Origin of the sequence: Nitrospira sp. MA-1 (assembly GCA_032139905.1) — a bacterium.
In the GTDB taxonomy this organism is placed as follows: domain Bacteria; phylum Nitrospirota; class Nitrospiria; order Nitrospirales; family UBA8639; genus Nitrospira_E.
Genome location: JAQJDB010000006.1, coordinates 749729 through 980414, shown reverse-complemented (window position 1 = coordinate 980414; position 230686 = coordinate 749729). Strand labels below are relative to the sequence as shown.

At 48.4% G+C, this 230686-nt stretch carries 188 protein-coding genes, 1 tRNA gene, 5 pseudogenes and 2 riboswitches (2 of these 196 cut by a window edge); of the genes and pseudogenes, 90 read left to right on the top strand and 104 right to left on the bottom strand.

Translation table 11 applies throughout. The features are described 5' to 3' along the window. The 21 genes from PJI16_11680 to PJI16_11580 form a co-directional block, all read right to left on the bottom strand. Window positions 1-424, bottom strand: the 5' portion of a protein-coding gene (locus tag PJI16_11680) for a flippase (protein ID MDT3778216.1). 1055 nt of this gene lie to the left of the window's left edge; only the first 424 of its 1479 coding nucleotides appear in the window; the start codon lies at window positions 422-424; its stop codon lies beyond the left edge, outside the window. A gap of 102 nt (window positions 425-526) precedes the next feature. Then, window positions 527-1651, bottom strand: coding sequence for a polysaccharide deacetylase family protein (locus PJI16_11675; protein MDT3778215.1), 1125 nt, complete (start codon window positions 1649-1651; stop codon window positions 527-529). A 9-nt stretch (window positions 1652-1660) separates the two neighbouring features. After that, on the bottom strand, window positions 1661-2770 hold the full coding sequence (locus PJI16_11670; protein MDT3778214.1) for a glycosyltransferase family 1 protein: 1110 nt from the start codon (window positions 2768-2770) through the stop codon (window positions 1661-1663). After that, the gene (locus PJI16_11665; GenBank protein MDT3778213.1) at window positions 2767-3027 is read right to left on the bottom strand and encodes an acyl carrier protein; all 261 of its coding nucleotides are present in this window, start codon (window positions 3025-3027) and stop codon (window positions 2767-2769) included. The genes PJI16_11670 and PJI16_11665 overlap by 4 nt, the downstream gene beginning before the upstream one ends. Window positions 3028-3038: 11 nt before the next feature. After that, window positions 3039-4607, bottom strand: a complete 1569-nt coding sequence (locus tag PJI16_11660) for a class I adenylate-forming enzyme family protein (GenBank protein MDT3778212.1) — start codon at window positions 4605-4607, stop codon at window positions 3039-3041. Beyond that, on the bottom strand, window positions 4604-5344 hold the full coding sequence (locus PJI16_11655) for an acyltransferase (GenBank protein MDT3778211.1): 741 nt from the start codon (window positions 5342-5344) through the stop codon (window positions 4604-4606). The genes PJI16_11660 and PJI16_11655 overlap by 4 nt, the downstream gene beginning before the upstream one ends. Before the next feature lie 83 nt (window positions 5345-5427). Beyond that, complete coding sequence (locus tag PJI16_11650; protein ID MDT3778210.1) at window positions 5428-6417, bottom strand: NAD-dependent epimerase/dehydratase family protein; 990 nt, start codon at window positions 6415-6417, stop codon at window positions 5428-5430. Then, window positions 6417-7223 (bottom strand): class I SAM-dependent methyltransferase, encoded by an 807-nt coding sequence (locus PJI16_11645; protein ID MDT3778209.1) that lies wholly within the window; start codon window positions 7221-7223, stop codon window positions 6417-6419. Before PJI16_11645 ends, PJI16_11650 begins: the two co-directional genes overlap by 1 nt. Beyond that, the gene (locus PJI16_11640; protein MDT3778208.1) at window positions 7220-8893 is read right to left on the bottom strand and encodes a glycerol-3-phosphate dehydrogenase/oxidase; all 1674 of its coding nucleotides are present in this window, start codon (window positions 8891-8893) and stop codon (window positions 7220-7222) included. The genes PJI16_11645 and PJI16_11640 overlap by 4 nt, the downstream gene beginning before the upstream one ends. A 28-nt stretch (window positions 8894-8921) precedes the next feature. Next, entirely contained in the window at window positions 8922-10100 is a 1179-nt protein-coding gene (locus PJI16_11635) for a glycosyltransferase family 4 protein (GenBank protein ID MDT3778207.1), read from the bottom strand. Window positions 10101-10549: 449 nt separating this feature from the next. Further along, window positions 10550-11914, bottom strand: coding sequence for a hypothetical protein (locus PJI16_11630; protein MDT3778206.1), 1365 nt, complete (start codon window positions 11912-11914; stop codon window positions 10550-10552). A 456-nt stretch (window positions 11915-12370) separates the two neighbouring features. Further along, entirely contained in the window at window positions 12371-13195 is an 825-nt protein-coding gene (locus tag PJI16_11625; GenBank protein MDT3778205.1) for a DUF3473 domain-containing protein, read from the bottom strand. Between the two features lie 442 nt (window positions 13196-13637). Then, window positions 13638-14699, bottom strand: coding sequence for a TIGR03013 family PEP-CTERM/XrtA system glycosyltransferase (locus PJI16_11620; GenBank protein ID MDT3778204.1), 1062 nt, complete (start codon window positions 14697-14699; stop codon window positions 13638-13640). Window positions 14700-14957: 258 nt separating this feature from the next. Then, window positions 14958-17315: a hypothetical protein gene (locus PJI16_11615; GenBank protein MDT3778203.1), complete on the bottom strand. Its 2358-nt coding sequence runs from the start codon at window positions 17313-17315 to the stop codon at window positions 14958-14960. A gap of 67 nt (window positions 17316-17382) precedes the next feature. Further along, window positions 17383-17994, bottom strand: a complete 612-nt coding sequence (locus PJI16_11610; protein MDT3778202.1) for a polysaccharide biosynthesis/export family protein — start codon at window positions 17992-17994, stop codon at window positions 17383-17385. A 30-nt stretch (window positions 17995-18024) separates the two neighbouring features. Then, on the bottom strand, window positions 18025-18699 hold the full coding sequence (locus PJI16_11605) for a polysaccharide biosynthesis/export family protein (GenBank protein ID MDT3778201.1): 675 nt from the start codon (window positions 18697-18699) through the stop codon (window positions 18025-18027). Window positions 18700-19595: 896 nt separating this feature from the next. Further along, window positions 19596-20006 (bottom strand): hypothetical protein, encoded by a 411-nt coding sequence (locus PJI16_11600; GenBank protein MDT3778200.1) that lies wholly within the window; start codon window positions 20004-20006, stop codon window positions 19596-19598. 26 nt (window positions 20007-20032) lie between these two features. After that, entirely contained in the window at window positions 20033-20413 is a 381-nt protein-coding gene (locus PJI16_11595) for a hypothetical protein (protein ID MDT3778199.1), read from the bottom strand. A gap of 16 nt (window positions 20414-20429) precedes the next feature. After that, window positions 20430-21794, bottom strand: a complete 1365-nt coding sequence (locus PJI16_11590) for a hypothetical protein (protein MDT3778198.1) — start codon at window positions 21792-21794, stop codon at window positions 20430-20432. Window positions 21795-22085: 291 nt separating this feature from the next. Next, the gene (locus tag PJI16_11585) at window positions 22086-23246 is read right to left on the bottom strand and encodes an IS30 family transposase (GenBank protein MDT3778197.1); all 1161 of its coding nucleotides are present in this window, start codon (window positions 23244-23246) and stop codon (window positions 22086-22088) included. 243 nt (window positions 23247-23489) lie between these two features. Further along, complete coding sequence (locus PJI16_11580) at window positions 23490-25442, bottom strand: SIR2 family protein (protein MDT3778196.1); 1953 nt, start codon at window positions 25440-25442, stop codon at window positions 23490-23492. Window positions 25443-25564: 122 nt separating this feature from the next. Between PJI16_11580 and PJI16_11575 the strand changes: the two genes are divergently transcribed. Beyond that, window positions 25565-26697, top strand: a protein-coding gene (locus tag PJI16_11575) for an IS3 family transposase (protein MDT3778195.1) whose coding sequence is annotated in 2 segments (ribosomal slippage) — window positions 25565-25829 and window positions 25829-26697 — 1134 coding nt in all. Because the reading frame shifts where the segments join, the coding sequence is not laid out codon by codon here. A 774-nt stretch (window positions 26698-27471) separates the two neighbouring features. Here the strand turns inward: PJI16_11575 and PJI16_11570 are convergent. Then, window positions 27472-28026 (bottom strand): hypothetical protein, encoded by a 555-nt coding sequence (locus tag PJI16_11570; protein MDT3778194.1) that lies wholly within the window; start codon window positions 28024-28026, stop codon window positions 27472-27474. Window positions 28027-28603: 577 nt separating this feature from the next. Between PJI16_11570 and PJI16_11565 the strand changes: the two genes are divergently transcribed. From PJI16_11565 to PJI16_11550, 4 genes are read left to right on the top strand one after another with little or no spacing between them, the layout of a single operon-like run. Next, window positions 28604-29416 carry a hypothetical protein gene (locus PJI16_11565; protein MDT3778193.1) on the top strand — a complete coding sequence of 271 codons (813 nt, stop codon included), beginning with the start codon at window positions 28604-28606 and terminating at the stop codon, window positions 29414-29416. Then, on the top strand, window positions 29416-30009 hold the full coding sequence (locus PJI16_11560) for a recombinase family protein (GenBank protein ID MDT3778192.1): 594 nt from the start codon (window positions 29416-29418) through the stop codon (window positions 30007-30009). The genes PJI16_11565 and PJI16_11560 overlap by 1 nt, the downstream gene beginning before the upstream one ends. Then, the gene (locus PJI16_11555) at window positions 29990-30196 is read left to right on the top strand and encodes a helix-turn-helix domain-containing protein (GenBank protein MDT3778191.1); all 207 of its coding nucleotides are present in this window, start codon (window positions 29990-29992) and stop codon (window positions 30194-30196) included. Before PJI16_11560 ends, PJI16_11555 begins: the two co-directional genes overlap by 20 nt. A gap of 48 nt (window positions 30197-30244) precedes the next feature. Next, complete coding sequence (locus PJI16_11550; protein MDT3778190.1) at window positions 30245-31324, top strand: site-specific integrase; 1080 nt, start codon at window positions 30245-30247, stop codon at window positions 31322-31324. A 5-nt stretch (window positions 31325-31329) separates the two neighbouring features. On the opposite strand, the gene PJI16_11545 is transcribed toward PJI16_11550, so the two are convergent. From PJI16_11545 to PJI16_11515, 7 genes are all read right to left on the bottom strand, one after another. Then, window positions 31330-31406: transfer RNA gene (locus tag PJI16_11545), tRNA-Arg, on the bottom strand. Between the two features lie 11 nt (window positions 31407-31417). After that, complete coding sequence (locus PJI16_11540; GenBank protein MDT3778189.1) at window positions 31418-32518, bottom strand: tyrosine-type recombinase/integrase; 1101 nt, start codon at window positions 32516-32518, stop codon at window positions 31418-31420. Beyond that, window positions 32463-32726 (bottom strand): helix-turn-helix transcriptional regulator, encoded by a 264-nt coding sequence (locus PJI16_11535; GenBank protein MDT3778188.1) that lies wholly within the window; start codon window positions 32724-32726, stop codon window positions 32463-32465. The genes PJI16_11540 and PJI16_11535 overlap by 56 nt, the downstream gene beginning before the upstream one ends. Window positions 32727-32760: 34 nt before the next feature. Continuing rightward, complete coding sequence (locus PJI16_11530; GenBank protein MDT3778187.1) at window positions 32761-32985, bottom strand: helix-turn-helix domain-containing protein; 225 nt, start codon at window positions 32983-32985, stop codon at window positions 32761-32763. Between the two features lie 176 nt (window positions 32986-33161). After that, complete coding sequence (locus tag PJI16_11525; protein MDT3778186.1) at window positions 33162-33983, bottom strand: DUF3631 domain-containing protein; 822 nt, start codon at window positions 33981-33983, stop codon at window positions 33162-33164. A 33-nt stretch (window positions 33984-34016) separates the two neighbouring features. Beyond that, window positions 34017-34532, bottom strand: a complete 516-nt coding sequence (locus PJI16_11520) for a hypothetical protein (protein MDT3778185.1) — start codon at window positions 34530-34532, stop codon at window positions 34017-34019. Window positions 34533-34824: 292 nt separating this feature from the next. Beyond that, window positions 34825-35544, bottom strand: a complete 720-nt coding sequence (locus PJI16_11515) for a hypothetical protein (GenBank protein MDT3778184.1) — start codon at window positions 35542-35544, stop codon at window positions 34825-34827. Window positions 35545-36036: 492 nt separating this feature from the next. On the opposite strand from PJI16_11515, the gene PJI16_11510 reads away from it, so the two are divergent. Further along, window positions 36037-36738, top strand: coding sequence for a hypothetical protein (locus PJI16_11510; protein MDT3778183.1), 702 nt, complete (start codon window positions 36037-36039; stop codon window positions 36736-36738). A gap of 237 nt (window positions 36739-36975) precedes the next feature. Here PJI16_11510 and PJI16_11505 read toward each other — a convergent pair whose 3' ends face one another. Then, window positions 36976-37737: a glycosyltransferase family 2 protein gene (locus PJI16_11505; GenBank protein MDT3778182.1), complete on the bottom strand. Its 762-nt coding sequence runs from the start codon at window positions 37735-37737 to the stop codon at window positions 36976-36978. Between the two features lie 254 nt (window positions 37738-37991). Here PJI16_11505 and PJI16_11500 point away from each other — a divergent pair, with 254 nt between their 5' ends. The 3 genes from PJI16_11500 (at window position 37992) to PJI16_11490 (ending at window position 40349) form a co-directional block, all read left to right on the top strand. Beyond that, complete coding sequence (locus PJI16_11500; GenBank protein ID MDT3778181.1) at window positions 37992-38288, top strand: transposase; 297 nt, start codon at window positions 37992-37994, stop codon at window positions 38286-38288. Beyond that, window positions 38285-39139, top strand: a complete 855-nt coding sequence (locus PJI16_11495; GenBank protein ID MDT3778180.1) for an IS3 family transposase — start codon at window positions 38285-38287, stop codon at window positions 39137-39139. Before PJI16_11500 ends, PJI16_11495 begins: the two co-directional genes overlap by 4 nt. Before the next feature lie 181 nt (window positions 39140-39320). Further along, entirely contained in the window at window positions 39321-40349 is a 1029-nt protein-coding gene (locus PJI16_11490; GenBank protein MDT3778179.1) for a glycosyltransferase, read from the top strand. Window position 40350: 1 nt separating this feature from the next. Here the strand turns inward: PJI16_11490 and PJI16_11485 are convergent, their stop codons facing one another. Next, complete coding sequence (locus PJI16_11485; GenBank protein ID MDT3778178.1) at window positions 40351-41763, bottom strand: radical SAM protein; 1413 nt, start codon at window positions 41761-41763, stop codon at window positions 40351-40353. Between the two features lie 798 nt (window positions 41764-42561). Here PJI16_11485 and PJI16_11480 point away from each other — a divergent pair. The 5 genes from PJI16_11480 (at window position 42562) to PJI16_11460 (ending at window position 48692) form a co-directional block, all read left to right on the top strand. After that, on the top strand, window positions 42562-43590 hold the full coding sequence (locus PJI16_11480) for a PA0069 family radical SAM protein (protein ID MDT3778177.1): 1029 nt from the start codon (window positions 42562-42564) through the stop codon (window positions 43588-43590). A 106-nt stretch (window positions 43591-43696) separates the two neighbouring features. Beyond that, window positions 43697-44929, top strand: a complete 1233-nt coding sequence (locus PJI16_11475) for a tetratricopeptide repeat protein (GenBank protein MDT3778176.1) — start codon at window positions 43697-43699, stop codon at window positions 44927-44929. 938 nt (window positions 44930-45867) lie between these two features. Continuing rightward, the gene (locus PJI16_11470) at window positions 45868-47046 is read left to right on the top strand and encodes an SGNH/GDSL hydrolase family protein (GenBank protein MDT3778175.1); all 1179 of its coding nucleotides are present in this window, start codon (window positions 45868-45870) and stop codon (window positions 47044-47046) included. 347 nt (window positions 47047-47393) lie between these two features. After that, complete coding sequence (locus PJI16_11465; protein MDT3778174.1) at window positions 47394-48290, top strand: hypothetical protein; 897 nt, start codon at window positions 47394-47396, stop codon at window positions 48288-48290. A gap of 12 nt (window positions 48291-48302) precedes the next feature. Further along, window positions 48303-48692, top strand: coding sequence for a hypothetical protein (locus PJI16_11460; protein MDT3778173.1), 390 nt, complete (start codon window positions 48303-48305; stop codon window positions 48690-48692). A 35-nt stretch (window positions 48693-48727) separates the two neighbouring features. On the opposite strand, the gene PJI16_11455 is transcribed toward PJI16_11460, so the two are convergent. The 3 genes from PJI16_11455 to PJI16_11445 are packed head-to-tail and all read right to left on the bottom strand — an operon-like array spanning window position 48728 to window position 52001. Then, complete coding sequence (locus tag PJI16_11455) at window positions 48728-49324, bottom strand: hypothetical protein (protein ID MDT3778172.1); 597 nt, start codon at window positions 49322-49324, stop codon at window positions 48728-48730. Window positions 49325-49339: 15 nt separating this feature from the next. After that, on the bottom strand, window positions 49340-50860 hold the full coding sequence (locus tag PJI16_11450; GenBank protein ID MDT3778171.1) for an aldehyde dehydrogenase family protein: 1521 nt from the start codon (window positions 50858-50860) through the stop codon (window positions 49340-49342). A 34-nt stretch (window positions 50861-50894) separates the two neighbouring features. Further along, window positions 50895-52001: a saccharopine dehydrogenase C-terminal domain-containing protein gene (locus PJI16_11445; protein MDT3778170.1), complete on the bottom strand. Its 1107-nt coding sequence runs from the start codon at window positions 51999-52001 to the stop codon at window positions 50895-50897. A 202-nt stretch (window positions 52002-52203) separates the two neighbouring features. Between PJI16_11445 and PJI16_11440 the strand changes: the two genes are divergently transcribed. From PJI16_11440 to PJI16_11415, 6 genes are all read left to right on the top strand, one after another. Then, window positions 52204-52599 (top strand): DsbA family protein, encoded by a 396-nt coding sequence (locus PJI16_11440; protein MDT3778169.1) that lies wholly within the window; start codon window positions 52204-52206, stop codon window positions 52597-52599. A 217-nt stretch (window positions 52600-52816) separates the two neighbouring features. Further along, window positions 52817-53518 carry a DUF2490 domain-containing protein gene (locus tag PJI16_11435; protein MDT3778168.1) on the top strand — a complete coding sequence of 234 codons (702 nt, stop codon included), beginning with the start codon at window positions 52817-52819 and terminating at the stop codon, window positions 53516-53518. A gap of 396 nt (window positions 53519-53914) precedes the next feature. Further along, entirely contained in the window at window positions 53915-55156 is a 1242-nt protein-coding gene (locus PJI16_11430) for an FG-GAP-like repeat-containing protein (GenBank protein MDT3778167.1), read from the top strand. A 767-nt stretch (window positions 55157-55923) separates the two neighbouring features. Continuing rightward, window positions 55924-56005: riboswitch (cyclic di-GMP riboswitch) on the top strand. 67 nt (window positions 56006-56072) lie between these two features. After that, a complete protein-coding gene (locus PJI16_11425) occupies window positions 56073-58043 on the top strand; it encodes an FG-GAP-like repeat-containing protein (protein MDT3778166.1) in 1971 nt (656 codons plus the stop codon). Window positions 58044-58826: 783 nt separating this feature from the next. After that, a riboswitch (cyclic di-GMP riboswitch) is annotated at window positions 58827-58908 on the top strand. Between the two features lie 68 nt (window positions 58909-58976). Continuing rightward, window positions 58977-59882, top strand: coding sequence for a hypothetical protein (locus PJI16_11420; GenBank protein ID MDT3778165.1), 906 nt, complete (start codon window positions 58977-58979; stop codon window positions 59880-59882). Between the two features lie 613 nt (window positions 59883-60495). Beyond that, a complete protein-coding gene (locus PJI16_11415) occupies window positions 60496-60861 on the top strand; it encodes a cupin (GenBank protein ID MDT3778164.1) in 366 nt (121 codons plus the stop codon). A 109-nt stretch (window positions 60862-60970) separates the two neighbouring features. Here the strand turns inward: PJI16_11415 and PJI16_11410 are convergent, their stop codons facing one another. Then, window positions 60971-61513 (bottom strand): hypothetical protein, encoded by a 543-nt coding sequence (locus PJI16_11410; protein ID MDT3778163.1) that lies wholly within the window; start codon window positions 61511-61513, stop codon window positions 60971-60973. Between the two features lie 229 nt (window positions 61514-61742). Here PJI16_11410 and PJI16_11405 point away from each other — a divergent pair. From PJI16_11405 to PJI16_11385, 5 genes and pseudogenes are all read left to right on the top strand, one after another. Next, window positions 61743-62321 (top strand): annotated as a pseudogene (locus PJI16_11405) (DNA-3-methyladenine glycosylase I). Between the two features lie 69 nt (window positions 62322-62390). Beyond that, complete coding sequence (locus PJI16_11400) at window positions 62391-62738, top strand: DUF488 family protein (GenBank protein ID MDT3778162.1); 348 nt, start codon at window positions 62391-62393, stop codon at window positions 62736-62738. 1070 nt (window positions 62739-63808) lie between these two features. Further along, window positions 63809-65410, top strand: a complete 1602-nt coding sequence (locus PJI16_11395; GenBank protein MDT3778161.1) for an ATP-binding protein — start codon at window positions 63809-63811, stop codon at window positions 65408-65410. Next, the gene (locus PJI16_11390) at window positions 65361-65822 is read left to right on the top strand and encodes a response regulator (protein MDT3778160.1); all 462 of its coding nucleotides are present in this window, start codon (window positions 65361-65363) and stop codon (window positions 65820-65822) included. Before PJI16_11395 ends, PJI16_11390 begins: the two co-directional genes overlap by 50 nt. A gap of 16 nt (window positions 65823-65838) precedes the next feature. Beyond that, window positions 65839-68901, top strand: a complete 3063-nt coding sequence (locus tag PJI16_11385; protein ID MDT3778159.1) for a PAS domain S-box protein — start codon at window positions 65839-65841, stop codon at window positions 68899-68901. Between the two features lie 22 nt (window positions 68902-68923). On the opposite strand, the gene PJI16_11380 is transcribed toward PJI16_11385, so the two are convergent. Then, window positions 68924-69367, bottom strand: coding sequence for a CBS domain-containing protein (locus tag PJI16_11380; protein MDT3778158.1), 444 nt, complete (start codon window positions 69365-69367; stop codon window positions 68924-68926). Between the two features lie 658 nt (window positions 69368-70025). Between PJI16_11380 and PJI16_11375 the strand changes: the two genes are divergently transcribed. The 3 genes from PJI16_11375 (at window position 70026) to PJI16_11365 (ending at window position 72621) form a co-directional block, all read left to right on the top strand. After that, window positions 70026-70442, top strand: a complete 417-nt coding sequence (locus PJI16_11375) for a DUF5069 domain-containing protein (protein ID MDT3778157.1) — start codon at window positions 70026-70028, stop codon at window positions 70440-70442. Between the two features lie 76 nt (window positions 70443-70518). Beyond that, window positions 70519-71433 (top strand): glutaminase, encoded by a 915-nt coding sequence (locus PJI16_11370; GenBank protein ID MDT3778156.1) that lies wholly within the window; start codon window positions 70519-70521, stop codon window positions 71431-71433. 93 nt (window positions 71434-71526) lie between these two features. Further along, on the top strand, window positions 71527-72621 hold the full coding sequence (locus PJI16_11365; protein ID MDT3778155.1) for a putative zinc-binding metallopeptidase: 1095 nt from the start codon (window positions 71527-71529) through the stop codon (window positions 72619-72621). A 200-nt stretch (window positions 72622-72821) separates the two neighbouring features. On the opposite strand, the gene PJI16_11360 is transcribed toward PJI16_11365, so the two are convergent. The 4 genes from PJI16_11360 to kaiC all read right to left on the bottom strand — a co-directional run bounded on the left by PJI16_11360 (window position 72822) and on the right by kaiC (window position 77274). Next, window positions 72822-74936 (bottom strand): response regulator, encoded by a 2115-nt coding sequence (locus tag PJI16_11360; protein MDT3778154.1) that lies wholly within the window; start codon window positions 74934-74936, stop codon window positions 72822-72824. Window positions 74937-74952: 16 nt separating this feature from the next. Then, window positions 74953-75303, bottom strand: coding sequence for a circadian clock KaiB family protein (locus PJI16_11355; protein ID MDT3778153.1), 351 nt, complete (start codon window positions 75301-75303; stop codon window positions 74953-74955). Then, window positions 75300-75668 (bottom strand): circadian clock KaiB family protein, encoded by a 369-nt coding sequence (locus PJI16_11350; protein MDT3778152.1) that lies wholly within the window; start codon window positions 75666-75668, stop codon window positions 75300-75302. The genes PJI16_11355 and PJI16_11350 overlap by 4 nt, the downstream gene beginning before the upstream one ends. 157 nt (window positions 75669-75825) lie before the next feature. Next, window positions 75826-77274: a circadian clock protein KaiC gene (gene kaiC / locus PJI16_11345; protein ID MDT3778151.1), complete on the bottom strand. Its 1449-nt coding sequence runs from the start codon at window positions 77272-77274 to the stop codon at window positions 75826-75828. A 238-nt stretch (window positions 77275-77512) separates the two neighbouring features. Here kaiC and PJI16_11340 point away from each other — a divergent pair, with 238 nt between their 5' ends. Then, the gene (locus tag PJI16_11340) at window positions 77513-78397 is read left to right on the top strand and encodes a tetratricopeptide repeat protein (GenBank protein ID MDT3778150.1); all 885 of its coding nucleotides are present in this window, start codon (window positions 77513-77515) and stop codon (window positions 78395-78397) included. A 72-nt stretch (window positions 78398-78469) separates the two neighbouring features. Here the strand turns inward: PJI16_11340 and PJI16_11335 are convergent, their stop codons facing one another. Next, on the bottom strand, window positions 78470-79339 hold the full coding sequence (locus tag PJI16_11335) for a transporter (GenBank protein MDT3778149.1): 870 nt from the start codon (window positions 79337-79339) through the stop codon (window positions 78470-78472). A 231-nt stretch (window positions 79340-79570) separates the two neighbouring features. Continuing rightward, a complete protein-coding gene (locus PJI16_11330) occupies window positions 79571-83083 on the bottom strand; it encodes a PAS domain S-box protein (protein MDT3778148.1) in 3513 nt (1170 codons plus the stop codon). Window positions 83084-84054: 971 nt separating this feature from the next. On the opposite strand from PJI16_11330, the gene PJI16_11325 reads away from it, so the two are divergent. The 5 genes from PJI16_11325 to PJI16_11305 all read left to right on the top strand — a co-directional run bounded on the left by PJI16_11325 (window position 84055) and on the right by PJI16_11305 (window position 93266). Then, the gene (locus tag PJI16_11325) at window positions 84055-86325 is read left to right on the top strand and encodes an AAA family ATPase (GenBank protein ID MDT3778147.1); all 2271 of its coding nucleotides are present in this window, start codon (window positions 84055-84057) and stop codon (window positions 86323-86325) included. A 229-nt stretch (window positions 86326-86554) separates the two neighbouring features. After that, on the top strand, window positions 86555-88012 hold the full coding sequence (locus PJI16_11320) for a GumC family protein (GenBank protein ID MDT3778146.1): 1458 nt from the start codon (window positions 86555-86557) through the stop codon (window positions 88010-88012). A gap of 182 nt (window positions 88013-88194) precedes the next feature. After that, on the top strand, window positions 88195-88968 hold the full coding sequence (locus PJI16_11315; protein MDT3778145.1) for a hypothetical protein: 774 nt from the start codon (window positions 88195-88197) through the stop codon (window positions 88966-88968). Window positions 88969-89307: 339 nt separating this feature from the next. Further along, window positions 89308-90954 carry a right-handed parallel beta-helix repeat-containing protein gene (locus PJI16_11310; GenBank protein MDT3778144.1) on the top strand — a complete coding sequence of 549 codons (1647 nt, stop codon included), beginning with the start codon at window positions 89308-89310 and terminating at the stop codon, window positions 90952-90954. A 635-nt stretch (window positions 90955-91589) separates the two neighbouring features. Then, window positions 91590-93266: a right-handed parallel beta-helix repeat-containing protein gene (locus tag PJI16_11305; GenBank protein ID MDT3778143.1), complete on the top strand. Its 1677-nt coding sequence runs from the start codon at window positions 91590-91592 to the stop codon at window positions 93264-93266. 290 nt (window positions 93267-93556) lie between these two features. Here the strand turns inward: PJI16_11305 and PJI16_11300 are convergent, their stop codons facing one another. The 37 genes from PJI16_11300 to PJI16_11120 all read right to left on the bottom strand — a co-directional run bounded on the left by PJI16_11300 (window position 93557) and on the right by PJI16_11120 (window position 136553). Further along, window positions 93557-94864 carry a hypothetical protein gene (locus PJI16_11300; GenBank protein ID MDT3778142.1) on the bottom strand — a complete coding sequence of 436 codons (1308 nt, stop codon included), beginning with the start codon at window positions 94862-94864 and terminating at the stop codon, window positions 93557-93559. 41 nt (window positions 94865-94905) lie between these two features. Further along, the gene (locus PJI16_11295; protein ID MDT3778141.1) at window positions 94906-96105 is read right to left on the bottom strand and encodes a glycosyltransferase family 4 protein; all 1200 of its coding nucleotides are present in this window, start codon (window positions 96103-96105) and stop codon (window positions 94906-94908) included. A 145-nt stretch (window positions 96106-96250) separates the two neighbouring features. After that, window positions 96251-97504: a glycosyltransferase gene (locus tag PJI16_11290; protein MDT3778140.1), complete on the bottom strand. Its 1254-nt coding sequence runs from the start codon at window positions 97502-97504 to the stop codon at window positions 96251-96253. Then, complete coding sequence (locus PJI16_11285; GenBank protein ID MDT3778139.1) at window positions 97486-98523, bottom strand: phosphotransferase; 1038 nt, start codon at window positions 98521-98523, stop codon at window positions 97486-97488. The genes PJI16_11290 and PJI16_11285 overlap by 19 nt, the downstream gene beginning before the upstream one ends. Then, window positions 98510-99871, bottom strand: coding sequence for a thymidylate kinase-like protein (locus PJI16_11280; GenBank protein MDT3778138.1), 1362 nt, complete (start codon window positions 99869-99871; stop codon window positions 98510-98512). The genes PJI16_11285 and PJI16_11280 overlap by 14 nt, the downstream gene beginning before the upstream one ends. 37 nt (window positions 99872-99908) lie before the next feature. Beyond that, complete coding sequence (locus tag PJI16_11275; GenBank protein ID MDT3778137.1) at window positions 99909-101093, bottom strand: glycosyltransferase; 1185 nt, start codon at window positions 101091-101093, stop codon at window positions 99909-99911. A gap of 16 nt (window positions 101094-101109) precedes the next feature. Further along, a complete protein-coding gene (locus PJI16_11270) occupies window positions 101110-102357 on the bottom strand; it encodes a hypothetical protein (protein MDT3778136.1) in 1248 nt (415 codons plus the stop codon). 52 nt (window positions 102358-102409) lie between these two features. After that, window positions 102410-103561, bottom strand: coding sequence for a glycosyltransferase (locus tag PJI16_11265; GenBank protein ID MDT3778135.1), 1152 nt, complete (start codon window positions 103559-103561; stop codon window positions 102410-102412). A 140-nt stretch (window positions 103562-103701) separates the two neighbouring features. Further along, the gene (locus tag PJI16_11260; protein MDT3778134.1) at window positions 103702-104805 is read right to left on the bottom strand and encodes a bifunctional UDP-4-keto-pentose/UDP-xylose synthase; all 1104 of its coding nucleotides are present in this window, start codon (window positions 104803-104805) and stop codon (window positions 103702-103704) included. 186 nt (window positions 104806-104991) lie between these two features. Then, window positions 104992-105828, bottom strand: a complete 837-nt coding sequence (locus tag PJI16_11255; GenBank protein ID MDT3778133.1) for a WecB/TagA/CpsF family glycosyltransferase — start codon at window positions 105826-105828, stop codon at window positions 104992-104994. Continuing rightward, window positions 105825-106808 carry a GDP-L-fucose synthase gene (locus PJI16_11250; GenBank protein MDT3778132.1) on the bottom strand — a complete coding sequence of 328 codons (984 nt, stop codon included), beginning with the start codon at window positions 106806-106808 and terminating at the stop codon, window positions 105825-105827. The genes PJI16_11255 and PJI16_11250 overlap by 4 nt, the downstream gene beginning before the upstream one ends. Window positions 106809-106917: 109 nt before the next feature. Next, a complete protein-coding gene (gene gmd, locus PJI16_11245; GenBank protein MDT3778131.1) occupies window positions 106918-107964 on the bottom strand; it encodes a GDP-mannose 4,6-dehydratase in 1047 nt (348 codons plus the stop codon). A 34-nt stretch (window positions 107965-107998) separates the two neighbouring features. Then, window positions 107999-109438, bottom strand: coding sequence for a sugar transferase (locus PJI16_11240; GenBank protein MDT3778130.1), 1440 nt, complete (start codon window positions 109436-109438; stop codon window positions 107999-108001). A 1060-nt stretch (window positions 109439-110498) separates the two neighbouring features. Further along, window positions 110499-111941: an efflux transporter outer membrane subunit gene (locus tag PJI16_11235; GenBank protein ID MDT3778129.1), complete on the bottom strand. Its 1443-nt coding sequence runs from the start codon at window positions 111939-111941 to the stop codon at window positions 110499-110501. Window position 111942: 1 nt separating this feature from the next. After that, complete coding sequence (locus tag PJI16_11230) at window positions 111943-115113, bottom strand: multidrug efflux RND transporter permease subunit (GenBank protein MDT3778128.1); 3171 nt, start codon at window positions 115111-115113, stop codon at window positions 111943-111945. Then, window positions 115110-116366, bottom strand: a complete 1257-nt coding sequence (locus PJI16_11225; protein ID MDT3778127.1) for an efflux RND transporter periplasmic adaptor subunit — start codon at window positions 116364-116366, stop codon at window positions 115110-115112. Before PJI16_11225 ends, PJI16_11230 begins: the two co-directional genes overlap by 4 nt. A gap of 228 nt (window positions 116367-116594) precedes the next feature. Then, window positions 116595-117458 (bottom strand): pirin family protein, encoded by an 864-nt coding sequence (locus PJI16_11220; protein ID MDT3778126.1) that lies wholly within the window; start codon window positions 117456-117458, stop codon window positions 116595-116597. Between the two features lie 44 nt (window positions 117459-117502). Then, the gene (locus tag PJI16_11215) at window positions 117503-117781 is read right to left on the bottom strand and encodes a hypothetical protein (protein ID MDT3778125.1); all 279 of its coding nucleotides are present in this window, start codon (window positions 117779-117781) and stop codon (window positions 117503-117505) included. A gap of 115 nt (window positions 117782-117896) precedes the next feature. Continuing rightward, the gene (locus PJI16_11210; protein ID MDT3778124.1) at window positions 117897-118244 is read right to left on the bottom strand and encodes a nuclear transport factor 2 family protein; all 348 of its coding nucleotides are present in this window, start codon (window positions 118242-118244) and stop codon (window positions 117897-117899) included. An 80-nt stretch (window positions 118245-118324) separates the two neighbouring features. Beyond that, window positions 118325-119008, bottom strand: coding sequence for an SDR family NAD(P)-dependent oxidoreductase (locus PJI16_11205; protein ID MDT3778123.1), 684 nt, complete (start codon window positions 119006-119008; stop codon window positions 118325-118327). A gap of 124 nt (window positions 119009-119132) precedes the next feature. Continuing rightward, complete coding sequence (locus PJI16_11200; GenBank protein ID MDT3778122.1) at window positions 119133-119678, bottom strand: hypothetical protein; 546 nt, start codon at window positions 119676-119678, stop codon at window positions 119133-119135. A gap of 124 nt (window positions 119679-119802) precedes the next feature. Beyond that, window positions 119803-120297 carry a DoxX family protein gene (locus tag PJI16_11195; GenBank protein ID MDT3778121.1) on the bottom strand — a complete coding sequence of 165 codons (495 nt, stop codon included), beginning with the start codon at window positions 120295-120297 and terminating at the stop codon, window positions 119803-119805. Window positions 120298-120846: 549 nt separating this feature from the next. Beyond that, on the bottom strand, window positions 120847-121287 hold the full coding sequence (locus PJI16_11190; protein ID MDT3778120.1) for a VOC family protein: 441 nt from the start codon (window positions 121285-121287) through the stop codon (window positions 120847-120849). Between the two features lie 138 nt (window positions 121288-121425). Beyond that, complete coding sequence (locus PJI16_11185; GenBank protein MDT3778119.1) at window positions 121426-122523, bottom strand: cytochrome c peroxidase; 1098 nt, start codon at window positions 122521-122523, stop codon at window positions 121426-121428. A 116-nt stretch (window positions 122524-122639) separates the two neighbouring features. Continuing rightward, window positions 122640-124691, bottom strand: coding sequence for a sigma 54-interacting transcriptional regulator (locus PJI16_11180; GenBank protein MDT3778118.1), 2052 nt, complete (start codon window positions 124689-124691; stop codon window positions 122640-122642). A gap of 66 nt (window positions 124692-124757) precedes the next feature. Beyond that, window positions 124758-125183, bottom strand: a complete 426-nt coding sequence (locus PJI16_11175) for a VOC family protein (GenBank protein ID MDT3778117.1) — start codon at window positions 125181-125183, stop codon at window positions 124758-124760. Between the two features lie 18 nt (window positions 125184-125201). Then, entirely contained in the window at window positions 125202-126224 is a 1023-nt protein-coding gene (locus PJI16_11170) for a class I SAM-dependent methyltransferase (GenBank protein MDT3778116.1), read from the bottom strand. Window positions 126225-126636: 412 nt separating this feature from the next. Then, on the bottom strand, window positions 126637-127083 hold the full coding sequence (locus tag PJI16_11165; protein MDT3778115.1) for a VOC family protein: 447 nt from the start codon (window positions 127081-127083) through the stop codon (window positions 126637-126639). Between the two features lie 391 nt (window positions 127084-127474). Beyond that, the gene (locus tag PJI16_11160) at window positions 127475-127969 is read right to left on the bottom strand and encodes a heme-binding protein (protein MDT3778114.1); all 495 of its coding nucleotides are present in this window, start codon (window positions 127967-127969) and stop codon (window positions 127475-127477) included. A gap of 149 nt (window positions 127970-128118) precedes the next feature. After that, the gene (locus PJI16_11155) at window positions 128119-128799 is read right to left on the bottom strand and encodes an ankyrin repeat domain-containing protein (GenBank protein MDT3778113.1); all 681 of its coding nucleotides are present in this window, start codon (window positions 128797-128799) and stop codon (window positions 128119-128121) included. Between the two features lie 196 nt (window positions 128800-128995). Then, window positions 128996-130300 carry a dihydrolipoamide acetyltransferase family protein gene (locus tag PJI16_11150; GenBank protein MDT3778112.1) on the bottom strand — a complete coding sequence of 435 codons (1305 nt, stop codon included), beginning with the start codon at window positions 130298-130300 and terminating at the stop codon, window positions 128996-128998. A 91-nt stretch (window positions 130301-130391) separates the two neighbouring features. Continuing rightward, the gene (locus tag PJI16_11145; protein ID MDT3778111.1) at window positions 130392-131360 is read right to left on the bottom strand and encodes a pyruvate dehydrogenase complex E1 component subunit beta; all 969 of its coding nucleotides are present in this window, start codon (window positions 131358-131360) and stop codon (window positions 130392-130394) included. A 90-nt stretch (window positions 131361-131450) separates the two neighbouring features. Further along, on the bottom strand, window positions 131451-132479 hold the full coding sequence (pdhA, locus tag PJI16_11140) for a pyruvate dehydrogenase (acetyl-transferring) E1 component subunit alpha (protein ID MDT3778110.1): 1029 nt from the start codon (window positions 132477-132479) through the stop codon (window positions 131451-131453). 166 nt (window positions 132480-132645) lie between these two features. After that, entirely contained in the window at window positions 132646-133806 is a 1161-nt protein-coding gene (locus PJI16_11135) for a DUF1207 domain-containing protein (protein MDT3778109.1), read from the bottom strand. 539 nt (window positions 133807-134345) lie between these two features. Continuing rightward, on the bottom strand, window positions 134346-134996 hold the full coding sequence (locus tag PJI16_11130; GenBank protein MDT3778108.1) for a chlorite dismutase family protein: 651 nt from the start codon (window positions 134994-134996) through the stop codon (window positions 134346-134348). 559 nt (window positions 134997-135555) lie between these two features. Then, a complete protein-coding gene (locus PJI16_11125; GenBank protein MDT3778107.1) occupies window positions 135556-135855 on the bottom strand; it encodes a hypothetical protein in 300 nt (99 codons plus the stop codon). Window positions 135856-135950: 95 nt separating this feature from the next. Further along, the gene (locus tag PJI16_11120) at window positions 135951-136553 is read right to left on the bottom strand and encodes a Slp family lipoprotein (protein ID MDT3778106.1); all 603 of its coding nucleotides are present in this window, start codon (window positions 136551-136553) and stop codon (window positions 135951-135953) included. Window positions 136554-136828: 275 nt separating this feature from the next. Here PJI16_11120 and PJI16_11115 point away from each other — a divergent pair, with 275 nt between their 5' ends. Then, window positions 136829-137287 carry a hypothetical protein gene (locus PJI16_11115; protein MDT3778105.1) on the top strand — a complete coding sequence of 153 codons (459 nt, stop codon included), beginning with the start codon at window positions 136829-136831 and terminating at the stop codon, window positions 137285-137287. Between the two features lie 367 nt (window positions 137288-137654). Here the strand turns inward: PJI16_11115 and PJI16_11110 are convergent, their stop codons facing one another. Then, window positions 137655-138557 (bottom strand): NAD(P)-dependent oxidoreductase, encoded by a 903-nt coding sequence (locus PJI16_11110; GenBank protein ID MDT3778104.1) that lies wholly within the window; start codon window positions 138555-138557, stop codon window positions 137655-137657. 68 nt (window positions 138558-138625) lie between these two features. Beyond that, window positions 138626-139942 (bottom strand): hypothetical protein, encoded by a 1317-nt coding sequence (locus PJI16_11105; protein MDT3778103.1) that lies wholly within the window; start codon window positions 139940-139942, stop codon window positions 138626-138628. A gap of 485 nt (window positions 139943-140427) precedes the next feature. Between PJI16_11105 and PJI16_11100 the strand changes: the two genes are divergently transcribed. The 11 genes and pseudogenes from PJI16_11100 (at window position 140428) to PJI16_11050 (ending at window position 157830) form a co-directional block, all read left to right on the top strand. Beyond that, the gene (locus PJI16_11100; GenBank protein ID MDT3778102.1) at window positions 140428-141414 is read left to right on the top strand and encodes a zinc-dependent alcohol dehydrogenase family protein; all 987 of its coding nucleotides are present in this window, start codon (window positions 140428-140430) and stop codon (window positions 141412-141414) included. 52 nt (window positions 141415-141466) lie between these two features. Then, the gene (locus PJI16_11095; GenBank protein MDT3778101.1) at window positions 141467-142441 is read left to right on the top strand and encodes an LLM class oxidoreductase; all 975 of its coding nucleotides are present in this window, start codon (window positions 141467-141469) and stop codon (window positions 142439-142441) included. A 13-nt stretch (window positions 142442-142454) separates the two neighbouring features. Continuing rightward, a complete protein-coding gene (locus PJI16_11090) occupies window positions 142455-143267 on the top strand; it encodes an SDR family NAD(P)-dependent oxidoreductase (protein MDT3778100.1) in 813 nt (270 codons plus the stop codon). A 499-nt stretch (window positions 143268-143766) separates the two neighbouring features. After that, the gene (locus PJI16_11085) at window positions 143767-145104 is read left to right on the top strand and encodes a M20/M25/M40 family metallo-hydrolase (GenBank protein MDT3778099.1); all 1338 of its coding nucleotides are present in this window, start codon (window positions 143767-143769) and stop codon (window positions 145102-145104) included. 526 nt (window positions 145105-145630) lie between these two features. After that, window positions 145631-146968 (top strand): sugar ABC transporter substrate-binding protein, encoded by a 1338-nt coding sequence (locus PJI16_11080; protein ID MDT3778098.1) that lies wholly within the window; start codon window positions 145631-145633, stop codon window positions 146966-146968. 13 nt (window positions 146969-146981) lie between these two features. Next, window positions 146982-147728, top strand: a pseudogene (locus PJI16_11075) (hypothetical protein). Between the two features lie 55 nt (window positions 147729-147783). Beyond that, window positions 147784-149007, top strand: coding sequence for a carbohydrate porin (locus PJI16_11070; GenBank protein ID MDT3778097.1), 1224 nt, complete (start codon window positions 147784-147786; stop codon window positions 149005-149007). Window positions 149008-149104: 97 nt separating this feature from the next. Next, window positions 149105-149269 carry a hypothetical protein gene (locus PJI16_11065; GenBank protein ID MDT3778096.1) on the top strand — a complete coding sequence of 55 codons (165 nt, stop codon included), beginning with the start codon at window positions 149105-149107 and terminating at the stop codon, window positions 149267-149269. Between the two features lie 697 nt (window positions 149270-149966). Beyond that, window positions 149967-152636 carry a glucosidase gene (locus PJI16_11060; GenBank protein ID MDT3778095.1) on the top strand — a complete coding sequence of 890 codons (2670 nt, stop codon included), beginning with the start codon at window positions 149967-149969 and terminating at the stop codon, window positions 152634-152636. A gap of 111 nt (window positions 152637-152747) precedes the next feature. After that, window positions 152748-154724, top strand: a complete 1977-nt coding sequence (locus PJI16_11055; protein MDT3778094.1) for an amylo-alpha-1,6-glucosidase — start codon at window positions 152748-152750, stop codon at window positions 154722-154724. Between the two features lie 589 nt (window positions 154725-155313). Further along, window positions 155314-157830: an ATP-binding protein gene (locus PJI16_11050; protein MDT3778093.1), complete on the top strand. Its 2517-nt coding sequence runs from the start codon at window positions 155314-155316 to the stop codon at window positions 157828-157830. On the opposite strand, the gene PJI16_11045 is transcribed toward PJI16_11050, so the two are convergent. Further along, window positions 157827-158024 (bottom strand): hypothetical protein, encoded by a 198-nt coding sequence (locus PJI16_11045; GenBank protein ID MDT3778092.1) that lies wholly within the window; start codon window positions 158022-158024, stop codon window positions 157827-157829. The two genes, PJI16_11050 and PJI16_11045, sit on opposite strands and share 4 nt — an antisense overlap. Window positions 158025-158467: 443 nt before the next feature. Here PJI16_11045 and tmpT point away from each other — a divergent pair, with 443 nt between their 5' ends. The 9 genes from tmpT to PJI16_11000 all read left to right on the top strand — a co-directional run bounded on the left by tmpT (window position 158468) and on the right by PJI16_11000 (window position 168704). Next, the gene (gene tmpT, locus PJI16_11040) at window positions 158468-159118 is read left to right on the top strand and encodes a thiopurine S-methyltransferase (protein MDT3778091.1); all 651 of its coding nucleotides are present in this window, start codon (window positions 158468-158470) and stop codon (window positions 159116-159118) included. Between the two features lie 630 nt (window positions 159119-159748). Further along, the gene (locus tag PJI16_11035) at window positions 159749-160456 is read left to right on the top strand and encodes a DUF3800 domain-containing protein (GenBank protein ID MDT3778090.1); all 708 of its coding nucleotides are present in this window, start codon (window positions 159749-159751) and stop codon (window positions 160454-160456) included. After that, on the top strand, window positions 160453-160941 hold the full coding sequence (locus PJI16_11030) for a hypothetical protein (GenBank protein ID MDT3778089.1): 489 nt from the start codon (window positions 160453-160455) through the stop codon (window positions 160939-160941). The genes PJI16_11035 and PJI16_11030 overlap by 4 nt, the downstream gene beginning before the upstream one ends. 673 nt (window positions 160942-161614) lie before the next feature. Beyond that, window positions 161615-161797: a hypothetical protein gene (locus PJI16_11025; protein MDT3778088.1), complete on the top strand. Its 183-nt coding sequence runs from the start codon at window positions 161615-161617 to the stop codon at window positions 161795-161797. A gap of 742 nt (window positions 161798-162539) precedes the next feature. Further along, the gene (locus PJI16_11020; GenBank protein MDT3778087.1) at window positions 162540-165746 is read left to right on the top strand and encodes a PAS domain S-box protein; all 3207 of its coding nucleotides are present in this window, start codon (window positions 162540-162542) and stop codon (window positions 165744-165746) included. A 126-nt stretch (window positions 165747-165872) separates the two neighbouring features. Then, window positions 165873-166283, top strand: a complete 411-nt coding sequence (locus PJI16_11015) for a hypothetical protein (GenBank protein MDT3778086.1) — start codon at window positions 165873-165875, stop codon at window positions 166281-166283. 156 nt (window positions 166284-166439) lie between these two features. Continuing rightward, on the top strand, window positions 166440-166649 hold the full coding sequence (locus tag PJI16_11010) for a hypothetical protein (protein ID MDT3778085.1): 210 nt from the start codon (window positions 166440-166442) through the stop codon (window positions 166647-166649). A gap of 460 nt (window positions 166650-167109) precedes the next feature. Continuing rightward, window positions 167110-167598 (top strand): pyridoxamine 5'-phosphate oxidase family protein, encoded by a 489-nt coding sequence (locus tag PJI16_11005; protein ID MDT3778084.1) that lies wholly within the window; start codon window positions 167110-167112, stop codon window positions 167596-167598. A gap of 554 nt (window positions 167599-168152) precedes the next feature. Beyond that, window positions 168153-168704, top strand: a complete 552-nt coding sequence (locus PJI16_11000; GenBank protein ID MDT3778083.1) for an inorganic diphosphatase — start codon at window positions 168153-168155, stop codon at window positions 168702-168704. A gap of 162 nt (window positions 168705-168866) precedes the next feature. Here the strand turns inward: PJI16_11000 and PJI16_10995 are convergent. Further along, window positions 168867-170006 (bottom strand): annotated as a pseudogene (locus tag PJI16_10995) (glutathione-independent formaldehyde dehydrogenase). Between the two features lie 410 nt (window positions 170007-170416). Between PJI16_10995 and PJI16_10990 the strand changes: the two are divergent. Both PJI16_10990 and PJI16_10985 read left to right on the top strand, forming a co-directional pair. Further along, the gene (locus PJI16_10990; protein MDT3778082.1) at window positions 170417-170956 is read left to right on the top strand and encodes a ferritin-like domain-containing protein; all 540 of its coding nucleotides are present in this window, start codon (window positions 170417-170419) and stop codon (window positions 170954-170956) included. 51 nt (window positions 170957-171007) lie between these two features. After that, complete coding sequence (locus PJI16_10985) at window positions 171008-171487, top strand: gluconokinase (GenBank protein MDT3778081.1); 480 nt, start codon at window positions 171008-171010, stop codon at window positions 171485-171487. 106 nt (window positions 171488-171593) lie between these two features. Here PJI16_10985 and PJI16_10980 read toward each other — a convergent pair whose 3' ends face one another. Then, a complete protein-coding gene (locus PJI16_10980; protein MDT3778080.1) occupies window positions 171594-172412 on the bottom strand; it encodes a hypothetical protein in 819 nt (272 codons plus the stop codon). Between the two features lie 357 nt (window positions 172413-172769). Between PJI16_10980 and PJI16_10975 the strand changes: the two genes are divergently transcribed. The 4 genes from PJI16_10975 (at window position 172770) to PJI16_10960 (ending at window position 178490) form a co-directional block, all read left to right on the top strand. After that, window positions 172770-174602 (top strand): glycoside hydrolase family 15 protein, encoded by a 1833-nt coding sequence (locus tag PJI16_10975; protein ID MDT3778079.1) that lies wholly within the window; start codon window positions 172770-172772, stop codon window positions 174600-174602. Between the two features lie 103 nt (window positions 174603-174705). Next, window positions 174706-175164 (top strand): hydrogenase maturation protease, encoded by a 459-nt coding sequence (locus PJI16_10970; GenBank protein ID MDT3778078.1) that lies wholly within the window; start codon window positions 174706-174708, stop codon window positions 175162-175164. 634 nt (window positions 175165-175798) lie between these two features. Beyond that, window positions 175799-176215 (top strand): nickel-responsive transcriptional regulator NikR, encoded by a 417-nt coding sequence (gene nikR / locus PJI16_10965; protein MDT3778077.1) that lies wholly within the window; start codon window positions 175799-175801, stop codon window positions 176213-176215. A gap of 196 nt (window positions 176216-176411) precedes the next feature. Beyond that, window positions 176412-178490, top strand: coding sequence for a TonB-dependent receptor plug domain-containing protein (locus PJI16_10960; protein MDT3778076.1), 2079 nt, complete (start codon window positions 176412-176414; stop codon window positions 178488-178490). Between the two features lie 158 nt (window positions 178491-178648). Here PJI16_10960 and bfr read toward each other — a convergent pair whose 3' ends face one another. Together bfr and PJI16_10950 are read right to left on the bottom strand one after the other, a co-directional pair. Continuing rightward, window positions 178649-179122, bottom strand: coding sequence for a bacterioferritin (gene bfr, locus PJI16_10955; protein ID MDT3778075.1), 474 nt, complete (start codon window positions 179120-179122; stop codon window positions 178649-178651). A gap of 223 nt (window positions 179123-179345) precedes the next feature. After that, window positions 179346-179666 (bottom strand): heavy metal-binding domain-containing protein, encoded by a 321-nt coding sequence (locus tag PJI16_10950; protein MDT3778074.1) that lies wholly within the window; start codon window positions 179664-179666, stop codon window positions 179346-179348. Window positions 179667-180279: 613 nt separating this feature from the next. On the opposite strand from PJI16_10950, the gene PJI16_10945 reads away from it, so the two are divergent. After that, complete coding sequence (locus PJI16_10945) at window positions 180280-183744, top strand: DNA polymerase III subunit alpha (protein ID MDT3778073.1); 3465 nt, start codon at window positions 180280-180282, stop codon at window positions 183742-183744. Window positions 183745-183769: 25 nt separating this feature from the next. Beyond that, window positions 183770-184759 carry an acetyl-CoA carboxylase carboxyltransferase subunit alpha gene (locus tag PJI16_10940; protein ID MDT3778072.1) on the top strand — a complete coding sequence of 330 codons (990 nt, stop codon included), beginning with the start codon at window positions 183770-183772 and terminating at the stop codon, window positions 184757-184759. A gap of 276 nt (window positions 184760-185035) precedes the next feature. Here PJI16_10940 and PJI16_10935 read toward each other — a convergent pair whose 3' ends face one another. Further along, window positions 185036-185440 carry a hypothetical protein gene (locus tag PJI16_10935; protein ID MDT3778071.1) on the bottom strand — a complete coding sequence of 135 codons (405 nt, stop codon included), beginning with the start codon at window positions 185438-185440 and terminating at the stop codon, window positions 185036-185038. Window positions 185441-185466: 26 nt separating this feature from the next. On the opposite strand from PJI16_10935, the gene PJI16_10930 reads away from it, so the two are divergent. Both PJI16_10930 and sthA read left to right on the top strand, forming a co-directional pair. After that, window positions 185467-186447 (top strand): metallophosphoesterase, encoded by a 981-nt coding sequence (locus PJI16_10930; GenBank protein ID MDT3778070.1) that lies wholly within the window; start codon window positions 185467-185469, stop codon window positions 186445-186447. A 293-nt stretch (window positions 186448-186740) separates the two neighbouring features. After that, window positions 186741-188159 (top strand): Si-specific NAD(P)(+) transhydrogenase, encoded by a 1419-nt coding sequence (gene sthA / locus PJI16_10925; GenBank protein ID MDT3778069.1) that lies wholly within the window; start codon window positions 186741-186743, stop codon window positions 188157-188159. A 20-nt stretch (window positions 188160-188179) separates the two neighbouring features. Here sthA and PJI16_10920 read toward each other — a convergent pair whose 3' ends face one another. From PJI16_10920 to PJI16_10890, 7 genes are all read right to left on the bottom strand, one after another. Beyond that, a complete protein-coding gene (locus PJI16_10920; protein ID MDT3778068.1) occupies window positions 188180-189970 on the bottom strand; it encodes a TIGR03545 family protein in 1791 nt (596 codons plus the stop codon). Beyond that, window positions 189970-190488 (bottom strand): TIGR03546 family protein, encoded by a 519-nt coding sequence (locus PJI16_10915; GenBank protein ID MDT3778067.1) that lies wholly within the window; start codon window positions 190486-190488, stop codon window positions 189970-189972. Before PJI16_10915 ends, PJI16_10920 begins: the two co-directional genes overlap by 1 nt. A gap of 99 nt (window positions 190489-190587) precedes the next feature. After that, a complete protein-coding gene (locus PJI16_10910; protein MDT3778066.1) occupies window positions 190588-192204 on the bottom strand; it encodes a ferredoxin--nitrite reductase in 1617 nt (538 codons plus the stop codon). Between the two features lie 53 nt (window positions 192205-192257). Further along, window positions 192258-193148, bottom strand: coding sequence for a formate/nitrite transporter family protein (locus tag PJI16_10905; protein ID MDT3778065.1), 891 nt, complete (start codon window positions 193146-193148; stop codon window positions 192258-192260). A gap of 445 nt (window positions 193149-193593) precedes the next feature. Next, window positions 193594-194409: a CPBP family intramembrane metalloprotease gene (locus PJI16_10900; protein MDT3778064.1), complete on the bottom strand. Its 816-nt coding sequence runs from the start codon at window positions 194407-194409 to the stop codon at window positions 193594-193596. A 432-nt stretch (window positions 194410-194841) separates the two neighbouring features. Continuing rightward, window positions 194842-195297, bottom strand: a complete 456-nt coding sequence (locus tag PJI16_10895; GenBank protein ID MDT3778063.1) for a BLUF domain-containing protein — start codon at window positions 195295-195297, stop codon at window positions 194842-194844. A 194-nt stretch (window positions 195298-195491) separates the two neighbouring features. Next, a complete protein-coding gene (locus PJI16_10890; GenBank protein MDT3778062.1) occupies window positions 195492-196391 on the bottom strand; it encodes a MerR family transcriptional regulator in 900 nt (299 codons plus the stop codon). A 470-nt stretch (window positions 196392-196861) separates the two neighbouring features. On the opposite strand from PJI16_10890, the gene PJI16_10885 reads away from it, so the two are divergent. The 7 genes from PJI16_10885 to PJI16_10855 all read left to right on the top strand — a co-directional run bounded on the left by PJI16_10885 (window position 196862) and on the right by PJI16_10855 (window position 202809). Then, window positions 196862-197812: a formylglycine-generating enzyme family protein gene (locus PJI16_10885; protein ID MDT3778061.1), complete on the top strand. Its 951-nt coding sequence runs from the start codon at window positions 196862-196864 to the stop codon at window positions 197810-197812. A gap of 72 nt (window positions 197813-197884) precedes the next feature. Further along, window positions 197885-199000, top strand: coding sequence for an SUMF1/EgtB/PvdO family nonheme iron enzyme (locus PJI16_10880; protein MDT3778060.1), 1116 nt, complete (start codon window positions 197885-197887; stop codon window positions 198998-199000). Window positions 199001-199043: 43 nt separating this feature from the next. Further along, the gene (locus tag PJI16_10875; protein ID MDT3778059.1) at window positions 199044-199427 is read left to right on the top strand and encodes a hypothetical protein; all 384 of its coding nucleotides are present in this window, start codon (window positions 199044-199046) and stop codon (window positions 199425-199427) included. Continuing rightward, on the top strand, window positions 199424-200251 hold the full coding sequence (locus tag PJI16_10870; protein ID MDT3778058.1) for an SUMF1/EgtB/PvdO family nonheme iron enzyme: 828 nt from the start codon (window positions 199424-199426) through the stop codon (window positions 200249-200251). Before PJI16_10875 ends, PJI16_10870 begins: the two co-directional genes overlap by 4 nt. A gap of 20 nt (window positions 200252-200271) precedes the next feature. Continuing rightward, a complete protein-coding gene (locus PJI16_10865; GenBank protein MDT3778057.1) occupies window positions 200272-200859 on the top strand; it encodes a DUF3365 domain-containing protein in 588 nt (195 codons plus the stop codon). Window positions 200860-200912: 53 nt separating this feature from the next. Then, window positions 200913-201881, top strand: coding sequence for a hypothetical protein (locus PJI16_10860; protein ID MDT3778056.1), 969 nt, complete (start codon window positions 200913-200915; stop codon window positions 201879-201881). A 10-nt stretch (window positions 201882-201891) separates the two neighbouring features. Next, on the top strand, window positions 201892-202809 hold the full coding sequence (locus PJI16_10855; GenBank protein MDT3778055.1) for a TIGR01777 family oxidoreductase: 918 nt from the start codon (window positions 201892-201894) through the stop codon (window positions 202807-202809). 263 nt (window positions 202810-203072) lie between these two features. On the opposite strand, the gene PJI16_10850 is transcribed toward PJI16_10855, so the two are convergent. Next, window positions 203073-203279 carry a hypothetical protein gene (locus PJI16_10850; protein MDT3778054.1) on the bottom strand — a complete coding sequence of 69 codons (207 nt, stop codon included), beginning with the start codon at window positions 203277-203279 and terminating at the stop codon, window positions 203073-203075. 174 nt (window positions 203280-203453) lie between these two features. On the opposite strand from PJI16_10850, the gene PJI16_10845 reads away from it, so the two are divergent. From PJI16_10845 to PJI16_10775, 15 genes and pseudogenes are all read left to right on the top strand, one after another. After that, window positions 203454-203930, top strand: a complete 477-nt coding sequence (locus PJI16_10845) for a DUF4149 domain-containing protein (GenBank protein ID MDT3778053.1) — start codon at window positions 203454-203456, stop codon at window positions 203928-203930. Between the two features lie 22 nt (window positions 203931-203952). Beyond that, window positions 203953-204444 (top strand): PDZ domain-containing protein, encoded by a 492-nt coding sequence (locus PJI16_10840; protein MDT3778052.1) that lies wholly within the window; start codon window positions 203953-203955, stop codon window positions 204442-204444. A gap of 271 nt (window positions 204445-204715) precedes the next feature. Then, window positions 204716-205684, top strand: a complete 969-nt coding sequence (locus tag PJI16_10835; GenBank protein ID MDT3778051.1) for a DUF523 and DUF1722 domain-containing protein — start codon at window positions 204716-204718, stop codon at window positions 205682-205684. Beyond that, the gene (locus tag PJI16_10830; protein ID MDT3778050.1) at window positions 205677-206636 is read left to right on the top strand and encodes a MerR family transcriptional regulator; all 960 of its coding nucleotides are present in this window, start codon (window positions 205677-205679) and stop codon (window positions 206634-206636) included. The genes PJI16_10835 and PJI16_10830 overlap by 8 nt, the downstream gene beginning before the upstream one ends. 21 nt (window positions 206637-206657) lie before the next feature. Then, the gene (locus PJI16_10825) at window positions 206658-207164 is read left to right on the top strand and encodes a CbiX/SirB N-terminal domain-containing protein (GenBank protein MDT3778049.1); all 507 of its coding nucleotides are present in this window, start codon (window positions 206658-206660) and stop codon (window positions 207162-207164) included. 60 nt (window positions 207165-207224) lie between these two features. Then, the gene (locus tag PJI16_10820) at window positions 207225-207581 is read left to right on the top strand and encodes a VOC family protein (protein MDT3778048.1); all 357 of its coding nucleotides are present in this window, start codon (window positions 207225-207227) and stop codon (window positions 207579-207581) included. Window positions 207582-207686: 105 nt separating this feature from the next. Then, a pseudogene (locus PJI16_10815) lies at window positions 207687-207791 on the top strand (FAD-dependent oxidoreductase). After that, window positions 207772-208890: pseudogene (locus PJI16_10810) on the top strand (FAD-dependent oxidoreductase). Before PJI16_10815 ends, PJI16_10810 begins: the two co-directional pseudogenes overlap by 20 nt. A gap of 228 nt (window positions 208891-209118) precedes the next feature. Continuing rightward, window positions 209119-209757 carry a globin gene (locus tag PJI16_10805; GenBank protein ID MDT3778047.1) on the top strand — a complete coding sequence of 213 codons (639 nt, stop codon included), beginning with the start codon at window positions 209119-209121 and terminating at the stop codon, window positions 209755-209757. Window positions 209758-209847: 90 nt separating this feature from the next. Beyond that, a complete protein-coding gene (locus tag PJI16_10800; protein ID MDT3778046.1) occupies window positions 209848-210804 on the top strand; it encodes an ethylbenzene dehydrogenase-related protein in 957 nt (318 codons plus the stop codon). Between the two features lie 444 nt (window positions 210805-211248). Then, the gene (locus PJI16_10795; protein ID MDT3778045.1) at window positions 211249-212133 is read left to right on the top strand and encodes a BLUF domain-containing protein; all 885 of its coding nucleotides are present in this window, start codon (window positions 211249-211251) and stop codon (window positions 212131-212133) included. Window positions 212134-212288: 155 nt separating this feature from the next. Beyond that, window positions 212289-213719: a deoxyribodipyrimidine photo-lyase gene (locus PJI16_10790; protein ID MDT3778044.1), complete on the top strand. Its 1431-nt coding sequence runs from the start codon at window positions 212289-212291 to the stop codon at window positions 213717-213719. A gap of 897 nt (window positions 213720-214616) precedes the next feature. Beyond that, window positions 214617-214946 carry a thioredoxin domain-containing protein gene (locus PJI16_10785; GenBank protein ID MDT3778043.1) on the top strand — a complete coding sequence of 110 codons (330 nt, stop codon included), beginning with the start codon at window positions 214617-214619 and terminating at the stop codon, window positions 214944-214946. Window positions 214947-215725: 779 nt separating this feature from the next. Then, a complete protein-coding gene (locus PJI16_10780; GenBank protein ID MDT3778042.1) occupies window positions 215726-216400 on the top strand; it encodes a glutathione peroxidase in 675 nt (224 codons plus the stop codon). A 257-nt stretch (window positions 216401-216657) separates the two neighbouring features. Beyond that, window positions 216658-217023 (top strand): hypothetical protein, encoded by a 366-nt coding sequence (locus tag PJI16_10775; GenBank protein MDT3778041.1) that lies wholly within the window; start codon window positions 216658-216660, stop codon window positions 217021-217023. A gap of 705 nt (window positions 217024-217728) precedes the next feature. On the opposite strand, the gene PJI16_10770 is transcribed toward PJI16_10775, so the two are convergent. The 7 genes from PJI16_10770 to PJI16_10740 form a co-directional block, all read right to left on the bottom strand. Next, window positions 217729-218328 carry a CpsD/CapB family tyrosine-protein kinase gene (locus PJI16_10770; protein ID MDT3778040.1) on the bottom strand — a complete coding sequence of 200 codons (600 nt, stop codon included), beginning with the start codon at window positions 218326-218328 and terminating at the stop codon, window positions 217729-217731. A gap of 186 nt (window positions 218329-218514) precedes the next feature. Continuing rightward, window positions 218515-219909 (bottom strand): AAA family ATPase, encoded by a 1395-nt coding sequence (locus PJI16_10765; GenBank protein MDT3778039.1) that lies wholly within the window; start codon window positions 219907-219909, stop codon window positions 218515-218517. Beyond that, a complete protein-coding gene (locus tag PJI16_10760; protein MDT3778038.1) occupies window positions 219893-221371 on the bottom strand; it encodes a GumC family protein in 1479 nt (492 codons plus the stop codon). The genes PJI16_10765 and PJI16_10760 overlap by 17 nt, the downstream gene beginning before the upstream one ends. Window positions 221372-221374: 3 nt before the next feature. Continuing rightward, on the bottom strand, window positions 221375-222535 hold the full coding sequence (locus PJI16_10755; protein ID MDT3778037.1) for a polysaccharide biosynthesis/export family protein: 1161 nt from the start codon (window positions 222533-222535) through the stop codon (window positions 221375-221377). A gap of 127 nt (window positions 222536-222662) precedes the next feature. After that, window positions 222663-223292 (bottom strand): polysaccharide export protein, encoded by a 630-nt coding sequence (locus PJI16_10750; GenBank protein ID MDT3778036.1) that lies wholly within the window; start codon window positions 223290-223292, stop codon window positions 222663-222665. A gap of 479 nt (window positions 223293-223771) precedes the next feature. Beyond that, window positions 223772-226312, bottom strand: coding sequence for a polysaccharide biosynthesis protein (locus tag PJI16_10745; protein ID MDT3778035.1), 2541 nt, complete (start codon window positions 226310-226312; stop codon window positions 223772-223774). A 169-nt stretch (window positions 226313-226481) separates the two neighbouring features. Further along, complete coding sequence (locus tag PJI16_10740) at window positions 226482-226700, bottom strand: DegT/DnrJ/EryC1/StrS family aminotransferase (protein ID MDT3778034.1); 219 nt, start codon at window positions 226698-226700, stop codon at window positions 226482-226484. Window positions 226701-226909: 209 nt separating this feature from the next. On the opposite strand from PJI16_10740, the gene PJI16_10735 reads away from it, so the two are divergent. Next, on the top strand, window positions 226910-227059 hold the full coding sequence (locus PJI16_10735) for a hypothetical protein (GenBank protein ID MDT3778033.1): 150 nt from the start codon (window positions 226910-226912) through the stop codon (window positions 227057-227059). 131 nt (window positions 227060-227190) lie between these two features. Continuing rightward, window positions 227191-227436, top strand: a complete 246-nt coding sequence (locus tag PJI16_10730; GenBank protein MDT3778032.1) for a hypothetical protein — start codon at window positions 227191-227193, stop codon at window positions 227434-227436. Window positions 227437-228005: 569 nt separating this feature from the next. Here the strand turns inward: PJI16_10730 and PJI16_10725 are convergent. Together PJI16_10725 and PJI16_10720 are read right to left on the bottom strand one after the other, a co-directional pair. Further along, complete coding sequence (locus tag PJI16_10725; GenBank protein ID MDT3778031.1) at window positions 228006-229013, bottom strand: glycosyltransferase family 4 protein; 1008 nt, start codon at window positions 229011-229013, stop codon at window positions 228006-228008. Next, on the bottom strand, window positions 228994-230112 hold the full coding sequence (locus tag PJI16_10720) for an NAD-dependent epimerase/dehydratase family protein (GenBank protein MDT3778030.1): 1119 nt from the start codon (window positions 230110-230112) through the stop codon (window positions 228994-228996). Before PJI16_10720 ends, PJI16_10725 begins: the two co-directional genes overlap by 20 nt. Before the next feature lie 426 nt (window positions 230113-230538). Here PJI16_10720 and PJI16_10715 point away from each other — a divergent pair, with 426 nt between their 5' ends. Beyond that, on the top strand, window positions 230539-230686 hold the 5' portion of the coding sequence (locus tag PJI16_10715; protein MDT3778029.1) for a glycosyltransferase family 4 protein. Its footprint extends 1046 nt past the window's final position; only the first 148 of its 1194 coding nucleotides appear in the window; its start codon is at window positions 230539-230541; its stop codon lies beyond the right edge, outside the window.

The window sequence follows — 230686 nt, the reverse complement described above, 5'->3', positions numbered from 1 at the left end:
CTCCAAATCCCTCAACCAGGGTGAGAAAAATTTGATAGGCTCCGATCACAACGATGAGAAGCTTCATCTCATCCGGGAAGGGGAACAGGGCCGTCATCACCAGCAGCAGAGATATAACCATTCCCGATAGCAAAAGACGAACCGCCAGTAGGCGGCCATAGTAGGTCGTTACCTGATCCCTGTAACGGCTCAGATTCTTTATGGACAGGGTTTGGATCCCGAAATCGGCAAAAACGGAAAGTACACCCGTCAAGGCCATGGCAAACGAATACTGCCCGATGCCTTCTTGGCCATAGGTTCGAGCGAGAACAAGGAAGAACAGAAATGTGCATCCATCAGCAAGGAGCTTCCCGATGGTTAAATACCCGAAATTCCTGAATATCCTTGCTCCTGCCCCAACATCATTATTGGCATCTTCATTCATAAGACAGCTAATCTCTCATGGGAACAAATGGTTCGTTCCTAAAATTCGGCAACGTAACATCTCTACCCTTCCTCGTTACCCCATCCATGTGACAACCACCCACTACATTGCTCGACCGAATAGCCTCCATAATGGCCTACGCCCAACGCCCGGAAGCCTAAAGATATACTTCGGTTGAAGCCGTGAGATTGGGAGCGGTTGGACCCCATCCTTATTCACGAATTGCGGCAGGAGACTCCCCCAAGCGTTGGTGACGTACCCGGCCTCAAGGGAAAGCTCCGCTGCAAGTGCAGACCCCCTGTACCAGGGAAAACAAAAATGCCGCACCCGGCTACCTGGTAGGTTGGCTTCAATGGCTGCCTTCGACTGACACAGATCCGTGAGGATAGCGTTTCGTTGTTCATCGGCAGTTTCGAATTCAATTGGAGCGCATTTTCCCTGTGCATTCTTTATGATTTGTTTGAGTTGACGCCGCCAGTCCCGATCGTAAAAGAATTCTTGACCGCCGTGATCTGCCACGTATCTGACACACAGGTCTTCGATTTGAACGTTTTCGATAAACGCTGGATTGGCACACATACGTGCATTCCATTGATATATCGGCGATCCCCAAAGGTTATGAAGTTCGGTGCGAGAACTATCCAAAGTTTGCTGACGAATCGGCGCAAGATCTGACTCCAGAAACGAAGTGGAAAGGCCTGGCCTTTTGAAATCCACTACCGTCGGAGAGATGGCGATACTGTGGTGATACAGAGAATGTGACTGGAAATCTATGACACCACTTGAATGCATTTCGCGTATCTGTGGCCAACTGCAAAGAGCACCCTCTAAATCGGTTCCAGACAAATTCGTTCCGCCATTTGGCACTCGCCCAGGGACGATATAGGCCACGGCCCTTTGCTTGAACTTACCGAGTAAGGGAAAGGCGACGGTATAGAGGCTGGCTTGACCATCATCGAACGTCAGCAACACTTCACGATCCCCACGTGGCGAAGCCCCGACTGTCCGTTCGTAATACTCATCTCCCGTCAGGGTGACATAGGCATTTCGGGCAATAAATTCCAAGATCGGTTGGAGGGTGGCCGTTGAAACGTCGTGAAACTGAAAGACAGGGATCTGTTCGGGTTGCACATCCGAACGCACAAATAGAGGATACCGTCCGAGCCCCAATCCAAGCAGCTCGTTACGGTTCTTCTCAAAGCTTCTCTTGAAATGTCGTATAGTCAATGTTGCACCTTAGGCAGGAGCAACGACCCACTCAAAGGCATCCAGCGTGGCTTTTGCCGTTTTCTCCCAAGAAAACCGTGCCGCGTTTTCATATCCCTTGGCAATAAGTGTTTGCCGCAGGGCGTCATCGGTCAAGACCCGACCAATGGCATTTGCAATTTCCGCAACGTCCAGTGGATCGACATAGATAGCGGCATTTCCTGCCGCTTCAGGACTTCCTCCTGTACGACTGGTGACTAACGGGCATCCGCACGCATTCGCCTCTATGTTTGGCAGGCCAAAGCTTTCGTAGTGTGAAGGAAACACTGTTGCAGCAGCGAGGTTGTAAAACGCGACAAGTTCATGTTGCGGAACATACCCGGCGAAATGAACGCAGTCTTGTAATCCCAAGCTTTCTAGAGTTTTCATGTCTTCTTGATACTTCCAACGCATACCGCCGGCCACGACAAGATGAACATCGACATGTTTTCTTACCTTCGAAAAAGCCTCCAAAAGGCGTGTGAAATTCTTCCCAGGATAGATATGGCCGGCAAACAGAATAAATCGCGATGGTAGTTTGTATTTAACTCTGACCGGGTCCAGCTGTCTTGGATCAGTAATCGATCGAAAGATAGGATCAGTGGCAAGGTAGGCCAGCTTCACTTTATCCGGATCAATACCCAAGTAGGAAATAATATCCTCCTTCGCTCGATTGGATACCGCAATGATAAGGGAGGCCTGCTTTAAATACTGGGGATAGACGGTTTTAAAAAACCAGAGATCCGCAGTCTGATGAAACTCAGGGTGGACAAACCGTTCAGTCCCATGGAGTACCATGGCTGTTTTACATCGCGCCAGGAACGGGATGGCAAACTTGGTGTGAAAGATCAGGTCGAGACCCTCACGATGCGCATACCTCGGCACTGCCCATTGATCCCACATCCACTTGCCTTTGGCAGACAGGTACACCTCCCGGACGCGATCCGTGCCAGGAAGCGATCCAAGGTGTGCCTTGTTGGAGTAAAGAATGTGATACTCGTTTCGAGTATCCAAATGTAAAATGGCCTCAATAACGCTTCGCGTATAGACACCAATGCCGCCATTTTCTCCCCATGTTCTGGCACAAATGCCTATTTTCATGAGGATTCCTCTCCAGGTAACGTCAAACCATGTTTAAGGAACAGGGCCTCAATTTGTCGCGATGAGGATAGGTCTGCGGCTTGTTCGTCCTCAAGACTCACACCTAACATTTCTTCAAGCTCCATGATCAGACGCAGATGATTGATGGAATCCCAGTCGGAGAATTCCCTGCGGTGCAGATCGTCGATATCCGGAGGAATATCCACCTGAAGCAATCCTGAAAGAAACTCGATCACCTTCGCATGTGTGTTTGACATAATGTTCGTCCTTATCCATTCCGTGACACTTTGTGCAACGCTGGTGGTGACTCTGCCTTCAGCTCCCGATGCAGCATCTTGCCAAGACTGTTTCTCGGCAAGGCATCAACCGCCTCCATAAAAAACGGGACCTTGTGACTCGGAAGAGACCTGGCACAATGGCGGGTCACCGCTTTAAGATCTCCAGTCGCGCGGTCCCGAAAAACCACATAGGCCTTGGCAACCTGGCCAAGGACACGATGGGGCACACCAAGCACCGCCACCTCGGCAACATCCTTGAGCTCCAATATGCATTGTTCCACTTCTACGGGGGCATACTTCCTACCCCCACAGTTAATGACATCAACTTTACGTCCATGAAAGTAAAAAAGCCCTAGGGAATCCTTGTGGCCCATGTCACCGGTTTTCAACCAACCTCCGGGTGCAAACAACGCTTCCGTTTCCGCCGGAAGTCGATGGTAACCAAGGCACGCATGCGGACCTCGAACCCAAATCTCGCCCGTCAGTCCCTCCTCCACAGGGCAACCCTCGTCGTCCATAACTGCCATCTCCACACCGGGTATCGGAACACCGATGGAATCCGGATGTTCCAGTCCGACGGTATCTGAGAGTATCGTGCAGGTAGAGGCTTCGGTCAGCCCGTACGAATTGACCAACTCTACGTTGGGGAACCGCTCCTTGATGGCCAAATGGGTTTGAGACTCGATCGCCGCGCTGGAATTCATCAACAAACGCAAAGAGGGAAGATAATCGGCATGAAACTCCGGATAGACCATTAACATTTTGAAGGTGGCCGGCACCGCACGGAAGCAGGTGACGTTCCACTTACGAATTCGTGCCAGAAGATCAACCGCATCAAAACGTTCTACCAACACGGCTGTTCCTCCCACTTCAATCATGGGCAACATCTGACTAACCAGGGCACTGGAATGGCTGAGTGGCATGACGATGGCAATGACATCCTCATGCCGGTAGCCAAATGCCCGACGTGCGTTACCGGATGCAGCTCTGGCATTGCCATGGGACCGCATGGCGCCCTTCGGCTTGCCTATCGTACCCGAGGTATACATGAACTCGGCGATGGCGTCAGGCGCTGGTGAAATCCCCGATTCATGGAGATCCCCGGGATCGGCCGGCAGGTTCAACCACCTATCGAAACATTCAACATTTGAATGTGTTTCAACCTTGCCAATAGACAATACATGTTCGAGGGCGGGAAGTGTCTTCCACACCGTCGAAAATTTGGACCAGAGCGCCTGATGAACAATCGCGCACCGGGCACCGGAGTCTTCAAGAAGAAAGCCGATCTCCTCAGGCTTCAGACGCTCATCGACAGGATGAACAATCCCGGCAATCACGGTCACCGCAAAGTAACTCACGACGAACTCAACGCTGTTCGGGGCCAGCAAAGCCACCACGTGGCCCGGCCGAACGTCCCATTGACGAATGAGTGCGTTGGATACACGACGTATACGCCGAGCCAATTCACGATAGGTCAGTTCTTCTTCCGCAGTGATCAGAGCAATCTTATCCGGCCACAGACCTTCCGCTTCTTGCCAGACTATGGGAAGACTCTTCATGCTCCGTTGACCTGCTTTCGTTTCTCGACGACTCGGGCGGGGTTACCCAACACCACGGTCCATGGGGGGACATCCTTGGAGACGACGGCGCCCGCACCGACAATGCTATTTTTCCCAATCGTCACGCCATCAAGAATCTTTGCGCCAATGCCAATCCAAGCACCGTCTTCAACGGTAATCCCCTTCGATGTCCGGGCTTGCTGAATGACCGGCACATCGGGGTCATCATGCGCATGGCCGCCACCAAGCATGTGCGTTCCTGCTCCGATCGCGACATTTGACCCTATCGTCAAATGACTGCGTGAAACCAGAAAACAAAATGGGCCAATCGACACGAAGTTGCCGATGGACATCGAGGAGTCATTACAACTGAGAATACTATTCCGGCCCAGGAGGATCTGATCGCCAAGCACGATGGAAGAGCCGTGTCCTTTGGCATCAAGAACTACGCAATCATCAATCATCACTCCCCCCCCCAGGTGAATTCTTCCCGGACAACGGAGCACGCCCCCTGCACCAAAGACCGTCCCTCGACCCACGGACCCCAGCAGCCTTGGATAACACTTGCCCCGTACGAAATACCCGATGGCACCGGGTAATCGACCCAGCACCGAGATAAACAGTTCATATTTGGCCAGCGCACCAAGAGATTCCTCGCCAACGAACATGCTGAGGTATTGACGATACGGAGAAAGTTTTTCGTCCCCAAGCGACTCGACTAGCGGTCTCTCATTCATCCCGGTGCTCCCTTGCCGATTGCAAACAGATACATAGTGTTTAGAGATCCCCGTAGATTCTTGATATGGACCATGGGCAACGTTTAGAGGAGTCCATGATCCTCATACCAACGGATGGTTCGTTTCAGCCCTTCCTCTAAGGATACGCGTGGAGCATAGCCAAGCACGCGTTTGACTTTTTCGATGGAAAAAGCCCGATTGTTTTTAAAAAAACTCACCCGTCGTTTGTGCAGAGGAGGTTCTATTCCCAGTGGGGTGCAGACCGACTCACAGAGACCGGCAAGCCATTCCACGGGCCTAAGGGGAATATGCATACTCGGGGCAGGAACCTGAAGTTGCGCGGAAATGCGATCCACGAGGTCATGTAAGGGAAGGTATCCATCTCCTCCGATGATGAACGCTTCACCTACGGCCTTCTCATGTGATGCACAAAGCAGAAACCCTTCAATCACATCATCAATATAGGCGGGATGAAAAAATACATTGCCTTGCCCGATATAGATAAACTGTCGCTTTTTTATGGTGCGAAACAGTTTCAGCATTCGAAGATCTTCCGGCCCATACAGAGAAATCGGTCGAACGACGCTAATGGGCAACCCTGTTTCCTGATGAAATTTCCACACGTACTGTTCCGCCAGGAGCTTCGTTTCCTGATATAAATCCGTGGGGTTGAACGGGGTTTCTTCATGAGCCGGAATCGACTGCACATCCCCATGGACGCCGATTGTACTGCAATGCACCACCCGACCAACCCCATATTTCTTGGCGGCACCGAGCACATTCTTTGTCCCTTCGACATTCACGGCATAGGCATCGGTCTTATCCGATCCCCCTTTTCGAAAGTTGGAGACCAAGTGAAATATTTTCTCCACTCCTTTCACGGCCTGCTCCACATCCTGGAGATTACGGATGTCCCCCCATATGACTTCACACCCCGTAGTGGCTGGCGAGGCCTCACCCTGCTTGCTCCCCCGATGCGCAAAGACCCGAACCTCCTGACCGTCTGCGAGTAACCGCCTGACAAGATGGGTCCCCAAAAACCCTTTTCCGCCCGTGACCATGACTCGTCCCATTACGCGTTTGCATCCTTTTTGTTTTGAGCAACCACTAAAAGCATGTATCCACTCGTAAAAAATAAGGCGGTATCAAGTTTCGAGATCGTCCAAATAATCGGGTAGAGCAATGAATACATGGTGAACATTTTTTGATATTGCTTCAGATCTTTCCCGGTCACCACCAGCCCTTTCGCAGAAGTCCGCTTCCCTCTCTTCAGGAGATCAAACGCAAACGTGATCAACGTATCGATACATTCTGAAAAGAATTTGGAATAGGTCTTCTCCGATACCACCTGGAAATGATCGCCCAGTATCCGATTGATGTCACCGAGGGTATATCCCGGGCGGAGATGCCCATGTTTTTCATCAGTCTGGCCAATGGCCAATCGAATTTTTCTGAGGAGAGTCGGTTTTATGTGCGGCACATTCAGAACGACTCGTCCATGAGGCTTCACAATCCGATGCAGCTCACGGATAAAGGCCTCATCATTGTGAATATGTTCAAGGAAATCGATCACGGCCACACGGTCGAATTCATTGTCGGCAAATGGTGTTGGACGATCATCAATCTGAAACACCGGCTCCTGAATCAAATCTTGAATCGTTTCCACAGTGGTTTGATCCAAGTCCGCGCTTTTCCACTGTCCTCCCCGTTGACGAAGCAGATAGCTGATCACACCATTATCCGCGCCAATATCCAGACAGTGTAATGTCGTCGTTTCGCCAAGTGCTTCGGTGAGTTCTTTGTATTTCCGTTGTTTCAAGACGGATTTTTTAAAGAGTCGCAAGGGCCATATGGGCTCTGCGTGTTTCGTCCTGTTCATCCCGGATACCGACCTCGCACCATGGCCAACTCCTCTAGGGTCCGGCATTCACTCCATCCCAACTCTTGGGAAAGAATATCCGCACACAAATCCAGGGCCATATCGCCTGGATAACCAGCCGTCCCTAACTCTGTTCGGCGAAAAACCACATCACTTAATCGTTGGGCCATTTCCTCCCGCAAGGCATACCGGACTTCTGCTTGGAGAATCTCCATAGATTCTGACCCGTCGGAGGTGTTTCTCTCGCCCGAATCAGGCAAATACTGAAGTACCATGCGATAAGAAGACCCATAATTGTGAATCAAGCGATGTACAGTTTTTTGACTCAATTTCCCTGGTGCACTTTTCATTTCCTGATTTAAAAATTCCTGAAACCTGCCAATATTTCCTCCATAAAGAGGAGTTATAGCCGTTTGTGAAGGTGATGGATTTCTGCCCAACACCCGAAACACCCGATCAACCACATGCTCGGCCACTCTTCGTGCCGTTGTGAATTTCACCCCCACCAGCGAGATAACATTTCGCGCGCCCACATCTTCCCTTGTACGGATGTAAACTCCACTTTCCAGTTGAATATCTCTTCGACGAGACTCCGCCTTCGCTCCAGGGAGCAATCCGCCATTGACCATGGCCACATCTTCCATCGTGAGAGCCGCGTGGGGATAGGACTGATTAATCTCCTCCAAAAATTCATGAATATCTTCCTCGGAAATCCTGAACTCATCCGGCTTGCCTTCATAGGAGCGATAGGATGTTCCGATGAGGGAACAATCACGCCAGGGCACCATAAAGAGCAATCGTTTCCCCTTTTTCAGCAGAGCTCGGTCATCGGAATAGACTTCTCTGGCCGCCAGCCCGACCGCATAGGAAGAGAACAATGGACGGGTAATAATATTAAAAGCCTTGACCCACGGGATCTTGTGGTATCCGGGTCGATCAGACAACATGTCTTCCGTTTGATCCAACCAGGGTCCGCACGCATTCACCACCACGTTGGCTTCGACTTGAAAGCGCTCCCCTGAGAGCTGATCCTCAGCTTCTACCCCACGAATCTGATCCTTCGTTTTGAGATATCCCACCACCTTGACATAATTCGCCACTTCCGCCCCCATTGATTCGGCCGAATGGAGAAATGACAGAAGCAATCGCTCTGAGTTGTACACCATACCGTCATGAAACACTCCACCACCCGTCAGATCATGTTCAGGAATATTCGGCAACAGCTCCAGTACCTGACGTCGGGAGAGAATTCGTCCTCGTGGAATATGTTTTTGCGGGTCGTCCAATCGGTTTCGATCAAACCCGATAAGATCGTTGATTGCTAAGGCACATGCAAAAACCTCTTTTCCTCGCAGGCCATGCCCATAGGTGGGAATAAGGACAGGCAAGGGATGAACCAAATGGGGGGCAACCCGCATAAGAGCCATTTGCTCCTGCATGGATTCCCGCATTCGCGTAACATCCCCATGCTGTAAATATCTAAATCCTCCATGAATGATCTTTAAGCTATTGGCCGATGTCCCTGAACCGATATCCCCTTGCTCAAACAGCACCACCGATAATCCACGAAGACTCGCATCCCAGGCCACACAGGCACCATAAATTCCTCCGCCTACCACCGCGACATCGTACCGGGCGTTCGCTAAACGAGGTAAATTTCTGGTCAACATCGCAGCTAAAATAAATAGAAAGTCCGACCTAAGTTATAGATTCGGAGGGCTGTTGTATGGTCGTCATGAGATGATCATAGGCCGCATTCAATTTCATGCGATATGCGGGATAACTGTATTTCTCCTCAACCAGTTTCTGCGCGGCCTGCCCAAGAGACACTCGCAAGGGTCGGTTCCGAATAAGCTGAAGCAACCCATCAGCAAATAATTCCGGAGTCGGGTCGGCCAACATGGCCACATCCCGATTGATAACCTGGGTATGGGTCATCAAATTTGTGGCGAGGACGGCCTTTCCACTGGCGAGATAGGAATACAATTTCATCGGAGTATTATTGCCTTTGATTCTTGGCGACACCAAAATATCCGCTTGCGAAAGATAAACAGATAATTGGTCAAGAGGCCGTGGCCCCAGGAAATACACGTGGCCGTCGACACCTAATTTTCCGGCTTTCCGGTAATATGAATCTCTATCGTCCTTTTCCCCGCCAACAATAAACAACGTGATCGGTGAGACCTCCCTCAAGGCCAGAGCAAAGCTTTCCAACAACAAATCGATGCCTTGATAGGCCTCGAGATTTCCGACATATAAGATCCGTATGCCTGGGACATCCAGATCCTGGTTCACCGCTGTGAAGGAATTTGTCGATTCTCCAAGAAGGGGGACATCTTCAAGGAGTATGACTTTTAACGGGCGATACGGTTCAATTCTCTTGACCAGTGCTTCACAGACAGGCAGCACGACAGAGGCAGACTTGACGATCCGACGTTCGCAATATGTGAATGCCTGGGACAGAATAGCCAGACGAGGATATTTCTCAATCATTTGTTGTGCCAACGAAGAGTCCATGTCATAGAGATAGGGAATCCGTAATATCCACTTCACCACCAGCGCCATAAAGGCCGATTCTTCCACAGCATGAACCAGGTGATATCGCTTTTGACAAAGCAGCAAGATCAACTTGACGCCCAGCAATCCATCGCACAGCAACTTTTTCAACGAAAATCCTGGTCGAATGTTGCGGAGGAACGGCCATGCGGGTATTCGGTAAATACTGACGTTTGGATAGTCCACAGCCCTTCCTTCGTGGAACGTAAGCACATCAACGTGATCCCCCCGTTCGGATAAGACCTTGAGGACAAGATTGACTGCAATGGGAGTCCCTCGATCCTGATAAAAAGGATGGGGTGCTAGCAGCAAAATATCCATATCAGACTTTCATGAAATTCTTAATAAGGAAATCCGTAGCGAATGTTTACGATTATTCACACCTGGGTTTCCTTACCGAGGGATTAAGCCTCACGAAAATCGGGATCAGGATTTTTCTCAGCCATGACTTGACCACTAGGATTCCTACCTGTTGCCAATACCAAACCTTCCACAGGTTCTAGGTTTAAAAGAGAAAATCCTAAAGTTACCCAGACAACACTTTTAGAAATCTATCGGTTAATTCGCGAGACGAATTGAAGATTTGTCACGAGGAAGATGACCAAATCCACAGGCGGGCGCGGTTAGAGGCGTGGTCACTGAATTTGTATTCAGACAACCGATTGAGCATATTGATGGGATAAGGAATGGTGCGGGCAGGATGAAGCTTGATGCGATTGGCAACGAAAGGATTTTTTGGTCCCAATTCTGAACATTTTCTGGACCCATCCTCATCGCATCAGCACCCAAGGATCAGCAAAGGCCGTCAACCCAAAAAAGACCTGATTGACTTTAATATCACCGACCGCCAGGCCCTTGGACTTCTGATTAATATGGGAGTAGCTCACATTGCCGGAAAGCCAGTTCAGAAAGGCATAAGAGATTCCCCCCTGAACCCGATAGGTATTGGTATCAAAGGCATTGCCGTCTTGAGTCGATTTGTTCCTCGCGTAACCGAAAGACGCAAAGCCATTTAACTTTGTGCTCAGGCTGTGTTGAATCCTTCCCGTAAGGGTTTGTGTGCGAGTCTCTTGAGAGGCCAACCCTCCACCACCCCCGATAGTTTGATCCACATTCAGGGAAATGTTTCCGTTTCGGTAGCTTTTCGTAATTGTCGCCCCCCCAATAAATGTGCTCTGCCACTTATCAGAAAGCTCTTGGGTGGTTGCCCCATTATCCTGAGTCTCTTTAGCACCTATTTGCTTGCTAAACGCGGCCCCGCCCTGTAGAGCTCCTGTCAACAACGGAGTGAAGTTATGGGAAATGGTTAATCGAGGCTGGTGAGAAATCAGTTTATCCGAAACGGTGACCTGGGTCGGTGTGCCGAGATAGTCTGTTTGCAAATAGGTATAGGAAGGGATGATCGTGGTTTGCTCAGACTTCCCATAGCTCAATGCAAATCTTCCGATATGTGTCAACTGATCCTGGAAACCACTGGAAAAAAAGTGAAGGTACTGGTTTTTGTAGCTAAAAGTCGGAGTCACCGAAGGCGTCATGGCATAGCCTACGGTAATTCCGGACATATTCGAAAACGCACTGGCTCGGGAAGTAAACACTCCCTGGGTGCCACCGGTTCCTTGTGAAATTCCAGATCCCCCCAAAGCTCCTCCTGCGGCGCCCACAGTTCCTCCCGTGCCTCCAGAATCTGTTCCCCCTCTCCCAGAATACGTAGTAGAAGCATCCTGTGCTCCAGACAAAGAGAAGGCATCTAATTGAGGAGTAAAATTCATAGTTTCATCAATAGTCACAATCAATTTCTTATATCGTTTAGTAAGGAAAGGGAGGTCCAACAGAATATTCGCGTTTTGAATATAGCGATTTTGATCAGGATTGTTGACGAATGCCGCAAACCTGCCGAAATACGTCGCACCTAACACAATATCTGGATTGTCATATCTCAGCTCAAGATTAGGGCCTGCTAAGGTTCCAAAATCATCCTCTTTATCTTTATCATTATAAAATAGATTGTCTGTATAGGTTTCAGTAAGGTTGAAGGAGGATTCCAGAGTAAGAGCAGCTAAAACGAGACTCGAAGGGTAAGCGATAGCCAAGCAAAGGAAAACCATACCTGGACGAAAGACGTTTTGATTTCGCATGTTCTAAATCACATCCTCCTCATCTGGTCAAACAGACACTACCCCAAGCCCTGCAAAAATCTGGCACTGTCGCCTCCCAACCTCAATACAAGGGAAACAACCGATAAAACCGTGCATAATGTTATGTATCGGTCAAAAAGATGAAAAAATAAGCCACAAGTCCAAAAATAATTCAGTCTCAATATTGGGCCATGAAAAATTCTTTCTGACTTGACTGCAGTTCACGACGAGAAACAACTATTTCCCCCGAGAACTGATGAGGTGGCTTAATTTGTGGCTCACTTCAGAAGGTTTAAGGAGATTTGCAATAAAGATGTGGGCCTACTATTGGAAGGACATGGGTGCGTTAGACAATTGGAGGAATAAATGTAAAGGTCCCCTACTAATGCCCCTTAGCACGAAAAAAATTATTAAATAGAGGATGCGCGTGATTTCCTGACAGGCACCGTCTACGAATTAGGAGGTAATGAGATTGCGATACGGCCCGAAGGAAAAATCCTGAATGAGTTGAATGAGACGACCATGAACCTTTTCGAGATTCAAGTAATGACGAAACTCTGAAAGCATGGAGCCCCTCATACGGGGTTGAGTAGGGTCCAGCTCCCACGGATGGAGGTACATAATAAGCGGATGCCCCTGTGATTCGATTCGCTGCAGGAGTGGCTTGAGCAACCGATAAGGAAACAGACGAAAATATCCGCCTCCTGCAACCGGAAAGGTCATCCCTGCCCATTTACAGGTTGACGGTGGCACCTCCCAAATTGGCCCTGAATCGGTGGAGATGGTGTGAATGGTTGGGATGGCCCCAGGAATTCCATAGTAATCGTGCACGACGGCCATGATACTGGAATCATAGTGGTACCCTTCCTCTACAAGAATCGGCAAGGCCCATTCCGATTCCTTCGTAATCGAGAAGGTCGGGGCACGGTAACCGATGATGGGCACCCCTCCAATATCTTCCAAAATATGTTTGGCTTGGCGAATATCTTCCCGAAACGCCTGAGGCGTTTGCCCTGTAATGAGTTCGTGCCCATACCCATGAGAGGCCAATTCATGCCCCGACTCCACAATACGCCTGATTAACCCCTTGTGTCGTTCGGCCACCCAACCCAGCACAAACATCGTGGCATGAATCCCCTGCTTCTCCAGGAGATCCAGGATAAGATGAGTGTTACGCTCTACCCGGCTTTCATGTCTCTCCCAATGGCGACGGCGGGCCACACAATCAAAGGCAGCAACCTGAAAATGTTCTTCAATATCGAAGCTCAACCCGTGGATCATAATGAATGTCCATCCTTTAACATATTTTCAGACCCTTTCGGTTTATCGGAGGGTACACTGAAGTCCGTTGAAGATGAACGAGTGGCGCTGCGAGGGATCCTTCACGATTCAACTGTGGGAACTTGAAAGCATGAGGCAGAAAAGCGGGAGGTGATAGGAATAGAGGAAGAGAAGTAGGAGGGGATTTTTGAGTGACGCTGGAGAGAGAAAATCTACGATGTAGAACTCCAACACATTTGTCTCACCCTTTACCCCTCACTTCTCACGTGTTTCATAAAACTAAAAGATGGATGCCCGGAACAGCCTGTGCTGCATGACAGGAAGAGATTCGACTACCATTACACTCTTCACGCCTCACCCGTTATGCCTTACGAAATACTGCCCGAGGCTGATCACGTGGAGTCATTCTAAAAAAGTCCAGCGAACTCCTTGTCAATTTCGCTTATCGCGCACCCTCTCCCGTAAACATGACACCAATGGTTCTCATCAGGATTCGTAGGTCCAAACATAACGAGAGATTTTTGACATAATAGAGATCATATTGCAATTTAACATGCGAATCCTCCAGCGACCCCGCATACTGGAAACAGATCTGCGCCCAGCCTGAGATTCCTGGGCGAACGGTGTGTCGAAGGTCATAATAGGGAATGGATTTGCGCAGTTCCTGCACAAAATGTGGACGCTCAGGTCGAGGGCCGACCAAGCTCATATCCCCTTTTAAAACATTAATCAATTGGGGTAATTCATCCAACCGAAGCTTTCGAAGCCAGGCCCCCGTTTTCGTCACGCGCACATCTCCCAGGCTCGCCCACTGAATCCCTTGGGCCTCCGCATCATTTCGCATCGAACGAAATTTCAACAGGACATAGGGATACCCATGATGTCCCACTCGAGTCTGGCGATAAAAGATCGGTCCAGGAGAGTCTGATTTTACCAATAAGGCTATTAAACCAAATAAGGGGGCTAACGCAATCAGGCCCAGAAACGCGCCGAGGACATCCCCCACACGCTTAAGAAACATAACGATTGGTTTTCTTCTGAACCCTGACGAAAAAATGAGAAAGCTGGGCTTGAGCTCATCAATCGACAGGCGACCACACTCAGTTTCATACAGGCGGTGTCCATCAATCACCTCCAGGCCCATGGATTTTACATCCAGAAGAGAATCCAGGGGCAAGCCTCCCCGACGATCCTCTACACAGACCGCAACCGTCTCTATTTCACATTTTTCAACGACTTCAAACAACTGCTCGGTCGTCCCAAGAACCATGGGATTGACCAATGAAGTTCCGACCAAGGCAGGATTATTCGACAAAAACCCTTTGACGTCATACCGGTAGGATCGATCGAACACTAAGACACGCGCAAGGGCTTGGGCCAAAACCCCATCCCCTACAATGAGAACACGTTTTTTGGGCCACCGCTTTGGGGCCAATGTAAAAAAATACGTCCTCCATTGACTTCGCATAAAAAGCCTTAGCAATCCGAGGCGAGTCCACCTCATCAGCATCACATTCAATATACTCGGTCAAGCCCTGGTTGGATATTGGATTGAGCCTCCCTGCTTTGTCTCACACCCGGTGGTAGGTATTTAAGCAGCCTCATGCCCTAGCACATGCCTCAACGTCTCCAACAACAGACTGGAAGACGACTAAGCAGGCAATCCGAATGAAGTCAAAATAAAAATCACCCGTCGCACACCGGATCTCTCACATTCAGCCTACGACCCATCGTGGAAATTTTACTTCCCCACAATCTATCTCTACCCCTTGCTACCCAAGGAATAAGGAATAATGTAACTTTGCCGCACATAGTAAGGCACACCTTGCGTCCAAGCATCGGTCAACACGAGTCTTGTGGGGCCTGCATGATGAATCATTTCAGCAGCTTTTTGCACCGCATCCTTTGGGGTGACCCCGGACCGAACAACCATCAACACGACTTGAGCCAATCCGCTTAAGACATTCACATCCGCCAATGGCAACACGGGTGGGGCGTCGAGAATAATAAACCGGTAACGTGATGTCATCATCTCTAACATAGAAGAGAGATTTTGCAACTTGGCAAGCGGAACAGGATACCGACCAACATCCCCCACCGTCATGCACCACAACGGCAGATCAGGAATTTTTTGCAGACAGGGTTCCAACAACCGATTAGTCCCGGAAAAATATTCTGCAACACCTGGCGCCTGATTTAAACCTAGAACCCTGTGCAAATTCGGACATTTAAAGTCACAATCAATGATGAGGGTCGGCTCATTCAAATCCCTTGCCAGAGTATAGGCGATATTCGCAGATGTGCTGGTTTTTCCCTCTCCCTTCATGGCACTCGTAATTAACACCACCTGGTTGGAAGCACCGGGATCCAGAAGATCCAGCCGAGTCGCGGCCACCCGGTACTGCTCAGCCACAATGGATTGAGGACGCCATTTGGTCACTAAATTCAACTGAGGGAGAAACGCCTCCTGAAAGGTTTTGTGGCGGTGTCCAGAGGCCCCACTTTCGGTTTCCTCCTTTTCCGTGTCAGAACCATTCCCTTTCAACAGGGAATCGACGCACTGAGACAATGCAAGGTGCTTCCCATTGGAGCCATTCTGAGCTTCCAATTCACTTGCCACCATCTTCATCGATTTCCCGTAAGCCATTTTAAAACTGGGTATGGTGGCCAGGGTGGCAAGCCCTAAAGATATTTCAGCTTCCTCCGAACGTCGGAACGTCGGCCATAACAAATCCAAAAGAAAGGCGAGTCCAAAGCCTAATCCGGTCCCTACAATAAACCCACCCACCGCAATTAATTCCCGAGGCTTTCCCTCCGGCTTGGTCGGCAAATTGGCCGGATCTAAAATACGAAATCGCTCTCCCTTTTGTCGTTTATCTAGATTTTCAGAAATCCTGGCATTAATCCGATTTTCATGCAGGCGTTGATAGTGCCTCTGGATATTGTCGTAGTCCCGTTCAAGGGCAAGCAATGCCTGTTCATGATGAGGCGTGTCCTCAAGGCGCTTCTCAAGGTTTTTCATGTTTTTGGAAACATCGGCCAACTGTGATTTCAACGGAGGGAGTTGAGAATTTAATTCTTTCTTGGTGTTCAACAGCTCGGCCAGATAGGGATCAGAAGGAGTCTGTTGTCCTCCACGCACCATGGGGCGGTTCGCCAGTTGCTGCTCCGCATCTTTGATTTGTTTCTTCAAGGAAATGATATCCGGATAGGATTCTTTGTATTCACTCGACAACTTCGCCAGTTCACGGGTCAGCTCATGTAAACGCTGGGTCAGGGGATCCGTTTTCCCCGGAAGGAGGGATCCCGGGATTTTAGCGACCGCTCCGGGATTTGCCTCATAATCCAAAATGGTTTTTTCCAACAGATCCAACCGGGTATTGATGGAATTCATGGAATCTTGAATCCGGGTTTTTTCGAGTTGTAATCGATCGAGCGTCCTAAAATTCGCCTCCAATTGGGCAGGCAACTCCCCGACATACTTCATCCTATATTCCGACAAGGCCTTTTCTTTTTGATCTAAGGCTTCTTTCGCCGAAATAAGCTCTTGGTCCAAAAACTCCATCGCCCCTTCAATAAATTGTTCGCGAATCTTGATATTTTCATCGATATATTGAGAAGCCAACCTTTCCGTCACTTTCATGGCCACCTTCGGATCACGGTGCGCAAACGATATGTTAAAAGCCTCGATTTGCCCACCACTCCCCTTCGTTTCAATCAGAATGTTTGTTCGTAATGCCTCAATCACCCCCTCATACCCCCGGGCTTTTATATCGTCAGAGTATAAGTGAAATTCTTCTATGATTTTCAGCAAACTGGTTCGGCTTAACACCTGCTGGGTCATAGTAGACACTCGGTCGGCGGTACTGCCTCCGACCACGGACGAGACATATTTTTCAGGAATTTTTTGTTGTTCGATGAGAATGACTGTCTCCGAGCGATACATATCCACTTTCAGCCAAGCCAAAGTTCCACCAATGGCTATTCCCAGTATGACAAAACTCAGAATCAACCACTTCCGTCGAACCGCCAAATCCCAAAAATCTTTGAGATATTTTTGGACAATAAGTGCAGGATCGGTGTTGTTATGCGCTGCAGTAGGACCAGACATGGAGCCCATGATATTCTTTCTATTGCGAGATCCCAGGATCTACCTGGCCAATCCGGTTTTTAAGCGGCTTCCTGATTTACGGGACGATGACTGTATCCCCCGACCGGAGAGTGATGTTATACACTCCCCCATCCTCCGAAATAAGATCGGAATATCGAAGCGGGATACGTGTTTCTATGAGATGCCCCTTTTCATCTTTTTCCGTGCGAACGACAATGATGTCATTTCGGGAAGCGAATTGGGTAAATCCACCGGCTAACGACATGGCCTGGAGGATCGTCGTATAGGATTTCAATGGCAATTTCCCTGGCTTCACCACTTCTCCAACAATAAAGACATAGTAACTATTGACTTCGATCACATTCACAGACACCGAAGGATTTTCTTTTACTGCCTTAAATTTTTCTGCAATTTTTTTGGCGACCTGATCAGCCGTCAACCCGCTGGCTACCACATCACCGATTAAGGCTAAAGAAATTTTTCCGTCCGGCCGGATCACCACCTGCCTCGACAAATCGGGGTTTTTCCAGACGATCACTTCAATGACATCTTCCGGACCCAATACAAAGCCCTCTTCAGGGTGGCCTGGTGAAACAACCACGTCAGGCTTTAAACACCCCATACAGGTCAGAAAACCCATCAGGAGAATACACACCTTGCTGCCTATGGATGGAAAGGTATTCCTCATATGCCCTCAATCAAACTAAAAAATGAGTATTTACGGAATCAGAACCATGGTCTCAGAAGGCACGACAATCGTATCTCCGGGCTTTAACTCCACATTGTCAGCCCCCCGCAAAATAATATCATCGTAGCTGACCACTAATTTCTGAGGTGCCTCGTTATCCATTCCCAATCGAAAAATGGTAATCCGACTCCGCACTGCATCAGGCGCCATTCCACCCGCCAATGTAATGGCCTGGATAAGAGTCGTTCGGCTTAACAAAGGCAATTTTCCAATTTTTCCGACGGCCCCTTGCACATAAAAGTAATAGCTATTCACCGCCTTGACCACAATGGCCACTGTCGGATTTTCCTTATAGGACTTGAGTTTTTGCGTAATGTCATCGCGAAGTTCAGAGGTGGAGCGCCCCACCGCTTTCACATCCCCAATCAGTGGCAACGAAATTTTCCCATCGGGTCGAACCATCACTTCTCTCGACAAATCGGGATTGCGCCAAACACTGATTTCCAAAATGTCTTCCGGACCAATGATGTAATCATCAATCACAATTAATGCCCGTTTTTCGGCACGACTTTCGGCTCGTTTCGCCTCTTCGGATATTGAACCCATGTTTGAATCAGCACAAGCCAACCCGGTAAGGTTTAGAGTCAACAAACCAGTTACCAGAAAGAAGACCTGGACACTCCTACGATACACACTCTGCATCATAACTCACCTCATTCCCCGTGAAAGTTCTCCACACACCCCTGTAAGTTAAGCTCTAACCGCTTCATCGACACAAAGACCATGACGGTATCATTCGGGCAAATTCATAGACGAAACAGGCCACAGTACGTCTTAAATCCACTTCCTTTGTTGACTTTCAACTTGATCAGCACACTGGTTTGCATTCAGAACCCGCTCAATAAACTATCAATCGGTGAATAGCGGATGAAAATTAAATAATAGTCGAGAATCTTGCAATTGCGTGATTCACACACATGGCTGCAACGAGGCTGAGAGAAAAAAATTAAAAAGAAGTGAGCGGGGCTATGAACACCCCGAAGCAGAAATCTGGGGCAGAACCACTTCCAATGTACAAGTGGTTACATAATATGTCCGAATAAATAAGTTAGAACATTCCGTGTAGGTCTTGATTTGAACCTAAAAGACCCAACACTGTGAGAGGAAATGTAGGCGGGACAAGGCAGAAAAATGCGTAAAAAATGTGCTGCGGAAAGACCTGCAGAGTATGAAAAAATTTGGTGCCCCCGACACGAATTGAACGTGCGGCCCGCGGTTTAGGAAGGCAAAACATTCACTTCTCTCTACCCCACTCAAACTCATTCCGGCCAATTCCAACGAGCGTTTAGCTTTATTGAAACTTTTGCTGGAGTAGGCCTAAATATGCTGAAAAGTGGTGGGGTTGAGCACAAAATGAGCACAATTTTCAAATTTTTATCACATGCAGGGAAACAAAGAACTACCTCGCCAAACCAAAATTCCTATGAATTGGAGAAAACTCAAACTGCGGTTTAATAAAGTTTTTTTTAATTTAGGGACTCCAAAAACAACTGATTTTGAATCTACCTCCCAGACCCTATAGGCCGATTCAACCCTATGAATTACTCTTCTCCTTCATCTCCTTCATCTTCGCCACCATAATAGTCTGGCGGGTATTCTTGCGTCATCCACCTATGTTCCAACCGATAATCATCTCTAAAATGATGTGTTTCTTTAAATTCATCTAATGCTGTCTCATACTGACTAATAATCAAGACAACATCACTATATGTAGGCATTTCATCTTCATTCAGTGTATCTAAAAACATGTAGGATGGTTCATTTTCGCAGATTTTTTTCAGTGGTTCTAATACTCTATTTACCATTTTTAATTTCATTTTATTCAGCTGGTCATCTGGTTTTTTCTTTGACAAAAGGTCAAATTCCCTTTTTTGAGAATCAAGCATATCCTTCAGTAATTCATAATCTTCAATGTTTTTTTCCGTTGGGAGCCAATCTTTTTCATCACTCATTAGATTTTCTTACCTCATCAAACTTTTCATTTTATTGTGGGAGGATCAGTTCTTAGGGAAGACAGAGTGTCATCAATAAACCAATACCAATGAGAATCAGTAGGCGATCTCATTATATTATCGCATCGTAGCTTCTCTAAAGATGTTAAATAATGAGAAAGAATGAAAATGACATCGCTATTGTTTGGCATATCATTTTCATCAAATAAAGAAAACTCTTCGGGAAATGGCTTGTAACTATCTCTTAATATGTCGTTTGCTCTCGAAAGAATGCTATTTACAAACTTTAGCTTAAATTTGTTTAGAGAATCGGTTGGCTTCTTTTTTGATAAAAGAGCTACTTCATCGTAAGCACTCTTGACCTGGGGTTGAAGCTTTAAAAACGTTTCTACTTCCTCTTCATTCATAATAGTTTCCCAAATATTAAGAGGGACAAGCCCGCATAAACTCTACATATTTTTTATTAATCACATCAATTGGGTTTCTTTGTTTATTTTCATAAACTTGACACATAAGTTTCAGATCTTCATCGTCCAGTATTAATATACATCTTCTTTGCCCGGCCCATAGAGCAATAGTGTTTTTAAAAACGTTTTTTGGTGGTTTATTTCTAGTAAATACAATTCCAAAACTGCCAAATTCATCGTTAAGATAACGATTCAATTGATTTATATGGGTTGAAGTGACCTCGTTTGTGTTTTTTATTTCGATCACTATTTGCTTGCTTTCATATTTTTCATATATTTCTTTAAGCAATTGGTGGGAGACATTGTTGTAGAAAATCAGATCTCTAATCAGAACACCCTCTACTGTTCTTGATTGAGGTTGGGCAAAATCCAATTCCGGATAAAGCATAGAAGCTAGCAAAGGACATAAAATTCTTTCATATTCCTGATCTGCTTTGTCTACCTTACCAGTTGGTAGTTTTAATATTTCTGTGAGTTTCCTTTTTGAGGACAGCACTGGTATTTGTGAGAATAAAGGGTCATTTTTGCAGTCTTTTTGCTGTAAACGTTTTCGTTCCACATAAGCTTGTATCTGGTCATAGTTCTTTCTGTTGTATTCCAGTATTTGTATTCTCGGTATTTCTTTTCCATCTAATATTTTATCAGATATTGAAATATACTCTTGAAAATAGTCCTCATAATTCAGCCATGGAACAAATCGTAGCCATCTTTTAGGCACTAATAATATAGATTCTTTGGAATTTGGATTTACCGGCAAATTAAGACTTTCATTGACAAATTTAAGACTCTTGCAGTCAAAATATTGTATGTTTACCAACTTTGTAGGAATGTTGTATTTTTCACATTGCTGAATAGTGTAATCAATTAAAAAGGACTTTAAAAAATTACAAGAAATATCGCTCACTCGATCTTTAGAAAAATTCTCTATTAAAAGTTGCAGTTCCTCAAGGTGAGTAAAACCCTGCCTGTTTATTTGCGGGACATCCTTAAAGGTTGACAATATTTGCCTAGCCATTTTGTCACCGATCTTTTTCCCGTGTTTAGTTTTTGAATCTCCCAAACCAACTTCATCACACTCTGATATTTTTATCAGAATTGAAATTGCAGCATTTTCGTCTTTAAAGAATAATGTTCCTAGATAGTTAAACGAATTTATTATTGAAGAATGCAATGAGTTATCTTGTTGAGATGGGCTTTTCCATAGCAGAAATGGGTCTAGATAAAGAGGAATATCTTCGTCTAAGAAAGGAACAGCAAAATCAGCTTCCGCCTGCGCAAAAGGTAAGTTATGAAAATCATTTAATCTTGGCCTTACAATCACATCTTTACCTTATAAATCTCTCCTAGCGTCCGCCTTGGGTCGTTTCCAGCCATTCTCCGCCTCTGAGGTTTCATAGATATTTGTTTTTGCCACCGTAAATAAAGGCCCTCAAGATCAAATGAAATCAAGGGTCTAGACTCCGCCAATGAGAGGGGTATTTGACAAGCACATTCCGATTAGAAGCAATCTCCTTCCCAGGCTCTAGAGGCCAATCCAACCTTGCGGCTATCGGGCCATGCGTGCAGAACAAATTCAAGGTCAGTTCACGAGTGGCTGGAAACGGCTGCGGTTTCAACCGGTCGCTGCAACACATGGGTTAAATCGTTCAGCAGGTGTTTCAAAGTTTAACGTTTTTCTTGGTCGTTCGTTGAGACGCCGTGCAACGGCGTTTAGCTTGGCTTGTGGAACTCTCGACAGATCCATTCCTTTCGGGAAGTATTGCCTTAACAGACCATTGGTATTTTCGTTGGACCCTCGCTGCCAGGGATTGTGTGGATCACAAAAGTATACCTTTATGTCGGTCGCCAGCGTGAAGCGTTTATGGTCGGCCATCTCTTTGCCTCGGTCCCAGGTGAGTGACTTGTAAAGCTCCCGAGGTAACTTATGCGCTTGCTTGATCAAGGCATTGATCACCGTCTCGGTGTCTTTGCTGTCGACTTTGACCAGCATCAGGTAGCGTGTATGACGTTCGACCAGCGTCGCCATCTGGCTGTTATGACTACCGAATAGCAGATCACCCTCCCAGTGTCCCGGTAAGGCTCGGTCTGCCGCAGAGGCAGGCCGCTCACGGATCGATACGGTGTCGGTAATCCGGCCGTGCTCCTCCGTTTTTTGTGTGTGGTGGCGTGAACGACGCATCATTCGTGTGCGCCTCAAATGCTGCATCAACTCTTTCTTCAAGGCACCACGTGCCTGGATGAATAGGCTCCTATAGATCGTCTCGTGGGACACCTGGTAACGTTCATCGTCCGGATAGGTGTGCTTAAGCCAACCGGCAATCTGCTCGGGTGACCACTCCAATTGTAGCTTCCTGGCTACGATTCGAGCCAGTGCACGGTTCTCTACTAGTTTACAGGTTTTGGGGCGATGGGCCCGAGCCCAGGCCGCCTGATCAGCCTGACTTGCCCGGTAACCGCCTTGCCCATGGTTGCGTTTGATTTCCCGACTGATGGTCGAAGGCGCACGATTCAGGGAGGCTGCGATGGAACGAATGGAGCAACCTGTAGCTATGCCGCGTGATATTTCCTCCCGCTCCGCCAGGGTTAGTGCGCATGATGATCGTCGACGCTCTGGCGGGCGTATCCCCCCATGCTCTCGAAGGATACGTTCAATCGACGGATGATGCCGATCAAATAACCGCGCAATCGACTCCAGAGATTCACCTTTCTTCCAGCGATCCCACATTAAGGCCTTTTGTTCTTCTGTGTAATAAATCCTTGGGCGCCGCTTCATTTTCAACATCCTCCTCTCTATTATTAGAGATTAGATGTTGCAGCGACCGGTTGAAACCGCAGTCAATAGCGGAAATCACGTTCGAGTTAAGTTGCCGTAGCAAAGCGGGGGTACCGCCTAAACGATTTGTTATGCATTTCATGTTTAACTGTTAGCACTTAAGGGGGCAGTATCATTTAATTCGCATTTAATTAGTTTACTAGAAACCATTGATCTCAGATCCCAATTGATTTTCATTGTTCCTTAATTTAAGTTAAATGAATTAGAACAACAAAATTTTAACTTTTCGCCTGAACCGCAAGGACAAGCATCATATGCACCTATTTTATTTACATTGCAAAATTTCTTAAACTCTGCATCACTTCTTATACGCCAAAGCTTTAATGCTTTGTCATCATGAGCAGGGTTACCCCATATAGCTGGAATTACTTTTGAACCTTTTTCTGCCAAAAGAAAACTCGACAATTCATCACGCGCATTTTCTAAAATAGCATTAGGGAGACAATGCCTCAAACCAGCCTCAATTGAAGTCACTACCTCACCCCCTTCATTCACAGATAACTCATTTAATATTTCTTTTCTAAGCGACATACCATTTTGTGTGTTTCTAAATTTCAATATTCCTTGCATTAAACCAGGATCATTCAATACAGCACCACCAAGGTCAGATGAAAACCTTCCAGTCACAACGTAACTCGCCGCTTCCGCTGCCCAATTCCTTGCTGCGACAGCAGAAAATATAACTCCTGCCAAAATATTTCCGCCAAAGTGTATTTTCAACGCTGGGATATTAAGTTTTTCACAAGTCACACCAGCCATAATAATATGTGCAACTCTCAAAACAGAAAATACATGCCACTTTGGAACGCTGGTTGGAATAACTGCATCACTAATGCCAAGTAATTCTTTTACACTAGGATATAAAAGGCTACTTCTTATTACATCGGCAATGTTCACACCTGGGCTGTTTTCGAAACTTTCTATTTTGGACGCTAATAATGCAAATCTTGCCTCAGTAATGTCCTCGTACCCTGGTACAGCAGCTAAACTTTTTCGAATTTCTTCTGTACCCGAAATAGGTTTAGATGCAGTTTGATTCAATATTGAGACTATCCCAATGTCACCCCCAGTTATATCTTCTTTATTAGGATATATAACCGCTGCATCAATCTGGTGAGCCACGAATCTAAGAGAGTCTTCTTCTATTAAATTCCAAAATAATACTGAACCAAACAGATTATAAATTTTGGTGATTGATGCCAACGGAAGATATATATGATCAAAGCAAATAAGCCCAACTACTAAATCGTGCATTGCAGTGGACACAGATGAACTGAGCTCACTATTATTAAACCCAGTACCGACAATCATATTTCTCTCAATTTCATCAGCACCTTTTACTACAAAAGTATAAGAGCTTGTCCAAAGTCCAGGTGGAATAACGTCAGAGATATAATATGAGCTTTTGTACTGAGATTTTTTATTAACATAAGCATAATCATCAGTAACTACTATATTACGTTTTGATTTGATTATGTCGGCCACAAGAATAGAGGACCTATGGTCTGCATGGATATCATTGAAGTATTTAATAGTTTTAACGCTTATTGGTAAATTATTGTTATCGCTAGATGAAACAAGAAAATGCGGGCCATCACCAAATAACTCTTTAATATCGTTATTCTCCGATATAATTTTCATTAAATATTCATCAGCCATACTATACCCAATAAAGACAACGCATGACTCCATCAAAATATTTTTTAAAATATTTTGATAAGCATTATTAGATAACAATTCTTTATAATCTTCCTCTGTAAAGACAATCGACTCAATAGAGCTTATCGAACCGTGCAACTTACAAATAAATGATTTATTAATTTTGATTTGAGGTATTATTCTTTCGATATCGGTTTTTTCAATTAACTCACAACCTTCTAGGCTTGTTTCTAAACATCCATCAACATTCGTGGTTAATATATAGGATGGATTTATGCCCTGAATAATTTGACAAAATCTTTCGTATACAGGAGTGGTTTTTTTAAGGGATAATTCTTCAGATAAAATAGTATGATATCTTTGTTTCGATATTGATTTGCAATATGAAAAAAACTTAGGGTATTCAAAAAATTCTAATAATTTAATTGCTATTTCTTTATCATAGCTTTCTTCATATCGTAGATAACCACTGTGCATAAAAGAAGCAAGCTCACCCCAAAGTTTGTAACCAGAAGTGGTCCCCAGTCCTTGGACAGAATAATGAGGATGCTAAGTGAAATCTTCTGCGCTATATTTGTTTGCAACGAAAGGAGCAGAAGATGGCACGACGATCCCGACGGAATCATTCCCCAGCGTTTAAGGCCAAGGTGGCCTTGGCCGCCGTCAAGGGCGAACGCACGTTGGCGGAATTGGCCGAGCAGTTTGACGTACATCCGAATCAGATCCAAGATTGGAAGAAGCAGCTGCTGAGCAAGGCAGAACATGTTTTTGGCGCCAGTCTCGTTGCTGCTGCCGACCATGAACAGGTCCAGCAGAAGCTGCATGCCAAGATTGGCCAGCTGACCATGGAGAAGGATTTTTTAGCCACCGCGCTCGGACCCGGCCGATGACTGAGCGCAAAGCGATGCTCAAGGCCCAGCAAGGACTTTCGGTGACTCGTCAATGTCAGCTGTTAGCCGTGCCGCGTTCGAGTGCCTATGCACGGCCCCAGGATGTCTCAGCGGCAGACCTTGTTTTGATGCGCCAACTCGACGAGCTCTATCTGAAATGGCCGTTCTATGGCAGCCGTCGCCTGTGTGTTGAGCTTCAACAACAGGGCCATAGAGTGAATCGTAAACGCGTTCAACGGTTGATGCGCAAGATGGGGATCCGAGCGATTTACCCGAAGCCGCGAACGAGTCAACCAGGACTGGGGCACAAAATTTATCCCTACTTATTAAGAGGCCTGAGAATTGAACGTCCAAACCAGGTGTGGGCGAGTGATATCTGTTATATCCCGATGGCCAAGGGGTTCATGTATCTCACCGCCATCATAGACTGGTACTCACGTCGGGTGTTGGCGTGGCGCGTTTCGAATACGCTGGAAACGGATGCCTGTGTGGAGGCGCTGGAAGAAGCCCTCTTGCGCTATGGGGCGCCAGAGATCTTCAATACGGATCAGGGTGCCCAATATACCAGTGAGGCATTCACCGCGACACTCAAAGATCGTGGGGTGCAAATCAGTATGGATGGTAAGGGGCGTTGGGTCGACAACGTATTCGTCGAACGACTATGGCGCAGTGTGAAGTATGAGGACGTGTACCTGCGAGCCTATGAGACGCCCGCAGCGCTACGGGCTGGGCTGACTGGCTATTTCACGTTCTATAACACGGAACGCCGTCACCAGTCCTTGAATCGACAGACACCGGATACCGTATATTGGGCAGGTCCAATGGCAACGAAGGCGGCATAATGCCCAGCAGAAGTTTCACTTAGCGCCCTGTCCAGAAATCGGGGTCCACTTCTACCGCGCCACTTACTTGCGCCTGCGCCAATCCAAAAAACAATATTACGCTCCTTTTTTGAAGCTATATCGCTTAGACAATTGATATTATATATTGTTGATTTATCGTTAGAATTAAGCATTATTTGAATGCAATTTAATTGTTAATAGAAGTGATTTAGTTTTTATTAATTTTTCAATGGAATAAAAATAAGTAAAATCACAATGGGGCATTGGTAGTTATTCTAAAAGAATAATTAAGGGCTGAATAAATAGTAGCAATAAAAGAGGTGTAGCGATTATTTCTTAACCAGCTTTAGATCATTTTTAAATCCCTATACGCCTTTTATTTTCTCCTTTGTTTTTAGGCATAACAATTAATACTTAGCATTTTTGCAGGGATATGACTTATGCATGTAGAATCTGCAATGCCCGCTTTGGGTCGTTTCCATCCATTCTCCGCCTCTGAGGTTTCATAGATATTTCTTTTTGACCCTAAAAAAATGAGATATTAATTTCCGATAAATCAACCTTAAAGGGATGGTTTTCCCAAAAGGTATTTAAAAAATACACCAAATTCTTGATAAATACTAATCCCGTTTATCTTTTCCCGCAAAAAACTATTCTAAGCCATTTCCTGATGGCCTTTTAACACCTGAGGTATAATCCCTCCTACCTTCCCAAACAAATTAAAAAGCACTCACCCCATTTTAATTTAATTAAACCCTCCCTAAAGTTAAAACCTTATCGGAGAAAACGCTGAATTTTTTCCTGATAATCTTTCTCTGAATATTTTAAAAGGGGAGGATTAGTGATAAATTCCTCCCCCTTTTGCCAGTACCTTTTCGCCTCTCTGGCATCAAAAGAACTTGCTCTTCCCTTTTTCAGTTGTAGAGAAATTTTTTCATACGTCATTTTCTGCTTACGTAAATCAAAGGCCTTGAGATATTGGAAGGCTTCCGATAAACGAATTCTCTCTTTCCCCTTTTCTTGTTTGAGTCCGGCTTCCGTTCGTTCAGTTAACCAGGAACTAATTTTTTCAGAAATACTCGTTTTAATTTCGTCCTTCGGTCGTCGCATATCAACAACTCCAACCGTATCATTCCAATTAAATTCCTTTTCCTCCGGAAAATACAACAAAAAAAGGTGCCCCTTTAAATTTCCCATTTGGGTTTCTGTAAAATCCTCGCGTTTAAAGCAATTATTAATTGTTCCATAAGCCATTAATTCATTCTCAGGGATCCCCAAAATTTTCCACACAGACTTTGGGAATTCCCCGTTTCTTAACACCTCATCCAAATCTGAAATATCTTCGGGATTGGGAAGGTCTGATTCATAAACTTTCCATTTTCCCTGAAGAGCTTCAAAGGGGGAAACCTTCGGTTTTCCAGATTCGACCCACCGTTTATATTCACGCCCGTATTGTGGATTCCTCCGTACGCATTCTCGATGAAAAAAATATAACTTCCTCGCCCATGTCTGCTCATCCTTCTTACTTGCTCTAGCCATTCCGCAAAATAAGGGGAATCCCCTTATCTCCCATAGGAAAACTTTTTCGCAGGGATTACTTTGTGGTCATTCGTTAGTAGAAGGTAAAACCTTAAAAAAAGCAAGGGAGGTTGAGATGAAAAAACAAATGCCATGAATGCCATCAAGTTGTTGACGGAAAAGCCCATTGAACCCCTTGAGGAAAACAAACAGGGAATCATCGACAACATAATTTCTGTCTTTTCAGTTTTCTCATGTGGAAGGGTAAAGAAACATCCAAGGGAACCCTCCCAGAGGGTGTACAAAAACCTCTAGGAAGGATAGTGACACACGAAATCAGCGTAACCCGGACATAGACCATACAGACTAGGAAAGGAATAAAAAGCGTATGAATACTTTGGAACCGAATCAACCAATTATGAACACTTCTCCGAAAGAAAACCTTCGGCAAGCCCTACGGTTTGTGGAAGCCGGACATTCTCTGATGGAAGCCGAAACCCTATTTGGATTCTCCAGAAAAGACCTTGAGCACCATCTCATCCAAGCCAAAACCCGGCAGACACTGATCCGACAGCATCTCCAATCCCGCCCTCGGTTAACGTCCGTACTGCGCTACCCCGAGCGGGGGCCGTGGGGAATTTCCAATTATTTTGGAAACTGCCCCGGTTATCTGGTGGTGGATTTATTGGATTACTTAAAACCAAAATCTCTATTTGACCCGATGGAAGGATCGGGAACCGCAGGAGATGTCTGCTTTGATTTTGAGGTGGACTATTGCGGGGGAGATTTACAACTAGGATTTGATCTCCTCAGTTCTCCTCTCCCCAATCGAGATTTTGAATCGATTTTTTGGCATCCCCCTTATTGGCCCGGCCACCAATATTCGACTCATCCAAACGATCTTTCTTCAGCCAAGAATATCAAACAATTTTTGCTGGCCCTTCATGCCGCGTTTACCCGTCTGATTGATTGTCTCGCCCCAAGAGGACATCTTGCCCTTCTTATCGGGGATGGCCGGAAACAAGGGAAATTTTATCCCATACACAACGAAATCATCCAATGGAATCTCTTGCGCCTCGAAGTAGTCCTTATTAAGGAAGGGGACCATCAGCGCCGGGCGCAATTCTTTCGTTACGGCCCGACCCCATTTATTCCTACCTTGCATGAATATTTGTTGATCTTCCAAAAGGAGAACACCTGATGCAAGTGGCCTTATATGCACGTGTGAGTACCGGGAGCCAAGATCCTGAGGTTCAATTAGGAGCCCTTCGGCAGCATTGCGAGCAGCGAGGATTCACGATTGTGGAGGAATTTATTGACAAGGGGGTGTCGGGGGCAAAAGAAAAACGTCCCAGCTTAGATCGACTGAATAAGACCGCCTGGCATGGACAGTTTCAAGCGGTTCTGGTCTGGCGGTTTGATCAGTTTGCCCGTTCGGTCAAACATCTGCTCTCGACATTAGAAAATTTCCGATCTTTAAATATCCATTTTATTTCGCTCCAGGAACAATTCGATACCTCCACGCCCATTGGCCACGCCATGTTTACCATTATCGGCGCGATGGCCCATCTTGAACGGGATATTATTCGCGATCGCGTCAAGGCTGGATTAGACCGAGCCAAAGCCCGTGGGATTCGGTTAGGCCGACCGCCCGTCGCAAAAAATATTTCTTATATTGTCTTTTTGCATCGGGAAGGCCTGTCTATTCCGGCCATCGCTCGGAAGTTGAAGTGTAGTCGGTCCACCATTCGCCGTCGTCTTCGAGAGGCCCATCATGAAACAACCCAGCCATAGTCCTGTGGAGTCTCGATTGGTATCCGAACAGGAAGCCGCTCAGTATCTTGGCATCTCCTATTGGACGGTTCGAAACTTGCGGTTTCGGGGAGAACTCCCTTCCATCAAAATTCATCGCCGGATTCTCATTGATCGGCAAGACCTGGATGCCTACATTTCCAGTCTCAAAAAGGTGGAGGGGCCTTGACTTTTGGACTCAATGGAGCGATCCATCAAGGAGTCAGGGAGATGAACCATGGGAAGGGTCTACCAAAGAGGGCACACGTGGTGGATACAATATTACCACCAGGGACAATTGTTTAGGGAAAGTAGCCGTTCCGCTCAAAAATCAGTTGCGACGGCGTTCTTAAAAAAACGGGAAGGTGAAGTCGTCGATGGCCGGTTGCCAAATTTACAGGCTGATCGAACCACGTTCGAGGATCTGACCAACCTACTGATACAAGATTACCGCAATAATGGCCGGAAGACCCTCACCCGAGTCGAACAACTCGTTTCTCATCTCAAGGAATCCTTTGCCAAGTTTCGAGCCCACGATATAACGAGCCCTCACCTTTCGAGATATATCGAAAGACGACAACAGGAAAAAGCCGCTCCTGCCACTATAAATCGTGAATTGGCCGCCCTCAAACGCATGTTTAATTTAGCAATCAAACAAACCCCACCTCTCGTAAAGCCCTATACCATCCCCCACATCCCGAAACTCAAGGAAAACAATATTCGGACCGGGTTTTTTACGCATGAAGAGTATCAGTTACTCCGGGGCCGTTTATCCGATTACCTCAAAATTCCCTTCATCATTGCCTATTGGACGGGGATGCGATCAGGAGAGATTCTTGGTCTTCAATGGGATCACGTTGATCTCGAAAAGGGGTGGATCCGATTAGACCCCGGTACCACCAAAAATGGGGAGGGACGAATCATTCCCTTGGCTAATGAGGTCACCCATGGTCTCAGGCAATGGTGGCGAGAATCCCGCCTGAAATACCCTTATTGCCCGTGGGTGTGCCATTACAAAGGAACCTGGTTACGGAGAATACCCAAGAGAACATGGAAAGAGGCCTGTGACAAGGCCCATATGCCAGAGAAACTGTTTCATGACTTACGAAGGACAGGCGTTCGAAACCTCATCCGGTCCGGCATTTCTGAACGAGTGGCTATGGATATTTCTGGCCATCGGACCCGATCCGTCTTTGACCGCTACAATATTGTGAGTGAGGCAGACCTGGTTCAGGCTAAGGACAAATTGAACACCTTGAGCACAATTTCGAGCACAATGGGGAAGGAGAAGGAGGGAGAGACCGCCGTAAGTTGTTGAAAAGATGGTGCCCCCGACACGAATTGAACGTGCGGCCCGCGGTTTAGGAAACCGCTGCTCTATCCGACTGAGCTACGGGGGCAGCCTTTATAATCAACATGTTACAGATTCCTTCAGAGAAGGTAAATGGGCAGGTGTTATTAGGGTGTTAAGTTTAGCAGATGCCTTCAGCAAATCTTCTTCGTTTACGTTGTTGTACCGCTTATACATCTTCTCCGATTTGTGACCCACAATCTTCATAGCTGTCACCGTATCTACCCCCGCTCTCCTGAGATTCGTAGCAGCACAATGTCTCAGGTCATGGAATCGAAAGTTCTGAATCCCGGCATCCTCTAAAGCAGTTTTAAATGCTTTTTTAATCGAACCGAGGCTCCGCCCATTATACAAAAATACCTTATTGGTTAATAGACTCCTCACCTTAAATAAATCTGTCAGAGCATGTCGGACATTGGCCGTCAACGGCACCAGGCGAGACTCCCCGTTTTTGGTGTCTCTCTCCGATAAGATGATAAATCCTCTTTGCAGGTCAACCTGCTCCCAAGTCAGATTGAGAATCTCTCCCAACCGCATTCCCAGATGATAGGCAATAAGGAGAATGGGTTTCAGTCGAGGACCGGCTTGCTCATAGAGCTTGACCCACTCCTCTTGACTTAAAACCCTGTCCCTCTCATTCTTAGGATCAGGCATTCTGACTTTCTTAGCAACATTCACTTCGATCAATCCCCTCCGTTCAGCAAGGCTTAACACATGCTTTAATACCGTATGATCGTTGTTAATGGTTTGGAGACTTGGCAACTCTCCATTTCGGAGTTTCCGTTGTTGGCGATAGGCTTCAACATGCTCAGGTTTAATTTCATTTAATGCCTTGGACCCAAAAAAGGGAATCAATTGCAACCGCACAATTTCCACACGATCTTGATATGATCGGAGGCTCCTCACTTCTTCTAGTTTTAAATATTGTTCTCCCCATTCCTTAAAACCGAAAACCTTTCCATGGGAGGAGGGGATTTTACCCATTAACAGATCAGTTTTGATTTTAGCTTCCCATTGTTTAGCCACCTTTTTATTTAAAGTACCTGTCTTCCATCGTTTCATCCTTCCAATTGCCCCACCAGGAGACAGTGACAATACTTTGTCATCATCGACTACGCGAAACTCCACGTAATACCCGTCCTTCCTTTTTGTGAGTCCCATCTGATTTCCCTCCTTTGGTTAATGGTTGTTCCCCGATTAACTCCGATACGGTCACACTAAGAGCACGTGACACACGTTGAAGGGTCGAAAGGCGAGGATCCAACTTGCCTGTCTCCATTTTGACAATTGAGACATAGTGAACCCCCGCCAGTTCTCCCAGCTTCCGCACAGATAACCCTCTTTGCTCCCGTAATGCCTTAAGATTCATACTTCCTGTATGGCAGTCAATTAGCTACCACTTGTCAAACTATCTTTGTTGGCATCGGCAATACTGTTTGCTCCTGTAGCCATTGATTCAGTAGTCCCACATCAAACCGAAGTAACCGTCCTACTTTGACATGAGGAATCCGTCTTTGACTGACCATGGCATACAAAGTTTTGACTGCTAACCCTGTATACTGGGAAGCTTCCTGAATGGTGATGATTTGGTAATATGTCTGCTCTTTTGTTGCTACTGATTTTCCCACTTGTTCTCCTCGTTTTTCGATACCTCCCCCCATGAACCGTCAAAACGTCAAACCTCCACTAGAGACAGGTGAAAACCCATATTCTCAGGTGTCAAAATTGACACCTTAAACACGCAATCTTCCCTTGCTACATGAGCGCCATTGACACTTTGACGGCAAAAGAGAGGGGATAAGGGTTAACAGTTCATGAATTGAGGAAGCTCCTCTTTCTCGTCATGCTGCTTACTTTCGGTCACATCAATCACTTGCTTGGGGTATCGGTTGCGCCATTCCCCGTACCATTGGCGGGTCAATCGGTACCCTCTTTCGTGGCCATTGTTGATCGGTGTCAGATCAAAACGCCGCAATAACCCAGCTAAAGCCGCACCGCTCTCAATCCATGACAAATCAGGGTGTTCTTGGCATTTCTGCAATAAATGTTGTGTTGAAATAAATCGCATTCCTGTGTCCTCTTCTTTGTAAGGCCGACGAGAAATAATCGGTTCCACCAAATCCAAAAAGAATTGGAATGCCCCCTCCCGTCCGGTTGGTTCCCGGCGAACGATAGAAGCAATAAGACTGGTTGCCAGCTTACTCAGGATGGAAGGTCCCTCAGGTCTTTCTTGATCGGCAAGCATGGCCAACGTACATAAAGGTTCGGCAATGTCTTGGAATCGGTCATCAAACCCTTTTAACACTTCCAAGGTGGTAGGCAAGTTGGCATAAGTCGAAATGACAGCCGCCTCATGTTCATCTACCCACAGGGAAAGAAGCTCACGGATTTCAATTATCTCTTCCATGAGCCGATCAGCGCGGAAACGAGGCATCCTATCCGATACCCGTTTCAACACGATGGCAAAGGTTCGGTCTGCTAAGGTATCTGCTAGACGTTCAATTCCAGCAAAGGCTTTAGGCCCGAAAACTTCGAAGGCTTTTACCTCGAATTTATCGCCTTTGCCCTTTTCCAATCTTTCGATGACAGCTCCACGTTCAAACCCCGCATTGAGCACGGAGAGCACAGCTCCAAATGTTTCCTTATCCTGATCCCGCAGTTAATCTACTTCGTCCATAATCAGTATTTTTCGCGGGTTCCGATATAGGACTGCTGCGGTAGGAAAAGAGGTCACTGGCGGATTCTCCGCACTAAGTAAAGAAATCAACTTTAACAATTTACTCTTCCCGCATCGTGGTGTTGCCGAACGGATTGAGAGATACCCGTAATACTGAAAACTCTTGTAGCAATAGGTTCCTGCAATCCAAATTGCTACCAGCATGGCTAGTTCCTCTGAGGGTAGTTTGATATACGTCGTAATCAACCCCTGAATCCGTTCAAGGATATCTCCCAGTCGGTTTTGAGCTTCGGATCCCTCCGGTTGTTTGTCTTCTCCTTCCTTCTTTTCCTCCGTCTTGTATTCGGGGGAATCTTTTGCTAGGTTCTCTTTTGCTAGGTTCTCTTTTACAAGTTGTTTTCTCTCTTCGCCGTCTTGGATTGGGTCAGAATCTGAGGCGGCGTTTTCTTTTTCTGATTTACCTTGCTTCTGGCTAATTGGCTCAACTATCTCAACCATTTTCTCTAAACTCCGGTGTTTTAGTTTAATTAAAAGTAAACTCTTTCGGTTCAATTGGGCGGTCCTCGAATTTTCCTCATAATCTTATTTTCCTTTTCATTAAAAGTTTTCCTTCAGGCTGATTATTACACAGTGGTAGCGGCATAAATTAAACTGAAGAATTTATTCCACCTCTCAAACAGGGGGAATTTTTCTCTATTGTAGTTTTATTAAACCAACAGACAGTTGGCACAAATGGGGAAGGGTATTTTATTCCCGAATTAACAAACAGAAAGGTTGATTAACAGCGGGATTAATCAAAAGGAAAAAAAGTTCGAAGGGCAGGAAAATTCTTTGAATCCGAAGGGGCATTATCAGGCAAAAGGCGTTTTTGTTCCTTCTGAAGGTTTTCTAAAAAGGGAAGAATTTTATTAACATCTTGCGGAAAAATCACAACACGCTTATGAGGCATTCCGTGTTCTTCGATAACCTCAGGAGCAATATCTCGAAATTGTGTTTCGGAAAGCTCCCTTCCATATTTCGTAAAAATGGCTTCAAATAAATCCTCCTGGCCTTTCTGTAAATTAGAAAGTAATTTTTCAATAAAAACGTGTTCCTTTTCATTTAAGGCCTCAAAACCCATTTGATAGTTCAATTTCCAGAATCGGACATATTTTCTAATTGCCCGCTTTTTCTGCTCGGATAGTTCTTTTAGTGATTCAAGATCATGTACGGTTATAGAATCGTCAAACCCTAATTCTGGCTTGGTCCTCAATTCGGTTTCCTCAGCTTCTAGCACTAACCGGCAAATATCAGTCTGTTTGGTTTGATCATTAATTTTCCCCTGCTTCTTCAGATCCCAGATGATCCCCAGATACCGTTTCATTTGAGAGGGGCGGCCCTTTTGTTTTTGGCTTTCAGGGTGGTGCTTTTGCCAGACACTCCTAGCCTCTTTCATAAAGTCTTCAATGGTAGGAAAATCAGGAACCTCTAAATTCTTTACCTTGGGTGTTTTGGAAGGCTTAGGAGACATGGCCCTAATCCTACCCAACCCCTTCAAAAAGAACTAGCCAAAGAAGGGAAAAAGGCTAATGAGGAAGACATAGGGGCTGAGGAGAAATCAATTTAAACCGTCGCAGAATGTTGTACACTTTTTGTAGAGATTTTTGTATGCAAAATAACCTAAGATATTGTTTTCATTAGATATTCTTTGTAAGCATTGTTGACCCCCATAGTAGCCCAAAAAAGAGAGCATCATTGAGGTATCCGAGCTATTTAATACCACTTGCCCCCCCCTTTTTTGTCTTACAAAACTTCCCATATGTACCCCCTGTATGAGTCAGAAATTCAGGCTCAGTCTGTGAAAAAGAGGGAAAAAAGCTCTCTGTTATTGGGGATTCGTGATAACTTCTTACGACTTTTTTAATCTTTGAGGGGCTGTATATCCATTTTTATGATTTCTTGGATATTTAGTCGCAGCCATGGTTGATCAATCCTGCAGGAAGAGAAATTTGGAGATCGTGAAATGCCAAATGCCTCGATATCTACAAAAATAAAGTTCAGCGGTATTTTGTTGATCACTTTTTTAGAAATCGGAGCTATTGGGGGGTGTTATCACATACAAATTCCCCAGGCCATTAGTCGTTATCAAGCCGCGGAATCGAAGGTTAAGCTGGGGGATAACAGGGAAGATGTTTTAGCAATCCTGATGCCGACACAAGCTAATCTAAGTGCAGATTTGAAACGAGCACCAGAAGTTTGGATTGATTCTAGAAGTGGTAAAAGCACGCGTTTGTGGAGTTTGTATTACTTTCGTTCTGGTTGGAGCCAAGATGGAAGACTGACTGACGACGAATTGACCCCGTATCTTTTTGTGAATGATTCGCTAGTGGCTATTGGTTGGAACGCCTTAAGGAGCTTAGCCTTTCAATCTCAAGCTATGCCACAAAGTCTCGCTAGTGGTTCACAGGCAAATACTCCAGAAAGTCAGGGTGGAATGGAATCCGGTTTGTTTCGCAGCCCTGAGGGACAGATTTACCTTGGCCCCATTGCTCCCAATGCTTATGGTCCAGGAATTAACAGCGATGCAACAGGAAGACCATTCACCTATCAACCGGATTTTGGTGGCAGTGGCTATCCAGATCCCACGTTAAAAGTGAAACCCAACGCATATGGACCAGGGGTAGGAATGGATCAGTATGGGAGACCTGTGAGACCGAGGGATTGACCGTGAAATATTACCATGATTAAGGTAAATGATATAACTTCTCAATATATGACGACATTGTTTCCAATTTTATTTTTTCCTTTCTCTTTCTGATCGAAAATTTCCTATAAATAAATGGAGGGTTTCCTACGAGGTTAAAAATTTGTTTCTCGCATTAACCAAGCTCCACCTTTTTCCAAAATTTGAACAATTGAAAAAGACTCTCCACTTCATAAAGCCATAGAAGTTGGGGTTTTTCTATGACAAATAATATTTCCTTATCCCTAACATTAAATGCTTCACAAAATAGTGAATGGCTTTCAACCTTGAAATTCCCTCAATTTCTGTCAGCACTTTAAACGTGTACATAGCAGAACTCAACTTATTCTTTGATAATGAATTCCCGCCGGTTCTATACAATGCCAACATTTCATTTAAGCCATAAGCATGATGCCCCCTTCTCAGAATATTGAGCCACAAAGCATAATCTTGACGTTTTGAAATATCAGGCATATAAATTTTGCTTCCAATCTTATCTGTATCATACATCGCTGTGAGACACCCGATGTAATTACAAGTTAGCATTTCCTGATAGGTTACATCTTTATGGGCCCGAATAACTTTTCCAAGTCGTTTTCCTGATGCATCCATATATTCGTAATTAGTATGAGTAATAACCGCTGAATTTGCCAATGAAAATTCAACTTGCTTTTGCAACTTTTCAGGCAGCCAAAGGTCATCGTCGTCAAGGAATGCAATGAAACGCCCGGTAGCTTGCTTAATGGCAAAATTTCTCGCTTTCGCGGCACCTGAATTACTGGGAAGGCGCCAACCTTTTATTCTCGCGTCCTTCTCCACGAATGACTGTATAACGTCCCAGGAATTGTCTGTTGAAACATCATCAACTAGAAGCATCTCCCACTCCCCATATGTTTGAGATATAACCGAATCAATGGTGGCCTCCAAAAATTCACTACCATTAAAAACCGGAGTGATGATAGAGACCTTTAGTTTAAACATGTTTGACATCAAGAAGATCCATTAAAAAATTCCGTTCTCAGGAATTTCATTATGCTTGCTCATTGAAAGAGCCAACTCTAAAGATATGGAAATATGATAGAGGCAGCACAACAGAAAGGAGCAGAACAAAAGGATAGCTGATGGATCGAGGATCATCTGGAATTCTTTTTGGGTAGAGTGATGAGGGGTGATCTTCCCCTGGAATATCGGACACCGAGTTAAGAATTATATAATAATTCGAAACGAGGTGTTGAATGAAGCGAACACGCAGGCATCACAGTCGGGAATTTAAGCAGGAAGCAATCGCGTTAGTGGTGGAACATGGCTACAGTTGTGCGGCCGCTGGGCGAAGTTTAGGCGTGAGTGGCGCGTTGATTGGGCGGTGGAAGGACGAACTGGAAACCCATAAGGCAGAAGCTTTTCCCGGACAAAGGAAACGCCCCACCGAGCAACAACGGATCCATGAGCTCGAATCGGAGAATCGTCGGCTGCGGATGGAGCGCGACATCTTAAAAAAAGCTACGGCCTTCTTTGCCAAGGAAAGCGCATGAGATATCAATTTATTGCTGAGCAGAAGAAGGCCTGGCCCGTCACCCTCCTGTGTGGCATTCTGGACGTCTCTCGAAGTGGGTATTATGACTGGACCGTGCGTGACCAGAGTCAGCACGTGTGCTCGAACCATCAACTAGATAGACGGATACGCGAGATCTTTGCTGAGCACCGCCAACGGTATGGTGCGCCACGGATTACGAAGACCTTACGCCATGAGGGCCTCAGGTGTAGCGAAAACCGCATTGGCCGCAGGATGCAGCTACTGGGGCTGAAAGCCATTCAGGCGAAGAAATTCAAAGTCACCACTGACTCGACTCATTCAAAACCAGTGGCACCAGACCTGCTCGAACAAGACTTTCGCGCGGAGGCTCCGAATCAGAAATGGACCAGTGATATCACCTATGTCTGGACAACCGAGGGGTGGCTGTATCTCGCGGTGGTGATGGATTTGTATTCACGAGCGATTGTGGGATGGTCGATGAACCGACGCATGACGCAACAACTGGTGTGTGATGCCCTGAGCATGGCTTTGTTCCGTCGTAGCTTCCCAAAGGGCACCATCCTCCACTCTGATCGGGGCAGCCAGTATTGCTCAAAATGCTACCAGCGATTGCTGGCGAACAATCGGTTGCGTTGTAGCATGGGGCGAAGGGCGACCTGTTACGATAATGCCGTCACAGAAAGTTTCTTTCACACGCTGAAGGTCGAACTTGTTCATCGAATGCGGTACACGACACGGCGCATGGCGAAAGTCAGTATTTTTGAGTACATTGAAACGTATTACAATCGGCAGAGAAGGCATTCGGCTATCGGACATCAGATCCCGATAGTATTTGAACAGGCAGCTTAACTCTGTGTCCGGTGTCGTGGGGGAAGATCAGGGTGTGTATAACATTACTACGCAGAGAAAATTCTTTTTATATCCTTTCTGCAATTTTTATTTTCTAGATTTTTAAGGGCCATTTTGAACAAGATTAGATGCTATTTCCTAGAATAGGCGTCAAAACCAATTATTATAGTTTTTTTACAAGATGGCACATCAAAAGCTCAAAGAGAAATTGCTCTTAATAGGACCCATCGATCGCTATAACCGACATATTGGCGGTCTCTCCATAGGTTTCAATGCTTTTAGAAGTTTTCTGAAAAAAAATTCCATTTCTTACAAATTAATTGATACACGTCCCTATGATGGGGCCTTCGGTACGATAGCCAATCTGATTAATCTTGTAATCCGCGTTTTACTATATGTTCCCCGCTGCAACGTAGTGCTTGTTTATGCCAGCTACCACGGAATCCTTTATCTTTATCCGCCACTCTACTTGCTCTGCAGATTGCTTAGGACGCGATTCTGTTTCTATCCTGTTGGGGGAGATTTTCTTGATATCTACCATTCGAGGCCATTCTGGCATCGTACTTTGATTCGCAACACGTTATTTAAATCAGATGTATTATTTTTGCAAACACAACATTTACTGGACCATTTTAAGAGTTTCGGAGTCGACGCAATCTGGTTCCCATCGGGACGTATAAAACCTAAAGGGATTCCTGCATCACGCCATTACTCGCGCCGGTTTATTTTTCTGTCAAGAGTTTGTCCCGAAAAAGGAATTGACATTATTAAAGAGGCTCTTGAGGAGCTTGAGAATTTCACAATACATGTCTATGGCCCGTTAAACAGTTTCGATGAAGAACTTATCAGAGGGTGGGTAAATTACAAAGGTACTGTTTTACCCCCTGATGTCTTGGACACACTTGGGTATTATGATGTCTTAATCTTGCCAACTGTTTATCCCCGCGAAGGATATCCTGGTGTGATTATCGAGGCCTACTCAATCGGCATGCCTGTCATTGCGACCGATTGGATGGCAATACCCGAAATCGTGCAACACGAGGTTTCCGGCATTCTAATTAAACCATGGTCAGCAAAAGCTCTTGCCAATGCCATACGCTCCATAGACGATGACAAATACACAAGGCTATGTGCTGGGGCCCGTGAAATGTTTAAAAAATTTGATAGCGATATAACCTTTGTAAAGGTGCTTGATAAATTGTTGAATTAATTTATCCCGGATGGCCAACAACCATGGTGTAAGCTTTTCGCGCAATACCTCTATAATTTCGCCATTCAAAATTGCCTGATAGTAATGCCATTATACCCTGCTGGCGACGGGCAGAGGCATAAATGGCATCAAACTCTCGCTTTGATATTTCCTTTAAATATTTGTATGAACTCCAAGTGTCACTGGGAAAATAATTTTTATCGATCATGCCGTGCCGCAGAGCGATATCATAAAATTCAGCTCCATGAACAGGGTTGGCGAATTGCCAGCTAGTGTAATGGATTAAACGTTTACGCCAAAGCGAGTAGATATCGCTAATAGTTTTACGTACCTCAGCTGCAGTTTCGTGTTGTACCTCTCCGTTTTCTTCCCAAAAATTGAATAGCATCATGAAACCAAAAACCTTAATCCTCTGAGCAGTAAGCATTTCTAGGGCATTCCGTGTTTTATCAAAAGACATTTTCTTTTTTATACCTGTGAGGACCCTATCGCTAGTGCTTTCAATACCAACGCGAACGAGCCAGAAGTTTGCCTGTTTCATCCAAAAGGCAAGCTCCTCAGACATGGGAACAACCCGCAGGTTGCACTGGAAATACAAATCTCTGAAGCCCAAGGCTGCGATAGCTTTGCACACATCAATCGACCATTCCAAGTTGACATTTAACTCGTCCGAGTGAAGATAAATTTCTCGATATCCAAGTTCGTAGAGTTGCTCCACTTCAAGTACGATATTTTGAGGAGAGCGTGCCCGGTACAATGGACCATTTTTTAAACGAAAAACGGGATTTGCACAAAACACACACCGCAAGGGACAACCACGGGTAATAACCATTTCTGTATTTGGTCTTGCTTTACTGTAAGTTAATCCACAAAAATCACTGTCATTAACAAGACTGCGAATGGGAAAGGGAATAGAATCGATATCTGAAATCAACGCACGAGGTGGCGTTTTCCGGTACATACCATCCTTCAAATAGGCAATTCCCGAAATTTCGCTCAAATGCTCTTTGTGAGTAGGGAATCGTTTCACAATCTCGTGAAAAGTTACTTCACCTTCGCCGATGACAACTATATCTGTTCCAGAGCGGCGTAAAATTTCTTCGGAATGAGTAACAGCATGTGGCCCCCCACACACCACTAATACATCAGGATAGGTAGATTTGATGCGCTTGATAAGTTCGTATGTCTCGCGGGCAGAGAACGAAGTGAAGGAGCAAGCATAGATATCAGCGCCGAAACTGTGAATTCGTTCCAGATGGAATGTATCGCTTTTGACCTGAGGAATATACTCCAATTCAACCTCAACATCTCCCTGATGTTGAAGGTAAGCCCCAAGATACAATAAAGCCAAGTTCGCACTCGTTTGATCCTTTCCGAGGACACGTCCATGATTATCTGCCAAAATAACCTTCATTTCTGACCCTCCCTTTGTTGTTGTGATGACTAGGGGGGGATCCCATTGGCTCCCTACTTTAATTATTAAATAATATAAATCCATAATCAAAAAAATTGGGAAGCACTGCTGGAATCCCAAATGCCCAGCCTAATCTTTCCATAACTATTAACTAAATTTTTGAGAGCGTCTGCTGAATTAAACTCAAGGAATAAATCAAATTGCTGTTAAATGTTAGCCATTTCATGTACCTCCTAATCAGATAGTGGAATTATTTCCAAAGCAACTCCGGAATGGAAGTAAGGCTAGATTACTCTACTCCTCTCAGCTTAAAAAGCAATTATACCCCCTCAAAAGAATGGGCTTTTTTTGAACGACTGGTACCCTACTGCATCAGGGTTTACAGGTGGCTTGAGCTCGCCCATATAGGGAAGTGGCCCAATGGCATGCCCTACCCCTTAGCAAAGAGAACAGGTGTTATTACAGTGTTAAGAAGAGGGAGATAAGGCAAGAATCAGGAGGAAAGGGAGAGAAAGTCAGAGAAGATGAATCGCTAGTGTCTATAGGGGAATGAGGAGGGGACTGCCGATTTCTCAAGTAATTCGACAATCCCCTTTTGTTGATTAGGAAACCGCTGCTCTATCCGACTGAGCTACGGGGGCAACAAGTTTTATGTTAAAAAGCTGTGGTTTTCATCTACAATGCCTGGTGTGTCATATATATTTATACCAGAATGTCCAGGTGGCACACAGCAGACGTGAAAGGTTACCCTTTTTACCTAGTGGGAACAAGAGGAGCCAGCGAATTCTTTGACCTGATATGAAACCGATCTCAAACCCCCAAAATCCTTTTGTTCCTGAAGTCCGGGAGCGCCTGGAGCCGGCCGCACCCGTGACTCCGGACATTTACGAAGAAAGGGTCAAGACCATCCTCAGCCACAATACCAGCCCGGACCTCCCCTTTCGATGGAGCGTGAATCCCTATCGAGGCTGCTTTCATGCTTGCACCTATTGTTATGCACGCCCTACCCACGAATACTGGGGGTTCGGATCCGGAACGGACTTCGAATCCAAGCTGGTCGTCAAGGTGAATGCCCCGGCTAAACTTCAAGAATCATTGCTCAAACCTTCCTGGCAAGGCGAATTAATAGTTTTTTCGGGCAATACCGATCCCTACCAACCCCTGGAGGCCACTTACCAACTCACTCGATCATGCCTCCAAGTCTGTGCAGAATTCCAGAATCCCGTGGGACTCATTACGAAATCAGCCCTCATCGTGCGAGATATTGAAGTGTTACAGGAACTGCGTGACAAGGCCTGGGTGCGTGTTTTTATGAGTATTCCATTTGCCTCAGATGACATTGCGAGGAAAGTTGAACCACAAGCCCCCTCAATTACGAAACGGTTTGAGACGTTAGAACTTTTGTCCAAAGCCGGGATTTCCACAGCGGTCTCCATTGCCCCGGTGATTCCAGGACTCAATGAACACGACATTCCCCAGATTCTATCTCAAGCCCGCGAGGCCGGGGCCCAACATGCCACCTATATCCTGCTTCGCCTAAACGATAACGTAGAAGAGGTGTTTGTTGAACGGATGACACACCATTTTCCCGACCGCATCCAGAAAATCCTCGCCCGCCTCAAAGAGGTTCGGGAAGGGCAGGTCGGAGAACGAATTTTTTTTAAACGCCATGTCGGCGAGGGGAGAACGTGGGATGTCATTGCCCAACTGTTTGAGACCGCCTACCGAAAACATGGGTTTCAGGACAGTCCCGATACACCAATTCCTGCCACGTTTCGACGGCCAAGCCCCGCACAACTCTCATTGTTTGGTGATCCTCAATCATAACTTCAACCGGAAACACTCGGTTTGGCAAGACCCAGAGCCCTTCAGTACAATCACCTTCTGAAAATTTTTGCTTGCTCACTCAAAACCAAAGGACACACCCCATCTCATGATGCTTCTCTCTTGGCCCTCACATATTCTCCGCTCCCTGACCCTCACCCTGTTCGCCATCACCCTCGTCGGGTGCAGCGAAGACAAAACGCCCTGGCAGCTCCACACGGAACAAGGCACGACCCTCATGGAACAGGGAAAGTTCCCGGAAGCTGAGCAGGAGCTTAAGACCGCTCTTGAACTGGCAGAACAGTTCGAAGGCCAAGACCCTCGCCTCATCCAATCCATCACCAACCTTGCGATTCTGCACAATGCGAAAGGCGAGCCCAAACAGGCTGAAACCCTGCTTTTAAAAGCTGTGGACATTCATAAAGAAGGACCAAACCCTCAGACAGCCGAGTTAGCAGCAAGCCTCAGTAATCTTGGTGCGTTGTATGTCACCCAACAAAAGTTCGACCAGGCTCAATCCTCATTTGAACGAGCTTTGGCCGTTCGGGAACAGGCACTGGGTCCTGATAACCCGGAGGTGATCCGTGACCTAGAGAACCTGGCCGCACTGTTTGTCCGGCAATCCCACTATGCCGAGGCCGAATCATATTTAAAGCGCATTCTGGACAGCAAGGAAAGAACTAAAGGACCGGATGCGCCCGAACTCGTTGAACCGCTCAATAATCTTGCACTCCTACATCGCGCCCAGGAACAGTATGCCCAGGCAGAGGCGTTATTACTCCGGGCTTTAGCCATCAAAGAGAAGCAAATTGGCCCCACCAACCCCCATCTCCTCGGCAGCTTGAACAATCTGGCGCTTCTCTATAGTACGGCTAAGCAATTTTCACAAGCGACACCTGTGTTAGAAAGAATGCTGACTATTAGCGAAGAGGGGTTTGGCAAGGACCATCCCCGGGTGGCCATCATTCTCAATCAATTGGGAGAAATCCACAGACTACAAGACCAACCTGAGCAAGCCATCCTCTTAATCCAACGCGCCATTGCCATTATTGAACAGGCAGAAGGGCCCGAACATTCAAGCTTGAGCGGCCCTCTCAATAATTTAGCGTTACTGTATGTCACAACAGGACAATATGATAAAGCCGAACCCTTGTTTCAACAGACCATCACTCTCACGGAACAGACCATGGGGAAAGATCATTTTCGGGTGGAACGAGCGCTTAGAAATTACGCCACCCTATTGCGAAAAATAGGTCGAACCGAGGACGCAGTCACGCATGAAACGAGGGCCAATGCCATTCACGAAAAAAATAATCCTACACTGACATCTTCTCCGGGATAGGAGCTATCCTCAAGGCATGTTCTCACATCACTGAATCCGGTCCTGGAATAGGCTACCTTCATAAGGTTGTGGCCCAGGTGGCATCGAGACCTCGGGCCACACGTTCTCACGCTCCTGACTCAAAGCCCAACTCTGCTAAAATAGGATCATTCCTTCTACCCAATTATCTCGTTCACAACCCTCTGTCTGGCCTAGGCCAAATACTCGCTTGATCCTATTAGCATCTCATCCGTTAAAACCCGTTTACCCCCACATGGCTGCCGCCAAGCCATCCCGACATTAAGGTCCCTTGAATAGCCAGTTAAACCGCACCGCGTTTAAATTCATGGCTAACTTTCCTTCGGTCCCCTCTCCTTCATGAGACGCCATTTACCCCTTTGAAACCAATTCAATTTCGTGCGGTTAATCAGGAGAAGCTCACTGCCCACACTCGCTATGAAGGGGTAGGCCCGTCTTCCTTTTTCAACGTCCCCATCCCAAGTCCTAAAATACTCTATTTGCTGCGGAATGGGATCACCCGCATACGAAAATATCTTGGAACGCAATCCCATTTCACAGGAACCTCTTCTTTCGCTCAGCGACAAGATTGCTCAGAAATTCACTTCCCATTGATCGCTCAACATTATTTCATTTAAGCCGAACGTGTAAAAAACCGATCTGAACCTAGAGAGCACAAACATGCCGTAGTCGAGGACGTCCATGGCACATAAGAGAAGCGTCGCTTTGGTCAAAATCTAACCTCCGACATTTCATGAAAAATGTGTCTTCTCCCGTTCGTCAGAAACGAAAACCGTTGTAACCTTTTTCGGGGAGTCAGGATCACTTTGAAATATGCCCGTGGTCAATACCCGGAGGACTTATCATTAAATACGGCGCATGTTCCGCGTTTGGGAAAAAATGAGCAAGGCCGCTGACCTGATAGAGGAGAATGGCTAACAGTGAGGAATAAAAATTTCAATTACTTCGCGAAAATTGGCCTGGTAATGCTGATTGGTGTCTTTGGAGGTTTCCTGATTGCAGAAGCTGGGCTTCGACTATTGGACATATCCTATCCGGTATTTCACGGGTTTGACCCTGAAAGAGGACGAGTTCTTGAACCGGGAATGGAAGGGTGGTTTCATGGTGAGGGAAACGCCTACATCAAAATTAACTCAGCCGGATTTCGGGATGTCGAACATCCACTTCAAAAGCCAAAAAACACTTACCGGATTTTGCTCTTGGGAGACTCCTATACGGAGGCAAGGCAAGTCATGCTGGAAGACACCTTCGGGAGAAAAGTCGAACAACAGCTCCGATCATGTGAGCGATTACTCCCGCACAATGTAGAAATTATTAATTTTGGCGTCCCAGGGTATGGAAATGCAGAAGAATTAATCACGCTGCGCTCCCGTGGTTGGGACTATGACCCCGACCTAGTGCTCACCATGTTTTTCAGCGGGAATGATCTCATAGACAATTTTCCCCGCGCTGAGCTGCGCGAACCAGAGTACATCCCTCGTCCGTACTTTCATCTTGATCAGGGAGAATTGAAGCTAGTGTACAATTTTCAAGAGTGGTCTCCACCGCTCCTCAAATATCGACTCCTGCTTTGGGGAGTACATAATTTTCGTACGTTGGAACTGCTCAACCAAGCCAACCGGGTATTGGCGGCACGACAAATTGGGGAAAGTCACAAAAACGTCTCTAGCAACACTGGTCTAGCAGACTTTGTCTATGCTCAACCCCAGACACCGATTCATCGTGAAGCATGGGACATTACCGAAGCCATTCTAAAATTAATGCATAAGGAAGTCCTGGAGCATGGCGCAAAATTTTTTCTGGTCACCACCACAAGCCCTGATCAAATCGACCAGGAAAGTAAGTTATTGTTGCAGGAGCGCCTTCATGCCCAAAAACTGGATTACCCGGAGAAACGGCTCAGAAAACTTGGCGAAGACGAGGGATTTCCCGTGCTCAATCTGTTATATGAATTTCAACAATATGCGGAGCAACATCACGTGCATTTTCACGGGTTCCCGAATACGAAACTTGGCGCAGGGCATTGGAATGAAAAGGGTCACGATTTAGCAGCGAAATTGATATCCAAACGGATATGTGAGGATCCTTCCATTCTATAAAGACCTCATCAACATCCCACAATACCTCTAGAGATGTGTATAGAGATGAAGCCCAATCTGTGGGGGACGAGGCATTTTCCTCTACAATCTCTTCGGTCAAGCGACCACGGATCACCTGCTCGCCGCATAATATCGACAGGTCCAATGCCACTGTTCAAATGACTTGTACGGCTCCATCGCTCTATGGCATCAGAGTCGAGATTTGGTCTGCTCGTCATTTCCGATTTCATCCCGCCGTAATGTTCTTAATCTGATGTTCACTCTGAGATAAGAAACGTGAATTTCTCTTGACACTTTTTTGATAATCCCCTATGGTTGCAACTCAACCCTGACATGGCCGACAAATCATGGAGCTTTTTCTCCAGATCGGATTGACCACAGGCCGGATGATGACCCGTCACATTTCTCTCTCCCTCTTCCGCTCCACCACAATTATCCTCACTGCGATGGTCCTGCTCGCATTCACGCAAGGTTGTACGACGAACCTTAAAGCTATTCAAGATTTCGGTAATCTGTCCGCAGAATCCGCCCAGTACACCACCCTGGTTGATGAGTACCTGGAATTTCCCAACCGGCAAAAACGCTATCAACCCCAAAGTCGTCATGCCAATTTGGATGTAATGGCGCAGGACCGTGCCACACAAAAAACAGCTTTACTCCTCCGCCAATCTATTATTGAGACATATATGAAATCCCTAGGACATCTGGCGGCTGATGAAGTTGTCGATAATACCGAAGAACTGACGCAACTCTCCGCAGCCCTACAGTCTCAGCCTGCCACCAATCCACAAGAGGCAGAGGCCTACAAAAAAATAGCCGGCATCGTGACCACTGTGGCGGTGAAACGATGGCGACAAGATCAACTTCAGAATCTTATCGAACAAGCCAATCCACCGATTCAACAAATTCTCGAATCCTTACACCGCATTGTGTCAGACGGATTTGGTGGAGATCTCCAAACTGAAGAAGCCGCCATCCAAAATTATTACATGACTCTGACCATGGAATCCCAAGATCCCGCAGGAAAAGCCGCATTAGCTGAGTGGAAAGAATTTAGAATGTCCCAGGTGGATGAACGGTCTGAAGCTGTCAAAATTTACGGGAAGGTCCTGGACAAAATTTCTGACGGACACCAACGGCTTTTCGAAGAACGTCAAAATTTGACCAAGAAAGAGGTGTTACAACAGGTTGGAAACTCGGTTAAAGACCTTCGAACATTGCTGAAAACCATTAAAAACCTGTAAGTGAGGACCGTAATGCCCCTGAGTGCTGAAGACGCCTTTGAGTTATCCAAACAATTCCGTGATCTCGGGATCAACCTAGGCAATTACCGGTTTGCCAATTGGAATGATCTGACCCCGACACAACGGCGTGATTTAGAGGACGAGGAATGGTCGCTGTTGAACTCCTCCTCGGACATGACCACGAAAGCCGTGGGGTTGGCTTTGGAAGAATCAGAGATCAATGTCCAAAGCATTAAGAGTTCGGTGGGCAAAGCCAAGCGGGCAATCAAAAAACTGGAAAAGGTCGGTGAAGTCATCAAAGTCGCCACCGCCACGGTTGGGCTTGCTGCAGCGATCGTGGCTAAAGACCCAGGCGCTATAGCCAAAAATGCGAAACTTGTTCTCAAGGCGGCCGACGCATAGCCAGCCCGATCATTCCGATTTTCTCCAAATATATCTTACCGGGTCACCGTCGATTGCATCAGACTATTTGCGTGTGGTGGGGAAAATCCCTGGAAACCCCTATGCCGCTCGGCAAGTTCGAGGACGGAGAACGCATCCCCATTGACCTGCTCGGGAACCGTAAAAATCTGCCGTAAATCTCCTCCCCGTTCGCCCACAATCTGTCCGGCAAACATAACCCCTTTGGCAGTCAGCCGTTGAATGCTAGCTTCAATATCCGCCACCCGCACCGCAATATGGTGTAATGTTCGATCCCCAAATTGCTTCACCCAAGCAGGAATAATACTTGTTTTCCCTCGTTCACCATCATACGCCTGATCCACAAATAACGCGGGACACCCAGGAGCCCGATAGACTTTGGCCCACCAATCGTCATACTCCAGCGTTTCAGCATAGGCATATCCCAACAACAGAAATTCCTCAGCGCGTGGATCAATTGACCCTGTACGTATCGTAATATGATCGACCACCGGAAACAAACCAATGCCAATCTCCTCCAAAGCCTGATTCACCATGGCAGCTGCATGATTTCTGGCAACATAGTCGTGTATATAGCGAGTGATGACCTGTTCAAGTTCGACCCCCTGCTTCATAACCGTTCCTCCCGATTAGTCCCTGGAAAATGCGATGCCTTGCGCCAGTGGCAATTCAGTTCCCCAATTAATCGTATTGGTTTGCCGACGCACATACGCCTTCCACGCATCGGAGCCGGCCTCTCGCCCCCCGCCCGTGTCCTTCTCCCCTCCAAACGCACCACCAATCTCGGCGCCGGACGTACCGACATTCACATTCGCAATTCCACAGTCGCTCCCTTGTCCGGATAAAAATTGTTCGGCATGCCGAACGTGTAAGGTAAAGAGAGCAGAGGATAATCCCTGCGGTACCTGATTCTGAAGCAGAATAGCTTCATCCAGCGTGGAGAATGGTATCACATAGACGATCGGCGCAAAGGTTTCCCGCTGCACGACTTTCCATCGATTCTCCGCACGCACAATGGTCGGCTCCACAAAAAACCCAGGGCCTTCAAGGACTCTTCCGCCATAAAGGATCTCTCCGCCATCCTGAACTACTTCCTCAAGGGTCATGCGATACTCTTCCAAAGCCCGTTCGTCGATCAGCGGCCCCATCAACACCCCTTGATCTAAAGGATTTCCAATCTTCACCTGCCGATAGGCATGGAGCAGACGTTGCACGACTTCTTCGTAGCGAGTCTCCTGCACCAACACCCGTCTGGTCGTCGTGCAGCGCTGGCCGGCAGTGCCCACAGCCCCGAACACAATTGCCGGAATAGCCAGTCCCAAATCTGCCGTCTCGTCCACAATCACCGCATTGTTTCCGCTGAGTTCCAACAAGCTCCGCCCTAATCGCTGCCCAACAACTTTGGCAACTTTCCGCCCCACTGGGACAGAACCGGTGAACGAAATGAGCGGCAACCGCTCATCGGCGACCATGGTCTTGGCCAGTTCTACCTGATCGGTAATGAACACGGAAAAAATTCCAGGAACGCTCTGTTCTTTCATCACCTGATTACAGATTTGTTGAACGGCCAGGGCACAGAGAGGCGCCTTCGGAGAAGGCTTCCAGATCACCGAATCACCGGCAATGGCAGCAAGGAACGCATTCCACGCCCACACCGCGACGGGAAAATTAAAGGCGGTAATCACTCCGACCACTCCCAGCGGATGCCACTGTTCAAACATACGATGCTTGTCGCGCTCAGAGGGCATCGTCATGCCATACAACATACGGGATTGCCCCACGGCAAAGTCCGCCATATCAATCATCTCCTGCACTTCACCGTCCCCCTCAGCCTTGATCTTTCCCACCTCCATTGATACCAAGGAGCCCAATGCATGTTTTTTCGCGCGAAGCCCCTCTCCGATCAACCGAACCACTTCACCACGCTTGGGAGCAGGAACCTGTCGCCACTCTAGAAATGCCCGCTGGGATGCTTGAACGAGGGCGTCATAATCGCTGGCTGAGCTACGATTCACCTGTGCAAGGACCTGTCCCGTCGCAGGATTCACCGAATCCAACAGGCCCTCGCTAGTGGAAGCCACCCATCCTCCAGGGCCGGAACAGGCACCGGCATTTACCGCTCTCAGCCCTAATTCATGTAAGACATCCATTACACACCTCACTTCCTCTCACATCCCAAGATAATCACGAATACGAATCTTCCGGATCAAACAACTTCCCGAACCGGTTGGCCAGGATTGAGGGGAGACCAAACGTCTCTTGTGTCACAAATCCCCGAAACAGTTCGGGACGCTGAAAGACAAGATCCACCACGCTGCACATCCCGGCGGCCGTCGTCACCTGAATGCCAGACCACAGCTTTCCGGCAATCATGCGCGGATAAATTTTCTGCACAAAATTTTCTTCAAAAAGTTCATCCTTTCGCAAACCGGTGACAGAGGTATAGATCAGGACCACATCCTGCAAAGTTTTCGGCACGGCCTTTTCCAAAATACGCTTCAGGGTCTCTCGGTCATCATTCAGTTTCAGATCATTCATCAACAGTTGAATTTTTTCACAATGGCCTGGATAACGAAGTGTTTTATAATTCATCGTTCGCACCTTGCCGGAATAGGTATCCGCCAAAGTTCCCAACCCACCAGACGTGTTAAACGCTTCGTATAAGAGTCCATCAATTGAAATAGTTTCGTACCCTTCAAGCGGAAGCAAGTCAACTTCCTGACCGTTTTCAATTCCATAGCACATATTGCCGTACTCATTAATCAAACCATCCGTCGACCACGTCAACGAATATTTCAACACGTTGCTCGGATTCACCGGCAACGCCCCTACCCGCATCTTCACCATATCTACTGTATCAAAGCGGGTCATCAGTTCATGCGCAACAATGCTGATAAATCCTGGCGCCAGGCCACATTGCGGAACAAATGCCTTCTGCGACCCTTTACTGACATCCTTGATGCCCTTGGTGACTTCGACATCTTCAGTTAAATCAAAATAATGGGCGCCGCATGAGCGCGCCACCTCTCCAACTGCTAAGTTACAATAATAGGGAAGGCTGGAAATGATTCCGTCCGGCTCAACCGATTCAATAAATTTACTCAGAGCTCGCGAGTCCTGCACATCGACGGAAGACACGTGAAAATGCTCAGGTCCAATGTCCTTTTTCAGGCGCACAACCACCTCTTGATCCACATCTCCAAGGCATATTTCAAAGTCGCCACACTCAGCCAATAACGTAGCGATGAGCGACCCTATTTTTCCACCTCCAAGGATACAGATTTTCCCCATAGGCACCCCTTTTCCAAAAATTCCCTTCTTTTCTATTTTACTCCTTTTTAGCCCTCATGGTAGTGGGTGGGAGGATAAAAAAAAATTCTACCCACGGCTCCATGTAGAGCCTGGAACATGAAGATGAAAGGTATATGGCATTGACAGTTGAATTAACCCGAGATAGCGTCACTCAAGTGACGCCTCCAACAAATACAGCCTGATGACATCCTCTGTCACTTTGTATTCCGACTATGTTGGTCCGTATTGCTTTTACGCGGTACATCTCATTTCCCAAATAGCCGCCACCGAAACGTTGACTATCAAATGGATGCCATATGGACTGTGTCCGGATCCTCAACCCACATTACGACCGAACGGGGAATACGTTAAAATGGTGTGGTGGGATTGGGTTTGTCCCATGACCGAACGGTTGGGTATTCCCATCAAACTTTCGAACATTTTCCCTCAACCCCATACTGGCCTGGCATTTGAGGGGTATCAATACGCACTTAGTCAGGGACGGAGGCCGGCGTATACCCGCCGAATGTTTACCGCATTCTTCCAGGGAGAACGCAACATCGAAGAACTCTCGGTAGCCACAGAGCAGAGGAACTGAAATTTAAAACATTGGGTTTGAAACACGCGCTAAATTCAAGGAAATATCAGGAACGCCACCGACAGGCTCCCCGGGACGCACAAGAAGAGAGACATATCACAACCATTCCGACCTTACTAAAGGGCAGGCACAGACTTGAGAGGCTACCCTCTCTTTACAACTTCGATTATTTCTGAAAAAGATTAAAGACTGAGCATTTCAAAAAGAAGAGAAAGTGATGGATGTGAAAAAGACGAAAAGAATAGTGGCAGGATTGGTTGCTGCGTTCTTACTGTGGGGACCCGTCTTCTGCTTTGCAGGCTCCGAAACGATTCAAGATTTTCGACTGTGGACTCCAGTGTATCTAAACTTTCCTATCTCCGGTCCGGTGAAAGGATACTTGGAGGCCAATCCACGACTTTCCGACGATGCCTCACAAATCAACCAGCTCCTTCTTCGACCGGCTGTCGGCTATCAACTCACATCCACCATCTCGCTCTGGCAAGGGTACGCCTGGGTTGCTAATTACCAACCGAGCTACAGCCAGGAACATCGGATATTTCAGCAACTCATTTACAACAAAAAATTTTCAACATTCACATTATTCAGCCGGTCCCGTCTCGAAGAACGGTGGATCCAACATGCCATCGGAACAGCCGTTCGAGCCCGAACCATGCTTCGGGGAACGTTCCCGCTGCCGGCCTCCCCTGCCCTCGCAATCGCCGTCTATGATGAAATTTTTGTAAACCTCAATACTATTCGCCAGGGGCCTGAAGCCGGATTCGAACAAAACCGGTTTTTTCTGGGTCTAAACTACACGTTCTCCCCCAATCTCAATGTGGATGCCGGGTATCAACTACAGATCATTAACACGCCCCTTTCAGGTACAGTCAACCAGGCTAACCATATTCTTCTTCTGCAGTTCTTCATCAATCTGTAAAATTTCCCACGGCTATCAAATTGAGGTCGGTTAGCCATGATAGTGGCTAATAGATCCTCTGACGAATGCCAGATGGTTATTCTGGAAAACCCGTTTCTCAGTCTTTTCTCTCTCCCAACTTTTGTGAAGATCAGCACAGAAAAATTGCGGTTCAGTACGGAGCAACTACATGTTTTACCCTATATCCTCCTTAATGTATCTTCCTCTAAGATGCACCACCTTTGAAAACGCAATTGTTTTATATAATTTTTCCTCGAAACGACTCCACTTACTGTGGAGTAGACTCGAAAACTTAGAAGTCAGGTGGGCACACCTGATCTCATCCAGCCACCCAAGGAGGGGTAATCCCTATGAAGAGGATTTGGATTTTAGTCCGAATACCACAAGGCATAGTGTATGACCCGACAAATACCTTCCTTGAGTGTTGCAGCCAGAGTTACGGCCATCCCTGTCTTTTTTCTCCTCGGATTGTTCGCTAGCCCTGTTTTCTCGGCTTCTTCCATTAAACTAGCTTGGATCGCGAGTCCGGAACCGGACCTCATGGGATACTATGTGCATATGGGCACATCCCAAAGGTCTTACCACACCACAAAAAATGTCGGCCTCAACCCATCATATGTTTTCCAAAACCTACCAGAGGGACTCACTTACTATTTTACGGTGTCGGCGTATGATCAATCAGGAAACATCAGTGCACCCGCAGAGGAAGTGGCAATGACACTTCCAACACAGAACATGAACCCGAATCCTCATAAAAATCAGGACCTGAATGGGGACGGCAAGGCCGATCTGGTCTTTAGAAACACGAAAACCGGAGAGGTAGTCGTGTGGCTGCTCAGTGGCACGAGCGGCACGGCATCAGGCATTCTGGGCCAATTACCACACGAATGGGCACTGAAGGGATCGGGCGATGTGAATGGAGACGGGAAGGCCGACCTCATTTGGCGCAATGCCATCAGCGGCGCGGTGGCCATCTGGCTGATGAATGGCTTGACCATCATTTCCACCAGCTTTCCCGGCAGCGCACCGGCGGCTTGGGCTATTCAAGCCGTCGGGGATCTCAACGGCGATGGCAAAGCCGATCTCGTCTGGCGCAACACCCTTGATGGCAACACCGCCATATGGTTCATGAATGAGACCGCGATTGTTTCTGCTGGTTTCCCGGGGGGTGTCTCATTAGGGTGGCAGATCGCCGCAGTGGGCGATGTAAATGCGGATACCAAGGCAGATATCATTTGGCGTCATGGCACCAGCGGTGCGGTGGCCTTGTGGCTGATGAATGGCTCGACCGTCACCTCCACGAGTTTTCCCGGCAGCGCGCCAACGGCTTGGGATATTCAAGCCGTCGGGGATCTCAACGGCGATGGCAAAGTCGATCTCGTTTGGCGCAACACCCTTGACGGCAACACCGCCATATGGCTCATGAATGCAACGTCAATCGCCTCATCAGGCTTCCCGGCGACTGTGCTGGCAACATGGCAGATTGCTGGAGCAGAAGATGTGAATGGGGATGGCAAGTCAGACGTCATCTGGCGCAACAACAGCAATGGAGCTGTGGCGGTATGGCTAATGAACGGGGTCGCCATAACCTTTACAACCTTTCCCGGTGCCGCTTCCACAGACTGGGAAATTCAATAAGCGGGAATTCAAAAACACCAGGCTGCTTCTCTGAATGGACTCATGGGCCAACCCGACGAATGGAATTTATAAAAAATCTTCTCCCCCCCGCTTCCCTAGAATAACCAACCCCCCTCCCCAATCTGGAAGAATTCGCTCAACTCAATCATCTCTTCCGCCCAAACAACCTCTTTTCCCTGTTGCCAGCACGTCATCTGCCGAACATGGCCTTTCCCAAAAGGTGGCGCGCAGTTATTTCATCACACCATAAGAGAATGTTCGACGGAATCATCAGGCCGGTGTGGTCATGTCCGGATGAGCAGCCAGAATAGTTGCCAACAAACCCATCCCTGTGGTGAACAACCTGGGGTCATGACGGTTCGGATCGTTTTGTATTTTTTTTTGGTCGCACCTGCCACCATGATTCCTCATCCTGACAATGCAAAACTTTCACCATTGCAGTGGTGATCGAATCAAAATTTTCATAGAAATCGTAAAATTACAACGATAGACATTAGGCATGGCCACCAGGAATTTCACCTATGAGCCTGCCCTTCCGTCTCCTCCTTTGCTAACTAAGTTTAATTTCGTTTCCTTTTTCCCATGATCATTCCGCTCGTTTTTTTATATTCTCCGGTTTTCCTCTGCCTAGATTCTTCATAACCCAATGTTGTCTTTCTAAAGTTTTTCCTTACTTCTCCGAAATGTTCGGCAGACAGTTTGGGGGTGTAGGCCACACAATAGGGAGACAGAGGATAGGAAAAAGTTGACCAATTCATGAAATCCTCTTCCCGAAACGGCACACCTACTGTGAAGTAGGGTCGCAAAGCCAGGAGTCAGGTGCCCGCGCCTGATCGTCCGGCTACCGAAGGAAGGCGTCATTCGCAGGGGGAGAAGAGGATGAAGGCGTCGATCCGATTGGGACAAGGAGGAGAGTATGGTCAAACATTTGCCCCACCTGGGTTTCGCAAGCACACACTTGGCAGGACTGACGCTGTTTTTCTTCGGATTGTTCGCTAGCCCCGCTTTCTCCGCTTCTTCCATCCAACTGACTTGGGACCCGAATTCCGAACCGGACCTGATGGGCTATTATGTGTATATGGGCACATCCCAAGGGTCCTATCACACCACGAAAAATGCCGGCCTCACCCCATCGCACATATTTCAGAACCTGCCGGAAGGGATCACCTATTATTTTACGGTTACGGCTTATGATCAATCAGGAAATATCAGCGAACCCTCGAAGGAAGTGGCCATAGCTCTTCCGACTCATGGTGGAAATGTCCCACCTACCGATACCACGCCCCCCACGATTGTCCTCATGAGCCCGCAAAATTCCAAACCCCTAAGCGGCACCATTACTGTATCCGCCACCGCCTCAGATAACATTGGTGTGGTGGGTGTCCAATTCAAACTCAATGGAAACAATTTGGGGTCAGAAGATACCACCAACCCATTTTCGTCATCCTGGAACACGACAGCCGTTTCGGATGGCTCCTACACCCTCAGCGCCACAGCCCGCGATGCCGCAGGCAATACGACAACCTCTGCGCCGGTGACCATTACGGTATCCAATGCAACCTCCCCTGGATTAACTATTTCCAATCTGACCGTCGCCAGTAAGCAATCATATGTCGTACCCGCAGCAGGCCTCCAAGCTGGGGGCCTGGTGTATATTGACCGCTCCTTTACGTTTACTACAGTACCCGCAATCGTCGAGGGAGCCGCCTTTATCCAGACTGCCAATAATGACAAAGCAGCTACGAACACCGGATTCCTCAGCTTCCATGTGAATCAACCAGTGACGGTCTATGTCGCCCATGACGTTCGTGTTACCTCCAAACCTTCTTGGTTGAGTACCTTTACTGATACTGGCAATGACCTTGGTACATCGGACACCACCCTCCACCTTTTTGCTCGGGCATTCCCCGTCGGGACCATCACTCTTGGTGGCAATGCCGGTAGTGATTTGAGCATGTATTCCGTCATCGTCCAACGACAGAACTCGAATCAAAGGACCCCCAAAAATCACGATCTGGATGGGGACGGGAAAGCCGACCTCATCTGGCGAAATATAAAGACCGGCGAGGTTGCCGGATGGCTGCTCAATGGGACGAGTGTCGCAACATTGGGAATCCTGGGCCATTTACCCATGGTATGGGCCATGAGTGGAGTGGGCGATCTTAATGGGGATGGCAAGGCAGACCTTGTCTGGCGCAATAACACCAGCGGGGCAGTTGCCGTATGGCTGATGGACGGATTGACCATCACCTCGGCAGACTTTCTCGGCTCGGTCTCCACGAGTTGGGCCATTCAAGCCATTGACGATATGAATGGTGACGGCAAGGCCGACCTCCTCTGGCGCAACACCACTGATGGCAACACCGCTATATGGCTTATGAATGGGAAGGCGATTGTTTCCACTGGTTTTCCAGCTGGTGTCTCATTAGGGTGGCAAATCGCCGGAGTGGGCGATGTGAATGGTGATGGTAAAGCCGATGTCATTTGGCGTCATGACACCAGCAGCACGGTGGCCATTTGGCTGATGAACGGCTTAACCATCAATTCCACCGGCTTTCCAGGCAGCGTCCCGACGGCTTGGGGAATCCATGCCGTCGGGGATGCCAATGGCGATGGCAAAGCCGATCTCGTCTGGCGCAACAACACAGACGGCAATACCGCGATATGGCTCATGAATGGAACAGCGATTGCCTCTTCCGGCTTCCCGGGGGCAGTATCGGTGGCATGGCAGATAGCAGGAGCGAACGATGTGAATGGTGATGGTAACGCCGATCTAATCTGGCGGAACCGCAGCAATGGAGGTGTGGCGGTATGGCTGATGAACGGCTTGACCATCGCTTCGACGGGTTTTCCCGGGACCACTTCCACGGAATGGGAAATTCGATAGTACGAAGGTTACAGTACAAGAATGACTACGCTACATGGCCTCGTGCACAACTCGGGATATGAAATTTTGGAAATTTCCAATCAGGGAGGACGAGGCTAGGCCTTTACTTCATATGATGCGGCAATAATAATGATAGGGTACTGCCGATCCGACAAAACAGCACGTTGGGCACTCTCACAAACTACAACCACGTTTACCCGGCCCTCATCCCAATCACCCCTCTCCCATTCTTTAATGCCCGGCCCCGGCTTCTACATAATTTTTAGACTTCCAATTCCATCTTAGCCGTGAAACGCGGCCATCTCGAGCACATCGGGAAATCTGTCCTACTACATCATGCACGACATGGAAAACCGGAATTCAATCTTTTCTCAAGCTTGTCATTTGTTCTAGCCCTTGGTAGAAATCGCCCTGCAAGACATCCCCTTGCCCCCGCTGGCAAGCCCGGATGCAATTATTTATGCGAATATATTTCCTCGTTTTTCCAAAAAAGATCCCTGCGTGCAATCAACAAGTATGAAGGAAAGGTCCTCTCCGTGACCGATCCCACATTACACTACCATTCCAAATGAAGAATGGGACCCATTTCTTTGCCTCAATTCCATTTTCGTTTCGTTGGTTTTGAGATTTTTTCTCATAAATTTTTTGTACTCCCTTAAACTCTGCTCTCTCTAAAGTTTTTCCTTACAGGTCCGATATAGCTCGGCAGACCATTTGGAGGTCTAGGTTACAAACTAGAGAAACAAACAGTAGAAAGAAAGTCCACCATTTCATGAAATCCTCTTCCCGAAACGGCACACCTACTGTGAAGTAGGGTCGCAAAGCCAGGAGTCAGGTTCCAACGCCTGATCGTCCGACTACCGAAGGAAGGCGTCATTCGCAGGGTGGAGGAGAGGATGAGGACTTCGGACCGAATACCACAAGGAGTCGAACATGCTCCGCCACATGATCCCCCTGAATTTCACCAGAAAAACCATTGCCGGTCTTGCATCCTTTTTCATCGGATTATGCATTAGCCCCGCTTCCTGGGCATCTTCCATCCAACTAGTCTGGGACGCAAATCCAGAACCCGATTTGATGGGATATAATGTGTATATGGGCACATCCCAAGGGTCCTATCACACCACAAAAATTACCGGACCCAATCCTTCCTACTTGTTCCAGAACCTGCCGCAGGGAATCACCTATTACTTCGCGGTCACTGCATTTGATCAGACAAAAAACGAAAGTCTTCCTTCGGAAGAGGTGAGTATAAAAATTCCCGATACCATTTCGCCGACAATGCCTGGAAATCTTACGTTGAATTCAGCATCAAATACCCAGGTAGCGTTTTCATGGACAGCCTCTACCGATAATGTCGGCGTGACCGGATACGATGTGGCCAGGAATAATGTGGTTGTCGGGCAACCCGGCACCAATGCTTTTGTGGATAAAACGACCAGTCCGGGCATGACCTATCACTATACTGTTAAAGCCCGGGATGCCGACGGGAATGTGTCCGCATCGTCTGCTCCCCTACAGGTCACTACTGCCCAGGGAATGGCTCAACTGGAGGTGTTCATTAGCGGCAGTGGATCTGTTGTTTCTACTCCTAACGGAATTAATTGCCCAAGACGAAGTTGCTCAGCCAGCTACCCACAGCAAGCCGTGGTGACATTGACCCCTCAACCAGGAAAGGGCTGGACATTTTCGGGATGGTCCGGCAGTTGTACCGGAACGGCAGCATGTTCCTTAGCCTTCACAGACCATAGGACCGTTAACGCTAATTTCACAAAGGTTATCCAGGCCAGATCAGTCAAAGACTCTAGAAATATGGGAAGACAAAGGCGAACGAGATAACGCACAAGCTTCTCCATGCCCTTGGTGCCCATGCATGGTTATAGACTTAGAGTTATTGGCGGTGGCATTAAACTAGCCCTTTGACGGTGTCAAATAGCCAACCGATGGATTCAAAATTAATGGGTCCGTTCCCGAATGCCAGAAGAGATCTCAGCCGATTTAACAAACCAGACGCCCCAGCGCTGATGGCAAATGATAGATGAGTAATCCAATCCAACCAGCCACTACCTTTTGAATGTTTTCCGAAAACCGACTTCCCCTTCAGAAAAGTCCCGCAATAGCCCATTGGTGTTTTCTTTCATGCCGCTCGCTCAGGCCCATATCCATTCCCAACCGATTTCTAAAGCCTAAAGGCAGGAACCAATCGCTTGAACTGAACAACTTTGAATTCGGTCTCGTCCTTGTTCTTGCTGCTCGAAGGTATCTGAGGCTATTCTAAATTTGACACTGATCGGACAAGCCGTTATGCCATATAAGGACTTCAAAAGTTTTTCCTGAGAGAATACAATGGAGATCTGTAGGCCAGCAGGCCTGGTATAAAAATTTAACGAAGGCAAGCATTCACCCAGTCAATGCACGCTTAAATTCACGAAGAGGAGGTCAACGAGACGGTATGGCTAAACTGATCGAGCAACCCACGAGGATTAAACCTGCAGGGAACAAACCCAAACTCATCGACGAATACATCGGACGGGTGAATTGCGAAACAGACCAAATCAGCATCGCGCGCATGCAAAGTCCTTCCGGCTGGGAAGAGCCTGGGCAGACGCCTGAATTTGATGAATATACCCTGGTCCTTTCCGGGCAACTACGGGTGGAAACCAAAGAAGGGATAATTGAGGTGAATACCGGACAGGCGGTCATCGCCTATCGCAATGAATGGGTGCGGTACAGCACCCCCGGTCCTGAGGGGGCGGAGTATATCGCGGTATGTCTCCAGGCATTTTCCCCGGAGACGGTACATCGCGATACGGATTGAAACGGGTTTCCATGAAAGCACTTAGCAGAGAGCCGGGACTAACCGCCGCTAAAATCCTTCGCGCACGTGGCAACCGCAGATGCCAAACTCAGGCTAAAGATGTTGATGCTTACGGATGATGATGATGGTGGCCCCCGCCAAACCGGAAATTATAGCCGAATGCCTGAGGCCCATAACCCCAATATCCAGGGCCATCGCCATAATAGCGTGGATAACCCCAGGGAGGTTGGAGATAGGTGCCGATAGGCGGAAACTGGGCATAGTCATAGGAAAAACCATAGGAGTACGCGTAGGGAGAAACATACGGCGGCCGATAACGGGAATTCTGCTTAGAGTTCTGAGCTTTGTTCAGGGCTAACGCTTCCTGACGATCCAATTTCTCTTTGAGCTGATTGATTATCCCCTCCTGTGCCTTCAATTTTTCTGCCAACTGGTCGATTTTTTCTTGTTGAAGCTCCCTCAACGTGGTCACGCATCGGTCTTGAGCATCTCCAGAATATCCGGAACATTCCCAAGGAATAGTGGTAGCTTCTGCGAAGGCCTGGGGATCATTCAAAGACAACCCTACCCCGACTCCACAAACTAGCACGCATCCGATCCAACGGCTTAACCGGGAGGTCTTTGACGGGAACTGCTTCATGATTGTGTTCATGTCCTCCTCCTAATTGAAGGCATATAAGATTTTATCATGGCTTTGCGTGGTCCTACAAACGAGAGCCCTTCAGACTAATAAAGAACTGAAGAGTCATGAAGTCCCGAATGATCCATTGACACCTTTTTCCGGAATTCGTAGCATTCACCCCACTCCCCTTGCACAGAGGTTTTCATTCTTTAAAGCCAGGGCACGAAGACGTTACTCCCCAAAAAGACATTGATTTCGCATGGGACGCACCACACGGTTACAGACTCAAAAACCCATCCGTTGTGGATGGGTGGGCACGAAATCGCACTTCATTCCCTATCATGATGAAGAATGGGGAATCCCCGTCCACGAAGACCACCGCCACTTTGAAATGCTGACATTGGAAGGGGCGCAGGCTGGCCTATCCTGGTCAACCATTCTGCTTCGTCGTGAAGGGTATCGTCGGGCGTTTGCCGCATTCGACCCCGAAAAAGTCGCACGCTTCGATTCCAGAAAAATCGCGGTGCTCCTTCAAGATACCGGGATCATTCGGAATCGCCTCAAAATTGAATCGACCGTCACAAACGCCAAAGCCTTTCTCACCATTCAGGAAACGTTTGGGTCGTTTGATCAGTACATCTGGGATTTTGTGGGAGGTGCGCCAATAATCAATGACTGGAAAGCAATGGCACAGGTTCCAGCCACGACTCCACAGAGTGACGCCCTCTCAAAAGATCTCAAGCAACGAGGATTTCGTTTTGTGGGAAGTACCGTCATCTACGCCCATATGCAAGCGGCCGGATTGGTGAATGACCACACCACTGATTGTTTCAGACACCCTTCCAACCTCCTACCACAAACTTCCTCCCAAGTTGCTAAAGTCCCGAATAAAAGCAATTATCGGGCAATCAAAGTCAAACGAATATATGACACCCCGGCCCCAGATGATGGGTGTCGGATTCTCATTGACCGGCTATGGCCTCGAGGGCTTTCAAAAGAAGCGGCCAAAGCGGATCTGTGGCAAAAGGATCTTGCCCCATCTCCAGCCCTGCGAAATTGGTTTCACCATGAACCGAAGCGATGGGAAGAATTTCAAAGACGTTACGCAAAAGAGCTTGGGCAAAAACCCAAAGCAGTCGAAGAGCTATGGCAACGCATACAACAGGGTCCAGTCACCCTTCTCTTCGGGGCAAAAAATCAAGAATGTAACCATGCACTCGCCCTCAAAGCCTATCTCTCCCAGAATTATGAATAAAAGCGCCATTCCTATAACCGGCCAGAGCTTTTGAATCAGAACGTATGAAGACTTGTTGGACAAGATGATGTCACGGGATGTGGGCCAGCTTGTGTGGCCACATTGGCCAAGGTCTCCTAACAGGAAATCAAAACAATCGCACTGGCAATGGAAATCACCGTGACGGATTCGCATCTGGTCTGATTCGGGCTTCTTTCGAACACCGTGCCACCAGAATAGGATTTAAGCCCTGTCGAGAGAACAACAGATTGTTTCCTGGAAGGCCCTGCCTTCCCATGTACTCATTGCCACAAAATGGCACCGCAAAAAAAGCAAGCGTTCTGACATTGGGTGATCTATTGGAAAAATTCCAACCAACCCGTGCTTATGGATCATACATTTACTCTCCGCAAACACGTCCGTACCGATTTCGAAAAATTCGACACAAATGGCTTATCGCCGTCCATCATTGGATTTAAGGAATTTCTATAAAAATATTAATCAAATTTTTCGCTTTTGATTGAACGCATTTTCCTTGCGTACATTTAAAAAAACCGTTATTATCGCGCATGATTTTATCATTAGCCTCATTTCCAATTCATCCTGCCTTATTTTTATCATGTCGAGAGATGTCACAAGCCCGATCCAATCGCTCAGGGGAGGTGCATCATGATCGAGGATTCGCCAATGTACCGGCAGATTCAACATTCTTCTTAAAAATCGGCTTGATACAACAATCAATTTATTCGGGTGCGAATTCGTCGGCTCCTTGAGTCAACATAAACAAAAGGTCGAAGGATATTTGTGATCATCTTTTGACCAAAGCAAGTCCTGTGTCGGGACCCCACATTATAGCCATGCGGTGCGCCTGAGCATGAATCATTTCGCCCAATTTCTAAGCCATAGACTACCCTCAGTTGGTATGTTTAAAGGAGTCAGTCTGCCATCACATCAAGCTCCGGCAGTCCTAAAAACACGACCCACCGACATAACTTTCCCCCCTGCACCGAATCCTCCCAGGTTCCCTATTATGACTCATTCATTGAATGGACCGATGGGAAAAGCGCCTAGATAACAGGTCGTTCAATTCTATGACCATGAGGGTTCCCCCCATAACAGTCCAAAAGCCACAGCCGAATCTTCAGAAGGCTCTCATTGGGGGGCTGGCATTGGGAATTTTCGTGGCGGACTGCCTGACTCCACTTGGAATTGGCATGGGCAGTCTGTACATTCTGGTCGTCGTGGCCACTTTCCCCCTCAACAATCCAGGGGCGACAAAAATCGCGCTAATCGGCGCGATTCTCTTAATTTTCCTGGGCTATTGGGGCTCTATTTCAAGGTTAGAATATGAAAGAGCCACGCTTAATCGCTCCCTCTCCACTCTCTGCGTCTTGGTAACAGGATATATGACGTTGAAAAACATTTCTTCCAGACAGGCACTCCAAACGGTCAAGGAAGATCTCGAAGTCCAATATGGCTTACAAACCAAGGAACTGAAAGAGCAAAATCACACAATGACGGTTCTGCTAGAAGATATGAAATTGATCAAAAATGACCTTGAGGACAAGGAGCGTCGGCTACGCGTGTTCGTTGATGCCTTCCCGAGTGGCATGTTGATTGTTGACCATCTCGGCAAGGTGGTCTTTGCCAACAAATTAATTGAAACTCTCTTTGGGTATTCACAAGATGAATTAATGGGGCAATCCATCGACACGCTCGTTCCCAAAAGATTTCAGCAGGAACATGCCCGACATCGAGTTGCATTTCTCGAAAACCCAAGTACCCGAGCCATGGGGGCAGGACGGGATCTGTTTGCCCGACGGAAAAATGGAAGCGAGTTTCCCGTAGAAATCGGCCTGAATCCCATCAACACGCCAGATGGCTTTATGGTGCTCAGTTCAGTCGTAGACATTTCAGCCAGGAAACAACACGAAGCTGAACTCAAACGCTTAAATCAACAACTGGCCAACCAGAATCAGGAACTGGAAGCCTATAACTATGCCGTTTCACATGATTTGCGAACGCCCTTGAGAGCGATTCAGAATTATGCAGATTTCCTGTTAGAAGACTTGTCCACCAAAGTTTCATCAGATCAAACACTGTATTTGACCGGCATTACCACCGCCGTATGCGAAGCGGAAGACCTGGTCTCTGATCTCCTTGAACTCTCGCTGTTAAATAACAAAGATTCTTCTCCTCAGGTCTGCCACATCGGTACCATCATTCCCAAAATCCTGCTCCTTCTGAATTTAGATAAAGACGTAGAAGTTCACACGCCTGCTGAATGGCCAACAGTCCTTGGCCATGAACATCTGCTGAAACAGATTTTCCAGAATCTCCTGGCCAATGGGGTCAAATTCAACCACTCCTCCCCAAAAGTGCTGAAGATCAATTGGATGCAGGAACGCCAGGGGTTTATCACCTTTACGGTTGAGGACAATGGCATCGGGATCTCTGAATCATATCAGGATAAAATTTTTCAGGTCTTTGAACGATTGCATACGACTCGAGAATATGAGGGAACCGGCATCGGTCTGGCAATTGTCAAAAAAGCGGTGAGCCGGCTGGGCGGAGAAATACGCGTGAAGTCCGAATTGAGCAAAGGCAGCATTTTTTCATTCACGGTACCGATGGGAGAAAAACATGATGATGCAGGAAACGCGGAACTTAACGATTTTAATGGCGGAAGATAACCCCCATGATGTCCTTGCCACCAAACGGGCCTGGGAACAATTTGGCTTTGGGAATCATCTGCATATTGTGTCGGATGGCGAAGAATGTCTGGAATATCTGTTTCACCAGGGGAAATATTTGGAATCAAACATCTTTCCTGACCCTGACCTCATTCTTCTGGACCTCAAACTTCCCAAACTGGATGGGCATCAGGTCCTCCAAACCATTCGGGCAAAGGATCAGTTCCGGTTTTTACCTGTCATCATTCTCACAAATTCCACTCTTGAGAGGGACCGGAACAAAGGATATGAATATGGATGTACGGCATTTCTCAAAAAACCGGTCGGATACGCCAACTTTGCCAATCTCTTAAAATCCCTCCGGACATTCTGGAGTTGCGTGGAACCCTACGCCAAGCCATTATCAGCCTAAACGAACGGGTAACCACATGTCCCTGGTCCAGGAATCCGGATTATCAGCTCTCCTCATCGAGGACAACTCCCACGAGCGAATCGCGATCCGTCGTTCGCTTAAGAAGGACGTTCACACCCTTCTTGAATGCGAAAGTGCAGAGGAAGCCATTCGTCATGTGGAACATTCCTCTTCCGAATTTGACGTCATCATCGCCGACTTCAAACTCCCAGGCATGGATGGCCTCACTCTGTTTCGCACATTGCGTCAGATGAAATGCGTATCTCCGTTTATTCTCTTAACAGGCAATGGGTCCGAACAGATTGCCATTGAAGCCTTTAAAGCCGGGGTGAATGACTATTTGGTCAAAGCGTCTCAAAGCGGCTACTTGGATTTATTGCCGGCCCTGGTAGCGGAAGTCATCCAGCATCATCGCTTGAAAATCAGAAATGAGTTACTGGAATTGTCACTCAGAGAAGCCAATGAACGGTTTCGCCAATTCATGGAGCATTATCAGGGGATTTTTTGGCTGACCGATTTTCAAGAACCAAGAAGGTTACTGTATGTCAGCCCAACCTATGAAAGGCTTTGGGAGCGCCCGGCTCTTCAGCTAACTCAAAATCCATTGGACTGGCTTGAAGCCCTTCATCCCAAGGACCGGGACCGCATCGAAAACGCCTATCTGAAATTGAGCGTCACCGGAGGCTATAACGAGATTTATCGAATCATTGAGTCGGACGGATCCACCCGATGGATCCATGAACGAGGACTTATCAATCACAGGCAAGGAGGGTATCCCTACCGGATAACCCGGCTGGCTGAAGACATCACCGACCGCACCACGATGTCAGAAGCTCTTCAAGCCAGCGAGGAACGCTTTGCACAGTTCATGGCCCATCTTCCGGGTTTGGCCTATATGAAAGACGACCAGTATCGGTTGATGTATCTGAATCCGGAATTTGAACAGGTGTTCAATATTGATCTCAAAAACTGGATAGGAAGAACCGTTCACGACCTAATGCCTCCCGACACAGCGTCCAGGATCCAACACGATGATGCCCGGGTGCTCTCACAAGGTCAATCCCTCGAAATTCTCGAAGACATTCCTCTCAAAGACGGCCTCCATCAGTATTTAACCTGCAAGTTCCCAATCCTTCAAAATGACCGTCCACCGATACTGGGCGGTGTGTCGATTGATGTTACAGGTCAGTTCAAAGCCGAGATCCAGAGGGATCACATTTTTTCCCTCTCTCTGGATCTCATGTGTAGCATCGGCATTGACGGATATCTCAAAAAGACCAATCCCGCTTTTGAAAAACTTCTGGGGTATACCCAAGAGGAACTGTTATCCCAACCATTGATATTTTTCACTCATCCCGAGGATCGGATATCCACCCAGGCAGCGTTCCATCAACTCGCTGAAGAAAAAGATGTGGTGGATTTCCAGAACCGCATCCGTGATATCCGAGGCAATTACCTCTGGCTGGAATGGCGTGCCACTCCTCAGCTTCAGGAAAAAGCCATCTATGCCGTCGCCCGGGATATCACCCAGCGGTATCACGCAACTAAAGCGCTCCGCCGATATGAACAAATAGTGTCGACCAGTTCCGATTTTCTCTGCTTTTTAGATGAGGAAAACTGCCTGCAAGCCGTCAATCATGGATTTTGTGAATATTTCAATCTGCCTGCCCGGGAAATCACCGGTCGTCACATCCGGGATTTTGTCGGAGCGGATTTGTTTGAAACACAGCTAACCAGTCATTTAGCGGAATGCCGAAAAGGGCGGGTCGTCTGTTTTCATCAGCACCTGACATTTCCAGAAGGAACCATTCGCTTTATGGAAGTCAGACTGAATCCCTATGTAGAGCCGGACGGAATTATTTCAGGCGTGACGGCCATATGGAGGGATCTCACCGAGCAAAAACGCCTGGAACAGCATGTGAGACAAACACAGAAGATGGAATCCATAGGCACCCTGGCCGGAGGAATCGCACACGACTTCAATAATATTCTGATGGCGATTCTCGGATGGGCGGAAATGGGAACCTGGAAACATCCCCAAGGGGATCCCGCATATAAATATTTTGAGCAAATCGGAATAGCGGGAAAACGTGGACGGGATCTCATCCAGCAAATCCTCACCTTCAGCCGTCAAACAGAACACCAACCTCGCCCGGTCGATCTGGGTCCGGTTATTGAAGAATCTCTGACTCTGCTCCGTGCCACCTTTCCTTCTAACATTGACCTGCGTGTAGTTATTCATCAAAAAATGAATATGGTGTTTGCCGACCCCGTTCAAATTCACCAAATCATCATGAACCTCTGCTCTAATGCCGAACAGGCCCTTCGCCCCAATGGCGGAACTCTGACCATCAACCTTCTTGCCATCATCATTGAAAAAGACGACTTCCGATTTCCCCCTACACTGAATCCCGGAAGGTATGTGCAGATCGTCGTCAGTGATTCCGGCCCTGGGATCCCCGATCATATCCTTCCAAAAATTTTTGACCCGTTCTTTACCACCAAATCCGTCGGAAAAGGAACGGGAATGGGATTGGCAGTGGTACATGGCATTGTGGAAAATCTCCGAGGACACATTTCGGTACAATCCTCCAATAAGGAGGGAACCACCTTTCTCATCGCCCTGCCCGAGTACCAGATACCCACTGACTCCTCCCTTGATTCAAAGCCTTCCCCCATCTGCCCCGGAAGCGGTCATGTGCTGATGGTGGATGATGAAGTGTCGATTACGGAAGTCTTGAAAGAATTCCTGGAGCATCTGGGGTATACCGTCACTGTCCGCATTAACCCCTTGGAGGCCCTTGAAGTGTTTCGCATGAATCCCCACCAATTTGACTGTCTCATCACCGACCAAACGATGCCCACACTTGGAGGAGACCTGCTGTCTCGAGAAATTCTCAAAATACGCCCCGATATGCCCATCATCCTTTGTACGGGCTTCAGTCATACCATTGACATGGAAAAGGCTTTGGAACAGGGAATTAGCGCATTCCTCTACAAGCCAATCCTGCTGGATCAACTAAGCCAGACGCTCACCCGGGTACTGTCGCATTCCAAACCCGAAATTCCCGGATCATGACTGAGACTCTAGGATTTCTCTCCTAAAAAACCTTTGTCTGACGGGTGGCATTCAAATACCCCAGAAGGATATCCCGCCTGGCCACGACGCCAAGGAGTTTGCCCTCTTCATCGACCACCGGCATTCGAATCAAATGCTTCCCTTCAAGTCGATCAATAATATCCATAGCCGGCGTTTCCCGCTTCACCGTAACCGGTGCAGGTGTCATCAAGTCGCTCGCCGGAACTCCTAATAAAGAACGCTCCTCTTTAATGGCATGGAGAAGATCGAACTCACTGACGATACCAAGCAAATGCTGGTCATGGTCAACGATCGGCACGCTCCCGAAACCCTCCTCGGTCATCGTCTGCGCCAAGGCTTCTGCCGAATCTTCAGGATGATAGGCATACACGGCATCTTGCATAAATTGCTCGGCAATAAGACCTTTAAAGTCCCTGGCTCCAACGATGTAATCAACGCGTCGCATAATCCATCCCTCCTTATTCAGGGAACTAGGGTGAGCTCATGTGTTGAAAGACCATAGGGCACTATCAGATCCTTCAATCCAACGTCACTCTCCACATTCCCAACGCTATGAGGCTGAAAATAAGACCTTCCATCATCCCTTCCCCCCAAACTGTCAATCGGGGGCTCAACAGCCATACTTTACACATCATCCACCCCTGCCAGGCTTTTCGCATGGCCTCACCTCCTTCCCCTCCTCGACGACACTCACCTATGAGAATTTCAGCTTCATCTTTGGATCTATTATGTGTGTTTCATGACGAAAACAAGAAGGCCTTCCGGGCATGTGCATCCCCGAAAGGCCTTTTTATGGATCAATTCCGATAGGGTGAGGGAATAACGAGTTACCCCATGACGACCTCGATTTTCTAGATTTTTTCTACCATGCTCCTTTTTTAAATAAAAGTAAAGCGCCTCATTTTAAGAGAACCCGGGCACAGGCACGGTGAACAGTGCTGTGCGAAAAAAGACCACGAGCAGCACTATTAGAAAAACACATGACGTGTGCTTCAGCATTCCCGTAAAATTCTTGAGGGCCCTGAATTACATTGTCTACTAGCATAGGCCTCCTCGACTAAAATGAGGTAAGATTTCGTACGGGTTCTTTCACGCACATACATATGAAACTTCGTCCCCCGCAAGACACTTTAGCAAGTTGCTGTTGGCTCGCCCGTATGACCGATAAAGTGCGGGCTTCCCAACAGCGGAACCTCCCCCTTCTCTATCGCTTATCGTTGGGCAGCCCGATTGGCATTGACGGCTATTTTCTTCGGCATTTCGGCCTGTCTTTTTGTCAATTTCGAAATGCCGTCATGGAAATTCGTACGGACATAGACCTGGAACAGTGGTTCCTCGGTCAGCCGGGAGTGAATCCCTCAACTATTTCGAGCTGGAATGACTTTGCTCCCAGGCTAGGCACCCCAGGCTATCCTGTCTCCTTTGTACGACATTTCATCAAATGGTTCGTCTATCCCAAATCCATCAAGCACCCGGTGAACAGCCTTTTTGAAATGATTGAACAGGATGAAGCCCCTTAAGTCCGCTCCCTTCCTGTTGTCATGGACCCTCACCCAACACCAATACATACCTGCCTGTAAAAAGATGTGAACCTTTATGAACTATCAAGCCATTTTGAATGAAATCCATCAAGAAGTCCTAACCCTGTTACCGTGCGGAACCGTTGCCACCTACATTCCCCAATTGGCATCCGTTTCCCCTCAGAATTTTGGAATGGCGGTCCAGACCGTTGACGGGGATGTGTTCCAGGTGGGGCAGGCCCTAGAGCCCTTCTCGATTCAAAGCATTTCAAAGGTGTATACACTGACCCTCGGATTTCCATTTGAAGGCGATAACATTTGGACACGGGTGGGACTCGAACCATCCGGGTCGACCTTCAATTCTCTCGTCCAACTCGAATATGAACATGGCATACCCAGAAATCCATTTATCAACGCGGGAGCCCTGGTTATCTCCGATATCCTCCTATCTCATTTACAGGACGCCAAACCTTCTTTTCTCGATTATGTCCGGCAACGGGCCAATAATGCCGCCGTTCAAGATGATCCCCAGGTGGCCCGCTCCGAACGACAAACCGGCTTTCGGAATGCGGCGATGGCCAATTTCCTTAGAAGTTTTTCCAACCTCACGAATGAAGTTGAAGAGGTGCTGGAGTTTTATTACTTCCACTGCTCACTGTCGATGAGTTGTGTGGACCTGGCAAAAGGTTTTCTCTTTCTCGCCAATAAAGGACTCTGTCCCTGGACCAATCAGCAGGTCCTCACCCAAAGCCAGACGAAGAGAGTGAATGCCCTCATGCTCACCTGCGGAACCTATGATGCGGCGGGAGACTTCGCCTTCAATGTCGGATTGCCGGGGAAAAGTGGGGTGGGTGGCGGAATTGTCGCTGTCATCCCAAACCGGCTCACTGTGGCCGTGTGGTCTCCCGGATTAAACGAAAAGGGCAATTCATTGGCGGGCCAATATGCACTCGAATTATTCACCACCAAAACCGGCGTGTCTATTTTCTGATTCGTGATGATGGCTGTTTGTACGGCCGGATGAAGGGTCTTTCTTCCCCTCGCCTGGATTCTCACGTTCACTCTTAACCGGAAATAAATGACCATGAAAATGTTTACCTGCCATTGCGGCAATACGTTGTTTTTTGAAAATATCCACTGCCTATCCTGCAATTCGGAAGTGGGATGGTGCCCGGCTTGCCATCGTATGTCGGGGCTACTCGTGAGTCCTGACGGCGGCTATCGATGTGGCTACACGGCATGCCATGCCCCCCTACTGAAATGTCATAATTATGTTGTCGAACAGGTCTGCAATCGATGTCTTCAGGCAGGCCCCAATGACCAACTCGTCACGCAGCTCTGTGACTACTGCCGCTATAATGAAACGATTCCCGATCTGACTGTGGAGGGAAATCGTGAGTGTTGGTATCGTCTGGAAACCGGCAAACGACGCCTACTTTACACCTTGGACCTATTGGGTCTTCCCTATGGGAAAGCAGAAGACGGCATTCAACCCGCCTTATCCTTTGATTTCAAAGCCGATGTCAGCCTCTCCGGAAATCACTGGCATACCATGGGAGACCATGAACAGGTGTTCACGGGACATCAGAACGGGAAAATCACCATCAATCTCCGCGAGGCCGTAGATGTTGAGCGGGAAAAATTACGCGTCTCATTTGGAGAAGCCCACCGGACCATCATTGGTCACTTCCGACATGAGATTGCCCACTATTATTGGGAAATGTTGATACAGGACAAGCAGGAAGAAACGTTCAACCGGATTTTCGGCAACTATCAACAGCCAACCTATGCGCAAGCCCTTGAACGGCATTACCGGGAAGGCCCGCCTTCTGACTGGCAAGCCAACTACATCAGTGTCTATGCCACCATGCACCCATGGGAGGATTTTGCGGAGACATTTGCCAAATACCTTGCGATCGTGAGTGTGCTCGATACCGCGAGACATACGGGAATCGGAGAGGGAATCGATCCGACCAAAGCCGACATCGGAGACATGATTCGATCCTACCAACGGCTTGGGCTGGGACTGAACGAAATGAATCGAGCCATGGGCTTAATTGATCTGATGCCGGAGGTGCTGGTTCCTCCCGTTATTGAAAAACTACAGTATATCCATCAGATTATTCTTGAGGCGCGTTCGGGAATGTCCACTCCGCCAGCCACTCGTTCCTTAACATAGCTCCCGCTGGCCTTCGTGCTTCTGAGGGGACACAAGCAGCGCAAGCGGGATCAATCCGCGCAGGACTGGTGGGTCGCGCTCTGACACACGAGACCCGGGAACAAGGCCTCCCACCTGAGAATGCAGAAAGGAAGAGTTCACACGACGCTGGAATGAACTTCAAAAGCGGTTCTGCCACCAACGAGCTGAAGGTTGGAGGGCTATGAGGTGTGGGCAACCATCTGACGAATGCTGCCAACGAGTTCACTGGCAATTCCATTTTTGGTGAGAAACATGCCCGCGCCTGCCTTCAGGAGTAATTCCTGGACATGCTTATCTTCCTGGACAGACAGCCCGATAATGGCCATCAAAGGAAATTCCTGAATAATTCTGCGGGTCGCCTCAATGCCATTCATCTTTGGCATATTCACATCCATGACAATGAGATCGGGATGAAGGGTGCGTGCATACTCAATGGCTTCCAGTCCGTCTTGTGCTTCCCCCACGACTTGAAAATCTGCTTGAACCTCTAATATCCCGCGAATGCCTTGTCTGACAAGAGCATGATTATCAACAAGAAGAATACGAATCCCTTTTTTCTGCGGGGTGTTTGAGGGGAAAGATGCCAACGATGTCACAGACTTTGCCTTGGTATCGAGAGAAGCCTCTGATGAAATGGGAGAATGAAACGGAACCACGAGCGTAATGCAAGTTCCCTGTCCAACTTCCGCTTTGATATCAATACTCCCGCCCAAAGCCTCTACCCGTTCACGAATGCTGAACAGTCCAAATTTTCCCGGGCTGGAATAATCATGCGAGGCATCGGACAGGGGAAACCCCTTCCCTGTATCCTCCACCTTCACTTGGAATTCGTGGGATGCGGTCTTCTTGAGAGAAACCGTGGCCTGTGTGGTGTCGGCATGTTTTTTAATATTAAAAAGGAGTTCCCTGACAGCCTGAAACACAAATATCGCGTGATCTTCCGGAAGTTGAATGTTTTTGTCTTCTTCCTGTATGTCCACCTGAAGACCATGCCGTTCAAATTGCCCCCCAAGCCAGACCAGGGCAGGCACAATTCCCAGTTCATAAAGAATACTGGGACTCAACTCCGCAATCAGGGTCCTCGTATAAGTGAGTGAATCGGACAGGATGGTATCGATTTCCTCGATATCCGTTTTCAATTCCGGACTCCAGGCTTCCCGGTTCTGTTGGGCAAGTTTCATCCGGCAGACGACCAGCAATTGGGCAAGGTAATCGTGCAGTTCACTGGCCAGGCGTCGTCGTTCGCGTTGTTCGGTCACGACTAATTCTGATGTCATCTCCCGCAGATGTTTTTGATAACTCAACAAATCCTGTGTGCGAGCCTGAATGCGTTGTTCAAGAGAATTATTAAAGACCTGTAAATCCCGTTCGGCCATTTTCCTTTCCGTAATATCCACAATCGTGAAAATAGCTCCCACCGTCTTCGCTTCGTCGTCCTGCAAAGGACTGCCGCTCAGGAGCACAGGAATGTTTCTGTTCGCGATCTGCAAATTGCCTTCAAGACCACGCAGTGTCCTTCCGCCAAGCACTTCTTGGACCACACTCCTCTCTTCATTCCATGGCTCACGACCGCCTGAGGGAACCGGGGTCTGGATGAACGTGAAATGAAAATGTTCATGAAACCGGGTATGGAGGATAGGTTGCTGGATCAGTCTATCGATCGCGCGGCTGTGGCGTATGATTCGACCGGACCGATCACACACAACCACCGCTTCTCCTGTTTGCTCCAAGATCATTCTGGAGAATTTTTCTTCCGCCAACGCCCGGTCATATTTCTTCTGCTCCGTCAGGTCGGTCAGAATCGCACAATGCAAGTGCTGGTTATCGATGTGAATGGACGTCATGCCGATGAAAACGGCAAGATCATAATGGTCTTGGGAGACCAAATGAATCGTTCCTGTTCTTCCGGAAACCGGTGAATGAGAACCAGCCAGAGTTAGGAAAAATTCCCGATCGTCCTCAGCAATAAATGATTCGATAGGAAAACCAAATAGTTCCTGGTGGGAATGATTGACCATGCTGGCGAAGGTGGTATTCGCATAAAATATAATACCGCTCTCATCAAAAATCACCGCGCCCTGCATCATTTGATCGATGATGAGTCGATAGGGATAATCCGCACTCTTGAGCGTAAAGACTTGATCTCCCTCACCTGTTTCCACGATGAGGGCATCGACGGCTCCTTCCCGAATGGCCTGAAGCGTGTCTTCCGCTTCTTTCAACCGTAGCTGTAATATTTCCTCACGGCTTGAAAGACGAGACTTTGCGAGGGACGGTTTATGCTTTGGGGCCATGGCTATTTCCCAAACTTTATCCAGAAGAAGGCAATGGAAGAGGAGGGGTCAATCCCAAGGCATGCAGGACACGGTCCTTTTTCGAAAGATCTCCGATAATTCTGCAACTGGGAAGAGGAAACTCTTTGATGAGGGTGGGAGCCGCAAAAATATGATTGGCACGGGCGGCAGCGGGATTGCGATACAGGTCAATAATTTGAAGGTCAGGATTCTGTTCGTCGAGGTGTTCACGGCAAATGACTTTGATATTGGCCATGGCACGGAGCGAGAGACTCGTCGCCCCGGTCACATACAATCGAAGGCGCATCCCGGAAGGTTCCCCGCCAGGGGGTACTTTCCTGGGGGTGGTTGGCGCATGGGATTTCATGATGAGACTTTCATTGAACTTGACATAAGCACCTCACCCGACTCGTCGATCAGATCCAGCCCCATTAAAACTTTTTCAACATTCGATAAATCTCCAATGATTTTTTTTAAGGGAGGCGGCAATTTTTTGACCAGGGTGGGAATGGCCAAAATCTGATCAAGTCTGGCTCTCTTAGGCTCCTGGAGAAGATCTACGATTTCCACCGTATATTTCGAGGATAAATGCGTATCGCACAATTGTTGTAGATTACTCATGGCCAGGCGTGATTTAGGGGAATGTCCGGCGACATAGAGGGTTAAGTGGTAAGGAGAAGACTTGGCAGAACCCCGCTTGGGCCTCGATGAGGTTTTAGACGCATTTTTCATAGCAATGAGACCCTCCTCGATCACCTAATCATTCGTGGATGCTTTGAGGCATAAACAATCCTTGCAAGCATTCTATCCATTTCTCCCTTGCCGCTAGAGACACAGTCCCCCGACTTCATAGGTTCAAATGGGTATGTTGAATCGAGCCGGTTCATGCCTAACGGTTACCTCCAGACACTTCTTTTACCAGCCAGCCACGATGATTCATCGTATATCCACGAACCTGATGCGAATGCGCCATACCCCGGGATTTCAAAATATACAGTTGGCGCTGGTGCTCACCATCAAATTCCCGGTTTGACAGGAGAATCCAGGTGTCGGCCAGTGAGGAAACCCCGATCTCCGCCTCCTGAGCAGGTTCCGAAGGCGCGCTGAGGCCCGTGCAAACCAAGGTAATTTGTTGGGATTTCAGAAAATCCACCATCCGTAAAAATAACGCCTTGACCTCGCGAGTTGAACCAATGGATAGAAAATCGTTGATCGGATCCATAATCACCAGCTTCGGATGATGGGTTTTCACGGCATTATAAAAATTCACGAGATGGGATTCCAAGCCGAATAGCGTGGGTCGTGAGGCGAGAATGTGCAATAAGCCCTTGTTTACCCATTTGTCCAGCGAGAGCCCGATCGATTTCATGTTCCGCATAATCTGAGGGCTAGACTCTTCAAAGGCAAAATACAAGGCCTGTTCTCCCTGGCGACAGGCAGCATCCGCAAAATGCGAAACCAGGCTCGTTTTCCCCGTCCCGACTCCGCCTGTGACCAGAACCGTCGACCCCCGATACACACCTTCTCCCCCGAACATCTCATCCAACTGTGGAACGCCGGTCGAGATTTTTTCTTTTGAAATTTTGTGTTCAAGTTTCAAGGACGTGATGGGCAGGACGGACAGCCCATGTTTTTCAATGAGAAAGGGAAATTCATTGGTGCCATGCATGCTCCCCCGGTATTTAACCACACGCAATCGACGGGTGGACATCTGATCGTTCACTCGATGATCCAGCAGAATGACGCAGTCGGACACATATTCCTCAAGCCCCTGACGGGTCAACAACCCCTCTCCCCGCTCGCCGGTGACAATGGAGGTCATGTTCCGGTCTTTCAGCCATTGAAACAGCCGCCGCAACTCGGAACGGATAATCCCCTGATTGGATAACCCGCCGAACAGGACCTCGATGGTGTCCAACACAATCCGTTTGGCGCCAATGGTGTCGATGGAATCACCCAGCCGCACAAATAGGCCCTCGAGATCGTATTCTCCATTCTCTTCAAATTCGGTGGCTTCAATGGGAATCGTATCCAAAATCAATTTGTTATCCTTGATTAATCTATCTAGATCAAATCCCAGGGACCGGACGTTTTGGGTCAATTCCTCGGCCGTTTCCTCGAACGCCAACATGATACCGGGCTCTCCGCTTTCCACAATCCCGCGGACAAGAAATTCCATGCCCAGAAGTGTTTTCCCACAGCCAGGACTTCCGCAGACCAACGTCGTTCGTCCTCGGGGAAGCCCGCCGCCCGTTATTTCATCCAGGCCTTGAATACCGGTGAGCGCTTTGGGAAATTCTGAAGGGACCGTGTTACTTGATGATTTCTTTCCGGGCATGATTTATAGTTTCCTGAGATGGAAAAAATTGACATCAAAATCTAACATAATATCTTTAAAAAATAATACAAATTGGCGAAAAACTCGAGATTCCAACGGCAACTATTAGTGATTGATTTCCCTACCACTCATTAATTGATTACCGTATCTCGAATCCTTTTCAGCGTCGGGGAGTCAATTTCATGCGTCACTTTAGCAGTCTAGGAGACACCGTATCAGTAAGTGTGGACACAGAAGAATGGACAGAATAGACCGAATTCCGAGTATTTTGTCGAATATTTCGACAATTTTTTCTTCATTCCGTACATTCGACCGTCTCATTAAAAAAACCTTTACCCTTCATCCCCTAGTGGTTTGGCTCATGCATACTCGTTTAGCTTCTCGGGCCTCCAGCTGTTGCCAATCCATTCTCCTGCTTTCTGTAACGGTATGGTTGGTAGATCCTCCACCTTCCATTCGCCCGGAAACCCTTCAAGGGGTACCTGCTTCTCCACCATCTTCAGAGATCTGCACTGCGCACGCTCCTGTCACAAACGAATGCGTGGAAGCTGGTCTACGGGCCAGACGTGAAGTTATCAGAGCGGAACCCGCATTCCAGGTTAAGACCCCCGCGACTCACCTCCAATTGGCGGAACGACTCAATCAGCAGGGCGATCCGAACGGCGCCATCGAGGAATATCTAGCCGCGATTCAACTTGATCCCGATCTGGCCGCTGCGTTTCAGGGTATGGGAGCCGTCTACCTTGATCAACATGAATGGAAGAAGGCAGAAGAAGTGCTTGAAAGAGCCGCGCAGTTATATAGCGGAAATAACCAGACCGAATACTGGCTGGGTCGGTCACTTTTAGCTCAACACAAATTTCCTGAGGCTCAGGAAGTGCTGAGGAAGACGACGAGGCTGAAGCCCGATGATGCGGAAGCTTTTTCCGATTTAGGCCTGACGTACATGGCCCAAGGACAATCCCAGAATGCCATGAAGGCACTCCGGCAAGCCATTCGCTTACGACCGGATTTTTCAGAGGCCCATTCCCGCCTGGAACTGGCTGAGACCTTCAAACTCAACAAGGATCAACTCGTCCTTGAGACCGATAAAATTTTACGGATTCTTTTCCGAAGGGAATAAAGGTATCATTCGTTCCTGAGCGCAACTCTGTGTCAGGTGAACAAACGACACCTGTCTTCGTTTTCGATCGGGTTAAAATCTCCACGAAATCCCGGCACCCGTCAACAGATCATCAGAACCATGGGTCAGCCCGCCTCCTATGCGTGCATCAATTTGCAAATTGTACGTCAAACGATAGATCAATCCCGTTTGAAGAAAATTGGCGCTCCCACTCGCCACATCTCTGGGATACAATCCGAAATATTCCACGAATCCGGTTAACCGATCTCGAAGGGCTGCGCTGAGCCCCAGTGACGAAGAAACCTGCACAAACCGCGTTCCCTGAGAAGTGGGACTGCCAATATTCACCGTCCCGAACAACCCTACCTTTTCATTCAACGCATACGTCAAAATCGTCCGCAAGATCGGGTCGAGCTTATCCGAAGAGAAATTCTTATCTCCCGTGGGAATCGACAGTCGGCCGACAAAGCTCAACCGGGGTCTGAGCCCTTGTTGCTGCCAGACCTGGACTTTAAATCCCAGGCCAAGATCATTGAAACCATGCACGTCCCTGCCATTGTCAATGAAGGTCACATTTGGCCATTCCAGGCGAAATTCAGTCCTCTCCGTTAATCCAATACGGACAAGGGTCTCAGGGAAGTTATGCGTTTTGACACCGGGTGATGCATGTTCAAAAGAAAAGGTATATCCCGTTTCGATTTGAATGCGTCCCTTGGTGATCGTGGCAGGACTCAGGCCGAATGTCGGCCGATCCGTCTCAATCGGCTCGGTAAAAGCGCCGGCCTGGCCCATGATCCACGGGCGAGGCGAAGAAGGTTCACGATTACTTTCTTGACCATAACACCAGGATGGTCCGAGCAGGATCACACACAACAACCACCCTAGAACACCAGGCAGCGACCGTCCAATTCTTGAAATGGTTACAACATAGGAGATACGCATAGAAACTGGAGTTCTGTAAAAAAAAACTCAAAAACCTACCCGTGATGACCTTGATTGGCTGTCGTTCAGGGAGAGATGAGATGGAGCCACCTTTTACGCCAGGTAGGAACCGCAAGCAACTTATGAAATCACATGATGGTGTAATCCAAGAGTCAATCCGGCTAGGACTGTGAGGTGTTGTCTCAATGAAGCCCGTCTAAAACGATTCTCGGAAGCCAATACACACAAGGCTTAGCAAGTTTGATTCACGACATCCCGGATGGCATCGACCAGTGTGTTGGCAACACTGCTTTTGGTCACATACATGGCCGCCCCGGCTTCAAGCAGCATTCTTTCGATCTCCTTGTCCTCATGAACCGACAGTCCGATGACCCTGATTGAAGGGTGTTCTTTGGTCAGCACTTTTGTCGCATCAATGCCGTTGATCTTAGGCATGTTGACATCCATGACCACCACATCAGGAAGAACCAGGTTCGTCACTTTCAGAGCTTCCTCTCCATTTTTCGCTTCACCAACGATCATAAAATCATCATGGTGTTCCAATAACGTCCGAATTCCTTGACGAATCATGGCATGATCATCAACCAGAAGTATTCGAACGACTTTCTTTTTCTGAAGTCGTGGCAACGATTCATTCGGCGGCTTGGGGGATTCCGAAAATGCGGAATTTGCCGATACCGGTGCAGAAGTCGCTTGGAAGGGAACGACGAGTTTGGCCCGAGTCCCCTGCCCTGGGGCGGATTCGATGACAAGGAGACCACCCAACGCCTCCGCTCGTTCTCGAATACTAAACAAGCCGAATTTTCCCGGATTCGTATAATCCGTGGATTCCAAGGTCGGTTGAAATCCATGGCCCCCATCCTGAACCAGGACTTCAAGGTTCTGCTCGGACTGACCATCAAGAGAAACAGTCGCATTGCTGACACCGGAATGCTTGATAACATTGAAGAGCAATTCGCGAACAGCCTGAAACACAAAAATGGCATGATCTTCAGGAAGGCGGACGGACTGGTCACTTGCCTGCACCTGCACATGGAGGCCATGTCGTTCCATTTGCTGCCCCAACCATTTCAGGGCCGGAACCAGACCCAATTCGTACAAAATGGTGGGACTGAGCTCGGCAATCAAAGTGCGGGTGTAGGAAAGCGAGTCAGACAGGATTTTATCTATTTCTTCCAGATTCGACTTTAATGCAGGGAGACTCCAATCGTTCCTGGCCTGAGTCAGTTTCATCCGACACACCACAAGTAATTGCGCCAGATAGTCATGCAGTTCAGTGGCCAATCGACGGCGTTCCCGTTGTTCCGTAACAACCAACTCAGAGGCCATACCTCGCAGATTTGCCTGATATCCCACCAGATCGCGAGTCCGTTCCGTCACCCGCCGCTCCAGGGTTTCGTTCAACTCTTGCAGGTCCTGCTCTGCCCGTTTTCTCGCCGTAATATCGGTCGCGATTCCACAAACGGCATAGGGAATGCCATCGGCATTGTATAAGGGGAATTTCGTTGCCAGATAGGTGCATACTCCATGCGGTGATTGTATCTGTTCTTCAAATTCCTGAGGTTTTCGACTGCTGAGAACCTGCTGATCATGCGCGACTAATTGACCGGCAAACTCCGGACTCAAGAGGTCCCAATCTGTTTTTCCAATAATCATTTCACGCGATTTTTGGAGAATTGATTCAAACCGTTTATTTACCAGTTGATATTTTCCTTCTAAATCCTTCACAAATTTCACAGTAGGCGAATTCTCCCAAATCGCATGGAGACGACTTTCACTCGATTGAAGGGCTTCTCCAATGCGTTTTTGTTCGGAAACATCCCGTTCAATCAAGGAGTGCCCACTCAGGACTCCATCCACGTCTACGATTGGAGAAATCGATAACGACACAGGAAACACCACGCCGTTCTTTTTCATCCGGAGCACTTCATGAGTCATGTTCCCGTTTTGTTTCAGAATGAATTCCAACTGGGAAGAAGCGTCCTGGCGAACATCCGAGAGAAGGAGACAGGAAAAAGACGAACCAAACATTTCAGAAGCGGTATAGCCATACATCTTTTCGGCACCATTATTCCAACTCATAATGATACCGTCCGTATTGATACTATAAATGGCATCCTGAGATGATTCGACAATTGACGCCAACCGTTTAAGGTTCTCTGCTGTGTGTTTTCGCTGTTCTATTTCATTCTGGGCGGATTGGTAGAGGCGGGCATTATCGATGGCAATGGCAGCTCCCGATGCGATGCCGTTCACCATCGTCTCCGCAGTGTGGGTAAAGACTTTGGGCTGTGAATGACCGAAAAATAATCCTCCCAACACTTCCCGGGTGCGGGAAACGACCGGAACCGCAAGATAGCTTCTGACGGGAAGATGGCCCGGCGGCATGCCATGGAAGGGAGGCAACTGTCCATATCGGGGATCGACCGTCACGTCGTCAATTCGAACGATGGCCTGACCCGAAAAGGTCGGAGCAAAAATTGGTGTGTTTCTTGGCATCGGGAACTGTTCAAATGCCTCACGAGGAACTCCGGAAATCGTATATAAAACAAAAGATTCCCCTTTTTCATCCATGACATTGTAAAAAAATGCCCCGAACTCCGCCCCGGTTAATTCACGACACGCATCCGTGACCGCTTGAACGAGTTTTTCTAAGTTCAATTCCGCTGCCAACGACCTGCCAATTTGATTCACCACCTCCAACGCATGAGTCTGCTGCCGTAGCTGTTCCTTCGCCCGCACTTTTTCAATGGCAATGGAGGCAGAATGAGCAAGAAGCTCAACATACTCTGTTTCTTCATCCGTTGGTAAACGGGGGACCGTATAATACATGCCAAAGGTACCAAGCGTATGACCGTCGCTGGCTAGAATCGGCATAGACCAGCATGCCCGTAACCCATGTCTTTCTGCGAGATCCTTGAATGGAGCCCAATTCGGATGGGTGGAAATATCCGGAATAATGACGGGTTCCTTCAGATACGCAGCCGCACCACACGCACCCACCTCAGGACCTATGGCAACGCCATCAATAGCTTTCTTGTAACTTTCAGCCACGGAGGGGCCTGCCCCATGTCGAAGATGACAGCCATCCTCATCCAGCAAAAGAATAGCTGTCAGCACATCTGAACCCAAATGGCGCTCACTTTCCAGACAGAGATTATCCAAAATGTCCGAAAGAGAGGTATCGTTGATAATTTGTTCCAGCACCTCATTTTGATGCCGAAGGATTTGGTCGGTCCGTTTCCCGGAGTCGATCTCCATCAACGTCACTACTCCACCAATAATATGTTGACGGTCATCTTTTATAGGCCTGGCACTGAATACGATCTGCTCAACCCTTCCATCCTGTTTTTCCAGATGAACTTTTTCGCGGTAAAGGGTCACGCCGCTGAAGACCTGTGAAAGGAGTTTTCGACTCAGATTTGGAGAAGAAGCGCCCGAAGGAGACTTCTTCCCATTAAAGTTAGATAAATGAAAAGCTTCATCAAAAGGCCGGTTCACACACGGATGTTGACAGTAATGATTGACTGCCGGGCTGGTTCGAATGATGGTTCCTGATGCATCACAGACGATCAGGGCTTCTCTCGTGTGCTCTAAGGCACCCTGAATAAGTCGATTCTCGACCCCGGTCTTAGGATGACCTTCTTGTATGTCCGGCACATCAAGATTTGTAGCCGAATTGGGAGGATTGACCTCCGATGTATGTTCAAAATCTGGGTCGGGGATTGGCGAATTTTTCTTCATGGGACACATTCCGGGCACGGCCTCTTGGAAGTCATTCGTATGGAGGCCTAGGTGTGGTATTTATACAATAGGCTCTGGCCACTATCCTCAACTTTCCTGAGAAAGTCAAACTGTCAAAAACCCTTGATTGCCATCCTAAAATCCTCCGGGAGGAACAGGGCGACCATTACACGTGTAGAGCTAACCAGGGCTTGGAAACGGATTGAAAATAACCGCCAAAGATGGTTTACCATTTAAGGCCCTGTAGAATATTTCAAAAAATTTGTCATTTCATCAGCAAATGAAGAACCGAAACCCACCAAAGCAATCCGCCTCTGGAGAGACCTGAAAACCGTGCAGTCTTGGTCTCCCAGATCTTACTGAAAGCGACAACCATAGCCAGCCCTCCCCCAAAGTATTTCCGGGGCACGGATTCTTCCCACGAGAGGGGTTCCTTTTGTAATGTAGAACAGAGTAGTGCAATTATAGAAAACCACTAGCTATATATGGATATTTTTGTTTATAATTGGTACTTATTCATGCAGTACATATTCTTAAGGTTCTTTCATCTTCCTAATCATATCTTACTTACCCGGAATGGCGTATCTTAATTCATTTTTACCATTAGACCTCTCAATTTTCTTTCATCCTTAAGTGCGGTACATGCGAAGCTCGGATCTTCGTCCTTTCCCCCAAGTGCAGTGTCTTAACTCATTTTGGAAAGTCCTGTGGGCATCGTCTTGATTGTGAACTGAGAGAATCAAAACGACTCTACAGCCATTCACGAAGTGGCCTCTATATTTTGGGTATTCAGAACGGGAACAACAAAAAGTCGTTGCTCTATTTCCTGAAATATCTCAGAGGTAATCTGTCTGGTTTTTTTGGCTAATTATTAAGATAGGAGCGGTAACCGAAAGACCGTGCAGTAGCCAAAGGGTTATGACTCCATTTTTAAGCTAGTGATGCCAATAAAAGTATATTAGGAAGACGCGATGTATTTTAATTTTTTCGGTTTACGTACCAAACCATTTAATACTACCCCGGATCCGGATTTTTTGTATCTCAGTCCGGGCCACAAACAGGCGTTGGGCTCCCTAATCTATGGAATAAGAGAAAAAAAAGGGTTTATCGCCGTCACAGGGCAAGTTGGCCTTGGAAAAACCACGATTCTTCGATCATTTCTGAATCAAAATCATCAGGCCAACCAGGAAACAGTTTATCTCCTCAATCCCAACCTGTCTTTTACAAGCTTACTCAAAACCCTGCTGCGTGAACTGGGACATGACCCGATTGAGGGAGACGAGGCCGAAGCGTTGGAACAACTGCATTTCGTCCTTATTGAAAAATATCGAGAAGGCCGAACGGTGGTTCTATTAATTGATGAAGCGCAGAATATGCCCGTGGACACATTAGAAAATCTGCGGATGTTGTCAAATTTGGAAACGCCAAAAGACAAGCTCATTCAAATTGTGCTGCTGGGTCAACCGGAATTAGATGGCCTTCTGGATCGTTATGAATTAAGACAATTACGGCAACGCATCGCCGTTCGAGCCATCATTCACCCCCTCTCCAAGCGCGAAAGTTTTGAATATATTCAACATCGCTTGGACAAGGCCGGAGGGGAAGGGAAAAGTATTTTCACGAATACGGCCTTAGCGTTAATCGTTCAGGAAGCCAAGGGGATTCCCCGGCGTCTGAATATTATTTGTGATAACGCCCTGGTCACCGCGTTTGGCTACAATAAAGCCCTGGTGACAGCAAAAATTGCTAAAGAAGTGATCGATGACCTGACCGGCCGCCCCTCCCACTCACTCTGGAACTTAGTACCTTTGACAGGCTTGGCTCTCATCCTTGTCCTGGCACTTTTTGCACTCCTACCCCTGACTGAATCCAAATTTTCCGATATCCCTTCAATATATGAAACCGGGCCACGGGATAAAGAAAGGGAGAATCCGAAACAAACCCTCGTACCTGAACAAGACCTCGTAAATGGAGGGAAAATTATCCCTTCCTCTGGTCAAACAGGTTCAACCCTGACAGAAAGGACTCAGGCGCTCCTCACGGAATCAGTGTCTGAAGTCTTTGAGAATCTACGGAATCGGGTCGACTCTCATTCCGAATCAACCACGACTCCACCCCAAGAAAGAACGAATACCAATCCCGATAATCATGAAGACCTCCTGCTGGGGTTTTCACCCGATAATTTCCAGGAGAAGGTACCTGATGCTACAGAAGAATTGGAGGTAGCTGCTGTAACTCCAGAGACGGTATCACCAGGCATCCTGCTCCCCCAAGACACAATCTTCGATCTCCCAAGCCAGGAGGAAAGCATTGCGAAGACTGAAGCAGACAGTCAGGAAAAAGGAGCGCGGTTTATTCGGGATGAAACACAATTTATCCCGTCCACCCAACAGGCACTCTCTGAGCTCTTAGTCCAGGAAGAACCTATTGCGACGGCTGCTGAGGCAAACCGTATGGTAGAAGCAGCGACGCTGATTCAGGATGAGGCAGAAACACCATCTGAGAATTCCAGTGATAACAGCCTTGTTCACCTGAGGCCAGAACCCCTCAGTGAACGTATGGGAAAACCTACGATAGTCGCTCAAGAACCAATCCGCCTCCCTAGCCAAGATAGCCTTACTTCTGTCCCTATCGCTCAAACACCTATGACATCACAGGAAATAACGAACAAACAATCCGAGGCAGAAGCATCGCCTTCACCCGTTACCAGAATAGTGAAAAGGGGTGACACCCTGGCAAAGTTATTGCAGAGTATTTATGGTACAGCTAGTCCTTCTCACGTTCAATTCGTTCTTGAACATAACCCTCATATTGTGAGCGCGCGAAAAATGTACCCAGGGCAAAAAATTATGTTTCCTCCTTTGGAAAACATCGAGAGCAACAATACGGTTGCTGAGGCTAAAAAGTCTTTGGGGGCAGGTAAAGATACGGTATTACCCATGTCTACAAAAATCTTTGCTCACTCTTCCTCACAAATTAAACCAAGTGAGAAAAAGGTTGAGGTCAACCGAGATCTTCCTTACGCGGTGGCCACCGTACAAAAAGGCGATACTTTAGAAAAATTGGTCAAGGTCGTATATGGATCCTCGCATCCTAGCTATGTTCAACGTGTCCTGGAATACAACCCCAAAATTCGGAATCCCAAGGAAATCTTTCCAGGGCAGGACATTACCTTTCCTAAAATAGCTGGAGAAATGAAAACCCGGACAACCCAAGCGTCTCAATCCAATTCAAACGAATAGATTGAACCCTATGATTGCAAGGGCACCGGATGGCCCAGCAATTGTTTGGAGCCGGAAAAGTCTCGGTTGAACAAAGCGGAGCAAGGCCGTTCCTGGATGGAGTTTCCCACAAGTATATGCAACATTTTTTCCTTTGAGGTTTTGCCCAAAAGTCGCTAATCCATACTTGCCAAAGTACCAGAGAAATACATAAATCCTGAAATATCTTTCAAGGGATAAATTACGTCGGATGACACCTCAAAAAACAGCCACACAATTTATTAGCATCAGAGATATCCTTACTCTGTTTTTTAAACACAAAAACAAATTTCTTGCCATATTCGGTGGTACTGTCGCCATAGCTATTGGTATAGCTTTTCTCATGACACCAATTTACCAAGCGCAATCATCTGTCATGGTAAAAATGGGCAGAGAAAATGTTTATCATCCCGAAATAGGCGCCATGAGTCCGGAAATATCAATGGACCAGAAAAGCATGATTGAGTCAGAGGTCCAAATATTGCTCACCAGAGACCTTACGAAACGTGTACTCGAAGTCTTGAAGGTAGGAGTGGTCTATCCAAACATCACTGAAAACGCTCCTGAAAACATTTCTTCCATAGATGCCGGCATTAGCGAAATGCGGAAAAACCTCTCCGTATCTAAAGTTAGTGAGTCAAATATTATTGAAATCAGCTTTCTTCACCAACAACCGGAGATTGCTGAAAAGGTGGTCAACCTTCTTGTTGATCTCCTTTTGGAAAAGCATCTTGAAATCTTCAGTAATCCAAAAGGGTTGTTTTTAAGCAACCAGTTACATGACTACGAACAAAAACTCCACAAATCCAAGTCGCAACTCCAAGCATTCAAACAACAGAATAAGCTTACCCATTTGGACGAAGAAAAAGCGCTTCTGCTGGGACAGCGAAATGAATTAAATACAATTCACAAAAACCTACAAAACGAAGAAAAAGGGTTAAAAAGTAAATATGAATCATTAAAAGGACAGATAAAAAATGTCCCCAAGCATGTGGCCCTCACGAGTGTCTCTGAGCAACAAAAGGTCATTGACGGAGCCCAGGCCAACTTACTTCAATTGGGCTTAGAGGAACAGCGTCTATTAGCCAAATACCATGAAACAAGCCGTTTTGTGGTTAATATTAGGAACGAGATTAGACTGGTCGAACAGTTCATAAAAAATCAAGAGGGCTCTCTAAACGATAAAGTCACGAAGGGAATCAACCCGGTTTATCAGGGATTGGAAGTTGAAATTCTTACAGTAGAGTCAGAAATCAATGCTCATGTCTCCCAGATCAACGAGGTTACGTTTCAACTCAAAAAATTATATGAACAGTTAGCCAAATTGGATTTTTTAGAGAAAGAATTTGAGACCCTCCAAATGAAAGTTGATTCAGATAAAAATAATTATAAGATGTACTTAACGAAAGTTGAGGAAGCAAAAGTATCGGAGGCAATGGACCAACTTAAAATGGCCAATATCAGTGTGATTCAGCCGGCGACTTTGCCCCTGAGACCTGTCAAACCCCAAAAAGGGTTAATTCTTTTTCTCGGAATAATTATAGGGGGTGTCTCAGCAATCCTCTGGGTCATTGCGACCGAATATTTAGAAAGCGGTTATTCTCGACCCGAATATGCTTCACAGGATTTAGGGTTACCAATTCTAACAAGCATTCCCTACAAGAACTAATGACTGTATGCAGGCACTGACATTCAAAAAAATTCCGAAGATCAAATTAACGAATGTTACCAACAACGAACACGACGAATGACAAACCACCCCATAGCTTTAAATTGAATCGAAAAGGCCACAAGATGTTCAGCAATAAGGAAAGTCGATGCAACCGAATGGATCAAGAAGGGTATAGATGAATGAGCAAAGTTTTTGAAGCTTTACAATATGCATATGATAAGTGTGAATTGGAAAAGAAGGAACAAAGATCCGATTTCCCTTCTGTCAATTCTACCTATACGCCGTCCTATACGCCCGCCTTTATCTCCCCTTTGCCTGCACTGGAAATGCAGGATGAAATGGCGCGTATGCGCCAAAGTATTTCTTCACTTCTTCCTCCTCCAGGGAGGAATATCATTCAATTTATTAGTTCAGGTAAAGGTGAAGGTACCTCGATAATTGTCAGAGAGTTTGGAATGCTATTAGCGAAGCAGAACAATAAGGCAGTACTCCTTGTCGATACATGTCCAGGGCATGCAGATCAGCATCGGGCATTTCATGTGGAACCCAAAATTCCATTGGAATCGACTATTAGGCACGGAGGCTCTCTTGATCTGTCAATTTCAAGAATCCCCCACCCTCAACAATCTCTTTCCCTTTGTTTCCTTTCAGAAAATCATGACTCGAATTCAAGCACGTCATGGTTATCGCGAGATATGGTTCTATGGGAGCCAGTCCAAAAGCAGTTCGACTATATCCTCATTGACTCTCCACCAATAAGCTCCTCACATGATGGTTTGGCCCTCTGCTCGTTGGTTGATGGTGTAGTTCTCGTAATGGAAGCAGTGCATTCCCGTTCCCACGTAGTTCAAAGCTCAAGAGATAAACTCATCGAAAGTGGTGGGAACATTCTTGGCATTGCGTTTAATAAACAAAAGCGATACATACCTGACTGGATTTACAGAAGACTATGATCTCATTAATAAACCTCCACCCTACACTGCCAATCCTATTGCGATTCCTCGGAGGGAATCTTAAAAACCCCAGGATGACTCGAATAGCCTTTTTGCCTGGTCAAGAACCATGGGCTGACTAACCTATTCCTGGTAATTACACCAGCATCCTTTCGCTATCTAAAGAAATTGGACAGAGAGAGTTCAAACAATTAACCGATTCAATAACCATAACCCGGATTCTTCCGGGGTTTAAAATTCCCATGCGAGGAAAATCCTGCTGGAAATTCATCGTCTGACTAACTGCAGTGGATTAAGGAATCTGGCTTTTATGTCACAAGAAACTTTAGAAGCTCTGAAATGAAAAACAGAATCAGACTGAATTATACATTTCGTTTATTCTACGCAATGGGATTTTTTTGTACGTTCCTTATACCATTACAAATCTTTGCAGCCATCGGAGCGCCAAACGCACTCCAAGCGCTTCAATCGGATAGGGTTATTCATGTCAATAACTTCCCGCCTCACGCATCAGACTCCAATCCAGGAACGAACGCATTGCCTCTTAAGACCATAGGAATGGCAACAACCCTTGCTCTAGAAAATCATAAAAGAGGATTCAGTACAAAAATTCTTATATATCCCGGGGTTTATCGAGAGAAAATTCATATGGAATTCAGCAGCAAGAAACTGGATCCGACTATTACATTTGAAGCTATTGAACACGGGAAGACCATTATTTCCGGTTCAGAAATCTGGGAAAACTGGGAGGGAACAAAACATAAAAATATTTACACACATAAATGGCCTTTCAAATGGGGAGTGAGGCCGTATCCTCCTGGATGGGAAGGCAAAACCATTCTCCAACCAATTGTCCGACGTCAGGAAATGGTTTTTGTGAATGGAATCAAGTTCAATCAAGCAGATTTGCATTCTGAGATGAAGCCTGGAGATTTTTCGGTCTCAGAGGAAAATTCGGAAGTGGCAATTTTTTTACCAGACAATGTTGACATAAAGCAGAGCCAGGTTGAAGTAGCGGTTCAGAAGGGACTCTTTACCATAAAAGGAAAAAGCAATTTTGTCTTAAAAGGGCTAAGATTTCAACATGACGCATCTGGTCTTGTCGGACACGCCCTCGGTATCACCAATGCGAAAAACGTTTACCTTGAAGATTGTGTGTTCGCTTGGAATAACTGGGGAGGATATCAATTCTATAATGTACAAAATTTGACAACACGACGAAATGTCTCGACACACAATGGAGGTCCCGGGCACACAGCCTGGAGAATAAAAAACTATCTTTCTGAGGATGATGAGACCTCATTCAATAACTGGAGAGGGGCAAAGGGTAATTTCGTTTACTGGGCAGTTGCCGGAACAAAAATCATGGGGATACACGACGCCACATTTCGTCGTCATCGTGCCCAAGGAAATCACACTGCCGGTTTTTGGCTAGACTACGATAACAAGAACATTGAAATTGAAGATGGAGTCTCCTGTGGAAATCTCAAGCATGGCTTATTCCTTGAGGCCACCCAAGGCCCTCTAACAATAACAAACATGAAGATTTACCAAAACCAGGAATGGGGAATCAGGATTGTGAATTCAAGTCAGATCAATGTTACAGAAAGCCAGGTTTACCACAATCGAGGTCCCCAGATTCGAGTCCAAGGACAGAAGACCAGAGGGATAAACGACTGGGAAACAGGAGAAAGACTTAACCTTGGTGCAGAAAAATGGACGTTGGAGAATAACATTATTGTTGGTGATGGATTATTAGTCCAAAGCAGTTTCAAGAATCCCTTAGGACCGGGATTGAAGTCTAACGGGAATTTTTGGTCTAGCGCATCTAACACCAAACCATTTCAAGCGGCTGCCGACCGCCTGACATTTAGTGAATGGCAAATTTCAATGAACCAAGATCAGACATCAACCTTTGCCTTCCCCATACAACCGGAGTCAGGCCAAGCCCTTTTAGATAATTGCACCTATCGGGGTCTCGACTGAATTCCAATTGGTCCACAAGATTTCATTCAACGTCTTTTAGAATATTGTAAGTTTAATTTTCTGTCTATTTTTGCGTTGAAGGTCCCTTAATTCTTTTTGCTATGGAGTGCCCCTCTATCTGGGTGCTCCTCTTCCTTGAAATTCTTCTAATACATCCACAAAAATGATCCGCCACATTTCAGGTGTATAGCTGTAGGGTTATAATTGCATGAGTCCAAAAAAGAATGCCCATAATAATTGAAATCGAATCTTCCATTAAGCACCAAAGTTGTTTAGTATGAAATGATGAAGGCCTCTTAATATTACTTTTTGCAAATTTTCCAGGTGAAATCAATTATTGCCATTGAAAGTATTCACATCGTTACCTTGAATTTTTAACTCATCCATTCTCCTCATCCATTCTCTTCATTCTTTACCATTTTTTCCCTTTTTTCTGAGTTACTTAAATCCCTAAGTCGGCATTGGTCAAGAACAATAGATCGTCAGCTGAGGACTTCAGTCTAAACTAGACCTTACTTGCCTGAAGGTCTTTCTGAATCCATAAGCTTGACCTCGTGATATATCAGGAGAATATTTTGTGCAAGGAGAATTCGTACCTCTTGTTACTGTGGTGAATTAACAATAAAGGAGAGAGCATGAGCAAAGTTTTAGTACATCTCAGGGTAAACGTTCTGAACTATGTGAAATTGTGTTCAATATTATTCGTCTTAGGCTTACCGAATATATTGCAAGCCAGTTCCTATGGAGCCCCGCTCCCCTTAGGACTCATAGAGGTAGATCGAACAATCTATGTCAACAATAAACACCTCGTTGCTTCTGATTCTAATCCGGGAACTGCCGACTTGCCACTCAAAACCGTGGGGCAGGCCACAACAAGAGCCATTGAAAATCGTGAGCTTGGACTTGGCACAAAAATTCTTGTGGCCCCTGGTGTCTACCGGGAAAAATTCCAATTAATCGTCAATCCACAGGATTCAGATCCTCCAATTGTCTTTGAGGCGACCGAAATTGGCAAAGCTATCATTTCCGGATCAGATGTTTTTCGAAACTGGAAACCTACAAAAATTCCCAATATCTTCGTTCATGCCTGGCCCTATAAGTGGGGAGTGAAATCACTTCCAGAAAGTTGGAAAGGTAGGGTCAACGTAAGTCATATTGTGAGAAGAAAAGAAATGGTTTTCGTCAATGGAATTCCATTAAAACAGGTCTTGTCGGCAATTGAATTAGTAGCTGGGACATTTTTTGCGACAGAAAGCACCAGCCAGCTTTTCATTGCCCTACCTGGAGGATTAACCCCTTCTGAAAGTTTAATTGAAGTCGCCATTCGTAGCCGCCCAGTACTTATAAAGGGAAAAACAAATCTTGTTCTCAAAGGCCTAACCTTTCAGCACGCCGCTTCTGATTATCTCGGTAGCGCTTTAGTCATTACAGATGGAAACAATGTTACGTTGGAGGATCTTCTCTTTTCCTGGAATAATGGCATGGGTTATTTTTTGCATAACATCCAAAACCTAACAAGCAAACGAAATGAGACCAGCAACAATGGTGCTTCAGGGTATCAGATCTCTACGATCAAGAACCTCCTATCTGAGGATGACAAAGCGTTACGCAATAATTGGAGGGGAGTAAAAGGGGAGTTCGTTAACTGGGGAGTGGCTGGCTTTAAAGGCTTGAAAATTCATGATGCCATTTTTAGACGTCACATGGCACAAGGGAACCACACCACGGGATTTTGGTTAGACTATGACAATCGAAATATTCGGATGGAAGACGGCCGTTGGTGTGGAAACCGAACGTACGGATTATTCGTCGAAGCCAGTGAACGAATCACCATAACCAACGCCAAAATTTACCAGAATAATCAGTGGGGATTCCGAACCGTGCAAACACCTGACCTCACATTAACTGGAAGCCGGATTTATGCCAACCGGGGGTATCAACTTATTGTGCAGGCTCCGTTTACCCGAATGGTCAACAATTGGGAAACAGGGGAAAGAATAGAGCACAAAACAGAGCGATGGCAATTAACCAATAATATCATTTCAGGCGATCATGCCTTGTTGATTACAGATCCGCATTCCATATTCCTGAATGGCTTATTTTCAGATGGAAACATATGGATGAAGCCCTCACATCCAGGAGCATTTCGACTGGGGGAAGGAGGGAAAAGTATACGTTTCCCTGAATGGCAATCAACTGCAAAGCAGGATCAAAACTCATTTTTTATACATCCGGACTCGCTTGCGACGAATCTGGCAATGGATTGCATCTATCCCCCTGCCCCCCCTCCAACCCTAACAAAACAGAACTAAAGCTCCAATGAGTCTTCGCTCCTGAAACAAACATAACTTTCTAATCGGGAATCAGGAGATATAACATCGGAATTTCTAAAAGGTATTGGGAGACCGAAGTGAGGCAATAGATTTTCACCCCGAAAATCTATTGCCTCACAATACTCTCTCTAGAATATTAACTTAACCGACAAAAACTGATAGGGCTAAGGGTTCATAGCCCTGATTATGACATCCATCTTTCCTTCCAAGCATAGGCCCCGGATTTCGTGGAGCAACTTTCCATTATCCATTCCCGCGTTCTCACTTAATTAACATTGCAATGACGACTCTTTCTCCATCTCCAAACCTTGCATGGGCAATCTAGATTGTTGTTCCTGCCAACTAAGTCCAATAATGGTCACCACAAATAGCATATAGCCAGGTTCTTCTAACCAGGAAAAGACGATCCCAAAAATTAGCACTGTGAAGGCGAGAAAACGAGCGAGATCGTTCGTACAGATGCGCAAAATTACAATGACCCAAAGCAGTCCGTAAGATACAACACCCAAAATCCCAAGATCACCCCATAGCCCGGCCCAGAAGAAAAAAGGAGACCACATGCTCGACCCTGTAACGGAATGGGAAAGATAATTTCCCTGCTGATAGTTCCATGCATGTTGAGTCACAGATGAAAACGACACACTTAAAGAACGAAGCTGTTCCTCATACTGAGGCAACATGAAAGCCAACTTGCCAACGGTATGTCCTGGCCCTAAACCAAAAATCCAATTCAATACCGAGTCATAGTGAGAAAAAAGAAGGGGTAAAATCCCAAACTTTACAGTCAACCCTTTTAGAATCAAGTTCAGATCCGCCCAGGTCGTAAGCGCCGGAAAAATGGTAAAGGCCGAAAATAGAAGCACCGCCCCTGAAGTCATAAACAGTAAAACGTATATAAAAAATTTCCGAATATCTCCCAGTTTTGTGCACAATAAACAACCGAGCCCCAACAGAAAAACAGCAATCACTTGTTTTGAGTCCGAAAGAATGACCACACTAGCTATAATGAGACTAATAATGGCCCGTACAGGTAAAGAAAAATTTTCAAGGGCCGTAAAAAAATACACTGCTGCCGTCAAAGCAACGGCCCCGGCAACATGGTGCCCAGCGCCCTGTTCAAGGAAAACACCTTTAACGTCATCGGTTCCTCCACCTGCGAGAGCCTGAGCAAACGATAATCCAACATGGATACAAATAAAAACCACAAGTAGCCAACGAAAGGTCTGAATCTGTGATTTGGACATCGGTCGATTGATCATCAGGACTAAAAGAAGAAATGGCTCGGAAAGTATCAGGAAATCGAGCAAAATATTTAATAAGCCAGCACCGTTGATGACTGCACTTAAAACCATAACCCAGGAGAGCAATAAAAGCCCATAAACAAGCGACCAGGAAATAGAATTACTCAAAAACGGAAGAAGAAGAATGGCGAAAATGGCCACTAAGGCAAAATGAAAAAACTTCACAACTGCCGGCCCGCCTAACTCTGTCAAAATTCTTCCATACAGTACTGTGGATAGCGCAAGCAACCCGAACAGCCAGCTTCTCATACCTAGTAATTCTACAATGACGTTCATCGTTTTCTATTGCTCAATTTTTGGCTTGCTTGCGCTTACTATTATGAAAAGACCTGGCCCTTTTCCTCACTTCTAGCCTGGGCGTAAATATTTATTAAATTTCTATAGTTTCCTGCACTCGAGTAATGTGTTTCATACTCCTGTCTAGCTTCCCTCCGCATCTCCAACACTTGGGTAGGGTGAGCAAGAACCCAGGTGACTTGTTTCACCAGGTCCTCTACATCCCCGGCACGAAAATGAAGACCGGTTTTTCCAGAAGCAATCAGGTCATTCACTCCTCCAATCGCACTACCAACAACGGGGCACCCGACAGAAAATGCTTCAATGATTGTCATAGGAAGCCCCTCGTACCAAACGGATGGGAAGACCAAAAACATCGCCTGCTTCATGGCCAATAAGACCTCCTCCTTCTGCAAACGTCCTAACCACTCGACTCCCCTAAGAGCACTTGAAGCAGAACGAATCTGGGAAGCAAGCGGTCCATCGCCGACGATCTTGAGTGGGATCCGATCATGGAGCTCTGACCAGGCACCTAACAGTGTACTAAGACCTTTCTCGGAGGAAAGGCGCCCAACGAACAACGCATAATCTTGTACTTTCTCCCTCCCAATCCCTGGATCCGGCTCGACAAAGTTTGGTTTAACCACAACTTTCCCCTCTGGTAATCCTCCTTCAATAAATTTTTTCTTCGCAAAATCCGTTAGTGCGATAAAAATACTGACCTTCTTCTTCCAGCTCCCCAAAATTCGATGGATACTAAGCATGGCTGCTACCCCAGCACTTTCTACGCGACTTTCTCGGTAACATCCATGAATAACTCCAGAAACTGGGAAGGTACTTTTCAGGCAATCCTCACATACGGCTTCGTCCCTATAAAAAAGTGAGTTGGAGCACAGGAGCCGATAATTGTGTAAGGTTAAAATCACGGGGACTCTCTCCGCCCGGCTTGCATAAAATGCCGAAGGAGAGATTAACGGGAAGACATTATGGAAATGAGCAATGTGCGGTCGTTCCCGTTGGATGATCTTACGAAGATCATGATACGCCTTGGTATTCCAAATGAGCGTTTTGGCGAGATCAAACTTCGAACAATTCTGAATGGAGTCGTTATGTAAGGTATATCGAATGACCTTATGGCCATTCGCTTCGAGGAGCCTGCCTTCTGCAGCAAAAACTTCATCTTCCCCACCCGGCTCTTGATAAAAATTGTGGGCAAGCAAAACCCTTAGCTTATTTTCCATTGTTGTTATGGGGCACGTCTTATCTAAAGCAGTAGTCTATGGATAAGAAAATTGAATGAGGAGTTAATCTGAGGCCTATCGATAAAGAATAAGGTTTTCTGGCGTTGCGGCATGCGGGGTCTTAGGAGACCATGACACAATCGTTTCAAGACGTTCCCTGAAATGCCACTTCCTGGTAAAACTCGTTGAGAACATCAACCTTTGAATCCCAGCTATAATCTTGCAACACTCTTTCCCTGCCTGCTCTGCCCATTTGCTCGCAAAGAGAAGGCGCACCAGCTAACCTCTTCATTGACTCCCCCATATCCCGCAATACCTGCTCGGCAGAATTCACAGCAATGAGGATTCCGGTTTCATCTGTTACTTGTGTGGCAGGCCCGCTATGATCTAAGCAAATGACGGGTCGTGCAGCAGCCATGGCCTCCAAACACACCCAACCACCTGACTCATGGAAACTGGGGTGGACAAGGACATTGCATTCGGCAAGTTTACGCAGCGCTTCGGACCTGGGAATCTCGCCGAAGAATTTCACCTGTTCTGCAATACCAAGAGCGACGACTAGTCGCTCCAATCTTCTTTTATCCGGACCATCACCAATGATCCAATATTCACAATGCGAAATATTTGCGTGAGCAAATGCTCGTAACGCAAAGAAAACTCCTTTAAAGCCTAAGAGTCTTCCAATTGTCACAAACCTAAACGAAGAATCCGACCGTTGCGAGGATTGCGAGAGTTGAGCAATTGCACTCTTTTCTAGTCCTGCCTCACCGTAGACTTTTACATTAGAAACCCCCAGCCTTTTTAAGCGTTTTGCGGTTCCTTTTGTCGTGGCGATGCCCATACGACTTCTTGCTGCTGTGCGCCACACAAACGGATCATGTTCTCCAATCCACAAAGCCAGATGTCGACCTGCCTCGTAGATTTTACTCCTAAAGTCCAACTGATTACGCAAAACCTTTGGCGTAGTGTCTCCTCCACCAATGGGTCCCCACAAAAATGGAATGGGGAGAAAAGAGAGAAAACTCGGAGTCCAAAATCTCACGAATGTCACATGGTGTATTAGTTCGAAGGTCATTGTGCGATGCAGCCTCCGGATCAATACCAAAATTCCCATTTGCCACATATAATAATAGGCTCTGACGCCCCTTCCCCCCTTCTTCCAGAAACGCATCCATCGGGGAAGATCATAATAGAGGAAATGAGGCTTAGGTTGATCATACTGCTCTAATGCGGCTTCTATGCTAGATCGGTTATTGATGCGAGTAATCACCCAGACATCATGATATTTTGCCATTTGCAGAGCCACATTCCAGCCGACACCAGACTCCGAACCTTTCCCCGGCTCACAAGCATAGGCTGAGATCAGGACTTTCAGTCGCTTCACTTTTCGCATTCCCATACGGACCTCCACCAAAGAACACGATTTGTATTTTCCAAATGACCGTCAGCAATTGCCTCACGATAAACATGATAGGCTAACAGCCTCACTAATCCTTCGATCTCCTCAAGGTCTAATGAGAAGTGTCTCAGCATGTAGTTAATGACAAATACCCTTGTTTGGCGGGGAGTCCAAAACCGGATCAATCGCCCTACTTGTAAAAGGTAATGGATTAAATCAAGGTGCGGAAGGGATTCTGATAATCCGTACTCCCAATCAATCGCAGCGGCATTTCTACCTGACCAATGCAGCAGGTTCCAAGGTGCAAAATCACCATGATAAAACACAACGGGCCATTTTCGATGAGAAAGAGACTCAAGCCAAGGTAGGACAGCACTGCCGTATTTCGCCTGGAAAATTTTTACTCCAGGGTGTTCTTCTATTCCTTCGCAGGGTGAGATCTGAAGGCCATTCAAAAATTCGTGAATCCAGGATGGCGGATGCATACTTACTGAAATAGCACGTCCAACTATGGGACTGAGGACCAGGGCATTCCCGTCGTTAAAGGATGTGTACTTCAGTACCTCTGGACCAACTCCCTTAGGAATACGCTCCAACATTTTGAACTCGTTTTCTAGCCTGGAGCGAGCAATGTGCGTCTCGGCATACTTTATGTACCCAACGACGCCCCTCTCTCGACTCCATAATTGGATAGTATTTTTCTGATTTGGTCCTGCAGTCCCAATGAGTAGTGCAGCGGAATCCACATCTGGAAAAATGTCACCTATCAATTCTTTGATACTTGCATGATGATTTACCACGGGCGCCATTAAACCCAATCCTGTTGCCACTTTTAAACGCAAGAAGAAACGATAACACTTGGCAATTCTTCTATGAGCAGGATAAAAAGCACTTTCCTGCCAGCGACGTTTTACGGTCGCCCCAGCAAGAAGCAACCGCGGGCTTTTGGAAGTGGGGAGAGCCCTAATCTCTGCATCCGGTGGAAATAGGCTTAGAGCCCTCATCTCAGTGCTTAACATGACCAAGACTGGAGATGGCACGGATCGCCATATAATTGAGTACGACAGCCTCAACCTTCTGGATCGTTTCCTCTAATCGATCCGAGTTATCTATAATATGTCCATTTGTCAGGGTGCCAACAAATTCACGGTATGCAAGTCGTTGTCGATGGCTTTCCTCTACCGAAACTTCTGCTTTTCGGGAATACAATTCCTCTGCCGGAACATCCAACAATATCACTAAATCCGGCCGAGGGATAAATTTCCCACAAAGCTTCGCTAACCAAAGAGGACCACCATATCGATATCGCCTAGGATCAATGGCTAAATCGAAATAATACCGATCAAACAATACAAGCGTCGAACGAACCAAAAAAGGAAACACACTGATAAAATACCCAATGGTATAATCAATCCACCAAACCCCAAGCTTAATCAAGGAAGGCAGGAATCCCCTCACCGGTTTACCATGCGGATTCGGTTCTGGTTCTCCAGCATGCTGAGGACTTCCAAAAAATGGCCTGAGATGATACCGCTTGGTCCTACGAAAGGCCGATGCCAGTGTTCCTTCAATACATTCCAAAATGGTGCTTTTCCCAGACCCATCCGGACCAAGAAGGACAACATGAACTCCTGTTGGCTTCATTATTCTTAGAATTTTTCTTTGAACATCTAAAGCAAAACTTTTGAATGAAAAGGGGAGATTTTCGCGAAGAGCGACTCGAAGCCTAGGCAAGGCATCACAAACCTCATTCCACGAATTAGATTCTGCTGCGTCACAAAGCATTTCTACCTCCGGCTCCTTCCAAAATTTTTTCAACTGCTTCTTTGATTCCTTCTGCGCTTTTTTCCATTCTCCGCTCAGATAGGATTGATGACTGGGAGCCAAAAAACCTTTATCAATTTTTTTCAATAGGTAATAGATAAACGCCTGTTCAGGAGCGGGTACAAAAAAAGAACATTGCTGACCATCTGCGTCAACCTGCTTTCGAATACGCCCAGACAACAAGCAGCGAGCACCTAAGAATCGCCTTCCCCATCGAACATAATCAGTGCAAACATCCGGGTAAAAAACATGGTGCTTGCCATCATTACCGGTCCAGGAGCAAACAAAAAACCATGCCGATTGTTCATGCTGAAGAATCTGAATAAGTTTTAAATTATAAAGATCACAAAATTTCATCAGACAGGGAACAAGCTTACTAACGCACTCCGGCTCAATCACTACATCCACATCACTCAATATTTTTGCTGGATACTCCCGGGAATCCCCCACCAGTACATAACAAATTCCTTCTTTTTCAAAGAGTCGAAAGAGATTTGATGCCAAAACCCCATCAGACAGGACTATCGGCGCGGCCTGTCTCATTCGGTCCTTTTCCAACACTTTGTCCCTTTGCATGAGATTAATTACTGTACGCTGGCAGGCGACTTCCGGAAAACTGCGCATAGGCATTAAGGTGGGCCCGGGCTGCGCTTTCCCAAGAAAAAATGTTCTTTAACTGACTGCTATGAAAATTTGCCAAAGAGTTAAGTTCATTAAGGCGTCCAGCAAAATCAATGATGGCATCACCCGCTTCACTTCCATTTAGATGAACTTTCCTTATATGCGACATATCCTCAATATCTGCATATGAGATACATCCGATTTCCCGAGAAAGGATGGCAGGCTTATTCATCAACAGAGCTTCACAAACACTCTGCCCAAAACCGTCATATCTCGACATCTGGACATAAATATCAGATGCCTTCAATGCTTGGATGAGTTCTTTTCCTATGACTACACCTTCGAACGTGATTTGCCCAAGGACACCTAAGCTTCGGGCCAGTCGCTTCAGGTGTTCTTTACCGCCCCTGCAATCTGGGCCAATGAGTCTTAGACAAAGCCGCTTTCCTTGCATACGTTTCACGGCATAGGCAAAAGCCTGCACCAAGTAATCTAATCCTTTTGTGTAGACATCCAATCTACCCACACAAACCAATTGTATTGCGTCAAAGCTTCCATCTCTCACTCCGGGTATCAGGTATTTTTCTAAATGAAGGTTTGGTCCTTGAGCAGCACAATAGACGTGACTCGTTGGAAGGAGTTCCTCAATTTGCACTTTTTCCAATGGAGAAAGCCCATGAAATGCAACGACTTTTTCATATAAAATCTTTTTTGCTAGCTTAAGATAGGCATATTTCCCACCCCACAGGCCAACTCCTCTTTTTAATAATCGTGGGGCAAATGCTCCACGGGGGCTCAACACAACTGGACAGTGAAATATTCGGCAGGCATGCAAGTTATCTATGTTAAATTCGCCATGGACGTGCACAATTTCGGGTTCGAATGATTGCAATTTCTTAATCGTATTTCTGGATAGGATACGCAATCCTCGCCCTTGAAAATTCATGAACCACCTTGGGTGCCACTCAAAGAGCTCTACATCCTTGGGACGCTCTATGGAATAATACAATGGTTCGGTGGTGGTGCTGGCAGTCGCAATGACAACATCCGCCCCGAGTTTCGCCTGACTATGGGATAAACCCAATACGCCATTCGCAACAGCACCACCTCTCAAAAGATTGGGATACCAATGCAAAATCTTCAACTAATTTTTCCCTTTTCTATGCAAGAATTTTCTGCCTCACTGCCAACCAGGCAAGATACCCAGCAATACAAATGGAAAATATTTGAACAGTCAACGCTCCAGGAATTCCCCAGGCATTAATCATCGGAATTGAACCAACGAAAACTACAATTGCGGACGTGCTCCAGATTTTGGCAATTTCGCGAGTTACTCCAATCGATTTAAGTCCCAGCGTGTATACAAACACAAAGGAAGACGCAACAAAGCTGAGGGATATCAACACAAAAAGGTGGCGATGGCCATCATAAATCCCTTTATAAAGATAATGAAGTATGAATTCGGAAAACGAGGAAAGAAGGATCCCATAAAGCGTTACCGTTCCACAGACCAACCAAAGAAGATCACGCATTTTCTTGCGTCGTTCAATCGAAGCATGCTCACCCTGAACGGAAGAGAGTACGGGTAATGCAACGAGTGAAACAGCATTCAACATAAGATCTAGCGGTCGGAAAAGGGTTCGCACTACAGACAAAACTCCAGCTGCTTTTAGACCAAGAAAGGCCGATACCATAATTGTTAAAATACCGGTCGACGCCCATTTGATAACTGTTCCGACAATATTCCATGCTCCGAATTCCTTATGATCATGGAAAATCGAATAAAGACTTAAAGGCCCAGTCCATTTAAACTCAGGTTTAAGTATGCGCAACTGACAAACACTCACAAGTAAACCGATAAGACCCATCGACAAAAATGCCCAATACGGGGTTAGGGAAGCCTTCTGAAAAAGGAGAAATATCATCAATGCATTCAATGTGAAATACATAAAACTTCCTGCAAGGGCCCACGTCGACTGGGAAACGACATAGAAACTTCGCCGAATCATCCACTGTAGAAGAATAAAAGGGCTTGCAATTGCTAAGCCCAGAAAGGCATCAGCCAGCTCCTTAGAGTCAAAAGCCAAGAATGTTAGGGAAGAAACGATTAAAATAAAAGACACTAAAACCGAGAACACTCCGTGTCCTAACAAGAGACTCCCGATATACCCTCTGAATGTTTCGAGGTATTTCTTTGCCCCATATACCATCATCGGTTCTATCATCACTGAGGTGTGAATGGCGCCAATAAGAAGAAAAATCGTATATGCTACGGCAAACGCGCCATATTCGTTCGGGCTCAACCAGCGAGCGAGAATAATGTTGATAAGAAAATTCGTACCGCCATGTATCGCCTGGTCAACAAGTGAAATACCGCCTCTTTTCCCCCAACGATTCAATACCATCACGGTAATGCGGATTCAGATTTAAACAACACGACACAAGACCCTCTACTCAAACTCATGGCATCACCCCGCAAGAATAGTCATCGATGATTCGTTTATATTCATCAACCAAGTCTTGCGCTACTTTTTCCCAGGAGTAGCTCAAACAAAATTTCATTGCATTCTCTGAAAGCCGTTGATACATATCCTCTGAATATTCCAAAACCGTAGCCATCCCATCAGCCAAATGCGTACCACTCAGGGGCACGGTTATTCCCATGTTCATTCGCTGCGTCCAATCCCCAAGATTCCCTTCCAATGAGGCAATGAGAGGAATACCATTCCCTAAGGCTTCACAGGGAGCAAGCGCAATGCCAGCATAACGATACACATTAAGAAAATAATCTGCTTCGGTCCAAAGCATCTTCTTCTCTTCCCCTGAGACATAATCTCTAAAATCAAAAATCTCGCTTCCTATCCCCGCTACACGCTTTTTAAGTTTTTCCATAGAATCATTTACCGACGGACCAGCCATTATGACACGGAATGGTTTGGGGTTCGGGGAACGCATCAGAACCTCAACCGCATCGCAAACTAAATCTAATCCTTTATGGAAAATATCCAGTCGACCTAAATGGAGAAAGGTCACCGGATCGTTCAATTTCCTACCATCACATGGCTGAGACTTTATCCAGGATGCATTAATACCGACCGGCGCTACAAACCGTTTTGTTACTCCAAGCTCTGCCAGAATTTCCGCTTCGTATTTTGATGGGGTATGAACACATGCTACGGCTCTAAGCATTGGGGCATCAAAATACTTATGCCATAGTTCTTTTCTCCAAATATGGTAAAAGTGCGTTCGCTTTCCTCCAAAACGGACACCGAATCCATGGGGGCTCAAATTCCCGTTCGTTGAAATAATACAGGGTGCACCAAAACGAAAAACCTCTTTCAACCAGACATGATGAACCGGAATCCAGATACCGGATAAATGAATGATGTGAGGTTTAAACGATTGCAAGACCTTCCGAAATTGCAACACACTGCGCAAACCATTTCCCAATTGAACGGACTGAACATTTGAGGAAATTCTTTCAGAGTCACCCTTATACGAGACAGCAAGAACATCGTTACCAAGATCAGCCTGAGCCTGAACCAAGCTTCTTACTTGAAACGGAGTCCCTCCGGTTTCAAGTAAATCATGAAATATATGAAGTATTTTCACGTCGACAGGAAAGGCCTACAAACTAAAAGGCCGCTCATCAGCCCTGAGGTCGTAGGTCATGGCAGATAGGAAGAACTAATTTTGGGATTAATCCTGTGTAAAGAAAGTGAGAGAAGGGCATTCCATTGTTCATTCATATACTAAATATGGGTTTCCTTCAGTGCCGGTGCTATCTTTTCCCGTGTCATGTTCACGTGATTAACATAGTAATCCATCGTACTTTCTAACAATTCGTTTAATCCCCATTGAGGTTTCCACCCAATTAACGCTTCTGCCTTTGAAATGTCAGGGATTCGCCTATCTGAATCCTCATAGCCTTTACCATAGAACTCTTCACCGGAAACATCGACAATCTGAGGAAGAGGATGGTCATTTCTCGGGTACCTTCGAACAAAAATATCTTGCATTTTGATTGCAAGTTCCCTGATGGAAATCTCATTCGAAGGTGTTCCAATATTGAATATTTCCCTATTACAGACACCATTTACATCCATGATAATACGATAAATCGCGTCAACCGCATCATCTATATAGGTATAACAACGCCGATGATGTCCCCCATTCACGAGCTTCATATTGGTTCCAGTGAGAAGCGCATCCATAAAAAATGAAAAGACTCGCGGTATCCCCTCACCTTCGCTTAGGAGAAAATCAATCTTGGGGCCAATAAAATTAAATGGACGTATAATCGTGTAATTAAAACCCAGTTCTAAACCATAGGCGTGAAGCACTCGCTCCAACAATTGCTTAGCTGATGCATAAATCCAACGGTGCTTATTAACCGGCCCCATGATGAGGTTTGTGCTATCTTCCGAGAAAGTGGCATGTCGGGGATCGTCAGAATTCAGCAAATGACCGTTCATGAAACTAGCAGGGGTTTTGCCATATACCTCGCACGTCGAAAACTGAATTAATCGTTTATTCAGTGCTACGCAGGTTTCGGCAATTTTCAAATTTTCGGTGAAATTTAACCGGAAAACCTCTAATGGCATTTTTACGTAAAGCCCGGGATTCGCATAGGCAATCAAATCTATGACCACATCCGCGTCTTGAACCAGTTCCCTCAACCCCCAATCTGGCCTTCGAATATCTTCCTTGACGATTCTCAGATTATCAAACCCGACCCACTCTTGAATCTTGTCGTGGGCTTGATCGACCACAGTGACAGTATGTCTTTCTTTAAGGAGTCGAGCTGTTAGATGAGATCCAATAAATCCGGCTCCCCCAAGGCAAAGTATTTTCACAGTCTACCTCACGATAATATTGTGTATGTTAGAAATATAATATAGATATGTATGTTAGGAATATATGATAGATAAAGATGTAGGTGTTAATTTTAGCAATTAAAATTTATGCATATCGATTGAACCGGTTAGAATAAGAACCCAGCCTTGAGGCAAAGAATACGGAAGAAACCATTTTCAGATTGATCATTTCAAAATACCGAATTCATGCCTTAGTATTTTCCATAAAAAGATGGAATTCGTGACAAGATACCGCTTCCATAATCTCTTGGGCTCGCACCACAAACGAAATACCCACTCTAAGCTGTTTCGTTGCATCCAAGGCGGTGCTATTTCTTTCGTGCCGGCATGAAAATCAAAGGCCGCACCGACGCACAATTGCACACCGTGGATTTTTTCACGATGATCAAAGGCAAAATGCTCCTGTTTTGGACATCCCAGACCCAAAAAAATAAGCCCGGCGCCACTCGCATTGATTCGAGCCACAGCCGCCTGATCCTCATCTTGGGTGAGCGGTCGGAAGGGAGGAGCTTCGGCTCCCACGATTCGTAGCGAAGGAAACCGGTGAAGAAGATTTCGTTTCAATCCCCCCAAGACATCCGGCTGGCTTCCATAGAGATAGACACCAACTCCTTTTTGCTCGGCCTGGTGACATAACCGCAGCATTAACTCGGGACCGTATACACGGTCAGAAAGATTGGCTTGATGAAATCGATTCAATGCCCACCGAACCGGCTGCCCATCCGGGGCGACAATATCGAACTGGTTGATTTTCTTCTTCAAGGAAGAATCTGAACAGGCTTCGATGAGGCCATGCACAGGCATATGATCCACGATCAGAGAGCGGCGTTCTTGAGCTGCCTGAATCAGGAGAATGGTGGCTTCCTGATAATCAGTCCGACTGACTCCGATACCGAATAGATTAAATTTTGGCGGACAAGGAGAATGTTGCCTGGCCATCCCTTTCGGGGAATCAGATAATTCAGAGGGACTGGTGGAGGGGAGCATTCCGATAGTATTCAAGAATGAGCCTCCATGAGTTGCCCAGGCGTATCGTGTCGCAAATACCAGTCATAGGTCATTTTGATGCCGTTGGAAAGAGAAATATTGGGCTGCCAACCCAGCGCATGGAGACGGGTTATATCCAGTTTCCGCTTGGGGGTTCCGTCTGGTTTAGTAGAATCCCAATTGATCTGCCCGGATGCTCCAATAAGCTCTTTAATCATTTCAGCCAGACCCCGGATACTAATGTCCTCTCCACTCCCGACATTCACCAAGGGACCGGCATGATATTCGAGCAAGGTCTGAAATCGCTCAGGATCCAAATCCATGAGGAAAAGGCAGGCGTTCGCACAGTCATCAACATGAAGAAATTCCCGGCTGGCTTGACCTGTGCCCCAAAGCGTAACAGGAGTGCCAGAAACCTTTAATTCATGAAATTTCCTGATGAGTGCAGGTAACACATGGCTGGTTTCCAGATTAAAATTATCCCCGCTTCCATAGAGGTTCGTTGGCATCGCACACAAATATTGCGTCCCGAATTGTCGATTATATGCCTCGCACATTTTTAATCCTGCAATTTTGGCAATGGCATAGGGTTCATTAGTCGGCTCAAGCGCGCCGGTCAACAGATAGTCTTCTTTAATCGGTTGGGGACAATGCTTGGGATAAATACACACGCTTCCCAAAAACAAAACTCGCTTCACCCCGGTGAGATAGGCCGCATGTAAAATATTGGTTTGAATCGCCAGGTTCTGATAAATGAAATCGGCGGGATAAGTGGCATTGGCCATGATACCTCCGACCTTGGCTGCCGCCACAAATACATAATCCGGTTTTTCATTTTCAAAAAAGCCTTGGACTGCAGCCTGATTCGTCAAGTCCAGTTCACGACGAGTTCGTGTAAGAATATGCGTCTGCCCTCTGGCCTGAAGTTGACGCAGAAAGGCCGAACCCATCATTCCCATATGACCGGCTATGTATATTTTACTGGTTGGTTCCATTGTTGAGCATTATGGCAAGAATTAGCATGGCACAACTGAGGTGTTCCTGCCGCAGGTGAATTGGATAAAATGGGTACATGAGTGCTGCATTCTCAGTATCCTGAAATGACTAATCACCCTTCCACCACTTTTGTGGAAATTTCTGACGAAGGATGGAATCGCCATCCCCTTTGGGTTCCATTCCCAACTTTCGCATATCCGCATCGACCATGATTTTGACGAGGTCTTTGAAGGTGATCCGTGGTTGCCATTTGAGTATCCTATGCGCCTTTTCAGGGTTGGCAACCAGGACATCGACTTCGGTTGGACGCAGATACTGTGGGTCTTCCTTCACGAAATCACGCCAATCGAGACCAACGTACCCAAAGCTTTCCTCGACAAATTCCCGAACTGTATGAGTTTCTCCAGTACCCAGAACAAAATCACACGGTGTATCCATTTGAAGCATATGGTGCATGCCCTCTGCGTACTCTGGCGCAAAACCCCAGTCCCTTTTAGCTTCCAGATTTCCCAGATACAAATCTTTTTGCTTTCCAGCTTTTATATGAGCGACTGCGCGGCTGATTTTCCGCGTGACAAAGGTTTCTCCTCGTCTGGGGGATTCATGGTTAAAAAGAATCCCATTGCAGGCAAATAAATTAGTCCCTTCCCGGTAATTGACTGTCATCCAATAGGCATAGACCTTTGCCGCTCCATAGGGGCTTCTGGGATAAAAGGCGGTATCCTCCGATTGAGGGGGGCTGGCGTTTCCAAACATTTCGCTCGAGGAAGCTTGATAAAATTTGCAGGATACCTCGCTTCGCTTTATAGCCTCAAGGATACGGGTGGTGCCTAGGCCTGTCACATCTCCGGTATATTCTGGAGTATCAAAACTCACCCGGACATGGCTTTGCGCTCCGAGGTGATAGACCTCTTGAGGTTGCGTATTATAGATGAGATTGGTCAGTTGGCCTGAATCGGTAAGATCGCCATAATGAAGGAAAAGCTTGGTATGGGGATCATGAGGGTCGGCGTAGATATGATCAATGCGAGCAGTATTAAAGGTGCTGGCCCGTCTGATTATTCCATGAACGGAGTATCCCTTGGAAAGAAGAAGCTCGGCCAGATAGGACCCATCTTGTCCGGTAATACCGGTAATAAGCGCAGTTTTTGACATATATTAAGTTTGGGGGGAAATTAAAAAAGAGATCTTAAACCGCCCCACTTCCTTTCATTACAGCCGGAATGGTCTTGAACAAGATTTTTAGATCCAACCAGATTGACCACTTATCGATATAGTGCAGGTCAAGTTCCATCCATTTAGCAAAGGAGGTAGAACTTCGCCCACTGACCTGCCATAGACCGGTGAGACCTGGCCTGACGCTAAAGCGTCGACGATGCCAATCCTCATAGAACTCCTGAAGATCTCGAACCGGAAGCGGCCGTGGGCCAACCAGGCTCATGTCTCCATTGATGACATTTATTAATTGCGGTAATTCATCAATACTGGCTTTGCGCAACAAGCGCCCTAGTGGTGTCACTCGAGGATCATTGGTAATTTTAAACGCAGCTCCATCAACTTCGTTTAAATGTTCGAGTTCCGCCTGCTGTAATTCAGCATCGGGCACCATGGTCCGAAATTTAATAAAAGGAAATAACCGTTTATTCAACCCGACTCGTTCCTGTATGAAAAAGACCGGTCCGGGTGAACTCAATTTTATGGCCGCAGCGACGATTGCAAAAAATGGGAGAAGGAGAATAACCGAAGGGATGGCAATAATTAAATCAATAGCTCGTTTAATCAAAACAGCCTGATCTCCAATTGCTCCGGTATTGAGGCTGAAAGTGGGATGGAGTCCCACCTCATCAATGGTAGATTTTGCCAGCTTCGGAGAAAAAAGATCTCCCAACACACGAACGAGAATACCCTGCTCTTCACATTGTGCCACGACTTGAGCAGCTTCTTGATAAAAAGAGCGAAAAGGAAGAGCGAGGAGCACTTCATCAACCGAAAACGTTCGAATAAATCCAGGGAATTTTTTAAGGTCAGTTAGAATAGGAACATCCTCAAGGTGCTCATGGTTGAGTCCATCCCACGGCTCATCCACATAGCCTAGTAGGCAGTATCCCAATTCAGGCTTGGATTGAATTTCTCTAGCGAATGCTAATGCACGTGGGTTGGTGCCAATGATGAGAATATTGCGTAAATTTCTTCCCTTTCGTCTCATCCATGCCAACGTTACTCGCACACCTACCCGGCTGAGACATATCAGTACAGTCGAAAGGATCCAAAAGCTTAGAAGTACTTCGGCGGACACCATATCGATTCGAAATAGGAGAGCGATCCCTGCCGTGACGAAGGTCACGAGCAAAGTGGCTTTAATGATATCCGGTACCTCTTGGGCGATCGTAGACAGTCGTTTCGATTCATACAGCCCCAAGGAGGCACACCCCACATGCCAGATTCCCACCATGACAGCCCCTACGAGAAAATTTTCAATTTTAATTCGCAATGCCAAAAATTCCTCAAAGGCCATTAGGCTGTTGTTCGGTGCATAGAACACCCACAAAACAATCAGAAAAGACATGCCGAGTAACAGCAGGTCACCGAAATGCATTAATTTAATTAGAATTTGTCTTCGAAAATGCATACACAAACCCGCCCGTTACTTAAAACAGTCGAATACCCTGCCCTAATTTAATGAACCTAATTCAGAATCTGAACGAATACATGCCGGGAGTATTACGTTGCAACATCGTGTAATACATCATCACGATAAAAAATGGATGAAAATGAATAGGGGGAAATGAAAAGTGGGGAGATGAAAAAATTGGTATGAGGGGAATTAAATGAAATTAAAATAAAATCCATCGCACTTTTTAAAACACAAAATATAAATAGTGATGCGTAATATTAAATAATTAAGTGCAAATTCTAAGCAAACATACACAAATCGATTTGTGCAAAGCAACCATTATTTAAAATAATGAATATATATTACCTAAAGCAAAATATGTACCTAAGAGGAAATCAGGGAGTAATGCAGGCCATTCCAGTTTAATACCCACTGTTTGGCGATTCGTTCCAAGAATTTTTTTTAATAGCACAAGAAGTATGTATTAATAAAGAAACAGTAATACTACGCAATCTCGGCCCGCCATGCGCTTAACTTCCGCCATATTCCTAGTGTTTCCAACGTTTTCAACCATCGTCCTTAATATTTCAGCAGCGTAGGCTTATCCCTACATCGAAAACTCAACCCCACTTTGAAAACCATCCACCATCAGAAAACAGCATATATAAAGGAACGCCTTCCAGCAAGCGGATAATTGATCAAGGAGCGGATATACCCAAACGTGTGTGCGGGATAGAAACGTCCGTGAGGTGGCTTTCAGCCTACTCAGAGAAACAAGGAAAGATTGAACACGCGATACACCTGACTGCCATTTTTTTAAAAATCTGAATTTAAGTGATAAGCAAGGCTTGACACGACTGTAATTGGCAGAAACTTACATGGACTTGGGAAAGGTTGTCAGACGGTCTAATCGAGGCCCATGATGTTTGTTCGGGCAATGTCTACATGTTGAAAGTAAAACTTTTTCATATTATCTCATGAAGTCAGAGGTACCTAAGTTCATAGTAACACGTATTTGTGAGAATTCCACCACATCAATTGCGAAATGACGATCCGGCCCTGTGCTTCAACTTTCTCAGTTACCGGGATTGCTTTGCTCGGATGATGAGCTGGAAATGGCAATGGTTCCTTCAGGAGATTCCGGGGACCATCCTCCGCCCAACGCTTTATAGAGTTGCACCATCGACACCAAATGCAGACGACGGGTGGACGTAAGCTCGAGTTCGGCATTGAACAAATCCCGTTTGGCGATGAGCACATCCACATAACTGGTCAGGCCGCCTTTATAGCGAAGGTCGGCCAGACGCAAGGCCGACCGGAGAGCCGTCACCTGTTCCTGCTGGGCAATCCCTTGGGATTCGGCCGTGCGCACTGCCACCAGGGCATCCTCTACTTCTTTGAATGCCACAAGAATGGTCTGCTCGTATTGAGCCAACACCTGCTTTGCCTGTGCCACCACGGCTTCTTGTTGAAACCCCAGAATCTGTGCATTGAACACCGGACCGGCGAGTCCCAGGCCGGCTTGCCCAAATTCACTGCCGGAACTGACCAGACTCGAAAGTTGGGGGCTTGCGAGACCAAGAATACCCGTAATCGAGAACTTGGGAAACCGTTCCGCTTTCGCAACACCGATTCGGGCGGTCGCCGCTGCCAGTTCGTGTTCTGCTTGTACGATATCCGGACGGCGCTGAAGCAATTCCGAAGGGAGACCGGGCGGGACTGTTGGCGGAAAAATCTGCTCGGTGAGAATCTGTCCTCGAGGAATCCTAAATGGGTTCCGGCCAAGGAATACACTCAGTTCGTTTTCCTTCTGCACCATGAGCCGCTCGAATTGAGCGACCCGGGCCGCCGCATTGGCTCGTTCAGCCTCAAATTGGTCTGCATCGAGTCTTGAACTTACCCCTTGTCGTAATCGCGCACGGGCAATTTTCACCGATTCTTCCCATGAACCAAGCGTTCGCTTGGCAATGTCCAACTGCATGTCGAATTGCAACAATTCCAAATACCCTCCTGCCACACCACTGACCAACTGAAGGATGACGGCCCGTCTATTTTCTTCGCGGGCAAGCAAATCGCCAAACGCTGCTTCATTTGACCGACGAATGCGTCCCCAGATATCAATCTCCCAATTCAAATTCCCGATTCCAAAATAACTAAAGTTGCTGGGGAATCCCTGTCTGGCAAAACCGCCAAATTTCCCTAAAACCGGAGCATTGAGTTGCGTACTTAATTGAGGGGCAAATTCCATTCGTTCGATGAACACTCGAGCTTGGAATTCCTCGACACTGGCGGCGGCTTCTTGAAGATTTTTATTTTCCTCCAACGCCACACGAATGAGTTTTTGCAATTCCTCGTCGTGAAGCAATTCCCACCAGGGAAGATTCGCGATAGACTCCCCTTCGGTGTCGGACATGCGAAACTGGTCGGCCGTTTTAATATCGGGCCGTGAGTAGTCCGGTCCCATGGCACAGGACATAAGCAACACGGACGACAAGAAGAGGGCACAGAACGAACGCATGTTATCGTTCTCCATCAAGGATGTGCTCATCCTGATCTTCAGCGAGAATGTCGGCAGATTTCCCCTTCATTCGTGACCCCAACTTCCTGATGAGCACAAAAAACAGCGGAACAAAAAAGATCGCTAAAAATGTCGCCGCCAACATGCCGCCGAAGACGCCTGTCCCGATGGATTGACGGCTAGCCGCACCCGCACCGGACGCAATGACCAAGGGAACCACGCCTAAGATAAACGCCATAGAGGTCATAATGATCGGCCGGAAACGAAGACGGACGGCCTCTAAGGCTGCCTCCACCAGCGGCATCCCTCCCTCATAGCGATGATTCGCAAATTCGACGATCAGAATCGCATTTCGTGCCGCAAGCCCGATTAAGGTCACTAAGCCGATTTGAAAGTAGATATCATTGCTCAAGCCCCGAATCCAGACGGCGGATAGAGCCCCGAAGAGACCGAACGGCACGGCAAGAATCACGGCAAAAGGCACCGACCAACTTTCATACAACGCGGCAAGCACCAGGAACACCATTAAGAGGCCGAAGGCGAAGGCAAAAATGGACTCGGTGCCGGTCTTCCGTTCCTGATAGGAAATCCCGCTCCAATCGATATCATAGCCCTTGGGAATCAACACCTCTTGAGCCAGTCGTTCCAAGGCATCAAGGGCAGCCCCTGAACTATACCCCGGAGCGGCAGCACCCAGAACGGAGGCGGTATTAAAACCGTTGAAATGCGTCACGGTATCCGGGCCGCTCGTAAATTCCGTACTGACCACCGTATCAAGCGGAATCATCGTCGATCCCTTGGCATTCCGGGCACGTACATAAATTTTCGCAATGTCATCGGGACTCGACCGGAACTCCGGCAACGCTTCGGTCTGCACTCGATAGACCCGTCCAAGTTTAATGAAATCGTTGATGTAGAAATTGCCGAAATACGCTTGCATCGTATCGAACACTTCGGAAATAGGCACACCCAAGGCCTTGGCTCGTTCCCGATCGACGCGGGCATACAAACGCGGCGCGGTGACGCGAAAACTTGTGCCGATCGCACCAATGGCTGGATCTTGTTTCGCCTTGCTCACAAATTGTTGCGTGATGGCGGAAAATTGATTGAAATCTCCACCGCTCGGATCCTGTAATTGTAATGAGAATCCTCCGGTCGTCCCCAATCCACGAATGGAAGGTGCGTTAAACGCCAGGATCAGCGCCTCGGGAATTTCGGCAAACTTTTTGAAGGCATTCCCAATCAGAGATTTAACATGCTGATCCGATTGCGTGCGGTCATCCCAGTGATGCAAGGGCACAAACATCGTCGCCTGATTCGACCCTCGAGTGTTAAAGACAAAGTTTTGCCCGACCAGCGCATCGGTGGAGTGCACTTCGGGAACCGAGAGAAAATAATTTTCAACCTGTTCAATCACTTCAATAGTTCGCTGCTTGGATGCCCCGTCCGGCAATTGCACGACCGAAATAAAATATCCCTGATCTTCATCCGGCAAAAAACTGGACGGCAGAACTTGAAACAGCCCACCGATGACAAAAAGCAGAACCCCAAAGACCGCCAGCGAGAGCACTGCGTGTTTAAGAATCGAGCCAACCGTCCCCACATATCGATTCTGCGTCCAATTAAATCCGTCATTAAATTTCTTCCAAAACCCGGCCTCCCGTTCCTGATCCGGCTTGAGAATCAACGCACAGAGGGCCGGACTGAGTGTCAAGGCCACGATCCCGGAAAGGACCACGGACAGCGTAATGGTGATTGCAAATTGCTGATAGAGTTCGCCGGTAATACCTCCCAGAAACGCCACGGGCAGAAAGACCGCCGCCAGAACCACGACGAGCGCAATGACCGGGCCGGTCACTTCCGTCATGGCCAGCTTCGCGGCTTCCTTTGGTGGATGTCCGTTCTGAATGTGCCGGGCCACATTTTCCACCACCACGATCGCATCATCCACCACAATCCCGATGGCCAAGACCATGCCGAACAAAGTCAGGGTATTAATCGAAAATCCGAGGGCGACCATACCCGCAAACGTGCCGATCAATGAAACGGGGACAGCCACGGCTGGAATTAATGTTGCGCGCCAGCTTTGAAGAAAGAGGTAGACCACCAAAATAACCAGGATCAATGCTTCTCCCAGGGTCTTCACCACTTGTTGAATAGAAACCTCAATGAATCGGGTTGTATCGTACGGGATGTCGTATGAGACTCCAGCCGGAAAAATATTCGTGAGACTCTTCATCTCGTCCTTGATTCGTTTCATGGTTTCAAGGGCATTGGCCCCCGGGGAGAGGAATGTCAGCATAAAGACATTGGGTTTGCCATTCCACCGTCCCTCGAGGTCATAGGATTGTGCCCCCAACTCAACCATAGCCACGTCGCCGAGACGCACCATGGAACCATCCGGATACGCCCGGACAATCATGTCCTCGAATTCTTTGGCCTCGCTCATCCGTCCTTGCGTGATCACGGGAATGGTCAGCTCAGTTCCACTCGGGGCAGGCTCGCGTCCGATCCGGCCAGCCGGAAAATCCCGGTTCTGCTCACGAACCACATTCGCAATATCAGTGGGCGTCACATCCATTTGAGCCATACGAATGGGGTCCAAAATAAGACGCATGGAGTAGTTCTGTCCGCCAAAGATCAACGCATCCCCCACTCCGGGAAGCCGTTTGATGTTATCCACAATCCGCAGAATCGCAAAATTAGAAAGAAAGACCGTATCCTGACGAGGATCACTGGAACTCAACGCCACCACCCCGAGTAGATCGGGAGACACTTTTTTGACGGTGATACCCTGCCGGACAACTTCAGGCGGAAGCTGTGGCTCGGCCAAACGTTGACGGTTTTGAGTTTGGACCTGTGCGATATCGACATCCGTCCCGATTTCAAAGGTCAATCGGATCGTCATATGGCCGTCGTTGGTGCTGGAAGAATCGTAGTACAGGAGATTATCGATCCCGGGGAGTTGCACCTCAATCGGCCTCGCCACGGCTTCGGCCACGACTTCTGCACTGGCACCAGGATAGTCGGCTTCAATTTGGACCACAGGCGGAGTGATTTCCGGAAATTGAGCGATGGGAAGAACCTGGAGAGACACCAGTCCCACCACCACAATCACAATGGAAATGACCGTGGCAAAAATAGGACGGTCAATAAAAAAATGAGAACTCATGAGTTCTCCTGAGTGGCTTCGGGAGGTGTCGGATTCTCATGGCCCGGGGTTTCCGATGTGGCCTCACCATTCCGGAACGGCACTGGATTCACCTGCATACCCGGTTGAATTCGATGAAACCCTTCGACGACGATTCGCTCTCCTGGTTGAAGGCCCTCTTCAATGAGCCAATCGCCGCCACGCCAACCGGTCGCGTCCACTTCGCGCACTTCGATTTTATCGTCGGGGCCAATCACATTCACAAATGTGCCTTTAGGACCCTGTTGAACCGCACGTTGAGGAATCAAAATCGCATCAGTCCGGATATACCCCTTCAGCCGGATGCGGACAAAATGTCCGGGATACAAATAGGATTGACCGGGAGAAAGATCAGCCTCAGGATTGGGGAAGGCAAACCGGCCCTGTAAGGTCCCCGTCTCCGACCGGATGGCCACATCGGCAAAATCCAATTTGCCTTCATGGGGATAGACACTGCCATCAGCGAACGTCATGACTCCGCGCAATTGAAAGAGATCGGGCCTCTCGACTTTGTGGTCCGCCAACTCACGCCGCCGCCGCAACAAATATGTTTCCGGAACGGACATATTGACATACATGGGATCAAGCTGATCGATGGTAGTCATCAGGTCTGTCTGGGCGGACACCAGACGTCCTTCATAAAACCGGCTTTTCGAAATACGTCCACCGATCGGAGCGACGATCAGGGTATTACTCAGGTCAAACCTGGACTTGACCAGATCCCCATGCGCCGCTTCCAAGGAGGCTTTAGCCGCTAACCCTTCCGCCACCGCATCGTCCACGTCCTTTTGACTGACCGCTTGCTCTTTCAGAAGAGGTTTGACTCGAGCAAAATCCTGCTTCGCTTGTACCAGTCTAGCCTCCGCTTGCGTCACCCTGGCTTTGGCACTCAGATAAGCCGCTTTGAAGGGCACGGGGTCAATGAGGTACAGCCGGTCACCTTGCTTGACATTCCTGCCTTCGGTGAAAAAAACTTTCTTAATGATGCCCGTCACCTGTGACCGGATCTCCACAGGCCGAAAGGCCTCGGTTTGTCCGATGAATTCGGGTTCATCGGGGAGATCCTGGATGGTGACCGTCACCACTTCCACCGTCGGCGGTGGAGGAGCCGGAGGGGAGGTATCTCCCTGCCCACATCCTGCAAGAAGAATCAGGAGTAATCCAACACTCCTACGAATCACGGCGCGCCCATTGCCAATGTATACTGAAACGGGTCTGAGTATGGCTGCATTCATCTGGTTGGTTCCCACCAATTCCGTTCTATTCCATTCACAACATTTAAGTCGGAATTTTCAATTTGTGCTGTCCTCTGAATGATTGGCTTATCCATAAGGGTTGTCTTTCCTACATCTTCATTGCAGGGCATCATCTTCTGTAAATGTGTAGACGAAGGTTCACCACTATTATTACAGCCGAACAAAATTTTTCACGCTTTCCTTCCATCAAGAAGCTCGAATATCGGCTTACTCAAGTCGTCCCATTCTTCCCGCACGATAATCGTTCACAGCCTGCACAAGCTCTTCCTCAGTATTCATGACAAAAGGGCCCATGCGGGCGACCGGTTCCGGAATCGGTTCTCCACTCAGCACCAACACCCTTGCCTCCTCCGTGGCCTCAAAATTTACCTTCGTTCCCTGCGGGTCGCAGAGAGCCATTTCGGCCTCCCCGACTTCGTGAGATTTATTCAAGACCAACTTCCCACTAAGGACGAACAGGCCCGTATTATATCCGACCGGAAGACTGAGCTCACCCAGATGTCCGGCAACCAATCTCAGATCATACAGGTGCACAGGCGTGAACGTCTTGGCCGGCCCTTTGAGTCCCTCATATTCACCGGCGATCACACGGAGCACACTGCCTTGTCCCCCAAGATTGGATTGCGGAATGTCTTCATTGAGGACCGTTTGGTAGCGGGGCGCGCCCATTTTTAATGACTTGGGAAGATTGACCCAGAGTTGAATCATCTGCAACGTGCCACCCTCCTTGGCCCAGGCTTGTTCATGAAGTTCTTCATGCACCACACCCGAAGCCGCCGTCATCCATTGCACATCGCCCGGTCCGATAGTTCCTCCGTTTCCGGCTGAATCCCGATGCGCGACTTTTCCCTGATAGACGATGGTCACGGTCTCAAATCCCCGGTGAGGATGTTCCCCGACACCCAGCCGTTGATTCGTAGGAGGGAACGATGCCGGACCCGCATAATCCAAGAGCAGAAAGGGACTGATCTCTTCGGTCAGATTCTGACTTGGAAAGATATTCCGTACCGGAAACCCGTCCCCTACCATATGAGTGGAGCCCGATTTGTAGATTCCTGAAATCGATTTCATCTGCGTCATGGCACCCTCCTTTCCTCAACTGTTTTCTCAGCAAATTATTTCCCAGATCGCGTGATCTCCTCAACGTAGGCCCGGGTCAAACAACCGGAAGAGAGAAAACTCGCGCCCTGCTGAAAGACCCGGTTCAAAAACGATTTCCCTTCCTGATCCAAATATGTCACCCCCCGCAAATCCAGTCGATGGGATCGCCCCGGATTCTCCGCGCATGTCACCTGCCAACACCGCTCAGCTTCGATGACTGTCGGTCCGGCCAATCGCCCCTCCAACTGGAGGGTGATTGTCGTCTCATCTATGCGGGGGGTGACTCTGAGCATAACTTCATTCCTTATCAAAACAGTTGAGAACAGGAGCCCGGGATCTCTTAGGCTGCCATTGTTTTTGAGCGTAAACCTGTCGTGAGCACACATGGTTCAACACATAAGAACCCTTTTACCCGTGATAAAAGTCCTCACGAATAATTTTTCCATCCTTCCAGGTTTGCACGGCCACCTGCTGCATCTTCACCCGATTTCCGCCTTTAAAGGTCAGGTCAAACGTCCATTCCACCGCGGCATGGTCCCCGTCAACGATCGTCCGTCCGACCTGAGCTCCGTGAAATTCCTGAATATTCCCTAAAAACTTTTGTTCATATTCCCGGTTGGCAGCCTTCCCGACTCGTTCTTCTTTTCGATTCTCACTCATGACAACGTTATCAGCATAATACGTGTCAAAGGTCTCCAAAAGCTTTCCGGCCAAAATCCCATCGATCAATGCTTGAACCTGTTGTTGAATACTCATGCTACCTTCTCCTTTCAATAAATAAAATTTACCGTTTACACCTCGAATTGAAACATCGAACAATTCATCAAACATCATTCCTATGATGACCCGATAGGAATGAGCGCCCCATTCAGAGCCTCAGCTTCCTCAGAGGCGAGAAACACAAGCAGTGCGGCAATCGCTTCCGGCTTCACCCATTCGTTGGGATCGGCATCCGGCATGCTGTTGCGGTTAGCAGGGGTATCAATGGTCGCCGGTAATACCCCGTTCACAGTCACGCCTGAACCGGTTAACTCCAGAGCCAGCACCTTGATCAGGGCAAGAAGCCCTGACTTAGAGACAATATAGGCACCCGCACCGGGGAACGGGTCCACAGCGGCACGCGCGGCCATATGCATAATTCGACCAGAGCCTTGCTTGGACATGAAGCGAGTTGCCTCCCTCGACAGCAAAAAGGCCGAGGTCAGGTTGATAGACAACATTTTGGACCAGGTGGACATTTCTGTTTCTGCCAGACGACCCATGGCAAACCCGCCAACAAGATTGATCAAGCAATCAATGCGTGTGGTTTTGCGCACGGCCTCCTTCATCAGTCGATGAACCTCAGCCTCATCGGTGACATCCGCTGAAAGGCCCACTAGCCCTTCCGGAAGCTTCGCTGGAAGTTCCCGGCCCACGACCACCACTTTGGCTCCCGCCTGGGCGAATGCCTCGGTCACCGTCTGGCCTAAGCCACCCAATGCCCCCGTGATCATGACAACTTTTCCGTTAAGGGATATCATCTTTCGGCTCCTTCTTCGTCTCTCTGACTTTTTCTCATACCACAATTCCCCGCCTCAGAAGGTGGCCCCGATCTCTCACCACCCGGCAAGAGACCGAGCCACATCATAGTGAACATCCGACTCGTTACTCGTGAGTCTTCCCTTTGGCATTAATGCTTGTTTCGTCATCCGACGCACGGTGAAGATCGATCACAGTCCCGCCTTCATTCACTTCAACCGTGACCATGGCACCTTCTTCGATGGGCTTGGTTTTGATTTCCAGCCGACCAAGAGGGAAGACCTTTTCCCCATCAGGGGTCTGCAATTTGATCTCTTTATTCATTTTCCCCATGTACACCAATTTCCCCGTATAGAACTGATGTATTCCTTCCTCGCCTTTAGGGTGGGCTTCTATGACAGCATTGTTCTCATCCAGAACCAAGGTTACTTCATCTCCCACCTTGGGGACGGCATGGCCATGACGATGAGAAGCATTTTCGGTCAGAGAATAGTCTCCCGTGGGTGTTTTAACCGTGAGAACACCACCCTTCTCCGTTGTCACGACTCCGGTGACCTGCTTATGTCCATGGCTGACACTCTTAGAGTCTGCGTAACCGATACCGGACATGATAAGAAACATGCCCATCACCGCTGATAACATAATCACGTGAAGATTCATTGTACGGTTCATCACTTCCTCCTTTATGGTTATTGAGAGATCCCTGCTTCTATCCTGACGAAGTTGCCTACTATTCATGTCTTGACTCCTTTCCATAATTATTCATTTTCTAGTCGTACATTTAGATCTGTCACACTTAGGCTGCCGCAGTCCGACGAGTCCCATCAGCGTGCAATGATTCCTGCCGTGCAAGCCACTTTCCAATGACCTGATCGACCGACCATTTGCCGGCGCCCGTCACCATTAACGACAGACCCATGCCAATGACGAGCAGATGATATTCAAATCCCTCACCGGCTTGTTGGCCAAACCAGTTCATAAAAAACCCATTAGACCAGTGCACCGTTGTGATGGCGCCTAACATGATGATGCCTAAACTCGCGGCAGTGAACCGCGTCATGAATCCGGCTGCCATTGCCAGTGCGCCAACCGATTCTCCCATAATGACCAGAAATGCAATCACCCAAGGCAAACCCATTTGCTCAGTAAAGAATCCCATCGTGCCTTCAAACCCGTTTCCTCCATACCATCCCAGCAGCTTCTGAGCGCCGTGAGGAAAAATGACCAAGGCCAGCATCACTCTCAAAATAACCGGCGCCCAACTCTCTTCTGTTTGAAATAATGTTTTCATGGCTTCCTCTCCTTTGTGAATGAATAAATGTGTGTGGTTTGTCATTATTTGTTCTAACGAAAGCTTTGTTGAACTCTTACCTCTTACATATGGCAAGAGCCATTCCACCTTCACAAAAGATCAAAAAAAGACACAAACATTTGAATGAATTGATGTTTCTATCGAAGATGCAAAAGAAAGAGAAGAGGTGTGTCGAATCAAATGTGACGATATGTCGACTCGTGTCGAGGGGGCGACAGACAGACGAACGGAAGATGGTTAGGCAGAAGGGATTTTCATGAAATTCCCGATGCCTTCGCTTCTCTCATTCGGGATGACGGACGGCAGGAGGACAATCCATTGAATAGTTTGGCAAATTCCTCGGGATGCCATGCCTCGGGAATCCCTCCATCGCGGACATTTCCGACAGTAGTCATCGGGAATCCATTTTGGTGTCGTTCCAATTGGACCTCCGCTGACGAACTGAGAGGATGACAGAGGAGGAGACCCTTGGGCATGTCCGAGATTGTTTATTGAGAGTCTTGCTATGAGAGATTGGCAACGACTTCCTTAAGTGCCAAGCAGGCATTTCTCTGGCTGATCATTTACTTCATAAAATCGTGCCTCGATCGCATTTCCTTCAGGATCGAGAAAATAAATGGAGGTTCCTGTTCCCCGCGCTCCCCACCGTTGGACAGGCCCTTCACTGATTGCAATATTATTGTCACGAAGTCGACCGCATAAGTCTTCCCAATCCGTTTTGGTGAGTGCAAGACAAAAGTGGTTCAGATTGCTGAAGCCTGTCCCTGCTGAAATGTTTTGCTCCCATAACTTCTTGGGAAATAAATCGATGACGGTATCACGATTGATCCGCACAGAAGGAAACGGCGCTTTCCCGGCACGATAGTCTTCGAGTCGCTCTGCCGAAAGCATCAAAATTCTGGTATAAAAATCGATCATCGATTCATCATGTTCAATATTCAGGACAATATGATCGAGAAATCCTTGCATTTGCGAATGCTCCATCTTTAAAAGCTGTTGGTACGTACAACACGTTCCCGGATCTGCACAGCCCAAGGACATTTTTTGAGGCGAGAGGGTGAAGGGTAATACGGGCCTGAATACGCCCCTGGTCTCTAGAACGCTGCGTCATTGTGGAAATTCTGTTGGCGCGGTCATTTGCCATCCTTCACCATTGAGAGCCCGCATGTATTCCACCAGATCCTTCTTTTCCTGGTCGGTTAATCCCAAAGGAATAATCAAATTAGACAGATGCGGGTTCTGGATTCCCCCTTGGTCGTAAAAATCGACGACGTCTTCAAGGGTGGCGAAACGCCCGTCATGCATGTACGGAGCGGTCCTGGCAATCTCCCGTAGGGTTGGCGTTTTGAATCCGCCAACGGTCCCCGGATGCTTCTCCACCGAATACCGTCCCAGATCGGCTTTCGCCGTGTCCCAATCGATGCCGAGATTGTGAAATTCTTCGTCGGCGAAATTGAATCCCGAATGGCAGCGTGTGCAGCGGCCCTTGCCCTGAAATACTTGGAGCCCTCGTTTGGCGGACTCGGAGATCGCGTCCTCTTCTCCGCCCATGTCGAATCGATCTGCGGGACTGTTGCCGGACAAAAGAGTCCGTTCAAACGCCGCAATCGCTTTGGCCACCCCATCAATGGTGACATCCGTGCAGAAAACCTGCTGAAATCGCTCCCGGTATCCCTTGATGGCATTGAGCTTCGCCACCTCCGCATCCGTGGACGGCATTCCCATCCGTACCGCCTTTGTGAGGGGATTGACCGCTTGCGCTTCCAACGTGGCCATTTTCCCATGCCAGAGCTGGGCATGGCCGTACAGTCGGTTGACGACGGTCATGCCGTTCCGGGTGGCTACCTGGTTATCGATGCCCATAGAGAGCTTGGTGCCGTCAGTCCAGGCCAGCTCCGGTTTGTGGCAGCTCGCGCAGGACATCGTATTGTCACGTGACAGGCGTGGATCGAAGAATAACAGCTTGCCGAGTTCGACCTTTTCGACCGTCAGCGGATTGTCTGCCGGAATAAATGGCTTGATCTCATCCTCCAGACCGAACGGAATTTTCAATTGATATGGGGTACTGACAACTTTGCACGACTCACGAGGTTGTGCATTGGCAGCGAGAGCCCCTGGCGCTCCAGGAAGAAATAGGACCGTGATGAGGAGAGGACCCAAGCCCCCTCTCCATGGGAGGCGATTGATTGAGAATCGCTGAAACATGATGAACCTCCAGGTTGAATGAAACATGTTTGGCCAGAGCTTTTTTCTTCGAGCAGGAGACCGGGGATAGTCACTCACATGAAAAGTTGGAGAGAATTTGCAGAAAACACACCATATTAGGTCGGGCGGGAGATTCCGAGTTTTTTCATCTTCGAGATCAACGTGGTGCGTTTCATTCCGAGCCGGGCGGCCGTGCCTGTAGAGCCGCCGATTACCCATTTGGTGTCTTGCAGGGCACGGAGAATATGGTCCCGTTCCGCACCTTCTAAGGTCGCACCAGACTGAGTCCCTCGCTGAAGACCGGCTTTGAGGTCTAATAACGGCACAGCCAGTTCGGAACCCTGGGAAAGAATAACCGCGCGCTCAATCAGGTTTTCCAGTTCGCGAATATTCCCCGGCCAGGGATAGCCTTCCAGACGTTCCATCGTCTTGGCAGGAATGGTCTCGATGGGTTTTTTCATCCTGGTGGCATACCGTTGGGCAAAATACCGAACAAGAATCGGGATATCCTCCTGCCGTTCGCGAAGGGGCGGGACTGTGATGGGAAAGACATTCAACCGGTAATACAAGTCACTGCGAAACTCGCCGGCTTCCACCATCTGCATTAAATCGCGGTTGGTGGCCGCGACCAGCCGAACATCCACGCGGATCGTGCGCGTCCCGCCCAATCGTTCAAACTCCTGTTCCTGAAGCACCCGAAGCATCTTGGATTGCAACTCTAATGGCACTTCCCCGATTTCGTCCAAAAAAATGGTTCCGCGATGCGCAAGTTCAAAGCGACCGACTTTTTGAGAAATGGCTCCTGTGAAGGCACCCTTCTCGTGGCCGAACAGTTCGCTTTCCAACAGACCCGTCGGAATAGCCGCACAGTTAATTTTCACAAAGGCCTGGTCTTTTCGCGTGCTGAGTTGGTGGAGAGCTCGGGCAATGAGTTCCTTGCCTGTGCCCGTTTCCCCCAAAATCAGCACGGTCGAATCGGTTGGGGCGACAATTTCCAATTGTTGAAGGACATGCTTTAAGCCCTGACTCTCGCCGACAATCTCCTCGAAGTTGGCTTCAGTCCGGATTTCATCCCGGAGATAGACATTCTCCTTTTCCAGCTTTTCTTTTAATTCGGTAATTTCCCGATAGACAAGGGCATTTTCGAGGGCAATCACCACTTGTCCGGCGACCTGCGTCAGCAGGTCGGCATCCCCCGTGGAAAAGGCTGAAGGACGGGTGCTGCCGACATTCAACGTCCCCAAAACCCGATCGGGCAGCATGAGTGGCACACAGCATCCGAATTTCACACCCTCCGCGATCAACTGTCGGGCGGTGACGGAATGAAATTGCTGCAGATCAGTTTCACGCCAACACACCGTTTTTCGTGATCGAAATGCTTCTCCGGCCGGCGTGTCATCAAGCGCAATGGAATGGCTTCCCCCCAACAAGCCTTTCCCTGAAGGAAAATTCAGCACATGTCGATGAAAGTTCTTCGCATCCGGATTATAGAAATATAAGCTGGTGGCTTCATGCGGAATCACCCGTCGCAAGGACGTGACCATGGTCGAAAACAAATCCCCAAGTTCCAACTTCGACACGATCGCATTGTTCACGTCCAGCAAGACTTGCAGACGATCCCGCTCGCGGCACAATTCCTCTTGATGCAGGACATTGTCCACCGCCACCGCCACTTGCTTGGCGACCTGAAGCAGAAACGTCAATTCCGACTCCTGGTAGGTTCCTTTTTCCACACTCGCGAAGTCGAGTGATCCCAGACGGCGTAAGGAGGTGGTCAGCGGAACCGTGCATAAAGATTGCACGCCGTCTTCGAGCATGAGGGGCAGCACTGCTGGAAACCGGGAGTCTTGAGTCAGGTCGGAAATAATCAATGGGTGCTGGGCCTGCCACACCCAACCACTCGGATGGGCATCCAAAGCCCATTCTTTCCCGCCCTGTATATCCGCAGGAATATTGGCCTGAATAATATAATCCTGGATAGTGTTCCGCTCGGGCTGGTACAGAGCCAAGCCAATGAAACTCAGTGGAACGATACGAGGAAGGCGTTGAGCCAGGTCCTGTATCAGGTTAGTGAGATCCCGGTGAACCGCGATCGCCTCCGAGACCTCGAGAAGAGCCTGATAGGGCGATGACTGATCTCCCAAAACCGGCTGAATGCGTTTATCCATAGGGGTACAGTATCGCCGATTCCCCCTCACAAACAAAAGCCAGGTTGTCTTTTGGGCCCCAGATGCTCAAGGGGCTTTGGAAGGCGAGGCAAATGTGATCCCGATATCCTGTACCTCCCGGTAGGGAAGGAGCCAGACCAACGATTCATCATGCAGATCTCCGACTTGGATTCGATTACCCCAGGGATCCCGGAAATCACATCGAAAATCAGGACGCACCTCCAATCCGTATTTCTTGGTGATTTTTTCCCGAACTTCCTTCACCTGAGCGTCATCCCGGACCATAATGCCAAAATGTTTGGCCCGATCAGGTTGAAGGGTTTTAACTTCAAAGATCGCCAAAAACTGGTGCTCCCCCATTTTGCACCAGACAGCCCCCTCCCCGCCCCGTAGCATTTCAAGGTTGAAGACATCCGCATAAAACTCGACGGCTTTCTGAGCATCGTCAACTTCAATCACGACATGATTAACTCCATAGACTTGTACCGGCATTTTAGTTTCTCCTTTCCATTATTTTTTCGTAATGATGACACGTTCATTGGATGCAGGAACATCTTGCATGATGCTCTCGCCAAATCCGGCATGGCGGAACATGCGGTCATATTCACTGAAGACATAGGCATCCCCGTCAGGAGTCGTGGCCAACATAATCAAGCAGAACTCAGCCATCGGCGCGGGAGAAATACGATCTTCATTAGGAATAAATTCCAGCGTGATCACATATCCCCCCGGTTTGAGGGAACCATGCACCGTTTTCAAAAATGCCTCGCAGGTCGGCACATCGAAGTGATGCAGGAAATTTGTGAGAAGGATCACATCATAGTCTTTCTCGAATTCCACCTCAAAGGCGCTCCCCGGCAATTCATGGAATCGCTTGGAGATCCCGGCTGCTTGAGCATTCTCTCTGGCGACCGTCAATACATTGGGCCAGTCCTGAGCGGTGATGGCCGCCTCTGATAATTTGCGACCGATTTCGATGCCGAACACCCCATGACCGGCTGCCACATCCAGGACTTTGCGGGTATCGGGCGCATTCTCTTTCACCCAGGAAGCAATCCACTCTGCCGGACCTTTCATCAATGGCACCATAGACCGCGCAAAGGTCACCCAATCCGGATGTTCCGGTGCCAAGGTTCCTTTCTCCCCGACCACGGTTCCGCCTTTTCGAACGGCACCAGTGAGCTGTTTAAATCCTTCCACGAGAGGAGATGACAACATAAAATCCAGAGTCGGCCCTAAATAGGCCGGAGAAGTCTTGGTTAAAAATAACTCCGAATCCGGAGTCAACCCGTATTCCTCCCCCTGTTTGGTCAGAAAACCTCCCACAGTCAGATAGTCTCCCAACATTCTCAGGCCTCGTTCAGAACCCCCGCATCGTTGAGCTAAGGCCTTGGGAGTACGGTAGCCTTCCGCGATAGCGGAAAACACATCCAGTTCGATGGCTGATTTCAAGGCCGCCGTCCGCATATGTCCATTGACGGTTTGAAAGAATAATTGAGGTGAAGGTCCTTCGGGTGATTTCATGGTCGTCATGTGTTCTCCTAGTCTTTTGGATTATCTTCTTATGGCTCTTCCGAATTTAGTGTGGGTATACCCCTGAGACAATGCTTAAGTCCTATGCCTACAGCTTCCTCCCCTTTGTAAGGTGAGGTGAAGGTGGCGAAAAAAAGAATCAGCTATGTGCTCATATTATTGGGCCAACAGCCCTCGCGACAAATTGACATCTGGCCTTTCTACCTCCCCTTGTCTTTGTTCCTCTTCGTAACAAAGCCTTACAAAGGAGGGGATTTCCTCGGAAATTCCTGTTGCTCAAACTACCCACACAATTTGCTCAAGAGCTTTCCTATAATAAACGCGTGGGAATTGCCACGACTCCTCGAGTGGCCCTGTGTTTCAACGTCGTAGAGGCCCAGCCGTACGACGAAGAACAACAACTGGGGGAAGATTACAACACCAGGGGCTTGATCGGCGCCAGCACCAATGTCGGGTCACGCTTCCAATCCACCTCCGGTGCATCGACATAGAGTTCCACTTCGTTCCCATCGGGGTCCTGAAGGTAGAGACTTTGGCTGACCGTATGGTCACTCATACCTTCAATGGTGATACCGGCCCGATCGAGATCCTGCTTGGCAGTACGAAGTTCATCCAGGCTATCTCCAACTTTAATGCCAATGTGATAGAGGCCCCGTCTCCTTCCCGAAGGCGGTCCAGGAACATCGCCCACTTCAATTAACAACAGTTCATGATGAGTCCGGCCGGAGGTGAGCGCCGCCGCTTTTCCTCCAAAAATCTGTCCGACTTCCTGGAACCCCACCACATCTCGATAGAACTTCAAAGACTCTTCGAGATTTTTGACGTAAAACACCACATGTCCTAAATATTGCGCTTTCATAATAAATTTTTCCTCCGTCTTTAGAAAAACGAAACGGTTATCAATAAATCCTCATGGCTTTCCACTCCTTGCCTGTTTTCCTAGTCAACTTTGATTAACGCAATGATCGTTCCAGTTTCTTTCTAGAGGCCCTTCAAACACAAATGATGCTCTGGCAAGCCAAATTGCTCTTTGAGCAATCCACGCTCGTGAAAGGAAGAGAAAATTATTGCCGAAATATCGACACAATGACGACATTCCGGCAGTTTGAGAGAACTTGAGGGATGAAACGAAATAGGCCCGGCACCAAAAAGGCAGGAAAGAAAGGACACAAGGCAGCTTGGATTATAGACTAAACGCAGATTCTCCGGGACGGAGAATCTGCGTTCAGATGAGTAGACGAAACCCTCTCTTATTTATCTTTTTGTTCCTTGGACCCGGCGCCGATAGTCTCCAACCCGGCCTGCGCACATGCGGCATCCAGATGACCACCCGGCGCTCCACCCACCCCGATACCACCGACAACCTCTCCCCCAATTTCAATAGGAAGCCCGCCACCAAGAAGAAGCATATTCTCGTTCATATCCCGTAATGCTTGAACCGCCGGCATCTTGGCAATCAACTCGCCCAATTCAGCCGTAGGCCTTTTCAGACTGGCCGAGGTATAGGCCTTCTTGCGACTGCTATCCACGGTATGCGGACCGGCACCATCTTCCCTCAATATCGCCCTCACCACCCCGGCCCGATCGACAACCGCCGCACTCACCCGATATCCATCTTTTGTGCATTGCTCCACCGCCGCACTTGCAGCCTTCGTGGCCAGTGAGAGTGGCAGGACCGCCTCACGCGGCAGCTCGGCCGCCGACACGCCCGCTATGAATAATGCGCTTAGACTGAGGGTAACCATTCCAGAGAGATACCAACCTTTTTCCGATGTACATTGCAGATTTTTTTTGCCGATCATGAAACGCTCCTTTGATAAACATGAGATCATCCATGTGCTGACCTGAAGATTGTCTTGTTCAGGTTGCAACGTTGTCAATATATCTCACACCACTACCGGGCTCCCGCCGATTCCAGGATATTAACAATTCGTGTGAAACCTTTGTTCCTGGCATGTTGCAACGGGCTGATGCCATCCCCATCCGGCAGGTTCACATCGGCACCCGCCCTCATAAGCATTTGTACAATCTCCTGATGTCTGGGCCCCCCGTCGCTCAGGATAATGGCTTCCAATAGGGCGGTCCACCCCAATTGATTCACATGATTGATATCCACCTCGGTCTCTAATAAACGCCTCACCGTTTCCACATGCCCACGCTCACATGCCGGAATCAAGGCCGTTCCCCCGAACCGGTTATAAATTCCAAAATCGGGTTTGGCCTCTAATATCAACTGTAAAATCTCGAGGTACCCTCTCGCTCCGGCTAAGAGCAATGGACTGTCCAGTTGACGATCCTGCGCATTCACATCCGCGCCGGCCTCAATCAACACCTTGGCACTTTCAAGATGGTTGCGATCAACAGCCACGAGTAACGCCGTTTGTCCCTTTCCGTCTTGAGCATGGATGCTGGCACCTTGGTTCAACAGTTGCCGGACCATAGCCACATCATTACGTCCCACAGCCTCGAATAAGGCTTCATTCAGCCCTGTCTTCGGGACCATCTCTTTGGTAAATCCCGGTCCGGCAAATATCAGAAGAAGCGACACCACCACAAGGATTCCCAATCCTTTCATATCTTCGTACATCCCCTTTGTAATTAATTTCGGCTTGGACTCAGGACAGGGAGGGACCAGATAAGACCATCTCTCAATCCGGCAAAGAAAATGAGGAACAAGACAGCCGTATTATCTGAACCATAAAACTCCGGCTTATTACCGCCTCAACACACCGGCCCCAAGATTGAAATACCCGCCATCACCGCACAACCGGTTATTGATCGATTTCATGGTCCCTTTTGGATCGGGTTTTCAACGGAAGAAACAGCTCCAATGGTTTTTCCAGGGCTCGTTTAAATGACTGGAGAAACCGTGCCCCTTGCGCACCATCCAGTGCCCGATGATCACAGGATAGCGTGACTTTCATCCGACGCGACAGTTTGATGGCTCGCCCTCGTGCCACGGGAACAATATTCACCGCGCCTATGGCCAGAGAAGCGGCTTGGGGCGGCATCAGGACGGCGATAAAATTGTCCACCTCATACATGCCAAGATTAGAAATGGAGAATGTAGCCCCGGCATATTCTTCGGGAGTGAGTTGTTGGCTTTTGGCCCGGACAAACAGATCACGAATCTCTTCGGCGACTTGGAGAATATTTTTTCCGGCACAATCCCGTATCACAGGGGTAATGAGTCCCTCCTCCAGAGCCACCGCAATTCCGATATCGATCGTGGCATGTCGACGCAAGGCTTCCCCCATGAATGAAACATTCATCTCGGGATGACGAGCTAACGCGAGCGCGGCCGCTCGAACGAACAAGACCGTTAAACTCAATGGGCCATTGCCCAATTCCTCCATTTGCTTCCGGAGACGCTCGGCCTGATCCATTGCCACTTCTGTTGTGAGATAAAAATGTGGGACAGGGGCCTTACTTGACGTGGTCACCCGAGCGATCGCCTTGCGCATTTGGCTCAGGGGAATGTCTTGGGCTTCTCCCTCAAGGACTTTTGGTGTTTTAACCTGTCCTTGAATATCGGCCTCAACGATCCGGCCTTCCGGACCGCTGCCTTTGATTGTTGACAAATCAATCCCCTTTTCTTTCGCCAAAACCTTGGCTCGAGGCGACACTTTGATCTTTGATTCCGGACTCCTCTCTGCCTTCGTTGCCTGGGTTTCTGTCTTCGCACTGCCGGACTTTTCACCCTTGGTCGGGGTGGATGGTGCCGGCGAAGGTTGAGAGGGCTTTTGCTTTGGAGAAGGAGCCGCAGAATCTTTTTGAGGTTCAGGTGCTGCAGTTTTGTCCTCAGAGGTCTCAGCCAGTGTAGCCTCTATGTCATCGTCCTGTTCTCCAATCACGGCAATGAGCTTCCCGGCTTTCACGGTTTCCCCCTCGGGAACCAGAACTTTCCTCAGCACACCGGACCCAAAGGATTCCAGATCAAGGACCGCTTTGTCCGTTTCAATTTCCGCCAGAATATCCCCTGAGTCGACAGCGTCACCCTCATGTTTTTTCCAAGCCACCACGACCCCTTCTTCCATGGTATCCGTGAGTTTGGGCATGACAACGCGCGTAATCATAGGCCTCTCCTATTTATGGCAGGGGAATTCTTCGAAAGAATCTGTTGTGATGACGTTCTGAGGAACAACCATTTCAAAAATGCGTTGCCGGTTAGAGATTTTTTTTCACCGCCGAGATGACCCGAGCTGCATCTGGAATGGCCAGGTCTTCTAGCGGCCGGGTATACGGCATAGGAACTTCCTCACCGGCGACCCTGACGATAGGCCCATCCAATAAATCAAATCCTTTTGAATAGATGGTCTCAGCAATCTGAGCGCCTAACCCACAAAACTCCCACCCCTCTTCCACAATGACAACACGTCCTGTTTTCTTAACAGATTCCAGGAGGGTATCGGTATCCAGGGGTTTCAATGTCCTCAGGTCGATGACTTCGGCATTGATGCCTTCCTTTGATAGGGCTTCAGCAGCCTCAAGCGCCAGTAGCGCCATCTTGGAATAGGCGACAATGGTCACATCGCTTCCTGTTCGGGTCACAGCGGCCTTTCCAATCGGCAGAGAGTAGTCATGGTCGGGCACTTCGCCTTTGGTGCCATACAGAAGTTGCGCTTCGATAAAAATGACCGGGTTCTCATCACGAATGGCGCTTTTCAATAAACCTTTCGCATCAGAAGGCGTCGCCGGGGCAATCACTTTCAGGCCAGGGACATGGCAAAACCAGGCTTCAAGGCTTTGCGAATGCTGGGCAGCCAACTGATGAGCTGCACTCCCCGGCCCTCGGATCACCATGGGAGCCGACAACTGGCCGCCGGACATATAGCGAACTTTCGCCGCGTTATTCACGATTTGGTCAAGGGCAAGAATGCCGAAATTAAAGGTCATCAATTCGACAATGGGACGCAATCCAGCCATCGCCGCGCCAACAGCCAAACCCGTAAAGCCCGCTTCGGTAATCGGGGTATCCAACACCCGCTCAACGCCGAATTCCTCCACAAAGCCTTTGCTGACCTTAAAGGCCCCTTGGTAATACCCGACTTCTTCTCCGATTAAAAAAACACGAGAATCCCGTTGCATTTCCTCACGCATCGCCTGATTCAGTGCTTCCCTATAGGAGATCAACATGGTTGGCCGTCATTCAAGAATTGTTGATAATCGAGTGTCATAATGAAGGTAACTTAATACCTTTCCGAATTCTTTTTAAGTCCGTGCTCCTCACTCGACCAACACATCCTCATGAAGTGCGCCGGGATCAGGAAAGGGGCTTTCATCGGCAAACTTCACAGATTCGGTCACCGTCTGAATCACCTCTTTATCCATTTGCTTAAAATCGGCCTCATTGGCCAGGCCATCCTGAAGGATCCGGGTTTTGAGGAAAATCAACGGATCTTGCTTCCGTGCTTCTCCAACCTCCTCCTTGGTTCGATAATGGCCATGGGCAGGATCGGACATGGAATGGCCCATGAACCGGTAAGTCGACGCCTCAATAAAGAAAGGCTGAGGGTCCTTTCGCATCTTCTTCACCACACGCGCAGTCAACTCCTTCACCGCCAACACGTCCATCCCATCCACTTGTTCCGATTCAATGCCATGGGCTCTGGCTCGTTCGGCAATATCTTTATACAGCAGCATTTCGCGTTCAACGGGCGTGCCCATTCCGTACCGGTTGTTTTCGCAAATAAAGATAACCGGCAATTTCCATAACGCAGCCAGATTAAAGGCCTCATGAGTATGCCCACTGGGAACCGCCCCATCACCAAAAAAGCAGAGAACCACCCGGTCTTCCTTGCGATAACGTGAAGCAAACGCCAGCCCGACAGCAAGCGGCAAATGCCCACCGACAATGGCATACCCGCCCATGAAATGGCGTTCGACGTCGATGAGATGCATGGAACCACCTTTGCCCTTGCACAGGCCTGTGGCTTTTCCAAACAATTCAGCCATCACCTTTTTAGGATCCGAGCCCTTGGCCAGACAATGTCCGTGGTCCCGATAGGAGGCAATGACATAGTCATCCGGGCGAATGGCATGGATACATCCCACGGCGACCGCTTCCTGGCCGATGTATAAATGAAGGAAGCCGGCGATTTTCGCTAAGGCGTACATCTCGGCGGACTTCTCCTCAAAGCGTCGAATGAGAAGCATATAGCGATACAACGCCAAAAGATCGTTCTTGTTCGAGTTAGGATCCAATTTACTATTCACCATGAGAAGCCCGGATTGATCAACATTGCGTATCGACATTCCCCTTAAGTTCTGTCTCTGGAACGTTAAAGGAACTTAGAAGAACTGTAGCAAGAGATCGCATGCCGATACAATTCTTAAGGTCTTTGTCGCAATTTCATGTTTACCATCCGCAGACCAAAAGCATGTGCGCCCGGATGGCTTTCAAGGTAGGCCAGGCTTGGTGTCAATAATACAGATGAAGACCAATTCCGATCCACTCGGTTTGCTGAGAATAGAATTGACCGTTGGGTGAAGCCCCCTTGTAATACTCCATTAATAATTGCAGCTTGCGGTCGCCGATGCGGGCATTTTCGAATTGAAGCCCAGCCATGAGTGAACGGTTGACCGTCCAATTGCTTCTCTCGTTGACCTGGAAATCTGCATACGCCACCGGGCGAATCTTCCCGCTCAGCAACGTCCAAGGGCTTGTCAGTTCAGCCCCGAATTGGCTGGTGCCGCGCCCGAGCGTGCTGGGATCCCGATTTACCAGAATCCCGCCGCCGCCATACACACGAAACCAGTTGAATAGTTCATAGGACAACTTCAGATCGAATTCTTCATAGGACAAATTGATTCTGTTCGGCTGGTTATTGAGAATGAATTCATCACCAAGATGTGAACTTTGATGATGGACGCGAATGAAGCCGGAAAGCGAACCGGTCCGATAGCTGGCAAGAAGGCCGGCCGTATAATCCGCGTTTACAAGGTCCTTGGACGACGCGTCCAAATCGAATACGCTAAAGACTCCGCCCTGGAAGGCGATTTCCCATTGGCCATTGAATGGCGCAGCATCGCGATAAATCGCGAACGTTTCTCCAAAATTTGCCGAGCCGGTTGTTTTTGGTTCCGAACCTTTTGAAATATCACGGTAGGCCACGGAGAAATGCGGCCAACGCGGGTCGGCATGAAGCGGATCGAAAAGAAGGCCATCGGGAAGAAATTTGGATTCGGGCTCGGGAATTTTTTGGGAAATGACATCCGGCGCAGGAGTGACGGGAATCTCGGAGTTGCCAATGCCCTCTATGATTTCCACACGTGTCACACCTGGAATGGCTTCTAAAGCGGTCTGTACCTTCGTTCGGTCAAGGGTGCCGAGCGAAACGGCATAGACGGTCACGACACCATCTTTCACGTTCAGGGAGGCATTGGTGGCATTGAACTCATGTTGAAGAACTGCGGCAGCATAGCCTGCGATGTAAGAATCTTCCACCGCGATAGCGGGAGGCATCCAGCCCAAGAGAAGACAGAGTAGGACCACGATCACTGTTGTCCTCTTCCGTAATACTCTATGGATACTTATAGACACTGTAGAATCCAGCCCGAGAGAAGCAAGCGTTTGAATCATTAGAATCTGCTCTCCTTGGCGAAACATGGTGGTGTGAAGAACCTGGCTAAAACAAAACCCACGATCGGAGAAATACCCGAAAGTTCTCATAGCTGACACGGCAACCACCCTTTTTGAGCGGTCAGGTTGGGGCTTATCGGCTGGTCTAAACTGAAGAAGCCCTGAACATAAAATAACAGGATGATTGTGTTTGGTTGGACAGACAAAAGGTCATGGCGAGGGGCGTAATTTGGACATTGTCAAATAAGTAAAACACCAGATCTCACGTGCAAGGGACTAATTATTTATTCAACAAAGACGTCTTTGGTCCTATTTGTTTCCAATAAGAAGGCCGGCTGCAGAGTCAGTCCACAGCCGGCCTTCTAAGAGATGCATAAAAGGAATGAGGGTTACTTTTTCATCGGTTCTTTTTTCATCGGCTCCTCTTTCATGGATTGCTTTTCCATTTTACCCATTTTGGCATGTACAAATCCTTTCACCTCTGATGCCAAGGTTGGTTGCCCCAAGGATGACGGGCCCATCACCAGGCCGTCATCCGGCTATTTCACAAGAAGGTCGACAATATCATTCCAGCTTTTCAATGTGCCGATGATCGTCGGCTCTCCGAGTTGAACATTGAAGATATCTTCACGAACCATCCGCAATGCAATAACCAGATCATTGAAATCCACCAGATTATTGGTTTCAAATATGGTGAGAAAATCCACATCCGAGATCCCGGTGGAATGATACAATTTCCGCTTCACCGATTTTAAATAAGCAACGGTGGGAATGGTGTGTTCTTTCATCAGCGCCACACGATCCTCTTTGGACAGGTTCCACCATTCGGCATTTTTGCGAATGGGGATCATAATCGCATAGGTAGACGGATCACCCTCGTATTTCGCCCCTTTGAGTTGTTGAAGCAAATCAGGAAAATCCGGAGCATAATTCAGCTCCTTGGTCACCCCACTGATCGTGTACTCCAAATCCAAATGCCGGCCAAGGCCGGTACTCCGAAGTTGAGTCAGTAATTGCTGGTTGGCCTCCTCCCCGCCTTTCTGTCTTTCCTCCATCGGCAAATCCTTCCAATCTTTATCAACCTCATAAAGGGCAAAGGTCCCAAAAACAGGGGCATCGGCAGCCCAGCTAAAACCCGACAAACCAAAATGCACGACCGTAATGAACACCAAGGATAGTAATACGGGCATATTTTCACTCCTTCTTACCTGAATTTTACTTTTAAACATGGGAATGGCAAAGGTTCGGGTTACGGATGACCGGATAGATCTCTCTGGAATCCTCCTTCGGAATTGTTGAACGGGAATCACCACGCATGGCGGTCGACGTTAGAGCCGGCACGTGGGAAAAAATAATCTTTTAAGAAAGTTTGAGATGTGGAGAAAGGCCACAGCAGGTAAAGGTAAGGAATACTATAAAAAATGCTCGTACGGAAGGGTCTGCGGAGGGTCTGCTCCGTGACGGTGAAGCGGCCAATGGTCTATCAATAACGCGACTTTCAGACCAGTCGGGACTTTCACGAATCTTCCCTGTGTGACCGAATGACTCCGTTCCCCGTTAAAGAGCACGTTGGGGAAAACCTCAAACAAACGTAGGAAGATAGATGGTTGTCTCTCATTTCTTCCATTCATTACACGACAAAAAAAACGGCCTGCCGAAAGACAGACACTTTCGGCAGACCGCCCAAGACTCAAGGGACGCTGAAGTTCAATTCTTGGGATATTCCCAAGACCAACTTAGGAAGGCGTCTTATTTACCAATACTGTCAATCTTTTCGTTAGCCGTTTCCTGCGTTTCATTTACTTTTCCCTTGGCCCCGTCCTTGAATTGATCCATCATGCCACCGGCTTCTTTTTTCGTGGCATCCTGGGCTTCAATCGCATGCTCTTTTGCATGTTCCGTCATATCCATGCCCGCATGAGCATCAGCTGAAGTCTCCGGTGGCTTTTCGGCTGCACCCTTTAAGGTATCCGTCATTCCTGCGGAGGACACTCCGGCTAAACCCACCACAAACAATACGGAAAGGACTGCAGATAGTACCTGCTTCATAAAAAACCTCCTTAAGGAAGAACGTGAATGAGAGGGAAAAATTACTCTGCACCTTTCCTCAAACTGAAGTCAATTAGCTGGGATATGGACCTTGTCTATCGACGAAACCGTTTCCCGCCACCATACCCTCGACCAACATACCCAAAAGCATAAGGCGGATAAGGCCAATACGAACCCCAATAACCGCCCCAATATGGATAAGGCCCCCAATTGGGACGATACCCATACCCGTTTCGGGGAATCAGTGGCCACACTTTCAACGCCTGAATGGCAAGAACAGGATAGACTTTTTCTTCTTCATCCACTTTCCTGGAGGCCTGCCCGGTGACTTCTCCTATCATTGTTAAGCGAGTGCCTTGGGGAAGTGTGGCCGGATCAAGAAAAGTCTTCTGAGTGGCAATGAAACGGCCTTTGGATTCGGTCCGGTCCCATTCTGGAACAGAATCGTTGTCTAAAGGGATTTGAAGCACCGTCACTTCGGTCCGGTCCATGAAACGTTTCGCGGATAACACCACCCCGCCCACCTTCACAATCTGGCCTGTATGGGCGGAGGAATCTTGGACCACCTGGGAAAACGATATGCCGGTCGTCACCTGCGCTTCCTGGTTTGTGGAAAAAGGGGATGAGGAAAATGTCGCGCACCCACTCAGGCCAACCGACAGAACCGCCAGATGAATGATCCATACTCCAATCTTCATAGATTCCACTCTCACCCCCTGGTCGCATTATACCCCCTATCCCGGGCCTTTGAAGAGGAAAAAACGGCATGAAAAGCTTTTCAGCCCGATTGAGGAGATTCCGTATCATTTAGTTTCTTCAGAGGCCCCCGAGAAATCACAGGACACATGTGGTCCATTCACGAATCGCATACACCTATGATCGGTTGGTTCTTTAACTTGTGATTTCCCTTGTTCCAGGTTACATTTCACGTATAACTATCCAATGACCTCTACATACACCAAAGGAGCAGACGATGGCTGTAAAAAAAGCGGTAAAGAGCACGGCGAGACAAGCATCCAAGAAAGCCTCTCAAGTCAAAGCGGCGGCAAAGAAAAAATCAGCGGCAGTGGCCAAGCAAGCCAAGACCGCGGCCAAAACCGGGATCAAAAAAGCCAAGAGCGCAACCAAAGAGGCAAAAAGCACCATATCCCAAGCCAAGAAAACAGCGACCAAGCGAGCTGCCAGCGTTTCCTCGAGTGCAAAGAAAACTGTGAGCCAATTAAAAAAGAAAGGCGCAAAGACAGTGGCCTCGACCACTAAGACCGCTCAAAAGAAGACTCAAAAAGCGAAAAACACCGTTAGCACCGCAGCCAAGGAAACCGGGAGAACGTTAGGGAAAACTGTAGGGAGAAATGTGGGGAAAGCCATAAAAACGGTTGAGCAACTGGTCCAACAGGCCCAGGAATATGGCAAAACCCTCCTGAGCAAATAGACGGTTGTCCCGCAAAACTTGAAGAGGTGGGATTAAATAAATAGGAAATTTTGATTTCATCCTGAAGAGTAAGCGGGTAAGCAATGCGTGCTTGCCACCCCCCTTCAACCGACCGTTCATTCTGAGACCACGACGAAGGGTCTGTGCCAAGGTTGACGATTCCACGTCTCCGCCAGATCCTTCGTTCCACTCAGGTAGTCCCAAAGCAACTTGTCATGCTGAGCCCATGGCGAAGCATCTGTGCCCAGATGGACAATGCTACCGCTCAGCGTGATCCTTCGGGAGACCTTGTCCCGAGCATTCCCGAATAGATCGGGATGACAATAGCCTCTTTGATCGTAAGGAAGAAGAGAAAACGAGTTTGATACTATTGTCGGGATGAGCGGTCTTTAAAGGTCAGTTCGGCAACACCGGATTTATCCAACTCACCTTTCCCCAACTTCACCAATCGCTGATATTGCTCCAACGTCGCTTTGGCCAGAGGCAGAGTCAGACCTTGGGTTTGAGCCATGGCCAGGGCAATGCCGGAATCCTTTGCGGCATGTTCCACCGAAAAATAACATTCGTGATCGCGATTTTGCATATCGGCCCCATCGGTTTCCAACACTCTCGACGCCGCTCCCGTTTGGCCAAAGACTTCTCGTAACATCGTCAGATCCAGCCCAAGAGCATCTCCCAGTCCCAACCCCTCTGCCAAACCGGCGGTATTGATATTCATCACCATATTCACCAAGGCCTTGACCTTAGCGGCTTGACCGGCGGGGCCAATGAGACGTAGTTGAGCGCTTAAGGTGGTTAAAATCGGTTTGGCTCGTTCGAAGACTTCAGGCTTGCCCCCGCACATGAGGTATAAGGTGCCCTCGCGCGCTTGAGGAATGCTGCTGGCCATACATGCTTCCAGAGTCTTCCCACCGCGAGCTTCAACTTGCTTTTCGATATCAATATGAACCTGAGGGGACAGCGTCGCACAATTCACAAACAACCGTCCCTCGGCATTCTTCAAGAGACTTACCTGATTACTCTCTGAAAAGATTTCCCGCATCGCGCCATCATCGGTCACCACGGTAAAGATCGTATTCGATAAGGCTGCCACCTCACCCGGTGTGGACACGGCCTCACAATCCAATTCTTTGGCCAGAGCCTTGGCCCGTTCGCTGTCCACATCGAAAACCACGGTCACGGGATAACCCACATCCTGAAGCCGGCGAGCCATATTGGCCCCCATCCGCCCCACCCCCACAAATCCAATTTTTTCAGTTTGTGTATTCACGTCCTCCTCCATCCTTGCCTAGCAGCCTCTTGCAAAACGCATAAACATTTAAACGTAAACCCCTTCTCTTAATTGCTGTGGGGTGTTTTCAGAGGGAGAATATTTTCTTGTGTTTTCGGGTACTTCTTTAATTCCTCTTTAGTAGCCCCCTGAACGAGATCTGTTGGTGAGGATAACCGTAAGTAACTGCCCATGCCAAAGGGAGTGTTCTTGTCAAAGGTAAGGCTGGCCATCACCGAATCACCTTTTATTCGGCCTAAGGTCGTCCGGGCCTCATCGTGCGAACTTGCATGAACTTCAAAGATGTTGGTTTTTGCCCGTTCAGGAGTCATGAGATGTTCAAACAACTGCCGTCGTGGATTGCCTTGAGCCACGGGCCACACCACGGGAATCACCACATGGAGTTTGTCCCACTCTTGCGGACCTAACTCTTTTTTCCATTGGCTCATTGCGCTCAACCCCGCTTGTGTTTGCAACTCCACAGCGGCTTTCATGGCCTCGGCAACGAAAGGGATGATGTTATGAGCAAACGCACTATACGATTTCTCATCACCGGAACCATTTGCGATACAGTCCTGTAAATATTCATGCACCATATCTAACATTTTAAGAGCTCTGACGGATGTGGCTGGACTCATATCACTTTTTTCCAGAACGTCTTTAATATTTTCCACGTGTTTCTTATATTCAATCAGCGGTTCTTCCCATCCCTCTGGTCGATTGGCCACATTATCAAAGTAGGGGGAGATTAAAAAAAAGACTCCCATTGGCAGGTGCGCAAGGATTTTCTCCATCTCATAAATGACTGACGTAGGCGTGACTGTTTCGACAGGAAGTCCTCTACGGTACAGGTAATAAGTACTGCCAACCCCCTCTTTGCCCGGCTCATAGTCACTCGCAATGATCAAGGGATAAATATTCTGCCCAACGTTTCGGATGAAATTTTGATAATTGTTTTTCCTAAACCAATCCAGGTCGCGCATGGCTTCGTATGTTTGTTTCCTGAAATGAGCGGCATCTGTCTCAGTATCAGCAGGGTCGGCTCCTTGTCCATCGACAGTGGGTCTGACACCTTTATAGTCAATATAATCCACTTTCTTATCACCGGCGTATGAAACACTTTGAAGCAAGAATTTTTTATACTCCTCGTCTTTTTCGAGTTCTATGAGGGCTTTAAAATATTCTTTATCCCCCTCTGGATAAATCTCTTCCGATTCACAAAAGGCCGGCATAGGTAACAAGACAGATTGAACCAACAGGCCGACTCCCAAGATCAAAGTCAAGAAACAGCCCTTGAGCGTCACAACATGTCGGTGTTGGAAAAATGGATAGGATGAATGATTGACGATGGGCGCTTGGCGTGTCCTTTGAAATTTTTGAAACATAGTGCGTTCCTTAATCAGAAAGAATGGAAAGAAATTTCAACACAAATTTCCTGCCTATTGTTGGGAAAACACCTCCGGATAGTCAATTGACCGCTCCCGGATCTTCCCTTTTTATACTGGTTTAAATTGAGAGGTTCAGACGCATGGGGTGGTGGCCATCAAGGCGGTGGCTCATAAACTCCCACTGGCTTGCTATTACGTGCTGCGCGATCAGGTCCCGCTCGAACTCAATAAGACGTTTACTGTACAGACGGCGTGCCGATTGGGCAGGACGGCTGAGCTCGAATTGGGGCCATAAAGCAAAAAATAACTCCAGGGTAGCTTAAACAAATTCCAGGAGAACAGAGACCACCCAACATTCAAATTTTATGTGCGTACTTGTTGAACATTTAGCTTTTCCGTATGTTAGACATAACATTAATAAGCAGCTCGGAAAAGTCCAAGACGATCTTACTCAGCTGCATTCATTAGGAAGGGGACACGCCATGAAAGCCATGCTTGTGAATGCCTATGGCGAAGACGCCGTATTTGAAGCGACGGAAGTTGAAAAACCTGAAGTAAAAGCCGGTCATGTTCTCGTAAAGATCGCGGCATCAAGCGTAAACGCCGTTGATACCATGATTCGAAAAATGGGTAAAGAGTTACCGTTATCTCCTGATACGCCGGCCATTTTAGGAACCGACTTTGCCGGCGAGATTGAGGAAGTCGGCAACGGTGTTAAAGAATATTCAATCGGCGATGAAGTATATGGTTGTGCAGGTGGGTTAGCAGGTTTACCCGGCACATTGACTGAATACATAGTGGCGGATCGCAACTTAATCGCCCATAAGCCAAAGAATTTGTCGATGCGAGAAGCCGCGGCATTGCCATTGGTTGCCATTACTGCCTACGAAGGTTTGACTCGAGCAGGTATCAAGCAGGGCCAAAAAGTTCTGGTGCATGGTGGTTCTGGTGGCGTTGGCCATGTGGCTTTGCAGCTGGCAAAACATTTTGGTGCCAAAGTGTATTCGACGGGAGGCGGTGCAAAACAATTGGCATTGATCGAACAACTGGGGGCAACTGCCATCAACTATAAAACTGAAACGGTTGAGCAGTACGTTGCCAAACATACCAATGGGTCAGGATTTGATTTGGTGTTCGATTCTGTTGGCGGTGCAAATATGGCGAACTCATTTGAGGCAGCTGCACTCAATGGTCATATTGCCTCTACCGTTGCCTTATGTGAGCTGGACTTAACTGTGGCCCACTTTAAGGGATTGTCGTTGCATGTCGTATTTATGTTAATTCCCATGCTGCATAATTTTAAACGAGAAGCACATGGGGAGATTTTGCGTAACTTAACTCAGATTGTTGAATCTGGCAGCCTCAAACCTGTGCTTGATGAAAAGCGTCATTCCCTTGAAGAAGTTGGACAAGCCCATGCTCGCTTAGAGAGTGGACAAGCTATGGGTAAAGTGGTTGTTGAAAATTGAGAATTGTAAGGCATCATCAACAACGGCCGAAACCATTCGGAGGCTTTGCGAGATGACACTGGAGGCGAACTTCGACACAACCGGATTCCAGTCTATCAATCGAGGATACAACTCCGTGTTCCGCGCAAACCGGTTGAGCCTTGGTCTGGTCGTGCCAATTGAGAACTACACCAAGGGTCCTGTACCGGAAATGCACCGCCACATTGAACGTGTTCAGCTCGCCGAAGCACTCGGGTTCTCCGCAGTCTGGTTACGAGATGTGCCCTTCAATGTTCCGTCATTTGGCGACGCGGGACAGACCTACGATCCGTTCGTTTATCTTGGGCTGCTGGCCGGACTAACAGACCGGATCGCTCTTGGGGTGGCGAGTATCATTCTGCCTTTACGACATCCGGCTCACGTTGCCAAAGCCGCAGCAACTGCCGACGTCCTTTCGGGCGGACGATTGATCCTTGGAGTGGCTTCCGGCGACCGTCCGGATGAATACCCGGCGCTCAACATCCCGTTCGCGGATCGAGGGGCACGTTTCCGAGAGTGCTTTGACTACATCAGACGCATGAGCGACGAGCAACCAGATTTTGATAACGCTTTTGGCAGCCCGAACGGCGACATAGATATGCTTCCCAAACCGGCGTCGGGAAAGTTGCCGTTGTTAGTTACAGGGGGAAGTCAACAAAACCCCGAATGGATCGCGCAGAACGGGGATGGCTGGATGATCTATCCGCGTCATACCGTTCTACAGGCGCAAATCATTCGCGACTGGCAGTCGCGGGTTGAGGCAGCAGGAAGGTCTCCGCAGCCCGTCATGCAACCTTTTTATGTCGATCTGGCTGAAGACCCCGAAACCCCGCCGCAGCCAATCCATTTAGGCTTCCGATTGGGTACGCACCACCTTCGGGACTATCTGAAATTGCGGGAAGAGATCGGCGTCAACCATATTGCACTGAACCTGCGTTATAACCAAACAGATTTCGAGACAACACTGAAACGTCTAGCTGATGACATATTGCCGGACTTCTCCGGGTGAGGAAGGCTTTCCCATGCAAAAAATCATTCTCATTACCGGTTCCACAGACGGGATCGGGTTAGCAACGGCCAGGTTGTTGAGCTCTATGGGTCACCATGTTTTGCTGCACGGGCGCAATCCGGCAAAACTGGAAGAAGTGAAAAAAACCCTTTCTGTGCTGCCAGGTGATGGGCGCCTTGAAAGCTATGTGGCTGATCTGTCTCGCATAGCCGATATCGAGGCATTCGCAAAGGTCGTCGCGGAAAAACACACGAGGCTTGATGCATTGATCAACAATGCTGGCGTCTATCAGTCGCCCCAAACGGTCACGAAGGACGGGCTCGATGTGCGGTTCGCGGTCAATACGATTGCGCCTTATCTGCTGACGCAACGGCTTTTGCCGCTGTTTGATTCCTCCGGAAGAGTAGTCAATGTATCCTCCGCGGCTCAGTCTCCAGTCGATCCGAGAGCGCTGGCCGGACAGGTCAGGCTGTCCGACGACGCGGCTTATGCGCAAAGTAAACTTGCGTTGACAATGTGGTCTCGCACTATGGGGCTTTCGCTCAAAGATGAGGGACCACCGATCATCGCAATTAATCCCGGGTCGATGCTCGGCAGCAAAATGGTGAAAGAGGCTTTCGGTGTGGACGGTGGTGATATCGGTATAGGCTCAGAAATACTGAGTCGTGCGGCTTTGGCAGATGAATTCGCGACGGCCTCCGGTCAGTATTTCGACAACGATACGGGGCAGTTTGCCTCGCCCCATTCCGACGCACTCAACCACCAAAAGTGCGAGGAGATTGTGCGGGTAATCAAGAGGGTGGTGATTAAAATAAAAAGATCCTAGAACATCTTTTCTCCATATAATCCATCTTGCAAGCTGAGCGCGGAGGCTCCGTGATTTCGTCGGAGGACTTACAGAAGCAGGTCGGCGATTTACTGAGCCTGGAAAAAGAGGAGCATTTGGCGCCCAAGGCACTGATCACCCAGACAGGGGAAGCCTACACAATGGTGGCTCCCACTATTACCAAGAGACTGTTGAAAAAATTGAAAATGTTCAACAGAGATGGCCTTTGAAACCATACCTTCACTTTCTCGTCAGGGATTCAGGACGTTCAAAAAGGCCACCTTACCTTTATAAACATTTAACCTTTGGGGAAAAGAGATGAGATCAGGGCTTGCACCGACACATAACGAGGGGAAGCTTCTGGGCGAAGCGTGAGGCCGAACATCGGGATTGTGTCCTGAAAAATTAAAAGAGTATCCTTTGGTCTTCCAATGGTACACACTATTGGGCTTTTCCCACTATTCAGACCATGAACGTGAACTCCCACAAATCAACCGCAATGACAAGTTTGATCCTGAGAACTCTCTGCCTGTTGTTCCTGCTGGCGCCTGCAACCGCGGCCATGGGGGAGGATGTTGACTGGAAGAGGACCGTCGGCGAGGCGGTAGACAGCTTGCAACAGTATCTTCGGTTCAACACCACCAATCCGCCTGGTGATGTCACCGAGCCAACCGACTTCCTTCAGAAGCTTCTTGAGAAAGAGAGGATCACGGTCACGCGGTACGAAGCCGCACCAGGAAAAATTAATCTTTCCGCCCGGCTTAAGGGCACGGGCAAGGCCAAGCCGATTCTGCTACTTCACCATATGGATGTTGTGCCCGCAGACGCGAGTCGCTGGAATGGCATGAATCCCTTTGGCGGCGAACTCAAAGACGGCCACATCTGGGGCCGTGGCGCGATCGACATGAAAGGCACGGGTGTCCTTCAGCTCTACGCGTTTCTGACGCTTGCGCGGCAGAAGATTCCGCTCGACCGCGATGTCATCTTCCTGGCGGTGAACGATGAAGAAATCGGTGGGACGATGGGGACCCGCTTCCTGCTCGACAACCACTATGAGGAACTCGATCCCGAATTTGTTCTCGACGAAGGTGGATTTGGCAGTCGCGAGATTTTCGTGAACGGGAAGTTGGTTTTCGGTATCTCCGTTGCGGAGAAGCGGGCATTCTGGCTCCGTGTGTCGGCCCGTGGCATCGCCGGACACGGCTCTCAACCGAACGATCACAATCCGAATGATAAACTGATGCGTGCGCTTACCAGGCTTTTCAATGCGCCATTTCCGACCGTCTCCAATCCTGTCCTTGACGCACTCGTGACCAAGCTCGGCAAGCTTGAGCCAAACCAGTTCACGAACGCCATCCGGCAAACGACGGTCTCGCTCACCTCGCTCCAGTCAGGTGTAGGACATCCGCCCAAGGCGAATGTCATTCCCTCCCTGGCCGTTGCGACCCTCGACACCCGCTTGCTGCCGGGCATGGATACCGATGTCTTTCTGGCGGAGGTGAAGTCCAGACTTGGAGATGAGGTCGAAGTCGAGGTCATTCACCCCGCGAGTCAATCTGTCGTAACGCCGCACGACACCGGAATGTTTCGAGCGCTGTCCGGTGCTATCACACGGCACCATCCGGATGCGACCGTTGTGCCGATGATTATTCCGTACGGAACCGATTCGAGGATGTTTCGTCTGCGAGGGGCTCAGTGCTATGGCATTCTGCCCCTCGTGCTCAGCACTGAACTCGCCACCTCCATCCATGGTGACGCGGAGCGAATTCCCGTCGACCAATTCGAGACCGGAATCCGAATTTATTACGAAACCCTGGTTGAAGTCGCGGCCCGCTAGCCGTTGGTTTCTCTACGCACCCTTCCCCTATGGCCATAATCTGAAAGGGCGTTTCAACCTGTGATCCATCGAATCTCCAGCACCTGCTCTGCCCCGAATCCAGCCCTCTCCCCTCCACCCCTACCTTTCAATTTCTTCTTTTCCTGATCCAATAATCTTCCGTACAGCGTTCGTTATTGGTTTTCAGAAGAGATGAGGCTGGAGGCAAGTTTGTCGCAGTAGGCTGCCTCCCCTTCATGGTCTTGGGGCCCTTTCAAACTCGACCTTCTTGTACGATGGCAGCGTTACAGCAATTTCTGCCGTACTCATTCGCCAGTCGCGTTAACCGTGGCATTTTAAGGGCACCGCGTCCTAGCCCCGAACAGAAACTGCAATTTCAAGAAAAATGTATAAGTGGAAAAAGTATTGCCAGTAGCAAGCTCAGCACTGAATTCGATCAAGGCTCGTGTAGGAGTTTAGGGTCATCCGGCTTTCATGCTATGCTGAATAAAGGAGAAACCAACAAGCAAAGTGACGGGAGGATCGAATGAAACCGTCGGTTCGCATTCTCTTGGGCGTAGTGATCTTTTTCGCTGCGACAATCTCAGCCTCGGCACAGGATGTGACCTTAACCATCGCCACAGTGAACAATGGCGACATGATCCGGATGCAGAAGCTTTCCGGAATCTTCACGGCCTCCCATCCTCATATCGCGCTGACCTGGATCACGCTGGACGAGAACATCCTTCGCCAGCGTGTCACCACCGATATCGCGACCGGTGGTGGGCAGTTCGACATCGTGACCATCGGCACCTTTGAAGCCCCCATCTGGGCCGAGCGACGGTGGCTCGTGCCACTTGACGACTTGCCTGCGGAGTACGACGTCGACGATATCCTCCCGCCGATCCGTAAGGCCCTGTCGTTCGACGGCGCTTTGTTCGGCGCACCGTTCTATGGCGAATCCTCATTCACGATGTACCGTACCGATCTCTTTGAGAGAGCCGGGCTCGCGATGCCGGAGAAGCCGACATGGGATTTCATCGAAGGCGCTGCCCGCAAGCTGGCCGACAGGAGCAACGAGGTCAGTGGCATTTGCCTTCGTGGCAAGCCTGGGTGGGGAGAGAACATGGCGTTCCTGACCGCCATGGCCAATTCCTACGGTGCTCGCTGGTTTGATATGGATTGGAAAGCCCAGTTCGACGGTGAAGCCTGGAAGGCGGCCATCACCGACTACGTCGAATTGATGCAGGCAGTCGGCCCGCCAAACGCTTTTGCCAATGGCTATAATGAAAACCTTACTCTGTTTCAGTCGGGCAAATGCGCATTATGGATCGACACGACCGCGGCTGGCCAGTTTGTCACCAACGAGGACTCCGAGGTGGCCGATCGGGTCGGCTTCGGCCTCGCACCGGACAACGGGTTGGGCAAGAGCGCGAATTGGCTCTGGGCCTGGGCCCTGGCGATTCCCGAGAGTTCCAATAACCCCGATGCCGCGAAACAATTTATAGCCTGGGCGACCTCGAAGGGTTACCTCCAACTTGTCGCCTCGAAGGAAGGCTGGTCCAACGTACCCCCTGGCACCCGCACCTCGCTTTACGAAAACCAAGCCTATCTCGACGCCGCACCCTTCGCCGAGATGACGCTGGCATCGATCCGGGCAGCCGATCCGGAAAACCCGACCGTGGATCAGGTTCCCTATACAGGCATCCAGTACGTCGCGATCCCGGAGTTCCAGAGCATCGGCACAGCGGTGGGAAATCGATTCGCGAAGGCGTTAGGGGGAGAGATTTCGATCGATGAGGCGCTCGACAACGCCCAGTGGGTGACCGGCAAGGTCATAGAGCGCGCCCGGTTCCTACTGGGGAACCAAGTCGAACACGAGTAACTCGGAAGGCAACATGACCAACGGGCCTGTCGAACCAAAACAGTCCATTGCGGAAATGGACGACGAAGTCCTGCCCGTGCCGCAGCACAGGCTGCATGGCCCCGGTCACTTCCTTGGCCTCTACGCGGCGGAACATGTTGCCGCAACCGAGTTCGTCATTGGCGCCGCATTCGTGGCAATGGGCGCCACGATTGAAGACATCCTGATCGGGCTCTTGACCGGCAACATACTTGCCACCCTGAGCTTCGCACTCATTACCGCGCCGATCGCGGTCAAAACGCGACTCAGTCTCTACAGCTATCTCGATCAACACATGGGCGACTGGTTCTCCCGGCTTTACAACGGGGCGAACGTGCTCATCTTTGTGGCCATCTCGGCCGCTATGATTACCGTGTCGGCAACAGCGGTTCGGGCGCTCTTTGATATTCCTCCCCAGATCTATCCGTATCCCACCAATGTCTACTTTGTCATCATAGCCGCCTCGGCTAGCGTGATCGCTGTGTTGGTTGCCTATTATGGTTTCAATGCCCTCAGCGAGTTTGCCACTATTTGCGCGCCATGGCTCATGGTAATGTTCACGGCGGGTGGCATGGTGCTCATCCCTTCGTTGAACGAAACGCTAACCGGCTACACCACGCTTTCAAGTTTCTCTGATTTTGTAGATCTGGCGGGAACAACCGTGTTTACCGGCACCAATGCTGCCGGAGAACCCGGTATCGGATTGTGGGAAGTGATCGGCTTCGCATGGGCTGCGAACACCTTCGCGCTGATGACAACCGACTTTTTTACCTTTGTGCCCGTATGGCGCCAAAGAAATGAGTGGAACCTATTCAGCGTGCACCCTCATCGTCATCGCCCTATCGTTATCATCGAGCATTGCCACGACTGCCACGGCGCAGTTGACAGACGAGGCATGGTATGAACGGAAACAGCTCACCGGCAACTGGTGGGGACTCCGCGATTTGCTCGTGGATTCAGGCGTTCGGCCTTTCATCTACTATGATTCAATCTTCGCCGCGAATGTTTCCGGGGGTATTGAATCCGACAAGGGCTTTGTAGGGCAAGTCTACGCCGGGCTAAACACGGATCTTGAAAGGCTGCTGGGCCTGGAGGGGATGACCTTCAAAATCTCCTATGTTAATCGTCATGGTAACAGCATCGGCGAGTCCGTAGGCGGAATCTACAATCCCATGGCCATCTTCGGAGGTCAGACCAACTATCTCTACGAGTTCTGGCTGGAAAAGTCGTTCGGCAATGCCTGGGCGATCAAGCTCGGTCGGGTATCAGCCGATCTGGACTTTGCATTGTCGCCGCTCTATTTTTATTCGCTTAGCACAGCAATCAACGGTCCCATCCGCGCATTGCTGCTTGAAAATGCCCTAACCTCCTTTCCTTTTGCCGTCTTGGGCGGCCGGATAAAATACGAGCCTTCAGCGCAGCATCAGTTCAAACTCGGTGCCTATCTGATTGGCAAAGACATGTTTAACTTTAAGGACCATGGCGTCAACTACAGCATACGCGACGACGACGGCGTATCCATTCTGTCCCAGTATGACTGGTCGCCCGATGTTTTCGACCGCCCGGCCCGTGTCTATGTCGGCGTCGTCAATGCATTCTTCGACTTTGAAGACTTCGACGGTACCGGCACAACAAACCATTTTGTACGCTTTTACGGCCATGCCGATGTCGAGGTTGCCGATGGGCTCAAGCTATTTGGCCTGCTGAGCTATTCCGATCAGGATGACGTCGCCAAGACACCGTTACAGGCCAATATCGGCGCCCTCTACACGGGGCTGATTCCCTCGCGGCCGGATGACCTCACCATTGCATACACAACCTATGCCCAGTTCAGCGATGAATATGGCGAATCGCTTGGCGAGGACAAGACCTATGAAATGGTGTACGAACTCGCGCACCGCATCCGGATCATTCCTAGCTTCTACATCCAGCCTTCGGTTCAATACATTCACAACCCCGGCGGCACCGGCAACATCGACGACGCTGTCGTCCTCGGTGCCTGGGTCGGTGCTTCTTTCTAGGGGTTAAGACCATTAAGGTTACCCTTTAGTTATTAAGCAATTTAAACTTTGACACCCCGTCGTGCCGATGATTGTCCCTTTCGGAACCGATTCGAGGATGTTTCGTCTGCGCGGGGCCAAGTGCTATGGCATTCTGCCCCTCGTGCTCACCACTGAACTCGCCACGTCCATCCACAGTGACGCTGAGCGAATCCCTGTCGACCAATTCGAAAAGGGAATCCGAATTTATTACGAAACCCTGGTTGAAGTCGCAGCCCGCTAGGCCTTGGTTTCTCTTTCCGAGAACCGAATTATCATGCCGAGCCCCTTCGACGGAGTTTATCCTGAGTAAAAGCCGAAGGACTCAGGGCAGGTGCACGAAGCATCCGGCTAGTCTACCTGGGCACAGATCCCTCGTTGCTCTCGGGATGACAACAAGGGGAGGCACGGGACTTTATAGAGCCTGTTTTGAGCCTTGCTGAAAGGCTTGTTCTGAGAGCAACATCGCATGGCTCGAACCACCATTTCCTTATGATCCCTGAACGATTGTTCCTGAAATCCTGTAAGTTTCTTCGGAAGATCAAGAAATATTCCACGGCCTGATGAAGAACTTGTGGGGGTTGATCCCTCTATTCCTGGCCGAACATACCCAGACCAGTTAACGGTTTTTTCGTGATACACTAGTCGTGAAGATCCTGGGAGAACATGAAAATTATGAAACAGAGCAAGGAAGCCCGACAGGAGTCTTTTAACGTGCAAACAACCACTTCCCCACAGGCCTGTTTGGCTACCAACCCTTCACCCAACTGTGTGACACATTGCCAAGATTTCAGAACCGTTTTCCGTTATGGAAGCCTGTGAGCCTCCGGACTTCGGAGCTGGGATGTTCCCGTGGATAGATGATTCGTGACCCGACCAGCCATGTCCTGCAAAGACTTCAGCCATAAACCCTCAAACATCTGCCATAGGGAGCCTCGTCCATGTCCGAAGCAACACCCCGTCTGACACAAGAAGAAATACGGCTCGAAGAATCTAAAAAGCGAACGGTGCATTGGAAACGTTGGGGACCCTACCTGAGTGAGCGGCAATGGGGCACGGTCCGTGAGGATTACAGCCCTCATGGAGACGCATGGGAATACTTCTCTCATGACCAATCACGTTCACGGGCCTATCGGTGGGGCGAAGATGGCATCGGGGGAATCTGCGACCGTCACCAGCAGATTTGTTTTGCACTGGCTCTCTGGAACGGAAAAGATCCCATTCTGAAGGAACGGTTGTATGGATTAACCGGGAACGAAGGCAATCACGGGGAGGACGTCAAAGAATATTACTTTTACCTGGACTCCACGCCGACGCATTCCTACATGAAGTTTTTATATAAATATCCCCAACACCCGTTTCCCTATGCCCAATTGATGGAAGAAAACCGGAAGCGCGGCAAACACGATTGGGAATATGAGTTGATGGACACGGGTATCTTTGATGACAACCGGTACTTCGACGTGTTTATCGAATATGCCAAAGCGACGCACGAAGACATCCTCATCCGGATCACCGCTCACAACCGGGGGCCTGATTTTGCGGAGCTTCATGTATTGCCGACCATCTGGTTTCGCAATACCTGGTCCTGGACGCCACATGCTCCCCGTCCCACACTCAATCGGGATGAGGACCTTGGCGATGCGCAAGTCATCCACCTCGACCATGAACAGTATGGATCGCGGTGGTTGTTAAGCGAAGGGACTCCGGAATTGCTGTTTACGGAAAATGACACCAACATGCAACGGCTGTATGGGGTGCCCAACGGCAATCCGTACGTTAAAGACGGGATCAATGACTTTATCGTCGCCGGCACAAAAGAGGCGGTGAACCCGGAACAGGTGGGAACGAAGGCTGCGGTTCATTATCATCCCCTAATTGCCCCTGGACAATGCGTCACCTATCGACTCCGATTGACCAATTTACCTCCGACCGAGGGACAGTTGGGCAAAGAGTTTGAAACCATTTTCCCTGCACGGCAACTGGATGCGGATGAGTTTTTTGCCAAACGACTCGGAACGGCGCAATCCAAGGACGCGCAAAACGTTCAGCGTCAGGCGTTTGCCGGGATGCTGTGGAGCAAACAGTTCTATCATTTTGACGTGCGCACCTGGCTGGCCGGAGATCCCACAGAGCCACCGCCGCCCGCAGGCCGCGAAAATGGCCGGAACGCGGATTGGAAACACCTCTACAATGAAGACATCATTTCCATGCCCGACAAATGGGAATACCCGTGGTTTGCGGCCTGGGACCTCGCCTTTCATTGCGTCCCATTAGCCCTGGTGGACCCGGACTTCGCGAAAGATCAACTCCGGTTATTGGTCAGAGAATGGTATATGCATCCCAACGGGCAAATTCCCGCGTATGAGTGGGCGTTCGGCGATGTGAATCCGCCCGTCCACGCCTGGGCCGCCTGGCGGGTGTATAAAATTGAAAAACGCATCAGGGGCAAAGCCGACCGTGTGTGGTTGGCCAAGATATTCCATAAACTCCTGCTGAACTTTACCTGGTGGGTGAATCGAAAAGATGCCGATGGGCGCAATATTTTTCAAGGCGGCTTTCTCGGACTGGATAATATCGGCGTCTTCGACCGGTCAGCACCACTGCCCACAGGCGGATATATCGATCAATCGGACGGCACGAGTTGGATGGGCATGTACTGTCTGAATATGCTGGCTATTGCGTTGGAACTGGCACGACATGATCCGGCCTATGGCGATGTGGCCAGCAAGTTCTTTGAACATTTTGTCTACATTTCTCATGCCATCAATCACTTCGGGGAAGGCAATCACGAAGCCTCTCTGTGGGATGAGACGGACGGATTTTATTATGACATGCTGCATATCCCGAACGGCCATTCTCAACAAATGAAGGTCCGGTCCATGGTGGGGTTGATTCCTCTCTTTGCCGTTGAAACGTTGGAGCCGGAGGTGGTGGATGCGTTGCCCGGCTTCAAACGGCGGCTATTATGGTTTATTGAGAATCGGCCGGAATTCCGGCGTCATGTCTGTTCAACCAGTCTTCCGGATGGAAGAGTGCGCCGGATGCTTTCCATTGTGGATCAGGAGCAACTCCCCAGAGTCATGAAGTACATGTTGGATGAAGAGGAATTTCTCTCCACCTATGGCATACGAGCCTTATCCAAATACCATCACGATCATCCCTATGTGCTCCATCTGAATGGACATGAACATCGCGTGGATTATGAACCGGCCGAATCAAAAACAGGGATGTTCGGCGGCAACTCCAATTGGAGAGGACCGATTTGGTTTCCGGTGAATTTTCTGCTTATCGAATCGTTGCAAAAATTCCATCATTTTTTTGGTGACCATCTCACCGTTGAATGCCCAACCGGGTCGGGATCGCAACAAACCTTGTGGCAAGTCGCGGCGGAAATTTCTCGTCGCCTCAATCGCATCTTCCTTCGTGATACGGCGGGCCATCGACCGGTCAACGGAGGAGTCGCCATGTTTCAGCACGATCCGCATTGGCGGGATCATTTGTTATTTTACGAATATTTTCACGGGGACAACGGGGCCGGATTGGGTGCCAGCCATCAAACCGGATGGACCGGACTTGTCACCAAGCTATTGGAACAATCAGGAGAATAGGATATGTCTCCCGACCGAAGACAACAACACCAGGACATCCCACCTCCCCTGCCCGCCTCCATCCTGCCACAGATCGTGGATTTTGGCAGGGAGATATGCGGAGATATCTGGATGGCGGAACGCCGGGAATGGCTCGTCACTAACGGCATCGGAGGGTTCGCCTCCGGCACGGTAGCCGGCTCTCTCACCCGCCGATATCACGGGCTATTGATGGCCGCACTCAAGCCACCTCTCGGGCGGACCTTATTAGTCAGCAAGCTGGAAGAGACCGTGAAATACCGGGAGCAGACGGTACAACTTTCAACAAATCATTGGGATGGAGGCACGATTGCACCCACCGGCTTTTTATATCTGGAGCGGTTCCGTTTGGAAGGCACCACGCCGGTCTGGACGTTTGCCATCGCCGACACACAATTGGAAAAACGAATTTGGATGGAGCCGGGGGAGAATACCACGTATGTCAGGTATACCTTGATCCGGGGAACCCTGCCGGTTCGGCTCAATCTGCACGCCTTTATTAATCATCGGGATTATCACGGGACGACGCTGGACACCCTGCCGGAATTCTCCACCACGCCCGTACCCCATGGACTACAAATTCTGCCCGCAGGAGGCTCTCCGTTTATCCTATCCGCGTCGGAAGGGTTGGTAGAGAGCGTCAGTACCTGGTTTCACAATTATCATCTGCCCCTGGAACGGGAGCGCGGACTTCCCGATCGGGAGCATCATCTGCACATCGGCACCTGGAGCCTCGACTTAAAACCAGGCGAACAGATGACCTGGATGGCCAGCATCCGTCTAAAGCCGTCCAGACCCGCTGCTTCCTGTTTCGAATCACGCCGACGTCATGAAACGGCATTGCTCCAATCGGAATCAACGACAAAACATTCACACTCGAACGGGCCGGCCTGGATCCAACAGCTCACACTGGCCGCCGACCAGTTCATTGCCTCTCGTCCCCTCTCACCCAACGACACCGGCCATACGATCATCGCCGGCTATCATTGGTTTGGAGATTGGGGGAGAGACACCATGATCAGCCTGCCCGGACTGACGCTGCCCACCAAACGCTTTGACATCGCTCGCAGCATTCTTTCCACCTTTGCGCAATATGCCGACCAAGGCATGCTTCCCAACCGATTCCCCGAGGAGGGAGAAGCGCCGGAATACAATAGTGTCGATGCCACGCTCTGGTACGTCGAGGCTGTCCGCCAATATGTGGACGCCTCCGATGACCACGCCTTTCTCAAAACGATCTTTCCCGTGCTTGTCGAGATGCTGGCGTGGTACCGCAAGGGCACCAGGTTTGGAATCGGCATGGATCCCGCCGATCACCTCCTTCATGCCGGGGAGACGGGGGTGCAGCTCACCTGGATGGATGCCAAGATCGGAGACTGGGTCGTGACGCCCCGCATCGGCAAACCGATCGAAATCAATGCGCTGTGGTATCAAGCCTGGCTTACCTTGGGACAATTGGCCAAAACCTTGAAAGAACCGCACGAGGAATTTCTGCAAACAGCCAAGGCCATCCACGCCTCCTTTCAACGGTTCTGGGACGAACCATTACACCGCTGCTATGACGTGCTGGACGGACCGCATGGCCATGATCCGGCCCCACGCCCCAATCAATTGTTCGCCGTATCGTTGCCACACAGTCCGCTCACCTACAAGCAGCAGCATGCGGTCGTCGACTATTGCGCCCAACATCTCTACACAACATATGGATTACGCAGCTTGGGACAGGATGATTCCCAATATGTGGGACAATATGAAGGAGATATCCGGCAGAGGGATAGAGCCTATCATCAGGGCACGGTCTGGGGCTGGCTCCTGGGTCCTTTCGTGCTGGCACATTTTCGGGTCTATCACAATGCCGAAGTTGCGCTGTCTCATCTTGTCCCGATGGCTCATCATCTCAATGATTACGGCCTGGGGACGCTCGGCGAAATTTTTGACGGACAACCACCCTTTGCTCCGCAAGGTTGCATCGCCCAAGCCTGGACCGTCGCCGAAATCCTCCGCGCCTGGCATCTCATTCAACCTTCCGCCAACAGAGAAACAAAAGAAAACCACACTCTCCAAAAGTAAGACTAACCTGGCATCCTGATAGTCCCCACAAACGTTTCTCTCCAATTATCTCCCTAATGTTCCTCCGTTGAAAGGGGTTGAGGGAATTTGAAGTTAATGAGTGGTTTGTCTATAGTCTGACGGTCTCTTTTCACGGGATCGTGGCAGACCGGATGCAGAACGGACGGCCAGCGGCCGACACACTCACGTCAGTTCCTAACACACTGGCCGGGGCTTTTTTCTGAAGACCCCGTACCGGCAAGAAACCGTATTACTCATGATCTCGACAATCAGCGATAAGTGCCCGGGAACCCGGCGGACCCCAAGACTTCCTGCCTTTCCGGTCGGTTGACCGGATGAGGTCGGCTGCTCACATGGGTCAAACCTTCGTGTTCGGATATCAACCAAAGGAGTAATTCATACGTCACAGTAATAAATACTTCCCACTCGTGTAGTCCTTGGGGGTGTGCATGGCCCTTCTTTCTCTTCTCATTGGCTTTTTCCTTGGGCCGCATCATTTATTGAGCAAACTGCGCATAACTTTAGCGCGGTCAAGGCGGTGATCGATGGATAGATTATTCAAACTATCCAGATCCTTCCGAGGTTCACGATGACCCTCATCTCCACGTTACGCAGTTTGTTCATAAGACTCGCCACAAACAAGGAAGACAGTTCACAGCTCCATGAATCCGAATCTTACACAAATTGGTGCACCCGTTTTGCCTGGGAACGTCTGACGGTCCTTTATCTTTTGGGATTGGTCGCCAACCCTGCGTTCATTGTAGCCGACGTCCTCCTCCATCGAGAGCATCTCGATGCGATTCTCGACATACGCACGATTTTGGAGTTAGGGCTCCTCGGTTGCTTTCTGCTGGTGAGATACCAACCTGCTGCAATCCCGCCACATGCGTTCTTAATCCTTTGGGTATTGATCGGCAATCTGTGCATCGTTCAGATGACCGTCGTGCTTGGGGGATTCGCCGCCCAGTATTACAACGGGCTCAACCTGGTGTTCCTGGCCGCAGCGGTCATTGTGCCGGTGTCCTGGCCGAGTCATCTGATCGCTCAAGCTGGAACGCTCATGTCGTATTATGGAATGAATCTTCTCAGTACCTCCGGGACGGCGGATATCGACGCAGCCATAGGAAATTCGTTTTTTCTCGTATGGACCTGCGTCGCATTACTCTTCTCGGTTTTCCTCTACGAGCGACTGCAGCGGGCCGAATTTCAAGCACGGCTTTTTGAGCGAAGCGCCAGAGCTGAATTGGAGGCGTCTAACCAAAAACTCCTCGAACTGGATCGGTTGAAAAGTGAGTTCTTCGCAAACATCAGCCATGAAATTCGCACGCCGCTCACTCTGGCGGTAGGTGCATTTAAGACTCTCTTGAAATCTCCACTAGGCGCAGAAGCCAAAGATGTGGTCCAGACCGGCTTACGGAATGCCTCCAGGCTCCTGTTCCTCATCAATGAATTGTTGGATCTGGCTAAATTCGACAGCGGTCGCACCACTCCGAACAAACGATGCCTGGATTTCGCTGCGCTCGTGAGCAATGTGGTCATGAACTTCGATTCCAGCCCGACTCGTCGCATCCATGTGAAAGGCCTGATGCAACCGGTGCCCTTGGAGGCCGATCCACTCCAAATGAAGAAGATTTTGTATAATCTGCTCTCCAATGCCTTCAAGTTCAGCGATCCCCATGAGGGTCAAGTGTGGATTCGTCTCTCCTCCAAGGAACATGCCATTGAACTGGAGGTTGAAGACAACGGCATCGGCATTCCGCCCGATCAATTAGGGCGAATTTTCGACCGATTCACGCAAGTGGAAAGCAGTGCCACGAGGCGCTATGAAGGCAGCGGAATCGGATTGGCCTTAGTGAAGGAAATCGTCCTGCTGCATGGGGGAACAATTGCGGTGGAAAGCGATCCCGGCCGTGGTTCTGTGTTTACCATCACGTTGCCTCGCGGGAACGTGACCGCCGATCAGCTGCTTGCCATTCAAGATGACGAGGAGGATCGGTCCTTTTTTCCAAGACTAGCCGAAGAAGAACAGATAGACGAGGAGTCTTTCCTTTCCCCCGCTGAAAAGAAGGACGCCCCATTGGTGTTGGTGGTCGATGACAATGCCGATATGCGCGGGTACGTCAAAAAAATATTGCACAGACAATATAAGATCGTAGTAGCCAGGGACGGGGCGGAAGCCCTGGAGATAGCTCAACACTTGCGTCCGGCATTAATCCTGACGGATGTCATGATGCCGAAAATGAGCGGACAGGACCTTTTGAAAGCCGTTCGAAACGATAAGACTCTTCGATCGACCCCCGTGATTTTCTTAACAGCCCGCGCTGGAATCGAAGCACGTATTGAAAGTCTGGAAGCAGGAGCCGACGATTATCTGTCCAAACCCTTCGACGAACCCGAACTCCTGGCTCGCGTCGGCAACCTGATTCGAGCACGCGCACAAGAACAGGAACTCGTCCAATTACAGAAAGAAAAATTAGCCAGGTTCTTACCCCAAAATCTGGCCGACATGATCATGTCGGGTGACCACGAGGATTTCCTGAAAGGGCATCGCAGCAAAATCACCGTGCTCTTTATCGATCTTCGAGGATTCACACCCTTTACTGAAACGGTGGCTCCCGAAGAGGTGATGGCCGTCCTCCGTGAGTACCAGGCGGCGATGGGTTACCTGATCTCCCAATTTGGCGGAACGCTTGAGCGATTTGCCGGCGACGGCATCATGGTCTATTTTAACGACCCGCAGCCCTGTCCCAATCACGCCGAACAAGCGGTGCGCATGGCAATCGCCATGCGACGTGAGGTCTTTTCGTTGGAAGAGCAATGGAAGAAACGCTGCATTCCCCTCGGAGTAGGCATCGGTATTGCGACCGGATATGCAACGATCGGTGCGATCGGATTTGAAGGACGAACGGACTATGCCGCGATCGGCCCCGTCACCAATCTGGCATCCAGACTCTGGAACGAGGCCCAACACGGCCAAATCCTTGTGTCGGAACAGGTCGCATCCCTTCTTGGAAATCTGATCTCGACCGAACCGCTCGGAGAACTCGCATTGAAAGGCATTCAAAGACCCCTTTCCGTCTATCAAGTGGTTGGGGTGAACGCCTAAGCGAATGACCCCACGATTGAGAAATATCGCCAGCGCAGCCCGGAAGTGTTCGACGAGGATACCACCGCAAGAGCTATCTCAAGGATTCCTCCCTGGGAACGCTGGGAGAAATCTTTGACGGACAGCCACCGTTCACCCCGCAAGGTTGCATCGCCCAAGCCTGGACCGTCGCCGAAGTCCTCCGCACCTGGCATGTCCTTCAACCTTCCGCCAACAGAGAAACAAAAGAAAACCACACTCCCAAAAAATAAAGTGCTCTTTTCTCCATTTAGATTTGTCATTCTGAGGCCATGCCGAAGAATCTGAGCCCAGCCACAAGATCACCCAGGCTTGAAGAAGGCCTTTTTTTTGTTGACTGCTCATCTCTAAAAACGATTCTTCCTCCCTCATCCCCGACATCGTGTATCGGTGATCCATCTTTTTAAGGAAGCCTTCCTCCTACCGCAGCCTGTCCGAATATACCTTAAACCCATCTGTCCTTTTTTCTAGAGGTTGGGTATCATGCCCTGGAATTTTTCCACGAGAAAGGCATGTAATCATGGCCTACATTGAAAGCTTCATCGCTTAGATTCGCAAAAATCGTCTTCACAATGGCCACACGGTCGACGTCAAAGCAGAAAGACAAGGAGTAGAGACAATGGATTCACAATTTTGGATAACAGCCTGGAACGAAGGAAGGACAGCCTTCCACGGAGAACACTATCACGAAAAGCTGACGAAATACTTTCCTCAATTCAATCCTGGAAAGGGGCAGCGAGTACTCGTTCCCCTCTGTGGGAAATCAAAAGATCTTCTTTGGCTTCATGGGCTCAATCTTCATGTCCATGGAGTCGAATTGCATGCCCAGGCCGTGAATGACTTTTTTTCAGAAAATGGCCTCTCATCCCCTCAGATAGCCCAAGATCAAGATTTCACCCATTACACCCACGAAAATATCATCATCAGTTGCGGGGACTTTTTCAAACTCAATGAACACCACTCTTACGATTACATTTACGATCGGGCCGCACTCGTGGCTCTGCCAGCCCCAATGAGAAATGGGTACGCGCAAGTTATCAAGCAATCCCTGAAGCCCGGGGGGAAATACCTTCTCATCGTCTATGATTATGACCAATCAAAAATGGAGGGGCCTCCTTTTCATGTTGGTGGCAAAGAAATTCATGATCTGTACGAAGATCAATTCACCATTACTTTGAAAGAAAGCCAAAAGCCAAAAAATGAAGGAACAAGACTCTCCGCCATAGACAGCCTTCACCAGACAGTCTATGTCCTTGAAAAGATCCTGTGAAACTCTCCGCTAAATGGGTACCATCGAAAAAATCTTTGACGGACAACCATTTTTCGCCTCGCAGAATTGTCACCCAACCCTGGACCCCCGTCCAAACCCTCCACGCCTGGCACACCCTCCAGGCAGTCCCCACCTAAGTTATCCTTCCGATCCCACAGCGGCGTTGTCATTCTGAGCCAGGGCGAAGAATCTAGCCCAACCTGCAGACAACCTCGTCTCCCTGAACATCTTCCTTTCCGCAATCCCTCACTAAAAATTTTTCCTTACGCCATCTCCGACATTTTTACCAGGGATCGATTTTTTAGTTTTATCATTTCTGTGAGCCATAGGCCGTATCATTCCTGCCAGTCTTTGGCAGGAATCTCTCGTCAAATCATTCCCCCAAAACCCATCTGTACATTAATGTAAGGGTTGGCTATTCTGGCATCTAAAAATAAGAGGAATTCCACTGGCTGACCCATGGCAAGCAAATTCCCCACAAAAACAAAAAAAGGACAGCGCTACACGATGATCGGCTTCGAACAGAAGCTCAGGCCCGCTGACGTCGCCCCATGCGCGACACACTATTGTCAAACTCATCTTCGGTGAACTGCGAGTGCGCAATGTTGAGTAAAAAAGGAGTTTGTCCACGTGAATGATTGTATCCATATTTATTGTGACGAATCGTGTCATTTGGAAGGTGATCGCCAAAAAGCCATGGCGCTTGGAGCCACTTGGTGTCCAGCTTCTTATCGAGCTGCACTCAGCCGAAAAATAAAGGCTATACAAAAACGATTTGGCCTCTCGCCAGTCTTTGAGATTAAATGGACGAAGGTCTCGCCTGGTCGTCTTGATTTTTATTTGGCTTTGGTTGATCTATTTTTCGATGAACCGCTACTTCGATTCCGAGCCGTCGTGGTGCCGGACAAGTCATTATTGGATCATCATCGCTTCAATCAGTCTCATGACGATTTTTACTATAAGATGTGGTACCTACTCTTGACGCATTTAGTGGATGACAAACATTTGTTTCGTGTTTTTCTCGATATTAAAGACACTCACGGGCAGGAGAAAGTTCGCAAACTACATGAAGTACTCTGCGATTCACACTATGATTTTGATAGGCAAAAAATTTCAGACATCGAGCAGGTACACTCACACGATGTACCATTGTTGCAGATAGCGGATTTGCTGACTGGTGCCCTTGCACATTTGCATCGAGACATCCATGGTTCCCCGGCAAAACAAGCAATTATTGATCAAATACGCAAAAGAAGTGGACATAATCTCTTGTTCTCTACCCCACCTCGTGTTGAAAAGTTTAATGTTCTCGTTTGGCGCCCAAAGGATAATGCATGAATAGCCCACCGAGGGTATTTCCGTTTCAAGGGGAATGGAAAACTTATGTGGACTTGATTTACAAGGCGTTTCTTGACTCCTTTGTACGGACCGAACTCCAGTTTCGTGGATGGCGGGTTACAGCTAAGCGGCACCCCGAAACACAAGGGAAGGGATTTAGTTTTTGGCATACGATTTCGGAAGCACCGGATCCAAAAAACCGGAACGAGGTCGACCGAATCCCCAACTTCCGAAGATGTGAACGTATCCTCTGGATTCGGTGGGTTATCGAGAATGCCGACAACCAGGGATTCCACTGGTGGGAAAACCGGCGTGGCCAGGATACGCATGTTGTGATTTGGGCAAAAGACTACGACTTTGCGGTCATCCTTGGTAAGCGTAATAATTACTACGTTTTGAAGACCGCCTACGCAGAAATCAAACCACATAGGCAGCAAACTTTCGAAAATGAACTGACGGCCTATTGGAAAGCCCAAAAAAGCTGAAGCCCCTTGGCATTGCTGCCAAAGGGCCTCGGATGCTCCTTCTACACATGGTAGATGAGACTATTATACATTATAGTTATCGACGGATCGTAAAGCAAATTGAGCGTTTCTCAAATTATTACTTCTTCCTGACTGAGTAAGGGAGCCGATATTCTTCATTATACTTTATCCTCCATATTTCAGAATTCCCAACACAAACCTATATGAACAGATTGAATATTAGCCCCCATTATTCAATATATCTCTTTAATAATCCGCAGAGGGCACTATAGGGCAATATGTAAGATGGGAATTTCAAAAGAATTCCCAGTCTGCGAAGGTCTGCCCTCGACAGTCAGGTTCGGGGGGATGTGTGGCTCGAGCAGGAGACGGACCGACTGACAATGCGGCAGATGTGTGATCTCTTTGATTCTTCCATCGACAACATCGATCTGTACCTAAAAAATATCTTTGCAGACGGGAAGTTGGAGGAAGCCGCAAGTACCGAGAATTTCTCGGTAGTTCAATCTGAAGGCCACCAGCGGCAACTCTTAAGAATTTCTTAGTCCTTCAAACCTGAAGGAAAATGGCCAATACGCTGCAAACACTCAAACATTAAAATCAAGGCACCAATTCAGTCTGTGCAAAATTTGCACAAACTGATGTGATCAGAAAAATCAACCAGAGCGATTTGATGCTCCGTCTGATCCTCATTCTGCTGGAAGCAGTCAGGGTCATGAATCCCTTTACCGAATTCGTAGTTGAAGATGCCGCACTCGTGGCCATGACCCTGATGATCGCGGAAAGCCGTCCGGAAGAAAAGGACGTGTTGGTACGCATTGTCATGCACCTCCTTTGTCAACACGATCCATTATGAGCACCGACACAGCAGACACTTTCTGTGCTGATTGCCACACTAGACGTTAGACGGCAATGCCAGGTGGATTTGGCTGGACTGTACCTATTTTTTATTTCCTCGTTCTGAATGGAATTCATAACCATGGATTTGACACCCAATATGACCGGAGTTTTCTTTGACTGTTGTACTCCACGCAGAGAATAGTCTGGCGCTTGGCTGGACACTCAATTGAAAATTTGTCGGGCAAGTGCGTGCCTCATTCCCTATACAAAATTCGGCTTGTGGCTCCTTTTATATCTACTGTCTCGTAATTCCCACCCTGGGTAAAGCATGTTGGGCAGGGACCACGGTCACCCTCATTTTACCTTTATCACTTTAAGTGGAAAGGGAGCTTAATCTTACATTAGAACCCAGCTTGAGGCTTAACAAGCACAGCACCCTCTCCCAAAACTCCTTTTGATACACCACTTCCTTGCCTCAAATGTAAAAAGTGTCTCAACTCAGCACCTGTACAAAATGGGTCAAAAAAAACCTGATTCCGATCTTTGCTGACCCGGGCAGCGGGTGCATCCCCTGAAAACGCTAAATACAACAGTTCTTTATCGATAAAATTCGATCTCCACAATTTTGAAGATGAGTCCCCTGAGATGGATTCGGATGTGTTGGATGTGGCAGTTTGGCTTTGTCCGATCCCCTCCAAGCCTTGTATAATCGGACGACAAGACGCCCGATACCCTTTCACTAAAATTAGGAATAACAGGTGAGCCCTCATACCCGGGATACCGGCTTAGAAACTCTTTGGGAAGAAATCCGCCGATTCATGGGAGTCTGTCCGTCCTTTTTCCGGTTGGCCAGCCCTGAGCCGATCGTCGCCCGGGGCCTTTTCGATCTGGCCAAATTCGCCTATTTGGAAAGCCCACTTCCCTCAAGCTTCAAGGAAAAGCTCTTCACCTATCTTTCCCGATTCTGCGGGGTCCGGTATTGCGTGACACGACATGCCGCATTTTTGTTGGGACGAGGGAACATCGCCGGCGACCCAACCTGTCCTCCTCTTACACCCGAAGAAGTCATCACCTTGCTCAGCGAGCCGTTTCCCGAGGACGAACAACTTTCCGATACCCTGTCCGCCCTTGCAACCATGGATGCTCCCCTAAAGGACTGGCCGGCTCACGATTCGATGGTAGAGCAACACCTGCGCATCGCCTGCGCGATGATTTTTCTGGAACCGGGACACTCCACCGCATGGTGCACTGCCCTTCGGCGACTTTTGGGACCTTCGCAATTCGAATGGCTTTTGCTTTTTCTCGCCTTTGTGCGGACCGCGCATTTTTGGACAGAAGTTCATGCATCGTATGATGCCATGATACCGATGGCGAGTGAACAGTCTTCCCCCGGGGATGATGCCGTCCTCGATCAGACTCCTCAACTGGTTTTCGAAGAGGACATAGAAATTCTCTTTCGGGAGCAGCAAGCACTGGTCGAACCTCTCCTACAGAAAATGCAGGACGCCACACGGTTCGAACTCGGATCACAGCTCCATGCCGAGTTGCAGGAATTACGCACCACTCACCGGCTCGCACAAGCTTTAAAAAAAAGTGAGGCTCTCCTTCGCGACTTATACGAGAATGCCCCGGATATGTTTTTTTCCGTTGATGCCGAGACAGAGCGCGTGGTTGAGTGCAATCGGACCCTTCTGGAAAAGACCGGGTTTTCCCGCGAAGAGGTCATCGGCAGATCCGTTTTCGAACGGTATACCAAGGACTCTCTCCCGAACGCCCTGAAATCCTTTGAACACTTCCGCCAATTTGGAGTCGAACACAATGCGGAATTGCAATTGCGGACTCGTGAAGAAAAGACGATTGATGTCAGCCTGAATACCACGGCCGTGCGTGATGCGTCTGGACGTATTATCTCCAGCCGCTTGATCTGGCGGGATATCAGCCAACAAAAATCCCTTGAAGACCAACGGCGTCTCATATTTGAAGCCTCCCCCAATGGCATGCTGGTGGTGAACCAGAAGGGACACATTCTTTTTGCCAATTCACGAATAGAGGAATGGTTCGGATATCCCCGCGAGGAGCTAATTGGAAAGCCATTTGAAGGTCTTATTCCCGCGCAATTTCGAGTCCACCAGGCCGGCGCGCGATCTGGCTTCGTCTTGATTCCTTACGTCGAATCCATGGAACCCGATCCTGAGTTTCGTGGGCGTGGTAAAGACGGAAGGACCATCCCACTCACAATCAGGCTCGATCCGATGGGGAAGGAAGACGATGAAACGACATTGGTGACGATGACGAATATTACCGAACGCCAACGGGACAGGGAAACCATTCGCCAGTCGACCATCGCGCTTCATGAACAATTGTCTCTCAACAAAACCATCACCGATAATACCTCGACCAGCCTGCTTATGATTGATACCGCCGGACGAGTGACCTTTGCCAATCCCTCCACGGAAATCGTGATGGGGTTCAAACCTGAAGAGCTGATTGGCCGGGTTTTGCATGAAATGGTCCACCATACCCGTCCAAATGGATTCCCATTTCCCATAGAAGAATGTCCCCTGGCCGGGATATCTCTCTTAAGAGAGACTCTGACCAATCATGAAGACGTATTCATCCATAAAGATGGCCATTTTTATCCTGTACGCTGCAACACCAGGCAGATTTTCAAGCAAGGGGAGCGGATAGGTAATGTCATCGAAGTTCTGGATATTACAGACCTGAAACGGGCCGAGAAGGACCGGCAACTTTTTACGCTGGAATTGGCGAGACAGGTCAATGATCGAACCGAGGAGCTCGTCAATTCTCAGAAACTGTTACGGGAATTAGCGGCCGCCCTCAATTTGACCGAACAACGGGAACGGCAACGTATTGCGACGGAACTTCATGATTACCTCAGCCAACTACTAGTGGTGTGCCGCTTGAAACTGGGCCAGATCAGCCCAGCCTCCGGCATGGACTCTGAAAGCTCCGATCTGGTCAAAGAAACCGAAGAGGTCCTCGATCAAGCCCTCACCTACACAAGAACGCTCGTCGCGGAATTAAGCCCTTCGGTCTTATTTGAATTTGGATTGCTGGCGGCCTTGCAATGGTTGGCCGGTCAAATGATCCATCATGGCCTGAAAGTAGAAATGACCTGCGAGGGCATTCAAGACTGGAAGGTCCCGGAGGAACAGGCGATTTTGTTGTATCAATCGGTCCGCGAACTGTTTCTCAACGTGATAAAACATGCCGACACGGACCGCGCCACACTCACACTTCGCAAAGAGGAGGGGGTGCTACATATTTCCGTCCGCGACGAGGGTAAGGGGTTTCATCCCCCCAAAGGAACTGCCACCCAGCCTTTCACGGACCAAGCGATGAAATTTGGCCTGTTCTCGATTCGCGAACGCATGATTACCCTTGGAGGAACATTCGAAATTGAATCACTGCCTGATCATGGAACCACGGCCCGCCTCATTGTACCCATCGCGTTAAAGTTGGAAAAGGGTCCTACACTACAACAGGATACGGACGGGCAGAACATCGATCCAACCAGGGTCGATCAATCGCTTCCGGAGGCAGGCGATCTCCCAAAGATCAGTACAAAAAACCAAATTCGCATTTTAATCGTCGATGACCATGTGATGGTGCGGGAGGGATTAAGGAAAATGTTGGAGAGCCATGAAGACCTGGAACTGGTGGGGGAAGCCGGGAACGGGGAAGAAGCCATCGATCTAGTTGAACGCCTGAAACCTGCCCTGGTGATCATGGATGTCAATATGCCACGACTGAATGGGATTGAGGCCACATCGCGCATAAAAGCGCATCATCCGGATATCATTATTATTGGATTATCTGTCAATGCCGGTGGAGAAAACCAACGAGCTATGCTCAAGGCCGGAGCGGTCGCCCTCTTGCCAAAAGAAGCTGCTGTCGCCGATCTCTATCAAATGATTACAACCGTCATGACGTCACAGCCATAGGTGGTCTTCTGATAGTTGGCAGAACGACCTGTGAGTTGCGCTCAGACTGCACGGGGTTTCTTGGAATGCTATGATGGCATACAACTTGATTGACTGAATTATTTAATCACATTCTGAAAGGAAATCATGACTATGAATCTGCCACGCATGATGATCGGAGTTTCTTTAAGTGTTGCGCTCTTCGCAGGGACCGGCTTGGCCACCGAACCGGCCGAGGTGGAGAAATTTGTGAAGTCCCGTATTGAGATCGGCGAGATGATGACGAACTATTTTAAGGGTGGAAAGGGATACGGGGACGGTCAACGACCCTCGCCCGAGGCCATGAAAGAAATGGGCGCGGATATCAATACCAAACTGAGTGCGTTATTGGCAAAGCATAATTTGACGATTGAGGAATATCGCCAGCGCAGCCCTGAGGTGTTCGCCGATGAGGCGGCCGTAAATGGGTATCTCAACGAGCATCCTGATCTGAAAGCACGCTACGATGCTCTCCCGTTGGGCAGCATGAAAGGCGGGAGCACCGGGCGGGGGTACTGAGACCTCCCATGATTTGTAAGTAGTACTCTGCTGTTGGAAAAATTCAACGGGCGCTATGAATGTGACCAAGGCACGGGGGCATGATCACACCTGTCGGTAACGATGCCAATCCATTTTTCCAGTGACGAATCCGATGTTTCCATGTAAGATATTTTTATGAAATTGAAAACGTCCGATCCAAGTTTTATTGACTCACGCCGTCCCAGTCAACTTGGCGAAAGGCTTGCGAAACACAAGATTGACGCGGCTCGAAAACTCACCCCTGAACAGCGGTTGCTCCTCGCTCTTGAACTGTCCGATGCGGCTACCGCTCTCCAACGCGCATGTTCCAAAAAAAGGTATCCGACATTTTTTCCCGCTCTATGAGTATCTGCCACAGAACCATATTTCCGGGGGAAAGCGGAGACCATTCAGGATTTATGGTTTTGGCCTTACAGCTTAATGATAAGTATCGGAAATCCAATTTAGGGGTGGATCTCTGGTAGGTGAATCTCTCGTACGTATGTACCCGGTTTTCGTGTCAAAGTGATGTTCTGTATTGCCGGTTCTCGGCCCGGCAGCCGAGCCCTTTTTGTTTCGGCAAAAGGAGCCAAAACCATTGACGCCCCGTATGACCTTATTAGACCGAACGGATGCCAGCCTGTGGAGGCGGACAAACTCGCGGAGTTTATCCTGAGCCATATCGAAGGACTCAAACAAGGCTCGCTGGCACATGAGAGCGTCCATCTAGAGGGCCGGACGGCAGGCGTCGGAACAGGGGAAACGAACCTTTCCAGAACACATATGAAAGAGCGAGGAACCCTTTACACGGAGGTAGTTGAATCCCATGAACGATGAGCAGCCGGCTAAGGTCTGCGCCAGTCTCATAGAGGGTATGCAGAGTCTCCAGCTTTCCACCGTCGGGGTCGACGGCATTCCCCACTGCAGCTATACGCCCTACTTGCACCGGGCTCCGGACAGTTTTTACATTTTTGTCAGTCAACTCGCCGCGCATACCCGTCATCTGCTGGCAAACGGGACTGTCGCGATCATGATCATCGCCGATGAACAGTCGACGTCACAGATTTTCGCCCGGACGAGGGTGAATTACGTGTGTGATGCCAAACATATCCCACCCAACAGTCCCGATTACGAGTCGGTGCTGGACGACTATGAGCAACGGCATGGCAAGATGGCAGGCCTGTTACGGCAGTTGCCGGACTTTGTCCTATTTCACCTGCACAAGAAGAGTGGACAGTTTGTGATGGGATTTGGAAAAGCGTACACCCTGTCTGGAGAAGACTTGTCGGTCTTCGACCATGCCCGTACTGGATAGTTTGATTAATCAATTGGCCGGCCTCTATTCCAGCCCTAAACGCTTTTCTGTACTTTACAGGAGAGTGAGGGTTCGCTATCCTTGCTTCAAGGCCGACGCAAACTTCCGGATAATTTTTCAGGATCGATCTATCAAAAAAAGAAATCATTCTCCCATTAGGTTTTCTCCCTAAGGCCTGAGCCTCCATCCCTTCCAGCACCTTCCACCCCTGAGCAAGTCTGGCCTCAGCGGTGGCAATCTATCCAGTGCGAATGGTTGAGATTTTCTTTGCAGGTCCCTCCCTTGCGGTTGGGTACCAAGTGATGGGAGAAGCGTGAATGGGTGCCAGGGAAATCCCACGCGAGAACCTTCCCGGTTCGCCCTATCTATGGGGGAAAACAACCTTATTACACAGAATGTAGATAATGGAGCACACTATGCAACGGAAAAATTGAGAACCTCATGCCATGGGCACGAGATACCGGAAACACAAGTTTAACTGATGAAATATTATTTGAATCGCTTCCCCATAGAAATAACATAACTCACCACCCACTCAATATCAGGAAAACACGATGGACAAATTATCCAAGCCCCAGTTTTTTAACCCCTGGCATCATGCCAGCCCAGGCGACAAGATTCCCGAATTTGTCAATGGAATTATTGAAATTCCAAAAGGCACCAGAGCAAAGTATGAATTAGACAAAGAGAGTGGCCTGCTAAGACTCGACAGGGTGTTATATTCTTCCGTCTATTACCCTGCCAATTACGGATTCATTCCGCAATCGTATTGTGAAGACAAAGACCCCCTGGATATTCTGATTATTTCACAAATTGATGTGGTTCCGATGTGTATTGTGCCGGCCAAAGTCATCGGGGTCATGCGCATGCTTGATAACGGAGAGGCCGATGACAAAATCATCGCGGTTGCGGCAGGCGATCCCAGTGTCAGTCACATTAAAGATATTTCAGAACTGCCACAGCACTTCATTTCCGAAATGCGCCATTTCTTTGAAGAGTACAAGACCCTTGAACACAAAGCGGTCGTGGTGGAGGAATTTTTAGAGAAAAAAGTCGCTCAAAATATTCTGAATCAAAGCCTGCACATGTATAAAGATTTGTTCTGAAACACGGCATTCCCTGTTGGACCCACGGCCGACAGGCCGGATGAAGTCATAGTGGACCTTTCCGGCCGTCGCCTCATGCAGCAGGATATTCAATCCGGAGTTTGCGGAAAATCTCGAGCCCCCAACAACTGGTGGAATCGTGAGTATTTTCCATTTCCCTTCTCACGCCGCAGGCTTGAGCAGGACCTTGATCCAGCCGTTTTCCCGCGCATCGAAATGCCGATACGCTTCCGGGGCCTCCCGAAGAGGCAACTCGTGGGTGACGAGGAACGAGGGCTTGGCTTTACCGGCCTCAATGAGATTGCATAATCGGCGATTATATGCCTTCACGTTGGCTTGCCCGGTTCCTATCCGCTGTCCCTTAGACCAGAAGAGCCCCCAGTCGAATGCCAACTGTCCCTTTTGAGCCAATGCATCGAATGACTTGGGGTCTTCAGGCATAAACACGCCCACCACACCAATGCCGCCGGTCGCTCGCACTGATCCTACAAGATTATTCATAGTCATATTGGCCTGCTCATGACCCTGAGGGGTATGAGCATGATATCCCACGCACTCACATCCCGTATCCGCTCCCTCTCCGCCGGTTAGCTCAAGGACCTGATCAACCGGACAAACCTTCGAGTCGTCAATGGGAATAGCACCGATTTTCTCGGCCAGTCGTAATCGATCTGGGTGACGATCCACAATCATGACCTTACTGGCGCTTTTGAGGATCGCCGAATAGGCCGCCAGCAGCCCAACCGGACCGGCGCCATAAACGACAACCGAGTCGCCCGGCTGAACGCCAGCCATCTCCGTCGCATGGTATCCGGTAGGGAAAATGTCCGAAAGCATGACATAGTCGGCTTCCTTTTCCTGTGCATCCTCAGGCAAACGCAAACAATTGAAATCACCGTAAGGAACACGCAAGTACTCCGCTTGTCCACCCGGATACGGACCCATTCCCGCATAACCATAAGCTCCACCAGCGGTTCCCGGATTGACCGTCAGACAGAACGCAGTCAAACCTCTCTCGCAGTTTTTGCAAAATCCGCAACTGATGTTGAAGGGCAGACACACACGCTCGCCAACCTGGACCTGTGTGACCCCCTTGCCGACCTCGATCACCTCGCCAAGGTTCTCGTGTCCGAACACCGTGCCTGACTCGACCGCCGTCCGTCCTTCGTACATGTGTTAATCAGACCCGCAAATATTGGTCGTCGTCATTTTCACGAGCACATCCGTCGGTCGCTCGATTTTTGCGTCGGGCACCTCTTTCACACTGACATCTTGGGGACCGTTATACACGACTGCTTTCATGGCATAATTCCTTCCTCTGTTTGTGAGGGATATTCCAATTTGTGTGAGAGGCACAGCCGCTGCCACAGGGAATGGTGGACGACATTATCGGCAAACCACATCTGAAGCTCGAGGGAGTCAATAAACATAGTATTAGAGAGGAAACAGGCTGAAGATGGCACTGAGAAGAACCCTGGCTGACCCAAATAAGTAACTCTCCGCCTACGTTTTCCACGTTTCTTTGGTCTTTTGGATAAAATCCAGAATGAATTGAAAATTTTGGGCATTGTCCACTAACGGACAGGACTGAGAAAATTTGATCATACAAATGAAGGCTGTCTATACACGCCTGGTATGGGAACAGGCGGAGGACGGTTTATGAACTGGCATGGCTGCTTATGAAGAAGAGTCAACAACGTTAGGAGGCGGGAATGAAAGACCAACCATTTCTCACAGACGTGAAAACCTTACGCAAACGCGCAAGAGAACACATCGAAAAAGGAGCGGTGACCCAGGGTTATGCGGCCGACCGGGACACGGTCATTAAGCTACTCAATGAAGCCCTGGCAACTGAAATCGTCTGTGTCCTCAGATATAAGCGGCATTATTACATGGCATCGGGAATTCATGCTCAGAGTGTGGCGGCGGAGTTTCTTCAACATGCCAATGAAGAGCAGGGTCATGCGGACCAATTGGCGGAGCGGATAGTACAACTGGGTGGCGAACCGAATCTCTCTCCGGATGGCATGCTGATGCGTAGTCATTCCGAATATGTGGAGGGAACATCCCTGGTCGACATGATCAAGGAGGACCTGGTGGCAGAGCGTGTTGCCATTGATAGCTATCGGGAAGTGATCAATTATCTGGGCACAAACGATTCGACATCCCGCCGAATGCTGGAGGGCATTTTGGCTGTCGAGGAAGAGCATGCTGATGACCTCGTCTCGCTTCTGGAGGAAATGGGTTCCTAAAGTTTGGCTATGAGAGAGACAAAGGAACGGGACATATGGATTGTAATCCTGATGGGTGTCTCTGGTTCGGGAAAGACGACCATTGGTCAACTCCTGGCCAGAGATCTCGGATGGTCATTTTACGAAGGTGACAATTTCCATTCACAAAAGAATGTAGCTAAAATGCGTGAGGGGCTGCCTTTGAATGACGAAGATCGGATTCCCTGGCTCCAGGCTTTGCATAACCTTGTTCTTGACCTGATCACGAAGGCCCAGCGCGCCGTGATTACGTGTTCCGCTTTAAAGCAGACTTACCGCGAGTGGTTTACCGATGGCCAGCCCCAGATGGCAATAGTGTATTTGCGAGGCAATTACACACTTATCCATCGACGGCTGCAATCCCGAACAATGCACTTTTTGAAAGCCGACCTGTTAGCCAGTCAGTTCGAAGCGCTCGAAGAGCCTCACGACGTCCCATTCGTTGATGTTTCTCAAGCACCTGAAGTGATTGTGGAGCAAATTAAAAGAATGCTGCCCTTACATCCGGCATGACATCTCTGCGATGTCATGATAAGAACTAAAAATGAGAGGTATGTTGAGCCCGGATGCAGAGGTTGACCATGAGCGAGGTCATTTTCCTATGACATCTATCAGAGCATTAGGACATTCTGGGGGATTGGTCTTTTTCCTTTTTCCACTTATACCAGATGGTTTCATTGCTCCCATGCGGATAGATTAACCGCTTCAGCACAATGTAGGGCCGCCACAGATAGCGGCGGTATCGCCTATTTAAGTTCGACCGTTGGGCCAACTGCTGCTCCTTCTCGGATAACATCTGCGGTTGAAAGGTGTGTTTGTGTTTATACAGATGATAGAGATCCTCCCGAATCAACACGTGAAAGATCTTGTCAGTCAGCGTACCGACCCATCCTTGTCGAACAGGAATAGGCAGACAAATTTGAAAATCGATGAGATAAGGCTTTCCCTCCGTCGAACAAATGATATTCCCCCGTTTGTTCAAGTCCGCATAAAAAATGCGCCGGCGATGGACCGCCTGAACAATGACCCGTAACTGATCAAAAAAATCGGGAGCCAGCGATGTGGCATACTTTGCAATGACGGGATCCCCCACCACCACGTTAAATTGGTCCTGAATACGCCGTTCTATTTCATGAAGCGTATGTCCTTCAATAAACCGATGAAAATACCCTCGTTTCCCATATCGCGGTCCTAACGCTGGAATGCCCGGAAGATCGGCCACCATTTGATAGATTCGATATTCCCGCCTGGAGATCCAGCCCGTTAGGGGGCGAAACAGCCAGCCCAGCACAAATCGAAAGTCGCTCAGCTTGAGGACATACCCTTCATCCGCCTGGTTCTTATAGAGGAGGTTGCGTGAAAAGAAATCATCTTTCAGAATACGCTGAAAGGCATAGAGTTGCCCCTCAATCATAACGTGGGATGGATAGACAGGCATCAGGCTTCCCGCACTGACATCGAACTCCCTATTCCTTGCGAGTTGAACAACCCGGAGAAGATTTGCACAATGTATCGCAATTGACCAGGATTTTCATCCTTTGATTCACACTTAGGAGCGGTCATTGCTCCATGCAACTGCTCCTTGCAACCACGGGCAGCTTGCTCAGACTCGGGGAATAATGACCTGGACTAGCCTTATTCGAATTCTCCAGGTATAAATAGAAAACTCACCTGATCCCGGCACCTTCGAGCCTTCACGAGGCCCTTGTGTCATAGTATGATTGCCTTCGGACCGCAGGTTGTGCCCATTCGATTGGTCATCAATACTCAACGTTTTTGAGCCGACAAAAAAACCATGCCCTATCAGCCCATTGAAAACTACGGCCTGATCGGAAACATGCAGACGACCGCCCTGGTCGGCATGAACGGGTCCATCGATTGGTTCTGCTATCCGTATTTCGACTCTCCCAGCGTGTTCTGCGCCATTCTGGATGATGCCAAGGGTGGGCGGTTCAAGGTTGCTCCTGTTCCTGACGGAGTCAAATCCAAACAATATTATTGGCCCGATACCAATGTCCTCGTGACCCGGTTTCATACTCCGGCAGGAGTCGGGCGGGTGATCGATTTTATGCCGGTCGGGTTTCGCACCACTGACTGCATCCGGGACGGGTTGATCCGCCGGGTGCAAGCCATTAGAAAATCGATGACGTTTCGTCTCGAATGCCGTCCGGCATTCAACTATGGTCGAGATACCCATACGCTCACGATCACCAAAGATGGAGCTCGATTTCAAACCTCCCGCCTGACACTTCGACTGGGATCCACCATTCCACTGACGCAGGACGGCGACATGATCATTACCGAGTTCACCCTTCAAGAAGGGGAAGAAGTCGATTTTTGTCTGCAAGAGATCGAATCCGGTCATACCCAGGCCACCTCCTCCTGCCCGGAAACCCAAGCGGAAGAGTTATTTAAACACACGGTCGACTATTGGCGTCGTTGGCTATCCCAATGCACATACACCGGTCGCTGGCGGGAAATGGTCCACCGCTCGGCTTTAGTTCTTAAATTGTTAACGTTCCAGCCGACCGGGGCAATTGTCGCCGCTCCGACCTGCAGTCTTCCTGAAGAGATCGGCGGCGTTCGAAACTGGGATTACCGCTATACCTGGATCCGGGATGCCGCATTTACCTTATATGGCTTATTACGTATCGGTTTCACCGAAGAAGCCTCGGCCTTCATGCAGTGGCTGGAAGCCCGCTGTCATGAATTGAATCCTGACGGATCCTTACAACTGATGTACAGCATCGAGGGACGCCATCAACTCACCGAGGAAACATTGGATCATCTCGAGGGCTATCGGGGCTCACGCCCCGTCCGGGTGGGGAATGGTGCCTACAACCAACTCCAACTCGATATTTACGGGGAATTAATGGATTCGGTGTATCTTTATAATAAATACGGCACACCCATTTCCTACGATCTCTGGAAACATCTTCGGCGCATGATCAACTGGGTGTGCGACAACTGGCAACGCACGGACGAAGGCATATGGGAAGTCCGAGGGGGCCAGCAACATTTTGTCTATTCCAAATTGATGTGCTGGGTGGCCTTGGACCGTGGGCTGCGCCTGGCCGAAAAACGGTCCTTCCCGGCCGACCGCGAGCGATGGTTAAAGACCCGGGATAATATCTATGAAGAAATTATGGCCAAGGGATGGGATTCAGAACGACAAGCCTTTGTTCAGCGATATGGAAGCACTTCGTTGGATGCCGCGAATTTAGTGATGCCTCTCGTGTTTTTTGTGTCACCTACCGATCCCCGTATGCTCAAGACCCTGGATGCCATCAACCGGAAGCCGGAACAGGGTGGCCTGGTCTCCAACGGACTGGTCTACCGGTATAATTTAGCCGAAATTCAGGACGGGCTGGACGGAGAGGAAGGCACGTTCAATCTTTGTACGTTTTGGCTTGTAGAAGCCATGACGCGCGCTGGACAAGCGGATCGCAATCGCTTAGAAGAAGCCCGTCTTGTGTTTGAGCAAATGCTCGGTTATGCCAACCATCTGGGGCTTTATGCCGAAGAAACCGGCCATCACGGTGAGGCACTCGGCAATTTTCCGCAAGCCTTTACGCATCTCGCCCTCATCAGCGCCGCCTTCAATCTGGACCGGGCGCTAGGTAAGTAATCAGGTTAACGCCTCGTTTCCCCGCGCTCTCCCCTCTCCGGATCCGACTCCGCGATCCGGGCAACCATTGCCGAGTCCCTCAACATGATCCTACACTTCATCGATGCATGTGATCATTGGATGCGGAAACCTCTATCGAAAGGATGATGGAATAGGAGTCGTTGTGGCTCAACGGCTTCAGTCATATTATTCCAAACATCCCCAATCCGATCTTCAGATTGTTGAGGCAGGTACCAATGGGATCGATGTGCTCCTTCAGGCCCATGGCGCCAGTAAGCTGACCATTATCGATGCCTGCTCCAGCGGATCAGAACCGGGAACCGTCTTTCAGATCTCAGACCCTGACCTGATCAACCAGCCTTCTCCAAGTTTCAACCCACATAATTTTCGTTGGGATCACGCCGTCCAGACCGGCCGTATCATCTTTCAAGATGAGTTTCCTCAAGATATCACCGTCTTTCTCATTGAAGTCTTCGATACCACCTTTGGAGAAAATCTGAGCCAGCCTGTCGCCGCTTCCGTTGACAATGTTTGCGTCAGGATCAGATCTCTCACTCATTAGTCCGGTCATATCCCTCATCCGATTCAATAATCCGGACTCCGCCATTGGCTTGAGATACACTTCTTATCGTTTTTCACGAGGCCCTTCCAATCTCTGGAAATCGTTTCGGCACCCGCCTCAGGAGTTACGCAACTCCCCAAACGACAGACGTTCGGTTATGATTGACGCCACATTTATTGGACGGGCTCAAGTTGAAACCTTGGCCATCCATGTCGAGGACCTTGTTCAGGGAGTAAGCTCCCGGCCGCCCGTTTGGAACCTGCGCAGTGCTACCGCCTTCGCGGACGCGTCTTGAATGCCAACGGGGGCATTCAATTTTTTGCGACCTGCGCCAAACACCACATTGAACATTTTGTCCCGGATTTGATTGCGTGCCAGGCCCGCCTGGGTGTAATGAGGACCATTCTTGGCGCTCTGATGACATTGCCCTCAGGTTCGTCACTCTGGGATTAACCGCTACTTTCTCACCCCCTCATACTTTTCACCCTCCTCAAGACGACTTCAAACCTGCAACGGTTGTAGACCAACCGGCATCCGCATTACTCGGACACCTTATGGCCCATCAATTGTCTTTTGTATTTAGAAGGCCATAGGATAGGGGGACGGCCAAAACCAATCTGGAAGGAACATGCCAATGAGTCAACTCGTCCGTTTTGGGGTTTCTCTTGAAGAACCACTCCTTGCCGCATTTGATCAACACATCACTCGGAAAGGATACCAGAATCGCTCGGAGGCGATTCGAGACCTCATCCGCAATCAACTTGTCGGGGAAGAATGGGGCGGAAATAAGGAGACCGTCGGCACCATTACTCTCGTGTACGACCATCATCAATCAGATGTGCTGCAACAATTAACTCATCATCAGCACGAATACGGGAAGCAAATCATTTCGAATCTGCATGTGCATTTGGATCACGACCACTGTCTGGAAGTTATTGTGGTCAAAGGGCGAAGTTCGGCTCTCGTCGATTTAGCCAATCTGCTGATTAAAACCAAAGGGGTCAAGCATGGACAACTTACTATGACGACCACCGGAAAGGCCGTGAAATAGCGCTCCTTCATTCCTCCTTTCAAGATATTCCTTGCTCACCGCATGGCTTCCGATCCTCCCCATACCTCCTCTCTCCCTAACCCGCACAATTTTAAATTGACAATATTACCGGACCTTGCTACAAATCGTGTTACTTATTATTTTTTCGTGTCACCAACAGATTTACCCCTCTATCCTCTTCCTCAGTATCAACCCGATGGTTGCCCTATATCCCCACACACCTCATCCTGCCTGGTGGATACAGGTCTTCCTTCTCTTCAGTTTCTTGTGGGTGGATTCGGCATCAGGCCATGACCAGGAGGAGGTCACGGTTTTAGAGGAAGTGCAGGTCGTTGGAGAACGCCCTATCGCGGCATCCTCCAGCCGAATCATTCTGAATGAGGATATTCTGCTTCAGCCTCAAGGCCGGCCTGCCGATTTATTGCGGTTGGCTCCCGGTCTTATTACTTTGGAACATTCAGGCGGCGCCGGAAAGGCCGATCAGTTTCTCCTGCGCGGCTTTGACGCTGATCATGGCACAGACCTGGCCCTTCATGTGGATGGCATGCCGATCAACATGCGCAGCCATGCTCATGGTCAAGGATACGGGGACATCAATTTCATTATTCCGGAAACCATCGAAGAAATTACGGTAAAAAAAGGACCCTACCATGTGGAATATGGTGATTTTGCCACCGCCGGCGCTGCCAATTATGTCACCCGTGAGACAGTTCCCCAAACCGTGGTCCAATCCGCCGGAGGGAATTTTAATACCCAACGCCATCTGTTCATGACCTCTCCCACTCACAATAGATTCCGCACCCTTCTTGCGGGAGAATTTTATTACACCGACGGCCCCTATGATTTTGTCAATCGCAATACCCGATACAACGGACTGGCGAAACTAACGTTTGATCCCTCAGCCACATCGCAACTCAGTGTGACGCTTTCTCAATATTATGGACGATGGAACGGGTCAGGCCAGATTCCTTTGCGGGACGTGACGTCCGGAGGGGTAGACCGCTTTGGTTCCATTGATCCTTCAGAAGGCGGCAAATCGTTACGGAGCACCGGTCGATTGGATTACCATTACGATCTACCCGGCGGAGGGACAGTATTCGCCAATCTGTGGGCTCAATATTATTACCTGTCCCTGTTCAGCAACTTCACGTTTTATCTTAATGATCCAGTAAATGGTGACGGGATTGAACAGACCGACCGACGATGGTTGACCGGAAGTGATATCGGTTATCGGCAGATTTTTCGCCTGCTCGATTATGAAGGCACCATGACGGCAGGACTTCAGACACGCTTTGATCAAATCCAGGTGCGTTTGGGCACGCAACAGAAACGTTCGTCCCTGGCGATCACGCAGGAATCAGACATATTCGAGGCCTCCTATTCTCCCTATCTGAAATTGGACCTTCAATTCCTTCCCTGGATGCGATTTGTGGGAGGCGGTCGTGTTGATGTCTTCACGTATAATGTGAAAGATCGTTGCGGGGCGGATTGCTCAGAAAGACCAAACGGGACAGCCTCTAATGCCATCGCCAGTGGAAAAGCCAATCTCGTCTTTGGGCCCTGGTACCAGACGGAATTCTTCTTGAATGTTGGAACCGGTTTTCACAGCAATGATGCGCGCGATGCCGTGGAAAATCCATCGACTAACAGCTTAACCAGAGCTATTGGCTATGAAATCGGTATCAGGAGCCGCCCGTGGGCCTGGTCCGAATTTCTCGCCACATTTTGGCTGCTGGATCTGGGATCTGAATTGGTATTCGTGGGGGATGAAGGGACAACGGAACCGCGAGGAAAGACGCGTCGCCTGGGAACAGAATTCAGCTCTCGAATCACCCCTCTGGATTGGCTCACCATTCGAGGCGATGTTACGTATACGCATGCCGAGTTCCGAAAAACGGGGGATGCCGTCCCATTGGCGCCGCAGTTCACGGCGTTTTCATCCGTCACAGCCCGCTTTCCGATTGGACTATCGGGAACGTTGCAAATGTTGACCGTGGAAAGCCGTGCCGGCACGGAAGATGACAATGTGAAACTGGAACCATTTACGATTTTCGATCTGGTTCTTCGCTACAAAATCCCACTTGCGCCACCAACCGGACGCCTAGAGGCATTTTTTAGCATCCGCAATTTGACCGATACCGATTGGCGTCAGGCCCAGTTTTATTATGAGTCCCGTCTTCCGGGAGAACCCGCCGGAGGTGTTGCCGATATTCACTTTGTCCCCGGCACTCCACGGATGTTCATGGGTGGGCTGACGTGGTTTTTTCCGACATAACGGGCAGGACCATGATCGCATTCACCAGTCTCTACAACCGGCCTTCTATGCAGGCTGTTTCACGATCGAGCTAACCCTCAATCATTCCATGAAAAAGGGCTTTCCAGGATGCATCGGCAATCCCGGAAAGCCCTGTCAAGTTTGACAAAAAGAAACGGCTACTCTTCATGCATATGTTGGCTGAGATAATTTTCCACTCCCACCTGCTTAATCGTTTCCAATTGGGTTTCTATCCAGTCGATATGCTCTTCTTCACTTTTGATGATACCTTCGAGCTTTGCCCGTGTAGTGAAATCTCCCACAGTGGTACAATGGGCAATGGCCTCGGCGAGAAGAACAACCGCTTCGTGCTCAAGAGCTAAGTCTGATTTAAATTGCTCAGGAACCGTTTCCCCAATTTTAATCGTTCCCAACCGTTGCATATTCGGAACACCCTCTAAATAGAGAAGATGCTCAATAATCTCTTCCGCATGCTTCATCTCATCAATTGAGTGTTTTCTAATTTCGTTATGTAATTGTTCGTATCCCCAATTTCCACACATTTCGCCGTGTAGGAAATATTGATTGATCGCGGTGAGTTCATTGGTAAGAACTTTATTCAGAAAATCGACGACGCCTTTTTTTGCCTTCATGGAAGTCCCCCTTTATTAAAGATTGTTTCAGACGTAAGAAATGAGAATGTCTGTTTCATTCGACTGACATAGTTTATCGGCCCAACTTCATTTTGGTCAATGTTTTTATTTAGGGAAAATTGTTTAACATTGAATTCCTTTCTCAACTTCGTTGATCTGAATATTCAAGTTCAACCTTTCGAGTTTATGAAGGTGTGAAGCTCTCCCTCCGTCACCCATTCGGTCACTCAACCCTCACGGCAGTCCCGCTTATACTCACCATGAGCATGCTCCCGGTTTCTCCCATAACCTCGTAATCCAAATCGATTCCAACAATGGCATTGGCTCCTACCCTCAAGGCTTCTTCCTGAATTTCCTGAAAGGCGATTTCACGCGCGCGTCGCAATTCCTTTTCGTATGCCCCCGATCGGCCTCCGACAATATCACGAATATTGGCAAAAAAATCCTTGAAAAAATTAGTGCCCAAGATAGCCTCTCCGGCGACCACACCTAAATAGTCTTTAATCTGATGGCCTTCAACATTGTGCGTCGTTGTCAGTATCATGTCCTCCCACTCCTTTTACATGAAAAACACATACTTCAGATACGCTCTCTCCTGCTGACTATACTATATTCATCCTGGGTTTCCCCTCACAACTTTTCCGCAAAGCGCGCGCGCATGCCAGTATGTCTGCACGACAAAGGGGAGTGTTGAAAAATGCCGCTAGCGGCCTTTTTGAACACTCCACTATTTTCTGGTAGGCTTCGGTGCCTCAGCAGCGAATGAAATAGCAAAATTTTTACAATATTCAACAGTCCCCAAATGGTCGAGAACGAATGGCGCAGAATTTGACTCTTAAATCAGATATTTTTCTGAACATCCTGATGACCCAACCTGTGGTAGGGGTTTCATCGTTCAATACAATGCCCACCAAATAAGCAATCTGCTTAACACATTCTCTCTCTTGCGTTTCAATCGGATACTGCCGATTTATCCACATACTTGTGCCCATTTTTTCTGGATTACTTTATCCTTATTTCTCCTCATAATTTTGTCTTTTATTCTTGCAATTCTCAAAAAATTCAGAAACCGGACACCGCGATATTTTTCAGATGGTGATTTCATTTGACTTCACTCGAAGTGCTCATTAGAATTTTTTTACGGAAGGATCATATGAGTGCCGGCACAATTCGTTCATCTCCATCTTCACACCCAGTATAGCCTCCTCGACGGAGCCAACCAACTCACACCCCTGTTCCAACAGGTGAAGAATTTCGGCATGCCCGCCGTCGCCATGACCGACCATGGCAATCTCTTTGGCGCCATTGATTTTTATCAAAAAGCCAAAGCTCATGATGTGAAACCGATTATCGGGTGTGAAGCCTATATGGCTCCAGGCAACCGTACCCAGCGGGCAGGCCACCTTGCGCATAACGAGTATTTTCATCTGATTCTTCTTGCGACCAATCAAGTTGGCTATCACAACCTGATTAAACTCTCCAGCAAAGCCTATCTTGAAGGCTTTTATTATAAGCCTCGCATGGACAAGGAATTATTACAGGAACATCAAGAAGGTCTCATTGCCCTTTCAGGGTGTTTGAGCGGTGAGGTGCCTCAGCTCATTAACCATCAGGATATGGAAGGGGCTCTCCGGGTGGCCGATGAGTATCGGTCCATCTTTGGAAAAGACCGCTATTACCTGGAAGTGCAGGCCAACGGCCTGGATCATCAACTTGTTGCGAATCGGGGATTACTGGAGATTCATAAGAAGCTTGGCATCCCGCTGGTGGGCACCAACGATTGTCATTATCTCAATAAACGAGATGCGCGTCCGCATGAAATCATGCTGTGTCTTCAAACGGGAAAAACGCTCAAAGATCCTAACCGGATGAAGTTTGACACCGACCAGTTATATGTGAAGTCCACAGAAGAAATGATTGCGGAATTTTCAGAATTTGACCGTGCAGTCTTGAATACAACCCAGGTGGCCGAGCAGTGCGATCTTCAATTGGAATTCGGAACCACATATCTGCCTGACTATCACGTACCTGAGGGTCAATCACATGACTCCTACCTTCAGCATCTTTCAGAAGAAGGCCTTCGAGCCCGTTTACGGGAACGCCCGACGGCCATAGCCCCCGAGGTCTACCAGCAGCGCCTCCACACCGAACTCGCCGTGCTGAATGCCATGGGGTATGCCGGATACTTTTTGGTTGTGTGGGATATCATCAATTTCGCCAGATCCCGAAAAATTCCAGTCGGGCCCGGACGAGGATCGGCCGCCGGCAGCCTCGTGGCTTACGCTCTGCGCATTACGGACCTCGATCCCCTCACCTACAACCTGCTCTTTGAACGCTTTCTCAACCCCGAACGTGTCACCATGCCGGATATCGACATGGATTTTTGCATGGACCGCCGCGGCGAAGTCATCAACTATGTCATTGAGAAATACGGTGAGGAGCATGTGTGTCAGATCATTACCTTTGGCACGCTAGGCGCCAAAGCGGCCATTCGGGATGTGGGAAGAGTCATGGACTTCCCCTATGCAGAAGTTGACCGGGTCGCGAAGTTGGTTCCCACCCAACTCAACATCACCCTCCAGGATTCCCTGAAGCTGGAACCTCGGCTGCAAGAACTTGTCGATCAAGATGCCAAGATGAAGGAGCTCATGGATACGGCGATGGCCCTGGAAGGCTTGGCTCGACATGCCTCGACTCATGCCGCCGGTGTGGTCATTTCGCAAAAACCCCTCATGGATCATGTGCCCCTTTACAAAACAAGTAACGACGAAATCGTCACCCAATACACCATGACCGATTTGGAAAAAGTCGGGTTGGTGAAATTTGATTTTCTGGGTCTCAAAACCCTGACGATGATTCATGACGCGGTTCGGATGGTCAATGCCAAGCTTCCAACTGAGTCTCCCTTGGATATTAACAATCTAGCCTTGAATGATCTCCAGACGTTTGAGCTCCTCAGTTCCGGAAAAACCTCAGGGATATTCCAGCTGGAAAGTTCCGGCATGCGAAACCTGTTGGTCAAAATCAAACCGGAAACCTTTGAGGACCTGATCGCCATTCTCGCACTCTATCGCCCCGGCCCCTTAGAGAGCGGCATGGTGGACGATTTCATTAAACGAAAACGCGATGCCTCCCAAATTGTCTATGACCCCCCGCAATTGGAACCCATTCTCAAAGAAACCTATGGGGTGATCGTTTACCAGGAACAGGTGATGGCCGTCGCCAACCAGTTAGCTGGATTTTCACTTGGGCAAGCCGACCTACTCCGACGGGCGATGGGTAAGAAAAAACATGAGGAAATGGCCAAACAAAAGGAATTGTTTGTCTCAGGGGCCAAAGGAAAGGGAATTTCGGAAAAAATCTCCGAAAAATTATTTGATCAAATGGCCTTTTTCGCCGGGTACGGGTTCAATAAATCACACTCCGCCGCCTATGCGGTCGTGACATACCAGACCGCTTACCTGAAAGCCCATTTTCCCACTGAATTTATGGCGGCCTTGCTGACATCTGAAATGGGAAATACTGACAAGATGGTTGGCTATTTTTCGGAATGTCGCGAATTGGGAGTACACATTCTGCCGCCCGATGCCAATCAAAGTTTAAAAAACTTCAGTGTGGTCCCTGAGGGTATCCGATTCGGGTTAGTGGCGATAAAAAACGTCGGCGGAAACGCCGTGGACGTGATTTTAGAATCCCGAGACACGGAAGGCCCATTTTCTTCCTTTATTGATTTTTGTTGCCGCATTGATTCGCAGAAGGTCAACAAACGGGTGTTGGAAGGACTCATTAAGGTCGGTGCCTTTGATTCTATGGGTCTCACGCGCGCCAGCACGTTTCAGGTCCTGGATGAAGCCCTTGAGCATGCCTCGACGATTCAACGCAATAAACGGGAAGGCCAAACCAGTCTGTTTGAAATATTGGCTCCGGAACCGGCCACGCCAAAGCAAGACGGGTTTGGTTTCGTCATTCCACAGATTCCCGAATGGTCTCAGAATGACTTACTCAAATATGAAAGAGAGCTCACCGGTTTTTATATTACTGCGCATCCACTCAACCGCCACAGCGTGGGGATCACTCATTTTTCTACCTGCTCGACCCAGACGATTCGCGACGTCGGCGACGGACGAGAGGTCAAAGTCTGCGGGGTCATTTCAAGCCTCAAAATTACCACGACGAAAAAAGGCAACAGGATGGCCTATGCCCAATTGGAAGATTTACACGGAACCGTTGAAGCCATTATTTTCCCTGAAACCTTTAAGCAACACGAAGAATTATTGGGACCGGAATCGGTCGTTCGGATATCGGGTACCGTTGACCTGATGGATAACGGCGCCCGCATCAAGGCCACCAAAGTCGAATCGCTCTCCCAATTAGAAAATGAAACCGTGAAGCATGTGACGCTCCAGGTCCACGAACAGGACGTTCTCCCCCATAATCTGCTAGACTTAAAGGACATATTCGAACGTCACCGTGGTCCGACCCCTATTTCGTTGGCGTTTCACTTGCATCCGGATCTGACCGCCAGCATGTCAGGATTGTCGGACATCGGCATTTCTCCGTCCCCGGAGTTTTTAGAAGAAGTGGAACATCTCCTCGGCACATCCACGGTCACCTTCCAATAATTTCCCTCTACCAAGGAGCCTGTCCGTGCGTGAATACCTGGACTTTGAAAAACCCCTGAAAGAACTTGAGGAACGCATTGCCAAGTTGGTGAAATCAAAATCTAAAAAGGTTTCGGTTCAGGAGGCCATCGTCAAATCAACCGAACAACTGGCAAATCTTGAGCGTGAGATCTTTGCCAATCTCTCGCCATGGCAACATAGCCAGATCGCCCGACACCCACAGCGCCCTTCGATTTCTGATTACCTGGAACACATGACGGAAGGTTTCATGGAACTCCATGGTGATCGCCTGTTCGGCGACGACCGCGCAATCATGGGAGGGTTTGCCACATGGAGGGGCCGCTCAATCATGGCGATCGGTCATGAAAAAGGAAAATCATTGAAGGAACGCATGCGCCGGAATTTTGGTATGGCCAAACCAGAGGGTTACCGAAAAGCGTTGCGTCTCATGAAATTAGCGGAACGCTTCAACCGACCCATCATCACCTTTATCGATACTCCAGGAGCATACCCCGGCGTTGATGCGGAGCAGCGCGGCCAAGCCGAAGCTATCGCCAGAAATTTGCTGGAAATGTCCAGATTGCAGGTGCCGATTCTGGCTGTGGTCACAGGAGAAGGCGGTAGTGGTGGAGCGTTGGCCCTGGGAGTGGCAGATCGTATTCTGATGCTCGAACATGCAATTTATTCGGTGATTTCTCCGGAAGGCTGTGCCGCAATTCTGTGGGGAGACGCCTCAAAATCTGCCGATGCCGCTACCGCCTTACGAATGACGGGGCCGGAGTTACGCAAACTTAATATTATCGAGGAGGTCATACCCGAACCAATGGGAGGTGCCCATCGAGATCCAAAAACTATGGCCGACCGTATCTCGCAAGCACTGGATACCCATTTCCTGCAATTACAGAAATTGTCGCCGGCAGCGCTCCGACAACAACGAGAGGCCAAATTCAGGAGCCTGGGAACCTTTGGCTCTTCTCAGGCCACGCCAAAACAGGTAAAGACAGTCAACTCGTAACCTGCATGAAGTCAGTAACCATTTCCAAGCTACCAAAGGCCCACAGGATACCTTTTTTTTGATTGATTCGCACGTTCTCCATGCGATTGTTCATCTCCCCCCATTAGACACCACAAAGTCCACGTATTGCAGTCCGATTATTTTTTTGCGCTCCAGACAAACGCCACCATTGACCGATCGCCATAGCTCAGAGGGTGATTCTCCGCTGGGCAGGAAAGATCTTCATCCGCCAGAAAGGGGAACCGGTCCAAGACATCCGAAGATCAGGATGGAGGACTAGTTTGATGAAGATGAGGGAGGATTCAAATTGTCTGAAGGAGGTTCCCACTGCCGTAACCGCTCGACCAAAGGGCCGGCTTCGGGAGTCGATTCGCGTCTGGGTTCACTTGGTGGATGATCCCAGGTCAATTCAACAAAGCCATGCTCCTCGAAAGTCTGTCGAATGACATGGACCAAAGCCTCCAGGGTAATCTCATCACTAAGCGTCAAATCAAGGACCCGCTCTTGTGTCTTCACAGGCGGAGGGCTTTCATGCATTAATGCCCAACACCGATTGAACACGGTCTCTCTCACGGATCCTGGCGCATTCATGGTCTCCAGCTCTGCAGTACACAATGCCAACACCATGAGAACAAACTGGATATCAGGCAACCCGGGTTGAAAGAGATCTAGTCGTTGCATGATGGCAATGGTACCTCTGATCCCACATGGCTGACAAGCACATGACCCAACACCACGACCAAGAAGCCTTTGCAAAATTAGTGGACCGTATCGGACCTGAACATGCAGGCCAACGCATGGAGATGCAGGCCCACTATTCGGCCCTTCTCTTAAAAGGCTATCACCTCCATATTCACATGGAGGAATTTCCAGCCATTGCCTGGCTTATCAAGACTCTCTTAAAAACAACCGGTATTTGGCCATTAGCTGTGAAGAATACGTCACAATACCGAATTGTCGAACACACCGTCTCCATCCCTCACCTGCCAGAATCCTTTGAGGGATTTCGCATTGTGCATTTGTCAGATCTCCATATTGAGGGGATGATCGATAAAGGCCATGCGCTCCAGGCCGCCATGTCCAGGCTGCAGTACGACCTGTGCGTCATGACCGGTGATTTTCGCTTTCTCACCTATGGCCATTATGACAAGACGTTGATACTCATGGAGGAATTGGTGAAGACCCTCAAGGCTCCTTACGGGGTCACGGGCATTTTGGGGAATCATGATTGGCTCGAAATGGTGCCTGGGCTCGAGCGATGTGGAATCCGAATGCTACTCAATGAAGCGCAATCCCTGGAAAAGGGGTCGGATGCGATTTGGCTCCTCGGGTTGGATGATGTCCATTATTACGAAACGGGCGATCTGGAGAAAACCGTACGCCTCGCACCCAACGACGCCGTGCGTATCCTCTTAGTGCATTCGCCGGAAATTATTCCCGAAGCCTCGAACGCCGGCATGGACCTCTATCTCTGCGGCCACTCGCACGGAGGCCAAATTTGTCTACCTGGGGGCAATCCCATCATCACCCATTGTCGTTGCCCCAGGTCCTATAAGGCAGGCCCATGGCAATACCGTTCAATGCAAGGATACACTTCTCGAGGAGTCGGCACGTCCCTATTTCCCATTCGCCTCTTCTGCTTTCCCGAAATCATCATTCACACGCTCACACGAGCTCCCCAATCTTGAAAATCGCCTGGTCAATTCATACACTGATCTTCTCCATCGGGAAAACTGACGGAGAAATGGAAGGGTGACAACCAGCATCGATTGTTGAGGATATGCCTTTTCCCGGAGAATGTTGATAATCGCACCTTTGACGCAGGCTATCTCTGCCCGAGATTACTCGCAGACTCCTCATCCAATTTCTGTAGAATCGTGAGGCAGTCGAATCAATGTTAAATTTCATCTGTACTTCCCTCTTTTCTCACGCTATGCTCTGAGGGAGCATCCATAACGGCATCCTACCTCGTCTTATCCTCATGAGCTCCTCAATCACTACACCCACTCAATTTCAATACGACCTCATTTGTATCGGGAGCGGACCAGCGGGTCAACGGGCGGCGATTCAAGCCGCCAAAATAGGGAAACGGGTCGCGGTCATTGAAAAAAAGCGTACAGTGGGCGGTGCCTGTTTAGAGACCGGGACCATTCCCAGTAAAACCTTTCGAGAAGCCGTCATGTCCTTTACCGGACCCCATCAACATTGGGGTCGTTCACCGGATACAGCGAAAATTCGACCCACGGCCGACCAATTGGTCGCGCGCGTGGCGGAGGTTATTCGCACCGAAGGTGAGGTGATGAACGATCAATTACGAAGAAACGATGTGGAACTCATCCAAGGGGAAGCCACTTTTGTGGATCCCCACACCCTGTTGGTTCACACCGACAACCAGTCACAAACCCTGTCGAGCGCCCACATTCTGATTGCGGTAGGAACCATCCCGACACCTCCTCCCAATATTCCCATAGACGGCCAATATATTTTTGACAGTGATGGCATCATCCACCTGCAACAGCTCCCACGAACCATGACCGTGGTTGGAGCCGGGATCATCGGTATTGAATATGCCTCAATGTTAGGGGCACTTGGCGTCGAAGTCACCCTTGTGGATTCACGAATTCGTCCCTTGGAATTTCTCGATGGTGAGATTGTTGATGAGCTCATTTATCAAATGCGGAATCACCAGGTCACCTTTCGTCTCGGTGAAACTGTCGAAAAATTAGAAATTTCGGACACACCATCCCGGAAAGTCGTGATCCATTTGGCTTCCGGGAAACGACTGGTCTCAGGCCTTGCCCTCTATTCCGTCGGACGAACGGGAGCCACAGCAACACTCCAGCTCGAGAAGGCGGGATTGACTGTAGATGCCCGCGGCCGCCTGCCGGTCGATTCTCAATATCGCACCCCAGTCCAGCATATTCTGGCGGCAGGTGATGTCATCGGTTTTCCGAGCTTGGCCGCCACCTCTTCCGAGCAAGGCCGCTTAGCGGCCTGCTATGCCTTTGGTCTGGAAGCCAACCCCATGACAAGCCTGTTCCCTGTTGGTATTTATGCCATTCCGGAAATTTCGATGGTGGGAGCCACAGAGGAACAACTGACCCTCCAGAAAATTCCGTATGAGGTGGGAATAGCCCGTTACCGCGAAATCGCTCGTGGCACAATCATGGGAGATTTAAACGGCATGTTGAAACTGTTATTTCATCGAAACGATCACCGGCTCTTGGGCGTACATGTGATCGGAACGGGAGCCACAGAACTCATTCACATCGGACAGGCCATCCTTCACACCGAACGTGGGCTCGAATACTTCCTCACGACCGTCTTTAATTATCCCACGCTGGCGGAATGCTACAAAGTAGCGGCCCTCGACGCCTACAACAAACTTTGTGAAACATAGCAGACTTTTTCACGTATCGGTTAAAACGGTAGCTTGAGTCCGCCGGGAAGATCCTTTAATCCTTTGATAGGAAGGCTTTTTTCAAGAAGACTTTTGAGCACAGCATCATGCTGCGTGACGCGCTCGGTTAATTGACCGGCAATTTCTTCAAACCCGCCAAAATTATTTTGAAGTTGTTGCATCGGTTCGGCAATCTTCGCCGAGATGGCCGATTGAAGTTCAGTGCCAAACTTTGCAGCCATTTCATTCACCATCTTGCCAGCCGGATCCTGAAGAACACCATCCAGATCAGAGGATACCGTGACTTCATGTTGTTCCAATGTCCCCGTCACATTAGCCTGAACAGAAAACTCAGATACACCCGCCACGGCAGAGCTGAGGGATTTGGTTAAAGGATTGGTATCACCATCTTTTCCTGCCGAGAAGTGAAGACTGTGGAAATTCCCTATGCCATGAACTTTCAATCCCCGGTCCTTGAGATCCGCGTTTACGTTGACACCACCCACCCCGCTAGCCAGTGTGACGGGCCATTTATCATTTTTGGATAATGCCAGATTATCCATTTCATACCCTTTTGCCTGCACCGTCAGATGATCCTTGGAATCGGCGGGCACCACATGGTTGAGAAACCCTTCCAACGAAACAGACTGTACCCCCTTCAACCGGTCTCCGGAAAAAACAAACGTTATGGGTTGTCCCAATGTCGGTTGGTCGTTGGTGATATTATGGATGGTCCCGGCCAAATCACCTACCGCTAAACTGATCGATACCTTCGTCAGACGAATCAGGAAATCGGGAAGCGGATGCACTTCCTGAAAATGCACATCCACACCCTTCCCACGTAAAGGCTTGTCCACCTGTGGGCCATCTTCTCCTCCCCCTGCGCGGTCCCCTTCCAGAAACGGCTTCGCTCGTTCATACCAGGCCGCTCCCTGATGAACCCATGATCCAATCTGGGGCCCCAATAATGTTTGACTCACATGAGCCAACCCTTTTGGGGATAAATTGTATTTGGCCTTGAGGTGTTGAATATCCCGTTGCGGTGCGGTTTTCACCTGATCGAGGCGTGTGCGTAGTAACGCCAACTTCTCCTCGAACTCCTTCTTCGCCCCTTTGAGCGATTCAATTTCCTGCTCAATATCCTGTTTCAAGACCTGCACTTCCCCCACTCCGCCCAAAACGCCTTCCAGTCCGCCTTTTGCAGCCTTTTTCAGACTTTTCACCCGTTCTTTGTATTCGGCCAACTGGGCTTTCCCCGGCAACTCTTTCAACCTTGCCTCCCATGCCTCTTTTTCCCGCTCAACATCCCCTTTCAATGCCTCAATCAATCGGATGGTTTCCAGGTCTTCTTTTTCTAAAATATTTTTCACGTCAGGAACTTCAAGAGCCGGAAGCGCAAGAGAAAACATCCCGGACTCCTCTTCAGCAGACACGTCTGGGATTGGCTTGACGGCGCCGGATGTGGTTCTGAGAGTGCCCAAACGAACACCTTCCAAAGCCATTTCTTCCACAATGACTTTTCGCCGTAGGAGATTCAGTCCATCTAAACCCATAGTCACGTTGGCCACTTCCACCGCATTGGTCATGGGCTTCCTGGGATTCGTCACTTGCAATCTGGTCAACGAGAGGCCAGCGGGAAACAGGCTGAGATCAGCCGCATCCAGCTCTACCTGAGCTCCCACGGCTTCGGTCCCTGCCCCTTCGATCAAACTTTTCACCCATCCATCCACCAAAAATATCCACACGCAACCGAAAATGCCTGCAAACACGACAAACGCCCCAAGCCCCCACCACCGAATCCATTTCGTCATCAGCTAGGCCTCCATGACGAAAAGGTTTCATAGGTCTGATACAACTTGCTAGCTTTAAACATTTGCATAATCCGGGTTTTTTGTACCCAGGCCAGGACATGTTGTCGATAGCGACGAATCAAGAGGTTCGAAAGCAGAAGAACAGGAACAAACATAGCAACAGAAAACACCAGGCTGCCCATCACAATAGAATTATTAAAATGCTCCAATCGCCACCACACCGATTGATAAAGGGAGGTCCAAAACCCTTCCAGCGATGGAGCGGTCAGAACGGTCAACCCCAGTAGATGAAAGAGCGGATCAAGGAGATAAGCCATCCCGGTAAACAGCGCCAGCCCCAACAGAAAAGCCGATAGATTCACACGCAGGATAAATACCAACAGGAGCACAAAGAGATTGTGCAAGCTCAGAAGCGGGGTAAGCCCAACGATCATGGCAAAACAGAATCCCAACGAGAGTTGGCCCGGCTCGGTCTCGGAATTCAGGACACGAAGTAGTTTGGCAAGAAGCTTAATCATTCGTTAATAGACAATCCATATGAGCACAATACCAGAATACCTTTGAACCCGTGCTACGTCCACACAATGGATGGAAGAAGCTTCCAACCAAATAGTGGCTCAATTCATACTTGTTGATGTGAGCATGGCCGCAGACGTTTCGCTTTGTCCGCTGATTGGATTTTTTGGCTCAATGGCACGCCGGGGTATGCTGCGTTTACTTATGGTCTTAGCCTTTGTGCGATGCATTTTCTCCCGAGAATGGTACGGAAGGATTCCGCTTAGGACCTCCGCCAGGGTGTCGCACGGGACATCCTCCAGCAACTTAATGGCCGGTTTGGGATCGGGACCGGACCGGCCGCCGACAAAGATATCCACGGCTTCGACAATCTGCCCTTTAACTTTGATCTTTTTCCCTAACAGACCCACATCCGCCACCAGATGATTGCCGCAACCGGCGGGACATCCCGACCAGTGCATGGTGATGGGTTTCATCTCCGCGCCGATGCTCGCTTCAATTCGTTTTGCCGTTTCCACCGCTCGGCTTTTTGATTCGATGACAGCAAGATTACAGTAGTCGCTTCCTACACAACTGACTAATCCTTTTTGTACCGGCGTGGGATTGTAGACAAAGCGTTCTAATAAAGGCTCTTCCGTAAGGTCTCCTAAGACGCGGTCAGAAACATGTGGTATAACCACGGCTTGATTAGCCGCCAGACGGAGTTCCCCTGTGCCGTAGGATTCAGCCAGGCCGGCTATTCCGTGTAAATCATCCCCCTGAATACGGCCAACGGGAATTTTGAGTCCCACGTAGTTCAAGCCGGACTGCTTTTGCCGGTAGACCCCCATATGATCATTGACGGAGTGCTTCCGTGAATCGGTTCCTGCTCGCGATAATTCCCATCCCACTTCCCGCTGAACTTCCATGCGAAACCGTTCTTCACCCCAGTCATCCAATAAAAAAGCCAGTCTGGCAGTCGTGCGCGAGTCCCGGCATCCATGATTCCGAAAGACGCGAAGGATGGCTCCGGTCACGGCCACCACTTCCTGGGGGCTGACGAATACATCTAGCGGAGTGGCAATGCGATACCCCCCAGAGCCGAGTTTCCCCCCCGCTAACAGGTTAAACCCGATGACCGCTCCGTCCCGTCCCTCCAGCATTGCCGGAACCAGTGCCAGATCTTGAGTTTCGAGGTGTAAACAATTGTCGAGACAACCGGTGATGGCCAAATTAAACTTTCGAGGAAGATTCGAATAAGCCCGATGTCCCACCAGTGCTTCTGTCAGCCGTTTCACCAGGTCTGTTGCATCGAGTTGTTCTTGCGTGGTTAACCCGGCCACCGGGCAGGTCATGATATTGCGAACATTGTCCATGCCGGTTTGCAACGAACAAAGGCCCGCCTCTTCCATTTGACGAAAGACTTCCGGGACATGCTCGATCTTCAGATGCCGCAACTGAAACTGCTGACGGGTCGTCAGATCCAACACGCCATTTCCATAGGTGTTGGCCAGATGCGCCAATGTGCGTAATTGGACCGAAGTGGTTCTTCCTCCTGGAATACGGACCCGGATCATAAAAAGCCCCGGTGTGGGATTTCGAAGGAATAGTCCATACCATTTCAGCCGTTGAATATCTTCATCCGGGATCGCCTCCCACCCCGATTCAGCATATCGGGCAATATCCTCTTTGATGTCCAACCCGTCTTTTTCGCCTTTGAGCACCTCAATCTTATTCATCAGAATCCTTTCACGTTTCTTTCTCGATTCAGTCACACGACCTGCTCTAGTTCCTAATTCTCCCGCCCAACTGCCAGGGGCTGAGACAATAACTCCCTCTCCGCTGGTACAGGAATCCTCCGTGACGATTCAAGTGACGCAACTTCCGCTACGGCTTCTGCTTTCTTGATCCACCCACGCACAGGACTGATGATCCAATAGGCTCCTCCCATAAATACGGCACCACCGACGATATTTCCCGATACGACCCACAACTGATTCCACAAAAAACCGGTCCAGGAAATATCCGGGCCATGCGGGAGAAACAAGGCAATGCCCAAGAGCGATTGGTTGGCAATGCTATGCTCAAACCCACTTCCGATGAATGCGAAGAGGCACCAAAAAATCAGCATGATCTTCGCGACATCATTGGTCGTGCGGGATGCCGTCCACACTGCCAAACAGACGAGCCAGTTACAAAGAACCCCGCGGATAAACAGCTCCCACATCGGAAGATTCATTTTAAGCGCGGCCACCTTGAGCAGCAGATCGCTTTGAGGCGCCTGTCCCACCACCCCAGATTGTACGACCAACCATGCCAACCCCATTGATCCCGCGAGGTTACCCACAAACGACCAGAAAAAAATCTGACCGACCTGTTTCATCGTGATGGCCTTGGCCAAAGCACCAAGAGCACACACCATATTATTTCCGGTAAACAGTTCCGAACCCGCAAAGATAACCAGCGTCAGCGCAATGCCAAAGGACACGCCCATCACTAGTTTAAACCCGGCTGATCCTTCGGCCCAAAATGGAGCGCCCACACTGAAAATCAAACATATCCCAAAACCGAGATAAATGCCTGCCAGGGCGGATAAGACCAGGTACCCAATAGGATTACTTCGGAAGTACCCCACTTTCTTCTCTGCCAGCTGAACCATTCGTTCGACATCCCCCGTATGCATGACTCTCTCCTTATTCTGTTATTCCGTAATCCGCATAATAAAAAAGCGCCAACTGCCTGGTCTAAGGCCGGATTAATCCGCCTTGCCCAAACAGTGGCGCCTTTGCCACTTCCCCCACCATTCACTCCTCGAAATGATGAAGTCTGATTTCTTTGTTCCTACCGAATTATTACACCGTTCGTTTCGGAAGATTGTCGGATCAATACGTCAGTTCCCTGAACCCATCACCCCATGTTTCGCATTCGGCAAAAAAAAACGCCCAATCCCTTGAAAAGGAATTGGACGATCATTGTCCAAAAACACATCTTTGCTAAATGACCAGCAACTTCATTGTTGCTAGTAAATTATTTAGCAGACATGTCAGCCCCTGTCAATCAGGGCTAAAGACCTATTCAATCAGTTTAGGAAAACGCTTACAACGAAACCCCCACGAAAACCGGATGCACTACGAAGTGGCTTGCGTCAGAAACGCTACCATGACTAAAACGCCGTTATATGTGCCATGGAGCGCGATTCCTGGCACAAGACTTTCTGTTCGAATGCGTAACAGGATCGTCAACGAACCAACCAATGAAACGGCTAATAGTGCCGGCCAATACTCAAGCACTTTCGGCATATGCACTCCAACAAAGATCATCGTGGTCATGAAACCAGCCAAACCCGGTCCCCAGGATTCCGACATTCCGGTAAACAAAATCCCCCGGAAGAGCACCTCTTCCACAACAGGAAATACCCCAACAATCATCAAAGCCCATAAAGTCTGTAACGAAGGAGGCGCACTGATCATGGCATCAAAGAGCGGTTGAGGAAGATCGTCCGCTGGGAGCCCACCATATTCAGTAAAGGCAACAAATCCAAAACCCAAGGCTAATCCCATCAAAACAAAACGCCACAGATTTCGAAAATCATAGGATTTCCCAAGTAGCTCACTGAACCCATTTGCATTCGAAGATAGGACCGCTCGCCGTCTCGCCAGGTCTATCGACACCATCATGGCTCCCAATGTCCCCACACATAACGACAGGGGAAGTAACCAAACTTCCTTATACTGAGGTACCGTGCCAAACTGCGCCCCGACGTCAATTCCCCCGACCAACGTCTCCACCGCCCCGCCCACAGCGGAAACCATGAAGATCCCAAGGGCCTGAACAACATAGAAACATCCAACGATCAGGACCGCCGACCATGCGTGCCGCCAGGGTTTCAACCGGGGTGGAGCGTGAGGTGGAGAATCTTCAGAGCAGAGGACCGGGAGTGGCATATTGTTCTTTCGGGTGTTGGCGCAATTTCTTGATGTCTCAACATGGTAGACCTTGCTTCAGAAGTCACACATTCCTTTATTCCAGCACATCTCAACCCATGCGATACCTCGGACCGAGATTCATTTTTGATCACAAAAGCCATTTAAACATGCATGAAGGGGGTGGGAGAGAACACATGAGGCTCCAGACATTTTAAATCAGGGACACTTCCACGTATTGCTCAGAGAGGAAAGGGTCATGTCTTTGAAGGTAGAGGGTCCACCGACATGTCTTAGAAAATTGAAGAGTAACGACATCGTTGCAAAAAAGTCATTCGCACAAGACAAAGCACCCCGTGTGTTATGGGCGGGAACCCGTCCTTTCACAGCAGTGTTTTCGAAATAGGTAGGGTCCGGTCTATGTTCCGGAAGAATATGCAAGTGAGCATGGAGTTAGCCCTCCATGGATGAAGATTGTTTATCAGATAGTTCACGAAACGCGCCAATTAATTTTAGGGCGACACTGGAGTAATTGTTAATGGCCTGGGAATCATCGCCTACGTCAAGATAGGGGGTATACCCCTCGCTCGTTGCCAGTTTTTCTTTGGAAGGTCTGTTGAACCCCATTGACCATTGGGAAAAACTCCGGTTCTTGATCGGACCTTGAAATAACACCACAATTCGATTGTGGCGAGAATCCTGCCGAATGACCCCAAGCATATTCATCACCTGGTCTTTGGGCCCCTCAAGTGCCTGAATAAATGATCCATCACAATGAAGTAACATACCCGTGATTCCAAGTTGCTTGTTTTTATTACGTGCGTGTTTCAACATCGACAGTAGCTCGTCTTCTTCAATTCGCCGTGTTGCTGCACTGGCATAGATGATTTGATACAAGTCGTTTTCCATAACCCTGCAGCCTCCCTCAAATCATTGTCTCAGGCAATGAGCTCTGCTCATTTTGAATGCCTTGATTCAGGAACATGCCATTCGAATTCTATCGCCTCTGAATGGCGGAAAAGGGCACCATATCAAAGCTTTCTCAAATATGAAACAGGGAATATCGGAAGGGAAAAAATTCTCTAAAACAAATGGAGGAAGGCTTAGTGCTTGAGAGAAACCACAAAACGATCAAGAGCCTTCAAGTCCTGAAAGACGATGATATTTTCCTGCAAAAATGCCTCAGCATGAGCTTGGATAGCCTGGCCCCCTAAACCGACTGGAGTAAGCGGGACAATGGTACCGGCTATTTCTTGTGCCAGGGCGAGGGCTTCCTCTGAAGACTCCATCATTGTCACAGAAAGCAACACACAGGTGGGACGGTTCCGGTCACAATAGGCCGCTAATTCAGGAATCGGTAAATTGGCCCCCAAATAATGTACTCGACAACCCCGTGCCCGGCAGACATAGGCTGCCGTCATTGCCGCAACTTCATGCCATTCATTCGTAGGACAGGCAATGACTACCACAGGTCCCACATCTGAGGTTTGAAAATGGTTCAAGGCCGAAAAAATTTTTTGTTTGACTTGATTAGACGCATAATGTTCCTGGCCCACGCCAAGCTTTCCATCATGCCAGAGTTGTCCAACCCGTTCTTGTAAGGGGAGTAAAAAACGATGTAACGCTTCTTCAAAAGGAATCACGGCTAAGGCGCCATTCAATTTCCTTTCAAAACCCACACGATCATTCTCCTCTAACGCCTGTGATAAATCGGTAACCAAACGTTCAGACGGTGGCGGCTCACGATGGGTTTCCACAAATACCCGCTGAGCCTGCTCCTGTAAATGCTCACGTCCTTGCACGGACAATTCCCCAATCGACAACCCCTGGTCTATCTGAGACTTGAGATATCGAAACAACACCACATCGTCATCCGTATACAGGCGATAACGATTATCGCCTCGAACAGGGTTCACCAGCCCATATCGCCGCTCCCAGGCTCGTATGACGTGGGGAGAAAGGCCGGTAAGCTTGGAAAAACGATGAATTCTATACATTGGCATTAGGTATTTATATCAATGTGTATAATGTATGTCAAATCATTTTTTTAAAACAATTGACAAACATTGAACGCATTGCTATAACTATGAACATACATTAGACAAACATAAGTCAAACAACATTTGTCTAATTGTAATTTAAAACGGAGGGACTACAATGACACACACCACAAAACACACCAACCAGCAAACGGGAAGGAGGCAAACTGAAAATGCTGGAAGATTGCTTCATGCCTGTTCGCGCTGTGGAGGGTTCTTGGTGAGTAGTTATTGCATCTCTCCCGATCAAGGAACCTCTGAATTTCAGATCCCCGTGTGGATATGCCTGCAATGCGGAGATCTATTTGATGCCACGGTTTTAAAAAACCGGCATCTCTTTCACCATCACTCAAACAATTAACCGGAGGGTTATCGTCATGAATGTACCACGGAACTTCTCAATCTCCCATTCACTCTATCGGAAGAATTTCTCTATGAAGCCGTTTCATCAGACCATCGGTGGCACCATGATGGCCTCACTACTCCTCATCACTACTCCTGCATTGAGCGCCGGTCCTGAAAATATGGTCCTCGTGCCTAAAGGTGAATTTGTGATGGGCAGTGAAAATCATCAGGATGAGAAACCTCACAACGTGGTCCTCGATGCCTACCACATCGACACGTATGAGGTGTCCAACAAAGATTACAAGGAATTTATGAAGAACACAGGACACGCAGCTCCGGCCTATTGGGATGATCCACGACTTAACAAACCCGAGCAACCGGTGGTGGGAGTCAATTGGTATGACAGCAGCGCCTTCTGCGAATGGAAAGGGAAACGATTGCCGACAGAAGCGGAATGGGAGCGAGCGGCGAAAGGGCCTGATGGACATGCCCATTACCCCTGGGGACATGAGCTTGATGCTTCCAAGGCCAACTATGGTCAAACCGTCGGGCAGACAACCGCTGTGGACTCCTATCCAGAAGGTAAGAGTGGATTCGGGGCTTATAACATGGCCGGCAACGTTTTTGAATGGGTGTCAGATTGGTATGATCCCGGTTATTTTAACGTCAGCCCTGCCATGAACCCCCAAGGTCCTTCCACAGGTCTCAATTTTGCGAATCAGGGTCAGGTCAAAGTGTTAAAAGGGGGCTCCTGGTTAGCACCGGCTAGCTCCCTTCATACCAGCCATCGATTCTGGAACCAACCTGAGAACAATTCTTATGGCGTTGGTTTAGGTTTCCGCTGTGCCCAGGCGGCCTCTCCAGCGGGGCTTCAGAACGTCCAATATGACTTCATGCTCTCTCTGATCAGCATGGGGCAGGAAAAATGGCAGGAAGCTCTCACATCCATTGAGAAGGCTCTCAAGGCCGATCCGAAAAATGAAGAATATCTGCAGACCCAAACATTGATCATGGATCAAATCAATAAAGACAAAAAGTAAACCATGGAAGTCCCGATCGTCATGATCCTTGATCATTTATTCGACAGCCTTTAACTAAACGGGAAGAACGTTATGACAAACATAAAATCTGGAGAAGTCAGAAATGAAAAATTGACCAGATCAGGAGGACGCCTGCCTGTGGCAGGCGTCCTCCTCGGCAGTCTCCTGTTAACCCTTCATCCATCGGCAGCATTCGCTCAGGACAGTGCGGTCGTGCCAGACAAAATGTCGTATGTGCCGTTCGGCCCTTCCATCATGGGCATCGACAAAGATCCGTCTAAGGCCACGTCAACCACGGGCGACTCTGCAACACTCTATCAACGGAGAATGAGTATGCCCTGGTCCAAAGAGGCATTTCATGATGAGGGACCGGCCCATTGGGTCGTGGTTGATGGTTATTTTATTGACAAATACGAAGTTTCAAACAGCAACTATGCAGAGTTCATGAAGACCAAGGGGCATCCCGGACCAGCCTATTGGGACGACCCGCGATTGAACAAACCCAACCAGCCGGTGGTTGGAGTGAATTGGTTTGATGCCAAGGCCTATTGCGAATTCAAAGGCAAGCGACTCCCGACAGAAGCCGAATGGGAGCGAGCCGCTCGAGGCCCTGAGGGATTGAAATACCCGTGGGGTAACGAGTTCGATGCAGCAAAAGCCAACTTTGGCAAAAATCATGCTGCCACCCTGCCGATTGACTCCATGCCGGAAGCGGCAAGCCCGTACGGCCTTCACCATATGGCTGGGAATGTTTTTGAATGGGTGGAAGACTGGTATGACCCGGATTTTTACAGGAAGACTCCCCATTCGGTGAACACCATGGGGCCACTTAAACCCATCTGGATCGGCGGAACCGGCACATATGTGGATCGCCTGACCGTCGGTGAGAAGCGGGTCATTCGGGGTGGATCATGGATTGCCGCACAATCCAGCATCACCACCACACATCGGTTTTGGAATCATCCATCCAATAACAGCTACGGGGTAGGACTGGGATTCCGATGCGCAAAATCCGCTTCCACGGTAGTCAATGACAAAGTACGAACGGCTACGATTGACGCCATGAAGAGAATGGGACAAGAAAAATGGCAGGAGGCCAAGACACAAATTGCCACCGCCCTTGAACTCGATCCTCATAATACAGAACTTCAACAGATGCAGGCGATCGTTCAAGACAATATTCGGTAGGAACATTCCCATGAGGGTCAATCAAGCAAGGAATATAATAGTAATGAACATGCGAGTGGCCTCCTCTTATCTGGCAGGAATCCTCTTCCTCTCCTGCATTCCCATGATCCAGGGTGGAACTCCGGTCTACGGAGTTCCCCCAGTGGCGGCACAGGAGCAGGAAGGGAGCCGGGGCCTTATTTACCAAGCCTCCCAGGCCACCGAACACGCCTGGGAGGAGTTTCATGCTGCGGCCATCGGAGGAACCCTGGCTTCACCAGCAGTTCAGTCCAGCATTGAACGACAGTTACACGAAGCCCGCGCGTTGTTGATGGAGGCCAGAAAGGCTGAGCGGGACAACCAATTTGATGCCGTAAACACTCTCACACTAAAGATCATGCAGATCACTCAGAACATTGTTCAGGCAAGTCGGGAGAAGAAACAATGAAGATGTGGTGTTTAATGATAATCGCACTCATGCTGACAGTTACCCCACCGACTGCCACGGCAGCGGAAGCGACCACGATAGAAAAGGACCCGGTCGAAATGATGACTATTCCGGCCGGTCCGTTCATACGAGGAAGCGCCCCAGGAGAGGGTCGCCTCGACGAACAGCCTCGCCGCAAGATTTACCTCAATGCCTTTGCCATCGATACGTATGAAGTGAGCAATGCGCATTACATGAAATTCCTGGATGAAACGTTACATAAACCGCCAATGAATGTGTTCGCCGAACGCCCGTTCAACAAGGAAGAGGGCATTGCGGAACTCCCAGTCGTCCAGGTCACCTGGCATGATGCCGTCGATTATTGCTTTTGGGCCGGAAAGCGTCTGCCGACCGAAGCCGAATGGGAGAAAGCGGCTCGAGGAAACGATGGTCGTCTCTACCCCTGGGGGGACCAAGCACCTACTCCGAAACAAGCCAATTTTGAAAGAGACTGGGAAGAGAAAAAGACCTTTGTCGAAGTGACGGCCCTTCCGGAAGGCCAATCACCATACGGACTCCGAAACCTTGCCGGCAATGTCCGTGAATGGGTGCAGGACTGGTATGCCTCCGAATACTATGCCAGCGCTCCGGACAAAAATCCCAAAGGCCCGGAGACCGGAATTTTAAAAGTTCTCCGTGGAGGATCGTGGAAAAGTTTTGATACTGATTTGAGAGCCACCTCCCGAGGCAAGGGTGGATTTGCACTAAAAACTCATGGCATCGGGTTTCGATGTGCGCGGGACATTGGTCCGGGTCAGACCGAGTCAGAAAGCAATACACAGTAATGAATCATAAAGGTGTTGTGATGAAAACGCTCCAAGTCCTCTATTTAACTTCAGCGGTGATCCTCTTGGGCTTTTCTATGTCAGACATCGCTGCTAGCGAAGAAGGCACTCATTCGATCAAAGGCGTTCGACCGGAAATCGTGGCAGACTTCATTTATGCGGTGATCGAATCTGACCGGACCCTGTATACCACCCATATCGTCGACCGCATGCAGGAAACAGGAACGGTCATCGCCTCGGAAACCTGGGAGTCCCGGAACGCTCTGCCCCTTCCGGCTCAAATGCTGCTGCTGTCGGGATCTGCCGTGAAGGAGAAAGGCATCGGCCTTGAGTATCGTCTGGCAAGCCGTCTGCCTATTTACCAAAAAAATGGTCCTGCCTCGGACTTCGAAGAAGCTGGTCTGGCGGCCGTAGAACGTGAGCCGTCTCAACCGGCCACAGGTTACATCACCAAGGGGGAACAAACATATTTCCAGGCGATCTATGCAGACCGGGCAATCTCCAGGGCCTGCGTCACTTGTCATAACACACACCTCCTCAGCCCAAAACGTGATCGGAAACTGGGTGACGTCATGGGAGGAATTATCATCTCCTTTCCGGTTGAATAATGTAGAGGCATAGAACATCATTCGATTCATGGGATATCGACAGGCAGACAATCATGTTGATTTTGAGAACAGAGCCCCTCTTTCCCGCTAGAGGAACCATACTCGCGGTCTTCGCCGTGACTTTTTGTGCGGTGCTGAATCCTGTGCATTCAGGATTCGCTTATGAAGAAATCCCAAATTTCGCTGGGGGGGATCTTAAGGGATCCGTCTTCATGAAGGGAACACTTCATTCACCAAGACGGTACAACCTCGTTCTCTCAGCCGATCCCTATTATTGTGGACGAATTTCTGACGGAAAAGGTTGGCGGTTGTCTCCCATCACCAGACCGGGTCCAAACCACTCCCTGCCTGGTGCCGTGGTTTATCTGGAGAACGTCCCCCGAGGAAAAGCCGCTCCCTCGACACCGGCCATGGTTCAAACCAAAGACTGTATGTTTCTTCCTCATGTCGGCACCGCAAAAGCCGGTCAGGACCTCCATTTTCAAAATTGGGATCCTGTTGAACACAAACTCGAAATTTTTCTAACCTCTGCCACGGGTGGACTTCATCTGTTCGGGCAGACTCTTCCACCGCATCCCGATAATCGTAAGGGTGATTTTCTTTCAGAAGGCAAGACCGGCACCCATCGAGCCGGGACGAAAGTCACGTATGCGGTGGAGAAGACAGGCATTATCCTCTTTCGCTGTAGCTATCATGAATTTATGGAAGGGTGGGGTATTGTACTTCCACATCCCTATGTCACTCAGGCGGGAAAACGAGGTGAATTTTCCATCACTGACATTCCGCCGGGAACCTACAATCTCGTCATCTGGCACCCGATGGGTCAGACCATCACGTCCATTCACATCCTTCCCGGACGCACCCTCAACGTGGACGTGGATGTTTCCTCAACTTCGACAACTGCCTACCCTGAAGATACGCATAAGCCCGATCCTTTTGGCATTGATCTGGTGGGAGATGCTCATATTGTTCCTACGGTGGAATTGCAAGAATGGGATGCCCCCTCTGAAATCATGAGATAGGAGACTGAACATGAAGATGGTCATTGCCGGTGGAACTGGATTTATCGGACGAGAGGTTTGCCGGATGTTGATTGAAGAAGGACATTCCGTCATCATTCTCACCCGCCATGCAGAAAATTACACTGCGTCTGCCACCCCACAACGTCATTTCGTCCAGTGGGATGGAGTCACTCTGGGACCATGGGCGCAGGAATGTGAGGGTGCAGATGTTGTCATCAATCTTTCCGGTGCACCGATTGCCGATTCCCGCTGGACCGACAAGCGGAAGCAAGTGCTCATTGATAGCCGGGTGGAACCGATCCAAGCCTTGCTTCTGGCCATACCGACCTGGAAACACAAACCTCACACCTTTATTTCCGCCTCGGGAATCGGCTTCTATGGAGCCAGGGGTGAAGAAGAGCTGAATGAATCTTCTACGCGTGGTAAGGGCTTTCTTTCAGATCTCTCTCAGGTTTGGGAAAATACGGCCATGGAGGCCGAAGCCTTGGACCTTCGGGTGATTCCAGTCCGATTCGGAATGGTCTTGGGACCGGATGGCGGAGCTCTATCAAAAATGACTGTGCCGTTTCGCGTGTTTCTGGGCGGTCCCGTTCTACCCGGCACTCAATATGTTTCGTGGATCCATCGGAATGATCTTGCTCGCCTTATCCTTTTTATCATCACCCACCCCACTCTCGATGGGACGGTTAACGGCGTCGCTCCGGAAGCAGTGACCATGCAGCACTTTTGTACGACATTGGGAAAAACGATGAATCGTCCCTCCTGGTTGCCGGTTCCTGGATTTGCGTTGAATATCGCTCTGGGAGAGCTCGCGACAATGCTGACAACCGGACAACACGTTCTCCCGCAAAAAGCCCTGGATAGCGGATTTTCATATTCCTTTCCCACCCTACAGAAAGCATTACAATCAATATTGGGCAAAGCATGAACTCAAGGGACGCAGCCGGACTATTCTCATAGAATCTAATGAGCGAACCGATGAATATTAGAGGCAAAAAAACAATCACTTTCGGTCATCTTCTTCATGCTGTGCTTTTCAATTTTTACTGTCGGAGTCGTTCTTTTTTCTGGGAATCCTCTGTTCTGGGAGCATCGCCCTCCCTGGAGAAAGGCAACCTCATTACCTCTGCGAGCGCCATCGGAGAAGATGGAGGGACCGTTGCCCTCGATAACCTCAGGGGGAACATGACGTTAATCAACGTCGTACCATAGTTGAATACGCCGGTGTGCGATGAACAGACACACCGATTCAGCGAACGCAATGGAGGATTGGATCACCTGATGACGTTCGTCACCTTGAGTACGATTGCCTACAACGATCAACAGGAATTTTCTGCTAAGGCGAATATTCATCATATACCATTTTAGCGGACGTTCTTGAATATCGGTTCGGCACACAGACAGGGCTTCTTCTGGAAGACTTGAGCATTCTCCGGCGCGATGCTCATACTGGATGCCAAGGGCAGTATTCGATATGTTGAAACAGTTCCTATGGACCAGTTACCTGATTTTTCCCAGGCCTTGCGGGTGCCCCAAAGCCTGCTGCCCAATGCTTCTTAAGGGGGTGACACGATGACTGAACACATTCTTATTTTTTTCAATTTGTTGGCCATGGCCATTTTGGTGGGCAAGATTGTCTTTCTGTCGTTTGTGACCGCGCCGGTTCTCTCACGGACCCTGGATACCGACACCTTCGCCAAAGTCGTCCGAAGCCTGTTTCCTCAGTATTATGGATTGGGAATGATCAGTGCTGCTGTTGGCTGGACCACCAGCATTGCCCTGGGACTGCTGAATGGATTTGAATCCATCGTCCTGCTTCCCGCCACCATCTGGTTAGGCGTTCTGGCCATTGAGCATTACTGCCGGACACCCCTCATTGCTCAAATCAATGACCTCAGTGACCAATTGAAAGCCAAGCAGGCTAGAGGCCTCACGACCCCGTTACTTCAACAACAACGGGATGGTCTTCACCGCCTTTCCGTCCAACTGAATTCCCTGGTCTTATTCATGGGTTTGTGCCTCATGGGCTTATTCGGCATCTCGCCGTAATTTATAAAAGGAGAATTGAGATATGCGCCTCTATGCACCTTTCAACAATCGCGTAAGCAGATTCATGCTTCCCTGTTTCGTCATGGCTTGGCTCCTGGTTGGCTTATTCGCTCCCGGAAGTCTCGCTTACGAAGAGGCAGATGAAAAACCCCCAACTTCCAGCAACCCCCACGCCAGCCCTCCAGGCGCCAACACACCCGCTCCCTCGGGAATTGTCGGACTTGCCCTGCATATTACAGCGGTTCGAATTGGAGAACCTGCTCGATTGATCATTCGCGCCGTGCATCCGTCCGGACCCGCCGCACGCGCTGGACTGAATCATGGGGAGGAAATTCTGACAGTCGACGGGCTCCCCCTAGCCGGGAAAACCTATCAGGAGGCGGTAGGGCTTATCCGTGGAGAAGTGGGAAGCACCGTCCGACTGGGACTTACCGGCCCGAAAGGTGAACGCACCGTCAGCGTCGTGAGAATTAACGAATCGGTGTTAATGGAGCAAACGCCTCAAGCCATGTAAATGGAGTAAAAGTTGCAGGGCAGGCCATCTCCCCTGGGAAACCGAATCCGAGGGGTTGAATGAAGTTAGGAAGGATTCAGGAACGCCAAACCCTTGGGGAAACTTGTCATGCATAAAAGGCACTCAACGCCGGAGAAGGATTGAGAAACATGCGACATGGGCATGGCGGATCCGTCACCCGTCAGGAAAGGGATTACACACCCCTATGACCACACCACTTATCGACATCGATCACAAACCTCACAAAAAAACGACCCGACCCGACAACAATATGGCTGAGCCCCTTTCTGATCATAAGCCGCGACTTGGGATCAGCCAATGCCTCCTCGGTGATACCGTTCGATACGATGGTGGGCACAAACGTGATGCCTTTCTCACAGATGTCCTAGCCCCGTTCGTCGAATGGCTTCCCGTCTGCCCGGAAGTGGAAGCCGGACTGAGTACTCCGCGAGAAGCCATGCATTTGGCCGGCGATCCTGAGGCTCCACAACTCCTGACCATCCGCTCCCACATTGATCACACCGCCACCCTGCACGACTTTAGTCAGCGCCGGGTTCAGGAGTTACAGGGAAGTGATTTGGATGGGTATATTTTTAAAAAAAGTTCCCCAAGCTGCGGTGTGTATCGGGTCAAGGTCTATACCGATAAAGGTCAACCTTCCAAGCAGGGAACGGGTATCTTTGCCTCCGCATTCCAACACGCATTTCCCCTGCTTCCTGTGGAGGAGGAAGGTCGTTTGAGTGATGCCCCCCTTCGGGAAAACTTTATCGAGCGCATTTTCTGTTATCGAAGGTGGAAAACCTTATTTCAGGAGCATCGAATCAGCCGAGGGGCCATTGTGCAATTCCATACCCGCCACAAATATTTATTGCTCACCCACAGCCGTTCACATTATCACGACCTTGGGCAGCTCATCGCGAAGGCTGGCCATTATACACCTGGGGACCTTGCCAGTCGCTATGGTCCCCTATTTATGGACGCGCTGAAAATCAAGGCCACCGTGCGAAAGCATGTCAATGTCCTCCAGCATCTGGCCGGCTACTTCAAAAAACAACTGAGCACCATTGAACGGGCCGAGTTGCAGGAAACCATTCAGGATTACCACCGGCATCTCACACCCCTGGCTGTTCCTCTGACGCTCATTAAACATTATGTGCGCATCCTGGCTGTTCCCTATTTAATGGATCAGGTTTATCTCAATCCACATCCGAAAGAGCTGATGTTGCGCAATCATGTCTAACATTGCAAACGATTCCCAGAAATTTCGCATTAAATCTGTGGCCAGTACGACAGGACTCAGCGCCCACGTGATTCGGAAATGGGAAGAACGCTACCAATTGGTCCATCCTCAGCGAGCTTCTAACGGCTATCGACTTTTTACTGAAGACGATATTCAATTTCTCCTGTACCTGAAATCACAGGTGGATCATGGTGAGTCCATTGGTCAATTAGCCCAGGCCGGTGAGCACGAACTCCGACAGTTGATGCAGCATGTCCCCCTTGATCTCTCAGGGATACCCTCCACATATTGGAATGACGCACAGGAAATGATTCGATCCGCGCGGCGGCAGGATGTGCAGGGAATCACCACCATGCTTGAAAACTGGATTGATGGTCTGGGGCTCGAACGGGCTTTGACTATCATTATCTTTCCTTTCTTGCGACTGATTGGTGAGCTATGGCATCAGGGAGGAATCAGTTTGAGGGGAGAACAAAGCGTGAGCCGTTTGGTGCGCCAACACCTCATCAACATCATCAGGGAAGAATCTCCTCTTGGAAGACCGCACGCCTTGATTGCCTGCGTGCCTGGAGACTTTCATGAAATCGGTCCGCTCTCAGCTTCGGTGCTCTTACGAAGCATTGGATGGCATAGTATCTATCTCGGGCCCAATGTCTCATTTGAGATGTTGGAAATGGCCTTGCGCCGAAAACACGCACAGCTTATTATTCTTTCCTGCATTATTGAACCGGGTACAGGCACACTACAAACCTGGATTCGTGATATTACTCAACATCTGCAGCCATTGTGTGAGGTGGTGGTGGGCGGACCCGGGTTCACACCCTTTGCCCAACTACTCAGCACCCACAATATTTCCTATTTTGGTCAGATTCAAGAAGTCAAAACGGTTCAACCCCGAACTCACCTTCCTCACATGGCAAAGAACATAAGCTCGTCCTCATTCACCACCTAGTCTATTGAAGGAGTTTGATTTATGGCAGACCTTAAAAAAGCTATTCTTCTTGTCGGACACGGAGGCATCCCTAAAGGATATCCATCGGACCTCATTACCAAATTGAAACGCCTTGAAGCCCAGCGGAGAGCAGCCGGCACTCCCATGTCACCTGAAGAATTAGAATTGGATAACAAGGTTCGTACTTGGCCACGGACCCCTGAGACCGATCCTTACCAGGCCGGCCTCGAATCCCTTGGGGCTGCCATGAAGCCACTCTTGAACGGATCGTTGTTTGGCTTGGCCTATAATGAGTTCTGCGGACCGACCCTCGCCGAAGCAGTGGAATCCCTCATTCGAGAGGGAGCAGAGACTATTACCGTAGTTTCGACCATGTTTACTCCGGGAGGATCGCATTCCGAAAGTGAAATCCCTGAAGAACTGGAGGAACTTAGAAAGAAACATCCGAAGGTGACTCTCATCTATGCCTGGCCGTTCAACCTGGAGAAGGTCTCAAGAATGCTGATGGAGCATATCCAACAATTTTGATAGGCTTAATAAGGTTTTTCATCCACCGTTCAATACGCGTAGAGAGGTAGACACAAGCGCATGGCACCCAAAGGGCAAAGCCCCTTGACCAGAAAGCGAAAGCCACCGTCCAGGCCCCCAAAACTGGATACCATCCATCATGTGGCGATTCCAGTCCCGAACGTGGCCAAAGCGGTCGAATGGTATACCTCCCGCTTCAACTGTTGCGTGGACTACATCGATGAATCCTGGGCGCTTCTGGCCTTCGCCAATACCAAACTGGCCCTTGTTCTGCCTCGGGACCATCCTTCTCATTTTGCGCTCAGCCGTCCAGATGCCAACAAATTTGGAGATCTCATCACCCACCGGGACGGACTCAATTCAGTCTATATCACCGATCCCTTCGGCAATTCAATTGAAGTGATGGAAGAGTCATAATTTGCACGACTTTCCGAACATCAGGCATATACCTTTTTCCTTTCTCGGCCTCAACCAACATATTTCTCCCATGAATGCTGATGTGCCCTTTTCGGAGCAGGTCTTGCCGGACTTTCCTGCGCGAAAACATTAGCGGATTATGGGATAAACTTTTTACTGCTTGAAGCATCAGAAGACGTAGGGGGGGAGGATTCGCACAGATCACGTTGATGGTTTCCTTCTAGACCGGGGTTTCCAGGTCTTTTCCACTGCGTATCCTGAGGCCAAACGCATATTGAATTACCCTGCCCTCGAGCTCCATCAATTTTTCCCAGGTGCAGTGATTCGGTGTCTTGGTAAATGGCATCGGATGCCGGATCCCTTCTGACATCCTTTTCAGGGAATTCAAGCGCTCTTCACTCCTATCGGCACCCTTTCAGACAAAATCCGGGTAACAACATTTCGCCATCGGGCAAATACAGGAAGCTTGAACGATTTATTTCAAAGGCCCGAAACCTCAACACTCCAACACCTTAAAAATTTCGGATTTTCTTACTCCATAATCGAACGATTTTTTCGACCATTCCTTGGTGGCGTATTTTTGGATTCGGATTTACAGACTTCCAGTCGTATGGCGGAATTTGCTTTTCGGATATTTGCGTCTGGAGACATTTCACTTCCCGCCGGAGGGATGGGAGCCATTCCCCGACAATTGGTATCCCGTCTTCCGGCAGGGCGAATTCGCACTCAAGCCAGGGTCACATTCATGCAAAAGACTTCGGTAACCTTGGAATCAGGGGAGCCTCTATCCGCTCGCGCCATTGTCGTGGCCACCGACGGACCAGCCGCAACCAGGCTTGTTCCCGGACTCAATCCAGCTCCCTATCGCCATGTAACATGTCTCTACTATGCTACCTCTGAGCCGCCTTTTTCAGGGCCGTTTCTGTTATTGAACGGAGAGGGAGTCGGTCCAATTAACAATCTTTGTGTCCTCACTCAAATCGCCCCGACCTATTCCACGTCCAACAAACAATTGATCTCCGTTTCAGTGTTAAACCATGCTGATCCTTCCATAGGAGACCTTGCCACCCGGGTTCGCCAACAATTGCGTGAATGGTTTGGCTCACAAGTCGAAGGCTGGCAACCAATTCGAGCCTATTCCATCACCGCCGCCCAACCTGCCCAGGTTCCACCATTTCCTAACCCGTTCTCTCGTCAGACACATATTCAGGATGGAGTCGTTGTTTGTGGGGATTTTTCTGCCACCGGGACTATGGATGGAGCCCTTTTTCCAGTCGTCGTGCGGCAGAAAAGATTCGAAAATGGCTAGAGACCTGATATCCGGCATCCTCCCCGTTTTCTAGAATTCCCCGACCCAACAACACTTCAATCTCCATAGTCGTCATTGAGACGGTCTACCTTCCGACATGCGCACGCAAGTCTTGAGCGGCCTTTCGTTGTCGAAGGTTTTTCATTTTTCTTTGACCTCCCCTAGACCCCAGGGTGTACATTGAAAAAGAAGCTATATTTAGAGAACCATAGGAAGGGCACTTCTCCCATGGAACAAATTACCCCCAATTTTTCAGATTCGGAGATTCATATACTTGAATGCGGCCTAGGATGGATCAAGGAAAGTGAAGATGCATTTGCCGACAAGCTGTTCCATCGCTTGTTGCGAGAGCATCCTGAGATCGCCACTTCTCTCCAAACAATGGGGCTACAACCATTCAGCAGGCGCATCGTCCAGATCCTCGATACGATCATCAAGGAAATCCGCTTAAGCGGAAAAATTCGGTCACCCATCAGAGAACAATGGGCAGATCTGGCACCCACAACGGTAAGCCACCTGCAACCTCATCACCTGCTCAGGATGGCGGAGACCTATTTAGACATTTTTTCTGAATTGGCAGAAGATGCCTGGAGCCCTGCCATGGAATCTGCCTGGAGAAAAATCATTCACCAGGTGAGCATCAGTTTGTGGGGGCACCAACCTGAATCCCTTTCCTCTTTAGCACTTTCATCGGCCTTTCCATTCATCAACAGGAGAAATAATCGTATGAGCCAACCATTTGCACTTTTTTGGGGAGCCTTCATAATTTTGGCGGGGAGCATCGCCTCTATCGGCCTGTGGAGTCGTTATCGCCTCGCAGAAGTAAAGCTGTCAAAGAAGCCAGGGCTAAAAAAAGTTTGGTGCTGATTACCCACTGATGTGATGAGACTCTTCCAAAACGAGGCGAGCCATGAATTAGGAACATTGAGATTTAATGATTCAGCGAACAGGAGCAACATGAAACAGCCTAGGTATCAACACCGAATGATTTCAATCCTGCCAATCCCTGGAATTCTGATTGTAGCGGCGTTCTTAGCCATGATTGACATCCCCCTAGCGGTGAGCCAACCGGTGACGATTCCCATTGCTTCCATCAAGGGAAACATCGCGATGGATGCGGCAAATCCAATTTGGGAGTCCGTCCCCGGAGTTGTCGTTCCATTGAGCGGTCAGACCATTACCACCCCCATGCACCCGAATATTTCGGTTAAGACCGTGATGGTGAAGATGGCCACCAACGGACAAGACGTTGGCGTCTGGGCAAACTGGGGTGATCAGACCATTAACAATACCACTATCGGGCCTCAAGATTTTCGGGATCAAATGGCCATCCAGTTTCCGGTTCAGGATGCCGGAGCTCCCCCATTTCAATGCATGGGGCAATCAGGGGGAACCGTGAATATTTGGCGATGGAACGCTGAATGGCAAAAAGACCTAGGCATGGGAGTGGCCGGCATGTGGGACGTGGACCAACAATACCCGGCCATTGCCTGGGATTATTATTATGAGGAGCCCTCAGGAGGGGTCACCTATACGAATCGAACCGGACGAAGCGCTGGGCCTTTTAATGAGGGCATCTGGTCAGGCAATATCATGTCAGATCCCTCCCTCCGGATCAGTTCTGTAGAAGATCTCAACGCCAATGGCTTTAGCACTCTCACCACCCAGTCAGCACAAAACGTACTGGGCAACGGATTATGGGAACCTTATGGCGCCCTTAAAGGAGGTTGTTGTAATGGACCGACGTGGCGCGTCGTCATGAAACGAGCCCTGACGACTGATGATCCCAATGATGTCCAGTTTATTGCTGGTTCAAGCTTTCCAGTGGCCTTTGCCGTGTGGGACGGCTCGAATGTAGAGCGTAATGGCATGAAAGGTATTTCGACCTGGTTTACGGCTCAAATGCCAAATTAGCGGAATATTGCAATAAACTCTTCAGGAGTGCCAAATCTCACCAAGGCCCTAGAGTCCAAGGGAAAGTATTGTGAGGGTTTAGCGGATAGGCATCTGAAGAACTTTGTGTTTCCACGCCATTCGGGGCATGAAAATTTGAGAATACAAACTGCGCCTATCAGGTGCCCATGAGACCGCGGAAATGGACCTTGCTTTCAACCTCAGCATTTCAAGTGTGGAGCTCTCCCTCAATTCAGTATAAATTACTCCACGCCACGAGGAATAATTCCTTCCGCTAAAGCCTGGGTACCTTTGCCTGGGTACCTTTTTTAGGGCTTGAGATGGAAACTGTTCTCATTCCTATCCCCCTTCTGTGCCATATGACCTATCGGACTCATTCCCCTATGGTTACAATTAAAAAACAACATCATAGACCATTCGCTCATGTGAAGGGGGATTAAATTAATGATCCAAATTTCGTACATCAGTACCGCCACGAAACCGATGTCACAAGAGGATTTGGAACAGATTCTAAGGAGCAGCCGTGAAAACAATGCACGATTAGGCATAACCGGAATGTTGCTGTATGGAAACAATACCTTCATCCAAATACTGGAAGGGGAAGAGCAGGCTGTACATGAATTGATTGCGAGAATCAAAAAAGATCCTCGCCACACCGACTTTCAAGTGCTGAAGAAAAAAACCGTGGATCGTCGCGAGTATGCCGACTGGAGCATGGGATTTAAAAGGGTATCCGGAGAAGAATTTCAGGCCGTGAAAGGCCTCGAAAACCTCGTTGAGAAGGATTTCAATACGACTTTTTTGGGAAGCCACGAGAGTATTGTGGATTCCCTGATGGAGCATTTCCGCAAAGACCGGCTCAAAAAAATCGGGCAGGAAGAATTATCCCTCGATCAAGAAGATCGTCTCATACAAGTTCTCCACCAGACCATACGGGCAGCCGTAAAAGTCCTGGCAGTCTTGATGGTGTTTACCATTTTGTGGGGAGTCGTTGATGTGGTGTACCTCATTTATCAAAAACTCATATTGCCGAGTTTCACGACATTTACCATTAGGGATATCGTCACCACATTTGGAGCATTTCTAGCCGTTCTCATTGCCATAGAAATTTTCATTAACATTACGCTGTATATACGCAAAGACGTCATTCACATTAAAATGGTCATAGCTACAGCTTTAATGGCCATAGCCCGAAAGGTGATCATTTTCGATTTCAAAGAAATCACACCTCCCTATATTTTTGCAACTGCTGCGGTGGTGCTGGCGCTAGGCATTACCTACTGGCTCATTGAAAGACGGTTTACCTGGGGAGAACCAGATAATCTGTAATACAACGAATGTTGGGTTGCCCCCTCCATCGGAATTCAACCCAATACCATCCTTTGGCTGAATCAGGATTTAGCCAAATGGTAATCACGGAATTTTTTCTTTTAGTTAGTGTGGAGCATTGAATTTTCGGCTTTGAATTGTGCCAAAGGCATAGCATGACAACAAACAACTCCCCAGTCGTGGTCTGGTTTCGCCAGGATTTACGCATCAAGGACAACCCGGCATTGTTGGCGGCCCATAAAACAGGGCACCCTATCCTCCTACTATTTATTCTTGATGAGGAAAATAGCGGAGAATGGAAGTTAGGCGCTGCCAGCCGCTGGTGGCTGCATGAAAGTCTCAAGGTGCTGAACGTAACATTCGAGGGCAATCTGTGCTTCAAGAAAGGACCGGCTCAAAAGGTCCTGATGGACGTCATCAAAGAGGCAGGAGCAGCGGCAATTTATTGGAACCGATGTTACGAACCCTGGCGAATCCCCAGGGATGCACACATACAAGAAACATTGCAGACCGAAGGAATCGAGGTTCACACCTGTAACGGCTCCCTGCTTTTTGAACCCCAGACAGCGCTCAAAAGCGACGGCACTCCGTATAAGGTGTTCACTCCCTTTTATCAAAATGGATGTCTCAGAAATGGCAATGAACCCCGACAACCCCTAAAAGACCCAAAAAATTTAAGGCTTTCCACATACAAAGGTGTGGCACTGAAAGATCTGGACCTGCTGCCAAATATTCCCTGGCACAAAAAACTTGCCAAACATTGGGAGCCCGGAGAAGCCGGGGCACAGGCTCGACTGAAAGCGTTTCTCAAAAGCGGCCTCAAACACTACAAAGAAGGCCGAAACTATCCCTCCAGAAACAATGTCTCGCGGTTATCGCCGCATCTGCATTTCGGAGAAATCTCACCGAATGCGGTGTGGCATGCCGCCAAACAACACATGGGCGCTGAAGGATGGCGGAAGGAGGGGGAGACGTTTTTAAGTGAACTGGGCTGGCGGGAATTTTCTCACAGTCTGCTCTTTCACTTCCCGGAGCTCCCCCGAAAAAATCTGCAAAAGAAATTTAATACCTTTCCCTGGCGTAAAGATCTAAAAGCCCTGAAAAGATGGCAACAAGGTCAAACCGGCTACCCCATCGTGGATGCCGGCATGCGTGAACTGTGGGGAACCGGTTACATGCATAACCGCATTCGCATGATTGTCGGATCCTTTCTGGTTAAAAACCTCATGTTGCACTGGCACCTTGGGGAAGACTGGTTTTGGGATACATTGGTCGATGCCGATCTTGCCAACAACAGTGCCAGCTGGCAATGGATTGCAGGCTGTGGGGCCGATGCGGCACCCTATTTTAGAATTTTCAACCCCGTCACGCAGGGAAAAAAGTTCGATGAAGATGGCGAGTATGTTCGACGGTTCATCCCCGAGTTAAAAAAGATGCCGATGAAATACCTGCATAATCCTTGGGAAGCACCCGAAAAAGTGTTGGCAGAAGCGGGGGTGCTACTCGGAGAGAATTATCCCCTGCCGATCGTCAAACTCAGCGATTCCCGTGAGCGAGCGCTGGAGGCATTTTCGGGATTGACCTAAGCATCGCAAATGCCCCATACAACTCGGTCGCAATTGGATACGGGGACTTCCCTTGTTCTCAAGAGTCATTCATGAGATCTGAAAAACAAATCCTGCTTTGAACCCGAAGACACAGCCACGCCCGCATTCCACGAAGCCGTACCCACTGAGGGTCTATTATGACGGCGAATGCCCGATTTGTCGTCGAGAGATCGATCTGATGAAAATGTTCAATCGAAAAGCCCATCTTCATTTCATTGATCTTTCAAATTCGTCTTAACATGCCACAGACCATGGACTGAGCCAATGTAATTTGGAGAAAGTGATCCATGCCCGCTGGTCGGATGGAACCCTCATTACAGGTGTCGAGGTGTTCAGGAAAATGTGGGAGGGAGTTGGGCTAGGCTTTCTTGCTCGGTGTAGCCGAAGACCAATCTTCAATAAACTCTTGGTGAACACATATACCTGGTTTGCCAAAAATCGATTGCGACTGACTGGCCGTGCCTAATAGTATTCATCTAGGAAGAAAATTTTCCGTAACCTTCCTACTCATACTTACATTAATGATCGCACGGATTCCATTTTCCTAAATTTACTAAAGGCCTCATGAATGAATTTCACAACAAATTGAAGTCATCCACAAAAGGCATGAGAAAGTGAAACTGGGTTATCGTCCTAGAAGATCAACGTCATGATAAAATAGGCCCGTTGAGCCGGGAAGCCTCCCATGGTCCTGACATGGTGCCCATCAAGTCTCACTGGGAAACCGGGAGAAGACCCTACTACCCAAAAGATACCCAAAACCAGAGGCAAATTCTTCAACCTATCCTTACAAATCAGTTAACATCATGATCATTCATTGTTTCCGGAAAATGCGCGAATTTCCTAGGCAATATTAAGCAATCAAGATTGGCGAACATGATTCAGGGAGTAGTTGATCGAGAGTTTGATGGGATGATTGAAAAATCGCCCGTCCCCGTTTTAGTAGAATTTTGGCAGCCCGACTGTGGCCATTGTCGAGCTCTGACCAAAGAATTAGAGCACTTGCAGAAAGAGCTTGGGAAACGCCTTCTCATCCTCACAATGAACGTGCAGGAGAATTTCCTCATTCCCGGGGAATTAGAGATTCATTCCCTTCCTACCTTAGCCCTATTTCTGAATGGGGAATTCAAGCAATTCATTGGTGGGATCGGCAAAAAGGATCAGATCATCGAGCAGCTCTCTCCTTGGCTTGAAAATTCCCATTAGCCCGGTTTTGGATTTATTGAAAATTTTTACGGGTTTCTTTCTTAATGTGATTCAAATATGTTTCACACTTGGAAGAACTATGCCAGGCTTATTACGATGAGAGCTTCTTTCTTCACGTCATGTGCCTCCCCCCATACCCTCTAGTTACTCCAAATTGTCTAACGTTTCATTATATTTCTTTGGCCCCCACAAGGGATGAAGTCGATATGATAGTGATAAAGATAAAAAGCAATAAACCATAGAGAAATGTTGGTTTACAAATCAGGTGTACCTCCTATCGGCGAACGAATTCTGGTAGTCGATGAACAGGAAACTATAATTTTTTCTTCACGACAGATTGAGAAAAATTAGATTTGAAGTTTCCACCTTCCTCGAACAACCTGGAGAGACTTACGGCCCTTAAAACGGAATCCGTTAATGAGATTTTCCTTGACCTTGAAATGCCGATCATCGAGGACTTGACGACGCTAAAACAACTCTGGAAAAGATCTGACCATTTCAGTGGTCATGATGCCTGCAGATCCCACTCGGTCGACGATGATTAAGGCTATCGAAGGCGGGGCCAGCGACTTTCTGTGAATCCCATTTCCGATCATATTCTCAAGCACAAATGCCTTTGGCTATTTTTCTAGAACCCAGTATGGGTTTATTAGGAAAAAGTTCAAACACCTAATAGTCCAGTTGATATTTCTATCTGGGCCAATTGCCCTGACCGGAGGTTCAGAATTACACTGGAGTAAACGAATGACTGGTTGTCCATTATCTCAGGAGGATTCATCATGGCAGGCACAAATCTATTCATTCCTCGTTATGCCTCAATAGCCACACTGTGTGCGCTAGTAATCTTTAGCGGATGTAGTCAGGAGTATTCAACATCTATAGGAGAAGCAGTGGCCAATGAACCCCAGCCCCAACTACTCCCTTCAGATCAACAAGCTTCAAAATTTGATTTCACAAAGGATAAACCGGCTTCACAAATTTACAACTTCACCATGGAAGATATTGATAATAAACCACGCTCCCTCAACGAGTTCAAAGGACAGGTCATGATGATCGTGAATACGGCAAGCTTTTGTGGAAATACGCCGCAGTATGCCGGACTCCAAACCTTATATGAACGATACCGCGATCAAGGATTTACGATTTTGGCCTTTCCGGCGAATGACTTTGGCAAACAGGAACCTGGAGACAACAAGGAAATCGCGGAATTTTGCTATACAAAGTATTCCTTGGAATTCCCGTTGTTTAGTAAAATCACGGTGATTGGTGAACAGAAGCACCCCCTCTATCGCTATCTCACCGAAGACACCAGCTTTAAGGGGGAGATTACCTGGAATTTCCAAAAATTTCTTATTAACCGGAACGGAGCGGTCATTGCTCGGTATGATCCTAAACAGAAGCCCCTGTCTCCACAGATTGTGGACGATATAGAAAACACTCTACGATCTTCCTAAACCTAAGATCGTTTCTCAATATTATTGCTACTCCTGCATGCAACTCATAGAACCAATTGACGTCTGCCCCAAAAATGAACGCCCATCAGAACGCGAGTAAAAAGGCAGCTTCGGTGGTCCAACACGAAAGGAAAAATCTATGAAGCATTCGGAATTCTCGGAGGACCGGTCATCTCTGCCCTTCCCCAAGAGGAAGAGGACACCTCGGTGGGGAACATCTGCCGCCAACCAAGCGTGGCAAAGACGACGTTTTCTGTGTGGAAGAAAAAGTATGCCTATTTGGGGTGAGTGAATTCCGGCGACTCCGGCAGTTGGAAGAAGAAAATGGTCGGTTGAAGCGAGTAGTAGCCTATCTCTCGCTGGATCAGCATAGGCTGTCGGAAGCGTTGCGAAAAAAAGTCTGCGGCCCCGTTCACCGCCGGGAATTAGTTCAGTGGTTTCAGCGGACGTTCGCGGTGAGTGGTGGGCGGGCCTGTCAGTTAGCTCCTCAGTTGAAGCGTGCCTTAGGTATCGACGGAGCCGGGCCAAGGATAAATCGGCATTGCGTTTTCGGATTCGTGATTGGGCGTATGCCCGTCCGCGATTTAGCTATCTGGGGATCTGGGTCCTCTTGTGTAGCGTAAGAGTCCCCGATGGATCAAAAACCCATCCGCCGTCTGTCGACTCGGAGGGCTCCAACTCCGCATACGGGTTTGGAGACGGAAATAGATGGCTTGGCATCGCGGTCCCGCTCCCACGCCCATGGGACCAACTATGCACCGGAGCATGAATTTCGTGCAAGATACTCTGGCGGGGAGACGGTCGTTTCGGATTCTCCCTGTCTTGGATAACTGAAGGTGCCACAGACCAGCGCTAGAGGCGGGGTTTCAAATGTCGGGAAAATTGCGGGCCGGGCCTTGGATTGTGCGCTGAAAGGGAAACCAGGACCGCGGTCGATAACTGTGGATCATGACAGCGAATTCCTATCACGGGCAGTTGCGAGACGAGTGCTCAAGCATTCATCAGGTCGAGTCGCTCAATGCCGTTCAAACGATCATCGAAACGTGGGAACAGGAATCCACGCCGCCTACATAGATCGCTCGGACACCTGACATCGAATGAGTTTATGAGACAACGTCATGTCAATCAAACAGCCGAAATCGCCCTCTTTTCTGGTTGAGAACTACCTCTGAATGGGACCGACGGCACAAAACAGAAAAATCTAGTTTTCATCAAACTGTATTTGGGGAAACCTTACTACCGCAGAGCTCCTCAAATGAAACAATAAAAAAAGTAATGTGAAGTTAAACGACAGAGGAAAAACAGGCAGTTTGGAAGGAAAGGGAAACCTAAATGAATTTATAGAGAGATTCCGGGATGTATAAATGCCGTTTGGTAAACACCATACCAAGGAGATTTCCTTCCTGCATAAGAATCTGATCTCTGACTTTTTTTGCGACAGCCGAACGGGTTTGTTCGGCTTCAACCACCAACACAATACCATCAACAGTTTCACAAAGTGCCAAGCTATCTGCTGTGACATTGGCCGGAGACGAATCTATGAGTATGAGGGAAAACTGTTCACGAACAATTTTCCACATATCAGTAGGATTGTAAAAAGTTCGTGTTGTAAGAGCTGATTGAACTTTGGAAGATAATGTAGCTAGAAAAAGATTCGATTGGTCAACCTGAGAAACGACCCCATCAAGGGCTTTCCCATCCTTTAATACATGATCCAAAGGGGATTTGGCCTCGATCCCGAATGCCTGATACTGCGAGGGGTGCATAAGATCTGCTTCAACAAGAAGGACAGGCTTATTGCTGTGCTGAGAGGAAACCAGAGCAAATTCCCGAACAAGCGTGGACGTACCTTCGCCCTTTCTTGACCCGATGAACTGAATGACATTTTTGTCAGGGCTTGGAAGAAGTGCGGCAATGTTTTGTGCCATGACCATCAATTCGGATTCATTATAAAGCCTTGGACAAGACGTTGTATTTCTAACTTGTAATAAAGAAGGCGACGGGATCGATACAGAAGGAACTTCTATGGGTTCTTTTTTGGACTCATTCCCAGAACCCAACTTTTCCCCATAGGCAATCTGCAAAGCATCGTAAATTTTACTCATAATGTTGTCTTATTCTTTCACGTACTCAGGTAACACAATTTTTTGACCTGGAAGAATGATATCGGGGTCGCTGATTTCTGGGTTATGCCGACGGAGCCATTCCACATATTGCCGGCTTGAAGAACCATAGGCTTCATTGGCTATTTGACTCAAATTATCCCCCTCTCTGACGGCCCTGGTAACTGGTAAAACTGAGCTTGACTTTGAAGCCGCTTCAGTGTGATCCCTGATTTTACCATCAGACTTGGCTGATTCTATTACCTTTTCGACTGGGGTTTTCGTCATAACACCATCCCCTCCTCTATCTGTATGAGGAATAGGTCTATCAATTTCTGAGCCAGATGGGGCCATAGGCATCAACGGCTCTCCAGGTTGACCTATGCTTTCCTGAGACATTTTTTCAGAGGAGGTCGCCCTCACGTTCTGACTGTCACGTTCGCTCAGGCCTACTTGGGATACTCCAGCGTTTCCAGGAAGAAAAATCGGGCTTAATAAAAAAGCACCAATTGCTAAGAGTATGACCACAGCAACACCGACCGCCCACTTCACAAGATATGAGGAACGAGAGCCATTCATGTCAACAAGAATTTCTCGCACCTCGTTAATAGAGACCGGTTTTTGTTGCTTGCCATATCCAGTAATCAGCGCATTATCACAAAGAATATTAATTCTCCGTGGAATCCCCTGAGCCTCACGAATAATCAGTTTCATGGCTCCTTGCGTAAATAAAGGCGCCCCGGTGGATGATGATAGTGCAATCCGATGCTCAATATAGGCTTGGCTTTCTTTCTGTTGCAGCGGATGGATTGTTGCCCGGAGGGCAATGCGCTGGTTTAAGGATTTCAGGGTAGGATGATTCAGCAATGTTGTTAATTCTGGTTGCCCGATTAACACAATTTGGATAAGTTTGTCTGTGGATGTTTCCAGGTTAGAAAGCAGCCGCAACTGCTCCAATGTTTTAACTGGCATATTTTGAGCTTCGTCAATTACCAGCACAACGGTGCTATCCCGCCGGTATTCTTGAATCAACGCTTCCTGAAGTTGATTGACCATCTCAGCGGAATCATCATGAGACGGGACAAGGTCCAGGCTTCGAAATATGTCGGTCAGAAGCCCATGAAAAGATAATACTGGATTAAGAATGTAGACTGTTTTCTGTTTCCGGTCACTCGTCTTTTCAAGATACGCACGAATAATCGTCGTTTTCCCAACCCCGACTTCGCCATAAATGGCGACAAAACCTTTTCTTCTCTCAATTCCATAGATAATAGCCCCCATCGCTTCCTTATGGCTGGGGCTCAGATAAAGGAAATTTGGGTCAGGAGTGGTATGAAATGGTTCTTTTTTGAGTCCGTAAAATGCTAGATACATAGTGATAAATTTCTTATTACAGCTTTTGACCAAAAGTGGCCAGGAGGGGAAGGTTTAAATCGTTTGCCGCTTGTTCAGGGCGAGTATAGGCACCTTGGAAGTACTCTAATAGAAGTCCAAATCCGGCTCCAGCCATTATCCCCAAAATGGCTCCCAACGTTACAAGCAGTATTGGAGAACGTCCAGCTGGGCCTCCAGGGACCTCTGCGCGTTGGATCACGCTAATATTGGCCATTTTGAGCCGGTCCATTTCTTCAGATACATTCGCTTCCTCTACTCGAGAAAGATACAAATTGTAATTTTGCTCATCTGCTGCCCTCTGCCGCTCCAGGACAATCATTTCTTTATTTAATTCGTCAAGTCTCTGGATTTTTTTGTCAAGATCCTCCATTTGAAGGGCAATCACCTCACGGCTTGCCTGGAGGGTTGTTGACTCGGACACGGCCCCCAGTCTCTCCTTTTCAAGCTCGCTATACATTGCTTTCTTTCCACTTGCTATTGTATTGGCACGCTCGTTTTTTTGTTCGGCAAGAATAAACTGTTCCACCTGGTCAATTTCCGTTCGAAGGCTTAAAACAGGAAAACTAGTTTCGGTGTACTTGGCTAAAAGCTTTTGTTCTTCACGTCTCAGAGCAAACAATTCCGCTTTGGCCTTTTCCAGGTTTCCCCCTTCTTCCACTGTGGAATCAGAAATACTTTCGAGAATGGTTTTCATCTGAGTATCAAGTGAAGCGATTTTACCTACCAATCCTTGCAGCTTATTCTTGGTGGTTTTGTAATCACTATCCAGAGTGGCCCGCTGATCCAGGAGACGGCGTTGCTGTTCGACAAGAGGGGAGGAAAGATCATGCCTATGTTTAAAAGCCTGAAGATTTGCTTCTGACTGTTCCAATTTCTCCTGGTAGGTATGTAATTGTTTCGTTAAAAATGAAGCCTTCGGATCGCTAAACACTTGAAGATGCTTCTCTTTCAGTAATTCAACAAGGAGGTTGAGTGCTTCAGCTGCAACCTCAGGCCGGGGATTCAAATACGATATTTCAAGTACGCTCGAACCCTTGACGGGGATGGGTAGAAGATTCTTCAAAAATGTTGAAACCCCCTTTTCTAAAGGGTCGTGAATCTCCAATGAAGGGTCTAAAAATTCCGGATAGACTTTTTCAATACCTAAAGTGCTTACGACCCGCCTTATGAGGTCCTTACTAGAAATAATCTCTAATTCCGATTGAAGAGCAGCATCCTCATTATATTTAACAAATTGACCTTCTTTCCCTACTTCAGGACGAAATACATGCTCCCTCCCAAGCTTCAAAAGTAGACTGGTTTTAGCTTCATAGAGAGGGACTAATGTAAAGACATAGCCTGCAACAATGCCAACAACCAACAGAAAAATAGTGAGGACCTTAGTCTTATGCTTAAAAAGAGCGGTCAGAACATCTCGTACACTTCCCAGGGGGTAGGGTAAACCATCATCAGCCGCATAGACTTCAGGTTCCATATGTTATTTCCCTCCAAAATTCCCTTCAGCAGCTGTTGTGCCGGAATCTTCCCCTGGCACATTTGTTGATCGAAGAAGGACCGCCACTTCAGGATTTTTGAGTTGCCCGGAATATGTCTTGATTAATATCGCTCGAATTTGTTCCACGGTATGTCCAACAACAGTAATTTCACCGACCAACTGCAAGGCGATACGCCCATCAGGACGGACCAGAACGGTTTCATTGAGTTCCGGATTGAAAAAGAATTTAATATCGAGCTGATCCCCAACCTGAATTTGATAATCTTGTGGTGGCGTCTTCCCTACTTTGGTGAGATAATTTATGTAATTTTTTTCATCTGCTGTGACTTGGCGCCGAAGTTCATCGAGTTCCGGCCCCAAATTTCTCAGCCTATCCAGTTCCTTGTCCACACCAGCAATCTGTTGCTTAATCACTTCACTCTGAGCTTCAGCTGATACGAGATCGGCTTGGGTGTGAAATAATTGCATTTCCATCTCAAGATAGAGCGGGTTTTTGCCAGTGGATACACTACGGGCCACTTGAGATTCCTGTTCCTTTATGAACTGATTAATCAATTCCATTTCTTTTCGAATTGACTGAATATGAGGGTTATTCTCGGTATATTTGTTTAAAAGTTCCTGCTCTTTTAATTGCAGGGTTAGTAAATTATTCTTGGCCCCACCAACTACCCCTTGCTCTGAAGCCGAACTGGAAAGAGGGATCTGTTCTGGAATTTGGCTTATCTGACCCTGCACCCAAGCAAGTCTCTCTTGAAAGCCTTTGACTTGGTTTTCGGCCTGCTTTAATGAATCGTCCAAAGATAAACGCTGTTGAAGAAGATGATTCATTTGCGTTTCAATTAATATAATTCCATGCTTCCGTTGAAAATCCTGAAGACGCCCCTCGGATTCTTCCAGGCTTTGTTGATAAGAACGGAGTTGTTGTTTCATAATCGAAAATACTTCATTTTCAATTTTTTCTATATCTTCAGGGTTCGAAGCCTTTCCGATTACTACTGATCCGGGGTCGGCATAAGCGGGTGTCTGATGGACGGAAATTCCCCCACAGAGGACGAGTGCGAGTAAAACAGGCACAGTGTTTGGCCTAATCAGAGAATGTCTATAAAACCATCGATAAGCTAATTGAATATTTGTAATATCCACGGTATTCCTTTCATTCCTTTTCAAAACAAATCTCTCTTAATGGCATTAATCTCCATTGGTAATATAGAAAAGGATTGAGCCTGGAAATGCAGGCAACATTCTTACTTACACAGGCAAACCCATTGACCTACCAAAATGACCTTGGCACATAGACCATATCAGACGGGAGTAGTCGAATATCCTGACTCAAATCCCCTCCATTGAGAGCCCTGTCCAAATCCACATTAATAACAAATCTCTGACCATCTTGATCCTCACGTATTACTTTCACGTCGCCTTTCTTAGCCGTATCCTCCTTCATACCCCCGGCACGCGCAATTGCTTGCAACACACTTAGTGATCCGACCATTTCATATTCTCCCGGTGTTTTGACTTCCCCATCGACATAGATTCTATAAGGCTCCCGGACTGAACGAACAATGACGGCAATCTCCGGATTTTTCAGTTGTCCAACATATTTTTCCTCCAAAATGCTTTTAAGCTGAATGGGGGTCAAATCTGCGGCCTTAACTTCATGAACCAATTGGAGGGAAATATGCCCATCAGGGCGCACAACTAAATCCTCTTCATTTAATTCCGGATTAAAAAAGAATTTTACGCTTAATTGGTCCCCAGGTTGGATTATATAACGTGGATCATCGATATTGATTCTTTCATGCTCTTGCCCAGGAACTAAAGATGGAGGATCAACTTTTGTTTTTCCAGAAAGAGCAGGGTAACCATTTGGTTCCAAATTCGAAGCATCAACGGTTTTCATTCCCTTCCACCCTGAATTACAGCCACACAGGAGAATAAACGTAGCCACAACAAATAGAATTCTCATCCTCTTAAGTTCCTTCATTAGTAGCAAACCCTCTCTAGATACCCCAATTAACACCATCCGACCAGGGGAAAAATTTAAAAAAGCCTTCTCGACTCACTTAAGCATATGTTTCTAAACGATATTTCATTTTTTACCGCTATTAACGAAGGTAAATTTACTTACCACAGCAACTGACCCTTGTAGACAAGGGTAATCTCTTCACAACTTTTTACCCTAACTAAAAACATTAACTTATAAAAACAATTTTTATCAAGATCAAGCAAACTTAAGGCTTTATGCCCTCTCGGATAAATCAAACTGAAAATTAAGAATAACAGGAAATTTGGATCCTATGGGCTTTCAAGCAGAATCGAGAATCAACCTATTGTCACCCACTATCCGTCAAACTCGCGGGTTTTAGCTAGGCAATCTTATCAGTGAATTTGATATTCCTCACTCATTGCTGCCAGTTCCAAAATTTCAGGACGATGAAAAGTCGGGACCAACTGCTGAAGGAGCTCAATCACCGAGGGAGAATGGCCCAATATCTGTACATCCTCCAACTTGCTCAGAATATTTGTCAGGAATGCCTGATCAAGGGACTGGATTGATTGAATCCTGAGGATCTTATCAATTGATGAAGGCACAGCTCGCTCACATTCCCCGACCAATTCTTCTTCGAGCTTTTCTCCAGGTCGAAGACCGATAAACTGGATGGGAATATTTTTTTCAGGCACATGGCCAGAGAGTCGAATGAGGTTACGCGCGAGATCCACAAGTTTGATTTGTCCGCCCATCTCGAGGACATAAATAGCGCCTTGCTCCCCAAGGGCAGCAGCCTGCAATACTAAGATCACCGCTTCAGGAATCAGCATGAAATAGCGCCGAACCTCAGGATGTGTGACCGTGACTGGTCCCCCAGCCTTTATCTGTTTTTGGAAGCGCGGCACGACACTTCCATTACTGCCCAAAACATTACCAAAGCGAACGGTCAGGAATCGCGTTTGACTCTGATTCTGACTCGCCATGGCCTGGACAACCAATTCCGCCACCCGTTTGGTCGCCCCCATGACACTGGATGGATTGACAGCCTTATCTGTTGAAATCAAGACAAAATGCTCGACACCAAAGTGTGCGGCCGCTTCGGCCACTAAACGTGTGCCCAAGACATTATTCTTAAAAGCTTCTCCGGGATTCGCTTCCATTAACGGCACATGCTTGTGGGCCGCCGCATGGAATATGATCTCGGGACGGTACGTCTTGAATGTCTCGTGGAGACGTGGAACATCCGTGATATCTCCCAGCACTTCATGAATCACACCGGCATGGCCTTGATCCGTCAGCTCCCCCGCAATCGCGTATAAACTGTTCTCGTGTCGTTCATATAGGATGAGGGTCTTAGGCCCTAGCGCGATAATTTGGCGGCAGAGCTCAGAACCAATAGACCCGCCCGCCCCAGTCACCAATACTCGCTTCCCATCAATTAAATTGCGAACGGGCTGGGGGTCCAACCCCACAGGGGGACGCTGAAGCAGATCCTCAATCGCGAGATCCCGTATCTGATTGATCGTGACTTTGCCTTCCAGGATATCACCCAAGTTCGGGAGGGTCTTGATACGCACGTTAAATGGCGCCAAAAGTGCCGTTATGTCGCGAAGAACGGCTGAATTCGTCCCAGGCAAGGCCACTAAGACTTCCTCCGGTAAGTGCGTGTGAAGAATGCGTGATAGATCCTGGCGTGTTCCCAGAACTTTTACTCCATGGATGCGCTTGCTCAATTTGGAGACATCATCGTCCACAAATCCAATGGGCGTATAGGATGAGGTGGAATGTGATTGCATCTCCCGAACGATGTTTTCACCGGCATCACCAGCCCCAATAATGAGAACACGTTTCGTTTTTCTCAAAACCTTTCGCTCCCGAAAGATTCGGACAGCAAGCCGGATCCCACAAAGAAATCCGACTAAAAGGATACTATCAATGATAAAAATGGACCGGGGATAGCCGGGAATACCAAGCCCCCAATTGACGAAGCCATAGAACACCACGGTCCCAGCCAATACCCCACCCGTAATTTTTTTTAAATCCCAGATACTAATATACCGCCACAGCCCTTCATTCAGGCGAAAAACCCCAAAGGCAATCCCACGAATTACAAGCAGACCTGGCAAAGTCTTGAGCAAAAGTTGCGTGGCGTCTTGGGGAAGATGGCCGTCAAATCTCAACCAGAACGCCAGATAATTGGCCAACACAATCAGGCCCAGATCCAGCGTTATGATAATGGGACGCCGGTATTTGGTAATAAGCTGGAAAACCACCGACCCCTCAAGAAAAGCCACTTCATCATGATTGTCACGATCGGTAACCTTTAAAATTACACTCCGTAAACCCAGAAGTTGCAATAGCGTCTGGGCAATGACGGCAAGGTCAAAAGCAAAAGAAGCATGTTCAATATATAGCTTTGCTAAGCGGATTTTTTCCGGCAGGATCCTATTCGTATACTCGTCTTCGGGTTTCTCGACTTTTCCGAGCACGCTCTTTTCATCGATGTATTTCAGAGAAGCCAGGTCCGTTAAACCAGGCCGGACCGTCAAAACATCGTGATAGTCCTCTTTAAACTTTTCAACATAATAGGCCACCTCCGGACGTGGGCCTACCAGACTCATATCCCCTATCAAAACATTGAACAGCTGCGGAAGCTCGTCAAGCTTCAACTGGCGCAAATACTTTCCTATGCTGGTCACACGAGGATCTTCGCCAATGGTCAGCTCCCCTCCCTTTGCAGAGACGTCCTGCTCAATCGTGCGAAATTTATACAGACAAAATGGCCGAAACCCTCGTCCCACGCGCTCCTGACAGGACAACACAGGCCCGCGAGAGTTCACTTTAATAAGGAAGGCGAGCAGGACAAAGAGGGGCATACACACCACTAAGCCAAAAAACGCACCAAGAGTGTCAACAACACGCTTAGTCATCACCGGTACTCCTGAATGAACATTGAACCCACTTGAATGGAATGTAAATTTTGATCTCTATCATTTTCCAATTAGATAGAAAAGGAGAGCTACCACCACAAGGAGGGGGGGAACAGACCATGTATCCACTAGAAAGCTTCAAGAATCTGAGTCTCAATGCCTCGATTACTTATCGCCAGTGCGATTTGATAAGGGTTGCGACAACCTCAATGACATATTGGATATGACCTTCTGGCATTTTGGGATAAATGGGAAGAGAAATAATTCGTTCAAATACGGAACTAGCCACAGAGAAATCTTTGGGGAGATACCGGTAATTATCCCTATAATAGGGGTGAAGATGCAAGAGGATAAAATGCACACTGGTTCCGATGCCCTGTTTATTCAAAAATCTATAATTTGGTTCTATCCGAACTATAATATTCCTAGGCCTAAATGTAATAATGGAAGGATATCAGCTGTACTCAACGTTCTCCATCACAGGGTGAATCGTAATCCGAGCTAAACCCGAAAGTAGTGTTTGACTTGAATTGAAAAGTCCCAGCCTCTCGGGTGGCCATGGGTGTTGGAAGACGACCACCACGAATGAGAAACGCCATGTTGAAGGAGCGTAGCAAACCAGAGAAACAAGAGCGAGGAAGAAACGATGCACTGATGGACTTGATTCAGAGTGGAGCCCAACAACTTCTCGCCCATGCCCTTAATGCGGAAGTGGCTGGACTAGTTGCAACCCCTGGAAACTATTGAGGTTAATGTAATACTCCACAGAAATCAAGCCACCTGTTAACCTTTTTCTGCCTACATTGACAAGAACTCTGGCCCTCTGACGCTTGAGAGGGCCGCACCTCGTTGTCCCATCGCATCCATCAAGTGATCCGTTGCTGGGCTTCACATACAACAAACATCCCAATATTGCTTGGAAGTATAAACTCATTCGGCGCGATACCGTCACCAACGCGGCGATACATGACAGTCAAGCCCTCGACGAGGTTTTGCTGGCTAAGACCGCTGGCTGTGACGTCTGGGCAGATGCGGTCTATCGTTTTCAGGCGATCGAAGCCAAACTGAAACGGCGAAAGCTGCGCTCTCGGGTTCAGTATAAAGGGTATCGGATACCCTTCTGATGGCGGCTCAACATCAGACCAGTTGGCGTCGGCCGCGCGTTTGAGCCCGCGTCGAACATAACTTTGGCCATCATGTCACGCCGATGGAGGGCAAGGTGCTTCCCACAATCGGGTTTGTCCAGGCTCGGGCCAAAATTGGGCTCCGGAATCTGGCGTATAATTTTCACCGATTTCTTCTGTTCACTCTTCCGGCCCAAGGGCAATTGCTTTAATCAATGAGCCAAGGGGGAACCATGGGCCGGAACCCAGATGTCAGGAGACCGCTCGCATCCTTTCCCCCCGTAGGACCGTTTCCATAATGGGTTCGCTTACCCAATGACAAATAAGGCGACCTTCAGATTTTTTGAGGTGCCCTTATGTCAGTTTGAGACCCCAGCATGATCATCCTTAATCGAACATGTCGAAGGCAAAATTCTCAACTGCCCAGCGGCCTGTATTACCGGGGTCGGTCACCAGTCAGAAAATCCGCTCTCTCCTCTCTTCAACTGGGTTAAAAAGAGAGGAGCTACCAACACTCGAAGGACCTATATATGGAAAATAACCCAAGAACGGTGACAGCTCACCGCCGCTTACACAAACAACTTGGAATCTCCCACAAACCCTTTTATACCCAATCTAGATAAAACCTGTTCACGAACTACAACATACAAAACCACAAAAATTGTGGCAAATAATACTACTAGCCCAACGGAACTATAAGGAAGAAAAAGGATTAATATAGCATTAACTACCAACTGCAATAGTCCATAAACACTGGAAATAATCAGGTGTGATTTCCCCATTTCATTCGAAAGATATTGGTATAAATGTGACCGGTGTGGTTTAAATATATTTTCACCCTTTCTCAACCGATACAAAATAGTCACTACCGAGTCAACACCAAACACCAAAAACAAAAAAATCCAAGAGAATTGTTGCGTTTCAATGATCAACTTCACTAACAAAAAAACCTGAATGAATGCCAGGGTTATACTTCCAACATCACCGGCAAAGCACACAGCACGTCTTCGGAAATTATAAAAAAGAAATACCAAAATACTCATCAAGATATACAGTGGAAGACTGTCATCTATGAAATGAATAATTTCTTGATTAATATAGAAAAAGGTCAAGAGGTTAACCAGACCATATATTCCCGTAATACCATTGATGCCGTCCATAAAATTAAAGGAATTTATGGCTCCAATACCAACGATAATAACCGGAAAAAAAATCCATAGCGGCTGGGCAAACAGCTCAACCTGAATTCCAAGCAAAATAATGCTGATCAGGTGCACAAAAAAACGGACGGATGCAGACAAGCTCCGAACATCATCAGCAAAACTAACGATAGCAATTAGCAACACTGCAGCAATAAACCATGGATAGAGCTTGGCATTAAGAGAAAACCAAAACAGGAGAGCTACGACAAAAACAACTCCCCCGCCCCGTATGGTTGGCAAAAGGTGTGAACTGCGTTGATTTGGTACATCAACAATTCCTGCATGAAGGGCTAATTTAAAATAAAGGTGGTTTGCAACAATAAGTGCAATTAGTGTTGCGATTAGAAAAATGCCTTTAGGATATTCTAAAAGCATCAATCACTCGACTGGGATTCCAACCTAGCACTTGCCGGGCCTTTTGATCATTGAATGTAAGCGTTGAAATTATTTTTTCAACTTTCCTGGGGGTAATTGGCGATCTCCCAGGAGTAATGATATCCACTAACTTTCCGCAAAAACCAATACAACGGGCGGCAAAGGCTGGAATATTTCTCGGCCTACTAACACCGAGCTGCCCAGATATGACACCCTCAAGATCAAAAAATGACGGATGGTGACCATCCGTCAAATGATAAACACCAGGAAAATCTATTGCTGTTGGGATAATCTTAGCTACATCGGAAGCCATCACTATGCTCTTTCTAGCTTTTCCCCCATCAATACTGAAATAGCGACCATTTTTCATGGCATTTATCATGGCACCCAGGTTTCCTGGTGGAAATGCGCCCGCCAAAAGCGGCAACCGTAAAATTGTAAGTGCAACACCATGAACCTCACACCATTGCCGCAATAAATATTCTGCCTCAACTTTACTTTTTCCATAGGGATCATTCGCCTGCAATGGATGGTCCTCGGAGATATTTTCACCCCTCATCAATCCATAAACTGAAACCGAACTTATAAACAAAAATGACTTCGGCAATGTCCTTTCATGAAGAAGGCTTTTCAGTAAATTATCAGTTATACCAAGATTTACCCTAAAAAATTCATCTTGTTCCGATTGTGATGAAGGAATTTTGTGGGCAAGACCGGCAGCGTGAATAATACAATCCAATGACCCCAAACCCCTGTATATTCCAGAACTAAAATCAAACGCTATATCATTTCCTTTCGATCTTCCAATCGTAAGCAATTCAAAATCTGCCTTCAGCTTTTCAACCAATTGCTTGCCAAGAAACCCCGAAGCACCTGTGAGTAAGATTCGGGTCATTCTGCTAGAAAATAAAGTATTTCCCAATCCATTACCAAGTCTGAACTCTGGATCGGGTACGGATAAGTTGGTCGACATTTTGAATGCGGCAATGAATCTTAGTGAATATTTGCTTAAGGGGCATATAGAGAGGTCCGCCGCATTGTTGGTATTGACCTGATGGGCGATCGCATCAAGTATGGCAAAGACCATTCCAGGTTTCAATGCCGCAGTCCCCTGCGGGGGTGAATTAAGATTTACCCAGGACGCCAGTATCGTCTCATCGCGATAGTTATTACATTCCTTCCTTCATGTCTGCCCAGATCTCTGGCAAGAAGCAAGGCCGCAGAAAGTTCAGAAAATGCGGGAGTGGCTTCGGAACGAAGTCATGAATGAGTGGCGCCCACAGTTGGAGAGTGCCACATTGCCGAAGAAAGTGCGATCCATTTATCGGGTGGCCGGGACTTGGTCAGGAAACGAGGACACCTCTGTCATGATGGTTTTCATCCTCCGGTCAGGCTCGAAACTCATCCCGCTTCAGACTCACTTTCTGTTGAAAACTCGCCAGACGTTCAGACTCATTTCCTATTGGAAGAGGCTTAAAATTTACATAGGCAAAAGTTAGGTTTAGAATACACATTTGCACTGCCTATGAATATCGTCTATTTCTACCAATATTTCTCTACATCAGAAGGCACGTGGGGTACGCGTGTCTATGAATTTACCAAACGCTGGGCAGAGCAAGGACATCACGTAACGGTTGTCACCTCCATTTACTCCAAGTCTGATCTTCATTCAA

What these genes read in the sequence shown, in the direction of transcription:
- PJI16_11155 (MDT3778113.1), bottom strand. Translation starts at nt 128,799, where the DNA reads ATGAAAGGATTGGGAATCCTTGTGGTGGTGTCGCTTCTTCTGATATTT.
- PJI16_10985 (MDT3778081.1), top strand. Translation starts at nt 171,008, where the DNA reads ATGGGTGTCTCTGGTTCGGGAAAGACGACCATTGGTCAACTCCTGGCC.
- PJI16_10735 (MDT3778033.1), top strand. Translation starts at nt 226,910, where the DNA reads ATGTTGAAGGAGCGTAGCAAACCAGAGAAACAAGAGCGAGGAAGAAAC.
- PJI16_11230 (MDT3778128.1), bottom strand. Translation starts at nt 115,113, where the DNA reads ATGAGTTCTCATTTTTTTATTGACCGTCCTATTTTTGCCACGGTCATT.
- kaiC (MDT3778151.1), bottom strand. Translation starts at nt 77,274, where the DNA reads ATGCCCGGAAAGAAATCATCAAGTAACACGGTCCCTTCAGAATTTCCC.
- PJI16_10840 (MDT3778052.1), top strand. Translation starts at nt 203,953, where the DNA reads ATGCGCCTCTATGCACCTTTCAACAATCGCGTAAGCAGATTCATGCTT.
- PJI16_11250 (MDT3778132.1), bottom strand. Translation starts at nt 106,808, where the DNA reads ATGGAACCAACCAGTAAAATATACATAGCCGGTCATATGGGAATGATG.
- PJI16_11325 (MDT3778147.1), top strand. Translation starts at nt 84,055, where the DNA reads ATGTATTTTAATTTTTTCGGTTTACGTACCAAACCATTTAATACTACC.
- PJI16_11445 (MDT3778170.1), bottom strand. Translation starts at nt 52,001, where the DNA reads ATGGGGAAAATCTGTATCCTTGGAGGTGGAAAAATAGGGTCGCTCATC.
- PJI16_11360 (MDT3778154.1), bottom strand. Translation starts at nt 74,936, where the DNA reads ATGGCCCCAAAGCATAAACCGTCCCTCGCAAAGTCTCGTCTTTCAAGC.
- PJI16_10870 (MDT3778058.1), top strand. Translation starts at nt 199,424, where the DNA reads ATGAAGATGTGGTGTTTAATGATAATCGCACTCATGCTGACAGTTACC.
- PJI16_10835 (MDT3778051.1), top strand. Translation starts at nt 204,716, where the DNA reads ATGGCTGAGCCCCTTTCTGATCATAAGCCGCGACTTGGGATCAGCCAA.
- PJI16_11660 (MDT3778212.1), bottom strand. Translation starts at nt 4,607, where the DNA reads ATGAAGAGTCTTCCCATAGTCTGGCAAGAAGCGGAAGGTCTGTGGCCG.
- PJI16_11565 (MDT3778193.1), top strand. Translation starts at nt 28,604, where the DNA reads ATGAATACTTTGGAACCGAATCAACCAATTATGAACACTTCTCCGAAA.
- PJI16_10895 (MDT3778063.1), bottom strand. Translation starts at nt 195,297, where the DNA reads ATGGAAAACGACTTGTATCAAATCATCTATGCCAGTGCAGCAACACGG.
- PJI16_11225 (MDT3778127.1), bottom strand. Translation starts at nt 116,366, where the DNA reads ATGAATGCAGCCATACTCAGACCCGTTTCAGTATACATTGGCAATGGG.
- tmpT (MDT3778091.1), top strand. Translation starts at nt 158,468, where the DNA reads ATGGATTCACAATTTTGGATAACAGCCTGGAACGAAGGAAGGACAGCC.
- PJI16_11440 (MDT3778169.1), top strand. Translation starts at nt 52,204, where the DNA reads ATGACATCCTCTGTCACTTTGTATTCCGACTATGTTGGTCCGTATTGC.
- PJI16_11335 (MDT3778149.1), bottom strand. Translation starts at nt 79,339, where the DNA reads ATGCGTATCTCCTATGTTGTAACCATTTCAAGAATTGGACGGTCGCTG.
- PJI16_11190 (MDT3778120.1), bottom strand. Translation starts at nt 121,287, where the DNA reads ATGCAAGGATTTCTCGATCATATTGTCCTGAATATTGAACATGATGAA.
- PJI16_11500 (MDT3778181.1), top strand. Translation starts at nt 37,992, where the DNA reads ATGAAGCGAACACGCAGGCATCACAGTCGGGAATTTAAGCAGGAAGCA.
- PJI16_11365 (MDT3778155.1), top strand. Translation starts at nt 71,527, where the DNA reads ATGAAAATGTTTACCTGCCATTGCGGCAATACGTTGTTTTTTGAAAAT.
- PJI16_10770 (MDT3778040.1), bottom strand. Translation starts at nt 218,328, where the DNA reads ATGGCACAAAACATTGCCGCACTTCTTCCAAGCCCTGACAAAAATGTC.
- PJI16_10905 (MDT3778065.1), bottom strand. Translation starts at nt 193,148, where the DNA reads ATGCATACGGGGGATGTCGAACGAATGGTTCAGCTGGCAGAGAAGAAA.
- PJI16_10930 (MDT3778070.1), top strand. Translation starts at nt 185,467, where the DNA reads ATGGCTGACAAGCACATGACCCAACACCACGACCAAGAAGCCTTTGCA.
- PJI16_10800 (MDT3778046.1), top strand. Translation starts at nt 209,848, where the DNA reads ATGAAACAGCCTAGGTATCAACACCGAATGATTTCAATCCTGCCAATC.
- PJI16_11420 (MDT3778165.1), top strand. Translation starts at nt 58,977, where the DNA reads ATGCTCCGCCACATGATCCCCCTGAATTTCACCAGAAAAACCATTGCC.
- PJI16_11425 (MDT3778166.1), top strand. Translation starts at nt 56,073, where the DNA reads ATGGTCAAACATTTGCCCCACCTGGGTTTCGCAAGCACACACTTGGCA.
- PJI16_11100 (MDT3778102.1), top strand. Translation starts at nt 140,428, where the DNA reads ATGAAAGCCATGCTTGTGAATGCCTATGGCGAAGACGCCGTATTTGAA.
- PJI16_11095 (MDT3778101.1), top strand. Translation starts at nt 141,467, where the DNA reads ATGACACTGGAGGCGAACTTCGACACAACCGGATTCCAGTCTATCAAT.
- PJI16_10760 (MDT3778038.1), bottom strand. Translation starts at nt 221,371, where the DNA reads ATGGAACCTGAAGTCTATGCGGCTGATGATGGTTTACCCTACCCCCTG.
- PJI16_11240 (MDT3778130.1), bottom strand. Translation starts at nt 109,438, where the DNA reads ATGCATTTTCGAAGACAAATTCTAATTAAATTAATGCATTTCGGTGAC.
- PJI16_11595 (MDT3778199.1), bottom strand. Translation starts at nt 20,413, where the DNA reads ATGAATGAAGAGGAAGTAGAAACGTTTTTAAAGCTTCAACCCCAGGTC.
- PJI16_11460 (MDT3778173.1), top strand. Translation starts at nt 48,303, where the DNA reads ATGCCCCTGAGTGCTGAAGACGCCTTTGAGTTATCCAAACAATTCCGT.
- PJI16_11430 (MDT3778167.1), top strand. Translation starts at nt 53,915, where the DNA reads ATGACCCGACAAATACCTTCCTTGAGTGTTGCAGCCAGAGTTACGGCC.
- PJI16_10880 (MDT3778060.1), top strand. Translation starts at nt 197,885, where the DNA reads ATGACAAACATAAAATCTGGAGAAGTCAGAAATGAAAAATTGACCAGA.
- PJI16_10805 (MDT3778047.1), top strand. Translation starts at nt 209,119, where the DNA reads ATGGAACAAATTACCCCCAATTTTTCAGATTCGGAGATTCATATACTT.
- PJI16_11085 (MDT3778099.1), top strand. Translation starts at nt 143,767, where the DNA reads ATGACAAGTTTGATCCTGAGAACTCTCTGCCTGTTGTTCCTGCTGGCG.
- PJI16_11200 (MDT3778122.1), bottom strand. Translation starts at nt 119,678, where the DNA reads ATGAACCGTACAATGAATCTTCACGTGATTATGTTATCAGCGGTGATG.
- PJI16_11210 (MDT3778124.1), bottom strand. Translation starts at nt 118,244, where the DNA reads ATGAGTATTCAACAACAGGTTCAAGCATTGATCGATGGGATTTTGGCC.
- PJI16_10825 (MDT3778049.1), top strand. Translation starts at nt 206,658, where the DNA reads ATGGCAGACCTTAAAAAAGCTATTCTTCTTGTCGGACACGGAGGCATC.
- PJI16_11415 (MDT3778164.1), top strand. Translation starts at nt 60,496, where the DNA reads ATGGCTAAACTGATCGAGCAACCCACGAGGATTAAACCTGCAGGGAAC.
- PJI16_10910 (MDT3778066.1), bottom strand. Translation starts at nt 192,204, where the DNA reads ATGAATAAGATTGAGGTGCTCAAAGGCGAAAAAGACGGGTTGGACATC.
- PJI16_11220 (MDT3778126.1), bottom strand. Translation starts at nt 117,458, where the DNA reads ATGAAATCGATTTCAGGAATCTACAAATCGGGCTCCACTCATATGGTA.
- PJI16_11625 (MDT3778205.1), bottom strand. Translation starts at nt 13,195, where the DNA reads ATGATCCACGGGTTGAGCTTCGATATTGAAGAACATTTTCAGGTTGCT.
- PJI16_11195 (MDT3778121.1), bottom strand. Translation starts at nt 120,297, where the DNA reads ATGAAAACATTATTTCAAACAGAAGAGAGTTGGGCGCCGGTTATTTTG.
- PJI16_11340 (MDT3778150.1), top strand. Translation starts at nt 77,513, where the DNA reads ATGGACAGAATAGACCGAATTCCGAGTATTTTGTCGAATATTTCGACA.
- PJI16_11600 (MDT3778200.1), bottom strand. Translation starts at nt 20,006, where the DNA reads ATGAGTGATGAAAAAGATTGGCTCCCAACGGAAAAAAACATTGAAGAT.
- PJI16_11395 (MDT3778161.1), top strand. Translation starts at nt 63,809, where the DNA reads ATGACCATGAGGGTTCCCCCCATAACAGTCCAAAAGCCACAGCCGAAT.
- PJI16_11645 (MDT3778209.1), bottom strand. Translation starts at nt 7,223, where the DNA reads ATGAACAGGACGAAACACGCAGAGCCCATATGGCCCTTGCGACTCTTT.
- PJI16_11555 (MDT3778191.1), top strand. Translation starts at nt 29,990, where the DNA reads ATGAAACAACCCAGCCATAGTCCTGTGGAGTCTCGATTGGTATCCGAA.
- PJI16_11125 (MDT3778107.1), bottom strand. Translation starts at nt 135,855, where the DNA reads ATGAAGCAGGTACTATCTGCAGTCCTTTCCGTATTGTTTGTGGTGGGT.
- PJI16_11310 (MDT3778144.1), top strand. Translation starts at nt 89,308, where the DNA reads ATGAAAAACAGAATCAGACTGAATTATACATTTCGTTTATTCTACGCA.
- PJI16_10920 (MDT3778068.1), bottom strand. Translation starts at nt 189,970, where the DNA reads ATGACGAAATGGATTCGGTGGTGGGGGCTTGGGGCGTTTGTCGTGTTT.
- PJI16_11330 (MDT3778148.1), bottom strand. Translation starts at nt 83,083, where the DNA reads ATGAAGAAAAATTCGCCAATCCCCGACCCAGATTTTGAACATACATCG.
- PJI16_10830 (MDT3778050.1), top strand. Translation starts at nt 205,677, where the DNA reads ATGTCTAACATTGCAAACGATTCCCAGAAATTTCGCATTAAATCTGTG.
- PJI16_11215 (MDT3778125.1), bottom strand. Translation starts at nt 117,781, where the DNA reads ATGCTCAGAGTCACCCCCCGCATAGATGAGACGACAATCACCCTCCAG.
- PJI16_10865 (MDT3778057.1), top strand. Translation starts at nt 200,272, where the DNA reads ATGAAAACGCTCCAAGTCCTCTATTTAACTTCAGCGGTGATCCTCTTG.
- PJI16_10860 (MDT3778056.1), top strand. Translation starts at nt 200,913, where the DNA reads ATGTTGATTTTGAGAACAGAGCCCCTCTTTCCCGCTAGAGGAACCATA.
- PJI16_10970 (MDT3778078.1), top strand. Translation starts at nt 174,706, where the DNA reads ATGCATGTGATCATTGGATGCGGAAACCTCTATCGAAAGGATGATGGA.
- PJI16_10980 (MDT3778080.1), bottom strand. Translation starts at nt 172,412, where the DNA reads ATGCCTGTCTATCCATCCCACGTTATGATTGAGGGGCAACTCTATGCC.
- nikR (MDT3778077.1), top strand. Translation starts at nt 175,799, where the DNA reads ATGAGTCAACTCGTCCGTTTTGGGGTTTCTCTTGAAGAACCACTCCTT.
- PJI16_11450 (MDT3778171.1), bottom strand. Translation starts at nt 50,860, where the DNA reads ATGGATGTCTTACATGAATTAGGGCTGAGAGCGGTAAATGCCGGTGCC.
- PJI16_11375 (MDT3778157.1), top strand. Translation starts at nt 70,026, where the DNA reads ATGAAACTTCGTCCCCCGCAAGACACTTTAGCAAGTTGCTGTTGGCTC.
- PJI16_11520 (MDT3778185.1), bottom strand. Translation starts at nt 34,532, where the DNA reads ATGGTTGAGATAGTTGAGCCAATTAGCCAGAAGCAAGGTAAATCAGAA.
- PJI16_11280 (MDT3778138.1), bottom strand. Translation starts at nt 99,871, where the DNA reads ATGAGACAGGCCGCGCCGATAGTCCTGTCTGATGGGGTTTTGGCATCA.
- gmd (MDT3778131.1), bottom strand. Translation starts at nt 107,964, where the DNA reads ATGTCAAAAACTGCGCTTATTACCGGTATTACCGGACAAGATGGGTCC.
- PJI16_11165 (MDT3778115.1), bottom strand. Translation starts at nt 127,083, where the DNA reads ATGAAAGCGCAATATTTAGGACATGTGGTGTTTTACGTCAAAAATCTC.
- PJI16_11145 (MDT3778111.1), bottom strand. Translation starts at nt 131,360, where the DNA reads ATGTTGATCTCCTATAGGGAAGCACTGAATCAGGCGATGCGTGAGGAA.
- PJI16_10915 (MDT3778067.1), bottom strand. Translation starts at nt 190,488, where the DNA reads ATGATTAAGCTTCTTGCCAAACTACTTCGTGTCCTGAATTCCGAGACC.
- PJI16_11475 (MDT3778176.1), top strand. Translation starts at nt 43,697, where the DNA reads ATGATGCTTCTCTCTTGGCCCTCACATATTCTCCGCTCCCTGACCCTC.
- PJI16_10950 (MDT3778074.1), bottom strand. Translation starts at nt 179,666, where the DNA reads ATGATACTGACAACGACGCACAATGTTGAAGGCCATCAGATTAAAGAC.
- PJI16_11650 (MDT3778210.1), bottom strand. Translation starts at nt 6,417, where the DNA reads ATGGGACGAGTCATGGTCACGGGCGGAAAAGGGTTTTTGGGGACCCAT.
- PJI16_11490 (MDT3778179.1), top strand. Translation starts at nt 39,321, where the DNA reads ATGGCACATCAAAAGCTCAAAGAGAAATTGCTCTTAATAGGACCCATC.
- PJI16_11635 (MDT3778207.1), bottom strand. Translation starts at nt 10,100, where the DNA reads ATGGATATTTTGCTGCTAGCACCCCATCCTTTTTATCAGGATCGAGGG.
- PJI16_11385 (MDT3778159.1), top strand. Translation starts at nt 65,839, where the DNA reads ATGTCCCTGGTCCAGGAATCCGGATTATCAGCTCTCCTCATCGAGGAC.
- PJI16_10725 (MDT3778031.1), bottom strand. Translation starts at nt 229,013, where the DNA reads ATGCTTTTAGAATATCCTAAAGGCATTTTTCTAATCGCAACACTAATT.
- PJI16_11560 (MDT3778192.1), top strand. Translation starts at nt 29,416, where the DNA reads ATGCAAGTGGCCTTATATGCACGTGTGAGTACCGGGAGCCAAGATCCT.
- PJI16_11150 (MDT3778112.1), bottom strand. Translation starts at nt 130,300, where the DNA reads ATGATTACGCGCGTTGTCATGCCCAAACTCACGGATACCATGGAAGAA.
- PJI16_11550 (MDT3778190.1), top strand. Translation starts at nt 30,245, where the DNA reads ATGGGAAGGGTCTACCAAAGAGGGCACACGTGGTGGATACAATATTAC.
- PJI16_10790 (MDT3778044.1), top strand. Translation starts at nt 212,289, where the DNA reads ATGACAACAAACAACTCCCCAGTCGTGGTCTGGTTTCGCCAGGATTTA.
- PJI16_11185 (MDT3778119.1), bottom strand. Translation starts at nt 122,523, where the DNA reads ATGTTTCAGCGATTCTCAATCAATCGCCTCCCATGGAGAGGGGGCTTG.
- PJI16_10935 (MDT3778071.1), bottom strand. Translation starts at nt 185,440, where the DNA reads ATGCAACGACTAGATCTCTTTCAACCCGGGTTGCCTGATATCCAGTTT.
- PJI16_11505 (MDT3778182.1), bottom strand. Translation starts at nt 37,737, where the DNA reads ATGTTTAAACTAAAGGTCTCTATCATCACTCCGGTTTTTAATGGTAGT.
- PJI16_11465 (MDT3778174.1), top strand. Translation starts at nt 47,394, where the DNA reads ATGGAGCTTTTTCTCCAGATCGGATTGACCACAGGCCGGATGATGACC.
- PJI16_11070 (MDT3778097.1), top strand. Translation starts at nt 147,784, where the DNA reads ATGAGTGGAACCTATTCAGCGTGCACCCTCATCGTCATCGCCCTATCG.
- PJI16_11235 (MDT3778129.1), bottom strand. Translation starts at nt 111,941, where the DNA reads ATGCGTTCGTTCTGTGCCCTCTTCTTGTCGTCCGTGTTGCTTATGTCC.
- PJI16_10885 (MDT3778061.1), top strand. Translation starts at nt 196,862, where the DNA reads ATGAAGCCGTTTCATCAGACCATCGGTGGCACCATGATGGCCTCACTA.
- PJI16_11355 (MDT3778153.1), bottom strand. Translation starts at nt 75,303, where the DNA reads ATGAAATCCCATGCGCCAACCACCCCCAGGAAAGTACCCCCTGGCGGG.
- PJI16_11055 (MDT3778094.1), top strand. Translation starts at nt 152,748, where the DNA reads ATGGCGGAACGCCGGGAATGGCTCGTCACTAACGGCATCGGAGGGTTC.
- PJI16_11380 (MDT3778158.1), bottom strand. Translation starts at nt 69,367, where the DNA reads ATGCGACGCGTTGATTACATCGTTGGAGCCAGGGACTTTAAAGGTCTT.
- PJI16_11610 (MDT3778202.1), bottom strand. Translation starts at nt 17,994, where the DNA reads ATGAGGAATACCTTTCCATCCATAGGCAGCAAGGTGTGTATTCTCCTG.
- PJI16_11580 (MDT3778196.1), bottom strand. Translation starts at nt 25,442, where the DNA reads ATGCACAGTGGTTATCTACGATATGAAGAAAGCTATGATAAAGAAATA.
- PJI16_11515 (MDT3778184.1), bottom strand. Translation starts at nt 35,544, where the DNA reads ATGTCTCCTAAGCCTTCCAAAACACCCAAGGTAAAGAATTTAGAGGTT.
- PJI16_11540 (MDT3778189.1), bottom strand. Translation starts at nt 32,518, where the DNA reads ATGGGACTCACAAAAAGGAAGGACGGGTATTACGTGGAGTTTCGCGTA.
- PJI16_11350 (MDT3778152.1), bottom strand. Translation starts at nt 75,668, where the DNA reads ATGAAAAATGCGTCTAAAACCTCATCGAGGCCCAAGCGGGGTTCTGCC.
- PJI16_11285 (MDT3778139.1), bottom strand. Translation starts at nt 98,523, where the DNA reads ATGTTAAGCACTGAGATGAGGGCTCTAAGCCTATTTCCACCGGATGCA.
- PJI16_11160 (MDT3778114.1), bottom strand. Translation starts at nt 127,969, where the DNA reads ATGGTTACCCTCAGTCTAAGCGCATTATTCATAGCGGGCGTGTCGGCG.
- PJI16_11535 (MDT3778188.1), bottom strand. Translation starts at nt 32,726, where the DNA reads ATGAATCTTAAGGCATTACGGGAGCAAAGAGGGTTATCTGTGCGGAAG.
- PJI16_11390 (MDT3778160.1), top strand. Translation starts at nt 65,361, where the DNA reads ATGATGATGCAGGAAACGCGGAACTTAACGATTTTAATGGCGGAAGAT.
- bfr (MDT3778075.1), bottom strand. Translation starts at nt 179,122, where the DNA reads ATGAAGGCAAAAAAAGGCGTCGTCGATTTTCTGAATAAAGTTCTTACC.
- PJI16_11300 (MDT3778142.1), bottom strand. Translation starts at nt 94,864, where the DNA reads ATGAACGTCATTGTAGAATTACTAGGTATGAGAAGCTGGCTGTTCGGG.
- PJI16_10855 (MDT3778055.1), top strand. Translation starts at nt 201,892, where the DNA reads ATGAAGATGGTCATTGCCGGTGGAACTGGATTTATCGGACGAGAGGTT.
- PJI16_10890 (MDT3778062.1), bottom strand. Translation starts at nt 196,391, where the DNA reads ATGCCAATGTATAGAATTCATCGTTTTTCCAAGCTTACCGGCCTTTCT.
- PJI16_10795 (MDT3778045.1), top strand. Translation starts at nt 211,249, where the DNA reads ATGATCCAAATTTCGTACATCAGTACCGCCACGAAACCGATGTCACAA.
- PJI16_11090 (MDT3778100.1), top strand. Translation starts at nt 142,455, where the DNA reads ATGCAAAAAATCATTCTCATTACCGGTTCCACAGACGGGATCGGGTTA.
- PJI16_10820 (MDT3778048.1), top strand. Translation starts at nt 207,225, where the DNA reads ATGGCACCCAAAGGGCAAAGCCCCTTGACCAGAAAGCGAAAGCCACCG.
- PJI16_11655 (MDT3778211.1), bottom strand. Translation starts at nt 5,344, where the DNA reads ATGAATGAGAGACCGCTAGTCGAGTCGCTTGGGGACGAAAAACTTTCT.
- PJI16_11180 (MDT3778118.1), bottom strand. Translation starts at nt 124,691, where the DNA reads ATGGATAAACGCATTCAGCCGGTTTTGGGAGATCAGTCATCGCCCTAT.
- PJI16_11615 (MDT3778203.1), bottom strand. Translation starts at nt 17,315, where the DNA reads ATGGGCTCCATGTCTGGTCCTACTGCAGCGCATAACAACACCGATCCT.
- PJI16_11290 (MDT3778140.1), bottom strand. Translation starts at nt 97,504, where the DNA reads ATGGGAATGCGAAAAGTGAAGCGACTGAAAGTCCTGATCTCAGCCTAT.
- PJI16_11585 (MDT3778197.1), bottom strand. Translation starts at nt 23,246, where the DNA reads ATGAAGCGGCGCCCAAGGATTTATTACACAGAAGAACAAAAGGCCTTA.
- PJI16_11030 (MDT3778089.1), top strand. Translation starts at nt 160,453, where the DNA reads ATGAATAGCCCACCGAGGGTATTTCCGTTTCAAGGGGAATGGAAAACT.
- PJI16_11010 (MDT3778085.1), top strand. Translation starts at nt 166,440, where the DNA reads ATGAAATTGAAAACGTCCGATCCAAGTTTTATTGACTCACGCCGTCCC.
- PJI16_11115 (MDT3778105.1), top strand. Translation starts at nt 136,829, where the DNA reads ATGGCTGTAAAAAAAGCGGTAAAGAGCACGGCGAGACAAGCATCCAAG.
- PJI16_11080 (MDT3778098.1), top strand. Translation starts at nt 145,631, where the DNA reads ATGAAACCGTCGGTTCGCATTCTCTTGGGCGTAGTGATCTTTTTCGCT.
- PJI16_11015 (MDT3778086.1), top strand. Translation starts at nt 165,873, where the DNA reads ATGACTATGAATCTGCCACGCATGATGATCGGAGTTTCTTTAAGTGTT.
- PJI16_11315 (MDT3778145.1), top strand. Translation starts at nt 88,195, where the DNA reads ATGAGCAAAGTTTTTGAAGCTTTACAATATGCATATGATAAGTGTGAA.
- PJI16_11370 (MDT3778156.1), top strand. Translation starts at nt 70,519, where the DNA reads ATGAACTATCAAGCCATTTTGAATGAAATCCATCAAGAAGTCCTAACC.
- PJI16_11025 (MDT3778088.1), top strand. Translation starts at nt 161,615, where the DNA reads ATGCTCCGTCTGATCCTCATTCTGCTGGAAGCAGTCAGGGTCATGAAT.
- PJI16_10785 (MDT3778043.1), top strand. Translation starts at nt 214,617, where the DNA reads ATGATTCAGGGAGTAGTTGATCGAGAGTTTGATGGGATGATTGAAAAA.
- PJI16_11670 (MDT3778214.1), bottom strand. Translation starts at nt 2,770, where the DNA reads ATGAAAATAGGCATTTGTGCCAGAACATGGGGAGAAAATGGCGGCATT.
- PJI16_11665 (MDT3778213.1), bottom strand. Translation starts at nt 3,027, where the DNA reads ATGTCAAACACACATGCGAAGGTGATCGAGTTTCTTTCAGGATTGCTT.
- PJI16_10990 (MDT3778082.1), top strand. Translation starts at nt 170,417, where the DNA reads ATGAAAGACCAACCATTTCTCACAGACGTGAAAACCTTACGCAAACGC.
- PJI16_10745 (MDT3778035.1), bottom strand. Translation starts at nt 226,312, where the DNA reads ATGACTAAGCGTGTTGTTGACACTCTTGGTGCGTTTTTTGGCTTAGTG.
- PJI16_10875 (MDT3778059.1), top strand. Translation starts at nt 199,044, where the DNA reads ATGAACATGCGAGTGGCCTCCTCTTATCTGGCAGGAATCCTCTTCCTC.
- PJI16_11485 (MDT3778178.1), bottom strand. Translation starts at nt 41,763, where the DNA reads ATGAAGGTTATTTTGGCAGATAATCATGGACGTGTCCTCGGAAAGGAT.
- PJI16_11510 (MDT3778183.1), top strand. Translation starts at nt 36,037, where the DNA reads ATGCCAAATGCCTCGATATCTACAAAAATAAAGTTCAGCGGTATTTTG.
- PJI16_11295 (MDT3778141.1), bottom strand. Translation starts at nt 96,105, where the DNA reads ATGGAAAATAAGCTAAGGGTTTTGCTTGCCCACAATTTTTATCAAGAG.
- PJI16_11065 (MDT3778096.1), top strand. Translation starts at nt 149,105, where the DNA reads ATGTTTCGTCTGCGCGGGGCCAAGTGCTATGGCATTCTGCCCCTCGTG.
- PJI16_10960 (MDT3778076.1), top strand. Translation starts at nt 176,412, where the DNA reads ATGGTTGCCCTATATCCCCACACACCTCATCCTGCCTGGTGGATACAG.
- sthA (MDT3778069.1), top strand. Translation starts at nt 186,741, where the DNA reads ATGAGCTCCTCAATCACTACACCCACTCAATTTCAATACGACCTCATT.
- PJI16_11455 (MDT3778172.1), bottom strand. Translation starts at nt 49,324, where the DNA reads ATGAAGCAGGGGGTCGAACTTGAACAGGTCATCACTCGCTATATACAC.
- PJI16_11435 (MDT3778168.1), top strand. Translation starts at nt 52,817, where the DNA reads ATGGATGTGAAAAAGACGAAAAGAATAGTGGCAGGATTGGTTGCTGCG.
- PJI16_11050 (MDT3778093.1), top strand. Translation starts at nt 155,314, where the DNA reads ATGACCCTCATCTCCACGTTACGCAGTTTGTTCATAAGACTCGCCACA.
- PJI16_11130 (MDT3778108.1), bottom strand. Translation starts at nt 134,996, where the DNA reads ATGCCCGTATTACTATCCTTGGTGTTCATTACGGTCGTGCATTTTGGT.
- pdhA (MDT3778110.1), bottom strand. Translation starts at nt 132,479, where the DNA reads ATGTCGATACGCAATGTTGATCAATCCGGGCTTCTCATGGTGAATAGT.
- PJI16_10845 (MDT3778053.1), top strand. Translation starts at nt 203,454, where the DNA reads ATGACTGAACACATTCTTATTTTTTTCAATTTGTTGGCCATGGCCATT.
- PJI16_11135 (MDT3778109.1), bottom strand. Translation starts at nt 133,806, where the DNA reads ATGATTCAAACGCTTGCTTCTCTCGGGCTGGATTCTACAGTGTCTATA.
- PJI16_11005 (MDT3778084.1), top strand. Translation starts at nt 167,110, where the DNA reads ATGAACGATGAGCAGCCGGCTAAGGTCTGCGCCAGTCTCATAGAGGGT.
- PJI16_11605 (MDT3778201.1), bottom strand. Translation starts at nt 18,699, where the DNA reads ATGATGCAGAGTGTGTATCGTAGGAGTGTCCAGGTCTTCTTTCTGGTA.
- PJI16_10900 (MDT3778064.1), bottom strand. Translation starts at nt 194,409, where the DNA reads ATGCCACTCCCGGTCCTCTGCTCTGAAGATTCTCCACCTCACGCTCCA.
- PJI16_11000 (MDT3778083.1), top strand. Translation starts at nt 168,153, where the DNA reads ATGGACAAATTATCCAAGCCCCAGTTTTTTAACCCCTGGCATCATGCC.
- PJI16_11120 (MDT3778106.1), bottom strand. Translation starts at nt 136,553, where the DNA reads ATGAAGATTGGAGTATGGATCATTCATCTGGCGGTTCTGTCGGTTGGC.
- PJI16_10975 (MDT3778079.1), top strand. Translation starts at nt 172,770, where the DNA reads ATGCCCTATCAGCCCATTGAAAACTACGGCCTGATCGGAAACATGCAG.
- PJI16_11320 (MDT3778146.1), top strand. Translation starts at nt 86,555, where the DNA reads ATGACACCTCAAAAAACAGCCACACAATTTATTAGCATCAGAGATATC.
- PJI16_11205 (MDT3778123.1), bottom strand. Translation starts at nt 119,008, where the DNA reads ATGATATCCCTTAACGGAAAAGTTGTCATGATCACGGGGGCATTGGGT.
- PJI16_11630 (MDT3778206.1), bottom strand. Translation starts at nt 11,914, where the DNA reads ATGCGAAATCAAAACGTCTTTCGTCCAGGTATGGTTTTCCTTTGCTTG.
- PJI16_11045 (MDT3778092.1), bottom strand. Translation starts at nt 158,024, where the DNA reads ATGCCAGGTGCGGAGGACTTCGGCGACGGTCCAGGCTTGGGCGATGCA.
- PJI16_11305 (MDT3778143.1), top strand. Translation starts at nt 91,590, where the DNA reads ATGAGCAAAGTTTTAGTACATCTCAGGGTAAACGTTCTGAACTATGTG.
- PJI16_11410 (MDT3778163.1), bottom strand. Translation starts at nt 61,513, where the DNA reads ATGAACACAATCATGAAGCAGTTCCCGTCAAAGACCTCCCGGTTAAGC.
- PJI16_11105 (MDT3778103.1), bottom strand. Translation starts at nt 139,942, where the DNA reads ATGTTTCAAAAATTTCAAAGGACACGCCAAGCGCCCATCGTCAATCAT.
- PJI16_11480 (MDT3778177.1), top strand. Translation starts at nt 42,562, where the DNA reads ATGAAACCGATCTCAAACCCCCAAAATCCTTTTGTTCCTGAAGTCCGG.
- PJI16_10780 (MDT3778042.1), top strand. Translation starts at nt 215,726, where the DNA reads ATGGCAGGCACAAATCTATTCATTCCTCGTTATGCCTCAATAGCCACA.
- PJI16_10750 (MDT3778036.1), bottom strand. Translation starts at nt 223,292, where the DNA reads ATGAAAACCGTTGATGCTTCGAATTTGGAACCAAATGGTTACCCTGCT.
- PJI16_11175 (MDT3778117.1), bottom strand. Translation starts at nt 125,183, where the DNA reads ATGCCGGTACAAGTCTATGGAGTTAATCATGTCGTGATTGAAGTTGAC.
- PJI16_11170 (MDT3778116.1), bottom strand. Translation starts at nt 126,224, where the DNA reads ATGACGACCATGAAATCACCCGAAGGACCTTCACCTCAATTATTCTTT.
- PJI16_11060 (MDT3778095.1), top strand. Translation starts at nt 149,967, where the DNA reads ATGTCCGAAGCAACACCCCGTCTGACACAAGAAGAAATACGGCTCGAA.
- PJI16_11495 (MDT3778180.1), top strand. Translation starts at nt 38,285, where the DNA reads ATGAGATATCAATTTATTGCTGAGCAGAAGAAGGCCTGGCCCGTCACC.
- PJI16_11640 (MDT3778208.1), bottom strand. Translation starts at nt 8,893, where the DNA reads ATGTTGACCAGAAATTTACCTCGTTTAGCGAACGCCCGGTACGATGTC.
- PJI16_11620 (MDT3778204.1), bottom strand. Translation starts at nt 14,699, where the DNA reads ATGAGGTGGACTCGCCTCGGATTGCTAAGGCTTTTTATGCGAAGTCAA.